Genomic DNA, 213,532 nt, shown 5'->3' on the forward strand with positions numbered 1-213,532 from the left:
TGGGCACGCTTTAATGCTCCAGGCGGGGCTGGGTCAATAAGCGCCAACGCATCCAAACCACCACTGGTCCAGCAACGCGCTTGAAGCTCAGCGTCTGCAAGATCCGTCGACAGGATTTCCGGGGTGATCTGGTCGGGTCTGCGCGCGAAACTCACCTGATCAAAGCAGCGATACACCGTGCCCGGCCCGAGTCTGGCAGAGCGCCCAGCACGCTGATCACAACTCGCGCGAGGCGCTGGAACTGTTATCAATGAACCTGCATCGCGTTGAACGTCATACGACGGAACGCGTGCAAGACCAGAATCCACAACACATCCAATGCTCGGCACGGTCAAAGACGACTCTGCGATCGACGTTGTAATAATGATCCGTCGGACTTTCTGACTATCGTCGACGCTCAGAATCGCGTCTTGCTGTCCGGGAGCGAGGTGCCCGTGCAGGCCCCGCACATCCATCATGACCCCGCCAACTTCGTGGAGGCCGAACCCTCCTAAAGCCTGGGCGGCCTCGTCGATTTCTTTGGTGCCGGGCACGAAAACGAGGATGTCGGAATTGGTCTGGCTGACCGCTTGGCGCGTGACTGACGCGATGTGCGAGATGAACTCACGCGCGACCACCACATTCCCGCTACTTGTCGTTGCAAGAGGTTGGGTAGACGGCGCCATCCAATGCGTCGTGATCGGATGCAGTGCTCCGGGAACATCAACAACGTTGACCTCATTGAGGACGCCGCCAAGGAACGAAGCCAAACGATCAGCATTCAAAGTTGCTGATGTGAGAGTCAGGTGAAGATCTGGGCGTAGGACGCTCATCGTGTCCACGATGAACGCAAGCGACAGATCCGTTTCAAGATGGCGCTCGTGGAACTCATCGATGACCACGGCGCCAACGCCTTCAAGCTCCGGATCGCCCTGTAGGCGACGAAGCATAATACCGGGCGTGACAAATTCGACCCGAGTACGGTCGGAGACCTTGACGTCGCCTCGTACTCGATATCCGGACGTGTCACCCACCTTTTCGCCGAGGAGCCAAGCAAGACGGCGAGCAGCACTACGCACCGCGATCTGGCGTGGCGCACACACGATCACACGAGTATCGAGGATCGCTTCAAGAAGAGGAGGAAGCAAAGTCGTCTTACCGGAGCCAGGCGGAGAAGGAAGAACTAGGGCATGACCTGGCTTGATTGAAGGTGCAATGCGATCCAAAGCGTTGGCGATAGGCAGGCGTGGCAGGTTAGCCAGGAGGGGATCGCACGCACTCATGGGATAAGTATGACGTGAAGTCGCTAGACTGTGGAATACGAAGAAAGAAAGGGAGCATCAGTGACAGACCCTGACGTTGCGCGAATTGTCGCATCAACCCGTCACATTTCAATCCCTGCTGACCTTGATCCTCTGATGCTACTTGGTACATCAGATCAGGTGTTGCGCGCTCTGGAACACGGTTTCCCGCGCGTGAACTTCCACGTCATCGGCCGCGATATTTCGCTCACCGGCTTTTCTGCGGATCTTGGTGTTGCCGGCGACTTGATCGAAGAACTGATTTCTTTGGCGAAGAAGGGGCAGCCACTGGATGCGCAGGCAGTCGAGCACGCCATCTCACTGCTGACCCGAACATTCGCAACGCCCGCTGTTTCCGACGAAATTCTTTCCGTCCGTGGTCGGTCTATCCGCCCGAAGTCTGCTGGTCAGAAGGCCTATGTTGATGCGATTGATCGGTCGACGATAGTCTTCGGACTCGGCCCGGCGGGTACGGGTAAAACCTATCTTGCGATGGCAGCCGGCGTGCAACGTCTGCTTTCCGGGCAGGTCAAGCGCATTGTGCTGACCCGTCCTGCGGTGGAAGCGGGGGAGAACCTCGGTTTCCTGCCCGGTTCCCTGACCGACAAGATCGACCCGTATCTGCGTCCGCTCTACGATGCGCTGAAAGACATGCTCGATCCCGAGGTCCTGCCGAAACTCATGGCTGCGGGCACAATCGAAGTCGCCCCTCTGGCGTACATGCGCGGTCGCACGCTGAACGACTCCTTCATCATCTTGGATGAGGCGCAGAATACGACGCCGAACCAGATGAAAATGTTTTTGACGAGGCTCGGATTCAACTCTCAGATTGTTGTCACTGGCGACGCGTCTCAGGTGGATTTACCGGGTGCTGGTCAATCCGGTCTTGCGGTCATCTCGAAGATCCTGAGTGACATCGACGGAATTGAATTCTGCTACCTGACCAGCGCAGACGTAGTGCGTCATCAGCTGGTCGGAGTAATCATAGACGCCTACGAGCGTTGGGAAGACCGCCTGAGCGCTCAACGCTCCATATCTGGGCGAACACGTACGAATGTTTCGCGCTCACGCGCAGTTCGGACGGGCAGGCTGTCATCTGATCGATCACGCACTGGTCACTACCGAGGAGGAACCGATGACTGAAGTCATCAACGAAACTGATTTCGTCATTGACGGGAGCGAATTCGCAGCTCTTGCTGACCACGTGCTGACGCAGATGCACGTTGCCACCGACGTTGAACTGAACATTCTGTTCATCAATCCAGAGCCGATGGAAGACCTGCATTTGCGCTGGCTTGATCTTCCTGGACCGACCGACGTGATGAGCTTCCCGATGGACGAGCTCCGCCCGGGAAGTGCCGACAACCCGACTCCGTCGGGAACGCTTGGTGATATCTGCATTTGCCCGCAGGTCGCCCAGAAACAGGCACTTGAAGCCGGTCACGCGATGGTTGAAGAAATGCTGATGCTGGCCACCCACGGCATGTTGCATCTGCTCGGCTACGATCATGCAGAAGAAGATGAAAAGAAAGTCATGTTTGACCTGCAACGCAAGCTACTGCTGACTTTCCTGGCAACTCGATGACCTCTTCCACCACCTCACTTCCTCTTCCTGCTCTGATCATCATCGCGGTTGTCGGGCTTTTCTTAGCTGCGATGCTTCAGTCGATCGAGGTTGCGTTTTCTCGTATGTCGATTGCGCGTGCAACGGATCTGGTTGAAGAAGAACGCCAGAATGCTTCCGCACTGTTGGCTCTGCTGAACCATCGCAGGCGGGCGACGCTTGTTTTGCGTGGTTTTCGCACGTTTTTCCAAGTGATTGTTGCCGTCTCATTGACGCTTGCGTTTTCTGCGATGTCGTTGGCGTGGTGGGCGACAGCTCTCGTTGCTTTACTAGCGATCACCTTCGTCCATTTCGTCTTCATTTCGCTTGCTCCCTCCCGTTGGGGACAGCGCAGTCCAGAGAAGATTGCTCTGTCGGGAGCACCGTTGGTCTCCTCCCTTGTTACTTTGACAAGATTCCTCGACCCTCTTGTTGAAGCCATCCGTGGGCGTCTTCCCGCATCTGGCCTGACGGAAGCCGAAGCGCGCGCCGAAATGGCAAATGACCTGCGTGAAATGGTCGACCAGGTGGGTGAAACCGAAGGACTTGAAGACGAAGATCGCGCAATGTTGCGGTCCGTTCTGGACCTGGGGCATACGCTTGTCCGCGAAGTGATGGTTCCCAGAACTGAAATGGTGACCGCCCCGGCGGATCTTCCCGCTCATAAGGCCTTGCGCCTGTTTGTCCGCTCGGGCTTTTCACGTATTCCTGTTGAAGGTGACGATGTCGATGACATTCGTGGCATCCTCTACTTCAAGGATGTTGTTGCCCGCTTGCAGACCTACGGGGCGGACATGGACCAGGTGGCAGAGCAGATGATGCGCCCGGTCGAGTTCACCGTCGAAATGAAGCCCGCAGACGATCTGCTTCGTCTGATGCAAGCAGACCACTTCCATATGGCGATCGTCATCGATGAATACGGTGGAGTAGCGGGGCTGGTGACCCTTGAGGACCTCATTGAAGAAGTCGTCGGTGACCTCACCGACGAACATGACAAGGGAATTATTGAGCCCGAACAACGTGACGACGGATCGTGGCGTGTACCTGCACGCTATCCAATTACCGAGCTTGGCGAGCTTTTCGACCTTGAACTTGAAGATGACGACGTGGACTCTGTCGGTGGTTTGCTTGCAAAGGCATTGGGGCGCGTCCCTCTTCCCGGGGCGCAGGGTGACGCATTAGGCATCCACATGCTCGCCGAAGAAGCACGAGGACGCCGTCGCCAAGTTGGTACGATTGTGTGTTCGCTACTCGTGGCGAGCGATGAATCGACCGAAGAAACCAGTGAGGACGCATAATGCATTTCCCCAGCGACGACGAGCTGATGGCAGGCCCGAACGCGTTCGAAAGCGACGAAGTGTGTGTCGATGACAGTGATATTGATGCTGGCGAACTACGCGCATCGGGGGACGAGGTCGCGCACACCACTGAGTTCGATGACGTTGATGACGCGGATAGCCAGGCCTTCGATGACGTCGATCTCGACGACGCAAGTGACATTGACCCCGAAGACGTGTTTGCTGTCGTTGAGGGAATGAAAGCTCTGCGCGACGAAACGAACGTGGGCACCGGCCTGATGATCCCAGACTTTCCGGAGGACTTCCGCGCGGGATTTGTCTCTATCGTGGGTCGTCCGAACGTAGGTAAATCAACGCTGACAAACGCGCTTGTCGGCCAGAAGATTGCGATCACATCGGGTCGTCCTGAAACGACGCGTCACAATATTCGTGGCATCGTCCACGGTGAAAAGAGCCAGCTGGTTTTAGTTGATACCCCCGGATATCACCGTCCGCGAACGCTTTTGGGTAAGCGCCTGAATGACATGGTTCGCGAGGCGCTCGCGGAAGTTGATGTCGTCGTCTTCTGTTTGCCTGCTGACCAGCGTATTGGTCCTGGCGACAAGTTCATTGCCCGCGAATTGAAGGACGTTCGTCGTCCGATTATTGCTGTTGCGACGAAGTGCGATCTGGTGAGTCGAGAGCGCCTGATGAAACACCTGCTGTCGATTGACAAGATGGGTGATTTCGCGGCGATCGTTCCCGTCAGTGCTTTTGACGGAAATGGCGTTGACCAGTTGCTTGATGTGCTGACGAAGACGGTTCCGCTCTCCCCACCGCTCTACCCAGATGGGGATGTGACCGATGAATCGCGTGACACTCTGATTGCGGAGTTCATTCGCGAAGCTGCACTTGAAGGGGTCCGTGATGAGCTTCCGCACTCGCTTGCAGTTCAGGTTGAAGAGATCGTTGCCAGGCCTCGACGGCAGGGTGATACTCGTCCACCGCTCATGAACGTGCACGTCAACGTTTATGTTGAACGCGATTCTCAGAAGGCCATCATCATTGGTAAGAAGGGATCACGCCTGAAAGAGATTGGCTCAAAGTCGCGTCCTTTGATCGAGGACTTGCTGAAAGCGCGTGTGTATTTGGATCTGCATGTGCGAACGGCGAAAGACTGGCAGTCAGATCCGAAAATGTTGGGACGTCTCGGGTTCTAGATGAAGAGCGATTACTCTTCTAGCTCCGCGACGGTTGTTGCTCTAGGAGGTAATGCTCTAGGGCAGACACCCGACGATCAGTTGCACCTGTTGCGTCAGGCTGCGCCAGTCTTGGTGAGTTTGGCTGATGCGGGCCCTCTTGTGATCGCTCACGGGAATGGACCCCAGGTTGGTCAGATCACGCGTGCGTTTTCACTGGGCGTTGCAGCTGACCCCGGTGTGCCCGACGTTGATCTTCCAGAGATGGTTGCGATGAGCCAAGGCTACATCGGCGAGCACCTGGTGCGTTCAATCGACGAGGCTGGGGCGAGGCGCGGATATTCCGGCAAAGTAGTCGCTCTTCTGACTCGTGTGGAAGTCGATCCCAATGATCCAGCATTTGCTGACCCGACTAAACCGATCGGTCAGTTTCTGACTCGGGAAATGGCAGAACAGCGGATGAAGGAAGAGCCCGGATCCGTGTACCGCGAGGATGCTGGGCGTGGATTTAGGAAGTATGTTGCCTCTCCATTGCCACATCGGATCGTTGAAATTGAGGCGGTTCAAGCTCTGACAAACGCCGGCTTCATCGTCATCGCTTCAGGCGGTGGCGGTATCCCAATTATTCGCACCGACTATGGAATGAAAGCCGTGGACGCGGTTATCGACAAGGATCGAAGCGCAGCTCTCATGGCTGATGAGTTGGGAGCCTCTGCTCTGGTTATTCTGACTGCAGTTCCGGCGGTTGCTGCGGGGTGGGGAACACCAATGCAACACTGGCTTCACCACATTTCTTTGGATGAAGGGCGTGCTCTGATTGAGTCGGGGGAACTTGCTGAAGGTTCCATGCGCCCCAAAGTTGAAGCAATCGTTGACTTCGTATCGAAGGCCCCGGCTGGTACGGTTCGCCGTGGTGTCATTTGCGCGTTGGCGGATGCTGATAGAGCTCTGAGCGGTGAAGTGGGAACAACCATCACCTCGGTGTGACCAATGGTTAAACGCGCGTTGCTACGATGCTCGGGACAATAGAGCCATAACATCTTTGACGATTATTGGTCTTGCTGCGACGATCTTTACACTCTTCTGCACTGTTTCATCTTCTATGTGGAAGCCTTTGCCTGGGAAGGGTCGCCCCCGCGCGTTCATTCTTCGGCGATAGCGCTGAAGAAACGCGAAAGTACGCGTTCTACGCCTACAACCAGGGCACGTTCCCCTTGATTGCGTGGCCGGCCTCGTGATTGGGTTGGCGATCTGAAAGGCGAAAATGTCCACATAACGAAGCGGACGCGTACGCTTACCCCCGTCTGTCATACGCTACGAGGCATGAGCCGAGAATGGATGCTCCTGCTTCTTTGCCGTGACGAGGCCTGAAAGGGTCGAAACCTCGCCACGGCTCAACGTGTTTCGACCCGACGCCCACCGATAACCGGGCGAATCAGGATAGCGAAGAAAGAAACACAATGAAGACGACTGGAAACGTCCCCACTCCTGCTGGCTCGCACATGCCGATTGCGAAGTACAAGCCGTTCCTCGACACGAACCCCGTTGTTCTGGACGACCGCAGGTGGCCCTCGAATCGGATTACTCACGCACCTCGCTGGATGTCGACGGACCTGCGCGACGGTAACCAGGCACTGATTGAGCCGATGGACCCGGTTCGTAAGCGCAAGATGTTCGACCTGTTGGTCAGTCGCGGATACAAGGAGATCGAAATCGGTTTCCCCGCAGCATCGCAGACTGACTTTGATTTCGTGCGATCCCTGATTGACGAAGATGCCGTGCCGGACGATGTGACGATTTCGGTTCTGACCCAGTCTCGCCCTGAAATCATCGAGCGCACCCTTGATGCCCTCGTCGGTTTCCCGCGCGCGACCGTCCACCTGTACAACGCGACGTCGCCACTGTTCCGCGAGCTCGTCTTCGGCAATGACAAGGCACAAACGATCGACTTGGCTGTCTTTGGTGCACGCGAAGTGGTGGCGCAGGCAGAAAAGCGTCTGGGCGATGAAACGATCTTCGGCTTCGAATACTCGCCCGAAATCTTCGTGGATACCGAACTCGACTTTGCTCTCGAAATCTGCGAATCCGTTATGGATATTTGGCAGCCCGAAGACGACCGCGAAATCATCTTGAACCTGCCAGCAACCGTTGAACGTGCAACGCCGAACGTTTATGCCGACCAGATCGAATACATGGCACGCAACCTCAGCCGTCGCGACAACATTGCGATCAGCGTGCACCCGCACAATGACCGTGGAACCGGCGTTGCTGCGGCTGAATTGGCATTGCTCGCCGGTGCAGACCGCGTGGAAGGGTGCTTGCTCGGCCAGGGTGAACGCACCGGTAACGTTGACCTGTTGACCCTGGGGCTCAACCTGTTCAGCCAAGGCATTGACCCGGGTGTTGACCTGACGAATATCGATGAGATCCGTCAGACCGTCGAATACTGCACGTCGATGGAAACGTCACCGCGTGCACCTTACGTGGGTGACCTCGTCTACACTTCTTTCTCCGGATCGCACCAGGATGCGATTAAGAAGGGCTTCGTCGCCCGCAAGAAGAAAGTTGGAGAAGCTGGCGGTGACGAAAATGCAGTGGTGTGGGAGTTGCCCTACTTGCCGATCGACCCGCACGATGTGGGTCGTTCCTACGAGGCCGTTGTCCGCGTGAACTCGCAGTCCGGCAAGGGGGGCGTCGCCTACCTCATGTCGACCACTCACAATCTGGAACTGCCACGTCGTCTGCAGATCGAGTTCTCTCGCATCGTTCAGCGACATACGGACTCCTACGGTGGCGAGATCGACGGCGATACCCTCTGGCAGATCTTCGCCGATGAATACCTGCCGAACTCGGCAGCGAAGAACCTCACCGCCTGGGGTCGCTTCGAACTCGGAACTTCTCACGTGACGACTAACGCCGACGAGCAGGTTGATCTGAAGGTGATACTGACGGATCAGGGTGAGCCCGTCGAGGTCAAGGCACACGCCGGCGGTCCGATCGAAGCATTCGTCAAGGCACTCGGCCAGTTTGACGTGGATGTCCGCGTCCTCGACTACTCCGAACATGCGATGAGCCAGGGCGGTGACGCGAAGGCAGCGTCCTATGTTGAAGCCGCCGTCAACGGCCAAATCCTCTGGGGTGTCGGTATCGATTCGTCGATTACGCGCGCAACCTATAAAGCAGTTATTTCTGCGGTGAACAGGGCTTTGCGCTGACATACAGGGGAGAAACGGGGCGGGTACGACCACTTCGTTCCCGCCCCGGCCATTTTCCAGTCGCCGTTTTCTCTCTGCAATTTCAGCCAGGGACTCGACAGTCGCCTCGTCCCCGCATTGCATAACGCGCCATTAATGCACCGAAGTGGGACAATTTCACCGTGATGAGAACGTATCGAGACGAAGCGATCGTGCTTCGCACACACAAACTGGGGGAGGCCGACAGGATCATCACACTGCTCACCGCGAATAACGGTCTGGTTCGCGCAGTCGGTAAGGGCATACGCAGAACAACGTCGAAGATGGGCGCACGTCTTGAACCATTCGGCGTGATTGACGTGCAACTCCATCGCGGGAGGAACCTCGACATCATTACCCAAGCTGAAGTCATTACCCAGTACGGTGACGCGTTATCGAAAGATTTTGAGCTGTATGCCCGCGCATGTGTCATGATCGAGATCGCAGAGAAACTGACTGCTGATTCTGATGATGGAGTGCGCTCCCAACATCTTCTGCTGATCGGTGCTCTCTACGCTCTTGCACACGTGCGTCACGACCCCAATCTGGTGCTCGCATCGTATATTCTCCGCGCGCTTGCGATAGCCGGCTGGGCACCTTCGTTCTTCGATTGTGCCGTGTGTGGAGCCCAGGGGCCACACGCTGCTTTCTCCATTCAGGAAGGCGGTGCCGTCTGCGAAAACTGCCGACCCGTCGGAGCGTCAGCTCCCTCTTTCGAAGCAATGGAATTGATGGGGGACCTGCTGTCCGGAGAGTGGGGCCGAGCCGATAACTCGCCGGATTTCGCTCGCATTGAGGCATACGGGCTTGTCAACGCCTATGCTCAATGGCACGTTGAACATCGCATTCGTTCATTGCGGGTCCTTGAAAGGAACAGTTGATGGCACCTGAAGCGAATCTGACACCGATGGATCGAGCCGGCGGTGATCCCAGCGCGCCTCTGACCGGGCCGGGTCAGTGGCATCAGCCTGTTCCCGAATTTACTACTGGGGAAGTGCCCGCGCACGTTGCGCTGATCATGGATGGTAACGGCCGTTGGGCGAATTCACGAGGCCTCGCGCGCACCGAAGGACACCGCGCCGGTGAATATGCGCTGATGGATACGATCGCGGGTGCCATTGATGCGGGAGTCCGCTACCTGTCGGTGTACACGTTCTCCACGGAAAACTGGAAGCGGAGCCCAGCAGAGGTCCGTTTCATCATGAATTACGCGACCGACGTTCTTGCTCGCCGTACCGATCAACTGAATGACTGGGGAGTCCACGTGCGCTGGAGTGGGCGTGAACCCCGCCTATGGAAGTCCGTCGTGAAGGCCCTGTCGAAGGCAGACGAAGCCACGAAAGATAACTCCACACTGGACCTCATCATGTGCGTGAACTATGGCGGGCGTGCAGAGATCGCTGATGCTGCGCGAGATATCGCTAGGCAGGTCGCAGCGGGAAAGCTCCGCCCAGATGGCGTGACAGAAAAGTCATTTGCCCATCACCTGTATCTGCCCGATGTCCCTGACGTTGACCTGATGATTCGCACGTCGGGGGAGAAGCGCATCTCCAACTACCTGCTCTGGCAGATGGCGTACTCGGAAATGATGTTCATTGATACGCCGTGGCCTGCGTTCGATCGTGAAGTGCTGTGGGACTGTCTGCTCGAATACGCAGGGCGTGACCGCCGATTCGGGGGAGCGATTGATCAGGTGGGGTCGGCCTCGTAAAAACGAGTCAGTCGACGCGGACGGTAGCAGGCTCGCTGGAGGTGCGCTTGCGCCATGCAATGACTCCAATGGCAACAGCGGCGACGGCAAGGCCTCCCGTGCGACCCCACCAGGAGCCAGCAACTGTGCCAAGCAATGCCATCCAAATAGCCAGCAGCCCCATGCCGTACAGGATTGCCCATGCGATGCAACCAGGAATCATCGCTAGCGTGTATGTGCGCCACTTCATGGAGACTAAGCCGGCACCGGCGTTTACCGCAGTTTGGATACCAACGGTCAGGAAACACAGGGGAATGATGATCAACCCCCATGTGTCCAACAGCTTCGCACCGCGCTTCGGCGTAGGGCCGTTAAACCAGCGGGCAATCGAACCCCGCACACCATCTTTCCCGGCGCCAGCCAACGCGCCACGCGCGGCACCTCGACCCAACCAATAGGTTCCCTGGGCTCGGCAAAAAACGATCACGAAGAGGGCAATAAAAAGCGTCGAGCCGTGATCGGCCCACGAGGGAATCACTGAGCATCCTTAGACGACTGAGCGCCCGCAGGGCCCTCATCATCTGCCACGCCAGCCGAACACGTCTGGCATAGGCCAAACAACTCAACGGAATGCTCGACAGCCGTAAAACCGTGCGCGGACGCATTATCGCGAATCCACTTCTCGGTCATATCCAGTTCGATCTCTTCAGTATGCCCGCAGGTGCGACAGACCAAATGATGGTGGTGCGTTGATGAATGGCATACGCGGAACAAGGATTCTCCATCGGCGCTACGCAACACGTCCACATCGCGGCCGTCGGCAAGAGCCTGCAGGTTCCTGTAGACGGTCGCAAGACCGACCTTGAGTCCCTGCTTGTGCAGGTCTTCGAAAATCTGCTGGGCGCTACGGAAATCAGGTACCCGAGTCAGCTCGGCAAAAACCGCCTGACGTTGCTTGGTCATGCGTTGCATTTTCGGACCTCCAGTTTTGCGTCGAGTCAATCGGGTGGATGGGTGGCTCAGGGGCACAGCCTGAGCATATCGGTTCGGTTCGTTTCTGTCCGACCGTGATAGTGGCACTGTGTCTGATCACAGCCGGGTACGGGAGCGATTCTGTTGTGTTGAGTGGGTGTCTTGGTGTTCGGGGTGAGCGACGTGGGCGCGCACATTCGCCATTTTTGACGCACGCTGGCGCCTGTCGACCAGTCCCTTGATGATGAATCCGATCGCGTACAGGGCAATCGCGAATACGACGATGGATGCGCCCGGGGACAGATCGATGAAGTATGTGAAAGACAGTCCCGTGATGCAGATGATTGCGCCGAAAACCATGGCCCATGCCATCGTTGATCGAAATGACTGTGCCATCAGTTGTGAGATGGCAACGGGAATGATCATGAGTGCGGACACCAGTAGCGATCCCACAACGCGCATCGCAACAGCTACGGTCAAGGCAGACAGGATGGCAATAATCATCGACAGTGTCTTCGTGGGTAGTCCGGTTGAACGCGCGAAATCTTCATCGTTCGTCACTGAGAAAAGAGCTGGTGCAATACCGACTCCCACTGCCAAGATGAGGATTCCGAGGACTGAAATCAGCGTGATATCAGTCCATGTCACGGTTGCAATCGAGCCGAAGAGGTAAGAATTCAGCTGGGCTGAAGTGCCACCGGCAAGACCGATAAGAAGGACACCGCCGGCAATGCCACCATAGAACAGCATCGCGAGCGCCACGTCAGCAGACGTGCGCCCAGACTGGCGGACTAATTCGATCGTGATAGCTCCCACAAGCGAAATAATCATCGTCCCTGGGATCGCCCACGAATCTTGTGGGTTCGCGTTCGCCATTGTGCCGGCAAGCCAGCCGAGCGCTACGCCGGTCAGCGAAATATGCCCGATTCCGTCACCGAGCATTGCCAGTCGGCGATGCACTAAGTAGGTGCCGACAACGGGTGCTGACAAGCCGACGATGAGAGCGGCAAGAAGTGAGCGTTGCATGAGGGACGAGGTCAGCAGTGAGGTGAGTCCGTCGATAATTGTCGCGATCATCATGCCTGCCAAATATCGTCGACGAGGCCTGGCCCGGCCTGCGGATGTGGATGCCCGTGATGATGGCCGCCACCATCGGAATGCTGTTCATGGTCGTCACTGATGTGAGGTGGCCCGTCGTAGGTGACGTGTCCCCCACCGATGTGGAGTTCCCTATCGAGAAGCGGACCGAGTTCGCCGAGCTCGTGGAGTACGACAAGAATCGTTGTTCCCTCAGCTTTTGCTTCGCTAACGATTCGCGCGAGGCGCTCTCGAGATGTCCGGTCGATGCCGGCCATGGGTTCGTCCATGATCAGCAAATCGGGATTGCGGACGAGTGCTCGAGCGATGAGGACTCGCTGTTGCTGTCCACCCGAAAGAATCGACATCGATTCTTTGGCGCGGTGTGCCAACCCGACTCTCTTCAGCGCAGCCATTGCCTTCTTTGTATTTCCGGGAAGGCTCCACCACTTCTTTGAGCCAAGAAGACCTGACTTCACAACTTCCAGAGCACTGGACGTGACTGCACCACCAACGCTGATGCGCTGAGGGACATAGCCGATTCGATCCCAGTTGACCGCGCGACGCTGAGTGTTATCAACACCGAAGATGTGAATCGATCCGCGGGTAATCGGAGCGGTACCAAGAATGGCGTGGAGAGTCGTGGACTTTCCTGATCCATTCGCACCCGTCAGGGCAACAGTTTGCCCAGGGCGAACATCGAACTCGATCCCGTGGAGAACGAGGTGAGAATCCCACGCAACGTGGACATTATCCAGTGAAATGACGGGAGCGGATATCCCCACCTCAGGGACATCCGCTTCCGAGTTTTTGGTGTTGCTCACTTGCAGGACAGAGCCGTCTGAAGAGCTGTGATGTTGTCACGCATGACCGCTGCGTAGTCCTTGGATGAATCAACCTGGCTTTCGATCGGATCGAGAACCGCGGTCTGGATTCCAAGATCGTCAGCAAGAGTCTGCTCAACCTTTGGGTCGATGAGAGCTTCAGTGAAGATCGTCGTGATACCTTCCGACTTCACGAGCTTGGAGATTTCTTCCAGGCGCGCCGGCGAGGGCGAGGATTCGGGATCCAGACCCGAGATGCCCACCTGGGTCAGGCCAGTGCGGTCTGCAAGGTAGCCGAATGCGGTGTGAGCAGTGACGAAGGTCTGGTGCTTGCAGGTTGCTGTTGCGTCAACGAGTTCGGTCGACAGATCTTTCATGTTCTTGGTGAGTGTCGCAGCATTGGATGTGTAGGTCTGAGCATTCTGAGGATCAGCCTTGGCCAGAGCCTGACCGATAGCCGTTGCTGCCTGGCCCATGCGTTCCGGATCCAGCCAGAAGTGAGGGTCAGTCGTCATGTCGTGGTGGTGATGGTGCTCAGCTTCTTCACCGGACTCAGCGGTTTCGCTCGAGGCCATGTGATGGCCGTCGTCATGATCTGCTTCATGATCGTGCGAATCAGACTCGGTAGCGTCGCCTTCTTCTTCCGCTTCAGCCGGGTGATTGCCGTCTTCTGCAACATCAACAAGCTGAACAGCCTTAGCGACGTCGATAACCGTTTCCGGGCCGTTGTGCTCAACAGCTTCGTCCACTGCGGACTGGAAGCCCCCTAGATAAACGACAGCATCGGCCTTGCCAAGCTGGTCGACGGTGGCGGGAGAAAGCTCAAGATCGTGCGGTTCGGCACCGTCGGGGGTTAACGAGGTGACCTTAATAAGGTCGCCACCGATTTCTTCGGTCAGATACTTCAGTGGGTAGAAGGACGCCATCACATTCAGAGGTGATGATGAACCAGATGCGGAGGTATCTGACGCCGACTGGGTGGTCGTCGTGCCCGAGCATGCGGCCAAAGCGAAAGAGCCAGCGAGCGCGCTAGCGATAACAACAGAACGAGACAGCTTCATGTTTCAAGTTTCACCCTTAATGGTAATCATTGCCAATAGTGGGAAGGGGGGTGTGCGTCACACTGAGCCTGTCAACGAAGCCGTCGCTAAGTTCGATAGACTCCCACTATCGCAGGCTGCGCCAGCCAGGTGTGGCCGCCAAAACAAGGAGCACAAAGTGGCAGCGCCTTCTCGTCTTGATTCCGTTATCTCCCTAGCCAAGCGTCGCGGATTCGTCTTCCCATGTGGCGATATTTACGGTGGTACTCGCTCAGCGTGGGATTATGGTCCGCTCGGCGTTGAACTGAAGGAAAACATCAAGAAGCAGTGGTGGCAGTACATGGTTCGCTCCCGCGAAGACGTCGTGGGTCTGGACTCCTCCGTCATCCTTCCTCGTCAGACTTGGGTTGCTTCCGGTCACGTCAAGGCATTCACCGATCCGCTCGTTGAGTGCACCTCCTGCCACAAGCGCCTCCGTGCAGATAATCTGCAGGAAGCTCACGCTGCTAAGCACGGCATCGACAACCCGGATGACGTCCCTCTCGGAGACGTCGCATGCCCCAACTGTGGCACCCGCGGTCAGTTCACCGAGCCTCGCGCATTCTCTGGCCTGCTCAAGACCTATCTCGGCCCGGTCGACGACGAGTCCGGTCTGCACTACCTGCGCCCCGAAACCGCTCAGGGTATCTTCATCAACTACGGAAACGTTGCGGCAGCCTCGCGCAAGAAGCCGCCGTTCGGCATCGGCCAGATCGGCAAGTCCTTCCGTAACGAAATCACCCCCGGTAACTTCATCTTCCGTACCCGCGAATTTGAGCAGATGGAACTCGAGTTCTTCTGCGCACCGGGCACCGACGAAGAATGGCACCAGTACTGGATCGACTACCGTCGCGACTGGTATACCGACCTTGGCATCAACCCCGACAACCTGCGCTTCTACGAGCACCCAAAGGAAAAGCTCTCGCACTACTCCAAGCGCACCGTCGACATCGAATACCGCTTCGGATTCCAGGGCTCCGAATGGGGTGAACTCGAAGGCATCGCAAACCGTACCGACTACGACCTGGGTGTCCACTCCGAAGCCTCCGGCTCGAAGCTCGACTACTTCGACCAGACCACCGGCGAACGTTGGACTCCCTACGTCATCGAGCCGTCCGCTGGCCTGACCCGCTCGCTCATGGCATTCCTCATCGAGGCCTACCACGAGGACGAAGCCCCCAACACCAAGGGCGGCGTCGACAAGCGCACCGTTCTGCGCCTCGACTCGCGTCTTGCCCCCGTGAAGGCAGCTGTCCTGCCACTATCGCGTAAGCCCGAGCTCACCGGCCCGGCACGCGAACTTGCAGCAGACCTCCGCTCCATCTGGAATGTCGAATACGACGATGCGGGTGCCGTTGGCCGTCGCTACCGTCGCCAGGACGAAATCGGCACCCCGTACTGCATCACCTACGACTTCGACTCGGTTGAAGACAAGGCAGTGACCGTCCGCGACCGCGACTCGATGGTTCAGGAACGTATTCCGCTTGAGAACGTCAAGAAGCTCCTCATCGAAAAGCTCGGAGCTTGCTGATTTGATTCCATCCGAATCAACGCTTGGCCCGACCTTAGCTCTTGAGGTCGGGCCACTGCGCGTATGGTCGCCCATCGTTCTTGCCCCGATGGCGGGAGTAACCGATGTGCCATTTCGGCGTTTATGTCGACAGATGGGCGAAGAAGGACTGCCGGATTGGTTGAATCCTTCCAGCTCGAACGCTCAGGTCACTCCAGAAAAAGGCGTGGACGCACTCGCCGGCCTATACGTCTGCGAAATGGTAACGTCGCGCGCCCTCGTTGAAGGTAATGTGCGCACATTGGAAATGGTGCGCCCAGACCCCGCCGAACGCGTGCGCTCCATCCAGCTCTACGGCGTCGATCCAGCAACGATGGCTCAGGCTACATCGATCCTTATTGACCGTGACCTGGTGGATCACATTGACCTGAACTTTGGGTGCCCGGTTCCGAAAGTGACGAAGAAGGGTGGGGGAGCTGCCCTTCCGTGGAAGCGCGACCTGTTCGACGATCTTGTACACGCGGTTGTTGGTGCTGCGGACAGGGCCGGAGCAGCAGCTGGTCGCGACATTCCCGTCACAGTGAAAATGCGCGTTGGTATCGACGACGATCACATTACGTTCCTCGACGCTGCGAAAGTGGCTGAAAATCGCGGTGTCGCAGCGGTTGCCCTCCACGCGCGCACGCAAACCCAGCACTACGCGGGTCACGCTGACTGGACGCAGATCAAGCGTTTGAAAGACGCGATGCGTATTCCTGTCTTCGGCAACGGCGATATTTTCTCCGGCGCAGATGCGCAGCGAATGATGGATGAAACCGGTTGCGATGCAGTTGTCGTTGGTCGAGGATGCCAGGGGCGCCCCTGGCTGTTTACCGACCTGACTTCGACACTGATGGGTGGTCCTGCCTTTAGCGACCCGAGTCTTTCCGATATCGCGGACATCATCGAAAAGCACGCCGCATGGGTCATTGAAGACCAGGGCGATGAACTGCGGGCCCTCCGCGAAATGCGCAAGCACGTCGGCTGGTATCTGCGAGGCTTCGCGATCGGCGGGCCGACTCGTCACGCGCTCTCAATGGTGTCGACCCTCGAAGAACTCCACGATCTTCTCCACATGCTGGACCTCGATCAGGAGTATCCGCAGGCGGCGCTGGGAGCTCGCGGTCGCGCCGGCGGTGAAAAGACGCCACGCCTACCCGATGGGTGGTTGGACTCTCCCTATCTGAGCGATGCTGAACGCCAGACCCTTCATCTTGCTGAATCCGATGTCAGTGGAGGCTGATATGTCGAATCCCTGCGATGATTTCATCCCAACTGAAGTGACGATCGGTCATGCGTCGACTCTGCGAGGAATGCTCAACATCGGAGGGGGCGCTCCAACGGCCGTCATCTCTTCGCTGATGAGCGCCTCACTGGAATCGCTAACAAGCGAGATCACGGATGTCGCCGGCGCTCAGCCCGACCTGATTGAATGGCGCGTTGACCCACTCCTTGCCTCGGTGCAAGCGAGCGAGCGTGAAGGCCTATTACGCACTGGACTCAAGCTCGTGACGGATCAGAGCCCGCTTCCTCTGTTGGCAACAATTCGCACAGTCGCCGAAGGGGGCCTCGTTGATCTTTCTGACGGTCAATACACGGACTTTCTTGCCATTCTGGCCACCTTCGCCGACGCGATCGACCTTGAAATTTGTCACCCGGGTGCAATCGACATAGTTGAAGAGATTCACGAGGCCGGTAGCATCGCCGTGGCGTCGCACCATGATTTCACCCGAACGCCCCCCGCCGTTGACATTGATCGAGTATTCGCATCGATGGCAAAAGCTGGCGCCGACGTGCTCAAAATTGCCTATATGACTCATCGGCCCGAGGACGCACTGAGGATCATGGACGCGCAACTAAGAGCGTCACGAACCTATGCCCTTCCTGTTATCGGCATTGGAATGGGTGAATTCGGTGCGATCACCAGGATCTGCGGTCACACATTCGCCAGCGCGGCAACATTCGCTTCAGCGTCGTCCTCTAGCGCCCCAGGTCAGCTCAGCGTTGAAGAAACCCGGCGTGGCCTCGTCACCCTTCAACGCTGAAAGGCGCGCACGAAAGCGGAAATCGAAACGGTGGTCGTGGATCCGTCAGCCAGAGAACTCGGCGGTCGGTGCCGGCTGGATGCGGGCGACACTTACCCACGCGCACGACCTGGGAGCGACCACACCATGGCTACTCTGGGAACTCGCCACAAGGATCTGGGAACCGGGCGGAAGAGCGAGAGGCTGATCGGCGGTGTTCACAACGATCATCACGTCGGAGTTCAGATAGACAAGAGTGTCGGGGCGCGCCCACTCCAACCCGTGCAGTACGCCCAGCGCGTGCGTTCCCAGCTTGCGTTCGGATCGCAGGGCAAGCGCCGTTCGAATGTACGAGGTCGCACTGACCTGCTCGACCACGTTTTCTTCACGAAGGCGACCGTGGAACACACCCGGCAGACCAAGCGCAAGTAGCGTTAACGCACGATCCGCATCCGACTGGCGATCGGCGGGCAGACAATCAACGTTCCATGGAGCAACCGCACCAATACGATCGCGGATAGACAGCGAATCTGAAACAACCAACTCAAGGCTTGGAGCGTCAAAAGAAGCAGTTCGTAGCGCATCATCGTACAGATGATGGAACCACTCGTCTTCAAGGTGAGACATAATGGCGGGAGTGTCAAAGCCAGACAGGCGTGCCGTCACAATCGGCTGAGAATCAAATGTTGCACACTCTGCTTCAACCTGGCGGACAAGAGCAGTGAAACGCTCTCGCGCAAGCGCCCTGCGGATCGGGGAGTCTTCATACTCTTCGGCGCACACGCCCAAATCAACACCATCCGCGCCAGCGTTGAGGGCACCGCGCGTCCTCAGAAGGAGCGTCGTGACGCGGTTTTCCATATCCGCTCCGCGCGCCCCCAAAGACACGAATGTTTCATTCGGGATACGCACAATCACACGCTGGCGGCGCGCTTTCAACTGATGAATAAACTCTGGCAACGGCGACTTCGGATGAACCAGCAGAATCGGGTCATCAAGAGTGACAAGAACGGTATCAAAACCGGCATTGTGTAAGGTCAGTGCATCAGTGGAAATCTGAGCAGCGTTATCCGCAGACAGAGAAGTAGGGATCGTCGCGAGCGCACAGGAATGCCACCAGGGACTAGGACCGCGCCTGGATCGGTGAACGAGCAGGGTGCGGACGGCGTGTGGGCGAGGCTCGTGGTGTTTCACCCTTTCATCGTGTCACAGATGTGGATAACTCGTCTGCCCATTCCCAAGGGATAGGCTTATATGGTGAATGAAAGCCCTGAAATGACTCGGAGTGCCATGGTGCTCGTGCCCGTGTATTCGTCCCAGGATCAGTCACGTATGTGGCCTGAACCTTCGAAGTCAGCGATGCGGACAGCGTTCGAACGCGACAGGGCTCGAATTGTGCACTCGTCGGGTTTGCGTCGTCTGGGTGAGAAGACTCAGGTGTTAGGCCCGGCCACTGACGACTTTGTTCGTACGCGTCTGACGCACTCTCTTGAGGTTGCGCAGGTTGGTCGTGAACTGGGTAAAGAATTGGGCGCGAATCCTGACGTGGTGGATGCAGCGTGCCTGAGCCACGATCTTGGACACCCGCCGTTTGGGCACAATGGCGAGAGGGTTTTGGATGAGCTTGCCGGCGATTGCGGTGGTTTTGAAGGAAACGCGCAGACTCTGCGTCTAGTGAGCCGACTTGAGCCGAAAGTGCTGACCGATGATGGGCATCCGGCGGGGTTGAATCTGACGAAGGCGACACTGGATGCGATCTGTAAATACCCGTGGGCGAAAGGCCAGGGGCCGGATCCGATGAAGTCAGCAAAGAAGTTCTCCGTCTATTCAGATGATGCTCACGTTTTCGAGTGGATGCGTCAGGGAGCACCCGTTGGTCGACGTTGCTTGGAAGCACAGATCATGGATCTCTCAGACGACATTGCCTACTCCGTGCATGACGTTGAAGATGCCATCGCAACGGGTAAATGCGACGTTGCATCCCTCAGCGATGAATCGACACTGAATGAGATTATTGACTCGACGATCAACTGGTACGGGACAGGTGTTGCCCGCACCGATTTGGAACTGGCGATTGAACGTCTGCTTCGTATGCCCGAATGGCCACGATCCTTTGATGGTTCCTATCGTGCGCTCGCGGAATTGAAAGATTTCACATCCGAACTGATCGGACGTTTCTGTGCCTCTACGGTCAGCGCGACTCGTGTTGAGTTTGGTGCCGGTCCGTTGGGACGATACCGTGCGGATCTGGTTGTTCCTCCCGAGGCTCGTGCAGAGATCCAGATCCTGAAGGGGCTGGCTGTTCACTTCGTGATGAGCCCGCGTGAGAACGAGCCGGTGTATTACCAGCAGCGCACGCTTTTGGCGGACTTGGTGGATGCTCTTTTCGAAGCTGGACCGTCGGCTTTGGAGCCTCTTTTTGCTGAAAACTGGCGTCAAACGAACGATGATAATGAGCGTTTGCGCGTGGTGATTGACCAGGTTGCGTCGCTGACGGATGCGTCCGCATCACGCTGGCACGCCCAGTGGTGTGGCATGCTTTCAACCCAATTGTGAGCGTGCGCTAAACGGTGAACGGATCGGTAGACTAGCGTCTATGGCCGGACGCATTCTTGAAGAAGACAAGGAACGCTTACGACAGGCAATTGATGTTGCTCGTGTCGTAGGTGAACACGTCACTTTGCGTAGCGGCGGAATGAACTCTTTGAAGGGGTTGTGCCCTTTTCACGATGAGCGCACTCCGAGTTTCACCGTTAATCCGACGACGGGTCTCTGGCATTGCTTCGGGTGTGGAGAAGGCGGGGACATCTTCGCTTTTGTTCAGAAGATCAATAATTTTTCCTTCCCAGAGACTCTTGAATACCTGTCTCAAATGACGGGTGTCCCTCTTCGGTACGAAGAGGGAAGCTCTCAGACGGTGCGTGAACAGCCCGGCAGGCGCCAGCGTCTGATCGACATGCATCGAATTGCTGAAGAGTTCTATCAACAACAGCTTGAAACTCCAGAGGCCTTGCCTGCCCGTAAGTTCTTAGGCAACCGCGGGTTCGGACCTGCAGAGTGCCGGCATTTTGGCGTCGGTTACTCAGCCGATTCCTGGGACACTCTGACGCGCATGCTTCGCTCACGTGGTTTTACCGATGAAGAGATTGAAAAGTCCGGTTTGGCGTCGCGTGGGCAGCGAGGTCTGATTGATCGTTTCCGCGGTCGCGTCATGTGGCCGATCCGGGATATCACGGGAACAACCGTTGGTTTTGGCGCCAGGCGTTTGAACGACGAAGACAAGCAGAGCCCGAAGTACTTGAATACCCCCGAAACTCCGCTGTATAAGAAGTCCACGTTGCTGTATGGGCTGGATTTGGCGAAGAAAGAGATTTCCAAGAACCGTAAGGTCGTCATTGTCGAGGGATACACGGACGTGATGGCTGCTCATATGGCCGGTGTGACCTGCGCGGTTGCTACCTGCGGTACGGCTTTCGGATCCGAGCACGTTCGCGTTGTCCGCCGACTGCTGGGCGACTCAGCGGATTCTGCTGCCGGGGTTGTCCTATCCAGTGGGCAGGCACGAGGTTCCGAAGTGATCTTTACCTTTGACGGTGACGAGGCGGGCCAAAAGGCTGCTCTTCGCGCGTTTAAAGAAGACCAGAACTTTGCGTCTCAAACATTTGTTGCAGTTGATCCTCAGGGGATGGATCCGTGCGACATCATGATTAATCGTGGGAAGAACGCGGTTGTTGAATTGATTCGTTCGCGTATTCCACTGTTTGAATTCGTCTTGCGTTCGATCCTTCGCCAATCGAACCTCAATTTCCCCGAAGGACGCGTTCGGGCTTTGGAAGCTTCTGCTCCCATCGTTGCTGACATTAAAGATCGGGCATTACGGATGGAGTACGAACGCCTGCTAGCCGGCTGGCTTGGCATGGATCCTCGTTTCGTGCAAAACCAGATTCGTTCACTATCACGCGGGAGATACCAGCGTTTCGACAGTGCGCAGAATAACCACATGGCTGGAGCTGGTCGCCCGCAACCTCAAGCGCGCCCCGAACCCGAAGATCTCGTCTCGCGCGTGGAACGCCAGGCGTTGGAAGCAGTTTTGCAACAGCCGATTTATTTCATTGGCACGCAGTTCGATTCCATCGATGGTGCGACGTTTACTCATCCAACGCGCAGAGCCGTATTCGATGCGGTTAAAGCGGTTGGTGGCGTCGATGCGTTTGCTCGTCAGCTGAAGAAAGCACAGGACGAAACAGGCGATAGTGTCTATGCGCAAGAGGTGGCGACACGTCGTTTCGTGGATGATATTCGCCAAGAAGCAGGCGAATTGATTGAACCGATTATCACCAAACTTGCAGTCGTCGAACTTCCTCAGGATCGCGAAGACGAAATGCGTTCCTACTGCAAGGGAGTTGTGAACGCACTGGTTCGACTGGACCTGAATCGCAAAACAGCCGACATTCGCTCTCAGCTTCAGCGTATGAATGAAGACGACCCGAAGTATCAAGAAACATTCGAATACCTGGTCACTCTTGAACAGCGACGACGTTCTTTGCGTGAACGCGACTAGATTGTTGATCGTTTCTCGCACTGGCTTCCCCGGTGCCGTGCTACCGACATATTCGACCCCAAGGAGGAGGCCACCATGGCTGAAGTTGAGAGCTTCGCGCTGGATCACACTGCAGTGAAAGCACCCTATGTTCGCCTGATTGCCGTTGAACACGGCCCGAGGGGGGATGCGATTTCTAACTTTGATCTGCGTTTCGTCCAGCCGAATGAAAACGCGATCCCAACCGGTGGTCTGCACACGATCGAACACCTGATGGCATCCCTTCTGCGCGACCGCATGGATGGAGTGATTGACTGCTCGCCGTTCGGTTGCCGAACCGGTTTCCACCTGATTATGTGGGGCACCCCAAGCATTGAAGAAGTCACGCGAGCCGTTGTCTCCAGCCTTGAAGCAATCGCTGACCAGATCACTTGGGATGACGTTCCCGGCACCGACATCGTGTCCTGCGGTAACTACCGTGATCACTCACTGTTCTCCGCCAAAGAATGGGCGCGAGCCATCCTGGATAAGAAGTTCTCCATTGATCCTTTTGTGCGCACTCTGCTGGACGACTAGGGGCGCGTTGTAGCGACTGAAAAACGTGTCGGCGAGGTCACAGACTTCGCCGACACGTGTATTACTGGGGAATAGACTTAATCGAGGCCCACGCTCTCACGCAAATCGCGTTCGAAGGCATCTGCTTCCTTCTGGGAAGCCTCATCAAGCGGGCCAAGCGCAATCAGAACAGAAAACAGCTTTCCGTCTTCTGTGCGCCGAATCCATGCCGCTACTTGCGTTCCATTCGACACCTTCAAGGCCTTGTGAATCACGATCGAATGATTGACGCGGTCACTGATGGTCCGCATCAGAACGTGCGGATCTTCAGACACTGTCGTCAGCGTCCAATCCGGGCGTTGAGGATCAACCCAGGTGACCGACAACTGACGAGTTTCAGCCTCCCATTTGGCGGTCGCGGCCTCGTACCACATTGCGGAGTCGATGATCGCGGTGGCAGAAGTCAGGATCAGCGCATGAGTGCCGGCGACAACCCAGAGGTCATCGCCTACTTGCTCAGCGACGGGGTTGCGATCACTATCGGGGAGTAGGCCAAGAGTGGACGCGGGCAGAACGGTAGTCATGGGCTCATTGTAAGCAAACGCCATCTGCCCGGCTGGGCGAGGTGGCGTCCTGCGAAAAGCGGGCTTCCAAGACGGACAGTTAGTTGCTCTGTCCGGATTCGGTGCGTGCAACGGATTGAGATGACGGGGAGTCGTCAGTGCCCTCGGCGGGAACAGGGGTTGGCAATGGAAGAGAGCTCATCGTGGCAACACCCATCCATGAGCGAATATCATCGAGGGCTGCCTGAATGCCGATTGTCCGCAGGCTTTCGTCAGACGTATTCACCAAGTGAAGGTCGGCTTCAATCAGAGTCAAGAAAATAGCGTCAGCGCTGGACGTATCGATTGAACACCTCATGGCGCGCGTGTCCGTTGCACCATTCTTTAATGTTTCATCGACGCGGCTGAATAGTTCATCGGCTTTGATGCTGGCATCAGAAATGACTTGGTTCTTTAACTGAGCAGTCGGCAGTGACTGAGCAACACAATCCCAGCGTGCGACAGAATCGGAGAGCTCCGTGGAAGCTGCAAGCTTTTCACCTGTTTCGTCGCTTATTTCGAGCGTGGGCAACATCGTGCCATTCTCAAGGTGTTCCTGGTCAATCCCCCATGTTGACAGCGCCGCGAGCTCCCTATTGTCTGTTTTCATGCTGAAGCGAGAGTTGAGAGTCTGGAGGCTCTGACTCTGCATGCGTGTACCAATCCCGTACGTTAGAGCAAGCCCCTGAGTATCGGCGTAGCGGCTCAAAGCCACTTGAGTGAGGGCAACGGCTTGTCCGCCGTCAAGAGCATCGGGATTTGATGCGGTTGCAAGATCTCGAAGAGCAGTTGTTTCGTTCCACGCGATGAATTCGTCAATCGAAAGTGGCGCGTCGGCAATATCCGGAACGTTCTTGGCATTGTCTGGCACCTGAGTTCCCCACGGCTGCCAGACCCCACCCAAGGACTTTGCGCGTCCCTGAGCCTGCGTAGAAAAAGTTGAAAGCGCAGTGGCACATGACTCACACGATGAAGCAAGGGAAGCGAAACTCTGAGCGCGAATCGCTGCTGCCTGATCAGCGCGCGCAGCGCGATCACGAATGATGTCGGTGTCAGACATTGACGGGATCTGAAGTGTTCGCGTCAAAAATGGGATATTCGTTGACGTGCAGGCGCTGAGGATCAGGGCAGAAGCGATACTGATGCTCACCGAGGTGGCGATTCGGCGACGCCGAAGTGGTCGCGACGAAGTGGCTCGGTCAGTCTGAGTGTGATGATCAACAAGATGCACCTTCAAATCATGTCATGTTTCAAGGCGGGTACGATGGGGAGCTAATGCCGTGTTGGACACGTAGGAGGAATGGTGGCGAAGCCACAACATCACTTTGAGGCGCTTGAAGAACGCTTAGCGCCTATCGCTTCAGGGTTCGGACTCGAACTCGATTCCGTTATTGGAGTCAAAGAATCCGGAATGCAGATTGTTAGAGTGATCGTCGAAGCAATCGAGCCCGGCGCCAGCGTCGATTCGGAAGCTCTTGCCGATATGTCACGTGCAGTCAGCCCGATTATGGACGAAGTCGATCCCGTCGATGGCGAATACTTCCTTGAGGTGTCAACACCAGGAGCTGAGCGTGAACTGGCCACCCCTCGTCATTGGGGGCGCCAAATTGGGCGCCTTGTTGCCGTCAAACTCAAAGACGCTACGAAGCTGGTCGGACGTGTCGAATCCGCCACTGATTTCCATGCTGTGCTGAACGTCGATGGAACGCCTACTACCATTGAATACACCCAGGTTAAGAAGGCGCGTCCGCGCGTCGAATTCGGTTCGGAGGAATGAGACGCATGGAAATCGATATGACAGCACTGCGCATGGTCGAGCAGGAAAAGGGCGTGTCCCTAGACCGGCTCGTCGATGCCATTGAAGAAGCCCTTCTCAAGGCCTACCACAATCTTCCCGGCGCCATCTCTCAGGCTCGAATCGAAATCGATAAGAAGACCGGTAGCGTCGCAGTGATCGCCACCGAAGAAGACGAAGAGGGCAACCCGATCGGCGAATTCGACGACACCCCGAAGAACTTCGGTCGTATCGCCCAGACGACCGCTCGTTCGATCATCATTGCGCGCCTGCGTGATGCAGACGATCAGAAGGTTCTCGGCGACTTTGCTTCCCAGAAGGGACAGGTCGTCACCGGCGTCGTTGACCAGTCGCGCGACGGGCGCATCACCATCGTCAAGGTCGGCGATGACTTCGAAGCAGTTCTTCCCGACTCGGAAAAGGCTCCCGGCGAAACCTACCGTCACGGAGACCGCATTCGCGCGTTCGTCGTCAACGTTGAACGCACCGAAAAAGGCGCACGCATCACGCTTTCGCGCACTCACCCGGGCCTCGTTTCCGGTCTCTTCGAGCGCGAGGTCCCCGAAATTCAGCAGGGCTTGGTCAAGATCAAGTCGATCGCACGCGAAGCCGGACACCGTACGAAGATCGCCGTTGCACCGACTCGTGACGGCATTAACGCCAAGGGCGCATGCATCGGTCCGATGGGTGCACGTGTGCGCGCGGTCATGAACGAACTCGGTGGCGAAAAGATCGATATTGTCGACTGGTCGGCAGATCCGGCACGCTACGTCGCAAACGCTCTGTCGCCTGCACGCGTTGCCCGCGTTGTCGTTCACTCGATCGACAATCGCACCGCAACCGCGATCGTCCCGGACTTCCAGCTATCGCTGGCGATCGGTAAGGAAGGTCAGAATGCTCGCCTAGCCGCGCGTCTGACCGAATTCCATATCGACATTCATTCTGATACGGAAAACGGTGAAGAAGCAGACGTTTCGCGCACCTCAATGCCTGATGACGTGACCAGTCGCTCATGCGTGGACGACGAGGAATAAGCCCAGCTCGATTAAACTGATCATGTGTCGCATCCTGCGCTGAACCAGATTACCGTGCCACAAGGCGCGGTAATGGTGCGTACGTGTGTGGGATGTTCACGTCGAGCGTTACGCGCGGATCTAATTCGCGTTGTTGTTTCGAAAAATGGGGTGTGCACCGTAGACCCCACAAGCGCGCAACCCGGTCGAGGTGCGTGGATTCACCCGGATCCAACGTGTATCGAAACCGCCCGCAAGCGTCGGGCATTTCAACGCGCACTCTCATGCGAGGGCGACATTGACGCCCACATGTGGGACCAGCTTGGCCAGGTTGCCTCATCACGAGCACACAGTGCTCTCGTCGAGTAATGAAAGCGGGTTGGAAGCCGATGGGCACCCGATGAGTACCCAGCGATGAGCTGCCAGCAATACAAGTAACGCGTCTCCGTCCGGAGGCGCTTCCGGACAGGAGAAAAGTGGCAAAGTTGCGTGTCCACGAGCTCGCCAAAGAGCTCGGAATCACCAGCAAGGAACTTTTGACGTACCTCAACGACCACGGTGAGTTCGTCAAAGCCTCAAGCTCAGCATTGGAATCGCCAGTTGTGCGTTCCGTGCGCGAGCACTACGGATCGAAGGGCCCGGCTGAAGCCCCTTCAACGAAGAAGACCGCTACCAAGAGCGAAAAGAAGCCCGCCGAAAAGAAGACTGCCGAAAAGAAGACTGCGGCATCGAAGGCTTCTTCTTCGCAATCTTCCGCTCCGAAGCCTGCCTCACCGAAGGTAACAAAGAGCGCTGAGAAGACCTCGGCCCCCAAGCCGGGTGTTCCCAAGCCTGCAGCCCCCAAGCCGGCAGGCCCCAAGCCGGCAGGCAAGCAAAAAGCTGAAAGCAAGGACGACGCTAGCGCGCCACGTCCTTCTGCACCTCGTCCCGGCCCTCGTTCGGGTGGCCCGCGTCCGGGTAACAACCCGTATGCGTCCAGCCAGGGCATGCCTCGGCCGGGTGGTACCGGTGGCCCGCGCCCCGGTCCGCGTCCGGGCCCGCGCCCCGGTGGCAGCCGTCCACAGGGTGGTAATGAACGCCCGACACGTGGCAATTCCAACCGTTCCGGTAGCCCTCGTCCGAGTGGTAACCGTTCCGGTGGTGCCAATCGCCCGAACCCCGGCATGATGCCAGGACAAGCAAACTTTGCTCGCAACGCTTCCGGCGCCGCCCCCGCAAATGATCGCCCCGCACGTAACGGTGGTGGCCGTGGTCGTGGTGGCGCACGTCCCGCTGGTGGTCGCTCTGCGGGCGGTCCCGGCGCAAACGCCGGTGGCGGTTTCGGAGGTGCTCCCCGCGGTGGTGGACGTGGTGGACGCGGCTCAACTCCGGGCGCATTCGGTCGCGGAGGCGGTCGCAATCAGCGCGGACGCAAGTCGAAGCGCGCAAAACGTCAAGAGCTCGAACAGCAGAATGCACCCGTCATTGGTGGCGTTCAGATTCCTCGCGGAAACGGCAAGGTTATCCGTATCCGCCAGGGTGCATCCCTCGCAGACTTCGCCGAGAAGATCGAGGTCAATCCCGCAGCACTGGTCACCGTTCTGTTCCACCTTGGTGAAATGGCAACCGCAACCCAGTCGCTCGACCAGGACACCTTTGAAACACTCGGTGCAGAACTCGGTTACGACGTTAAGGTCGTTTCTCCCGAAGAAGAAGACCGCGAACTACTGGAGTCCTTCGATATCGACCTCGAGGCCGAAGAACTCGACGACGTCGAAAACCTCATGCCTCGTCCGCCGGTCGTCACCGTCATGGGTCACGTCGACCACGGCAAGACCAAGCTGCTTGACGCGATCCGTCACACCGATGTGGTCGATACCGAGCACGGTGGCATCACGCAGCACATCGGCGCCTACCAGGTCAACGTTGAACATGAAGGTCGCAAGCGTCCGATCACGTTCATTGATACCCCCGGTCACGAAGCATTCACCGCTATGCGTGCCCGCGGTGCTCAGGTCACTGACATCGCGATCCTGGTTGTCGCAGCCGACGACGGAGTCATGCCACAGACGGTTGAAGCAATCAACCACGCTCAGGCGGCAAACGTTCCGATCGTTGTCGCGGTCAACAAGGTCGATAAGGAAGGCGCAAGCCCGGACAAGATCCGTGGCCAGCTGACCGAATACGGTCTGGTTGCCGAGGAATACGGTGGCGACATCATGTTCGTCGACATCTCGGCAAAGCAGCGTACCGGTATCCGCGAACTGCTCGAAGCGGTTCTGTTGACCGCAGACGCTGCTCTGACCCTGGAAGCTAACCCCAATACCGCAGCACGTGGCGTTGCCATTGAAGCGAACCTCGATAAGGGTCGTGGCGCCGTTGCAACCATGCTGGTTCAGCGTGGCACCCTGCGCATCGGTGACGCACTGGTCGTCGGTTCCTCCTACGGTCGCGTCCGCGCCATGTTTGATGACACGGGGGATGACGTTTCTGAAGCCGGTCCGTCGCGTCCGGTTGCTGTCCTTGGTCTGACCTCCGTTCCGCGTGCAGGCGACTCCTTCTTGGTTGCCTCCGATGACCGTACTGCTCGCCAGATTGCTGGCAAGCGTGAGGCAGCAGAACGTCAGGCAATGCTTGCCAAGCGCCGTAAGCGTGTCTCCCTTGAAGACTTCGATAAGGTCCTCAAGGAAGGCGAGGTCGATACTCTCAACCTCATCATCAAGGGCGACGTTTCCGGTGCCGTCGAGGCCCTGGAAGATTCACTCCTCAGCATCGATGTGGGCGAAGAGGTCGCACTGCGCATCATCCACCGCGGTGTTGGTGCAATCACGCAGAACGACGTCAACCTGGCAACGGTCGACAACGCCGTCATCATCGGCTTCAACGTTCGCCCCGCAGAACGCGTGGCAGAACTGGCCGACTCCGAAGGCGTCGAGATCAAGTACTACAACGTCATCTACTCGGCGATCGACGACATTGAGGCCGCTCTTAAGGGCATGCTCAAGCCGATCTACGAAGAGGTCGCACTCGGTAGCGCAGAGATCCGTCAGGTCTTCCGCTCCGGCAAGTTCGGCAACATCGCAGGTTCGATCATCCGCTCTGGCACGATCAAGCGTGGAACCAAGGCTCGTTTGGTTCGCGACGGCGTGGTTGTCGCAGACAACCTCGAAATCGCGTCGCTACGTCGCGAGAAGGACGATGTCACCGAGGTCCGCGAAGGCTACGAATGTGGTATCACGCTGGGCTACAAGGACATCGCCGAAGGCGACATCATCGAAACCTGGGAAATGCGCGAAAAGCCGCGTGACTGAGGCCGTGATGGTCCGCTTGTAGGACATACGTAGTGTCGGGTGGAAGCGAGTTTCGTTTCCACCCGACCTGTGTGTTCCAAGCAGCTAACGCGTTTGGAGAGGTGCGTTGAACGTGAGGTATCCACCAGCATTCAGCCGATGAGGGGTAGAGCCTCTACGATGGGATACCAGCAAGTACGCCAGTTCGACTGAAATCATGAGCCACTGAACGGGTGACAGAAGAAAAAAGGGGAGTGCCATGGCAGACGAAGCACGCCAGCGCAAAGTTCAAGACCGTATTCACCAGACCGTCGCGCGTATGCTCGGCCGTCGAATCAAGGATCCACGTCTCAGCTTCGTCACGATCACCGACGTGCGAGTGACCGGCGACCTTCAGCATGCTTCGATCTTCTACACAGTCCTCGGCGATAATGCTGACCGCGCAGGCGCCGGTCGCGCATTCGAATCTGCAAAGGGCATTATTCGCTCCGAAGTGGGTAAGGCTCTAGGCATTCGCCTGACCCCGACCCTTGAATTCATCCTGGATGGCCTGCCCGAGTCTGCGGCAGCTCTCGAAGACGCGCTGGCAGCAGCGAAGAAGCGCGATGAAGAGATCGCGGCCTCGTCGATCGGGGCTACCTACGCTGGAGATGCAGATCCCTACCGTCGCGACGATGACGATGAAGGTAGCGAGGAAGCCGACGGCTTCGACGAAAATGAGCAGGACCTCGCCTGAGATGGCGAAAAAGCCTGACACTTCCATCCCAGGCATCGTTATTATCGATAAGCCAGCTGGGATGACCAGCCACGATGTCGTGTCGAAGATGCGACGCGTGGCGCATACTCGTAAGGTCGGCCACGGAGGAACCCTTGATCCGATGGCGACCGGCGTTTTGGTCATCGGCATCGGTCAAGCAACGCGACTGCTGACCTACATTACCGCCGGATCGAAGGCTTATGATGCGACGATTCGTTTCGGCGTTGCAATGACCACGGATGATGCGCAAGGCCAGCCGATTTCGATTGCCGGATGCGAACAGCTGGACCGAGAAGCGCTCGAATCTGCAATGGCAAGCCTGCGCGGTGAGATCATGCAGGTTCCTGCAACGGTCTCGGCGATCAAGGTCGATGGTAAGCGAGCCTACGCGTTAGCACGTGAAGGCCGCTCTGTTGAACTGAAAGCGCGTCCGATTACAATCCACGCCTTCGAACGACTGGGCGATCCGCGCATTCAAATGGCGGAGTATGCGATTGCTACAGATGATGATTCGGCTGAAATGACGGCTATTCCAGTCAGTGTCGTTGATGTTGACGTTCACGTCGATTGCTCGTCTGGCACGTATATTCGTTCCCTCGCCCGCGACCTCGGGCAGATGCTGGGGTGCGGCGCACACCTGACGGCGTTGCGTCGTACGCGTGTTGCCTCGTTCACCCTTTCGGGCGCCCACCAGCTGGCTGATCTGCAAGCGGAAACTGAAGCGCGAGGGGAGTTTTCGCCAGGCGCGCCCTCGTTGCCGTCTCCCGGCCTGATTCCGATTGCCGAGGCCGCGACCTCGTTGTTCCCCTCCATTGTTCTGAGCGCGGAAGAAGAACAGCGTTTCTCCCATGGTCAGGCACCGACGCGTGACGCGCAGGAAGTCATGGCATTAGGGAACCCCGGCGATGTCATTGCAGCATGCAATACATCTGGAGTGCTCTGTGGGGTGCTGGCCATTAAGAATCATTCTTTGAAGACTCTCAACGTATTTTCTGGAGAAACACAATGAAGGTCTGGACCGACCTGTCTGAGATTCCCGGCGATGAAAAGTCGGTGGTCACCATCGGTAACTTTGACGGTATGCACAATGGGCACCGCCGAGTCGTTGCCTCGTGCGTTGAGCGCGCACGCAAACGCGGTGTGGATGCCGTGGCGATTACTTTCGACCCGCATCCGACCCAGGTGCATCGCCCGGAAGTAAACCTCCAGCTGATTTCGCCGTTGCGGGATCGACTTGATGCCATGGCCTCGTGCGGACTGGATGCGACACTTGTGGAGCACTATGACCAAAGCGTGTACACGCTGGAACCCGAAGATTTCGTCACCGAGTTCCTCGTTGACCGCTTGGGTGCGGTTGAAGTTGTTGTCGGTGAAGACTTCCGTTTTGGTGCCCACAACTTAGGCACAATCGATACGCTTCGGGCGCTGGGACGCACCTACGGTTTTGATGTTGTGATGGTCACCGATATTCAGGCTCCCGAAGGGCGTCGCTGGTCCTCATCGTGGGTGCGTGAACTGCTCACTGAAGGCGATGTCGCTGGCGCTGCCCGGGTTTTGGGGCATTTGCACCGAATCCGTGGCACGGTCGAACACGGTTTTAAACGAGGCCGTTCTCTGGGATTTCCGACCGCCAATTTGCGGGGCGGAATTGAAGGCGTTGTGCCTGCTGATGGCGTGTATGCCGGCTGGGTTGTGCGTACCGTTCCGGGAACGCAGTCCGCAGAATTCTTGCCCGCAGCGATCTCGGTGGGAACGAACCCACAGTTCGATGGGGTAGAGCGCACTGTTGAAGCTCACGTGCTGGGGCGATCCGACCTGAACCTCTACGGCGAGAAAATCGCGGTCACCTTCGTGTCACGCATTCGCGAAATGATGACCTTCGATTCTCTCGATGAACTACTTTTCCAGATGGATAATGACCTGCTGAAGACCGCGTCCGTGCTCGGAATCGCCGTGGCGAATCGCGTGGATCCCGATTCGGTGACCGCCGTCTGAAAGCAACGGGTTTCCCTCGGGTGTGATTGTCCTTTCACAAGGTGAGTCTGCCCACGTAGATACGGGGAAAAGCCCGCATCATGCTAACCTTGAAAAGCCGTCAAACGGCCGCGGATCCGATGCTGTAAAGGAAAGCTTTACAGCTCCGCGCAACGAATGAAGCAAAGGAGACGCCTGTGCCGCTGAGCAAGGACGTTAAAGACCAGATCATCGCCGAGTACGCGACCCACGAGGGCGACACCGGTTCCCCCGAGGTTCAGATTGCACTGCTGACCCAGCGCATCAAGGATCTGACCGAGCACTTCAAGTACCACACGCACGATCACCACTCACGTCGTGGCCTTTTGCTGCTCGTTGGTCGTCGTCGTCGCCTCCTTGGCTACTTGGCTTCGGTCGACATCGAACGCTACCGTTCGCTCATCGAGCGTCTCGGCCTGCGTCGCTGAACTTGTGCCGGCCCGATCCCGTATGGGACCGGGCCGGTTCACTACGTGTGGCGTTTTCACCCACACACCCACACACCCAATAGGAAAGAACCACGAACGCGTCGCCGGTTTTCGACAGTGGTTCACGGACCCCCGCTTGTTTGTCGGGTGCGACGCCGTGGACTTCGATCGAAGGCCGAAGCGTGACGTGAGTTCTTCAGTTGAGAATCACAAAGGAGAATCCCCATCATGATGGAAGGTTCAGACATCACCGCCGCAGAGGCGATTATTGATAACGGCCGTTTCGGCAAGCGCACCGTGCGCTTCGAAACGGGTCGCCTTGCCAAGCAGGCCGCCGGCTCCGCTCTGGCATACCTGGACGACGAGACCACCGTCCTGTCGGCCACCACTGTCGGCAAGTCGCCTCGCGATCAGTTCGACTTCTTCCCGCTGACTGTCGACGTTGAAGAACGTTCGTACGCTGCGGGTCGTATCCCCGGATCGTTCTTCCGTCGCGAAGGTCGCGCGGGCACCGAGGCAATCCTCGCAGCCCGCCTGATTGACCGCCCGCTGCGCCCCGGCTTCGTCAAGGGCCTGCGCAACGAGGTCCAGGTTGTCGAGACTGTCCTGACCGTTCACCCGGATGACGCTTACGACGTTCTGGCAATCAACGCAGCATCCATGTCTACCCAGATCGCGGGTCTGCCCTTCACCGGCCCGATCGGTGGCACCCGTCTTGCTCTGATCGACGGCCAGTGGGTGGCATTCCCGCGTTGGTCTGAGCTCGAGCGCTCCGTCTTCAACATCGTTGTTGCCGGTCGTATCGTGACCGCTGAAGACGGCACCGAAGACGTCGCAATCATGATGGTTGAGGCCGGTGGCGGAAAGAACCAGTGGGAACTCATCCAGGCCGGTGCCATTGCTCCGACCGAAGATGTTGTTGCCGATGGTCTTGAAGCAGCAAAGCCCTTCATCAAGGTCCTCTGCGAGGCCCAGATTGAGGTCGCCAAGACCGCTTCGAAGGAAACTGCAGAGTTCCCGCTCTTCATCGACTACACCGATGAAGAATACGCAGTAGTCGAGGAATGGGTTGGCGACAAGCTTGCCAAGGCGCTCCTGACCGAAGGCAAGCTGGCACGCGACGAAGCCGTTGATGCTGTTAAGGCCGAGATGCTCGAGGCACTGCTTGCGCGCTTCGAACATGAAGACGCTGAGAAGGAACTGAAGGCAGCCTTCCGTTCGCTCGAAAAGTACACGATCCGTCAGCGCACGCTGCGTGAAGAAATCCGCATGGATGGTCGTACCCCGCGCCAGATCCGCTCCCTCTCCGCAGAGGTCGAGGTTCTGCCTCGCGTCCACGGTTCCGCCATCTTCCAGCGTGGCGAAACCCAGATCCTGGGCGTCACCACACTGGCAATGCTTCGCATGGAACAGCAGCTCGACAACCTGAGCCCCGTCACCGCGAAGCGCTACATGCACCAGTACAACTTCGCTCCCTTCTCGACCGGTGAAACCGGCCGAGTGGGTGCCCCGAAGCGCCGCGAAATCGGCCACGGTGACCTTGCAGAGCGCGCTCTGATCCCGGTTCTGCCGTCGCGCGAAGAGTTCCCCTACGCAATCCGCCAGGTCTCCGAGACCATGGGCTCCAACGGCTCGTCCTCGATGGGCTCCGTCTGCGCATCGACTCTGTCGCTACTCCAGGCTGGCGTCCCGTTGCGCGCACCCGTCGCCGGTATCGCCATGGGCCTCATGACCGGTGAAGTTGATGGCGTTCAGAAGGCTGTCACCCTGACCGACATTCTCGGTGCCGAAGACGGCTTCGGCGACATGGACTTCAAGGTAGCCGGCACCAAGGACTTCATCACCGCCCTCCAGCTCGACACCAAACTCGACGGTATTGATTCCCAGGTCCTGCGTGGCGCCCTTGCTCAGGCCCGCGACGCTCGCCTGACCATCCTTGATCTGATCAACCAGGCTATTGACGGCCCTGATGAAATGAGCCCGAACGCTCCTCGCATCATCACCGTCCAGGTTCCCGTGGATAAGATCGGTGAGGTCATTGGCCCGAAGGGCAAGATGATCAACCAGATCCAGGAAGATACCGGCGCAGATCTGACGATCGAAGATGACGGCACCGTCTACATTGCTGCCGCTGCCGGCGAAGCCGCTGAAGCTGCACGCCAGATGGTCAACCAGATTGCTAACCCGCAGATGCCTGAGGTCGGCGAACGCTTCATCGGCACGGTCGTCAAGACCACGTCGTTCGGTGCATTCATTTCCCTGACCCCGGGTAAGGATGGCCTGCTCCACATTTCCCAGGTTCGTCGCCTGGTCGGTGGCAAGCGCATCGAGTCTGTCGATGACGTTCTGCAGGTTGGCCAGCAGCTTGAGGTCGAGATCGCTGAAATCGGCGATCGTGGCAAGCTCTCCCTGCACGCTGTCCTTGATGACGAAGCTACAGCCGCTGAAGCTGCCAATGCTTCCAACTCCGAGTCCGAAGGTCGCCCCGAGCGTCGCGAACGCCGTGACCGCTCCGAGCGTCGTGAGCGTCGTCCGCGCACCCGCACGCGTCGCAAGCGTGAGGACGAGGGTGAAGCAACCCAGGCTCCGTCTGAAGACTGATAGTTCTTCATCACCTCGTTGGGCCGGTGGCAGAGCCACCGGCCCAACAGTATTTTTCAGTCAATACTGCTCTGCCTGAACGTCTCCAACCGGTTGAGCATTGAGCAAGTAGACTCACACACGTGGACGTTTTGAACCTCCGCCTGAACAATCGGGGGAACATCGCGTTAACGGCCAGAAGAAAAGGAAATGGAAGACTCGTGAGCGAACCGATCGAACTGACACTCGATGCGATCGACAATCAGTTACTGGATGACACTGATGGCGATCTGCGACGGACAGTGACTTCGTTTGGTACGCGTATCATCACCCAGCACATTCCTGCCACGCATTCTGCTGGAGTCAGCATGTGGGTTCCTGTGGGATCTCGCGATGAAACCCCCGAAGTCGCAGGTTCGACCCACTTCCTTGAACATCTGTTGTTTAAAGGGACGGATACTCGCTCCGCTTTTGACATCGCCGAAAGTTTCGACCGTGTGGGCGGAGAAACGAATGCGGAAACCGCGAAGGAACACACTGCATACTGGGCTCGCGTCGTTTCGACCGATCTCACAATGGCGGTGGGGACGATCGCTGACATGTTGACCAACTCGCTCTTGGATCCGGCAGAGTTTGAAATGGAACGAGGGGTCATCCTCGATGAGCTCGCGATGTCAAAAGACTCTCCGACCGAGAACGTCCACGAAGCATTCCAGCAGGCAATTCACGGTGATACTCCGCTTGGTCGCCCGGTGGGTGGCACCCCTGACATTATTAGCGCTGTCAGTCGTGACAAGGTGTTTGAGCACTATCACCGCCACTATGCGCCGAACAACTTGATCGTTGCGGTTGCCGGCGATATTGAGCATGAAGCAGTCGTGAACATGGTGACCGATGCTCTGTCGGCGTCCAATTGGGCGTCACAGCTGAAATCATCCAGCCGGCCTCGTCAGCGCCGCTCGAAGCTCGCAACCAACGAAGGCGTTCAGTCGGCGGAAATAGTGAGGCGTCGCGATGTTGAACAAGCTCACGTTGTGATCGGCACCAGGGGGTTTCGCGCACTCGCTGATGAACTCCCGACCTTTAACGTTTTGCTCAATGTGCTGGGCGGGTCGATGTCGTCGCGCTTGTTCCAGGAAGTTCGCGAGAAACGAGGCTTGGCCTACACGACCTACGCTTTCGGTTCGTCCTACGCGGAAACCGGTAGCTTCGGCATGTACGCGGGCACATCGCCGGCGAAGGTAGACGAGGTCGAAAAACTCATGCGGAGCCAATTGGAGTTGCTCGCAAGCGAAGGCCCGACCGCCTCAGAGATGGAGCGCGTACGAGGCCAAGTGCGAGGCTCCGTCGTGCTGAGCCAAGAAGATAACTGGTCGCGCATGATGCTTATTGGTCGCGCTGAAGTGTCTGGCCGATACAAGTCCATCGAACAAGCAATTGACGCGATCAACCAGGTGAGCGCTGAAGACGTGAAGGCCATGGCCACCGACCTTGCACGCCGTAATTTCTCTCGTGCTCTCGTCCTTCCGAACAACGCCTAAAGACAAGAAGAGGAACTCATCATGATTCACGTAGCAGTCATTGGCGCTCAAGGCCGTATGGGCGCGACCGTCGTTGAAGCAGTGAACGGTGCAGACGACATGGAGTTCGTCGCTGGTCTTGATGCTTCGGATCAGATCACAGCCAGTAACCTTGGTGGCGCCGAGGTTGCCGTCGATTTCTCAACGCCGTCTGTTACCGAAGCAAATGTCCACGCACTGCTGGACGCTGGGGTGAACGTCGTTGTGGGCACAACGGGGTGGAGTGATGAATCCTATGAGCGTGTGCGCGTCCACGCTGAAGAATCTGGCCGTTGCGTCCTGATCGCACCGAACTTCGCGATGTCTGCCGTGCTGGCGATGAAGTTCGCTGCGCTGGCCGCCCCGTATTTCGAGTCCGCTGAGGTTATTGAAATGCACCATCCGAACAAGGTGGATGCGCCTTCCGGTACTGCGGTTGCCACTGCGAAGGGGATCGCAGCGTCGCGCGGAAAGGCCGGATGTGGTCCCATGCCTGATGCCACCCAGTCGGATCCACTGGGTGCCCGCGGGGGAGCCGTAGACGGCGTGCCTGTCCATGCTGTCCGCCTGCGTGGCCTGACAGCCTCGGAAGAGATCCTGCTGGGCAACCCTGGTGAACAGCTGGTGATCCGCACGGATTCCTTCGACCGTTTCTCTTTCATGCCCGGCGTTTTGTTAGGCGTGCGTGAAGTGAGCAAGCATCCGGGTCTGTCGATCGGCTTGGATACTGTCCTTGACCTGCCGGGGCTTCTATGAGCATCGACCTTGGTATGCCGGGAGCAGGTGCACCTCAGTCTGTTTCGAAGGTGCCCGACCGATCGGTTCGCCCCGCATTGGCTCAGGATGCGCCACAGATTGCGCGTATTCAGGCAGCCTCGCTCAAGAGGCTCTTCGGCGCGAGCGCACAGGTGGGCGAACAGGTTCTTGTGCAACAGTGGGCAACAACATTGACTGCTCCTGCTCCCGCTGGGTGCTTCACTCTTGTTGCCCTCCACGCCAACGTGGTCGCCGGTTATGCTCTGGTTGTTCCCGCCGATGATTTCACCGCCGGTGATGGTAGCGCCATCACGGGCGCCTCGTTAATTGCCGAAATGGACGTGGACGAAAGTTTCCGTCGAAGCGGACATGCCTCTCGCTTGGTGCAGGCGTGCGTCGATGTTTCGCGTGCGACCGCCCTCAGTACGTGGATTGATTCAAGGGACGAGGCCCGGATCCGTTTCTTCACCTCATGCGGGTTTGGGCCGGCAGGGGTGAGGCGCACATTCCCCGACATGCCTGATGTTGTCCAACACCTGTGGTGGACTTCGACGCAGACACCTGACGAGTGATAGGCGTTCACCTAGTGAACTTTGGGCTGTTTCGATGCCTCCGCGTCATATGCTCAACCCATGAGCTACACCCCGCGCCGTCTTTTCGGCTCCCTCGCAACCGCAATGGTGACCCCGTTTCACGCTGACGGGTCAATCGATCTCGACTCCGCGGTCCGTTTGGCAAAGAAGCTCGTTGACGACGGGTCTGACACAGTTTTGCTGTCTGGAACGACTGGCGAATCTCCGACGACCCATCAGCCGGAGAAGGATGAACTGACGGTTGCTGTGAAGGAAGCTGTGGGTGACCGCGCGTTTATTCTCTGCGGTGCGTGCTCGAACGACACCGCGCACGCTGTGCGTATTGGTGAAGGGGCACAGGCGTCGGGGGCTGATGGTCTGCTGGTTGTCTCCCCGTATTACAACCGTCCCTCTCAGGTGGGTCTGCGTGCCCACGTTCGCGCTATTGTGGACGCAACTGATCTTCCCGTCATGCTCTACGACATTCCGGGACGTACCGGCTTGGCGTTCAGTGATGAGACACTGGATGACCTTGCCACCCACCCGCGTATCAAAGCTGTTAAAGATGCCACAGGCAACGTTGAACAGGGCGTCGAACGAATGCACCGAACTCAGCTCGAGTACTACTCGGGTGATGACGGCTTGAACTTCGCTTGGATGACCGGTGGAGCCTCCGGTTTCGTGTCGGTCGTGTCACATGTTGCCTCGTCGCACTACCGGAAGATGATCGACCTGCTGGATGCCGATAAGGTCTGGGAAGCCCGCGAACTTGCCTACTCGCTTCGCCCGCTGGTGGCTGCCATCATGGGCGGGGGACAGGGGGCTGTCATGGCAAAAGCAGCCCTGTACCTGCAGGGCGTCATTGAAACGCCGGTTCTGCGTCTGCCGTTGGTGGGAGCCTCGAATGACGAAATGGAATCCTTGAAGTCTGCGCTGAAAGTGGCCGAACTGCTCTGACTTGGGTCTGAGTGTTCACGGATTTCCCCTGAGGTCGTGGCACACTTAGACCTATGAAGTCCCTGTATGAGAACCTTTCCGAACCCGCACCCCTAGAAGAGGGCGCCATTCGCATCATCCCACTTGGTGGCTTGGGTGAAGTGGGCCGCAACATGAACGTGCTGGAGTTCGACTCCAAACTCCTCGTTGTCGACTGTGGCGTTCTTTTCCCTGAAGAAACCCAGCCGGGTGTTGACCTGATTCTCCCGGACTTCTCTTGGATTGAAGACCGCATGGACGACGTTGTCGGCATGGTCCTCACCCACGGTCACGAAGACCATATCGGCGGTGTTCCGTACCTGTTGAAACTCCGCGAAGACATCCCAATCTACGGTTCGGAACTGACGCTGGCATTTGTCGAACCGAAGCTTCGTGAGCACAAGCTGACCACCGACAACCTGCATGTCGTAGCAGAAGGTGACCGAATCACTATTGATGACTTCGATCTTGAATTCGTCTCCGTGACCCACTCGATCCCCGACGCTCTGGCTGTCTTTGTCCGCACCCCGGCAGGAAAACTGCTGATCACCGGTGATTTCAAGATGGATCAGCTTCCCCTTGACTCTCGCCTGACCGACCTTCGTGCCTTTGCTCGCTTCGGTGAAGAGGGCGTGGACCTGTTCATGGTTGACTCCACGAACGCTGAGGTTCCCGGCTTCATCACTCCCGAACGTGAAATCGGCCCTGTCCTCGATCGAGTATTCGGTGAAGCTCCGGGACAGATCGTCGTTGCATCCTTCGCCTCGCACGTCCACCGCGTCCAGCAGGTTATTCAGGCTGCGGCGCACCACGGGCGGCACGTTTGCCTGGTGGGGCGCTCAATGGAACGCAATATGCGCATCGCTCAGGAAAAGGGCTACCTGACTATTCCCGAGGGCGTTATTGTCGACGCGCGCACCATTGAAATGCTTGAACCCTCCAAGCGTGTCTACATGGCAACTGGCTCGCAGGGTGAACCAATGGCCGCGCTGTCCCGTATGAGCCTTGGAACTCACCGTAGCGTCTCCATTGAGCCCGGCGACATGGTGGTCCTAGCGTCCTCTCTGATTCCTGGAAACGAAAACTCCGTCTACCGCGTCATCAACGACCTCATGCGCCTGGGCGCACGCGTCGTGCACAAGGCGAACGCGAAGGTTCACGTATCCGGCCACGCCGCTGCAGGCGAGCTGATTTACTGCTACAACATCGTGCAACCCACCAACGTCATGCCGATTCACGGCGAGGTCCGCCACCTGGTCGCTAACGGGCAACTTGCCGTGAAGACCGGTATCTCACCCGACAACGTGGTGCTGGCAGAAGACGGCGTCTGCGTCGACTTAAAGGACGGCACGGCACGCGTCAGTGGAGCCGTTCCCTGCGAATACGTGTACGTCGACGGTCGCTCCATCGGCGAAATCTCTGAACACGAGCTTGAAACTAGGCGCACGCTCGGCTCCGAAGGCTTTATCTCCGTCTATGCCGTCGTTGAACACGATTCAGGTGTGGTGCTTTCTGCGCCGATCATCCGCGCAATCGGTATGGCAGAAGATGATTCGGTCTTTGAAGAGATTCAGCCGGACGTCGAAGTAGCGCTCGCGGAAGCGGCGGCTCCCGGTGGAGTCGACCCCTACGTTCTCCAGCAGGCAATGCGTCGTGTGATCGGTCGTTGGGTGGCGCGCAAGCTCCGCCGTCGTCCGATGATCGTCCCAGTCGTTGTAGAACAGTAGAAGAGGCACACGTGGAGATCTCTTCACCGCACGAGCGTTTGAGGGTGTCCCTATCGCGTACTCTGGTGTCAGCAACCTCAACGAAGAGCCTCAAACTCAAAGAAGCGTGGAAGAAATGACAGGTCGTTTTATCTCAACCCACTCGGTGGTGCTTGTTCTTCCGATGCACATTTCACATTCACCGGTTCGTGGCGCTTCCATCCATGCCGATGCTTCTAGCTCGCGTCCCGGGGGTGGTTTTACAACCCTATCTGCGGTGGCAGCTCTCGGTATCCCGGCTGCGCTGGCTTCCCCGTTAGGCACTGGACCGAACTCGTTCACTGTTCGTCGTCAGCTTGTTGAAGCTGGAGTTGAGGTTCTTATTCCAGAACTGGTGGGTGACATCGGCGTCGCAATGCAGTTGATCGAACCCGATGGGTCGATGACCTCGATTGTGACGTCCGGTGTTGAGTCAGAGCCGTCGCGTACAGCGTTGGACTCTCTTGTTCTTACCCCTGGCGACTTGATCCATATTGCTGCCTCTGACTTGACGAATCCTCATTCTGCGAAGGTCCTTGCGGGATGGGCTGCAGCCCTGCCGTCATCTGTCACTCTTGTTGTGGCCGTTTCCCCGGCAGTTGAGCAAGTTCCCGTAGAACTATGGCGCCAGCTGTTGCATCGTGCTGACGTCGTGACAATGAATGTCCGTGAATCGAACACCTTGGCGTCGATCCTCGACTCTTTTGAGCCCGGCACGGGAGTGCGTCACCTCATGCGACCCGAAGCTGCGCTGGTCCGTCGCACGGGCGCGTCGGGGTGCGAATTGCAACGCACACAGACTGATGAACCCGTTATGATCCCCGCCTACAAGACGCACGTCGTCGACACCGCTGGTGTCGGTGATACACACATCGCGACAATGTGCGCCACTCTGATCACCGGCAAAGACGTTGCGGAAGCATGTCGTATCGCGAACGCGGCTGCCGCAATTGCGCTCTCTCATGAATCTGCTCTTCCTGTTCCCTCACGCGAACAGATTGATATCGTCATGGAAACGGGAACAGTCGAGAGCCTCGCGGCACTGTAGAGACTGCACGTGCGCCTCTTTCTTCTATTCGCAGACGCGTCACGAGTGTGAGATCCGCGTGAGACTGCGCTTTAACGGCGCGCCGATCACGATTCGCCAGGTCTACGGGTAGCGTTTTGATCATCATGGCTAAAAGCAACCCATCTGCCCGAAATGGCTCGAACGCCAAGTCGCGCCAGCGCACGTCGAATCAGAAGCAGGCTCAACCCGAGATAACGGAGAAGCCGGGGCTCCTTGCCTCGTTCTTCTCAGCAATCGGGCGTGGTATTGCCTCGATGGTTCGCGCGTTCAATGCAGCTGATGTGCAAGTAAAGCGCGACGGCCTTGCGTTTGTGCTTCTTGCGCTAGCGATCGTTGTCGCCCTGCGCGAGTGGTTCCACATTTCCGGCCAGGCTGGGGATGTATTGCACCACGGGGCAGCCGGCCTCGTTGGTCTATTCTCTGTCGTTGTTCCACTGGCACTTGTCGCACAAGCCGTAGAACTCTTCCGCGCGCGCTCCGGAAACCACGCCTTGCCACACCACACTGCGGGTGGCATTGGGTTGACGGTTGCCCTGACCGGTTTGGTGCATATCAGTCAAGGAAATCCGGCATTCGATGACCTAGCAGCTATTGAATCGGCCGGTGGCATTATCGGCTGGTTTATCGCGCGCCCACTGACGCTTCTGCTGTCAGGGTGGGGGGCTGGCGGAATCCTCATTCTTTTGGGCATTTACTCGATCTTGCTGGCAACTCGTACGCGTGTTGCCGATGCTCCGGCTGCTCTCGCCTCCTTCTTCCGTTCGCTGACCCACCGCGGTGGAGATGAAGAAATGAGCGATGAAGAACGTGCACGCGAACGCAGGCGTCGTGCGCGCGAGGATCTTGCTGCGGGCGATGATCCTTTCCTTGAACAATATGATGGTGATGAGTCGTTCCGTTCCCCACAGATCAGCGATGACCCGACGGTTGTCCTTGAGCAAGATGCGAATGCGGAAAAGTTTGTTGATAAGCCGGCGCGCAAGTCTCGGTTTGCGAAGAAGGCTGAGCCTTCCCCCGATCCGCAGGACATGCCAACTCAGGTGATTTCCCTGCCTGATGCGACTGCTGGCATCGATGGGCTGACCGCTAATATAGCGACCTCCGAAGTCGATGTGCGTGGGGGAGCGACAAGTATTCCTGCTCCGCCGATCACCGATCCTCCTGCTCAGCCCGGTTTTCAGCCGAACCTGGACGATGCAATCACGTACACGCTTCCCCAGGCCAGTCTTCTTGTTGCCGGCCCGCCGCACAAGACTCGCTCCGAGGTCAATGATCAGGTTGTCAATGCGCTGATGCAGGTGTTCGCTGACTTCAACGTTGATGCGAGGGTCACCGGTTTTTCACGAGGTCCGACAGTGACGCGCTACGAAGTTGTTCTTGGTGCCGGCGTCAAGGTCGACAAACTGATGAACCTGACGAAGAACATCGCGTATGCGGTGGCTTCAGCTGACGTGCGTATCCTTGCTCCGATTCCTGGAAAGTCAGCGATCGGCATTGAAATTCCGAACGCTGACCGCGAAAACGTGGCGCTGGGTGACGTATTGCGTTCCGGCGCTGCTATGCGTAACCAGCATCCGCTGGTCGTCGGCGTGGGTAAGGACGTCGAAGGCGGGTACGTTGTCACGAACCTCGCAAAGACTCCTCACATGCTGGTCGCTGGCCAGACGGGTTCCGGTAAGTCGAGCTTCGTGAATTCGATGATTACGTCGATCATGATGCGTGCGACGCCCCAGCAGGTGCGCATGATCCTGGTTGATCCCAAGCGCGTGGAACTGACGATTTACGAAGGAATTCCGCACCTGATTTCGCCGATTATCACTGATCCGAAGAAGGCTGCTGAGGCTCTCGAATGGGTCGTGCGCGAAATGGATGCGCGTTACGATGATCTGGCTGAGTATGGCTTCAAGCACATTGACGATTTCAATAAGGCTGTGGCGTCCGGTCAGGTTCAGGCAAAGCCCGGTCTGCAACGCACGCTTCACCCGTACCCGTATTTGCTGGTGGTGGTTGATGAGCTCGCCGACATGATGATGGTCGCTCCGCGCGATGTTGAAGCCTCGATTCAGCGCATCACTCAGCTGGCGCGTGCCGCTGGCATCCACTTGGTGCTGGCGACGCAGCGTCCGTCTGTTGACGTTGTGACCGGCTTGATTAAGGCGAATATCCCCTCGCGTTTGGCGTTTGCTACCTCGTCCCTGACTGACTCTCGCACGATTCTCGACCAGCCGGGTGCTGAGAAGCTGATCGGTCAGGGCGATGCTCTCTACCTTCCTGCCGGCGCTTCGAAGCCGTTGCGCGTCCAGGGCGCGTGGGTCAGCGAGTCGGAGATTCACAAGGTTGTCGCGCACGTGAAGTCGCAGATGCAACCCACGTACCGCGAGGATGTGGTTGCGCCGGCGAAGAAGGTCAAGGTCGCCGAGGATATTGGCGATGACCTCGATGATCTGTTGCAGGCAGCTGAGCTGGTTGTTTCCTCGCAGCTGGGTTCGACGTCGATGCTTCAGCGCAAGTTGCGTGTCGGTTTTGCCAGAGCAGGTCGCCTGATGGACCTGCTCGAGTCGCGTGAAATCGTCGGCCCATCCGAAGGGTCGAAGGCGCGCCAGGTGTTGGTTGCGCCCGAGCAGTTGCCTCAGGTGCTTGCCATGCTACGAGGCGAAGTAGAGACGCTAGACGAAGCAACAGAGGTCGTGCCTTCCATGGGTGACGAGACCGCGTCAACTGGTGATGGCGTTCCCGGCACCGATGTGCGCACTGGTGCGGTCGATGGTGCTATGTCGGCACCGGACCCATATTCAGGACATGATTATGGTGGGAATGCACCACAATGGGTAGATGAAGAGCCCGACGATGATGAGGACGCTTGGCAGCTGACCGGTCGCTAAGCCAAAAAAAGGGGTGCTATGGGAAGTAATGTTTCTCGTGTTGATCATGAACACCATGTTTCTTTATGGAACGTGCCCAATGTTTTGACCGTTTTCCGTCTGGTTCTGGTCCCGGTATTCATTTGGCTGATGTTCCTTGAGGCTTCTGCTGCGCGCTGGTGGGCTGTTGTAGTCTTCATGGTTGCTGCCGCAACAGATCAGCTTGATGGGCATATTGCGCGTTCGCGAAATCTCATCACAGACTTCGGTCGTTTGATGGATCCGATTGCGGATAAGGCGCTTACGCTGGGTGCATTCATCGTGCTCTCGATTGCTGGATTGTTGCCGTGGTGGGTGACGATTCTGATTGCTGTTCGCGAGCTTGGTATTACGGCTTTGCGTGCAGTTTTGTTGCGACGTGACATTGTTGTGTCGGCAAATAAGGGTGGCAAGCTGAAGACGGTTCTGCAGATTTTCGCGATCTGGTTGCTTCTGATTCCGTGGCAGTCTCTGGGTGCTTCGTGGCCCGCATATGCTTCGCTGACCCACGGAATGCTGATCTTCGGTTGGGTTGTCGCAGGCCTGGCATTGGTGATGACTGTCTGGTCTGGTCTGGTTTATGTTGTCGAGGGCGCGAAGCTCTGGAAGGCAAGCTCACCTCAAGTTGAGTCAAAGTGACTCAACTTATTTAATGGTGAGACACACTTCCCCTTTCGCGTCTTATCGTTGAAATTTCGCGGATAATGTCCGCATTTCTTGTGCTATCCAGTCGGTGGGTTGGTCTTATCACGTGGTCTGCACGCGCATTTCTATATGATGGGGGATACTCTTTTCTTATGAATGCTTCACTGACTACCGCACCTTTATTGAGGACTGAGCTTGGCGACGTCCTGCGTGGTATCCGTCAGCGTCAAAAGCGCACGCTCAGAGAGGTCTCTGCCGGCGCTCAAGTTTCGCTGGGATATCTGTCAGAGGTAGAGCGCGGTCAGAAGGAAGCGTCGTCAGAGTTGCTTGAAGCTATTTGCGAGGCCCTCGATGTCCCGCTGTGGTTTGTTCTGCGTGAAGTCTCTGACCGCCTTGCCGTTGTAGATGGCGTTGTCGTTCCGGATACTGTTCCGGATGATCTTGTCCCTGTTACCTTGATTAGATGACGCGTGAAGGTATCTGAATTCTGGGAGGGCGTTGACGCTGTCTTTGGGGCGACGCTCGGTCGTTCATACACGTCTGACCTCTATCTCACTTCGCTACGTGGAACGTGCGAAGAGGCTCTTGATCGCGGGGTTGCTCCTCAGGAAGTGTGGGATGCGTTGGTCGATGAAGCGGGTGTTGATCCGTCTATGAAGTGGATTCATCGACTGGATCAAAAAGAGCGACGTAGGTCTCGTTCGTAGCTTTCGGCGCGTCGCCCGAAGGTGTAGAACACCTGTTCCATATATCATTTCTTATAGATGGCGCATTTTGCCCCCACTTATCCACAGGTAAGCAGGTGTGCAATGTGGTTTGCCCATGGTCAGGCATATCGTCATTGTGTGTCCTCGGAGAGGGGATCACACTTCAAAGGCCAGAATAATCGTCAGCCGGTGAGGCTCGGATCTTAAGAAGGACATCATGGCAGGTCGCAAGAATGCACCCGTGTCTGCTCCCAAGGGAAATGACCGCAACAAGGCGCTCGAAGTAGCGCTTTCTCAGATTGATAAGCAATTCGGTAAGGGCTCTGTCATGCGCTTGGGCGACGACTCGCGTCCGCCGGTACAGGTGATTCCCACCGGTTCGCTTGCTCTGGATGTTGCTCTCGGCATCGGTGGCTTGCCACGTGGTCGTGTCATCGAAATCTACGGACCCGAATCCTCCGGTAAGACCACCGTTGCTCTCCATGCTGTCGCCAGCGCTCAAAAGGCTGGCGGTAACGCAGCGTTCATTGACGCTGAACATGCTCTTGACCCGGTATATGCAAAGGCACTGGGTGTGGATACGGACGCTCTGCTGGTTTCTCAGCCCGATACCGGTGAACAGGCCCTTGAAATTGCAGATATGTTGATCCGCTCCGGTGGTATCGACATTATTGTTATTGACTCGGTTGCAGCCCTCGTTCCTAAGGCTGAAATCGAAGGCGAAATGGGCGATTCCCATGTTGGTCTTCAGGCTCGCCTGATGAGCCAAGCACTTCGTAAGATCACGGGTGCGCTTTCTGCCACTGGGACCACGGCCATTTTCATTAACCAGCTACGTGAAAAGATCGGCGTATTCTTTGGTTCTCCCGAAACGACAACGGGTGGCAAGGCTCTGAAGTTCTACGCATCGGTTCGCATTGATGTTCGTCGCATTGAAACCTTGAAGGAAGCGGGAGCCCCGGTCGGTAACCGCACGCGTGCCAAGGTCGTGAAGAACAAGATGGCGCCACCCTTCAAGCAGGCCGAATTCGACATCGTCTACGGCAAGGGCATCTCGCGTGAAGGTTCGATTATCGACATGGGTGTTGAGGCTGGCGTCGTGCGTAAGTCGGGATCCTGGTTTACTTACGGGGACGATCAGCTTGGACAGGGCAAAGAAAACGTCCGTCAATTCCTGATCGATAACCCTGAACTTGCCACAGAGATCGAAAACAAGATTCTGGCAGCCCTCGGAATCGGTGAACCACTTGAGCCCGAAGATGAAAACCAAGATCTTCCTGACATCGATCCGATGGAAGACGCAGGTTTCTAACACCAATGGTTCGTTATCTGGATCCTGAAGATCATCCGGAGCTCGAACGAACGTGCAAGGCGCGCTCCTCAGTCGGAGAGCGTCTTGCGCGCTTAAAAGAGAAGAATGCTGCTCTGACGGGCACTGAAGCGATCGAAGCGGCGCGTGAAGTTGCTCTTCGACAGCTTGATTCTCGGAGTCGTTCGACTGGCGAATTGCGTAGCGCTATTGTCGCAAAAGGTTTCTCAACCGAGACTGCCGACGAAGTGATCGATCGCCTCCAACAGGTTGGGTTGGTTGATGATGCTGCTTTTGCTCGCATGCTTGTTCATGATCGTTTTGAACTTGGTGGGAAGACCGGGCGAGCACTCGTTGAAGAACTACGACGTAAAGGACTGTCGCGCGCTGACATTGAGCAAGCACTTGCTTTGATAAAACCTGATGATGAAGCGAACAAGGCATTCGATCTTGCCTTGCGAAAGCGCAGGTCAATGGGCAGTGTCAGTCGCCAAGTTGCCTATCGTCGGCTGGTTGGTATGTTGAGCAGAAAAGGGTATTCGCCTTCGGTTGTCTCAAGTGCCGTCTTGCAGGTGCTTGCTGATGACGTCGAAGCTGAAGACAACGAATAGCACACCATGCTTTGTGGCTGTGCGTTGAGTGGAAGAACCTCATGCCTGTAGAAGAAGCAGTTGAACTGATTCAACAATGCTCACTGAATCATGTCACCGTCAGCGTTGCTGAATCACTGACCGGTGGAAAACTGTGCTCCACATTGGTTGATGTGCCGGGAGTATCAGCTGTCCTTCTTGGCGGAGTGTGCACCTATGACACCAAATTAAAAGCTCAGATCCTGGGTGTTGATCCCAGCCTGTTACAGTCATTCGGTCCCGTTGACCGGCGCGTTGCAATTCAAATGGCGCGCGGAGTCTGCGAGCTCACTGGTTCAGACCTTGGCATTGCAACGACGGGGGTTGCTGGTCCCGGACCGCAGGGACTTCATCCTGCCGGAACCGTGCATGTCGCCTGCGTGATGGGCGCTGTTGAGCGCCATCGCCTCTTCCACTTCATGGGGGACAGGGAAGCGGTACGCAACCAGAGTGTTAGTGCAGCTCTCAGCCTTGCCCACGATGTTCTTCACTTCACCCGAACCGATGGGAATGATTAAACTGTCCGCGATGGAAACGAATATAGACGAAGCATCTCAGGTAGCTCTTCCGCGCACCTATGCGATTAAAACGCTGGGATGCCAGATGAACGTTCACGACTCTGAGCGTATGGCTGGCTTGCTGGAAGAAGCTGGACTCATCCCGGTTGACCGTGTTCCTGCAGCTCAGGCACGAGCAACTGATGCCGGTGACATGGGTGCCGACGTTGTTGTTATCAACACCTGCTCGGTTCGCGAGAACGCTGCGACGAAGCTGTATGGCAACCTCGGTCAGCTCGCGTCGGTAAAACGTGAACGTCCGGGCATGCAGATCGCCGTCGGTGGATGTCTTGCGCAACAGATGCGTGACGGCATTATCGATAAGGCTCCATGGGTTGATGCAGTGTTTGGAACACACAATATTGATGTGCTCCCCGCCCTGTTGAAGCGTGCTGAACACAACCGCAAAGCTGCTGTCGAAATTGAAGAATCGTTGAAGGTCTTCCCATCGACTCTGCCCACTCACCGCGAATCCGCGTACGCTGCGTGGGTTTCAATCTCCGTGGGTTGCAACAACACGTGCACCTTCTGCATCGTTCCTCATCTGCGCGGTAAAGAACGAGATCGTCGTCCCGGAGAGATTCTGTCCGAAGTTCAGGCGGTCGTCTTAGAAGGTGCGATCGAAGTGACGTTGCTGGGACAGAACGTCAATTCATACGGTGTCGGTTTCGGTGAACGAGGCGCATTCGCCTCTCTCCTTCGCTCAGTGGGGCAGATCGAGGGTCTCGAACGCGTACGTTTCACATCACCTCACCCGGCTGCCTTCACGGACGATGTGATTGCGGCGATGGCTGAAACTCCTACCGTGATGCCCAGCCTTCATATGCCACTTCAATCTGGCTCCGATGCGGTGCTTCGTCAGATGCGACGCTCCTATAGGCGCGAAAAGTTCATGGGTATTCTCGAAAGAGTCCGCGCCGCGATTCCCGATGCTGCGATTACGACAGACATCATTGTTGGCTTCCCCGGTGAAACCGAAGAAGACTTCCAACAGACGCTGGACGTTGTCGAACAGGCTCGATTCTCGTCAGCGTTCACGTTCCTCTATTCCCCGCGTCCGGGTACGCCAGCTGCCGATCGTGAAGACCAGGTTCCCGATGATGTCGCACTGGAACGCTACAAGCGCCTCGTTGCTCTTCAAGAGCGAATTTGCGCGGAAGATAATGCTGCATTGGAAGGCACCACGGTCGAGGTCCTGATCTCTGAGGGCGACGGTCGTAAAGATGGTGAAACACTGCGCGTGACCGGGCGAGCCCGCGATAATCGCTTGGTGCACGTTGCTTTGCCGGAGGGCATCAGCGAAGCAGATAAGCCACGTCCTGGCGACATGGTGACCGCTACCGTCACTCACGGCGCCCCGCACCACTTGATCGCAGATTCGGCTCTGACAGGTGGTGGTCTATGGACTATGCGCCGTACGCGCGCAGGCGACGCATGGGAGCGTCGCCAAGCTCATGAGGAAGACGAACGCGTGTCGTTGGGTATTCCGACGATCCGCGTGGGACGACCTCACTGAAACTGCTGTTCCCTAATAGACGCATAGCAGGTGTGCTCCGCTCGACGAGCGATGCACACCTGCTATTTCGTTTCGCGAATCGCGCACCAATCGTGTGCGCACTGATCAAGACTTACGCGTGGGCCAGCAAAGCCGGCATTTCGTTCAATGCTTGCAGTGTCACTCCCAGTCCGCGACGCACCATCGCATGGATCTGACGGTCTGACATTCCCTTGCCAGCGAAGAAACGGGTCGCCAAGATAACGACCTTGCTATCTTCAGTTTCAAGAGCGAACGTGGTCGGCTGAAGATGGTCGACGTTCCACTTATTGGTGAGTTCGTTCAGGCGAGGCATGTCGAGCTTAGCTGCTCTCTCAGCGTCGAGTTCCATGCGTGCTTCGATCTGAATCCACGGAGAATCTGCTGGTTCGCGGTGAATCTGGATGCGAGCACCTTCAACATCAGTGATAACAACGAATTCGTTTGAGCCGTGGGAGAGTCCATCTCCAGCAACAACGTTTTCAATTCGTTCAATGCTGACCTCAGAAACCTCGGTACCCCACTTTTCAGCGGCTTCATCAGCTTCCATGCCCGGTGCCGGCGTAGCGGTCTGGGATAGGTGCTGGATCGGTGACTCGGTCAGTGGTGAGGCGCCGTCACCCATCGAAAATGACTTCCATTCAGGCATTGGAGGCCTCCTTTGTCCACGGGTCAACGTACATCTGGTCAAGACGGTTTTGGACCGCGATGGATGCGAGCACGAACTGCTGGACCTCTTCTGCCAGCTGCTCATGAGTTGCCCCAGCTACCCAGTTGAAGCAGTGGAAGAGGCGGATACCGATCATCCCTTGCTCGCTGGTGTAGGTTGTCGCCTTCGGCACGTATGTTGAAGCGTTCAACGTGCGCATTGTTTCAAGCAGAGCTTGCTGGTGCGACGGGTGGAAGAAGCGGGGGTAGTCGACAACGCCCTGTGCTGGAGACGTGGGCGGGACGATGAATCGGATTGTGCGGTTTGGAAGCAGAGCAGCAACTTGATCCTTGGACGAAATGAAGGGGAAAACGCCCATGTCTTCAAGTGCGCGTGCAATGCGGTCGATGGTGACCGGATCTGTTGTTGTCACACTCATACTGCTACCTTACGGGGTTTGGTAGACGGCGGGAAATAGGAAGTGCCATTTAGACTGAACCCATGGCTGACACTCATTCTTTAATCCCAAGCGCTGATGCGCGCTGCACCACGTCTGATGCTCAGGTGGGGGATTGTGAGAGCCAGGCGATGACTCTAGCGAATCCGTCGCAACTGATTGTTGCTGTTGTTGGACCGACAGCGTCGGGCAAGTCTGATTTGGCTCTGGATCTTGCCGAAGAATTGGGCAGATGCTGGGGAGCAAATGGCGGTCAGATCGTGAGTGCTGATGCACTTCAGCTGTATCGGGGCATGGATGTTGGCACGGCGAAGACGCCGCTGGAGGAACGTCGCGGGATTCCTCACTATCAACTCGATGTTCTCGACATCAGTCAGGAAGCGTCGGTTGCCCACTATCAGACGCATGCGCGAGCGGACCTAGAGGCGATCCACGGCGAGGGAAGCGTTGCGATCGTTGCCGGCGGCTCGGGTCTTTATCAACGTGCGTTGCTCGATCATATTGAGTTCCCTGGAACAGATCCGAAAGTACGCTCTGCACTGGAAGAAGAAGCGGAAGGCCCGCTGGGCAGTCGGGGGCTTCATGGCAAACTCGAGGCCCTCGATCCGGTGTCTGCTTCTCGCATTGATCCGCACAATGCTCGTCGTATTATTCGTGCCCTCGAAGTCATTGAACTGACTGGCAAACCCTATTCGTCGCATATGCCGGTCAAAGAGTTCGTGAAGCCGTCTGTGATGATCGCGATCCGCCGTGATCTCGATGAATTGGATCGACGCATTGTTCTTCGCACCCAGATGATGTTTGATGACGGTCTGATTGAAGAGACTCGCGCCCTGATCGATCAGGGCTTGCGCGATGCGAAGACGGCGTCGAAGGCGACGGGGTATGCCCAGGCAATTGCGGTGATCGATGGGCAGATGAGCATCGATGAAGCGAAGGAATCGATCGCTATCGCGACCAGGCAGTTGGCCAGGCGTCAGATCAAGTGGTTGCGCCCTGACCATCGCGTGATCTGGATCGATGCCGAAGACGGAAGCTCGAAGAACGACCTGCTGGACCGGGCACTGAAGATTGTCCAAAAAACGGCGGATGACTACGCCGGCGCGCAGACCCACTAGCGTTAACGATATGACTGCTCTACGTCCCTCAACTCGTATTGCGAAAGCCCACGGCACTGGGAATTCTTTCGTTGTCTACACAGATGCCGATGACACAAACGATATCGATGCTGTAGAGGTGCGTCGTCTCTGCTCGCCTGCGTTCGGTATCGGCGCTGATGGGCTGATGCGTGCCGTCATGAAGGATGGTCGCTGGTTCATGGACTACCGCAATTCCGACGGGTCGATCGCGGAAATGTGCGGCAACGGTATCCGCGTCTTTGTTGATCATCTGCGCCGCGAAGGCCTGATAACCGATGAGGAAATTGAGGTGGGCACCAGAGGGGGAGTTCGCACTGTCCGCGTTATCGATCAGGGGGGCGAGGCCGAGGTCCTGTACCGCGTTGACATGGGTCCGGCTCGATCCAGTGGAACGGCCGACATTGACGTGACGATCCCGGGCATTGAGCAGACCCTGCGCGGAGTATATGTGGATATGCCGAACCCGCATACGGTTGTCGCGCTTGCGAGCGAAGAGGAACTCCACAACATTATCTTCCCGGCCACTGATGCGTCCGAAGCCCCCGAGGTTATGCGCCCCACCTATGCGCCCTCGAATGAGCGCGGTACAAACCTTGAAGCCGTCGTTGACCTGACCGGCCCGGAGGATCAGAGTGGCCACATTCGTCTGCGCGTCCTTGAACGCGGAGTGGGTGAGACCCTTGCGTGTGGCACGGGATGTTGTGCGGCGGCCCTTGCAACGGCTATTCGTCGAGGTGAGGGAGCGCCGGCCTCGTGGATCGTTGACGTGCCGGGAGGTCGCGTGTGGGTTGATCTGGACGATGTCCTGAGCTGGGAGAACGGTCAGCTACATGTCACCGACGCTTCAGTGATTCTGACCGGTCCTGCGACTCGCGTTGCTACATTCGAACTCGTCTGAGCCTGTTTCTCTCGCTCAAAGGTCTGCGTCACCCGTAAAAAGTGGGGGCAGAAGTTCAGGCGCCCGAACGAACCTTGATAATGCGGTAGCCCTTCTTTGACGCGTACTTTTCAGCGTCGTATCCGCGGCCGTTCAGCCATGAAATGAGGGAATCGGCGCCAAGGTTTCGCTGCACAACAAGATAAGCGACACCCGTGGGGCTCAGGCGGTCGAGCCACCGCACCAGCAGAGCATGCAGAGCCTCTTTGCCGATACGGATCGGCGGGTTTGACCATATGACGTCAAAACGAACGTCATCGGTGGCCACGGCTGCAAGGGCCTCGTCTTCGCTCATCGCGCGCACATTGGTGCAACCGTGAGACGTGGCGTTCCGGCGCGTGAGATCAATCGCCCGATTGTTCACATCAACAGCCCAGACGGTAGCTTCAGGCGCTTCCTTTGCCATTGCCAGAGCAATCGGACCCCAACCGCATCCCACATCAAGGAAAGTGCCGGTGGCGGGAAGGCAAGGAGCTTCGGCAAGAAGCTGGCGAGTTCCTAAATCCAGACGGCTGGTCGAAAACACCTTCGATGAGACGGACATGTCGAAGTTATGGCCTCGTACGCTGTAGGTCAGCTTCGATATCTCGTCGGCGCGAGCAGGGCTGGAATGAGAAAAATACTGTTGATTCACGCTCTTTAGCCTAGCGGGTTGACTGCCTGGCAACGAACGCACTAAGAGGGGCGTAGGTCGCACGCCGACCGAATAGGTGCCACACTTAGAGGGCAGACATACGCGGAAGGAACTGAATGGACAATCCCGGATTCTCGGCTGACGACGAATTGGCACAACAGCGCGCGAATGACGTTGTTGCACGCATTCTGGCGCGTCGAGGCACGGCGCTGGAATCCACCGCCGGTCAAGATCACTCCGCAGATGCTGGCGACCTTGAACGAGAGGCGCGTGCCGGTACCCGTCGTATCCAGGGTTATGCCAACGATCGTGAGGAAATCTCCGAAGTCGAATACCGCCAGGTTCGCCTCGAAAAGGTTGTCCTTGTCGGTCTGCGGACGACGCAGACCGAAGAAGAAGTCGAGACTTCGCTACGTGAGCTTGCTGCGCTCGCGCAAACCGCCGGATCTCAGGTCCTCGATGCGGTCGTGCAAAAACGGGTGAAGCCGGATCCTGCCACCTATCTGGGGTCAGGTAAAGCGAAAGAGCTCGCGGGGATCGTGCGCGCCGTTGAAGCCGATACCGTCATTGTTGATGAGGAATTGGCCCCTTCCCAGCGACGCGGACTGGAAGATGTTGTCGACGCAAAGGTCGTTGATCGCACCGCTCTCATCCTCGACATTTTCGCTCAGCACGCGAAGTCGCGTGAAGGTAAGGCGCAGGTCGAGTTGGCTCAGCTCGAATACTTGCTTCCCCGTCTTCGTGGCTGGGGCGATTCGATGTCCCGTCAGGCGGGTGGTCGAGTCGCGGGCGGTGCGGGTATCGGTTCACGAGGTCCGGGCGAAACGAAGATCGAATTGGATCGTCGTCGCATTCGCACGCGCATGGCGAAGCTCCGCGAAGAAATACGAAAGATGGAGCCTGCCCGGCGCACTCAGCGTTTATCGCGTCGTCGCGGAGCTGTCCCTTCCGTCGCTATTGTTGGCTACACGAATGCTGGTAAGTCCACTTTGCTCAACCAACTGACGGGCGCAGGGGTCCTCGTTGAAGACGCTCTGTTCGCCACCCTTGATCCGACGGTGCGTCGGACCCAGACAGCGGATGGTCGCGAATACACGCTGTCAGACACGGTTGGTTTTGTTCGGAATCTTCCCACCCAGCTGGTTGAAGCATTCCGCTCTACCTTGGAAGAAGCGGGCGAAGCCGACCTGCTCGTTCACGTTGTGGATGCCGCGCACCCCGATCCGGTGGGACAAGTTGAGGCTGTCCACCAGGTGTTGGGTGAAATTGAGGGGGCTCTCGGTATCCCCGAAATTATCGTGCTGAACAAAGCCGATCTTGCATCTGCAGAGCAGTTAGCACTGCTTCGCACCTACTTCCCGTCGTCGGTAGCAGTATCCGGATACACGGGCTTTGGAGTCGATGAACTTCGCCATCGCATTGAAGAAGCTCTACCCAGGCCTCGTATTCAGATTGACTGCGTGATCCCATATTCGCGTGGCGACCTGGTCCATCAGATCCACGAGGATGGCGAAGTCGATCACGAAGAATATGTTGCCGAAGGAACGCGCATTCGAGCTCGAGTTGATGAGCACCTTGCAGCGCTCATCCGTGACGTGGCGCTACCGGTCGCTACCGAAGGTGCCCCCTATACTCGCCAGGACAGTGGCGAATGAGTGAGGAAGTAGGACCGGGAAACTCCGAAGCCAGCAAGACCATCGAGGTTCTTGATGCGGTGATCGAATCAATGGGTGGCACGCAACGTGATGGCCAGCGACGAATGGTCACCGATATCAGCGAGGCCCTGAATTCTGACGGTCATATTTTGATCCAGGCGGGCACCGGTACGGGTAAGTCGATTGGCTACCTCGCGCCACTTCTCAGTCACTGCGTTGCAACTGGCGAGCGCGGCCTCGTCACCACCGCGACTTTGGCACTCCAGAGGCAGATTCTGACGAAAGACGCGCCTGCGGTCCAAGACGCAGTTGCGAAAGTGACGGGTATTCGTCCCACTGTCGCTGTGCAAAAGGGCTGGTCAAACTATCTGTGTTTGAACCGTGTCAACGGTGGGTATCCGGACGAGGGCACACTGTTCGACCCGGCACATGCCCCGTCGGCACACTCGTCGACTTCCGCGCTTGGCAAAGAGGTTCTGCGTCTTCGTCAATGGGCGAAGGAAACCGATACTGGTGATCGTGATGATCTGGTCCCCGGTGTTGATGACCGAGCGTGGAGGCATGTCAGCGTCGCCAAACGTGAGTGTTTAGGCAAGACCTGCCCCTACGTTGATGACTGTTTCGCCCAGCAGGCGCGGGAGGCAGCCGGAGAGGCTGACCTGGTGGTCACGAACCATTCTCTATTTGGCATCCATTGCACGTCGCCGAACGATCTGTTTGAAGACATTGGTCCAGTCGTTGTCGACGAAGCCCACGAACTTGCTGAGAGAGTACGAAGCCAGGCGACGATGACGCTATCGCAGGCCATGATTCATCGCGTATCACGCAGGCTTCGAACCAACGCGAAGCTTGAAACTGATGCTCTTGATATGGCTACAGTCGATTTTGTTGCCGCTCTGACCCCGTGCGGGGAAGGGCTGATGGGCTCTCGTCCACAGGCGCTTGTCGGCGCATTAGCGCTGCTCGATAATGTCTCACGCGAACTCGGAACTCAGCTACAGGCGTCATCTGCTGATCAAGCAGACAAGATACTTGCGCGCGGGTCCCTGGACGAATTGCGGGACTTTATCGCCGGATGGAGTGAGGACCCGGCATCGATGGCGACTTTTGTGACGAAAGATGACGCGGGGAATATGTCGCTGAATCTAGCGCCCCTTGACGTTGCGCTTCCCGTTGGGTCCAAAGGGTTCTCAGGTAGGCCGGCAATCTTGACCTCAGCGACTCTGACGTTGGGTGGTTCTTTCGACCAGATGGCACGCGATTGTGGATTCATGGTGTCGAAGCAGCCGTGGACGTCGCGCGATGTGGGCACCCCTTTCGATCCGGCGCGCCAGGGGATTCTCTATATTGCTTCCGGCTTGCCAGATCCTGGGCCGGGTGGGTTGTCTGACGCTGCTACGGATGAATTGGTGGCCCTTGCCCAGGCCTCCGATGGGGGAATGTTGGCGCTGTTCAGTTCGTGGAAGGCAGCGAATCAGGGGTACGAGGCTCTGAAGGATCGGACAGAACTCACCGTGTATCGCCAGGGAGATGAAACCTTGAGCGTGCTGGTTGACCGATTCCGTAGGGAGCGCGATGCGTGTTTGGTTGGCACCTTGTCGTTGTGGCAGGGTGTTGATGTTGTGGGCGACTCGTGTCGACTGGTCGTCATCGACCGCATTCCATTCCCGCACCCCGATAATCCGGTGACGAAGGCTCTGTCCCAGGATGCCGATGCGCGTGGTATTGGAGGGTTTTGGGGTGTTTCTCTTCCTCATGCCGCGCTTCTGATGGCGCAGGGGGCTGGGCGTCTGATTCGATCGGCGTCGGACAGGGGAGTGGTGGCGATCCTTGATCGTCGTGTGGACACGAAGTCCTATGGTGGATACCTGCTGAATTCGTTGCCGAGAATGTGGGTCACACGCGATCAGGAGGTCGTGAAAGGGGCCCTAAGTCGCTTGTCCAAGGTTAATTGTTAACAATATCCTGAAATTGGGTGACGTAGTTACCTTGAAGCAATGCGAAATCGAGATAATGTGATTCAAATTTGAGACTATGAGACCACTCAACGAGGAAGGAAGGCATCGTGCCTGGACGTGTGAATAGCTTGTATCCCCCGAAGTCATCGGGTCGTCCGTCAAAGATCGCTGTCGTGGGGGCTGGGGCCGTTGGCACGGCAGTCGCCTACGCGTGCGCAATGCGCGGTGATGCTCGAACAATCGTTCTTCAGGACATTAACAAGGCCAAGGTTGAAGCCGAAGCTCTCGACATGGCACACGGTATTCAATTCACTCCGTGTGGCAGTGTTGAAGGCTCAGATGATGTTGAAATCGTCCGTGGGTCTGACCTTGTGATTGTGACCGCTGGTGCCAAGCAGAAGCCGGGGCAGTCGCGCCTTGAACTTGCTGGTTCAACTGTTGAACTGATGAAGAAGATTGTTCCGAACCTTCAAAACGTTGCGCCAGACGCAATCTTCATGTTCATCACGAATCCCGTGGATGTTGTTACCTATGTGGCGCTGAAGCTGACCGGTCTACCACGCAATCAGGTATTTGGATCTGGCACTGTGCTTGATACGTCGCGTTTGCGCTACCTGGTGTCGCGTGAAACCGGCGTGGCTACCCAGAATATTCACGCCTACATTGCTGGTGAACATGGTGACTCAGAAGTTGCACTGTGGTCCTCCGCTGAGATTGGTAATGTTCCCCTTGAGCACTGGGGGCCAACCTTGGAGGGTAAACCGTTCGATATTGGATTGCGTAAACGCATTGCTCAGGATGTTGTTGAGTCTGCCTACAAGATCATTGAAGGCAAGGGTGCGACAAACTACGCAATTGGTCTTGCCGCATCGAATATTGCGAGTGCCGTCCTTAGAGACGAAAATCGTGTTCTTACCGTCTCTAGCCTGCTGGAGGACTGGGAAGGCATCTCGGATGTCTGCATGGCTGCGCCGACAATCGTTGGTCGTTCGGGTGCGGGCAGGGTCCTGAATCCGCCGTTGACGCTGAATGAGCGCGATGGTCTGACTGCCTCTGCGACGCGCCTGCGTCAGGTGGCAAGGGACTTGGGCTTCTAAGTTCTGTATCTGTCCAGTGTGGGGAGTGCCCGTTGGGTGCTCCCCACACGTGTGTGCTGTGCGAGCAGGGGTACGAGGCCGGGGCTACGCCCCGGAAGCGACTATGCCAAGGAACGCAGGACGGTGACCACCTTGCCCAAAATGGTGGCTTCATCGCCTGGGATGGGGGCGTAGGATTCGTTGCATGGCAGGAGCCAAATATGGCCGTCTGTCTTTGAGAACACCTTGACCGTAGCTTCGCCGTCGATCATGGCGGCAACGATTTCTCCCTGGGATGCGTTCGATTGGGAACGAACAACGACGAAGTCGCCGTCCAGAATGCCAGCGTCCACCATGGACTCTCCGCTGACCTCCAGCATGAACATTTGCCCGTGGCCGGTAAGTCGAGTGGGTAGCTCGAAAACATCTTCCACGTACTGCTCTGCTGTGATCGGAGCGCCCGCGGCAATACGGCCAACCAGGGGGATTGACGAACTGTCTTCGTCAACGTGTCCGGCTGGCAGGTCAATGGTGACCACGTTCGTGACTGTTTGAGGTGCCGGAGGAGTTGGCGCGTCCACGCCGAGCTCCTGTTTCGCTGTTACGGAGAGTTCAAGGGCGCGCGGTAAGCCGGGGACTCGTTGGAGGTAGCCGGCGCGTTCCAGTGCGTCCAAGTGGTACTTCACGGTTGATGGGGAAGCAAGGTGTGCGCGTTGGGCAATCTCTCTGACAGAGGGAGGAAAACCGTGCGCGCTGACCTCTTCGTGAATGACAAGAAGGATCTCTCGCTGGCGACTAGTCAGCGTTGCTTTGTCTGTCATGAGGTTCTCCGTGAGGTTGCGTGCAATTCGGTTTCTACATGGTTGCTGATGCACTTGTTAGGTCAGATTATCTGATTCTGACGCGAAAATGAAACATTTGTTCGAATAAGTCTCGACTTTTGTTTGAAGACCTGTTATCGTACAAGTGTTCGACGAACATATGTTCGATATGTTGTGAAGGAGATCCTCATGAATGCATGTGCCGGTGCTACTCTTGCCCACGACGCTCATCCACACCTGCACCTTGTTCAGGGGATGGCTGATGGCGCCGATGTGGTCTCGATTGAGTCTGCTCCTTCCGCTCGTCGGCGCAAGGGCGTTCTTCGTCAAGATGATCCTGCAACGCGTCGTCGTCCGGCTTGTCGCCACCAATCGGTCGTGGTTCAATCGACCATGTCGATCGGACATGTCGTTCGTGGCGTGTGTGCGACGCTCGCTCTCAGCGTTGTTGCGGGCCTGGCTGGATTCGCCCTGGCTCCCGATGTCTATTCAGGTCCGACCATTGAACATGCTGTGACCGGTGGGGAATCGGTCTGGTCGCTGGCTCAAGGCGTTGATACCGATCGCAACCTGGAAGATGTTGTGACAGATATTCAGCGTTTGAATGGCATCGAAGGTGGCTTGCAGGTGGGGCAGAAGGTTATCCTTCCGCTGAACTAACACTCAGGTCCCCCCACCTCATGCGCGTTTCTTTTTCGTCTTTCTTATTTGCCGTGTAGCGTTAAAGGCGTGCATTGCCCTTTCTGTCATAACCCAGATTCACGAGTCGTCGATACCCGCATCGCAGATGATGGTGCCTCGATTCGTCGTCGTCGCGCGTGCACATCATGTAAGAGGCGTTTCACCACGCTTGAAACATCCTCGTTCCAAGTCGTGAAGCGCGCCGGTGTCGTCGAGCCTTTCTCGCGCAACAAGGTTGTTTCCGGTGTGAAGAAAGCATGCCAAGGGCGCCCCGTTTCTGACGACGATCTCGCAATCCTGGCGCAACAGGTTGAAGAACAACTCCGCTTAACCGGAGTTTCAAACGTCTCTTCCGATGAAGTTGGAAAAGCGATTCTTCCCTTCCTCCGTGACCTCGACGAAATCGCCTACCTTCGTTTTGCTTCCGTCTATCGAGCCTTTAATACCCTCGAAGACTTCGAAGAAGCCATCCGCATCCTGCGTGAGCGTAATAAAGACAATGCCTCCGCATCCACTTCGGGCTCACACTCTTCATCCAAGACGAAGAAGGCGCTATCGAACCGAGAGATTCTGGATTCTCTACTCGACTCGTGATTAAACGTTTCGGCGTCACCGTGACAGCTAGTCGTTCTTTCGATTCGTAAACTGGCGAATTTTAGTTGTCGCAGAGTCGGCGACCTCCATTACCTGTTCGCGAACACGCTTACGCATGACCTTTCCAAGCTGGGAGCGAGGAAGCTCCGTCATCACCACGAGCTGGCGTGGTAGGGCATAGTGAGCAATAGACTTTTCGGCCCACTGGCGAACATCAGCAAGAGTGATCGAAGCGCCGGCTTCAAGGACAATTGCTGCGACGACATCTTCGCCGGTCGAGCCGGCAGGAATACCGATAACCGCTACGTCGCGAACTCCTGGCATAGAGCGAACAGCGTTCTCAACCTGGCTGGGGTACACGTTAAAACCAGAGGCGTTAATCATTTCCTTACGACGATCGGCCATGTAGATGAAGCCGTCGCGCACCTGGACAAGGTCGCCCGTACGAAGCCAGCCCTCTTCGGTGAAGATCTCAGCTGTTTCCTCCGGCTGCTCCCAGTATCCGGAGAACACCTGGGGGCCTCGTGCAATGAGTTCGCCAATTTCACCGTCTTCGACATCCTTCGTCGGATTATCTTGGTCGACAATGCGGATTTGCGTGGACGGATAGGGAACGCCAAGAGCGCCCGGGCGACGGTTCTTTGCTAGAGGGGAACCTAGGAGGATCGGTGAGGCTTCGGTCATGCCATAGCCTTCAATCATCAACCCGCCAGTCTTTTCTTCCCAGCGTGATGCCAAATCAGCAGACAGTGGCATAGCGCCCGAAAGTGAGAACGTCATCGACGTCAGATCGACATCCATGGTGGCTGCCGTAGCCAGCAAACGTTCGTACATTGGTGGAACACCAAGGAAGAACGTACAGGGAAGACGCTTCTGGCTGGTCAGAATCATGGTTGTGTCGAATTTCGGAAATAGCGCAATTGTGGCACCCAAACGCAAGCCCGACAACAAGCCAATGGTGAAGCCAAACGCATGGAACAGGGGAAGAACGCAGTAGAACACTTCAGCGTTCTCGTGCAGGATCGGCACCCATGCGATCGACTGGGCAATGTTCGCCATCAAATTACGGTGTGTAATGCAGGCAGCCTTCGGAACACCTGTCGTACCGCCCGTATGAATCAGTAGCGCCGGATCGTCAGGACTCGCAGGGCAAGAAGTGGTCCAGCGTGGAGCTTGATCTACAGCCTGGTCCCACGAACGAGCCCATGATGGGGGACGCGTCGACAAAGCGTCACGCTTCGTGCGAGCAGACTTGATCGGAAGCTTCAAAAGCAACTGGCTCGGACCGGGAAGAGCCTTCGTCAGGTTGACAGCAAAAACCGTGGTCGCACGATCAAGGAACGTCAGCTTCGACAGGGTCTTTTCCCATGCAATGACAACGCGTGCGCCGTGGCGGTTAAACTCCTCGTGAATTTCGTGGTCAGGAGCCAAAGGATTGTGCTCAACCACGATTGCGCCAAGGTGCATCGTCGCAAGAATTGCAACAACGTGCTGAGGACAGTTTGGCATCGCTAGGGCAACTCGATCCCCCTGGCGAACTCCTGCATTGGCCAGCACAGTTGCTGCCCTGCGTACGCGCGTCATCAGTTGCGCGTACGTGGTTGGGCGCGAGAAGAAGTCCAGAGCAATCTGATGCGGATAACGTTTCGCTACCTCTTCAACCATCGCAGGAATGGTCTGATCCGGCACCTCAATAGTTTCAGGGACGCCGGGGGCGTATTGGGCTCGAAGCTGGTCAGTAAGAGTCACGTTGTCCTCCGATTCTTTACTACCTACGATACCGTAGGTTAGTTGGGACCAGGCCGAGAAAAGACCACATAAGCGTTTTTCCTACAGGGTCGTCGTAATCAGACGAATAGTGTCCTTCATCGAGCGAATCTTCTCGATCGCATCGATCGGAAGTTCGGAAGAAATGTCGGTCAGCACATAGCCGGTTGATCCTGCAGTTCCCAGAATCTGACCACCAACATTCGCGCCCATCTCGGCAAAGGTGTGGTTGATATTCGCCAGAACACCGGGAGTGTTCTTGTGGATCAGACGAATCCTGTAGCGAGACTCTTGCGAAGCATTCAAGCTGAGGTTCGGCAGGTTGATCGACATGTCGGTTGAGCCGGTGTCCTGGTAGTCACTGATTTTCCCCGCGACGAAACGACCAATATCGTACTGAGCCTCTTCCGTTGAACCACCGATGTGTGGAGTAAGAATAACGTTATCCAGCTTGATCAAAGGTGAATCAAAAGGATCGCCATTCTTCTTCGGTTCTTGGGGAAACACGTCAACGGCAGCGCCGGCCAAGTGACCCGACACCAGCGCATCATGCAGGGCATCAATGTCGACGATAAAACCTCGCGACAAATTGATGAACAGCGCACCGGGCTTCATCATCGCGAACTCACGAGCGCCAAACAGATTGGAATTTGTTTCCTGACCATCAACGTGGATCGACACGATATCCGCTTCGCGCAATACGGATTCCATCGTCGGCATCTGGGTGGCGTTGCCCAGAGACAGGCGCTCGGCCATATCGTAGAAGATAACGTTCAAGCCCATTGCTTCAGCAAGCACGGACAGCTGAGTGCCGATATTGCCGTAGCCAATAATGCCAAGCGTGTGACCGCGAACCTCGTGTGCACCATCAGCGCTCTTGTCCCAAATGCCACGGTGGAGGCGAGAATTCTTCACGGTGACGCGACGCGACAGGTCAATGATTTCGCCGATTGCCAGTTCCACAACGGAACGCGTATTCGAATACGGAGCATTAAAGACCGAGATGCCCAGCTCGGTGGCTGCTTCCAGGTCGATCTGGTTCGTCCCAATGCAGAAAGCGCCAATCGCTTTGATCTGCGGGTTGGCTTCGAGAACGCGTCGCGTCACTTGGGTCTTCGAGCGAAGACCCAAGTACTCCACGCCCTCGAGGGCTTTAATCAGCTCATCTTCGTCCAAGGCACCCGCGTGGCGAGACACATCAATCTCGTTCTTTGCGAAAACCTCGTCAGCAACCTTATGGGGATTCTCAAGCAACAGTGCGCGTGTCATGCCACCATAGTGCCAGAAAAACACCAAGCGATTGCAAAAGTGTTCGTGCTACGGATAGAACCGTCTTACCACTGATCCATTCCCCTGGGAAGATCGCTCGAAGTGATAGCAACCAAATCATGCGTCGCACGAGTCAAGGCGACGAACAGGTCACCAACACCTTCAGCAAAGATCTCGCCGGGCTCAACCACGATAACGGTGTCGAACTCAAGCCCCTTGGAACTCGAGGCACTGAGCAAAGCAATCCGCGAATCAAGTGCGCTCTCACCTGTGGAATCGGCATTCCATGCGTGGCCTCGTGAATCTGAAACCAGAATCGCGACCCTGCCGCTTCCTTCACCCGAAGTGGCATCAAGTCGCTCACACGCCTGCGATGCCGCCTGAATTGCTGCCGCCCACGCCGGCGAATCCTCGCGTGCGACCATATCCGTATCTGCTTCAACAGTCACGACGCGGTAGCAGTCCTCAACGTCGCGGACCGCGCTCATCGGGTGAATAACAGGCTTACCTGCGCGTGCCATCACGGCCTCAGCGATGGCGGTCAATGTCGCCGGAGTACGGTAGGACACCGTCAGAACAAACTCATCGCTGTAGGCTCTGCTTGCCGGCCCCAAGGCTTCAACCCACGTCTTCGGACGCTTCGATCCGCGTCGCTGATCCAAATCACCAACAATCGTGAACGACCGCGACGGACAACGACGCAACAAACTACGCCACGCCATCGGGGAGAGATCCTGAGCTTCGTCAACGACAATATGGCCGTATGCCCACTTGCGATCGTTGGCTGCCTGCTCAGCAAGGGGAGTCCACATTCGCTGAGACAATGTGGACTCGGCAAGCTGCTCAGCATTCACGATGCCTCCGCCAAGCCCCTGGCCTTCGATCGCAGCTCGTGCGCGTTCAATTGCAGCACTTTCTGATTCTGAGGATTCGATGCGCGATGTGGGCATCGGTCCAAGCAATTCTTCGAGCTCGTCTAACAGGGGAATATCGGCATCGGTCCACTCAGCACTATGACGCTCAACGAGTGGCAACAGGCGGGGTAAAACGGGGCGGCCTGCTCGATCGTTAATATGCGCCAACAGTTGGGGACGCGCATAGAGGCGACGAAGAAGAGTCTTGGCGGACGTTGGCATCCACGCAAGATTGATCGCGCGACGCGCATCAATGGAGTCGCGGATTTCGCTGATCCACTCTGTTTTATCCTCGTTGGAATCAAGCACTCCACCGGCCGACGAGGCGTCGGAGGCTAGGCGCTCTGCCAGAACCTCCATCAGCTCCAGAGCAAAACCTTCGCGCGCCTGATTGTGAGTGCGACGCGTATGCCGTGCATGGCGGATCGCTTTCGACACGTCATCCGGCGTCAGTGTCACCGTGCGACTCCACACCTGCAACGTGGTCGGTGCCGATAATTCGCGTGGCAACATTTTGACCGCTTGCTTCAGTAGCTGCGTCCAGCCAATATGACCTTTCGCTTGGGCAACGCCCAGTGGCTCCGTTCCACGTGCGTCTACGCCGGGCAACAGGTCGCCCATGGTCGTCGAAACGACGCCAGTTTCACCCAGTGAGGGAAGTACCTGTTCGATGTATCGCAAGAAAATGCGCGACGGCCCGACCAAAAGAACACCAGAACGCTCTAAGCGCTCACGTTCGGCATACAGCAGGTAGGCAATGCGGTGCAGGGCGACAGCTGTTTTACCGGTTCCCGGACCGCCTTGGACGACGATCGCGCCGTCGCGAGGAGCGCGAATGATTGCATCCTGTTCGGACTGAATTGTCGCGACAATATCACCCATGCGACCATCGCGAGCCTTATCAAGGGCGCTCATCAACGCGCCTTCGCCTTGAAGATCCATACCTTCAGCTCGCGACGAATCCAGCAGTTCATCCTCAAGCGCGACGACGGTGCGCCCGTGAGTTGTAATGTGGCGCCTTCGCACGACACCCTTTGGGTCGACGGCAGTCGCTTGATAGAAGGGCATCGCCACGGGAGCTCGCCAGTCGATCAGGAGGTGCTCGCCGTCGGCGGTCGATAGGGCAACGCGACCAATGTGGTGGTGGTCGCCGTCAGCCATGTCGAGGCGACCGAATACAAGGCGGTCTTCAACGGCCTCGAGGCGTGCTGCCATATCACCAAGGTGAGCCGAGAGTGCCTCGCGTTCTGTCCAGGCCTGAGGATTTCCTGCGCCGTGGATTGCGTGCGTTCGCGCCTGCTGGTCACGGTACTTTTTTCGAAGCTCATCCACCCTTGCATACGCGGCGTCGACATGGCGTTGCTCCGGTATGGACGCCGGCGAAGCAGAAGTCGATGAGTCAGTCATGCGCGTACTTTCGAGGAATGGACAAGATAGCGACCATCTATTGTGCCTGAAAAACTGCGACCAGGTGCAACTGTCCGCGATCTGCGACGCAGGGGAGATAGATTCACGAGGCCGACTATTCGCCCAAGGCGAATATCAGTGGGCCCGTCGGGCGCTCCGGCCTGTTTCCGAGTAGCGTTGATAGTACGAATTGTTCGTCGAGTTGAATTGACGAGCATGGCATTGGACAGAACAGAAATGAAAGGGCATGTGAACGTAATGAAACCGAATGATGCCCTTCTTTTCGAGCGAGGGCCGGCCAGTGAAACTCATTCGCGCATCCTAGTGATGCACTTCTACGGAAGCATGGATGCTGGCGGAGCCGGTCGTATGGCAGTTGCTGAAATGCTTCGCGCCCTGCCGAACGAACGTGTTGCGACTTTTGATTCCGATCAGTTCTTGGACTACCGCTCTCATCGTCCGATCATGACGGTCCGTGATTGGGTCAGCGAAGAAATGGTGACTCATGAAATCGCAATCGACAGAGTTCGCGATGACTTGGGGAACCCGATTTTGCTTCTGCACGGTCCTGAACCGGATGCAAAGTGGGAGGCATTTGCGCGCATTGTTGCTGACTTTGTGAAGGAAGCTGGTGTTGAGATCAGCGTGTCCTTCCATGGCATTCCTTCGAGTGTTCCACATACTCGTGCAACCCCGGTTCACGTGCAGGCCACGGATGCTTCTTTGATTCCGCCTCAGCCGAAGATGGCGGGGTCACTGCAGTTCCCTGCACCGGCAAGTTCCTTCGTTCAGCGTCGTCTTGCTGAACGCGGTGTGAATGGTATTGCTCTTCTTGCTGCGGTTCCGTTCTACATGGCAGAGTCTGGGTACCCGGCGGGCTCCTCTGCGCTGTTATCCAGCCTGTCTGATTTTGCTGATCTGTCGTTGCCGGTTGGTAACTTGGAGTTAGGAGCAGCTCAGGATCAGGGCACGATTGAGCAATTGATCGAAGCAAATCCAGAGATCATGGCGACTATTACGTCCCTTGAAGAGCATTATGACGCGTGGAGTCCTGGCGAATCTTCCTTTTCCTTGAACTCTTTTGGTACTCAGACTCCGCTGGGTCATACTCCTCAACAGGACAAGGACATTGGTGATGTCATTGAGCGCTACTTGGCGAACTTGTCGCAGAGTGAAACAGTATCTGACGATCAGTCGAGCGTCGACGACCAGAGCGTAGAAATGGCGGAAGAAGATCCCCTGACCGCGGCGCTCAAGCGTGTTCACCTGCGTGCAACAGATCCAGAGGCCGTTCGTGCCATGACTCCTCGTCACCGTGCCGATAGCGGGGATGACGCATCGCTGCATGTCGAAGAGCACACCACGGATGAAACCGATCCAAACGAAGAGGCGGATAGCGGAGAAACAGGCGCCATCTGAATTAGGCCTTTGCTCCACGTTTGAGTGTCTTTTCGGCTTCAGCTCGCGCCAGTTTCCTTATATCCGATGTCGGCGTCGCGCAGTGCGGGTGTGCCTGCACGCCACTTCGTCAGATTCGCACCGTGCGTCACCCGAGCGGGTAGAGGAAGGCGCCTCAGTGCGCGGTCAAGGTCTTCAACCGGATAGTCAGCTCCGACATACCCGATGACGATAATGTTGCCACGCCTACCGCTTCGCCCCACCTTCGGATCCTGGATGCTCATCACCTGGCCGAAAACCTCGGAAATAGCGGCAATCTCAGCGCGAGCATCACTGTCGCCACCGTGAGCGCTGTTGAGGATATAGAGTCCGCCGTCCTTCAACTTTTCCCGCGCAATCTTCGCGCACTCGAGAGTCGCAAGATGCGCTGGAACCTGGCCGTTAGCGAAGGTGTCGCGCACGATGACGTTGAATGTGGAATCGCGGAACGAGCTCATCACTTCCCGCCCGTCTCCAATACGTATCGATAGTGCCGGAGATTTCGGCAGATCAAACACACGTCGCGCCAAATCGGGAAGATCCGGATCGATCTCGACAGCGGTCTGCTTCGACTTCGGACGAAGGTAAGACCAGGCGAGTGGCAGAGTACATCCCGCGCCACCAAGGTGGAGCGCGCGGACTGGGGCGGCCTCGTCAATCACGCAATCGAGAGCGCACGTCGCATGCTGCATGTACTCAAACTCGAGGCTGGTCGGATCGTCCACATTCGTGCACGATGACTCGATACCGTTCAAATACAGCGTCGCAAGCGCACCATCCCAACGGATCTCAACCCTCCCAGAGGGGATCTCAAAGAATTCGCTTCCGCGCGCAGTTTTTCGGCTCACGCGTCACACTGTAGTCAGTGAACGAAAGCAGAGTCGACCGCGCTCGCACTGAAGGAGGAGCAATGTCGAACGCTCCCCGCGACGGGCGTGCCCGAAAGTTCTGGGGTGACGACGATTCCCAGACTCCCATCCTGCACGTCGACATGGACTCGTTTTTCGCCCAAGTAGAGATCGCGGAAAATCCAGATTTACGAGGCCGGCCAATCATCGTCGGGCATCTCGGCGGACGAGGGGTCGTCACCAGCGCCACGTACGAGGTCCGCGCTCGCGGTGTGCGAGCCGGAATGCCGAGTGCTCGCGCACATGCGCTGTGCCCGGAAGCGACTTTTGTGTTCTCTGGTAGGGGCGTGTATTCCGAATACTCACACAAAGTGATGGCGATCCTGTCGGAAATCACTCCCGTCTTACAGCAAGTGAGTATTGATGAGGCATTCCTTGATGTGTCAGGGTCGCGTCGGCGCCTCGGGTCACCAACCGAGATTGGAAATCTGATTCGATCCCGCATCCATGCCGAAGTCGGTTTACCCGCATCGGTTGGAATCGCAGCCACAAAGTCGGTGGCAAAAATTGCCTCGTCAAACGCAAAACCTGACGGGCTACTGCTGATTCCTCGCGATCAAACGGTCCCATTCCTGCACGGGCTCCCCGTTGGAGCACTCTGGGGAGTGGGCGGAAAAACGGGGGAGAGGCTTGCTCTCGCTGGCGTTGACACAATCGGTGATCTCGCGAACCTGGACATGACGTTCCTGACGCGACTTGTGGGCCTTGCAAGCGCGCGCCACCTGCACAATCTTGCCTGGGGCATCGACCCGCGTCCCGTTCGCGGTGGTCGCGAAGTAAAGTCCATGAGTACCGAACGAACGTTTGAGTCTGATATTCACGATAGGAGTGAGCTGGAGGCCTTCCTGCTACAGGCGTCTCACGAATGTGCGGCGCGTTTGCGCAGAGCCGACATGGTCGCATGGGGGATCGGGCTGAAACTGAGGGACGCCTCGTTCCACACGATCGCTCGATCTGTGAAGCTACACGCTCCGACAGATGTGGGACGACAAATCTACGCGGCTGCAAGCGAGCTCTTCGCAAAAGAGGTGATGCCGGCATCTGGGATTCGTTTGGCGGGCGTGAAGGTTGAAGTCCTTCAACCGCGATCGGCTGGCGTTGCGATAGCTCTTGACGATGATGGAAAACCGTTGGCTTCGGAGCGAGCAATGGACCAGATTCAGGGGAAATTTGGCAGGGATGCTCTACGGCCAGCAACTTTGTTACCGCAGGTCAGCGGGCACGAATCGCAATCTGCGCCCCCAACCCGTTAGACTCGTCACTAACGGATAGCGGAAAAGGATGCGTCGTGGCTCTATCTGACTATGAAAAACAAGTACTAGAAGAGATGGAACAGGAGTTCCGTCGTGACGAGCCACGTCTTGCCCGTCAAATGGAGCAGGAAGAAGAAGCTCCAGCTTTGCGGCTTTCAATCCGACGCATCGCTCTTGGAATTTTCGTTTTTATCGCAGGTCTGAGTGTCCTGGTTGGCGCAGTTTCCCTTGGATACTCAGGTATTTCCATCGTGATGGGCGTGATCGGTTTTGCCATCATGGTTGGTGGCGTCTGGTATGCGATCTCTTCGCCCGAAAAGAAAGCCGCTCCGCTTACACCTGAAGAACAGCGACGAAACCTCGGTTCGTGGTCGCGTTTTATCGAGGACCAAGAACAGCGGTGGGAAGAACGAAAGCGTCGTCGCGATTTTTAAAGAGATCGTCTTCCACCTCGCCTCGAAAAACGTAAAGAAAAGCCCATGTCCTACGGTCATGGGCTTTTCTGTTGTGTCATCTCTTCGTGTCTTCTAGATGTCGGTGCCTGGCTGAGTCTTTTCTGTTCCCGGGTGCACTTGGTGCGACGAATGTGGGTCTAAAAGCTCGGTTTTGTCGCGTTGGGTGCGGTGGGTGATGTGGTGGTGCGATTGGGGATGAGGATCCTGCCTTTTCTAGCCGAGGAGCTTGTGATGTGGCAGGTCTCGTCCTCTCACTCTCAGATGCAGGAGTAGCGGGCGGAGAGGGGCTCGTGCAGGAATAATCGGCTAGAACTAAAAATGTGCCCCACTTTTCACCACTAGATATTTTCTCGCAGAAAATCAGACTTTTTAAGAAGAGAAAGTGTTCGAAGCTGCCTCTAAATGGTACTAAAAGTAATAGGTGTGGGGTAAAGTGGTGGAAGTGGGAACCAAGGAAAGGTGGTGAGACATGTTCACTGGTACGTTCGAGCCGAAACTCGACGACAAGGGACGTGTTTTTCTGCCTGCAAAAATCCGTGAAGACATGGGTGAGCAACTTGTTCTCACAAAGGGACAGGACCGTTGCATTTACGTCTACCCGGTTGAAACCTTCAATGAGCGCGCGCAGTCGATCATTTCTGCGCCGACCTCGTCGAAGCAGGTTCGAAACTGGCGACGCGTTTTTATGGCGAGTGCGTTCCAAGAAGCTCCAGATCGACAGGGTCGTATATCCCTCCCTGCAGAACTGCGTAGCTACGCCGGACTCGGCCGTCAGCTCACCGTCATCGGTGTAGGTGATCACGCTGAAATCTGGAATTCCGAAGCGTGGGAGGAAGTCCTCACCGTCGAAGACGACGCGTTCTCGGATACGAACGAAGAGATCTTCCCAGGAATGTTCTAGTTCGTCCCTTTTGGTCTCCACCCGAGGCCCCGACTTCACTTCCCCGATGTCGGAGATCGGTGGGGGACCAAGAGGGATGAAAAGCACTCACATCATCTGCAGGAAAGGGGGCGACATGGAGCTCACCAAGCAAACGTCCGAGCGTCATATTCCCGTCCTCCTGGACGAATGCATGGGCATGATGTCTCCTGCCCTCACTGACGATGGTGCTGTTCTCGTTGATTGCACCCTGGGAATGGGAGGTCACTCCGAAGCTGCCCTCAAGCGATTCCCGAACATTCACCTGATCGGTATCGATCGTGATCCTCAAGCAATTTCGCTTGCTTCCGAGCGTCTTGCGCCGTTCGCAGATCGTTTCACCGCGGTTCACACGACCTACGACCACGTCGACGAGGTCGTTGCGACATATGCTCCGGCAGGAAAAGCTGATGCGATCCTGATGGACCTAGGGGTTTCCAGCTTTCAGCTCGACGAAGCGGAACGTGGTTTCTCCTACTCTGCTGACGCTCCGCTCGATATGCGAATGGATCCGACTAGGGGGCAGAGCGCTGCCGAACTTCTGGTCAGTGCAACTGCTCAAGAGATCGCACAGATCTTGCGCGTATACGGTGAAGAACGCTTTGCCTCTCGAATTGCGCGTCGCATCGTGGAAACGCGTGAAACGCAACCTCTGACCCGCACGGGGCAGCTTGCTGACATCGTTCGCGCATCCATTCCTGCTGCTGCGCGTCGTAGAGGCGGAAACCCTTCGAAGCGCACTTTCCAGGCCCTTCGCATCGCAGTGAACGACGAACTCAATATTCTCGAACGTGCTTTGCCTGCGTGCTTTGCCAGCCTGCGCATCGGTGGCCGTTTGGTTGTTGAGTCCTACCAGTCGCTTGAAGACCGCATCGTCAAGGACCTGTTCCGACGTGCGTCTACGGTGGATGTTCCCCAAGGTCTTCCAGTTATTCCAGATTCGATGGCACCGAGCGTCGAACTCCTCACTCGCAAAGTGCACCAAGCTGATGAAGCCGAACGCGCACATAACCCTCGATCCGCATCTGTGCGTCTGCGTGGCGCCCAGCTTGTTCGTGAATGGAAGGAACTCTCATGAGCAGTGCTGCAGCTTCCCGGCGCCCGGTTTCCCGTCCGGAACGTCACGAGTTTGAACTAAGAAGGGAGTTCCGAGTTGTCGAGGGGAGCAAGCCCACCCGCTCGCTTCTGATGTTGGGAATCGTCTCTATCGTCGTGATCATTGCGACGGTTCTTGCTTCGATGGTTCTTCACACTCGCATGGCTCAAACGGCGTTCGAAATCCGTACTCAGCAGATTGAGCTGAATGAGCTTGAAGCTCAGGCGTGGTCGATGCAAGCCCAAATTGAAAAGGCAGCATCGGCTTCCGAACTTGAGAAAGCTGCCACCGCTCAGGGAATGGTGAAAGGTGGTCGGACTGGCTTCATTAATCTTGGAGCTGGCACCATTGAAGGCGGAACGGCCGGACACTGACAGGAGATCGTATGACTCAGCGTTTTGGGCGATCTCTTGCCATCCTCATCATTTTCTTCTTCGGCCTGATGGCCTGTGCGATCCGCTTAGTCGATTTACAGATCATCAAGGCGCCCATGCTTGCAACCGAAGGCGAGGCCGTTCGTACGTCGCAGACGGGCATTGCCGCTAAACGAGGCTCAATTACCGACGCGACGGGCACGATCCTCGCGGACTCGATTCTGACCTACGACATTGCCGTTAATCAGATCAACTTGCGTTCTTATGTTCACTCAGAAACGACGAAGGAAAACGGGGTTGAAAAGACGAAGGTTGTGGGACGAGGCCCGGTCGAGGCCGCCCGCCAGCTGGCTCCGCTTCTGCACATGAGTGAAGCTGAGCTTGGCGGCTTGTTTTTGGGTGACTCGACCTACACGTATGTGAAGCGCAATGTTGATGCGGTGACGTATCGAGAGATTCGTGCTCTGGATATTTACGGCATTGAGTGGGAAGCCACCTACGAACGGACGTTCCCCAATGGGAATGTTGCTGCTCCGGTGATTGGTACGGTCAATGCTGAAGGCGTTGGCTCGTCGGGCATGGAATCGCAGTTCAATACGTTGCTGACGGGCACGCCTGGCTCGCAGCAGTATGAGATTGCTCCGAATGGTGCGATTATTCCTGGCGCGAAGAAGACAACGGTTGAGCCTGTTGACGGTGGTTCCCTGCAACTGACGTTGCATGCTGACTTGCAGCATCTTGTTCAGGACATGCTGGATGCTCGCGTGGAGCATCACAAGGCCGAATGGGGCACCGTTGTCGTTGAAGATGTGACGACCGGTGAAATTTTGGTGATGGCGGACTCTGAGTCGACTATCCCAGATAACGCGAATCCTCAGCCTGTGGCTTCGGTGCAGTATACGGTCGAACCTGGTTCGGTGGGCAAGGTGGTGACGTTCGCGGCCGCGTTGGATGCGGGGACGATCACTCCCACGTCGGTCTTTAATGTGCCCTATTCTTTGGATCTTCCCGATGCGGGTGGTCCGATTACAGACTTCCACGAGCACGATGGTGAAACTCTCACTGCGACGGGTATTTTGGCTGAATCGTCGAATACTGGCACCGTTCTGGTTGGTCAGACTCTGTCGAATGAACAGCGCTACGACATGATGAAAGCCGTTGGCTTTGGTGACCTGACGGGCGTGGAGCTTGCTGGCGAAACGACAGGTATTCTTCGTCCTCCAAGCGAGTGGGCGGGCCGTGATCAGTATGTGTCGATGTTCGGCCAGTCCTATTCGGTTTCACCGCTCCAAGAGACCTCGTTCATGGCCACAATCGCGAACGGTGGAGTCCACATTCCTCCCCGATTGGTCAAGTCGTGGACGAACGCTGACGGGACCGTTGAAACCCCCGAAGAGCCCAAGCCAACGCAGGCCATGAAAGCTGATACGGCGCAGAATCTGATGCTGATGATGGAGTCCGTCGTTGAAGATCATCTGGGTACTGCAGGGGCTGCGAAGGTTGATGGGTATCGCGTCGGTGTGAAAACCGGTACGGCAGATATCGTCGTCAACGGTCAGCATGGCATTGTGTCGACGACCGCCGGCCTGCTTCCCGTTGAAGCGCCTCGGCTTGCTATCTCTGTTGTTCTTTACAATCCTAAAGTTGCCTACATTTCCTCTGATTCCTCGGCGCCACTGTTCGGTGAGGTCGCGCAAGCGTCAGTGCGTAATCTAGGTATTCCAGCTTCGACGACGCCGGCAACGCTGTTCCCGACGACGCCGACTAACTGAGACGATGAAGTGAAGTCGTATGAATCGTAGAGGAAATAGCATGTACAGGTTAGCTGGGTGGATTGCTGAAGCAGTTGCAGGAACCCTGAACGGTGCTGACCGTCAGGTTGTGATGAACCGTGTTGTTACAGATTCGCGCTTGGCGTCAGCTGGTTCAGCGTATGTCGCACGAATCGGCGAGGCCACCGACGGGCATGACTACGTCAAACAGGCCGTTGACAATGGTGCGGTTGCACTGATCGTTGAACACCTCGTTGATGTTCCCTCGTCCATTGCGCAGATTATTGTCGAGGATTCGACCTACGCTTTGGGTCGCCTTGCCCATGCTCACCTTGAAGACTTGCGTGAGCGTTTTGGGCTGGATGTTATCGCGATGACCGGCTCGGCTGGGAAGACGACAACGAAGGATCTGCTTTTCCAGATTATGAGTACTGATGCTCCCAGCGTTGCCCCTCAGCTCTCGTTCAACAACGAGGTTGGACTTCCTCTGACGGTTCTTCAAGCTGATGAAACAACCCGCCATCTGGTTCTTGAAATGGGTGCGTCTGGCATCGGACACATCAAGTATTTGACAGATATTGCGTCGCCGGATGTTGCCATTGAACTGATGGTTGGTCACGCTCACCTGGGTGGCTTCGGGGGAGTCGACGGGATTGAAAAGGCGAAGGGGGAGCTGATTACAGGTTCGCGCCCCGGTGCTCCGGTGGTCTTGAACTACGACGATCCGCGCGTCATGAATATGACGAAACTGTCGACAGGTCCGATTACGACGTTCTCGCCATCAGGCAAAGAGGGAGCCGATTTCCGTGCTCTCGACGTGGACGTTGACCACCTTGGCCACGCACACTTCACGCTTGAAGCCCCCGGTGGTCGTGGCCTCGTGAATCTGAATATCGTTGGCGTGCACCACGTGGCGAACGCACTGGCCGCCATCGCTGGCGCGGTACAGCTTGGTCTTGAACTCGATCAAGCGATTCGTGCGATCAACGAGGCTCGGGCGCTGTCTCCGCACCGAATGGATGTCGTTGAATTAAGCATTGACAGTATGAAAGTCACGATGATTGACGATGCCTACAATGCGAACCTCGATTCCATGAGAGCCGCTTTCGCTACGCTCACTTCGATCGGTGAGGGGCATACGAAGATCGCTGTTCTTTCCGAAATGCTTGAACTCGGCGACGAGTCTGCTGACATTCACCGCCAGGTTGGTCTGATGGCGAAAGATGCCGGAGTCGAGTCGCTGATTCTGTTGGGTCAAGACGGTCCCTATTACGCCGAGGGTGCTGGTGACACCATCGATGCGGAACACGTCGGTAGTGTTGATGAGGCTGTCACGGCTGTTTGTGCGAAACTGAAAGACGATTGTGTGATTCTTGTGAAGGGATCCTTGTTCTCATATTCGTGGAAGGTAGCGGACCAACTCCGCGAGAAGGGAGTCCAGCGATGATTGGCCTTATTGTCGCCTTCGTCATTGCACTGGTGATTTCCCTGTTGGGAACCCCTTTGCTGATCCGATTCCTGATCGCTCACCAGTACGGGCAGTTCATCCGTCAGGACGGACCGACCCAGCACTTGACGAAGCGCGGTACACCCACAATGGGTGGTCTGGTTTTCATTCTGGCAACCATTATCGCGTGGGTGATTGGGGCGTCGATCGCAGGATCCGGACCCTCGTGGTCCGGATGGACTCTGGTTGTTCTCTTCGCAGGTCTTGGCTTTATTGGCCTTTTGGATGACGGCATCAAGATCATGCGTCAGCGCTCCCTTGGTCTGCATCCGACCGGGAAAATTATCGGTCAGATCACGGTTGCCGCAGTTTTCGCGTGGATGTCACTGACCCGCCCCAATGCCTATGGGACAACGCCGGGTACGCTTCACCTGTCCTTCATTCACCTGTCACCCATCACGCTCGGGTTTGCTGGCCTCGGATTGGGGGTTGTCCTGTATTTGATCTGGACGAACCTGATTGTGACCGCCTGGTCAAACGCGGTGAATCTAACCGACGGCCTCGATGGCCTTGCCACGGGCTGTTCCATTTTCGTTTTCGGCGCATACACGTTTATCGCCTACTTCCAGAAGATTCAATCCTGCTTCCCGCAGGGGCAGGCGACAACTCTCTGCTATCCGACGCGTGATCCTCTGGACCTTGCAGTTTTCTGCGCCGCGATCATCGGTTCGCTTGCTGGCTTCCTCTGGTGGAACGCTTCGCCCGCTCAGATCTTCATGGGGGATACGGGCGCGCTGGCACTCGGTGGTGCGGTCGCTGGCCTGTCGATTCTGACGAACACCGAGTTCATCGCAATCGTGATTGGTGGACTCTTCGTTGTCATCGTGATGTCCGACGTCATCCAGATTTCGGTCTTTAAGGCAACGCATAAGCGTGTCTTCCGCATGGCACCGTTGCACCACCACTTCGAGTTAAAAGGCTGGCAGGAAATCACGATCGTGATTCGCTTCTGGCTGATTGCCGCGTTGTTTGCAGTGGCCGGTGCGGGCATTTTCTACGCTGACTGGGTGACAACGCTGTGAGTGATCGTTACGCCGTCATCGGCCTGGGCAAATCGGGCAAAGCAGCAGCAAAAGCTCTGTTGAAGCGCGGGTACGAGGTTCTTGCTTTCGACCAGCGTTCCGGTACTCCCACAGACGAATTAGGTATTGACGTTCATGTTGTTCCCGATGCTGGGGATCTCGCCTGCGCCGTTATTGACGCTGGTGTTGACACGATCATCGTGTCTCCAGGAATTCCTGCGCACGCCCCTATCTTTGAACGCGCTCAAGCTGCCGGGATCCCGATCTGGGGTGAAGTTGAATTGGCGTGGCGTCTTCAAGAGCAAGGCCCTCATGCTGGTCGCCCCTGGCTGACTGTGACGGGCACGAACGGCAAGACAACGACTGTGGGCATGCTTGCGTCAATTCTTCGGGCCAACGGTGACGACGTTCTTGAGGTTGGCAATATTGGCACCCCCATCACCGAAGCAATCGACTCAGATGCCAGCGTCTTCGCTGTTGAACTCTCCAGCTTCCAACTCCATACCTCCTACACGATTTCGCCTTTGGCGTCCTTGTGCTTGAATGTGGATGCTGACCACCTGGATTGGCATGGAAGCGAAGAAGCATATGTTGCCGATAAGGCGCGCGTATACGAGAACACTCAGGTTGCCTGCATCTACCCGGCCAATGACCGAGTGGTTGAAGCGATGGTTGAAAACGCAGACGTTGTGGAAGGGGCGCGTGCCATTGGGATCACGCTGGGCTCGCCTTCGGTGTCGCAACTGGGCATCGTTGAAGGTGCGCTTGTTGACCGCGCCTACGTTGAAAACCGGCACCGTGAAGCTGCCCACCTGGGTGATTTGAGCGATTTGAGCACGGTCTATGGGGAGAGTCTTTCCCCGGCTGTTGTGATGGATGCTCTTGGCGCGGCAGCACTTGGACGCGCATACGGTGTGCGTCCGCATGCGGTTCGTGATGGCCTGCGCGTTTTTTCTCCAGCAGGACATCGCAGAGCTGTTGTCGGGCAAGTCGCTGATGTCACGTGGATCGATGATTCGAAAGCGACGAACGCCCACGCTGCCAAAGCATCCCTCTATGGGCTTCCTCCTCACTCGGTTGTCTGGATCGTTGGCGGGGACGCAAAGGGACAGGACTTTACCGACCTTATTCGCGACGTTGAGCCGGTTCTGCGCGGTGCGGTGATCATCGGCGAAGACCGTTCGGACCTACTCAAGGCTTTCCGTGCGAGCGCACCCAATGTTCCGGTCGTTGACGTCGGTGGCCATGAGGATTGGATGTTCTCCGTCGTCAATGAGGCTGTCGCTCTTTCACGCCCCGGTGATTTTGTTGTTCTTGCTCCGGCCTGTGCGTCATGGGATCAGTTTGATAACTACGGTCAGCGTGGCGACGTGTTTGTGAACGCTGTTGAACGTTTGCGTGACCAGTGGAGTGCCAAGTAGATGGCGAAGATCAAGAGCGCCATTGATAGTGTGATCCGTCGTCTTCCGCGTTTTGTTTTTGGTGCGGATGATGAACACTATGAGATTCAACCACTGACGACGTACTACATGATTATCGTCCCCACGGTGGTTCTGACTATTTTTGGTTTGATGATGGGCTTTTCAGCTCAATCGGTGACATCAATCGCCAAGGGCGCCAACCCGTACATGGCGTATTTGCGTCCCAGTGTCATCATTGTCATCGCCCTGATCATTGCCTTCGTTGTTCATAAGATCCCTCGCCATATTTTTGTCCGTTTTGCTCCCCATGCTTTCGGGCTGGGATTGATTGTTCAGGCGATGGTCATTACCCCTCTTGGCCGTTCTGAAGGCGGCAACGCGAACTGGGTGTATTTTCCCGGTATTCCCGTCCTTGTTCAGCCGTCAGAGTTCTTGAAACTCGCTTTGATCGTCTTTCTTGCTTTCATTTTGACCGGACCGAATAGGGATTTTTCAAACTGGCGTCAGATGAGTGTTCTTGCGGGGCTCCCCGTGGTTGTCACGCTGATCGACGTCATGCTGGGTCATGACTTGGGTACGTCAATGATTGTGACGGCCGCCGCCATGGGAGCATTGTGGATTGCTGGTTTGCCGAAGCGCTGGTTCGGATACGCGTTCGTCCTAGCTGTTCCGCTTTTGGTGTTCTTGGTCATTCAGAACCCGACGCGTCTTCGTCGAATCTTGGTTGTTCTTCCGGGTTTTGCTCCCAAGCGTGATTTGTCTGCCCCCGAACAGATTGATCATTCGCTGTGGGCTTTTGGCTCCGGTGGTGTTTCTGGACTGGGTCCGGGGGCCTCGCGTGAGAAATGGAATTATCTGCAGGCGGCACACACGGACTTTATTTTCGCCATCGTTGGTGAGGAGTTCGGGTTGATGGGTACGTTGGCAGTGCTTACGGCTCTTGCTTTGTTGGTGTGGGGAATGTTCCGACTGGTTCGTTCAACGTCCGACCCGTTTGTCGCTATCGTTGCTGCCGGTGTGGCAACGTGGATCGGCTTCCAGGCTCTCGTGAATATTGCCTCGGTTACTCAGCTCGGCCCGGTTATTGGTGTCCCACTGCCTCTTGTGTCCTATGGTGGATCATCGTTCCTGTTCACCGCGCTGGCCATCGGCGTTGTCGCGTCCTTTGCGCGTAGTGATGCTGGTATGACTATGTGGAGATATTCTGATCCTGCTACTCGTCGTCGTGATCCTCGGGTTACTCCGAAGCTTCGACGAGCAGGTGGATCCAAAGCTCGAAAGTAGGCAACATGTTGGGCAAAGTCGTTTTGGCTGGTGGCGGTACCGCTGGGCACGTGAATCCGCTGTTGGCCACGGCGACGGTTCTTGCCAAACGTGGATATGACGTCGAGGTCCTTGGAACAGCTCAGGGCTTGGAATCAGATTTGGTTCCCGTTGCAGGGTTTCCTTTTCATGTGATTGAAAAGGTTCCTTTCCCACGCCGACCTTCCCCTTCGATTCTCACTTTCCCATTCCGCTGGCGTAAAGCGGTGAATCAGTGTCGTCTGGCGATTCGTGATGCTGATGTGGTTGTCGGCTTTGGCGGATATGTTTCAACTCCCGCGTACTGGGGCGCACGAGGCGCCGGCGTCCCGATTGTCATTCATGAACAGAATGCCAGGCCCGGATTGGCAAATAAGGTGGGGGCGCGCTACGCCAATGTTCTTGCGTTGACGTTTGCGAATACTCCGTTGAAGGCGCGCAGGGGCATCACGCAAGTAACGGGTCTTCCTTTGCGTCCTGCTATCGAAGAGCTTGCGTTGGCGCGCCAAGATGCCGACGGTGTCCGTGTTGCGCGCGAGCGTGGGGCGAAGAACTTGGGCGTAGACCCCAAGAAGACGACCCTTCTTGTTACCGGCGGATCTCTTGGAGCTCTCCACCTGAACGATGCCATGATTGATGCGCTTGACGACTTGCCTGACAATGTGCAGGTGATTCACTTGACCGGCAAAGGAAAAGACGCCCCTGTGCGGAGCAAGGTTGACGAGTGTTCGGTGGGCGATCGCTACCTGGTTCTGGATTATCTGACGACCATGGAAGATGCTCTTGCCTGTGCAGACTTGGTTGTCTGTCGTTCGGGTGCAGGAACGGTTGCCGAGATGACGGCTCTGTCGTTGCCGTGCGTGTATGTTCCGCTGGCTATCGGTAATGGCGAACAGAAGCTGAATGCGCATGACCATGTTGCCTCTGGCGGAGCGCTCTTGGTTGATGATGCGTCATTCAACGCAGATACGGTGCGACAGAAGGTTTTCCCGCTACTGACTTCACCGGAACTGTCCGCTATGGCGACAGCATCGGCAGGATTAGCAAAGATCGATGCTGCCTCGCGTTTAGCTGACCTGGTTGTTTCACAGATCGCGCGCTAGGGGGAGAACGTGGAACCTATCGAAGGACACTTCCATTTCATCGGTATCGGTGGAGCGGGAATGAGTGTTGTTGCTGAACTGCTTGCTGCGCGTGGCGCGCGGGTGACTGGTTCAGATTGTGCCGATTCGGATGTTCTTGCGCGTTTGAATGAAAAAGGAATTCGCGCATTCGTCGGCCACGATGCCACTCATGTTGATGATGATGCGACGGTTGTTGTGTCAACTGCGATTCGTGAGTCGAACCCAGAGCTGACCAGGGCGCGTGAATTGGGGTTGGATGTCATTCATCGTTCGCAGGCGTTGGCGCTTGCTGCCAGTGGAATGCGTTTTGTTGGCGTTGCCGGCGCCCACGGGAAGACGACTACGTCTGGGATGATTGCGGTTGGTCTGCGTGGGGCTGGTCTGGATCCGTCGGTCGCGGTGGGTGGAATTGTTCCGCAGTTTGGTTCCGGTGCGCATTTGGGCACGTCGGACGTGTTTGTTGCCGAAGCTGACGAGTCTGATGGCTCGTTCTTGAACTACACTCCGTCGATCGAAGTTGTCACGAACGTTGAGCCCGATCACTTGGATCGCTATGGGACGCGCGAAGCGTTCGAAGCTGTTTTCGTTGACTACGCAAAGTGTCTGGTTCCGGGTGGTCTTTTGGTGTGTTGCGCTGAAGACGCGGGGACTGCCCGCCTGAGCGAGTCGGCGCGTGAGCTGGGTATTCGCGTGGTGACCTACGGGCGCTCCGATAAGTCCGTGGTGGATGCTGACGTGACGATTTGTGATGTAGAGACGACGCCTTCTTCATGTCGTGCACGAGTCAGCTACGGCGATATCAGCGCGGAGCTTTCCTTGGGTGTTCCGGGCGTGCATAACATTCTTAATGCTGTTGGCGCGTGGATTGCCGGCGTGGAGCTTGGCGTTGAACCTGGCCTGATGGCTTCGTCGCTTGCTGGTTTTACGGGGACAGCTCGCCGTTTTGAGCTCCGTGGAACTGTGGGGGACAGGCGCGTTTTTGATGATTATGCGCATCATCCGACAGAGGTTTCTGCCGCGATCGAACAGGCGCGATTGGTTGCCGATGGCGCTGATGTGACCGTGGTTTTCCAACCTCACCTGTATTCGCGTACGCGCTTATTCGCGGATCGTTTCGCCAAGGCGTTGTCGGGCGCGGATCATGTGGTTCTTGCGGATATTTATGCTGCTCGCGAGGATGATGATCCCGCCGTGACTTCCGCTCTGATTGCGGATCAGATTAAGGGCGCTGAGTGTGTCCACGATATGCACGAGGCCGCCCGAATCGGAGCGCGTCAGGCTGGTTCGCGGGGCGTTCTGATCACGATGGGTGCTGGTTCAATCACCCAGTGTGCAGATGATGTTATCGATGAGTGGCAACGCATGGATGCCTCGTGAAGCCACCTCAGCCGCGTCGAACGCCACCCGGATCGACTTCTACGCAACACCAGACGACGTCCACTTCTCGCTTGTCGTCAAAGGGATCTGCTACCCAAAAGTCTTCTTCTGAAAAACCTCCATCACGTCCGGTTGTTGCCCGACCAAAGCGACCGCATAGGGATACTCCAGAGTCTGGGCAACCCCCAGAGCGTCAACAGGCAGCACACAAGCGAGGGGCAAGGAAATCTTCGTTGCGTTCTGCTCGTGTCACACTTGCCCGGCCGGTGGGGCAGCAGGATGCCGCTGCTCTCTTAGGTGGTGAAAAGCGCAACGAGCGTTCTGAGTTTGATCTGCGTCGCCAAGAGCGAGCTCGGGCGCGTCGGATTCTCTGCATCAAGACGATGGCAATGATTGCTGCGGGACTAGCGTTTATCGGTGGTTTGGTGTGGGTATTGCTGTTTTCGCCTCTGCTTGCTTTGAGCGCGTCATCGGTGCACGTTGAAGGCGCAGATGAAACCTTGATCACCGCGGAATCAGTTCTTTCGTCAACTGCGCCGTACGTGGGCACCCCGTTACCTAGGGTTCCGACTGCGGCGATCGCTGAATCCATCGAATCGAATGTCGTTGTCGCTTCAGCTGAAGTGGAGCGACAGTGGCCAACGGGTTTGGCAATTACAATTACTTTGCGAACTCCTGCGATGATCGAGGGAAGTGCGGGCGCGTTCCGCCAGGTTGACGATGAGGGAGTGAGTTTCGCTGATGCTCCTACGTTGATCGAGGGGCTTCCATTGGTGAGCCTCCCGGAGACTGATGAAGAACGAGCCGAAGCGGCCTCGGATGTTCTTTCCTTGTGGTCAAACCTGTCTGAGGCAACAAAAGCGCAGGTTTCGGGTGTGAGTGCCGATGGTAAAACTCTGTCGTTTACGCTGACCAACGGTGCCCAAGTGAAGTGGGGAACTCCTGATGATGGGGCGCTGAAAGCACAGGTTTTGGACGTGCTGTTGGCTCAAAGGAGCGTCCGTGTGTATGACGTTTCATCGCCGACTCATCCTGTCACGTCATAGTCGATTGTTCGTTCAGCGTGTCGCCTTGAAGAAGGTCTACTCAATCCCTAGCTTTCTTCCGAACGAGAGCAGGGTGAAGTTGAACCTTCAACCTGAAGTTGAGGGTTTGATATAGAAAGAGTGACCAATGGACGAACCTCAGAAGAACAAGGCCATAATCAAGGTCGTTGGCGTCGGCGGTGGTGGCGGAAATGCTGTCGATCGCATGATCGAAGCTGGCATGGGTGGTGTCGAGTTCATCGTTGTGAACACGGACGCTCAGGATCTTCTTCTGTCGAACGCTGATATCAAGATCGACATCGGTCGCGAAATTACCCACGGCTTAGGTGCAGGTGCTGACCCTGAGGTCGGACGTAAAGCAGCCGATGACAATGTTGACCTGATCGCTCAGGCTCTCGAAGGCGCTGACATGGTGTTCGTTACCGCAGGTGAAGGCGGTGGTACAGGCACCGGCGCAGCCCCAGTTGTTGCGCGTATTGCTCGCGAACAGGATGCGCTGACCGTGGCTGTCGTCACCCGCCCGTTCTCTTTCGAGGGCAACCGTCGTGCATCCATGGCAAATAAGGGCGTCGAAGCGCTTCGTGAAGCCGTCGACGCTCTGATCGTCATCCCGAACGATCGTCTACTTGAGATTCAGGATGAAGATTTCCCGATCACCAAAGCGTTCGAAGCGGCAGATCAGGTTCTGCACTCCGGTGTTCAGGGCATTACCGATCTGATTACCATCAACGGCATGGTCAACGTCGACTTCAACGATGTGAAGTCGGTGATGAAGGATGCCGGCTCGGCCCTCATGGGTATTGGCCAGGCAACCGGCACAGATCGCGCAGTCGACGCAGTCGAGCGCGCAATCTCCTCGTCGCTCCTCGAATCGACAATCGATGGTGCGCGTGGCGTCCTCCTGTTCTTCCAGGGCGGCTCGAACCTGTCCCTGCAGGAAACCGCACGCGCATCGAAGCTTGTTCAGGAATACGTCCACCCCGAAGCCAACATCATCTTCGGTGCGGTCATCGACGAGACACTGGGCGACCAGATCATCGTCACCGTCATCGCCGCTGGCTTTGACGAGCAGGATCCGCAGACCGACATCGCGTCGCGTCCCAGCGTTATCGGAACCCAAACTCCCGCGCAGTCCACGACACCTGTTGCTACCCCGGCTCCCGTAGCTGCTCCGCAGGAAACTCGCGCGCTCGGTGAGGTTCCGTCCGCTCGCCCAGCCCATCGTGCACCTGTCCAGGTGCCGACCCGTACGGCAACGATTCCAGTTGCTACCCAGCAGCCGGTGCAAGAAGCTCCCTCCGTCGCAGAGGAACCCTCTTTGGAAGTTCCTCGTATCTTTGATGAGGAATCTGAAAGCGCAGCGGATCTGGATATTCCGGACTTCCTGCGCTGAGCGATGCTCACCCAGCTCAACGGTGCCTCGATCCATCTCGTCCAGGCGGGTCGAGGCACCGCCTCGTTAAGGAACAATGTTGCGCACCACGTGGGTGACGACTTTCAGCTGGTGAAGGAGCGAAGGCAGCTTCTTGCCAGCGAGTTTGAGCGCCCGATCCTCTGGATGAATCAAACCCACTCTCATGTGATCGGCCTCGTCGTCATGACAGCAGACGGGCACCCAACGTTGAATCTCGATACCCACACGTCGACGCTGAACCTCAGCGACCCGATGGACACTATTGAAGCCGATGGCGTCATCATCGATGCGCGAGGCTGGCAGGACGCTCCCGGGATTGCAGTCATGACAGCGGACTGCCTACCGATTGTCCTGTCAACGGCGGGCGGAACGATCGTGGCAGCCGTGCACGCCGGAAGAAAAGGCTTGTTCGACGGCATCATTACTCGAGCAGTGACTCTCATGCGTCGTCTTGCTCCAAGCCATGACATTGAGGTGTATATTGCTCCCGCAATCTGCGGTGACTGCTATGAAGTGCCCGCCCAAATGCGTGACGAGTGCGCCGTAGAGCGCCCTGAAAGTGCCTCGCGTACATCGTGGGGAACGCCCGCTCTTGATCTTCCGCGCGCAGCTCAAGCAGAACTGCGAGCGCTTGGGTGTACCCGCATTGAAATTGACCCGCGATGCACTCTCGAAGACCCCACGTTGCACTCCTATCGGCGTGACCGTGAGTGCGGTAGGAATGCCACAATCATTTTCCCGGCGTAGGGCATGTGTTGACCGATGCAGGCAGTGGCATGTCGCGCGGTGATAAAGGCTCTTGAGTCCCTTGCGGCAGGGGCGTAATCGGAATTATCCACTCTGTTTTTTCGACATACCGGCAAGGTTGCGCCGTAACGGACAGCGCGGGCATTAACGTTGCAGAGCCGACACAATCAGGAGGACACAATGGCGGATGGTTTCGGAGCTCGAGCTCGTAAGTTCATGGGCTGGTACCCGGCTGACGAAGTCGAGGATGAAGCCCAGGATTTTGATCTCTACGAAGATGAAACTACGTACGAGACTGAAATTCCGCAGAAAGAGATTTCCTCCGTCGTCACCCCTCTGCACCGTGAGGACCTTGAAGTGAAGACAACGTCTGACCTTTCGCGCATCGTCACCGTCCACCCGACCGCATACTCGGATGCTAAGACGATCGGCGAAGCCTTCCGCAACGGAACGCCCGTCATTATGAACGTCACTGATATGCGCGAAGAAGAAGCACGCCGTCTGATTGACTTCGCAGCCGGCCTGACCTTCGCTCTTCGCGGTGGTTTTGAGCGCGTGACCAACCGCGTCTTCCTGCTGTCGCCCGCAACCGTAGAGGTCACCGGCGATGTGATTGGAAGCCGTCGCGGAACCCTCTTCAACCAGGGCTGATTAGCTTTCGATGACAGCACTTGTATACGCCGGCTGGGCGATTTACTGGCTTGCGAGCATCTACCTGCTGTTCGCGTTCATTCGACTGGTCTTTGATTGGCTTGAGTTTCTTCTGCCGAACTTTAGACCGCGCGGAATCCTGCTTGTTATCGCGAATTTCGTGTACGTGCTGACAGATCCGCCGATTCGATTCCTGCGTCGAAGAATTCCGCCACTGCGCATCGGTGCCGGTTTGTCGCTGGATCTTGGATTCTTGATTGTTTTTGTCGCGCTGATCGTGTTGCAACGAGTAGGAATTTCTCTGGCAACAATTGGCTGACTTCGTGGGTTAAAGGTCGCTGATGTTGCTGGTCAAACGCTGTTATTTGACCGCAATGGTTGTTTTGAACCGTTGGAGAGGTGCCTGACTGGCCAAATCTCGCACGCATAGATTGTGAGTAATGTGTCATGTCATGTGTTCATTGTTGCGTGTGTGACTATTGAGTCAGATATGATAATCCATGATGTGTCGATGGACAGTTGTCCGGCGACTGTCCTGATGCGCAACCGACGTCAATCGCTTGGGATCGCATCGACCCGACGATATTGAGAGGCGAACACATGGCTCTGCTGACTACAGAGGACGTTCTTAACAAGAAGTTCCAGTACGTAAAGTTCCGCGAAGGTTACGACCAGGTTGAGGTTGACGAATTCCTTGACGAAGTCGTTTCGACGATCTACACCCTGAACGTCGAGAATCAGGATCTGAAGGAAAAGCTTGAAGCGGCCGAGCGTCGTATCGCCGAGCTCTCCTCCGGTGCTGAAATTGTCGAGGCTCCGGTTGCCCCGGCAGTCGAGGTCGTAGAAGAGGCTCCTGCTCCGGTTGAACAGACCGTTGAGGAGGCTCCGGTTGCAACCGTCGTCGAGACCCCTGCCGAAACCGTAGCGCCCGTCGACACCGAGTCGGCTGCTTTTGCTACCAACATGCTTACACTTGCTCAGCGCGTCCACGACGAATACGTGCGCGACGGCAAGGAAGAATCCGAGCGTATCATCGCCGAAGCTCACGCCAAGGCCGACGAGATCGTTGCAGACGCTCAGAACCAGCACGAAACCATCCTTGCGAAGCTTGACGAAGAACGCACTCGCCTTGAGGGCACCATTAACGAGTTGCGTTCCTTCGAGTCGGATTACCGCTCGTCGATCCGTGGTCACCTCGAGACCCTGCTCTCCCAGGTCAACCCGGACACCCAGCAGGACTGATCTTTTCATCAGATCTGATCTTCACATCGGTTAAATGGCGGTGGTACCTCTCAGGACCACCGCCATTACCATGTGAAAAGCTAAGAACCATCATCCTTGGCTAGCAGATAGGGCCTCGGGGCGCCTTCACTACGATAAGGCAAACACAAAGAACCCAGAAAGGAGAACCTGACATGAATACCTCCCAGTCAAAGTCTCGCTATGTTATCGCGGGAGCGATTGCGATTGTCGCAGTGGTCCTCGATCAGGTGACGAAGTTCTGGGCGTTGTCAGCATTAGCTGATGACACTCACCCGATTCCGATTATCGGCTCGCTGCTTTCTTTCCAATTGCTTCATAATTCGGGTGCCGCGTTTTCTTTGGGAGAAACGTCCACGTGGGTTTTCACCGTCCTCTCGGTTGTCATCATCGGCATCCTGATTGTTGGACTGAGTCGCTCTGTGCGTGTGAGCGCGGCGGCCTGCCTTGGTCTTCTGGGTGGCGGAGCGATCGGTAACTTGATCGATCGTCTGATCCAGCCCCCGGGCATCGGCGTTGGACACGTCGTTGACTTCATCAACTACAACGGCTTTTTCGTTGGCAATGTGGCTGATATTTGGATTGTGATTGGCGCGATTTGGTTGGCGTGGGAGTTTTCCCGTGATGGAGCGTTCTCCGGTGAAGACAACGCAGATGATGCACCTGTCGTGAATTCATTGAGTGACGAGGCCGCGCATGAGTGATACGCGTTTGCTTCCTGTTCCTGACGCGCTGGTAGAAGAACGCGTTGACGTGGCTCTTGCTCGCATGCTCGGGATGTCGCGTGCGCAGTGTGCGGGGCTTGTTGAAGATGGAAACGTCCTGATTAACGGCGTGGTTCCTTCAAAGTCGACCAAGCTCGGTGCGATGGATCTGATTGAAGTCACTATCCCAGCGCCCGATACAACCCCACCACCGGTCACCGGCATGGACATTCTTTACGACGATGATGACGTGGTTGTCGTTGATAAGCCCGTGGGCGTTGCTGCGCATACGGGGCCAGGCTGGAGTGGCCCGACGGTTCTTGGAAACTTGGAAGCGGCCGGTTATCGCATTACCTCGTACGGTCCCCCCGAGCGCCAGGGGATTGTGCACCGTCTCGATGTGGGAACATCGGGGGCGATGATGGTGGCGAAGTCAGAGCTCGCCTATTCGGTGATGAAGCGCGCGTTCAAAGAACGAACCGTGACGAAGATTTATCACGCGGTCGTTGCCGGTCATATGGATCCGCCGTCGGGCACGATTGATGCTCCTATTGGTCGCCACCCGTCGCGGGAGTGGCGCATGGCCGTCATCGATGGTGGGAAGCATGCGGTGACGCACTATGACACGTTGGAACTGATGGCGGGGGCGTCTCTGCTGGAAATCCATTTGGAGACCGGGCGAACCCACCAGATTCGTGTTCACACCGCGGCAGTGGGGCATCCGTGTGTCGGAGACGTTTTCTATGGGGCTGATCCAAAGAAGGCCAAAGAATTGGGCCTCGTGCGCCAGTGGTTGCATGCCGTTGAACTGACGTTTAACCACCCGCGTACCGGTCTGCCCACAACTGTTCGCTCACCCTATCCCGCTGATCTGCAAGCGGCTTTGGAATCGTTGAGGATCGCCGACTGATACCGCAATCATCGTAGCGGGCACCGGCAAACCACGCCGGCATGTTGTGTACTGAAAGCATATCCATGCACCCCTCACGAGTGTGCAATCTTTGGTCGCCTGATGAAGAAGGCAGGTGCGTCAATACGCCGAAAACTGCTGGTCGAGCTTGTGAATCTGCGTGATTTCAAGGAAAGCTCTCACGCTCCTTCCGGGGTGCTTAATCACCCGATGACGGCTACCATCAAGACCATGGCTGATTCCTTCGTTCACTTGCACAACCACTCCGAGTACTCGATGCTTGACGGCGCAGCAAAGACGAAGGCGATGGCTGAAGAAGCGGCTCGTTTGGGTCAGCCCGCTATTGGCTTGACCGATCACGGCTACCTGTTTGGCGCATACGACTTCTACTCGAACTGTAAGAAGGCCGGGGTCAAGCCGATTATTGGTTTGGAAGCCTATGTGACTCCCGGTACGTCGCGTTTTGACCGTCAAAAAGTGCGATGGGGAGAACCCTGGCAAAAGAGCGATGACGTGTCGGGTTCGGGTTCATACAACCACCTGACGCTGCTCGCCTATTCAACCGAGGGCATGCATAACCTGTTTCGCCTCGGTTCCTACGCCTCAACTGAAGGACAGTTTGGTAAGTATCCTCGCGCGGATAAGGAACTACTCTCTCAGTTCCACGAGGGCTTGATTGTGTTTACCGGGTGTCCTTCGGGTGCTGTTCAGACGCGTATGCGCCTTGGCCAATGGGACGAGGCAGTTCGTGAAGCAGCCGAGCTCCGCGATATTTTTGGCGCAGAAAACTTCTACGTTGAGCTCATGGACCACGGCATCGAAATGGAACGTCGCACCCAGCTCCAGCTACTGGAATTGGCGAAGTTGATGGATGCTCCGCTTGTCGTGACGAATGACGCCCACTATGTGAAGAAGGAAGACCGTCAGATCCAAGACGCTCTTCTTTGCATCAACTCCGGTTCGCGTATTTCTGACCCCGATCGATTCAAGTTTGATGGCGACGGCTACTACATTCGTCCCAGTGAAGAAATGCGCGAGCTGTGGAAGGAACTCCCACAGGCGTGCAACTCGACTCTGGAAATCGCTGAACGTTGCGAGGTGTACTTCACAACCACCGATGACGGCGCAAACTACATGCCCGACTTCCCGGTGCCCGAAGGCGAAGACAAGACCTCGTGGTTCATCAAAGAGGTTGAAAAGGGCCTCAACTATCGTTTCCCGAACGGTATTCCCGACGATGTCCGTAAGCAGGCGAAATACGAAGAAGATGTCATTATTTCGATGGGCTTCCCCGGTTACTTCCTGACGGTGGCAGACTACATTAACTGGGCGAAGAGCCAAGGTATTCGCGTTGGACCTGGTCGTGGTTCGGGCGCAGGATCAATGGTTGCCTACGCCATGAAGATTACAGAGCTGAATCCTCTTGAACACGGTCTGATCTTCGAACGCTTCTTGAACCCAGAACGTATCTCGATGCCCGACTTCGACGTCGACTTCGACGAACGTAGGCGAGATGAGGTCATTCAGTACGTCAAGGCCAAGTATGGCGAGGATCGCATTTCGCAGGTTGTCACCTACGGCACGATTAAGACAAAGCAGGCCCTGAAAGACTCTGCCCGTATCTTGGGTAAGGACTTCAAGGTGGGCGAGCAACTGACGAAGGCTCTACCGCCGTCCATCATGGGCAAGGACATTAGCGTTCACGGCATCTTTGACAAGGATGACAAGCGTTACGCCGAAGCTGTCGAGTTCCGTAAGTACTACGAAGAAAACCCGGAGACTCACGAGGTCGTTCAGTACGCGCTCGGTCTTGAAGGTTTGACCCGCCAGTGGGGCGTTCACGCATGTGCGGTCATCATGAGTTCGCATACGCTGACCGACATTATTCCGATTATGAAGCGTCCCCAGGATGGCGCGATCATCACTCAGTTCGACTATCCGACGTGTGAAACACTCGGCCTGCTGAAGATGGACTTCCTGGGTCTTCGTAACCTGACGGTCGTCTCGGACGCGCTGGAAAACATTGTGCTGAACGGCAAGGAAGAACCGGATCTGGAACACCTGGAGTTCAACGATCCAAAGACATACGAACTCCTGTCTGCCGGTGAAACACTGGGCGTTTTCCAGCTTGATGGTGGCGGTATGCGCGACCTTCTGAAGCTGATGAAGCCCGACAACTTCGAAGATATTTCCGCTGTCGGCGCCCTGTATCGTCCAGGTCCGATGGGCGCGAATTCGCACACGAACTACGCGCTACGTAAGAACGGGAAGCAGGAAATTACGCCGATTCACCCCGAATTGGCTGAGGCACTGGAATCGATTCTGGGTACGACCTACGGCTTGATCGTGTATCAGGAACAGGTCATGCAGATCGCGCAGAAGCTGGCGGGCTACTCACTTGGCCAAGCAGATATTCTGCGTAAGGCAATGGGTAAGAAGAAGCCCGAGGTTCTGGCAAAGCAGTTCGAGGCATTCCAGCAGGGAATGCTGGACAACGGCTATTCGAAGGAATCAATCCAGGCTCTCTGGGATGTCGTTGTTCCCTTCTCCGCCTACGCATTCAACAAGGCACACTCGGCCGCATACGGTTTGGTGTCCTACTGGACCGCGTTTTTGAAGGCGAACTACAAGACCGAGTACATGGCGGCTCTGCTGACGTCCACGAAGGACAACAAGGACAAACGTGCGCTCTACTTGGCTGAAGCCCGACACATGGATATCACGGTTCTTCCCCCCGATGTCAATGCGTCGCAGGGTAACTTTGCGCCAGACGGTGAAGCGATTCGTTTCGGTCTGAACGCGATCCAGAACGTGGGAGCGAACGTGGTTGAAGCCATCGTTGAGACCCGAAAAGAAAAGGGCCCGTTTACTTCCTTCCAGGACTTCTTGGACAAGGTGCCTCAGGTTGTGTGCAACAAGCGCACGATTCAGTCGCTGATCCGTGCAGGTGCGTTTGACTCGATGGGCTACACGCGTCGTGCAATGCTGTCGTGTTGTGACGAGGCCGTTGAAGCAATCACCGATGTGAAGCGTAACGAAGCGATTGGTCAGTTCGACCTGTTTGGTGCGTTGGGTATGGATGCCGGCGCTGATAGCGGTTCACATGCCCTGGGAGTCACTATTCCGGATATCCCTGAATTCGACCGCAAGTTCAAGCTGTCTCAAGAACGCGAGATGCTTGGCTTGTACGTGTCGGATCATCCGCTTCGTGGCATTGAAGGAGCGCTGGCTCGCTATCAGGATCACGAGATTGCGCAGGTCGTCGGATCTGAGGATTCAATGTCGAATCAGACGGTGCGTATCGCGGGTCTGATTTCAAATGTTCAGACGAAGGTGACGAAACAGGGTAGTGTGTGGGCCGTTGCGACCCTCGAGGACTTGTCGGGGTCGGTTGAAGTTCTTTTCTTCCCGCGTTCTTACGAGACGATTTCAACGCATCTTGCCCAGGACATTGTGGTTCAGATTGAGGGTCGCGTGAATGTCCGCGATGAGGGCATGTCGATTTATGGCCAGTCGATGACGATTTTGGACTTGCGTGAGGACGGCGATACTCCGCTGGAGCTTCAGCTTCCTGCAACGCGGTGTACGGCGGAATTGCTGGGCGAGTTGAAAGATGTCCTTCAAGCGTTCCCAGGTGATTCTCCTGTTCGTTTACATATCCGCGAGCGCACGGGCACGACGATCGTTGAGTTGGATCAGCGTTTGCGCGTGTCGCCGACGGGACCGTTCTTCTCACATGTGAAGGCTATCGTGGGCATCGACGGAGTCCTGAGCACGCACTGAGCTACTTTCGGGGGGCTCGTGCTAAAAGGACGAGGCCGCCCAGCGTTGTTGGTCGTTTCTCGTGTGTCGGGGTCGAATGATGGGATGGCGTGGCCTTGGTTGTTGCGCCTCAGGCTTAGTCGATCTGTGCGACGATGGCGCCATCTGATCCCATGGGGGAGTTAACCTCTACGACGTCACCGTCTGTGAGCTGACGACCTCGCCTGGTTTCAACTGTGTGGTTGACGTATACGTCGCCACCCTGGATGAGCTCGCGTGCGAGTCCCCCGTCTTCGGCAAGGTTGGCGAGTTTGAGGAACTGTCCGAGTCTGATGACTCCGCTGACTTCGATGGTGGGGAAGTCTGACATGGACGTTTCCTTTCTGGCGTTTACGGGCTGCGGGTGAGTTGTCCGCATTGTGTGCTTCTATGTTCGCGCGTTGGGCGCCGAAGAACCAAATGTGTGTGCCCGCCTATGCTTGGGGTATGGATACTCTGATGCAACGACTGGATCTTCGTGGAACTGTTCTTGAAACGACAGATCTTGCTCATGCGTTGCCTCGTGCTGCGCTGGATACGTCGAAGGCCGCAGATCAGGTTGCTCCGATCTTGAAGCGTGTTCGTGAAGAGGGCGCGCCCGCGCTGTACGACTTGGCTGAAAAGTTTGACCGTGTTCGCCCGGCTTCGCTTCGTGTTCCGGCTCAGGCAATTGCTGATGCTTTAGCGAATCTTGACCCGAAGATTCGCGAGGCGCTTGAGATGTCGATTGCGCACAACCGTATGGGGCATACTCAACAGTTGCCCGCGCCTGCTCAGGTGCAGATTATTCCGGGCGGAACCGTGTCCCAGCGTTGGATTCCAGTTGAACGTGTGGGCCTGTATGTTCCCGGTGGCTTGGCTGTCTACCCGTCGTCCGTCGTGATGAACGTGGCGTGTGCGCAGGTTGCGGGCGTGGAGTCTATTGCGTTGGCGTCTCCTCCTCAGTCAGAGTTCGGCGGTCTTCCTCACCCGACAATTTTGGCGGCGTGCGCGTTACTGGGCGTTGATGAGGTCTGGGCGATTGGTGGAGCTCAGGCGATTGGATCCTTTGCCTACGGTGTGACCGATGGTGATGACGTCTTGAAGCCCGTCGACGTGGTGACCGGACCGGGCAACATTTTCGTTGCCGCAGCCAAGCGCCTTGTTCAGGGAACCGTCGGCATTGACGCCGAAGCGGGAACAACCGAGATCGCAATCCTCGCCGATTCCAGTGCTCACCCGGCATTCGTTGCCGCCGACCTGATCAGTCAGGCGGAACATGACCCGGCTGCAGCATCGGTCCTCGTGACCTCCAGCGAGGAACTGGCTGACGAAGTGGAAGCTGAAATCAAGGTGCAGGCGCAGGCGACAACGCACACCGAGCGTATTCTTACCGCCCTGTCAGGCCCACAGTCCGGTATTGTCCTCGTCGATGATGTGGAAGACGGACTGACTGTCGTGAACGCGTACAGCGCAGAGCACCTGGAAGTCCAGACCCTGAACTCCCGCGATGATGCACTGAAGGTGAAGAACGCGGGTGCCATCTTTGTTGGGTCGTACACGCCGGTTCCACTCGGCGACTACATTGCCGGCTCGAATCATGTGCTGCCCACCGGTGGCACAGCGCGCTTCGCATCGGGATTGAATGTCATGCAGTACCTGCGTTCCCAGCAGGTCGTGGAATACACGGCCGAAGCACTGGATCAGTTGAGCGACAAGCTGAACACGCTTGCGATCGCGGAAAATCTGCCGGCACACGGTCAAGCCGCCCTGATCCGCCGCACAGCTGCCAAAGACGGAGAGTGACACCATGACGATTCTTCCGATTCGATCCGATCTTAAAGGACTCTCGCCCTACGGTGCTCCGCAGCTCAACGTTCCGGTGTGCCTGAACGTCAACGAGAACCCGTATTCGCCCTCCGAAAACGTGATTGCCGATATCGCTGAGTCCGTTGCCAAGGCGGCTGCGGGTCTCAACCGCTACCCGGATCGTGACTTCATGGAACTACGTGGCGCGCTCGCGGACTACCTAGAAAAAGAATCCGGTGTTCGTCGGCGTCCGGAACTGATGTGGGCAGCGAACGGCTCAAATGAAGTGATGGTGCAGATTCTGGAAGCATTCGGTGGCCCTGGCCGGACGGCCGTCAGCTTTGCTCCGACGTACTCGATGTACCACGAGTACGCGCGCGACACGAATACCGCGTGGGTGCAGGGGCGTCGCGATGATGACTTTACATTGAACCGCGCGTTCGTTGAAGAAACATTGAAAGCGCAGCGTCCTTCTGCTGTTCTGCTGGCCAGCCCGAATAATCCGACGGGCACAGCGTTGCCGTTCGAGGACATTGAGTGGATCCTGGACATCGCGCGCGAAAGCGGCCCAGAGATTGATGGCCAGACGTCTGCGTCGATCGTCGTTATTGACGAGGCCTACGGTGAATTCCGCAGAACCGGCACACCGTCATCTCTTGAACTCTTGGACGCGAATGAGCACCTCATCGTCAGTCGCACAATGTCGAAGGCCTTCGGCATGGCGGGCCTGCGCCTCGGCTATATGAGCGCCTGCCAAGAAATCATCGACGCGATCATGTTGGTTCGCCTGCCGTACCACCTCTCAACTCTTACGCAGGCAACGGCGCTTGCTGCTCTGCGCCACACGGATGAACTGATGGCACAGGTGGCCTCGTTGCGCGCCGAACGCGACCAGCTGGTCACGTGGCTGAAAGACAAAGGCTTCGACGCTGTCGATTCGGATGCCAACTTTGTCCTCTTCGGACGCTTCGATGACCGCGAAGCCATCTTTCAGGCTCTGCTTGATCGCGGAATTCTGATCCGAGTTGTCGGGCCTGAGGGCTGGCTTCGTGTCAGTATTGGAACACCTGAAGAAACCGCCAGCTTCAAAGCAGCACTTGAGGAGATCACGAAATGACGAACACCTTTGCTACTCCGCGTACCGCCGTCATTGACCGCGTGACGTCTGAGTCCTCGATCCACCTCGAGCTGAACTTGGATGGAACAGGCAAGAATGACATTTCCACGTCCGTGCCTTTCTACGACCACATGTTGACTGCACTGTCGAAGCACTCGCTGATTGACCTGACGGTGAAGGCGACGGGTGATATTGATATCGACGTGCACCACACGGTTGAAGATACGGCGATCTGCCTGGGTCTTGCGCTGAAGGAAGCGCTAGGGGACAAGCGCGGTATTCGCCGTTTCGGTGAGGCGACTGTTCCGCTCGACGAGGCGCTGGCTCACGCGGTTGTTGACGTCGCGGGACGTCCCTACATTGTGCATGCGGGTGAACCTGCCGGTCAGGAATACCACCTGATTGGTGGTCACTACACTGGTTCAATGACGCGTCACGTCTTCGAATCCCTGACCTTCAATTCCGGAATTTGCCTGCACATGAACGTGCTTGCTGGTCGCGACCCGCACCACATCGTCGAGGCCCAGTTTAAGGCGTTGGCACGAGCGCTTCGTGCTGGCGTTGAGCCGGATCCTCGCGTCGACGGAATTCCATCGACCAAGGGTGCGCTCTAAGCCGAGTCGAGCGTAGGTAGCAGAGGAGAGTTATGTCGCGTCGTGATGACGACTTCGATGCCGAGTTCGCGGATCTTGTCGCGTCCCTTGACGGCGAAGATTTAGGCAAGGAAACGCTTGATGGTGAAGCGTATGCCGACGATGTACTGGCGGCACACAATCTGGGAGAAAAGCCCGCTGGCGCAGATACGACGAGCGAGACAGACAACAGGGACGCATCGACCAAGGTGTTGAAAGATCCTGACGATGTCCCGGTTGATGAATCCCTCCATCTTGACGGTGGCAAGCTGTCGGTTGGTTTGGTTCTGGCCCCGATTCCATCGCCGGGCGCGCTTCACTCTCTTTTGGCTCTGTCTGGTTTGAAGCTCAGCGTCGTCCGTTTGAAGCCGTGGACGGCGATCTGGCAGCGCGTGGAAACTCAGCCGACTGACGAAGAAGAGTTGGATGCGTTGCTTTCCGGCCAGCGTCCCATGCCCGCTCCCATCGACGAGGCCGCCCGCGTTGTTTCACGCCTGTCCAAATATGGGGCGGTTGCTGTCATGTCGTGGCTGGTTGAAGGCGATGGGGTTGAACCCGGTGTTTCTGGTCGGATTACAGCCCAGCGTTATGTGAACGGACAGCCGGAGGAAACGATTCCTGCGGGTGTTTTACTTGGTGCAATGCCACAGGCAACCGAGGATCTACTGCTTGGACGTTCGACCCCCGAAGACTACGAGGACTCCGTGTCTGCGGATGGGACGAGCCGTAAGCGTCCGGGCGGTTTCTTTGGCGGATTGTGGAAGAAGTAGACGATGACGCACGTAGTTGTTTTTGACTATGGTTCGGGCAATGTACGCTCTGCGTGCCGAGCTTTGGAACATGTGGGCGCCGATGTTGAACTGACTGCAGACCGTGAAGCCGCATTGAACGCTGATGGCTTGCTGGTGCCTGGCGTGGGCGCGTTCCATGCGGTGATGCGCCAGTTGCGCGTAGCTGACGGCGAAAACATTATTGACATGCGTCTTGCTGGTGGGCGCCCGGTGATGGGTATCTGCGTTGGCCTGCAGATCATGTTCTCTTCGTCCGAAGAGAAGGGTGAAGGCGAGGGTCTTGGCCAGTGGCCGGGCGTGGTGAAGCGTTTGGACGCTGAAGTGGTTCCGCACATGGGCTGGTCACCGATTGAAGCGGCTACCGGTTCGGAGCTTTTCGCGGGAGTCGAAGACCAGCGCTTCTATTTCGTTCACTCCTACGGTGTCCATGACGATCCGACCGCGGCGTTAGCTGGGGGAGTGACCACCCCACCGTTGACGTCCTGGGCACGGCACGGAAATTCCCGCTTCGTTGCAGCCGTAGAAAACGGCCCATTGTGTGCAACCCAGTTCCACCCGGAAAAGTCAGGAGATGCCGGTATGACGCTACTGGCAAACTGGCTCGACACACTGAAGTAACTTCACGCAATAAACGATTAAAGGATTTCCATGAACGATCTGATTCTTCTTCCCGCCGTTGACGTTGTCGACGGACAAGCCGTTCGCCTGACCCAGGGTGAAGCTGGTACGGAAACACGCTACGGCCACCCGATGGACGCTGCGCGCTCTTTCGCGGATGCTGGGGCAACGTGGCTGCACCTCGTCGATCTGGATGCCGCATTTGGACGTGGGTCGAACGCTGCGCTACTTGCTGAGATCACTGCGAACGTGGATATGAATGTCGAACTGTCCGGTGGCATTCGCGATGATGAGTCGCTCAAGCGCGCTTTGGGAGCCGGTGCCCGTCGCGTGAACCTTGGTACCGCAGCTTTGGAAAATCCAGAGTGGACTGAACGAGTCATTAAAGAATATGGCGATCAGATTGGCATCGGCTTGGACGTGCGTGGAGATACCTTGTCTGCCCGCGGATGGACCCGCGATGGAGGCAATCTTTGGGAGACAATCGAACGCCTGAACAAGGCTGGTTGCGTGCGCTACGTGGTCACTGACGTGACGCGCGACGGCATGCTGTCGGGACCGAACGTTGATCTGCTTGCTCGCGTCTGCGGCGCAACCGACGCCGCCGTTGTGGCATCCGGTGGCGTGTCAACGCTGGACGATATTGCCACCCTGCGAGGTCTCGTTGGCGTTGGCGTCGAAGGTGCAATTGTCGGCAAAGCCCTCTACGCTGGCGCGTTCACGATTGAAGAAGCCCTGAAAGTTGCGCGGGGGCTTTAAACGATGAGTGAAACCACGGATTCTCGCCCAATCCCAGCTCTCGATGATGCGCAGAAGAGCCGGCTTGCTGCTCGGTTGAAGATGTCGAATCGCGATCGTGGTGACTCGGGTCAGATTCTCGAAGCGACGAGGCGTGCGCTGGCTCTTGAAGCGGATAGTGATAATGGCGCAGCCAGATTGGAAGCCCTCGCCGATGCTTTGGCTCACGATCGCGTGATTGTCCCGATTGCTGTTGAAGAGGATCCTCGTGTCACCGGAGGCCACGCAGGGTTTGACGGCGACGGACAGGCACCGACCGACTTTGTTCGCGTTGACTGCCTGGCAGGCAAGGCGATTGCCGTATTCTCTTCGGCCGATCAACTTCGGGCTTTCGATGCTTTCGCCAGACCTACCGCTCTCGCATTCCGGAGCGTTGCCCTTGCTGCGCTGGTGGAAACCGGAGGCCGAGTTGTCATGGATCCTGCTGGGTCCAACGTTGTGATGCCACGTCCCCTTGTCGCGGCACTTGCGCAGGGAGACACGTGGTTGCCAGCGTGGAAAGACCAAGAACTCGCCGAAGAGTTGAAGATGCTCGCGCAGGTAAGCCATAACGGAACCTCGCCGATCGTTGACGTGCAACTGACCTGCGGGGCAGTCGGAAACGTGACTGTCACCCTGTTCGTCAACGCCAATGCTGATCAGCGTGGGCTTAAAAAGTCGCTGATGGAAGCGGTGTCTGCTATCGGAGATTCAAAACGTCTTCAGGTATCAGCCGACAGGATTGAGATCGTTCCACGTTGGGTGAGCGTCGCATAGTCCGCATGTCGCATAGTCCGCACGTCGCATAGTCCACGTGTGTGAGCGATCCCATCTGCGCCGAAGTCACTGAAATTGGTGCGCTATCAGCGCAGATGTTAAAATCAAAGCAACCGTCTGGGCGAATGCCTGGAATGCAAGCGGAGTTTCCTCCCACCTGGATGCCCGCCTTGGCTTGCCAAGGTCCACGCAATTGGCGTGACGTGAAAGGGGATCGGGTTCTTCGGTAGACGTTTCGGCGTCTGCCAAATGGGCTGGCCTCCGTGCGCATGAAGTGCAACGGAGGCCATTTTCGTTGCTCTTCACGAAGTACCGTGGAAGGAGCCACTCATCAGCGAGACTCGCATTAACGAGCGCATCCGAGTTCCTGAGGTTCGCCTCGTGGGACCCGGAGGGGAACAGGTCGGCGTCGTTTGTGTTGAAGACGCCCTGCGCCTGGCCGAAGAGGCCGGCCTTGACCTGGTAGAGGTTGCCCCCGACGCTAAGCCGCCGGTTGCCAAGCTCATGGATTACGGCAAGTTTAAGTACGAAGCCGCCCAGAAGGCTCGCGATGCTCGCCGTAATCAGGCGAACACCCAGCTGAAAGAGATCCGCTTCCGCTTGAAGATTGACGACCATGATTTTGGCGTTAAGAAGGGACACGTTGAGCGTTTCCTTTCCCAAGGCGACAAGGTCAAGGTCATGATCATGTTCCGCGGACGTGAGCAGTCCCGTCCTGAAGCTGGCGTTCGCCTGCTTCAGCGTTTGGCTGAAGAGGTTGGTGAGCTCGCAACAGTCGAGTCCATGCCTCGCCAGGATGGTCGCAATATGACCATGGTTCTCGCGCCTACAAAACGTAAGTCTGATGCTTTGAACGAACAGCGCAAGCGTCGTGAAGCAGAGCGTAAGGAACGACGCGGTAAGCGTCAGGAACGCGCAATCAAGGACCAGGCACGTTCCGCAAAAGCGGACACCACGGACAAGAACTGACATTGACGCGTAAGCGTTGATGGAACAAAGAAGGAATAGCAAATGCCGAAGAACAAGACGCACTCCGGTGCGAAGAAGCGCTTCCGCGTGACCGGCTCGGGCAAGATCATGCGCGAGCAGGCCGGTGCACGCCACCTGCTGGAGCACAAGTCCAGCCGTAAGACCCGCCGCCTCGCCACTGACCAGGTCCTTGAGAACGCAGACGTTAAGCGCGTCCGTCGTCTCCTTGGCAAGTGAGCTTCGCAAAAGGAGATTTGAAACATGGCACGTGTCAAGCGTTCTGTTAACGCCAAGAAGAAGCGTCGTACAGTCCTCGAGCAGGCGTCCGGCTATCGTGGTCAGCGTTCCCGCATGTACCGCAAGGCCAAGGAGCAGGTCACTCACTCCTTCGTCTACTCCTACCGCGACCGCAAGGCCCGCAAGGGTGACTTCCGTCGCCTCTGGATCCAGCGCATCAACGCTGCCTCGCGCGCGCAGGGCATGACCTACAACCGTTTCATCCAGGGCCTCGGCCTTGCTGGTGTTGAGGTCGACCGTCGCATGCTCGCCGAGCTCGCCGTCAACGACATCAACGCGTTCAACGCGCTGGTGCAGGTTGCCAAGGATGCTCTGCCGGCAGACGTCAACGCCCCCAAGGCCTGACATACGGTGACTTTTCAGTCCGAGCGCCCGTCCATGCTCGCCAATCCTCACGCTGAACGCGTGAAGAAAGTGGCAGCGTTGGCCGGGCGCTCGGCACGTCGTAAGACGAATCTTCTGCTTGTTGAAGGGCCACAAGCAGTCCGCGAACTTCTGGCTTTTAGTGGCCAGCATGTTCGCGATGTGTACTTCACTGACGGTGCAGCGAGTCTGCATCCTGACGTGCACGCCCTGGCTTCTTCCGTGACCCGCTGGTGCCATATGATGACCGATGAGGTCGCTTCTGCGATGAGCTCTGATGCTCAGGGCATTATTGCCGTTGCAACACGTGACGCAGTGGTGTCCACGTTGCGCGATACTGCGCCTCGGCAGACATATGTTGTGCTCGCCCAGGGGCGCGATCCGGGCAACGTTGGTACCATCATCCGCACCGCTGATGCGATGGGATGCGCCGGTGTCATCGTCGTTGCGGGCACCGTCAATGTTGCCAGCCCGAAGGTCATCCGTTCCTCCGCAGGCAGTGTCTTCCACCTTCCGCTCATTGGTGTTCCGTCGTTCGACGAGGCCGCCCGGTTGCTCAAAACGCGCGGTGCGCGCCTGCTGGGAACCAGCGGCGGAGTGGGCACCGAAGACCTTGGGCAGCTGATGACTCAGGCAATCGCTGGGGGAGCGGGTCCTCTTGCCTCATCTCATGCGTGGGTCTTCGGCAATGAAGCGAAGGGCATGAGCCAGGCTGAACTCGATGCGTGTGACACTCTTGTCCGCATCGACATGACCGGTCAGGCCGAGTCCCTGAACGTGGCCTCTGCAGCCTCAATGTGTCTTTTTGCTTCTCAATGCGCGCGCTTGTCCAATGAAGCGCTGAAATAGTGTGCGCGGCCTCGTGAGTCAATGAGTGAATCAGGCGCCAGCTGTCCTTTTGTCGCCACGAACCAACTAGGCTTGAACCATGACGTTGGTAAGTGAATGCTCGGAATCTGAACTCATTCGTCGCTATCAGGAAGTTCTTCCCGTTGGTGAACGCACCATGATCGGAATCGGCGACGACTGTGCACAGATTGCAACCCCTGAAGGATCGTTCGTCGTATCGACGGATGTCATCGTCGAAGACCAGCACTTCCACAGGTATTGGTCCGACGCTTACCAGATTGGTGCTCGCATTACCGCGCAGAATCTTGCAGATATTGCCGGTATGGGTGGGTACACGTCATCGATCGTTATCTCTGTTGTGCTCACTCCTGACACCGAAGTCGAATGGCTGATCGACGTGGTTCGAGGTATCGGCGATCGTGCTCGCGAAGTCGGTGCCGGCGTCGTCGGCGGTGATATGTCGGCGGGAGAAAAGATGGTGCTGTCGATGACCGTCATGGGCTGGTGCGAAGGCGATCCCGTGGTGCGTTCGGGAGCGAAACCTGGTGATGTGATCGCGGTGAGTGGTCGAGTTGGCTTCTCGCACGCCGGCTTGGATCTGTTGCTGGGCGAGCACATTGACCCTGCAATTCGTGACGACGAGTCAATGGGGATTATGGCTGAAGCCCTCAACATGTATCGCGCTCCCGAGCCACCGTTGGAGACCGGGCCAGCTGCTGCGCGCGCCGGTGCCCACGCAATGATGGACCTATCTGATGGCATTGCTATGGATGGCACACGTATGGCGAAAGCGTCTGGTGTGATCATTGACCTCGACCCGACTGCGTTGGAACGCGAAGCAGATCCGTTGCGTCAGCTCGCCGAGATCTGCGGTGTGAACCCGGTGGAATGGGTCGTCTTCGGCGGTGAAGACCACGGCATGATCGCTGCCTTTGGGCCAGATGCGACCATTCCCGAAGGATTCCGCATTGTGGGACACGTCCGCGAGGTCGGTGAAGGGGAAAACGCGAATATGTTCCTGAACGGCCGCCCCTTGCGTGGGAAGTGGGATCACTTCAAGAATGAGTAAGAGGCGCTCGAGGTGAAAAAGTCTGGCTCGCAAGGGCATCCTTGCGAGCCAGACTCATAAAGTGTGGTGACCTTTTAAAGGTCATCCAACAGGTGTGCGGCTATCAGATAGCGCGCTGAACCTTGTCGGATTTCAGGCACTTGGTGCACACGTTCAGGCGCTTCGGGGTGCCCTCAACAAGGGCGCGAACGCGCTGAATGTTCGGATTCCAGCGGCGGTTGGTGCGAACGTGAGAGTGTGACACGCTCTTGCCGAAGCCGGGTCCCTTACCGCACACGTCACAAACGGCAGCCACGATGATCTCCTCGGTTGTCAAAATAGGTTATTCCCGTTTTCACAGGACAGTATTGAGCGGTGTAGTCCACCGCAGGCAACTATGAAAGATTAACGGATTAACGCCTTCAACTCCAAGTTTTGCGCCCTTTGTGGGCTGTCAGGTAGCCCACATTCGTTGATAGAGCGCGGATTGTGTGCGGCTCGCGGCAGGGCCGCGTAGCGGCTTGAAGGCTAGAGCGGGGCGTGCAGCATCCTAGTATTGCAGTGTGGTTTCTACGACGGTGATGCAAGCGACGGCTCAGTAGGTGGCGAGCTGTGCGGTCTGGGTATCCGTCCGTGCATTCCTCGTCCATGGCAAGGCCCTGCCTGCAGTTCCGGTCGTGTGAGGCGACATTGTGGGCTCTGTGGGAAGGGGACTGTCGCCTCGTATAACTTGGGGGAGCTAGGCATTCAAAAACTAGTGTGAGCCGTGGAGTACGAAGCGATAAAAATGCAACGATTGTCGGGCTTAGATGTGTCTGGCACGCCGAACGCTGATCCCTGAACGATAATGAACGCAAAGCTAAACGGATGGAGCAAGAGTGGAACTGAATGCTGGGACTGTCGCCTCCCTGTTGCGGGTGGCAGCACATGAATCTGCCACGCTTGCTCAGTTCCTGAACGACCTCGACGGGTGGGACGGCTCAGACTGCGATACCGGCACGAACGCTGCACATACGCTGGCCTCCATGGCAAGCGCCGTCGAACGTCTAGATCCGGTCTCGTCGTTTGCTTCCGGGCTTGAAGCCGCTGTTGACGCTGGCATCATCCTTGCCCAAGGGCATATTGGCGTCATCATTACTGCTGTTCTTTCCGCATGGTCACAAGCCCTCAATGGTCCAGGTCAGATCACGCCGATTCAGCTTCGTCGCATGCTGTGTACACCACATGCGATCCAATCCGATTCCCATGTCACTGACGTTTTGCGTCGAACCCACCTGTCGAATGCGATCGTGATGGTCTTGGATACAGCCAGAACCGCCGCCACTGATTTGGGCGACACGATTGAAACAAACGAATACCTGGTCTCGTGGTACTCACTCGCAGCTCAAGAAGGCCTGATTGGCGCCACGAATGAGAGAACAGGGCGTATCGACGCAGGCGCATCCGTCCTGACCATCCTCTTCGCCTGCTTTGACTCGGTTGTTTCAGGACAAACATCAGTACTCGAGTCGCTCGCTCATATGCTCAGCGAATTAGCGGAAAACAACGGTGATATCCCCAGTCAGAACATTCCCGCCCCGAACCGCGCATTCAGTGTCGATATCGTCTGGCAAGCGACTGCAACAGACGCAGACCACTTTTTCACTTCCATTGAACTCATGGGAGCACGCCTTTCCTGCGTTGGAACGCTTGATCCATTCGGCGTAGGAATGTGGCGCCTACACATCGATACGTCCGCCCCTCTTTCAGTACGCCCCAAGACTGGATGCCTTATCAGATTCCAAGTCGCTGACGCGCGTCCAGATGAGATGCTCGGCGTCGACGAGCTCGCCGAAGAAGGCATTACCCACCGCGGTGTTCGCCTTCTCGAACGGCGCCCCATGCGACGAGTCGAACGCGCCCGAGTCCTTGTATGCACCCGAGCTCCCGGATTGATTGAAGATGCCGCCAGAACAGGTGCAATCGTTCTATACAATCCCAGCGCCCAAGACGGGGCGGGAATCATGGAAATTGCCACGTCCTCATCGACGGGCGTCAGTCTGTTCGTGCCGTGTGACGATGAGTCTTCAACACTCGGCACTATGCTTGCCTCTCGTCTGAACGCGACCCAATCCCCGTTTGACCCCAAGCCTGCAGGCGCCACCTCGTCAAACGACGCCATCATTGTGGTGGCGCAGTCGAACGACGAACTGTCAGCGTTCAACGTCGCGCAAACATGCGCCGGCTACTTCGTCCCGCAACCCGGCGGGCACAAAGTGGGGCCAACAATGGAACGCCTACTCACCCAAGGGGCGACGCAAGCGCTTGAAAACCAGGTGACCTATTCGCTCGACTCAGACGATGACCTTGCTATTTCGCAGGTGGTCGCCGACATCGCACGCAGGAACCCCACGCAGTTCCGCCTGCTCCTGTCCGCACACGACGGTCCGGATTTGGTTGGACTTCTCCGGCAATTGGTGATGCACGCTGACTGTCTCCTCGATGACATTGATGTGATCGATGGGGGACAAGCGGGTCGAAGCCTCATAGCGGGCATGTGGGCATGAGCGAACTCGATACCCCCCTTTCTCTTCGCCTCCCTGCGTCAACCGCGCGCAAACTCGCAAAAGCAGGGTTTGAAACCGTTGAAGACCTGCTTCTTTGTGCGCCTCGTCGCTACTACCACTGGGGCGCACTGACCCCGATGTCGATGCTGCACGAAGGCGAAGATGTCACGATCCTCGCTCAAGTTGCACGAGCACACCTCGTTGCAAACCGAAGCCGTCAGGGCGTTCGCCTCGAAGTACAACTGACCGACGGCATCACCACGATGAACGCGACCTTCTTCGCGCACAATGAATACAAACTCGCCGTCCACCAGCGCCTCTTGAAACCCGGAGCCTCGTTTCTTTTCGCCGGAAAAGTCGGATCCTACCGCGGTACCCTTTCACTGGTACATCCCAGCTTCGAAGGAATGGATGACGCCAGCGACTCAGCAGAAGAACGCTCCCAACGGCCCATCCCGATCTACCCGACAAGCGGGGGGATCACCAGCTGGATCATGGCACGTAGTATCACCATGATTCTCGATTCTCTGGACGATGAATCGATCGACGACGTGATCCCGGCCGACATCCGAGAACAACGAAAACTGCCCAATCGTGCCACGGCTTTGAGGATGCTCCACCAGCCATCTACCGACGACGACTACAAACAGGCGAAAACCACATTCGCGTTCGAGGAAGCTTTCACCCTTCAGTGCATCCTGGCCGGACGACGCTACGGGGAACGCTCTTTAACTGCGCCTGCGTGTCCGCTCACCTCATCGCACGCAGTCAGTGAATTCATTGCATCGCTTCCCTTCACTCTGACCGACGCCCAATCACGCGCGCTCAAAGAAATCGACGCCGACATGGGCCAGGCCGCCCCCATGCAACGACTCCTTCAAGGGGATGTGGGTTCAGGGAAGACCGTTGTTGCGCTCGCAGCATTGATTGCGGCGGTTGACGCTGGACACCAGGGTGCCCTGGTGGCGCCGACTGAAGTGTTGGCCAGCCAGCATCTTGAGTCGATGCGCGCGTTAGTACAGGGTGTCATGGTCGATGGGAAACCAGTTGATATTCGTCTGCTGACCGGTTCGACACCGCCTGCCGCGCGTCGCGAAATAAGCGCGCTCATTGAATCGGGGGAGCCACTGATCGTGGTGGGGACTCACGCTTTGTTCTCTGACAGTGTTGCTTTCAAAGATCTCGGCGTTGTGATTGTGGATGAACAGCATCGTTTCGGCGTTGAACAGCGCGACACATTGCGCACCAGCGGTGATGGGCATAGCGCACACCAGCTGGTGATGACGGCGACTCCGATTCCTCGTACGGTCGCGATGACGGTGTTCGGTGATCTGGAAGAGACGCGCATGGCGGGGATGCCTGCTGGTCGTATGCCGGTGCAGACGTTCCTTGTTGATAGCGCGAATTCGGTGTGGATGGAGCGCTTGTGGACTCGAGCGCACGAAGAGATTGAGCGCGGTGGGCGTGTCTACGTTGTCTGTCCGCGTATCGACGAAACGGATGAGGTCACCGACGTTGAAGGAGAGGGAGCGAATCGCCCCCCGCTTGCGTCGGTCGAAAAGGTCAGTCAAACCCTGCGCCGTCTTCCTGCTCTTAGAGCGCACCGGATTGAAACGTTGACGGGCCGCACTCCGACAGCGGAAAAAACACAGATCATGGAGCGTTTCGCATCCGGAGAATCGCCGATTTTGGTTTCTACGACCGTCATCGAAGTGGGCGTGGACGTCAAGAGTGCGACGATGATGGTGATCGTTGACGCCCAGCAGTTCGGCTTGGCGCAGTTGCATCAGTTACGAGGCCGCGTCGGCCGTTCGTCGATGCCATCTGTGACGATGGCGGTTCATCGTAGCGATTTGAATCCGGACTCGATGGCGCGTCTTGAAGCATTTGCATCAACGACGGACGGTTTTGAGCTCGCAGAAAAAGATGTTCAGCTCCGTCGTGAGGGAGATGTGTTGGGAGCTGGGCAGTCCGGTCGCAGTTCGCACCTGCGTTTCCTTTCTGTTCGACGTGACGAACGGATTATTTCTCACGCTCGCAGCGATGCGTTGCGGATTATCGAAGAGGATCCGAAGCTGATGAATCATCCGGAGTTAGCATGTGCTTTGAGGCGCTTGTCGGCTGATTCTCTTGCTTGGATTTCGATGAGCTAAAGGGTACTACCGTGGTGATCCCTGCAATCTGGGCATTGTGCTTCGCCCGTTAGACTATGGGGCATGACTCGAATCGTTGCAGGCTCAGCCAAAGGTCGCGTGCTGAAAGTTCCCGCGAAGGGGACGCGTCCAACATCGGAACGCGTCCGCGAGGCGCTGTTTTCTCGCCTGGAACATATGAACGTGGTTGAAAACTGTCTGGTTCTTGACCTTTATGCCGGTTCGGGAGCATTGGGGTTAGAAGCCGCGTCACGAGGTGCCTCGCGCGTGGACTTGGTTGAAAAATCGGCACCGACAGCGCGAATCATTGCTCACAACATCCGCGCAACCGGTCTGAAAGCGCGGGTTCATACTGCCTCGGCGACCACTTTCTTGAGGGCGCGTGATTTTGAGACGCTCAGTGGAGAGTTTGATCTTGTGTTGCTTGATCCTCCCTATGACGTGAGCGAAGAAGATGTGGCGGAGGTGCTCTCACTTCTTGGACCGTGGATCACCCCGGATGCGCTTGTCGTTGTTGAGCGTTCCAGCAGGTCACCGGAGCCTTTGTGGCCGGATTTCCTTGTGAAGGAAGATCAGCGGACGTGGGGTGAGACCGTCGCATGGTTTGCCGGTCCGCCCGTGAAAGCCGAAGAAGAGAGCGACTGAGATCTCGGATCAATTCATTGAGCATCATCGGTAATCCCACCGAGCAACGCTTGGGGGATACTATCGACTTCAATATCCTCGAGCTACTAGAACAGGACGACAATGCGAGTTCTTTTTGCGGGATCATTTGATCCCATCACCATCGGCCACGCCGATATCATCACCCGCGCTGCCTCCTTCGCCGACGAACTGGTTGTTGCTGTGGGCATAAACCCTAAGAAGAAATACATGTTCGATCAGGACAAGCGTGTCGACATGGTGAACGCTGTCGTGGCTCAACTGGGGAACGTGCGCACCGTGAAAATGGAAGGGACGCTGATCGACTGCGCGAAGTCGAACGATGTTTCTTTCATTGTTAAGGGCGTTCGTAGCCAAAGCGATGTTGATACCGAGCTTGCCCAGGCCGCGGTGAATCGTGACCTTGGAGGGGTGGAAACTCTGTTTATTCCCTCCCTCCCAGAGCTTTCGCTGGTGTCCTCATCGATGGTTCGTGAGCTTGTCCACCTGGGATTAAGCGTTTCTCGGTATGTTCCGAACGAAATTGAGCCGTTCGTAGCGCAAAATAGAGCAAAGAAAGGTCACTGAGACCGCTTCAACGATCTGGAGGACACAATGTCGGATCCCGTAACGCCTGAACCCAGCGAAAACGAGACGTGGGATGAGAACACGGTTTACGGACCGTCGACCGTCATTGCTGCTCTCGATCAGATTGAGGCCCTCGTCGAAGATGCCCGCGCTGTTCCGCTTTCGGCAATGATCATGCTGAACCGCGCGGAGATCCTGGATCTTCTGGACCAAGCACGTGAAGCGTTGCCGGAAGATCTGGTTGCTGCCGACGCTGTTGTTGCTGATGCCGATGCCGTTTTAGGGCGCGCAGACACCGCTGCCGAAACGACTATTGCTGAAGCTAATTCTCGTGCTCAGTCAACTCTGGACGAAGCCGAAGAAAAGGCGAAGCACATCGTCGATTCTGCGAACGAACAGGCTGAACGCACGGTTGCTCGTGCGAACGAAGAAGCTGAGGCTTCCGTGAATCAGGCTCGCTCTGAAGCTGAAGCGATCCTGGTCGATGCTAACGAGCAAGCGAAGCGTCTGGTTTCCAGCGAGAACATTACTCGTATGGCCGAAGATCGTGGTCGTGAGATTGTTGGTCAGGCTCGTCAGCAGGAAGAAGAACTGCGTCTGGGCGCTGACGACTATGTTGCGAAGTCGCTGGCTGAGCTGTCGGGTATGTTGGCGGATCTGCAGCGTCGCACCGAGGCCGGTCGTCGTGCCATCGCAGAGCGCCAGGGCATCGACGTGACTGACATTGACCTCGACAATGAGTGACTCTCCTCTTGTCATCTCGTTGGTGACACTGTCGCGTCAGATTGGTTCTTTCCGCCACGAGGATCTGCATTGGGTTGCGCCCGATGATTTGGGGACTCCGTCAATGGGGGTTGAGCCGGGCACTCCTTTAGATTTTGGGGTTGATCTGACCAGCGTTGATGATGGCGTATTGGTTCGCTTGACCACCAGTGTTGACCTAGTGGGCGACTGCGTGCGCTGTCTGGATCCGGTCAGTGTTCACCATGATATTGATACGTCGGATGTCTTCTTTGAAACGGCTCCCGTGGCTACAGATGAGGACGACGAAGCCGATGACGTTCGCTTGATTGGTCAGCGTGACACGATCGATCTGGAGCCGATGATTCGCGATTCGATCGTGACGCTGGTGGATGATCGTCCACTGTGTCGGCCTGATTGTGGAGGCTTGTGTGACGTGTGCGGGCAGAAGTGGGATGAGCTCCCTGAAGATCATGAGCACTTCCAGGTGGATCCGCGTTTGGCTTCTCTTGCTTCTCTTTTGGATCAGGCCAAAGACAACTAGGACTACTATCGGTGCCCAAGCACGCTAGGGCGGCTCCTCACCGCACAATTGTATGAACAGAAGTTGAAGACGGACGTATGTCGCATAAGAAGAAACTCCCAGTTCCCGCCAATACGGACTACGACCAGCTCATGGAACGTTGGGGATCGAGTGTCGATCCTGAACTTCTGCTACTTGCCCTGACTCACCGTTCATATGCGAACGAAGCCGGGGGGTTGCCGAATAATGAACGCCTCGAGTTCTTAGGGGACGCGGTTCTGTCAGTAACGACCGCGGATCGTTTGTTCCACGACTACCCGGATGTCACGGAGTCGTCTTTGTCGCAGATGCGCGCTTCAACGGTTTCGCAAACTCCGCTGGCGCAGGCTGCTCGTCGTATTGGGCTTGGGGATTTTATTTTCCTCGGTAGGGGAGAGGCCGCTTCTGGTGGCAGTGACAAGGATTCGATCCTTTCCGACACATTCGAGGCGCTGATCGGGGCGACGTATCTGACGCACGGTATGGAGCACACGCGAGCCGTTGTGCTGGCCAATCTTGAGTTCCTTTTGAGCCAGGCCGAGGTACGAGGCTCTCATCATGACTGGAAAACCTTGCTTGTCGAATATGCGAAGGCGCATAACCTTGGTGAAATTCGCTATGAGGTTGAAGGTTCGGGCCCGGATCATAACCGTTCTTTCACTGCGACCGTCTTCGCGTCGAATGTTGAAGAACCTTTGGCTGTTGCCAGCGCATCGTCGAAGAAGCACTCCGAGAGCGCGGTTGCGCAACAGGCTATGGAGCTTCTTTACTCTCGCCTTGGTGACTAAGAAGCGACCAAAGGACGAAGAATCATCGCAATTTAACCGGTTCTTTGCGGCGTCTTGCCCGACCGTTTGATATAGGACCTAGGGCTTGTCTAGGATATGACTGTGACTGAAAACCCCAAGAATGCCAAGACTACTCGCGTCATGATCATCGATGATCATGAGATCGTTCGACGCGGTATTGCTGAGATTATTGATCGCGATGATGCCCTTGAGGTCGTTGCTGAAGCAGGTAGCGTCGCTGACGCCGTGCGTCGCGCAGATCTGGTTCGCCCAGACGTTGTTCTGGTTGACCTTCAGCTTCCCGATGGTACGGGTATCGATATTCTGAAGCAGCTTGCGGTTTCGCATCCGGAGATCCTGCCGATCGTGCTTACCTCGTTCGACGATGATGAGGCTTTGGCTGAATCTCTTGAAGCTGGTGCGCACGCTTACGTGTTGAAGACCGTGCGCGGTGCAGAAATCACGGACGTGATTAAGGCTGTTGCTGCTGGTCGTATTCTGCTGGACGAGCGCACGATCACGCGTCGTCGCGCTGATCATGATGATCCGACTGCTGACCTGACTCCGTCAGAGCGCAAGGTTTTGGAACTGATTGGTGATGGTCTGTCGAACCGCGAGATCGGTGAGAAGCTGGGCGTTGCAGAAAAGACCGTGAAGAACCACATCACGTCGCTTCTGTCGAAGATGGGCTTGCAACGTCGCACTCAGGTGGCAGCGTGGGTCGCTGGCCAGCGTGCGGCCGCGTGGAGGAACTAAAGCTTCGTTCTTTCTTACTGGTTACGAGGCCGGGGCGCAGTTCGTACGAACTGCGCCCCGGACCTGCATGAAGGTGGAACTTAGGCTAGCGGAGCGCGGAAGGTGATCCTGGCGCCGAGGCCTCCGATTCCGATTCCCTGTTCGAAGTTTCCACCACGGATTCGGGCGCGCTCGGACATGTTGGACAGGCCAGAGTTTCTGGTGTGGTTCGGGTCGATGCCTCGTCCGTCGTCGGCGATTGAAACGGTGACGTGCCCGTTTTCTCCCGTTCCCATGATGTCAACGGTCACCGAGCCCGCGGTGGCATGTGCATGGCGTGCGATATTGGATAGGCCTTCGCGCACGATGGCGACAATGTCATCTCCCAAGTCGGGGTCGATGCGATTGTCGATGGTTTCGATCATCAGCTGTTCGTCGTCTGCGACTTCGTTAATCGCGTGACCATCCAATGTGATCAACAGGGACGGGGCAAAACCAAGGAAGGAACGTGTCAGTGATGCTTCGCGTCGAATACGTTCCACCAGTGCCACTGATTTGTCGGGTTCACGTAGGTTGTGGACGATTGCTCGGATTTGGCGCACAGCCTCGTCGATGGAGGCCAGAGCACGGTCCAGTGTGGCAGTGATGGCCTCAGGATTCGGGTGTCCGCTTTCTACTTCCACCTTGGCGGCATCCAGTTGCATGCCGGTGGCGAACAGCTGTTGGATCGCGAAATCGTGCAGGTCGCGTCCGATACGATCTCGCTCGTCGAGCAGTGTGGCCACGTCTTCAGCGTGCTTGGCGGAGGCGAGCTCCAGTGCCAAGGCAGCTTGAGATGCGAGTGATTCAGCCAAAGACAATTCGGATAGATCAAATTCTGGCTGTCCGATGCGACGAAGCAGGATCAGAATGCCAGCGGAGTTACCTCGCGAACGGAGGGGCGCGTAGAGCGCCGGTCCGAAGGCCGCAAGCTGAGGAAGACGCATGGTTTGTGCCCGCGCCATGGAGTCGACGATCATGCCCGTTCCTTCGTGGAGCACGCTCATCGCGCGACCCTCGGGCGGGAAGACAACGCCGAGAAGAGTATCAGCCAGGTAGCCGTCAATGATTTCGGCAGCCCAGGTGTCACCAACGGAAGGCAGAACGATGATTGCCGTATCTGCACGTGAAACCTCTCGCACGGTCTGTGCGATCAGTTCAAGGGCTTCTTCTTCGTCGGTGCCTTCAAGCATCGTGGTTGTCAGCTGCTGGGAAGCGGAAATCCAGCGTTCCGTTCGACGCGAGTCCGCGTACAGGTGAGCGTTTTCCACTGCGACGCCCGCAGCGGGAGCAAGCATTGACAAAACATCGGCGTCAGAGGCTGTGAATCCGCCGTTCTTATCGGTCAGGAAGAGACGTCCATACACCTGCTCGTTGATCAGCACGGATACGCCCAGGAAACTGGTGATTGATGCCGGAGGAATGTCCTCGCATTCGCTCATGTCGTTGATCAGTAGGTGACCGGTAGCGGGGATCTGGCTGATCAGTTCTTCTGGCATTGAAGGCGAATGTGGCAGTGCTTCGCTGGTGTGTTCGATCAGCTGGGATGCTTCGCCCCATGTGTCAAGGACGATCAGGGCGCCGTATGGTGCGTGGGTGAGCTTGCATGCTTGGTCGACGAAGCTGGTCAGGGCCTTGCGCAGGTCGAGTGTGCTGGTGAGGTCAAGGGCGGCCTTCACCAGGGCATGTTCTGAACCCCATGGCATTAGTTTTCCTCTTCCTGGCCGACGGCCCAACGGTAGGCCTGAGATGTTTCAAGAAGGTCGGCGTGTGTGCCTCGTGCAATCAATTCTGCTTGGGTTCCTTCGCCGCCTGATCGTCCGAAGAACAGGATCTCGTCGGCGTTTTCGAGGGCGCTCAGGCGATGCGAGATGAGCAGGATGCCGCGCGTCGGATCCGAGAGTAGGTCGGAAATGAGCGCGTCAGCTGTCGACGCATCCAAGTGCTCGCCGGCCTCGTCAAGGAGTAGCAGGGGAGCGGGTGAAGCGAGGCCTCGTGCGATGAGCAGACGTCGACGTTCACCGCCGGACACTGTCGTGCCATCTGAACCGATCATGGTGTGGATCCCATCGGGCAGTGCTGCAAGCCAGCTGGCCAATCCAACGCGTTCAAGTAGAGCGATTGCACTGTCTTCGCTGAGCTCACCGTTGGCGACTCGCAGGTTTTCTAAGACGGATGCGGCGAAGATATGCGCGTCTTCGGTCGTGACATTGACGATCTTGGTGAGTTGTACGCGGTCGGCTTCCCACGCGTCCACGCCGTTCACCTGCGCAGATCCAGCCTTCGGCGGAATCATGCCAGACAAAGTCAGCGCGAGCGTCGTCTTACCGATACCCGACTCGCCCACGATCGCGATGGACTTGCCCGGGTGCAATTCCAGATCGATCGAATCGACGAGGCTGGGGCCGCTTGGCCATCCGATCGTCAGGTTCGTGGCGGTAAGTGACGGAACGTCAGTGTGCGGAACGGGGTGGGTAGCGACTTTGATGGATTCGCCGAGCATCTCGTCAATACGGACTGCCGCGGTCGCTGACTTGACCAGTTGAACGCCTGCAGGGGCTAGTTCAGCGGTTCCTTCAAACGAGGACAGGGGAGTGAGAACAAGGACTGCGAGAAGCAGGCCGGTAATCATGCCACCTGTTGTTTGAGGAATGCCGATCAGCAGTGCGGCAACAACGGCTGCTCCCATTGCTGCTCGGTCAATCCCGGAAGCGAGAGCAGCCATCCGCGCACTACGGTGTGAGGCTTCAACGAGCTTTTCTTCGGTCTCATCAATCGATGCTCTAAACGCCTCAAGTTCGCCGGACACCTGGAGTTCAGAGGTTCCCTCCATGACGGTCAGGATCTGCGTCGACAGGGCGGTGCGTGCGCGAAGCGTATCAATTTGAGCGATTCGTGCAGCGTGCATCGACAGTAGGGGGGCTCCGACCCCCGATACTAAAAGACAGAGCGCAACCAATAGCGCAGCGGGAACGGAAATGAGTCCAAGACCAATGACCGTACAGATTCCAACGATTACTGCCACGCAGGTGGGGAGCAGGGTCTTGACAACCAGATCGCCCAAATCATCCACGTCTGCGCCCGTACGAGCAAGCAGATCACCGCGCTTCATCGCGGTCAAGCGGTCGATGGGATTGTGTGCGAGGTGCTGATAGAGGTTCTGGCGCAGGGTGTCCATGCCACGCAAAGCAACGCGGTGGCTGGCCAAACGGCCCGCATATCTCAGGAGTGCGCGCGATACGCCGAATGTGCGTACGCCAACGGCAGCGACGGTCAGGAACAAAACCGGTGGGTGCTCTGATGCCCTAGCGATCAGCCAGGCAGCAGTCGCACCAAGGGCAATGGCAGCACCAAGAGCACCGGAGGCAAGCAGAACAGAGAAGACGAATGCTTTGATATCGACCTCGATGAGGGGGAAGACTCGTTTCAGAGCACGCTTTTCTTCGCGAGTAATGAACAGCATCAGTTCACCGCCTTTCCGGGTCGGTATCGGTCGCACTGACCGTCAAGATTCCTGGCAGATCAACATCGACGCTGGTCTGTGCCCAGTCATTGACCCCAAGTTGCGGATACTCTTCGATGTCTTGGATGGTAGCGGGTGCACTTTCAATCAAGATGACCAGATCGGCAATCGTCTTTAGCGCCTGGCGGTGTGCGATAACCAGAACCGTTTTCCCCTGTGCTTTAAGAGCTCGAATAGCCCGCGTGATCTCTTCTTCGCTGACAGCATCAAGATGCGCTGTCGGCTCGTCGAGGATCACCAGCGGTGAGTCATTCACCAGTGCGCGCGTCAGTGCAAGACGCTGACGCTGTCCAACTGACAAGCCAATGCCACCCACGCCAACCTTTGAATCCCACCCATCGGGCATCGCTTCAACAACGGTGTGGAAACCTGTTGCCTGCGCGGCTTCGACGAGGCTGCTTGTCACGGTTTTCAGCGCCATATTTTCAAGGAGCGTGCCGGGAAGGATCGTCGGAGCCTGAGGAACCCACGTGATTTGCGTCCACCATGAGTGTGCATCGCAGTCGCTGACGTCGCAGGGTGGCGTAGCCCCGTCAAGAGGAGCAAGGACAACGCGCCCCTTTGTCGGAGTCAGCAGGTTCAGAATCGTCAGAACAGTTGTTGACTTACCGGCCCCTGACGCACCTTCAAGAACGGTCAACTGTCCCGGCTGAATCGAAGCTGAAAGATTGTGAGGAGCCCACGTACCGCGAGCCGCCACGCTCAGATTTTCCAGCTCAATCGTGCATGATGAAATTGGGGGAGCTTGGCGCAAAGAAACAGGTGAAGTGCTGTCCCCATCCGCCCCTGAACTGGGGAAAGAAGTTGAAGTGGTGAGCGTGGCCTCGTTACTGGGGGAAGAAACGAGGGGTGAAACGATACGCGAAGCCTGCGGGCGCTCGGTCTCGATGATCTCGAAGGCGCTTTGTGCGGCGGTCACACCGTTCGCGGAAGCGTGGAATTGCGCGCCAACCTGACGAAGCGGTTCGAAGACTTCGGGGGCCAACATGATGACGGCGAGGCCGGTAAAGAGGGTGACGTTGCCGGCGACAAGGCGCATACCGACCTCGACGGCAACAAGAGCAACCGACAGGGTGGAAAGGAATTCAAGGGCTGCACCCGACAGGAACGCGACGCGCAGGGTTGCCATTGTGGTGCGCGTGTTTTCTTTGCCCAGGGCTTCAAGGTGTCCGCGAGGCCCATTCTCGCGACCCAGACTGCGCAGGGTAGGCAAGCCCGCCATGAGGTCAAGAAGCTGCGAGCCCAGACGCTCCATCGCGACTAGCTTCGCCTTCGACGAATCCTGAGTAAAACGACCGATCAACGCCATGAAAATTGGAATCAACGGAATGACGAAGAGCGCGATGACGCCCGACCATGCGTCCAAATAGAGCATGACAGCCAAAGCCAAAGGAGTTGCTGTCATCGTCAGGACAAGCTGAGGAAGGAACTTTACGAAGTACGGGCCCAGATCATCTAAGCCACGCGTCAAAAGCGTTGTCGTGTCGGCGCCGTGAACTGCGCGCCAGCGGGGACCGAGTTCTTCGGTCGCACGCAAAACCTCGCAGCGAAGATCTCGGATGGCACTGTCTGCAGCGCGCTGACCGAGTGAATCGCGCACCCCAACAAGCAACCCGCGAATAATGATCACGATCACCAGCGCAACAATGAAACCTGCAACGTCACCAAGACGAGCGTTGCCGGTGATCACAGGGGAGAGCGCTGCCGAGATCAGTAGGGACTGAGTGATGACGACGATAGCAATCAGCGTGCCGATGAGCCCCGTAATAATGATGGGCATTCGTGCAGAACGCGCGTATTTCAAAAGCCGTGGATCGAAAGGTCGCATTGAACTATTTTGCCGTAATTTCTAGGGGAAGCGGTAACTGAAAAACAGTGCGGACACGGCTGGAACGCGGGGTGAATCGAGGTGCGAAAGACCGGTATCCAGATGGTGGTGAATGTGGCACTGCAATCGTGGTGAAACACAACGGTGGCCCGGCACTGATGCACCGGGCCACCGAAGTGTTTTAAAGATCAGCCAGCAAGGAAGTTCTCACCAAGACGGATCTTGGAGGGAATCAAGCCAGGGTTCTGATCGACGTCGCCAACCGACACGCGCTTGCGGAAAGCCCAGTAGGACCATGCCGTGTAGATCAGGACGATCGGCGTGAAGATCAGAGCAACGATAGACATGACAACCAGGGTTGCCGGTGAGGACGATGCTTGGTCGATCAAAAGCGAGTACGCCGGATCGATCGAGGACTTCATGACGGCCGGAGCCATCGCCGAGAAGACCCAGGTGACGGTCGAAGCGATTGCGACAGCCATCAGGATGAAGGACAGGCCTTCGCGACGCAGTGCCTTCTGGCTGAATGCGGTCGAAGCAATGATCGCGAGTGCTGCGACGAGCAAGGGGATCCATGCCAGGACGTTAGCCGAGTAAGCGAACTGACCCCAGATCAGGAAGATTGCGGCAACGACGGTTGCTGCGATCGACAGGGGAGCTGCTAGGCCGTTTGCGCGCTCACGCACATCGCCTTCGGTCTTGAGCGCCAGGAACTGTGCACCGACTGCCATGCAGACGGCCAGGATTGCGACGCCACCGAGGATGGTGAACGGGGTGAGCAGTGAGAAGAAGCCACCGGTCAGCTGGTGCGTTGCGGTTGCAAGCGACTGAGTGACCATATCGGGTGTGACAACAGCGCCGGTCATCTCATCGACGACCTCGATCTTCATGCCCTGAACGAGGTTTGCGAATGCAACACCGAACAGAACGGGAACCAGGACAGCGGTCACGGTGTGGATGGTGTCCCACGTGCTACGCCACTTTGCCGTTGCGATCTTTGCGCGCCACTCAAGAGCGGAGATGCGCAGGATCAGGCAGAAGAGGATGAGGAACAGAGCAAGGTACATGCCCGAGAACATCGTGGCGTACCACTCTGGGAATGCTGCAAAGGTAGCGCCACCGGCGGTGAGCAGCCAGACCTCGTTGCCGTCCCAGTGGGGGCCAATGGTGCGCAGCATCTGCGTGCGTTCTTCGTCGTTCTTGCCGATAACTTTCAGCAGGATGCCAACGCCGAAGTCAAAGCCTTCGAGGAACAGGTAGCCGGTCCAAAGAACGGCGATGAGGATGAACCAGAGGATTGAAAGTGTCATTGCAGTTTCGCCGCCTCTCAGTATCCGAAGGACAGGTCGCCGGCGGGAGTGTCGGTTTCTGTCTTCTTAGCGGTGTGGATGCCCTCGCGCACGTAGCGACGCATGAGCAGGAACCAGATAACGCCCAGCAGAGCGTAGAGCAGCGTGAAGCCGATCATGGTTGCAAGAACCTGTCCGGCGGGAACTGCCGTTGAAATACCGGTGTCGGTCATCAGCATGACGGAACCGACCGGATCGCCGTTCGAAAGACCTGCGATGTTCGGGACGACAACCCACGGCTGACGACCGATTTCGGTGAAGATCCAACCGAAGGATGCTGCCAGGAACGGCAGAGTCAGGTTGATCAGTGCCATCGTCGACAGTGACTTCGAACCGGGGACGTTGCCCTTGCGGGTAGCCCAGAGGCCCCAGAGTGCGAAGAGCAGGGAGAGTATGCCAAGGCCGATCATGAGGCGGAACGACCAGAAGGTTGCCATCTGCGGGGGAACGAAGTTGTACTGAGCTGCATCGCCGTACTTGGCGGTGAAGTCAGCGTTCGAGTTCAGCAGTTCGACCATGCGCGCCTGCTCGTCAGCGACACCTGCGGAGGTTGCGCTGAAGTCATTGTGCGACATGAAGGAAGCAACGCCGGGGACCTCAATGAACTTGGTGGGTGCTTCGCCGGAGGAATCTAGTGGGCAAGAACCGAACTGGGCGACGGTGAAGGCAGCGCCATCGGTGTCGACGCAGATGCCTTCGGCGACTGCCATCTTCATCGGCTGAAGCTTGACCAGTTCCTGGCCCTGGAAGTGGCCGGTGCCCATGACGCCGAGAGCGCCGACAAGCATGGCGATCAGGCCGAAGCGTGCAACGGGATGCCAGACGTTCTTTGCCTGGCTGGTTGCTTCTTCGCTTCCTTCGCGCTGTGCGCGAACCATCCACCAGATGGAGATGCCGGCAACTAAAGAGCCTGCGGCAAGCCATGCGGTGGTGATGACGTGGGTGTATTCCCAGATGAGCGCCGGGTTTGTGAGGAGCTTGAAGAAGCTCATGGAACCGTCGAGGACTGCGCGTCCAGCTTCGGGGTCGTACTTTGCGCCGACCGGGTGCTGCATCCAGGAGTTTGCGCCGAGGATCCATGCGGCTGAAACGGCGGTGCCGATGGCGACCAGCCAGATTGTAGCCAGGTGCATGCCCTTCTTCAGACGACCGAAACCGAAGATCCAGAGGCCCAGGAAGGTGGATTCCATGAAGAATGCAAGGAGTGCTTCGACTGCGAGCGGTGCACCGAAGATGTCACCGACGTAGCGGGAGTATTCTGACCAGTTCATACCGAACTGGAATTCCTGGACGATACCGGTGGAAACGCCCAGTGCGAAAGAGATGATTAGGAGCTTGCCGAAGAAGCGGGTGGCGTGGAGCCATTCCTGCTTTCCGGTCTTGTGCCAGAACGTCTGCATAAGTGCGACAAGGAGTGCCAGTCCAATGTTCAGTGGAACCAGCACGAAGTGGTAGACGGTAGTGATACCGAACTGCCACCTGCCGAGCATGACAGAGTCGAGCGCTGCCTGCGCGAGGGTCATTGTGCTCGCCTTCCCTCAAATAGTTCGTTGATGGATGGTGCGCGTAGTGACTTTGGGCCCAACAAGCGGGACTATCGTCACGTGCTTACCTGTCAATTTAGCCCATGATTATTCTCTTTTGAGTTGATTTTTGTGAAAAAGGCCGTTATCTGACAGACCCGATACTTTCGTCATTATTTGGGCTGTTTTTTGGCTCGAAAGTCCCGTCTTGCCAGTTTTCAGATGGTGCTTCGGCAATGTTCAAGTGGGTATTTAGCTCACAGTTGGTTTTATAAATTTACGAGGACGAGACGCGTCGTATATATGCGCCGTATATAACTGTGCCCCTTTAAACGGCTCGGGTAAAAATGTGGCAAACTTGAGTGTGTATCGGACATTGCGGACACACCTTCGCAATGAGATAAACGTCGAAGACGCCTCATGCGCCGACGTTTCGACCGCGATTAGCGGTAACCGTCAGGATTTCCGTCCCTAGAGGGCGAGGCCGAGGGCTGGCCCGGTGTGGGACCGTGCCCTCACAAATGGAGAATTGTGACCACTGAGAATGCCTCTTCGGCACCTTCAGCGCCTGCAGCGTCATTGCTGTTCCAGCAGCCTGCGTTCCAGGCTCCCGTTTTTCACGCACCTGTCGAGCAACCCGCCCCGGCTCGTTCGTCGCGCTCGCAGTCTCGTTCAAACGACGAGGCCCCTGCGGAAACCCCCACGCGTGAAAAGCGTTCTCGTAAGACTCGTAAGACCGCAAAGGCTGATGCCGATACCGGTGAAGCCCAGGTTGAAGAGGCAACTGATTCTGCAGAAGCCTCTCAAGCTCCTGATACGAAACGCGCGCGTCGTCGTACCAAGTCGAATGACACGGTTCAGACAGATGCGGACAAAGGTGAAGAGGCCCAGGCAGAAGACGCTGCATCGTCGGATGCTACGCAGTTAGAAGACGATGGGGAAGAGACCTCAACGCGCCGTCGTCGCCGTCGTCGCACACGTTCCACCGCATCCGACGATGGTGACGTTAACGACCAGGTGAAGGCTCTCAAGGGGTCGACTCGTCTGGAAGCGAAGAAGCAGCGTCGCAAGGAAGGCCGTCGTGAAGGTCGCCGTCGCCACGGTATTACTGAGTCGGAGTTCCTGGCTCGTCGCGAGTCCGTGAATCGTCAGATGGTGATCCGAGATCATGATGGTCTGGATCAGATCGCGATCCTCGAAGATGATCTGCTGGTGGAGCACTACGTTGCTCGTCGCACCCAGAAGTCGATGGTCGGCAACATCTACCTCGGTCGCGTGCAGAATGTGTTGCCCTCGATGGAAGCCGCATTCGTTGATATTGGCCGTGGTCGTAACGCCGTCCTCTATGCCGGTGAAGTGAACTGGGATGCCGTTGGCCTTGAGGGCAAGCCGCGTCGCATCGAGTCTGCTCTGAAGTCGGGTGACCCGGTTTTGGTCCAAGTGACCAAGGATCCGATCGGCCATAAGGGCGCGCGTCTGACCAGTCAGATCACGCTGGCGGGACGTTACCTGGTGCTGATCCCGAACGGCTCCATGATGGGTATCTCGCGCAAGTTGCCCGATCGTGAGCGCACCCGTCTGAAGAAGATCTTGAAGCAGGTTGTTCCCACCGGTTCGGGCGTCATCGTACGTACCGCAGCTGAAGGTGCAACCGAAGAACAGATTCGTGACGATGTCGCACGCTTGAGCGCGCAGTGGGCGTCAATCGAAGAACAGCAGAAGAATACGAAGACCGCTCCGACGCTGTTGCGTGGCGAACCCGAGCTTGCTGTCCGCGTTGTCCGCGATATCTTCAACGAAGACTTCTCTAAGCTTGTGATTGAAGGAAATGAAACCTTCGAAACCGTCAAGTCTTACGTGGATGAACTTTCACCGGAACTGTCTGACCGCGTCGAAAAGTGGGTGGGCACCGATAACGTGTTTGCTGCTCACCGCATTGACGAGCAACTGTCGAAGGGTATGGACCGCAAGGTCTGGTTGCCGTCGGGAGGCACGCTCATCATTGATCGTACGGAAGCGATGACGGTCATTGACGTCAACACCGGTAAGTTCATTGGCGCCGGTGGCACGCTGGAAGAAACCGTGACGCACAACAACCTTGAGGCTGCCGAAGAGATCGTTCGTCAGCTGCGTCTACGTGATATCGGTGGCATCATCATCGTCGACTTCGTTGACATGGTGCTCGAATCCAACCGCGATCTGGTTCTCCGCCGTCTGGTCGAGTGCTTGGGTCGTGATCGCACGCGTCACCAGGTCACAGAGATTACTTCTCTCGGTTTGGTGCAGATGACGCGTAAGCGCGTGGGTGAGGGTCTCGTCGAAGCTTTCTCAACCCCGTGTGAAGCGTGTGAAGGCCGTGGCTTCATCGTTCACGAACATCCGGTTGAGCTCTCGGGCTCGCAGTACCACACAGGGTCCGCTCCGAAGTCGAATAAGCGCAAGAAGGCTGAGCGCATCGAAGACTCCGCCGAGCATGAAAAGGCCAAGCAGGCCCTGTCCGCCATCGCCGCTGCATCGCGCAAGTCTGACGAATCCGAAGCGCCTGCCTCCGCTGATTCTCCGGTCAACGAGGCCGCCTCCGCGGGTGAGAAATCTGCTCCCGAATCAAAGGGCGCTAAGGGACGCAAGCGTGTGCACGAAAAGGCCGGTTCGACCGTCGCTGACTCTGTTTCACCTGCTGTTGAAACGGGAAAAAGTGAACAGGAACAGCCTGTGAAGAAGCGTCGTCCGCGTCGCGCAGTCCGCGTGTCGTCAGAAGAAACACTCTCCTCTTCGACTGAGGCTGAAAAGAGCGAATCGAAAGCTGATGCCACCGCTCAGGTCACACCGGTTGAGTCCGGTTCCGCGGGCCAGACAGACAATAAGTCTGAAAAGACTGCGCGGCCTCGTCACCGTCGTAGGGCAGTCTTGATGGATTCTGCCCAGCCGGATGTGAGCGAGCCCGTAGCACATGCTGCGCCGGCGAACGAGCCTGAAGCTCAGAAGGCAAGCGGGTCCAAGACTCGCGCGCGATCGGCGTCGGCTCACTTAGCACCGTCCGCATCTACGCCTCGAAAGACGCGCAGGCGTGTTGTCACCACACCAAGCGTTGAACCGGAAAAGACGGCTCCCGCTCTGGTGTTGGACTTGCCCGCTAGGGTAGAGGCTCGCGCAACAGTGGTTGCACCCACGATGACAACGGATGCGTTGGCTTTACCTGAAGCCTCCACGTCTAGCGCTTCCAAGCCGAAGCGTCGTCGTCGCGTCGCCACCCAAAGCGGCGACGAGACTGCCTGATTTATCTAAACTAGGGTGACTCGGCGTGTCGCCAAAAGTTGCAGGGTGTGGAATCGCACAGCGTAAAACCCCTGTTTTTGGCTCATCCAAGTTGCCCTCAGATAGGCAAATCAGCTAAATTTGATCGTCGGCGCGACCAGCGCCAGCGGGATAAATATTGAAACGCTGTTCAAGCGAATCCCGTTCCGTATATCTAGAAGAGATGAGCTACACGTGGTCTACGCGATCGTCAAGGCCGGCGGCCGTCAGGAGAAGGTCTCCGTCGGTGACGTCGTCGTCGTCGACAAGGTTTCCGAAGAAATCGGTTCCAGCATCGAGCTTCAGCCGCTGATGCTGGTTGATGGCGATGCCATCACCGTCGATGCTGCCAAGCTTGGCAAGGTCACCGTCAAAGCAGAAATTGTGGACGCAACTAAGGGTCCGAAGATTTCCATCATCAAGTACAAGAATAAGTCGGGCTACCGTAAGCGCCAGGGACACCGTCAGAAGCTGTCGGTTGTCAAGATCACTGAGATCGCCTGACCTGAGACCGATTCGAGCAGAAAGTAGTTTCTGATGGCACATAAGAAGGGCCTTGGTTCCTCCCGTAACGGCCGCGACTCGAACGCTCAGCGACTGGGCGTTAAGCGCTACGGCGGTCAGCTTGTGAACGCAGGCGAGATTATCGTTCGCCAGCGTGGCACTCACTTCCATCCGGGCGACGGCGTTGGTCGTGGCAAGGATGACACCCTCTTCGCCCTGCGTGCAGGCGCCGTTGAATTCGGTGTGAAGCGCGACCGTAAGGTTGTCAACGTCGTTGAGCCGGTCTCTGCCTGAGACCGATCGCTTGAAGGGGGCGTCCGGCACATGCCGGGCGCCCTTTTCACATAGCTTTGATGTGCAGAGGTTTGTGCACAGATCCTCGGATCGCTTTAAGGAGACGAAATGGCAGACTTCATTGATCGCGTGACAATCCATGCTGCTGGTGGCAATGGCGGTAACGGTGTTGCCTCGATTAAGCGTGAGAAGTTCAAGCCTCTCGCTGGCCCAGATGGCGGCGACGGCGGCAATGGCGGTTCCGTCATCCTCGAAGTTGATCCGCAGGTGACGACGCTCCTGACATATCACCGTGGTCCACACCAGAAGGCGAGCAACGGTACGCCCGGCATGGGTGACTTCCGTCAGGGTAAGAACGGCGAAGACATTATTCTTCCCGTTCCCGACGGCACGGTTGTGAAGTCCCCGTCCGGTGAGTTGCTTGCTGACCTCACTGGTGCAGGCGAGCGTTTCATTGTTGCTGAAGGTGGCCGAGGTGGCCTAGGTAATGCTGCGCTTGCTTCGAAGGCGCGTAAGGCTCCTGGCTTTGCTCTGCTGGGGGAGCCCGGCGAAGAACGCGATGTTGTGCTTGAACTGAAGTCGGTCGCAGACGTTGCTTTGGTCGGTTTCCCGTCGGCTGGTAAGTCGTCGATTATCGCTGCGATGTCGTCTGCCCGCCCGAAGATTGCGGACTACCCGTTCACTACGCTGATCCCGAACCTTGGTGTTGTGCAGGCTGGCGATGAACGCTACACGATTGCTGACGTTCCCGGTCTGATTCCTGGCGCTTCTTCCGGTAAGGGCCTCGGCCTTGACTTCCTGCGCCACATTGAACGCTGTGGTGTGATTGTGCACGTGCTGGACACCGCCGCCTACGAATCCGAGCGCGAACCCCTGTCTGACCTGAAGACAATTGAAGCTGAACTGGCCGCCTATCAGGGCGATCTTGGCCAGATTGAAGGCTACGTTCCACTGATGGAACGCCCGCGTGTCATCGTCCTCAATAAGGTCGATGTGCCGGACGGTCGCGACTTGGCAGAGATTACGCGCCCCGAACTCGAGCAGTTCGGCTGGCCGATCCACGAGGTTTCTGCCGTCACGCACGAGGGCTTGAAGGAACTGTCCTTCACGCTGGCCGCCCTGGTGAAGAAGCACCGCGAATCCCTGCCTGAACGCGAAGCGCGACCGGTTATTCGTCCGAAGGCTGTCGGGTCGCGTGACACCGTCACTGTTGGACGCGTCCAGATGGATGGTGAAGAGGTCTTCCAAGTTCGTGGTGATAAGCCTGAACGCTGGGTTCGCCAGACTGACTTTGCGAATGACGAGGCGATCGGCTACTTGGCTGACCGTCTTGCTGCCGCAGGCGTTGAAGACCAGTTGATGAAGGCCGGTGCCTTCGCCGGAGATACCGTCGTCATTGGTCCGCTGGATACCGGCATTGTCTTCGATTGGGAACCGACGCTTACCACCGGTCCGGAACTGCTGGGACAGCGTGGCACTGACGTGCGTATTAACCAGTCGGCTCGCCCGACGCGTAAGCAGAAGCGCGAGATCCACCATCAGGTGATGGACGCGAAGACTGCGGCGCGTGAAGAACTATGGACCGAACGCCAGAAGGGCGTGTGGACCGACCCACATAGCGAAAACTGAACCACTTATCCCTAAGGCAAGGACTCGAAGTGACTCCTTCGTGTGACGGCCGTATCAACGATGCGAACCGTATTGTCGTCAAAATTGGATCCTCGTCGCTGAGCCGCGATGATGGTGGCCTGGATCTGAACCGTATTGATTCCGTAGCGCGCTTGGTCTCGAAGTGGAAGACGCCGGGTAAAGAGATCATTATTGTCTCTTCCGGTGCGGTTGCAGCGGGTCTGGATCCGCTGGGCTTCAATTCGCGTCCGCGCGATCTGGCAAGCGTTCAGGCTGCTGCCGCGATGGGGCAGGGGCTCCTGGTTGCTCGCTGGACGGCAGCATTTCAGGCGCACCACCTTGATGTCGCTCAGTTGCTGCTCACCACTGAAGACGTCATGCGTCGCGAACACTACACGAACGTGCGTTCTGCGCTTGATCGCCTGCTCAGCTGTGGCGTTGTTCCGATTATTAACGAGAATGATGCGGTCACTACTCGCGAGCTTCGCTTTGGCGACAATGACCGTCTGGCCTCGTATGTGGCGCAGATGGTTGCAGCCGACGCGCTGATCCTGCTGACCGATGTTGATGGGCTGTATACCGCGCCTCCCAGCCATCCGGGTTCGCAGCTCATTCGCGAGGTTCATTCGACCGACGACCTACATGCTGTCTTGGTGACGGGCTCGGGATCAAAGGTGGGCACCGGAGGCATGGTGACGAAGGTTCAGGCTGCGACGATGGCTGCGACCTCCGGCATTGGGGTGGTCTTGACTAGCGCGGATGAACTGGGGACTGCACTGTCGGGGAGCGCGACGGGTACATGGTTCGCTCCTTCATCGGTTCGTCCGGCATCGCGTCGCCTCTGGATTGCTCATGTTGCTCATTCTCGTGGCGAAATCATCGTCGACGAGGGGGCGGGTCGTGCAATCACCGCAGGCAAGAAGTCTTTGCTGGCTGCCGGCGTTGTTCGCATCATCGGACACTTTGATTTAGGCGATGTTGTAGATATTGCTGGCCCAGCTGGCCTGTTGGCGCGAGGCATCGTCTCCTACGACTCCGATGAGGTCGCACATATGGCGGGCTTGTCTGCTGAAGATCTGCGTCTTTCGGGTTGGGAGCATCCGCGCCCGATCGTGCATCGCGACGACTTGGCACCGCTGGTCTAGTACTGCTCAGCGCTCCAACCTGTGGGAAAATGGGGACATGACTGACCAGATTCCTGATATTTTAGATCTGACTACGGTTGCGCGCACGGCCTCCTTGTCGCTCGCCGTGGCGACAGCTGGTGTGAAGAATCGCGCGCTGGAAGCAATTGCGATTGCCCTTGAAGAACGGTCCCGCGAAATCTTGTCTGCGAACCAGCTGGATTTACTGCGAGGTCGCGAAAACGACATGTCCGCTGGGCTCTTGGATCGTTTGGCGTTGGACCAGTCGCGTATCGCGTCAATTGCTGATTCTGTTCGCGAGGTCGCCAGCTTGCCGGATCCGGTCGGCCAGATCCTCCGTGGAACCGTGAATGAGCTGGGTCTTCGTATCCGTCAGGTGCGCGTGCCTATGGGCGTTGTCGCAGTGATTTACGAAGCTCGTCCGAATGTGACGATTGATGCGACAGTGCTTGGCCTGAAGTCCGGTAACGCGGTTATTCTGCGCGGTGGTAGCGCGGCGTTTAACTCGAATCAGGCGATCATCACCGTGATGCGTGATGCTCTTGAAAGCGTTGATCTGCCCGCTGATTTAGTTCAGACGGTTGACCATCTGGGACGTCCTGGTGTGACGGCTTTGATGCGTGCTCGTGGTGGCATCGATGTGCTGATTCCTCGCGGTGGTGCGGGCTTGATCCAAGCTGTCGTCGAAAACTCGATTGTCCCTGTTATCGAAACAGGCACGGGTAACTGTCACGTTTACGTTGATGAGGGCGCAGACCTGGAAGCTGCTGAACGCATCATTATGAATGCGAAGACTCAGCGTGTGGGTGTCTGCAATGCAGCTGAGACTCTCCTTGTGCACGAAGCCGAAGCCGAGCGTTTCCTGCTGTCAGCGCTGACTCGTTTGGCAACAGCTGGCGTTACTCTGCACTTGGATCCTGCTTCTGCCCAGATTGCTCGTCAGACCCCGTCGATTGACTCCGATATGTGGGTTGAGGCAACCGAAGAAGACTGGGCAACCGAATACCTGTCGATGGATTTGGCTGTGCGGGTTGTCCCCTCGATTGATGAGGCCATCGCCCATATTCGTCGCTACTCAACCGGTCACACTGAAGCGATCTGCACCCGTTCCCTTCAATCCGCGAACCGTTTTCAGACTGAGATTGATTCGGCTGCCATTGCGGTTAACGCGTCGACCCGTTTCACCGACGGTGGCCAGGTTGGATTGGGCGCAGAGATCGGTATCTCGACTCAGAAGCTTCATGCTCGGGGTCCGATGGGCTTGGCTGAACTGACGACAACGCGGTGGATTATTGAAGGCGATGGGACGGTTCGTCCATGAGCGACCAGACTTGCGCGCAGGCCAGTAGCGTCGATGGTGTCGAGGCGCCCGATGATGCTCTGACCACCAGTGCAGCTAAAGAGTTTTCAGCCGGTCGGCCTCGTCGATCCATCGGGATCATGGGTGGAACTTTCGACCCCATTCACCACGGCCACCTTGTCGCGGCGTCGGAAGTGATGGAAGTCTTCCAACTTGACCAGGTTGTGTTCGTCCCCGCGGCGATGCAACCGTTCAAGGCCGGGCGCAAGGTGACCAGCGCCGAACACCGCTATCTGATGACGGTTGTTGCCACGGCATCGAACCCGCGTTTTACCGTGTCTCGTGTCGATATTGACCGTGGTGGGACAACGTACACGATCGATACGCTGACCGATCTTGCGGCGCAATACCCGGAGGATACGGACTTCTACTTCATTACGGGCGCAGATGCTCTGGAACAGATCGCCCAGTGGAAGGACGCGGATAAACTGTTCGAAATGGCGCATTTCGTCGGCGTTACTCGTCCAGGACATCAATTGGATGCGTCGGGTTTGCCTAGTAATTCGGTGTCGTTGGTGGAGGTCCCAGCAATGGCGATCTCGTCAACGGACTGCCGTAAGCGCGTTGAAGGTGGGCATCCGGTCTGGTATTTAGTGCCCGACGGTGTTGTCCAGTACATCAAGAAATACGACCTGTACACGGATCAGTGACGGGCATAGAATCCGCCGATTGTCGGCGTGAAGCATCCGCCGATTGTTGGCGTGAAGAGAGGGAAAACCACGTGAGTGAAGCGCAAAAGGATCTGCGGGACGTCATCGTAGAGGCAGCGATCGACAAGTTGGCGACGGATCCGGTGGCGGTGGACGTGGGGAATCGTCTGGCGTTGGCTGAGTCATTTCTGATTTTTTCTGCTCCTACGGATCGTCAGGTGCGCGCGATCGCTGAAGAAATCATGGATCAGACGGCGAAGCAGCTGGGTGTGAAGCCCGATCGCATCGAGGGGCGTACAGGTGGCACGTGGGTACTGATCGACTACGGTGAGCTGATCTGCCACGTTCTGACCGATGAACAGCGCGAGTTCTACGCTCTGGAAAAGCTCTGGGCAGACGGTAAGGTGACGCACCTTGCTCCCGAGGGAGAGGCCGCACGCGTTGCCGGTTTTGTTGTGGCGCCGGGCACGGTGGGTGCTGGGGTCGGTACTCCGATGTCGGCGGCTGAGGTTGTTGCGTCGATGGGTGATGCACGAGGCATGGACTTAGCGTCAGCGATTGCATCAGGCGCGATGGATTTAGCCGCCGATTCTGACGCTGAGGAAGACTGATCATGACCGAGCCTGCTACTTCTTCACCCGCTACTGTCACCGCACCTGCCAGCGACACTAACTTTGCTGTTGAGACACACGATGACGGCGCGAATCGTATTGTGTTCGTGCGTCACGGACAGACGGACTATAACGTTGAGCGGCGTTTCCAGGGCGTGATTGATCGTCCGTTGAATACTTGTGGTCGTAAGCAGGCTGAGCGCGCTGGCGAGGTTCTAGCGAAGCGTGTCCTGTCACGGAGTGCTCAGGTTGGTGTGAGTGTTGCTTCCCAGACCTCGAATAAGGTTGTGATTGTTTGTTCGCCTCTGTCGCGGGCCTCGGAAACTGCTGAGCTGCTGGCTGGAGTGTTTCGTGCCCAGGGCGGCGATGTTGAAGGACCGATCGTGGATGAGCGCCTGATTGAGCGCAACTACGGCCTGTTTGAGGGACTAACCCTGCCGGAGGCTCGCGAAAAATATCCGGATTTGGTGGATGCGTGGCGTCAGACGGGCGAGAGTGGCGAGGCGTCAATTGAGCCATCGGATGTTGTGGGGGCGCGCGTGCGGGATGCTACTTTTGAGGCGGCTCGCCAGGCTCCTTCGGATGCGACTGTCATTGTGGTTGCTCACGGTGCAGCAATTTTGCGCGGTCTGATTACCTGCATGGGCTTGAACCCGCTTGAATTTGATGCGATGCGTGGCTTGGATAATTGTCACTGGTCAGAGCTTGTTCGCGTGGGTGGGGGAGGTTCCGGTGCGTCGGGTGCTCCGTCTTTCCGTTTGGCTGCGCACAATATTGGATACCGCGAGGATCTGTTGGGCGCGTAAGCATCGCGCATCTGCTTGTCGCGTGGATCCTGTGATCGCGGCTGATGTGATGGCCTGCACGGGGTTTCGATTTTACGAACCGGCTGGCGTTCCGTTATGCTTAACGGGTCGCAAGCGCGATGAACTGAATACGGGGCTATGGCGCAGTTGGTAGCGCGCTTCCATGGCATGGAAGAGGTCAGGGGTTCGAATCCCCTTAGCTCCACCTGAGGGGGAAGTGTCGAACTCTCGCTTTCGAGCGTAGGTTCGCACTTCCCCCGCTCTGTGTCCGCTGGACAGCGCTTCTTCTAGGTCCTCGAACTCGATGGGTGCCGTGCTGTCGTGGAAGTACGAGGCGATGACGATCTGCTCGCGACCGATGAACACCTTGTCCACGAAGTACTCGAAAAGCTGGTCGCGGGTCTCGGGCGTGTCGATCGTGGCCTGGGCGAAGCGCTCGTAGAACGAGCTAATGGAAGCTTCATCCTCAAAGAGAGGGCGGTTTTGACGTTTTCTGTTTGGATGGCTTGATTGAGATCGCGTTTTTGTTCTTCCAGTGCACGCATGGCTTCGGCAGTGGTGTCATTGAAGATGCCTTGGGATATTGCTTTGACGAAGTTGGCGAGTTGGATTTCTACATCTTAGTGGCGGGTTTCTAGGGCTTTGAGGACTTCATTTCCTTGGCCGTGTCCTTTCCTGTAATGGTCTGCCATGTCTACTGCTAGTGAGGCGAGCATTTCAGGGTCGCTGAGGAAAGACTCAATAATCTCTTCGATGCGCGTTTCGATTTCTCCTTTACTTCTTCAACCAGGCCATTACCGCAGCCAAAATCGCTTCGGTGCCGGTGGGTAGCGTGGGCTGCATAACCGGCCCAAACTTGGGGTTGTGGTTGGGATACTGGGGGTCGCCCTCATTGAAGCCACCTAAACCCCAGTAAGTATAGGGAATCCCGAAGGCATCAGGGATGGTACTGAAATCTTCCGAGGCCGATACTTCGCCGCAATCACAGACGCGATCCGACCCGAAATGTGCCATAAACGCGTCAGTCACCTTCTGGGTGGTTTCGGCATCATTATTGGTCAGGGGATAGGAGTCGTAAAGCTCAAACTCGGCAGGCGCGGGGGCTCCGGCTGCTTTGCATTCAGCGTTCACCATCCGTTTTATTGCTTCCAATAGGTGTTCGCGCACCTCTATGTCGTAGGCGCGGATATTCAATAGTAAAGTGGCGCGGTCAGGAATGATATTCGACTTGGAACCGGCCTGCAGCGACCCCACGGTCACTACTGCCATCTTGAAGGGGTTGATTTCGCGGGAAACAATGGTTTGCAGCCGCATCACTATCGCAGAGGCGAGCACCACGGGATCTACTCCCATGTGGGGCATGGAGCCGTGCGAACCTTTGCCATGCACAATAATTTTCAAGGAGGCGCCGGTCGAGAGAATAGCGCCGGAATGGGTGCCGACTGAGCCGGAAGCCATGGGCCCGGCGAGCACGTGCTGTGCTAAGGCCACATCGGGGTGCGGAATTTTGTCAACCAAACCGTCTGCAACCATGGACTTTGCGCCCTCGGCGGTTTCCTCGCCAGGCTGGAAGAGGGCGATATAGGTGCCGCTCCACGCCTGCCGGTTTTCGGAAAGTATCCGGGCAGCACCCAGCCCGGCGGTGACGTGAAAGTCATGTCCGCAGGCGTGCATAACCGGGACTTCATTTCCCTGAGCATCCCGACGCGTCACCGTAGAGGCGTAGGAAAACCCGGTGTCCTCTTTCACCGGCAAAGCATCAATGTCGGCGCGGAACAGCGTGGTTTTGCCCTCGCCGTTCTTAAGTACACCCACAACACCGCCACCGATTCTCTGGGTTACGTACCCAAAGTCTTTTAGCTGTTTGTCAATAAAATCGCAGGTTTCGGTCTCTGCCATAGAAAGCTCGGGGTTTTGATGCAACCACAAATAGGTTTCTTCTTGCCACGAACTGAGCGCTGCTACCGCGCCCTCAATATCTAAATCGGTCATATCTTTATTACCCTTTCTTTATTTCCTAAAATCATTGCGCGACCAGGAGCACCAGCTATCCGCTGTAGATGAGTAAGGTGTACCTTACTTTATGCGATAATCCTCAGTTTTATTTTTATCAATTGGTTATTTGAACGTTGAGGTCAGCATGAGAAAAACATAAAAAACATGAAATAACTTAGTGGGTGGCGCGCTTTGCTTGTCGGTAAAAGTACCGGGTTGCTTGCGGTGGGCGTTTTGGCCCTTGGAGGGCGATTTGGATCGAAGGGGCGCTGTGGTTGCTGGGGGTGATTTGGGTTGGGCGTTTATGAAGTGAGGAGGTGAGGGGTGGCATTTTCACCCTCCCGGTACAAAATTACCCTCCCGCGACGTACCTTATGTATTTTGAGTGCGAAGGCGGTGTGGTGCCTCATTTAGTTTGGAACATATGATGTGTCGTTGTCAGGTTTGGAGGGCCTCAAAGCAAACGACCTGACAGCCTCTAGAAAGAGCAGTCTTCGCGATGATGCAACGCTAGAGGTTACAGATAATACGCCGAACATCTTTGTCGACCTGGTAAAGGCTCAGTTCCTGACGATTCGTGTGAAGGTTGACGGTAGCAACATTCCTTCGGTTAACGATCCTTCTGCGGAGAAGACTCTTCCGGAGTCAATTCGTGACCTTGTTGTCACGCTGACTTCACAAGACGGTGAGCAATACAAGTCCAGCGCAGATGCAGCACATTGGGTAAGCGGAGGTGCATACTCAGTTGCGCAGAACTTTGATCTAGAGATGCTTCCACTGGGCACTTACACAGTGTCGATTTCTGGCCTTGACGACCTCGCTAATGATGATCTGAAAGTCAAGGATGATAGCGTGATTCGTGAGGGCGCAACGGTAGAAATCACGGGTAACACTCCAGACCTCTTCATCGAGTTTGAGACTACTGATAACAAGAACTTCGAGCCTGAGTATCAGGATGGTTCTGGTAAGCCTGGTGTGGATTCGACGGTTCCTGGTCCTACGTTTAAGGACAAGGACGGTAAGGAAACCAAGGCTCCTGAGGGTACTAAGTTCACTCCTGGTGAGGGTGCTCCTGAGGGCTCTAAGGTTGATGAGAACACCGGTGAGGTAACCGTTTCGGTTCCTGAAGGTGAGAAGCCGGGCGACAAGATCACGGTTCCAGTAGTTGTAACATACCCGGATGGTTCGACCGACACGGTTGAAGTAACCGTTACCGTCGGAGAACCTGACCCTGCTGATAATGGCAAGGATTCGGATAAGTGCCAGCCTGAATACCCGAATACTACTGGCAAGGTAAATGACAAGACTGAGATTCCTTTGAAGCCCGGCGACCTGCCAGCAGACACTAAGTGTGAGGTTGATCCAAGTAGCGTGCCGTCAGGCTGGAAGGCTTCTGTGGATAAAAACTGCACTTTGACCGTAGAGCCCGGCAAGGATGCAAAGCCAGGACAGAAGGCTGACATTAAGGTGAACTTCACCTACCCTGATGGCAGCATTGACACGGTGACTGCCCACTTCGAGATTGCAAAATCTGATGCGATCCAAAAGTCTAAGCTTGCACGCACCGGTGCGCAGGTAGCAGGGCTCGCTGGTATCGTAGCCGCAATGGGCGTAGCAGGCCTTGGCCTGGTGCTCGTGCGTCGTCGTCGCGAAGGCGAGGAGAACTAATCGCCTAGCCGACGAAACATCGGCATAACAGTACGGGGGTGAGATCTTAAACGGTCTCACCCCCGTCACTAATTTTCAAACAAAAACTAGAATTTCTGGGCTTATAGGTCATTTCGTGTTGGTTTTTCGTGGACTTTTTGTTGTGTTGGTGGGGGAAAGTCGGGTTTGAAGTCGGTTGAATTCGAGGATGGGAAATCCTCGTTGTTTAGTTTGTGGTGGATCAACACATAAGTGGGGCAAGACTGCTGCTGGTCGAGTCAGGTTTAGGTGTAGTAAGTGTGGAGCGAGTCAGTCGCGTCGCAATGATATTCAAGCGCGGTATTTCGGTGTGTTTTTAGAGTTTGTCACTGGCCGGTTACGCTACCAGGATCTACCTGGTGGGGTCGTAGTGCTCGGCGCCATTTTGAAATGGTTTTGGCGTTTATGGCATAAATGCCCACTGGTGGATGAGGTTCATCATGTGGTGTTTGTAGATGGGATTTATCTAGCCCGTAACGTGGTGGTTTTGATTGCCTGCACTAAAAATCACGTGTTGGGCTGGTATGTGGCCAAAGGCGAGTATTCCGGAGCGTGGCAAGCCTTGTTTGATCGCATTGCCCCACCAGATGTCGTGATCTGCGATGGGGGCAGCGGGATCGCTAGCGCCTTACAAGCTCAGTGGCCTACCACCAGGGTGCAAAGGTGTACTTTTCATGCTTTCAGCGCGGTGAAACGTAAAACTATCACGCGTCCTCGCACCCAGGCCGGAGTGGAACTCTACGGGCTAGCAAAGCGTTTACTACACATAAAAACCCCAGCTCAAGCCACCCAATGGTGAGTAGACCTAGCTGCGTGGAACACTACTTACAAGGCCTTCCTAGCCCAAAAAACAAGACTCGAAAACGGGGCCATAGTTCCCACCCACCGGCGGTTAATAGAAGCGCGTAACTCCCTTAACAACCTCGTACGCAAAGGCGCTCTATTTACCTACCTAGACCCCCACCTACACATCCCCACACAACCCATCCCAGCCACCACCAACCACATTGAAGGCGCCATTAACACCCAACTAAGAGCACTACTGCGCACCCACCGGGGAATGCCTCTCAACCACCGCGTAAAAGCCGTCCTGTGGTGGTGCTACCTACACACTGAAAACCCCGCCACCCCCGCACAAATACTCACCAACACCCACACAGATCAAGAAAATCACCCAACTATTCGCAACCGCCCAACACCGCGCCCAAAAACAAAAACAACTACAAGGCTGGGGCGCAGCCATCAACTGGACCGACCTCCACCACTCCCACCCATGGAAAGAAACCTACTAAACAAAAACCAACACGTTTTGTCCTATAAGCCACCGTTTAGCACCCTGTAAGTAATACAATTACTCGCAGGGTGCTTCTTCGTGTAATGGTTAGTTCACCATGCAACGAAGCGCTAAAAGCGCTGGTCAGAGAGATCTTTATGGGGGCTGATGAGCCTGTTGTCACTTGTGTGTCATCTATATAGATTCAAAGGCTCGGATACCAGTTCATTGGCTGTACCATGCGCTCGAATCAGTTATGCTGAGGGATAACCTAGTAGTTATCATGGCAAGTTTTCCAAGTTACTTAGCCACGCTTTACCTTGACTAATGTGTAATTGGTATTGTGCCGTGTGCTTAGCGGGAGGGGCTGGATGCCAGAGTTATTAGGTCAACACGAATCGATAGCTCAAGACTTACACAGTCGGATTATTGAACTGTCCAATGGTACCTACTCTGGACCACACGTGGTGCTGCTTCGAGGGGCATCCGGTGTTGGCAAGACGGCAATTATTCAGCGTCTATATGAGTTGCTACGATTGGACAACTTTAATAACCCTAGGCATGGGTATGGTCAGTATTGGCCTGAGCTCAATAACGTAGACAATAGTTCCAACCCACTGAGAGATCGAGCACTACTCTCCCCTGAGTTGGATTCCTTTGTTTGGGCGCAGGACACGCTTCCCACGTTTGGATGGTGGTCGTTTAACTGCGAGGAGTTGCGTAATAGTCAAAAAATAGATGTTGTGGCAATGGGGAAAGAGCAGATGGCGACTCATCTGGCACCGTTGTCGCTTGCGTGGTGGGAAGCATCGGGAACTCTCGCTCAAATCGGAAGTGTACTCTCAGAAGTAACGACTCGAGTGCGCAAAGATCTACAATCAGATGTTGCAGATTCATTACTTGAATCCTCCCTCGACGCTCTGAGCATTGGGATACCGCTTCCTGCTACTCTCACATCATGGGTTACTGACATACTACGTTGGGTTGGGAAGAAACGTAAAGACTCCATAAATCTTCACCAAGATGTTTACATGGGAAAACAACATGTTAAGGCTAAGAAGGATGCCGGTAAAGAACTGGCCGAAGCGATCAAATCCTTAACAGCAAAACGCCTGCCTGGAATTGTTGTTGTTGAAGATATGCACCTTATGGGTCCAGAACTTCGATCTCTATTGAATGCGCTAAGTGAACGCGATAATCAACGGCCCGTCATGGTAATTGGTACTGCCTGGCCTGAGGGGATGACTCAGGATGACTTTATGCTATGGCAATCAGAGATGAAAGCAAAGTCGGACGACCAGATGCGACTCATTGATGTTGACGTGCCGTCATTGCAAGAAGAATCTCTTGTTGAGCTTTTGCTTCGCTACGCCCCAGAAACCTCAGAAGATGTCGCAACAAAAGTGGTGGAGAAACTGAATACCCCTTTGTTCCTTCTACTCTGGATTACAGAACCCAATGTTGCACTAGAAATTCGACTGGCAGGAAACAAAATCCTTCTATCAGATAACTTCAAACTACCAGATAGTGTAGAGCAGGTAGTGGAAAACCGCTGGAATGCCTTGCCAGACGATGTAAGAAATGCCCTGACTATAGCAGTGGCTGGAAATCCATCAAATCCAGATATGGACAAACTGAATCGATTCGTGCCAGCTGTAATTTCAGAAGTCTTTAAGGAAATCTATCAAGTCTCGGAAGAAACCACTAAAGAGGCAATCCAAAAAGCCCGAGACCCCATCGGGTGGTGTAGAGGATCAATCCAAGTGACAAATTTCTCTGATCCCCTGCTGGCTAGGCATGTACGAAAATCCGTACAGGGTTTGTCGACTTTGAAGACGCATATGCGAAGGATTACGCAACAAGCTTGTACAAATTGGCTAGACGAACATCGTGAGCACCTTGACTTACCGAACACTACACAGGTCGAGGCAGTGGTGGACTGGTATCTCAAGTTTGCAGATGACGAATCATCACTTACTTTTGCTGCTGCGCAAATACATGTCGCAAGACGCAACATGGAAGCATACGAGTTTTCCAAGGCAATCGAACACTACAATGCGGCTCTCAACGTGATTGCAGAGGTTGCTGGGGACCGAGATCGTACCATGCTACTCCGACAGATTGCGAGTTGCTATTACGCCATGTCTGAGTATAGTGATGCCGAAGCAATCATAATGGAACTGCTTCCTATGCAGATTAGGCTGGATGGGCACTCACATCCAGATACCCTGGCCGTCAAACTTCTTCATGCAAGACTATTGATGAGGAGCGGGGAACCGCTAAGAGCGATGCCAGTCTTGCTTCACATCACAGAGATGTTACAGCAACATTTCTTTGGCAAGTCGATTCCAGAGAATGTAATACAAGAGATTTATATTCCGTTGGTAACACTCAAGGGAGATTTGTCCTTTGAAAGTCATGCTAATGACGATGCCATAGAATTTTACGATCATGGTTCAGAAGTATCAGCGAAGATTTATGGTGAGCGATCCCTGAAAACACTCATTCTTCAGTTGAAACGACTACGCGCAGTACACGCACAGACTCCCGAAAGCGAAGTCGCTTTCGACCAAGGAACCGAGTTATTAACAAAAATTCGAGAAGTCAGCGGTGGACAGTCGGCTGTGGCCCTTGAAGCAGAATCGAACTTGATTTTTTGGGGATACAAGGCACAACAGATTGAAAATGTAGAGGAAGCGTTTCGAGATTTAGATTTAAGGATTCCCAAGTTAAGAGATTATGCCTCACTTCGAGCAGATACTTATTTGTGGGCCGGGGACATCGCACTTGAAGAGCGGAGATTTGCTGATGCTCAGCATTGGTTTTCAGCTTGCTTGTCCGTGGTAAATGAGCACCACGGAGCTTATGATCCATTAAGCCTGCGTGCAGCACACCAGCTAGGCGTCACATTACTGAAACTCGAGCAATATGACTCTGCGCGGGAGGTTGTCGAGACTTTGACTGAAAATGCGCGCATTGTGGTTGGTCCTACTGGAAGTAGCGCGGTGCGTGCGGAAGTCCTCCTCTCGTTGATTTATCAAATCCTGAGGAGAGATGATGAAGCGATCAAGCGGCTTACTAAACTTCGTGCAGAATTTGTTAGTGATTCGAATGCTGACATCGAACTTGTTGAGTTGGTCGATGCCCGCTTGCGTAAGCTTAACTTGGGGGTGAAATTCACTGACTTTTACCCGCTGGTTCAAATGAAGAACGGGCGGTTTGGACGCCTGAGAGGAACTGATGTTGACGATGATCCGCTTTGGTTCATTGAAGGTGATAGGGAGTTCCCCGAAATCACCAATCAGTTGATTGTTATTGGGAATACTGAAAATTTTCTTGAGAGAGCCCCGGAACATTGGGCCTATTACCTAAGCGTTCTTAGTCGTGCTTATCTGAATCTGGGATCATGTTACTGGAGGTCAGGCAAGATAGATGAGGCAGACCAGGCATTTGGAGCTGCCGACAAGTGCGTGAATCTGTATTTCTCTAGAGCAAGCAAGACTGGTGATATCCCTCCTGACCCGGAAATGGCTGAGATGGCTTCAAGGGGGGTGGCGCTTTCCATCAACATGGTGGGTATGCTGGTTGCCCTCAATCTAACTTCTGATATGAGAGAGGTGTTTGATAAGAACAGAGAGCGAGCTTTTGGTCTTTTGAGTCAGCTTAATAATGAAACTCAGGAGAACCTTAGGAACGTGAACCTAGAGTTACTCGAGCAGGTTCTAGTTGAACTAATACCTGAATAGAAAAGTAGACATGAGTCAGGAGCAAAAAGTTCATAAAAGCATGTGTCGAGGCTGTTGACGGAAATGCGTTCTAGAGATATGAAAATACGCCATTCTAACTATTACTTGAATTAGAAATAAATTGAAAGTCAATAGTTAGAAATGGCAGTTCTACCTGTTTCGGCAAATTGTTCATAAAACATGGGCGAGATGTAAATGGATTATTGCAGTGTTTACTCCAAGACCCTAATTAACTTATTCGGGATGTTCCAGTGACTGTTGCTGGTTCGATCTTAGTTGACCGGGCATGTTCAATGCTTAACTTTGAAAATTCGGTTGAATACCCCAAATCACTAGAGTTAATATATAGGTTGGCTTAGCCCCCATTCCAAAATCTCAAACATGGCATCTAAACTCAACATCAATCTGCCCGTCAGTGGCAACCAGAATCTTCTCGGTGATGAGGTAGAGCAGGGCTTTGTCCCAGTCGAGCACGGGACTGCGGACGAAAAGTTGGACCTTTGGGTCTGGTTTGGAGTTCATATGTCTTGTTTGGTTGATGGGTCATGTGCATACGCTGGTGTGGTTCCTCAAGCTGCCGTTATAGAAGTAATTGACGACGAAGATTCGCGCTACGGGGTTGATTGGCGACAAAGAGATCGTTATCAAAAGATCGCCAGTAAGGTTGAGAAAGAATACGGGTGGCGAGAACCGTGATGATGCCATGTAATTGCATACCCTGCGGCTATTACGGTGCCATGATGTTGGGAAACGAACCCTTGTTAAAATATTCTCTTCAGGCAAGGTGACACTGAGATGAGAGAAGTAGTTGAGTATCTCGAAGATAGGGGAGTCGAGCACCTCGTTCATTTTACTCCTATTACAAACTTAGGGGGTATCAAAAAACGCGGTATTCTCCCTCGGAATGAGATTGACGGCTTCCCAGATATTGTATTTGAGGCACTGGATGAAGTACGGCTCGATGAGCGTACAGACATGTCATGTTTCTCGATCTCGTTCCCGAATTTCTTGATGATGTACCGCTACAGAACTAAGCTTTGGAGTCGGGAAGAGGATGTTGCACTTCTATTTATCCCGATTTCCGTGTTATCTGACCTCGAGTATGACCAAGTAGTGTTTTGTCCGTCTAATGCTGCCTCAAGAGAGTGCAGACGTACTGATCCACAAGACTTGCTCGGTCTCGCAGCAGTCGAAAAGTTGTTTGTTGAAGAGATGACCACAAGATCTGGGGTTGTATTCTCTCGACAGAGCGAAGACTTACCAGATTTTCTAACTACGAACCCACAAGCAGAAATCCAGATTGCTGCTACGATTCCATGGGAAAAAGTGTCCTTCGTAGTTGTTAATGATTATGAAACAAAGCAATCTTTGTTGCAATCCGGAATACACAGGAATGTCTACGCCAAGTGGGAAGTCAACAATGATTCATCTTTAAATGTATTTAAGTACCCCAGTTATTGGCGAGCATGGGTGGACGCTGCGGGGGATTTGCATGGCTAAGAGACCAGTCTTTCTTGTTTTGGACCGCCTGCCGTACGTTGATGAGCGGGAGACTGAATTTACGTTCCACCCCGGTTTTTCGATACAACAAAAGCAGCGTTCGATTGCTAGCCTGCATGATTCTTTTCATCTGTTGGAACCAGATCATGCGGTTTTGGAAGTCTCATCTAAAAGTCCTGACAGCCTGGGTGTTGAATTGAGCGCATTTAATCTAAGGATCCATCATCCAGGCTACGGCGAGTATTCAGTTGAATCGGCATTTCAAGCTTCGAAGGTATTTTTACGAGGTGGGCCTTTTGCTGACTTATTTGAGGTCTCAAGCCGTGAGTCAAAAAGCGATCCCCGCTTGAAGGATAGTGGTCAATTGATCGGCTTTCGTTTTTTCTCGCGGGATTTCCCGTTAGAGCCAAAAACTTACTTTTACGACTGGTTATACGCATCTGCTCTGATTCGTAAACCTGATTTGCTTTCAGCAGTCGTCAAGTATGATGCCTTTACTGACATCGAGTTTAATCCGAACAAATCAATTAACTGCCAGGCGCGATCGGTTGCTAAGGCTGTTGGCCTGTGGAGGCAGAATCTGCTGGCTCAAGCCCTATCTTCCCCGGAGATTTTTCTGGAAATAGGCTACGGGCAGAAAGGTTCGGACAGCGGTGTTCCAAGGAAGCCCGAAGGAGTGCAGGTTCAAGATTTTCTTTTCTGACCTGAGCTGAACCCAATAAATGTCGTTCAACTAATCTCATAGAACACGATAGCTCTATAGTCGGTTGGGATGTTTTGCACCCACCTGTTTGGTTTTGCACCCACCTCTGGCGGTCGTGCACCCACCTAGTGCCTAAATGCACCCACCTACACTTCCGTATCCCTTTCAACGTGAAGGCAACAACCAGCCGGACTACTTCGCAGTCCGGGTTTTGTTTTGGCTGGGAGTCAGCGATACTTGCCCTTCGAAATCGCGGGGAGAGTAAGGAGTTTTTGCGCAACTTCCGTGGTAGTAACAAGAGCAGTTGGGATCCCTGAATGACACACGGCGTGGATTGCTTCTGTCTTTTGTGTTCCGCCAGCAACCATCAGGACGTTAGGGACCTTCAAGATTTGCTCGACGGTTATGGAAATACGGCGATCGTTCAGGGAGAGATTGAGGTAGTTGCCGTCGGCATCAAAGAAAACGCCAGTGGAATCGGCCACCGCACCACGCTGATCCAAGACTTCAATGTCGCTCTGAGGAAGCACTTGCTCAAGCTGGGTGACGCGAGAATCCCAAGCGCCGACAGATAAGACTGCGATGTCAATGTCATCGAAGAGCTCAAGGATGCGAGCAACAGCTGGTTCTTTCCTCTGAACCTTCGCCGTTTCAGCTGAAGAACTGAACAGGGGAGCGATAAGCATTCGCCCTTCAACGCCAGATTGCTGACTGATCTGTCCGATCAAAGTGATTGGAGACTTTGAAGGATCGTCACCAATTACTCCTGTAATTTGAACAAACTCTGATGGGGGAAGAGGCCCAAGATAACGGGCGATAGGCATCAAAGTACGACCCCAAGAGAAACCGATGCGGTCGTTCGGTCGAATATTTGTGGAGAGATACTTGGCTGCTTGACGCGCCAGAGTATCTCTTTCGGTTACAACATTTCGGTTAGCTTCAACAAGACAGACATGGTCAAGATGGAGATGGCGAGCAAGAAGCTGAGCTAGCTCATCAATGTTGACGCCAACGTTTGAGATTTCGATTCTGACCATGCCAATGGCGCGGGCTTTTTCGAGCAGGCGGGCAACGCGAAAACGCGAAATGCCAAACTCATTTCCGATCTGCATTTTACTGACATCGTCAAAGTAGAAGCGGCGCGCGATTGCTTCCATGAGTTCAGATTGAGTGAGCTCGGTAGATCCTTGGCGAGGCTGACTGGGGGTGTACATGTTGCAACTCCATAATGCTCAAGCGAGGGAGGACTCCGAATCGCCTTGATATTACTACCAGTATTATCATGTAGCGCTCATTTGAGCGCCGTTTAGGTAGTTGCGTACTCATATGATTGGTGTTAATTTAACCGTATTCGAGCACAACGCGGTGCTCAAGTGAGCAAAGGGAAGTTATGTCGCCTCGAAGAAGACGAATGCCTCAGGAACTTGGCGTTTTCGTTGTTGTTATTTTGGTAGCAGCAGTGATGGGGATTCTTTCACCGGAGTTTCGTACCGCTAGCAACCTTTCAGTGTTGCTTCTTAACGGCTCTGTGGTTACATTCCTTGCTATCGGTCAGGCATGCGTGCTTCTTACCGGTGGCATCGACTTGTCGGTTGGTTCGAACATTGCTTTGACCGGTGTTATTGCAGCAATTGCAATGCACGCCGGTGCGCCATGGTGGGCCGGAGCCCTCGTCGCCATCGTTGTGGGCATCGCAGTCGGTGTCTTCAACGGTGTCATGGTCCACTACGGAAAGCTCCCGCCGTTCATCGTCACCTTCGCAACCTTCGGTATTTCTGCGTCAATCCCGAACATTCTGACTCAGGCCAAGTCGGTGACCATTACCGAGCCGCTCTTCGCGGTCTTCGGTCGTGGCAAGATCTTCTCCGTCCCGGTCCCGATCATCATGGTCATTATCGCGGCACTGGTTATCAGCTACTTCTTGCGTCACACCGCAACAGGTCTTCACATCTACGCAGTTGGTGGCAACCGTGAAACTGCACGTCTTGCCGGCATCAATATCGCGAAGACCACGATTCTGGTCTACGTCATCTCCGGTGTGTGCGCAGCATTTGGTGGCATCATTACGGCTTCTCGTTTGATGGTTGGGTATCCGACAGCAGGCTCGGGCACCGAGCAGTTCTACTCGATTGCATCGGCAGTTGTTGGTGGCGTCAGCCTCTTCGGCGGCGTCGGCACGATTCTCGGTGCATTCATCGGTGCGCTTTTGATCGCTACCGTTTCGAACGGCATGAACGTTATCGGCGTCGACTCTTACTGGCAGCCACTCGTCATCGGCGTGATCATTCTTGGTGGTGTCCTGCTTGATACCAACAAGGCTGGCCTGAACACCCTGACTTCTCGCTTAAAACTAAGAAAAGAAAGCTCAAAGGCTGATACTTCTCAGCCGACCCCATCCCACTGACTTGTTTCAGCAATCGGCTGAAATAACAGAACGTCTCTTCACGCAGAGAACACAACAAGGAGGACAATGATGTCTATTCGCAAGAAGCTTGGTACTACCGCAGTTGTCACTGCAGCAGTACTCACTCTTGGCGCATGTGGTGGTATCGATACGGGCACGGGGAGCAACACCCCAGCCAGTGGCAATGCAGCAGGCTCGGGTGCATCGGCAACTCTGCCGGAATCGTGCTCGTCAGACAATCCGACGATTGCAGTTCTGCTTCCGAACCAGACCAACCCTTACTACGTTGCAATGAAGGAAGGGTTTGAAACCGCTGGAACTGACAACGGCTTCACTGCTGAAGTTCAGATTGCAGACGACGACGATGCGCAGCAGCTCGCTCAGGCAGAAGCTGCACTGCAGAAGAAGCCGTGTGCGCTGGCACTGAACCCCGTGAAGTCCGAGCCGGCAGCAGCAATTGTTCGCGCCGCGAATGACGCTGGTGTCCCCGTATTCACCGTCAACATTATTGTTAACGAAGATGCTCTGAAGGCACAGAACGCAACGGTCATCCAGTACCTGGGTGCAGATAACAAGCAGGGGGGCATTGACACCGCAAAGGTTGTCCTTGAAGACATGGGCACCGACACTGCTCTGAACATTGGTCTGGTCACCGAACCCGATGAGGTTCCGGTTGTTATTCGTGACGAAGGCTTCCAGGAAGCGATCGCCGAGAACCCGAACGCAAAGGTCGTTGCCACTGTTGACGGCAACGTGAAGGTCACCGACTCCCTGGACGTCACCGCAGCAATGCTACAGGGCAACCCGGATATGAATGTCATCTTCGCTTCGACTGGCCCGGCAGCACAGGGCGCGATTGAAGCCGTCAAGGCTTCGGGTCGCGACGTGAAGGTCTACGGCTTCTGCGCACCTGAAATCACGACCACCGATGCATACCCGGCATGTGTGGCACAGGAACCTGCTGACTACGGTAAGCGCGTTGTTGAGCAGATCGCTGCATACGTGAAGGGCGAGACGGTTGAGTCCGAGATTCTCCGTCCGCTGAAGATGTTCCGCAATGGTGAAACCCCTGCAGCTGGAGAGGTTGGCTGAACAACATGGCAATGAAGGACATGCCCAGGGGCGCTGGAAGCTTCGAGGCTAGTGAAATCACAAAGGACTATTCTGGGGTACCTGTGCTCCTGGGTGTGTCCCTCACATTGCACCCCGGTGAGATTGTCGGCCTTGTTGGCCATAACGGTGCAGGCAAGTCGACGCTCTTGAAAGTTTTGTCTGGAGCGCACAAGCAGTCTGGTGGCACGCTTCGTATCAACGGGCAACGCGTTGATTTTGCTTCCCCCTCGGAAGCCATTGATTCAGGCGTCTCGACCGTCTACCAGGAACTGTCACTGCTTCCTAACCTGACGGTTGCCCAGAACGTATGGCTTGGGCGTGAGCCTCGTCGCGCCCCATTTTCTCTCGACCAGGCAAAGATGAAGAAGGGTGCTCAAGAACTCGTAGATGAGTTCGGCATCGACGTTGACGTGGATCGTTTGGTTGGTTCCTACCCGGTCGCAGTTCGTCAGCTATTAGAAATTGCGATTGCCTCAAGTCGTGAAACAAAGTACCTGCTGCTTGACGAGCCGACGACGGCACTTGAAGGTGACCAGGTTACGGAGCTCTTGGCTTATATCCGCAAGATCGCAAGTGAACGTGGCATTGGTGTATTGATAATCAACCACAAGCTTGACGAACTCTACGGAGTTGCAGATCGTATCGTTGCCTTAATGAACGGCAAAGTTCTGCTTGACTCCTCAGTTGAGAGCATTGATCGTCACGCTGTTGTTGCCGCAATTGCTGGCGCAGATCACGCAGAGCGTGTCGAAGTTCAGCGTGAAAAGACCAGCGATCATCCCGTTAAGATGACGGTTGAAAACCTCAAAGGACACCTGTTGAACGGTGTTTCCTTCGAAGCACGTTCTTCGGAGATCCTCGGCATCTACGGCCTTGGCGGTTCTGGACGCTCAGAGTGCCTGCGTGCAATCGCAGGTATTGATCCGGCTACATCCGGTGCGATTGTGATGCCCGATGGTGAGCGTTTTCTGCCGAAGACTCCACGTGAATCGATGAAGCATCGAATCGCATTCTTGACCGAAGAACGCAAGCAAGATGGCATTGTTCCCCAAATGAACAGCTATTTGAACGCTTCGCTTCCGGTTCTTAAGAAGTTCTCCTCTTTCTCATACCTGAACAACAAGAAGCTGGTTGAATCCACGGACGAGCTACTTGAATCAACAGGTATTAAAGGTGACCCGCAGTCGCCGATTACTTCCTTGTCTGGTGGCAACCAGCAGAAGGTGATTATTGCCCGCGCATTGATGCAGGATCCGGAGATCCTGTTGCTCGATGAGCCCAGTAAAGGCGTTGATATCGGCGCAAAGTCCGATATCCATACTCTTTTGCGGAAACTTGCCCACGAAGACGATCGCACGGTCGTCATGGTTTCTTCCGAAGAAGAAGAGATCTTGGACGTTGCAGATCGCGTGCTCGTCTTTGTTGGGGGACAGGTTGTGGCCGGTCCTCTGGATGCTGCGGAACTGGATATCGCAACACTTCGTACGTTGGCATGGCACGAAAGCGATGACGACGCTACGAACCAAACCTCACACGTATATTTAGCTGAAGGTGAATAAACAATGACCCTGACCGTTTCAATGACTGACGAAGAGCTTATCGTCTTTGGACGCAACGAAGCGAGTAGCGAGCTGAGCGCTATCGGCAAGGTTGCCGACCAATTCACAGATTCTTTCGTCGAAACAGTCCACCTGCTCGCAGAGTGCACTGGAAAGGTTATCGTAACCGGTAGCGGAACCTCGTCCACGATTGCACGACGCCTGGCCCACCTCTTGTCCGTCACCTGCAAGCCCGGCTTGTTCGTTCACGCCATGGATGCTTTGCACGGCACAATGGGCGCCATTGAACCCACGGACGTGCTGATCGCGATTTCGAAGGGCGGCGAGTCCGATGAAATCAATAATCTGTGCAAGCTGGTCCACGACAAGGGAACGAAGCTCATTGGACTAGGGGAGCACCCCGAATCGACCTTTGCCTCTTTGTGTGATGTGTTTGTTCACCTTCACACTGATGAAGGCGGAGACCCCGAAAATGTGATTGCAATGGGGTCAACGTTGCTTGCCGCAGTGTGGGGCGACGCGCTTGTTCGTACCATGATGAAGCTGAATGAATGGGATGTTTCCGAGTCCTTGTCGCTCCATCCCGCGGGATTTGTGGGCAAGAGTGCTGAAGAGATTCTACGCCAGCAGGAATCGAAATGACTAACGATCGCCTGGTCATCGGCATTGATCTTTCTACGCAGTCGTGCACGGTTGAAGCCCGACGCGTTGAGGATTTTGAAGTTGTAGCGCGACAACGCCTGCCGTTGGCGTCTACGACTCCGCCTGTTTCAGAACAGAATGCCGATGACTGGTGGGAGGCGCTTGTTCAGGCTTTCCATCTGATGAAAGCTGATATTGATCTGCAGGCTGTTCGTGCGATTGGTGTCAGCGGTCAGTGTCATGGTCTTGTTCCGCTGGATGGGGACAACCATGTGATTCGTCCTGTGAAGTTGTGGAATGACACAACATCAGCGCCTCAGATTGATGCGCTTATTACTCGATTTGGCGCCGACTATTGGGCGCAGAGGGTTGGTTCTGTCCCGACTGCTGCCTTCACGATCGGTAAGCTCGCATGGCTTATTGAGAATGAGCCGGCCACGATTGCACGCCTACACCGTATTCTGTTGCCTCACGATTACTTGGTTTTCAAGCTGACGGGTGAAGCAGTCACAGATCGTTCGGAAGCTTCTGGCACCGGCTACTTTAATTCGCAGTCGAATTCCTATGATTTCGAATTGCTACGCGGATGCTTCGGCGACGTGTTGACGTGGGAATCATTGTTCCCGCGGGTCGGTCAGCCCAATGATGTGGCTGGAACCGTCCTTCCTGACGTTGCCAACTTGCTGGGGCTACCCACTGATGCGGTTGTAACCGTCGGTGGTGGTGACCAACATATGGCTGCTCTGGGACTTGGAATCAATGACGGTGACGTAGTTTTCAGCTTGGGCACCAGTGGCGTTGTGTACACGTCCAGTAGCGTTCCCGTTACATCTGGAATCGTGGATGGTGTTGCGAACGTTGTGGGTGGCTACTTGCCTCTGGCATGCACGTTGAACTGCACGAAGGTAACGGATTGGGCTGCGCGTCTGCTGGGAGTTTCTGTGCAGGAACTTGATCAGCTGGCATTGGATGCGTATCGCTCCCATGATCCGTTCCCTGTTTTTGCTGCGTACCTTGATGGGGAGCGTTCGCCAGCGTATCCGGGTACGACTGGTGTGATTGCTGGTTTAACCAGTGATATGACTCGTGAGCGGTTTGCGGAGGCGATCTTCGTTGGGGTTATTGCTGGACTACTGCGAGGCTTGGATGCGATTCATCAGTCTGGTGTGTCTACCGATGGGCGTGCGATTGCTGTAGGCGGTGGTGCACGATCGGCTGCCTATACGCAGATCATCGCTGATCTGCTGGGGCGGTCTATCGATGTGATTCGTGAGCCTGAAGCGACAGCACGAGGGGCCTGTATTCAAGCGTTGTCTGCGATTACGACGGGTGACGTGGTCATCGTGGCGCGTGATCAACAGCCGTCAGTTTTGGCAACGGTGAATCCCCAGGGGCACTTGTCTTGGGATGAAGTCCGCGATCGCTACATTTCAGTGTGTGACTACGCGGCTTCAACCGCGCATCTGCGTTCTTGATCAGATGTTTTGAAGCCTTACGCTTCGCCAAAGTAGATCTTTATGCGACTGCGCGTCCTTGGAGGAATAAGTGTATAGGCATTACGCGTTCAATGACGGTGTAGTCAGTCGCCTGGGTTATTGCGTGCGTATTTCTGTAGGTTGTTGCCACGCCTCTTCACGTCTTGCCAATCGGTTGCTACATGGTTGTCGTTAGCCTAAGAAGGTAGGTGCTAAGCATCATGAGATTGTGACTCGTGTGAGGAGTGGCGAAGGGAATCAGATATGTGATGTCCGATATTCACGGGCATCTCGATGCATGAGAAGATGCCCTTGCGCGTATTGGCTTGGGTGCTGACGACCAGTTGGTCTTCTTGGGTGACTACATTGATGGTGGTCTGCAGTCGCTTGAGGTTCTCGAACGGGCGATAGGTTTGGTTGACTCAGCTCCATATCAAGCGATCGCTCTTCCGGGTAATCATGAAGTCGACTTTATTGATTGGGCTCTGGTCTGTGACGACCCGTACACGTGGCCAAATGCGGACAAAGATCCGTTCGAACAAGTGGAAACGCTGGGAGTAATGCTTCGTGATGCGGTTGTCTCGACAACACAGACCATTGCTGAGGTTGCTGGATCAGCTGCCGTTGTTCTACAACTGCTACATTGATTGCGACGTCGAAAAAAACGGGGAGGCTCGGAATATTCACCACCTGAGGTGAGCTCTACGAGCTTTTCTCTAGGTGAGCAGTGTACGAATGGAGAGCACCTCAGGAGGACTGATGGGGCTCGAAACCCATCGTGGCTGACGTCGTCACCAGGGATGGTGAACGTACAGACCTTGATACGTCGAATGTCGTCATGACAAGGCATCTCCTTACCGCCGTCATTGTACTGAGCCATCGAGGCCACGGTGTGCCAGAGAGACAATGCGACAGGAGCTTTAGCGCGGCGAATCATATTGAGAAGCAGCGCAAAAGCAAAATTCAGATATTCATTCGCGTAAGCCCTCACATACTAAAGTACGAACAGGCATCTCCTGAGCCCGCTCGTTCACGAAAGCCTTTTCAGCTTCCGACAGCCCAAAGAAATCAGCCAAGTGCGAATCAATCACTGGAACTAAAGACCCCCAATCGATGCTCAAATCAGCCGGAGCCTTGCTCACCAAGTTCGGCACATTCGCCCACACCGCGCGCTTGTTATCCTGCGTCACCTTCAAAGACCCAAGAAGAAGCCTCGCGAACTTCGTATGCAAAAACGTCGCTAGTTCTTCAGCTTCCTTACGCGTCCCAAACGCGCCGATAGAAACGAATGACTGCGTATGAGCGAAACCAGGGGGCAACAGAACAGGAGGAGCAAGAACTTCACCCAACTTGCCTGTGCCATTCGACTTCGCCAGCGCAACTTTCCACGCATCCAAATTTGGATGATCGCGCACGTAACGACGATCAATAAACTTTACAAGCCGGCGATTATTCTGCCGGCCAAGTACTCCGATCATTCCTCTGTGGGCAACATCGTGAAAAATCTCAGGCAACACATCGAAACAATTCGTCGTCATATCAAACGAATGCCCCGCAGAAACACGTTCAATCGCCTGTGGATGCTCGACATGCAACACCGAAGTGAACCGGTAGCTCTCGGGAGCAAACACAATCTGATCAAGAAAACTGTCAGCGACCGCATGAACTCGAGCAACAATCGAACGCAACTCATGGTCAGGAATGAACGAGCCGATCGGGGTCAAAGAAACGTTCGTATCCCGTAGCGTGACAGCGATCCCGCCCTTCACTTCAGCAGCAGGAAAAACGCGTCGACTATCCGCCTCAAACAAAGACACGCTCACATGCGGGTCTGAAAGAACCTGACGATTCCACTTCTTCGAAGTCTTTCCAGCATTAAATAAGAAGCGAGCCGGCGTTACGAAACACGCCAGAGGAGACACCCTAAACGCAAAATCCATGAAGTCCGGGTAAATCTGACGATCGCTAGTGTCAGCCATCGCCTTCTGATACGGCGGATTGGCGACCGTAACGTCAAAGGAGTCAACAGGAGGAACAACATCCGCCCCAGACGGAGACTTCAACGTCAGCCCATCCATCTGCCAGACGTTTCGGGCAATTTCATGAGCTACTTCGGTCAGTTCGTCTGTGACAAGAGAACGCCCAAGCAGAGCCGATGTTGCTTCATCAAACGAAGCCAGAAGATTCAGGCGCGCAAGCAACAAAGAATCACCCTGAAGCTCGAATCCGAAGGTCGCCCTCAATGCGCGCAACGCCCAATTAAGCGTTGCGGCCTCGTCACCCAATGAAACGGGAATAGCTGCCAACTTGCGGTCTAAAAACCCAACGCGCCCACCAAGGCCAATCGGTTCGCCCGTCGTAGCGTCATATCGGCTGGTCAAATACGGAGCCTCCCCACACGCGATTTCAAGTACCCGACGATCCACGTAGTTTTCCCACGCTCTGTCAGACATATCGTTGAACGTGGGAAGCGTTGGTCGGAGCGGACGCAATATGCTGGCAGACGCATCCAGGATCGCATCATCACAAGGCTCGTGGACTCCAGACCACGCATGATCCACGACATCATTTTGAAAGTTCACCAGCCACGCCGGAGTGAAAATCTCAGCGCGTTCTTTCGTCCGAACAGCCTGAGCGTCACGCGCCTTCGTTGTGCGCGGAGTAATCAAGCCAGGATTCGCGTTCAAAACATCAAGGGTGATCTGCTGATCAGCATGGATTCCCAGATCCTCATAGTCTTGGGTCGCCCACACAATATTGCGCGAGAAGACACCAGTATTGCTACCGTCGGCGCCAGCAGGTGTGTCCGCGTCAGTGGAAGTCGCATAATCTCGAAGCAAAAGTGGCAGTAGATCAGCGAAACGCGCGGACAGGTCAAGGGCCTGCGAGCGTTGCATCGGATCACCTCACGAATTGGACGGGACTTCCCTCATAAGGCTACCTTCCGAGATACTGATGCGAACCACCTCTCCGCTTCAGAACGTTGTTGAGAGGAGACATCATGATCCAACGAATGGCCTCGGTCTTCCCCGGAATCTTTCTGCTGATTATCGTTCTTTCTGCTAATTATCGTTGCGACAATATCCAGCGTTGAAAGCGATGTCATTTTTCGGCCACATCCAGCATTGTGAGTGCTCTTGATTGTCTCGCCAGCAGATCTCATCTGGTCTTTAACTTCAATTCGGCAGCTACGACCGAGTACTTCCATGTTGTCACGCGTCGGAACACGCTGGGGCGACCGATTAGTGTTCTTGACGCCAGATTGTGTCTATGTGCGTGACGCGTGTGGCAGTTCTTGCAACTTCGAACGCCAAGGATTTTCAGGGGGCTGGTGTAGAGCTCGTCAATCCTTGGGACTAAGAACAGCTATTTCTGCCAGAGTGTGTGCCCGGCCTCGTCCAGGATGAGGGCGTGAGCGGTTCCGGCCTCGTCGATTGACAAATGGACATCCACGAAGGTGGAATCATCGCCTGGGGCGCATGAGCGGTAGGAGTAGCTCGTGTTAGCGACAGTGACGGTTGTTGTGAGTGCACGGGTCAGCCACGGACGCTTTCTACGTAGCCAGACCAGCGACCTCAATGCCTGGTAGGTTGTGTGCCCAAACCCTAGCAATTCGCCGGGAGATGCGGGCAGGGGAGGACGCACCGCGTCATCGCCGAACTGGCGGTCTTCTTTCACCCCCGTGAAGCCCTGCTCATCGCCGTAGTAGATCGACGGTGTACCACCCAGCGTCATGATGATCGCCTGCGCCACCAGTCCGCCATCGGCGCCAAGCAGAGACGAGATGCGCGTCGTGTCATGATTGCCCACGAACGTCTGCGGAACGAACGTCTCTAAGAATTCGCCGTGGCGTTTCAGCGTCCAATCGAGCTCAAAGAAATTCTTATCCGTGATCGACGACCACATTGCCTTCCACAATTCGTACTGCGTGACCGTATCAACGTGGGCATCCCCAACGAACGCGGGGTAGTCACCGTGAATGACTTCGCCGAGGAAGAAAGTATCGGGGTGCGAGGCCCGGACTCGGTCGCACACGTCTGCCCAGAACTCAGTTGGAACGGAATATGCTGCATCAAGTCGCCACCCATCGATGCCACGGGCACACCAATACTCCATTACCTGCTGAACAAAATCCTTGACGCACGCGTTCGTGTGGTCGAAGCGCACGAGGTCCTGGTTCCCTTCAAAGAACCAGGGGTAGGGGCCACCGTCGGACTCCCAATCAATGTGGAATAGGGGAGCATCAGGGGAATTGGGCGTTCCGAAAACGGGATCCTTGCCGGCTTCAAGAACCGCGCGCAGAGGCTGATACTGGTCGCTGACGTGCGAAAATACGCCATCGAGCATGATGTTCATTCCGTGAGCATGGCATGCCTCAACCAGCGCGTCGAAGTCTTCGACACTGCCCAGACGCGGATCGATACGGAAATAGTCGAGCGTGTCGTATCCGTGCGTCGCCGAATCAAAGATCGGGCCGAGTAGCAGTCCCGTCGCACCAAGCTCGGCGGCATAATCCAACCAGTTGATCAACATTCGCAGGCGCGGGGTTTCTGTCCGATCACCGTCGCGAATCGGCGCGCCACACGCTCCCAGCGGGTACACGTGCCACCATATGGAATCTGCTCCGGGCGTGCGATCAGAGGGTGAAACGCTGTGGGTCATAGGCAAACTGTAGCCCGTGACGCAGGGGAATCGAGGTGGAACACAAGGTGGAGCACAAACGGACAGTGCGGGTGCAGGCGTGACCTGATTGTGCGCACGCTGAACTTTAAGGGTGCGACTGTGACCAAGCAATCGCGGGCAAGTTTGCGCGCCCACAACGCACAATGCGACCCTGGATGTATGAGTTCTTCTGAGCGCGACATGACCGCCAGACCCGAAGGCGTATCTTCGTCGACTGGTGTGAAGCCACGGCGCGTTTCCACACTGTCGACCGTGATGGCGCTGGTTGCTGTCCTCACGATCTCACCCTCGATGCGCGTCGGAGCAACATCGCTCGGGCCTGTCCTGACTGGTGTCCAATCCACTTTTGGAGTGGGAGCGATGGCGGTTGGTCTGCTCTCCGCGTTGCCGTGTATTGTCTTTGCTCTCATTGGCGTACTGGCAGTTCCACTGTCAAAGCGCTTCGGACTGACGTGCGTCGTAACCGTCGCAATGGCCGTGACAACCATCGGCTTGGGTGTGCGTCCCCTCGTGTCGAACTACTGGGCGTTCCTCCTGCTCAGTGTTGCTGGACTTGCTGGTCCCGCCGTCGCTAATGTCATCGTGCCAGCGTGGATCAAACTGCACAAAGCTGGTCGCACGGTTCTGCTTCTGACGGTCTACGGTAGCGTTCTCCCGCTGGGTGGCGCGGCGGGTTCCTTCCTCAGCGCGCCGATTGGGGGGCCTGATTCATCCGGCTGGCGAACCGCGCTGTTCATCTGGGCACCGTGTGCACTGTTGGCAGTGTTCGTCTGGCTTCTCGTCTGGAAGAGTGTCGGTCGAGACACTCCGCCACTCGCTCACTCTTCTGGGCCCGTACCTGAGTCTTCTACGCTGCTGACAGGGGACGAGGCCCCCCAGTCGTCATCGCCCTCAGCTACCAACAGGCGGAGCCTGATGACGTCACCAACCGCCGTGGCGTTGATGGTCGCGTTTGGCCTTCAATCTTTGAATGCCTATGTTCAATTTGGTCAGCTTCCAACGATTCTCACAATGGTGGGAGTCGACCGAACAAGCGCAGCTGCGATGGTCGCAGCCATCAACCTGTGGACACTTGTTGGTGGCTTGATTATGCCGAAGATCGTTGACTCGGTGAAGAACTTGCCTCTTGTCTCTCTGCTCTTCGGGGTGCTGACTGCTTCCGGTTATCTCGGCCTCTTGCTTGCTCCAACCTTCTCTCCCTGGCTGTGGGTGACGCTGCTGTCGATCGGCGGCTTCATGTTCCCGCTCTGCGTCACTCTGATCCCTGCGCGCGCTCGCACTGCATCGATGACCGCGCGCCTGTCGGGTATGACTCAGCCTGGCGCATATATTGTCGCAGCATTCGGTCCGATCATTGTTGGCATGGTGCTTCAAGCAACCGATTCGACTACTCCTGTTCTGATCTTCCTGACGATCATGGCTCTCTTGATGGGCATCATTGGCATGCGAGCATCCGCTCCCGTATTCGTTGACGACGAAGTGTAAGAGCAGGCGGCCTCGTACCTGAACGGTGGCCGAATGACGCAAAAGTGGCTGGCATTTGCATCCGCCCAATCTCATAACGCACCAACATGCCACTCCTGATGGTGGTACAACGGAGAAAAGTGTTCGCGGGGAGGAATGACGATGCAAGGAAGCGTCGAAGAAGCAATCGACATTGCGCGCGGTGGTCGAATTCTGGCGGTGACTGGCGCGGGAATGTCCACCGACTCGTCCCTGCCGGATTATCGAGGCACCGGCTCAACCCCTACAACCCCAGTTGATGTCGACATGTTTACGTCCGACCCCGTGTGGTATCGCTGGCTCTGGTATCGCAATGAAGCGACGTGGAAAATCCTCGAAAACTGCCAGCCCAACGATGGGCATCGGGCGCTTGCCACGATGGAAGCATCCGGACATCTGCTGGGCGTCTCCACGCAGAACGTCGACCGGCTGGACGCGCGCGCTGGAACGCGTAACGTCTGGGAGCTCCACGGACGTTACGACACGGTTGAATGCCTGAGCTGTGGATCCGTCACGCCCCGCGCAGCATTGTCCGTGCGGTTGCGTGCGTTGAATCCGGACCTCGTCGAAGAAACCGATCCCGCGCACGTCGATATCACCCCCGATGCCCGTCGCGACTTAGCCGAAGTCTGCACGTTCACTCCCGTGTACTGTGAACGCTGTGGCGGAATGCTGAAGCCGTCCATCGTCATGTTCGGCGAAGGGCTGCCCGAGTCCGCGTTCGGTCCATCCCTCGATATGGCCGCGTCGTGCAATGTTGTGTTGGTCGCGGGCACGTCACTCGCCGTCTCCACCGGCTTGTGGGTTGTTCACGAGGCCATGCGTGCAGGTGCTGCCCTGATCGTAGTGAATAGGGGAGTGACAGCCGTGGATCGCTTCGCCGACGTTCGGATTGAGGCAGGCACGTCTGAGGTACTACCTCAGATTGCTAGTGCGCTCGCCGGCTGAACATATCGAGGCGTGGCAGGTTGCCCACGTTGTGCGCGGTTGAAGAACATCTCAGGTGTGACAGGGTGAAGGTAGCTGCTCGTTCTCTCGAGCACCACATGCGTGCAGTCGTTCAATCAATCGTTGACTCATATCCGAAAGAAAACACGTGTGCGAAGACAATCGCAGCACTGGTCGAGCTGAGACTCGGTTCTTCTTTGTCGACCGATGAGATCGCGTACCTGACACTTCATTGTGCACGCTTGTCGATGCCGACTCCGGCTCAGTGACGATGCTACGAAGCTGAGGCGACGTATTCTGCGCTAGTCATCACGAGGTGCAGAGTGGAAGGGGCCCCGAACCGTAACGGTTCGGGGCCCCTTCCTTCAGCTTAGAGACCTGAATCAGACGTCAGCCTTCTGAGCTTCAATCTGGCGGCGAGCAACGTCAACGCGCTCGCGGATGATGCGAACCAGAGCAGCGGACACCTCGGTGTGCGACGCGATCCACTCTTGACCGGCAGCGACGATGTCCACGCCTTCGGCGTAGCCAGCAATGTCGGTCGGGAACATGAGGATCGCGATGTCCTCAGCAGTGTGGAATGTATTCTCTGCCCACACGCGTTCGATCAGGTTGAAGTAGTCGGCAACGAACTGAGTGTACAGAGCCGGGTTTGTGCGAGCCTGCGTCCAGAAGCCGGAAACCATAGCCCAGCGAGTGTCATTCGGGATCGACAGATCCGTCATGACCGCGTCGAAGACGTTGCGCTTGACGGTTGCGTCTTCCACGGCTGCGCGAGCACATGCTGCGTTCTGGTGGCCGGTCATCGTGCCATCTTCAGCTTCGAGAGCCACGATCTCTGCTTCGCCGGCAAGACCCAGGCGAACCAGTGCGATCAGCAGTACCCAACGGCAATCAAGGTCAAGATCGAGGCCTTCAAGAACCTTTTCACCTGCGAAGATTGCTCGGAGTTGCTCGCCTTGCTCGGCGGTGGTAGCACCGTGAGCGGCTGCGCGGATCAGTATGTTTTGTTCGTCTGATGCCGGAGCAGCTGCAACAGCAAGGTCCAGAAGTGCGCCACCAACTTTTTCGAGGGCAGCCTGACGCTCGGCCGGAGCAACAAAGGTACGAACTGCTTCTTCGATGTGACGGATCGTCAGCTGGAGCATCGACATATTCGTCTCACCCGGGATCGCCGCAAGAGCAAGATCCAAGTAGGAGCGTGCCGACATCTCACCATCGCGGGTCATATCCCATGCGGACGCCATGATGACGCCACGGGTCAGCGAATCGGTGATCGACGCAATGTTCTTTGTTGCGAACTCGAGGGACTCGGCGTCCATGCGGATCTTCGCGTATGCCAGGTCACCGTCGTTCAGCAGAATCAGCTGGGGACGAGCAAGGCCAGAGGCAGCAGGAACAACGGTGCGTGCGCCGTCAACATCGAGCTCTTGCCGGAAGACCTGCTTCAAAGAACCATCTTCAGTGGCCGAGTAACCGGCGACGGCCATGCGGTGCGGGCGCAACGAGGAACCTTCAGAGAAGGATTCCTGCACAACAGCGAGTTCGGAGATTGTGCCGTTGTCGTCGACGTTGATTTCGGGGCGGAGCAGGGTCACGCCTGCTTCTTCCAGCCAGACCTTCGACCATGCCTTGAGGTCACGGCCTGAAGCCTTCTCGAGTTCACCCAGAAGGTCGGTGAGCGTCGCGTTCGCGTAGGAATGAGCGGTCAGGTATTCGTGCAGACCGGTGAAGAATCCTTCGCGGCCAACGTAGGACACCAGCTGACGCAGAACGGATGCACCTTTTGCGTAGGTAATACCATCGAAGTTCACCTCAACGTCCGCGAGGTCACGGATTTCAGCTTTAATCGGATGAGTCGTGGGCAGCTGATCCTGCTTCAAGCCCCAGTCCTTGCGGAGCATGAAGCCTGTCCATGCATCGGTGAACTCGGTGCCCTCAGTGAGAGCCAGGTGGCTCATGAACTCAGCGAAGGATTCGTTCAGCCAGAGGTCGTTCCACCATTTCATCGTCACCAGGTCGCCGAACCACATGTGGGCGAGCTCGTGAAGAATCGTGTTGGCTCGGGTCTCAAGCTGAGCAGCAGTCGGGCGAGTACGGAACACGTAGGAATCGCGGAAGGTCACGCAGCCCGCGTTCTCCATTGCGCCAGCGTTGTATTCAGGAACGAAGATCTGATCGTACTTCGTGAAGGGGTAGGCGATGCCGTACTGCTTCTCGAAGAAAGCGAAGCCCTTGCGGGTCGTGTCAATGATGCGATCAGTGTCGAGGTGCTCGACCAGCGACGCGCGAGAGTACACGCCCAGATCAATTGTGCGACCGTCAGAGGACACCAGTGAATCGGTAACGCCTTTGTACGGGCCAGCAATAATCGCGGTGATGTACGTCGACATCTTTTCAGTTTCAGCGAAACGGTAGATCCACGTCGTGCCATCAACCTCGGGCTTAGGAGTCGGAGCATTCGAGAACACCAGCCAGCCAGCGGGAGCGCTGACGGTCAGAGCGAAGGTTGCCTTCAGATCAGGCTGCTCGAAGGTCGTGTAGACGCGGCGAGCATCCGGAACCTCAAACTGGGAGTAGCAGTAGTCTTCGCCGTCAGCCGGATCGGTGAAACGGTGCAGGCCTTCGCCGGTGTGCATGTACTGGCAGTCAGCTTCAACTTCAAGAACGTTGTGCTTAGCCAAATCGTCCAGCGCGATGCGGTGGTCAGTGTGAGCCTCGGTGGGGATTTCCTGACCATTCAGACGAATCGAACGGACGTTGTTTGAAACTAAGTCAGCGAAGGTCGAGGCGCCGGCGGTCGCATCGAACTCGATGCGCGTCGTGGAACCAAAATCAGTGGCGCCACGCGTCAGATCCAGCGTGATGTCGTAGTGGTGAACGGACAGGATCTCCGCGCGTGTCGCTGCTTCTTCGCGGGTAAGGTTCAATCCCGGCATGATGCCCTTTCAATTCAGAGGAACGTAAACAAAGAAATACTTGATCCTATCTTTTCACTGAACGACCTTTGACGCACATTTGACAATGAAAAAGCAAGCATGACCCGCCAGAGTGATCAGTCGTGAACGGGGAATAGTCCCAGACCGATGGCTGTTCGCCACGGTAGAAATGAAGCGGAGTTTTACCAGATGTGAACACGCTGTGAGGGATCAAGCCACATGTGATCGCCCTGACAGACATCGAAGGCCTCGTGGAACTGATCCATATTGCGTGCAATCTGATTGCATCTAAACTCTGCGGGCGAGTGAGGATCGATCGCCAGCATCTGCAGAGCAAACTCTGGGCGTGACGCGGTTCGCCACGCTCGTGCCCACGCGTAGAAGAAGCGTTGGGCTCCGCTCAGACCATCAATCACCGGGGCAGAATCAATAGTTAAGCCTTGTTCACTCAACGTGGCAACCCACGCATTCCATGCAATCGTCAGACCAGCAAGGTCGCCAATATTCTCGCCCAGGGTCAGTGCACCATTCACCGTTGGAACAGGTGAAGACTCTTCTTCCACCTGCGTATCTTCGCCGGCATCCAGATCATAGACCGCAAGTTGAGCCAAATCTAGGGGAGTGAGTGTGTCGTACTGTTCGACCAGTTTGCTCGTGATCTGCTCGAAGAGCTCGCGGTCGGTGTCACTCCACCAGTTTTCAAGGTTGCCCTGAGCGTCATACCGTGAGCCCTGGTCATCGAAGCCGTGCCCGATCTCGTGTCCGATAACTGCGCCGATTGCACCAAAGTTCACTGCATCGTCAGCTTCGGGATCGAAGAACGGTGGTTGCAAGATCGCGGCAGGGAAGACGATTTCATTCATCGCAGGGTGGTAATAAGCGTTCACCGTCTGAGGAGTCATCAGCCACTCGTCGCGGTCGACTGGCTCATCGAGCTTACGTAGTTCTCGCGTGGTCTCGAACTGGTAGGCCTTTGTCACGGCGTCAACCAGAGAATCACCCTGTTCAATGACGAGCCCCGACATGTCGCGCCACTTCGGTGGATACCCAATCTTCGGGCGGAAGGTTGCGAGCTTTTCAAGCGCCCGCTTCTTTGTCTCTTCGCCCATCCAGTCACATGTAGTGATTGCTTCGCCGTAGGCATTCAATAGCCCTTCGACCAACTGATCCATGCGTTCCTTGGACTCTGGCGGGAAGTGTCGTGACACCCAGATGCGCCCCAGCGATTCGCCGGCAACAGATTCAACGAGGCCGAGTGCACGCTTCCAACGAGGTCGCAGTTCCTGTGTGCCTGACAAGGTACGGCCATAGAAATCAAAGTTTTCTTCGACAAACTCCGAAGAAAGCAGACCGATCCGCGCATCCAGTACGGAGAGCTTTGACCAGATCTTCAGATCCTCGATCGGAGTCTGGCCCCAAATCTGCGCCGATCCGGCAAAGAAATCGGGTTGAGACACGCTGATCTGGGCCTCGTCCCCGATCTGCCAACCCAGGCCGCGCGCCCACGCATCCCAATTGAACCCAGGCGCACTGGCAACAAATTCGCGCCACGTCATCTGGTTATCAGACAGGAGGGGATTGCGGTTATCCACGGCACTGCGGTGATGCGAAGCAAAACGCGTTTCGAGATCCATAATCAGGCGCGCAACCCGGGCAGAGTTTTCACCAATACCGGCCAACGATGCGAGTTTCTCGAGGTGAGAAACGTAGGCATCGCGGATGGGTGCATATGAATCTTCGCGATAGTAGGCCTCGTCCGGAAGACCTATTCCGCCTTGGACAAAGGTCATAATGCGCGCATCGGAATTATGCGGATGCGTACCGCTGTAGGCCCCAAAGAAAGAATCGGCGCCACCGGCCATCAACGTGCCAGTCAATTCATCAAGTTCTTCGCGCGTAGTTACGTGATCGATGGCCTCGAAGAAGGGAAACAGGGGAGTAATGCCTGCTTCCTCAATCGCGTTTTCATCCATAAATGCACCCCAGAGGGTAGCAATAAGAGTGGCGTCCGTGTCATCAAGAGTGCCGGCAAGAGCATCGTTGCAAATATCCCGACCACGTTCTTCGGAAAGATCACGCAACGCGTGGAAAGCGCCGTCGATCGGCCGGTCAGCGGGGATTTCATGCGTTGCAATCCAGTGTCCATTGACGTGACGATAAAAATCGTCCTGCGCACGGACGTTGGAATCGATGTTTGCGGTTTCTAGGACTCGCGCCAGAATCTTTTCGCTCATGCGCTAACTGTATGGCAGAGCATGTAGATATCGCTTTGCGAAAACAGGGGAGTGGTCGGAGGGGCCATGTGCCCCCCAGCTCTTTCCTGGCAGATCCGAGTGCGAATTCCGAATCATTCGTTATGTGAAAATCTGTCATTTCACACCTGAAAAGCGCAGGTTTCCGGCGTTTCTCTACGAATGGAAAATGAGGTACGCCTAAGTTGTGAACATTTGTGCATAGGGGTTGAACAATGCAATCAAATGAGGGGAGGCAAGGCACTATTGAAGAGGCGAAGGGGCTAGCTGTGTGCAAGCCCGAAGCGAAAATGTGAAGGGAACGAATGGTGAAGACGATCAACACTGACGTTGTCGTCATTGGCGGTGGTTCCACCGGAGCCGGTGTCGTCCGTGACGTTGCAATGCGAGGGTTTAGAACCGTCCTCGTTGAACGATTCGACATCGCACAAGGTACCTCTGGCCGCTTCCATGGACTGCTCCACTCTGGTGGACGCTACATCGCGTCCGACCCCGAGTCAGCAACCGAGTGTGCAGAAGAAAACGAAATCGTTAAGCGCATCAACTCAAACGCAGTTGAAGCAACCGGTGGCCTGTTCGTGGTTACCTCGCAAGACGACGAAGAATACGCAGATAAATTCCTCGAGCGCGCTGCCGCGGCAAAAGTGCCGGCACAGGAAATCAGCGTCGCCGAGGCACTGAAGCGTGAGCCTCGTCTTGACCCCAAGCTCAAGCGTGCATTCGAGGTCCTCGACGGCTCCGTCGACGGCTGGCAGATGGTCTGGGGCGCAATCCGTTCCGCAGAGGCTTACGGCGCACAGGTGATGACCTACAACAAGGTCACAAAGATCGAACGCGAAGGTGACCGCATCAGCGCAGTCATCGTCCACAACGTTCGCACCGGCGAAGACACTCGCATCGAATGTCAGTTCGTTTTGAACTGTGGTGGCCCCTGGGCCGGTCAGATTGCCGCGATGGCTGACTGTCACGGCGTTGACGTCGTCCCCGGCGCCGGCATCATGATTGCAATGAACTTCCGCCTGACCCAGACGGTGCTCAACCGCTGCATCTGGCCAGCCGACGGCGACATCATCGTTCCTGACCACCCGGTGTGCATCATCGGCACGACGGACCTCAAGGCAGACGACCCGGACAAGCTGACGATCCCCGCCGATCAGGTTCAGCAGATGTTCGATGCTGGCGAAGCAATGGTTCCCGGCTTCCGCAAGGCTCGCGCGGTTCACGCGTGGGCAGGTGCCCGACCGCTGGTCAAGGATTCGCGTGTTGCAGCAACCGACACGCGCCACATGGCTCGTGGCATGTCGGTCATCGACCATAATTCGCGTGACGGCGTCTACGGCATGCTTACCATCGCCGGTGGCAAGCTCACGACCTACCGTCTGATGGCAGAGCGCATCGTCGACATCATGTGTGAAGAAATGGGCGAGAAACGCGAGTGCAAGACCGCCGGTGAAGCAGTCCCGACCGCATCGCCGAAGCTCTACACCATCGGCCACCGCCTACACGACATCGAGCACAAGAACGCGGCCCCCAGCCACGATCAGATCATCTGCGAATGCGAACTGGTCACCCGCAAGATGCTCGAAGACACAATGGATGCTTTGCCGGGCGGTCAGCTTGATGACGTTCGTCGTCAGGTTCGCCTCGGCATGGGCCCCTGCCAGGGTGGCTTCTGCTCCCAGCGTGCAACCGGTATCGCTCACGAACGTGGAGATATCGATTCCGAGAAGGCAAACGAACTGTTCAAGACCTTCTTGAAGAACCGTTGGATTGGTCTATGGCCGATCACCTACGGCAAGCAGCTACGTCAGGCAGCGCTTGATAACTGGATTCATGAAGGCATGCTCGATGTCGAGCATCTGCCGATGGCGCAAGGCGAGCCTGGCGAGGAATTTGTCTTTCCTGCATCAGCTTCCGAGAATAAGGAGGACGCCCGATGAGAGACGCCGTTGTTATTGGCGCTGGCCTTGCCGGTCTTACCGCAGCTCTTTATCTTGCTCGCGGTGGCGCTTCGGTCACGGTTGTAACGAAGGGGCTTGGCGGTTTGCAGCTTGGCCAGGGCACCGTCGATATTCTCGGATACTCCGAGTCTCGCGTGGATGCTCCGATCGCTCAGATCTCCGAGCACATTTCCTCGCGTCCGACGCACCCGTACACGCACTTCACTCCCGAGTTCATTGCTCACAGCGCGAACTGGTTGAAGGATGTCCTGGGTCCTGACCTTTTGGTTGGCGATCCCGAAAAGAACGTTGTGCTTCCGACCGCGATCGGTGCGCTCCGTCCGACGAGCCTGTACCAGCCCTCGATGGAAGCGGGTATTCCTGCAGACGGAGCCTCGTACCTGATCGTCGGTCTGCGTCGACTGAAGGATTTCTACCCGACCCTCGCTGCCGAAAACCTCTCGCGCCAGACCACACCGAATGGCGAACCGATCAAGGCGCGTTCGTTGATCGTCGACGTCGAGATGCGTGCAGACGAGGCCGATACGACCGGTACGAACCATGCGCGCACATTGGATCGAGTCGAGAAGCGCACCAAGCTGGTTGAGGCCATCAAGCCTCACGTTCGCGAAGGTGAAATCATCGGCCTTCCCGCCGTGCTTGGTCTCGATGACCTGAACGCCTGGAAAGACATTGCTGACCAGCTCGGACACAAGGTCTTCGAGATCCCGATGCAACCGCCATCAATCCCCGGTATGCGTATGAACCAGGTCCTGACCGCTTTAGTGAAGGCTGAAGCGCGCTTCATTCTCGGGTCTGCCGTGAAGGGCATCGAAACTGACGGCCAGAATGTCACCGCCGTGACGATCGGGACCGCCGGTCACTCGACGCGCATCGAAACGAAGAATGTCATCCTCGCTGGTGGCGGTTTCGAATCCGGCGCACTCGATATGGATTCCTACGGGAAGGTCACCGAAACGATCCTCGGCCTGCCGGTTCTCGGCGCTGAGGGCCAGCTTCTCCACGGTGACTTCTGGGGTAGCGACCAGCCGATCTTCCTCGCCGGCCTTGACGTTGACGATGAGATGCACCCGCTGGACGCAGCCAAGAAGCCCGTCTACACCAACGTTTACGCAGCCGGCGGAAACCTGGCTGGCGCAACCCGTTGGCGCGAAAAGTCAGGTGAAGGCATTGCCCTTGCCTCCGCACTCCGCGCCGCCGATTCGATCCTTGGGAGCCTGAAGTGACCATCGAAGAAATGAACGTACTGTCCCTGACCGACGAAGACTTCGGTCTGCGCTCCACCCTCGACTCCTGCGTCAAGTGCACGATCTGTGAAACCCAGTGTCCGGTCATGCGCGTGACCGATCTGTTCCCGGGCCCGAAGTACTCCGGCCCGCAGGCAGAGCGCTACCGCAAGGCAGGGCAGATCGTCGATTCGTCGATCGATTACTGCTCGTCGTGCGGCACTTGCACGCTGGTCTGTCCGCAGGGCGTGAAGGTCACCGAGATGATCCACCACGCTCGCACCGACATGAAGAAGGAAAAGGGCATTCCGCTTCGCGATCACCTGATTGGTCGTACCGGTTTCATCGGTACCGTCATGACCCCGGTTGCTCCGATCGCGAACTGGGCGCTCGATGTGAAGCCGATCCGTATTGCCATGGAAAAAGTCATCGGCGTTCACCGCAGCGCACCGATGCCGAAGGCCGCCGGTCGCACCTTCGAAGGCTGGTTCAAGAAGCACACGCCGCTGGAAGGTTCTGGCCGCAAGGGCCAGGTCATCTTCTTCCACGGTTGCGCAGGCCAGTACTTCGAGGTCGAAACGTCGATCCACTCGGTCCAGGTTCTCGAGTACCTCGGGTACGAGGTTCTGGTTCCGCCACACGGCTGCTGTGGTTTGGCATTGCAGTCGAACGGCCTGTACGACGAGTCCCGCAAGTACGTCTCGAAGCTGACAAACGATCTGCGCAAGGCCAATCGCAACGCGCCGATTATCTCCGCTTCCGGTTCGTGTGCGGGCATGCTCCGCCATGAGGCAAACGAGATCCTCGAGATGGATACTCCGGAGCTGAAGGACGTGGGCTCGCGTATGTGGGACATTTGCGAATTCCTCATGCACCTGCACGAAAAGGGCGAGTTGGATCTGAACTTCCAGCCGATGGACATCACCATCCCTTACCATGCACCGTGCCAGCTGAAGTCTCAGGGTCTCGGCCTTCCGGCCGTCGAACTGATGGAACTGATCCCCGGTGTGAAGGTCAAGGAATCGAACCAGCCTTGTTGCGGTATTGCTGGTACCTACGGCATGAAAAAGGAAAAGTACGACATTGCCCAGGCAGTCGGAAAGCCTGTCTTCGACTTCATCAAGCAGGTCAACGTTGAACTGGCCGCGTGCGACACGGAAACGTGCCGTTGGCAGTTGCGCACCGCAACGGGTGCGAACGTTGTTCACCCGATCTGGCTGATCCACAAGGCGTACGGCTTGCATAGCTGAACGTTGAATACAGGCGAGTGAGGCGGTGCGAACCCACGTGGTTCGCACCGCCTCACTGCAATCAGGGCTTAATTTCCTTCAGATACGGCACCGTTTCTTCGTAGCGACGATACGATGAAAGACCACACGACGCTAAGGAGGAGTCATGCCCCCCCGTTTTGTCCGATCCTCGCAGACAACGCGAAAGCCATTAGTCGCCACCGCCCTTGTAGCGATAACAAGTCTGCTTTTAGCCGGTTGCGCAAGCTCAACGATGAGTTCTGACTCCAGTGGGGCGCCCGTGGGTCAGAATTACGAGTATGGCACCTCTTCGAGCGAGGCGAGTAACTCAGACTCTGACTCTTCGTATGACTCGAACAGAGAATCGCAAGGAACAACGGTTGAAGCTCAAGTGATCGTCACCGGTAATATGAGCCTCGATGTTGCTGATCCCGCTGAAGCGTTAGCTCATGCCTCCACTATCGTCACTGAAGCGGGTGGCTCAGTTGCTCATTCTTCCCTGAAGGGAGAATCGGATTCACCGTGGGGCAACGCAACATTCAAGATCCCAGCAAATAGCTTCGAAGAAACTCGTCAGAAGCTTGCAGAATTGGGGAAGGTCACTGATCAATCGACTGATACTGCCGATGCGGGGGCTGAAGTCGCTGACCTTGACGCTCGCATCACAGCGTTGAAAGCATCCATCGCCCGCCTTACCACTTTGATCGATCAGGCAGAGACTACATCGGATCTCTTGGAAGCAGAACGCGAACTCACAAGTCGTCAGGAAGAACTCGACAGTCTGAAAGCGCAGCGCGCCTGGTATTCCGACCAAGTGTCGTATTCAACTCTTGAGGTTTCTTTCCATTCGACAGCGATCACTCCGGTTCCCTCAAGCTCGGCATGGGAAGAATCCTGGCAGGCGTTCTCTCAGGGAATCGCAGGACTTGTGTATGGACTGATCATGTTCGTCCCGTGGCTTATCGTGATTATTCCGATCACGCTATTTTTCGTGTGGCTATATCGCCGTAGAAGGGCTCGCCGGCGCGCGCGAGGGGAGGCAACGCCTACCATGTCTACGGAAACTGAGCCCGAGGCTCAGGGGGATCCCGTTGCTCAGGCAACGAATACGCTGGTCGCACGCAACATGTGACCGGGCAGACTAACCGCTGATGTTGAACTCTCGCCGGAGGGATGTGAGGGACAAGCCACGTGGGCTGGCTCGGCTCTCAGTCGTAATTTCAGCTACGATAAACACCAACGTTGATCCGGCCTGCGCTACACGGCGCGGGGTATCACCGGGGAGTTTTCGGAAGAACCGGGCGCGCTCGCAGTGCGCCCACAGTAGAACCGAACGGGTGAGCCCGTTACAGCGAATAAAAGAAGCGGCTTTGCTCCTGCGGCGCGCACGCATCGGGGTGGTAGAGCAAGCGGGGTGGTACCGCGGGTCCCAGTGAAGCTGGTCCTCGTCCCTGTGAATCGAACAGACGAGGACAACAATGACGAAGCACGGCTTTTACCCGCGTCACCGCGACAACGAGGTGGACGCAAGCCCGTCCTTCCCGCAGATGGAAGGCGAAACCCTGGCCTTTTGGGCCGATAACGATACCTTCCGTAAGTCCATTGAGGCGCGCCCTGCTGGCGAAGGCGGTCAGAACGAGTTCGTGTTCTACGACGGCCCACCCTTTGCCAACGGACTTCCGCACTACGGTCACCTTCTGACCGGCTACGTCAAGGACGTTGTTGGTCGCTACCAGACAATGCTCGGCCACCGCGTTGAACGCCGTTTCGGCTGGGACACGCACGGTCTGCCCGCTGAACTCGAGGCGCAGCGTATCCTCGGCATCGAAGATGTCACTGAGATCACCCGCGAAGGTGGCCTCGGCATCGAGAAGTTCAACGAGGCCTGCCGTTCGTCTGTTCTTCGTTACACGAACGAGTGGGAAGACTATGTCACCCGCCAGGCTCGCTGGGTTGACTTCTCCGACGACTACAAGACGCTCGACCCGAACTACATGGAGTCGGTCATCTGGGCATTCAAGACTCTCTATGACAAGGATCTTGCCTACCAGGGCCACCGCGTTCTGCCGTACTGCTGGCACGACCGTACCCCGCTGTCCAACCATGAGCTCAAGATGGATGACGATGTCTACCAGGATCGTCAAGACAACACGGTCACCGTTGGTATGCGCCTCGAAGAGCCTCTTGTTGAGGGCTCTGACAAGGGTGAACTGGTCCTGATCTGGACTACGACCCCGTGGACCTTGCCGTCGAACGAAGCTGTCGCCGTTGGCCCGACCATCGACTACGTGGTCGTGCGCGTTCCGGCTGACCTCGAGTCCCCGGTTGCCGGCCAGGATGTCGTTGTCGCTCAGGGGCGTCTTGGCGCATACGCGAAGGAACTGGGCGAAGAACCGCAGATCGTGAAGACCTTCAAGGGGAGCGAGCTTGCGGGCAAGCATTACTTCCCGATCTTCGACTATTTCGACAACGCCGATCACCGCGCCAAGGGTGCGGCTCCCGGCCCGGACGGCTGGACGATCATCCCCGGCGATTACGTGTCGACGGAAGACGGCACCGGCCTGGTCCACATCGCACCCGCATTCGGTGAAGACGACATGTTCGTCTGCCAGGAACGCGGAATCCTACCGGTCATCCCGGTGGATGAAGGCGGTTGCTTCACGTCTGAAGTTCCCGACTACCAGGGCATGCAGGTGTTCGATGCGAATAAGCCGATCACCGTTGACCTGCGCGATGGTACTGGTCCGCTGGCCCGCGTTCCCGAAGAAAAGCGTGCCGTTCTGGTTCAGCAGAAGTCGTATGTTCACTCCTACCCGCACTGCTGGCGTTGCCGTAAGCCGCTGATCTACAAGGCTGTGTCCTCGTGGTTCGTGCGCGTCAGCGCTATCCGTGATCGCATGGTCGAACTCAACCAAGAGATCACCTGGGTTCCTGAGCACACCAAAGACGGCATCTTCGGAAACTGGCTTGCCGGCGCTCGCGACTGGTCGATCTCGCGTAACCGCTTCTGGGGTGCGCCGATCCCGGTCTGGCGTTCAGATGACCCGAACTACCCGCGTGAAGACGTCTACGGTTCTTTTAAGGAACTTGAGCGCGACTTCGGCGTGAAGGTGGATAACCTGCACCGCCCGTTCATCGATCAGCTGGTTCGCCCGAACCCGGATGATCCGACGGGCAAGTCGATGATGCGCCGTATCCCGGACGTTCTCGACTGCTGGTTCGAGTCTGGTTCTATGCCGTACGCGCAGGTTCACTACCCGTTCGAGAACCAGGAATGGTTCGAGTCGCACTACCCGGGCGACTTCATCGTCGAGTACATCGGCCAGACGCGTGGCTGGTTTTACACCCTGCACGTCCTGGCGACCGCTCTGTTCGACCGCCCGGCGTTCACGAACGTTGTCTCGCATGGCATCGTTCTGGGTGATGACGGCCGCAAGATGAGCAAGTCCCTGCGCAACTATCCGGACGTCAACGGCGTGTTCGACACCTACGGTTCGGATGCGATGCGTTGGTTCCTCATGAGCTCGCCTGTCGTCCGCGGTGGCAACCTCATAGTGACCGACACGGGTATCCGTGACACGGTTCGCCAGGTGCTACTGCCGATCTGGAATACCTACTACTTCTTCACTCTGTACGCGGGGGCAGCGAATGGGGGCAAGGGGTACGAGGCCACGGCCTGGGACCTCAACGACAAAGCGGTGGTTTCCAGCTTGTCGAAGATGGACCGCTACCTGCTGGCACGCACGCGCTCGCTCGCAGCCGATGTCAAGGCTGACTTGGATTGGTATGACATCGCGAAGGCATGCGAGCACGTCCGCGATTACCTGGATGTTCTGACGAACTGGTACGTGCGTACTCAGCGCCAGCGTTTCTGGGAGGAGGATTCGGCTGCGTTCAACACGCTGTACACCGCTCTTGTCCGTCTGTCTGAGATTGCAGCTCCGTTACTCCCGTTGCTCAGCGAGGAAATCTGGCGCGGTCTGACCGGTGGTGAGTCTGTCCACCTGGTTGACTTCCCGGTGATCTCGGATCTGGTTGCTGACGACGCACTGGTGTCCGCAATGGACGAGGTCCGCGACGTTGTGTCGACGGCACACGCCCTGCGTAAGAACCATCACCTGCGCGTTCGTCAGCCACTTGCCGGCATGACGATCGTCTCTGAGCAGGCGGGTGCGCTCGGCCAGTTCGCTGACCTTGTTGCATCCGAGGTCAACGTCAAGGACGTTCGCTTCCGAACGCCGGAAGAATCCGGTTTGCGTGCGAACATCGAACTGTCGCTGAACCCGCGCGCCTTTGCTCCCGAGCTCCGTAAGCTGACGTCTTTGCTGTTCAAGGCGCAGAAGTCGGGCGAGTGGACCGTGAACGAAGACGGTAGCTGTGTTTTTGCGACCGTCCAGCTTAATGGCCAGCCGGTTGTTCTGACCGGCGAGCAGTTCTTAGTGGCCACCACCGTGGACGCTGAAGAAGGCCAGGCGGCGGACGTCATGAGCAATGGCACGGTGGTCCTGCTTGATACAGAGCTGACCGCGGAGCTGGAAGCTGAAGGCTACGCACGTGACGTGATCCGCGCCGTGCAGGATGAGCGTAAGAACGCCGGCCTGCATATTGCTGACCGCATCACGCTGAACCTCGTTGTTCCTACTGATCGCGTGGACGCCGTGAACGCGCACACTGAAATGATCGCCCACGAAACGCTCGCCCTTCAGGTGAACGTGGAAGCCGGCGAGAAGCTCACGGTGAGCGTCGCAAAGCACTGATCATTTGATCGCGTGACTCGGGGCTGGGATCACATCACTACGAAGTGCTCCCAGCCCCGAACCGTATAAAATAGGCGGGTCGCTTTTTAACTGCGCGCACTTTCGATGCGCCGGGCAACATGTGCTCTGGAGGCCCTCATGTCGAACGATCACTCCGCATTCTTTGGCGATAGCGAGGAAGAAGCGGTTGCAGGCTCAATCCCTGCGGATCTGATTCCCTACCTTGAAGCGGCTGACGAGCCCGATGAGGTGGCATTGACTGACGTAACGGATCACGGGCAAGATGCCGAAGAGGCTGAACTGCAAACTGCTCTGCGGAACCTCGTCGAATCCTCCTTGCTACTTGGCCCCGATCCTTCGATTCTCGCAGAACTGGAAGGCGATATCGACGAAGACTTTGCCGACGACGCCGAGGCAGCGCGCGCAGAACACGAAGAAGCTCTCGCGAAGGCTGCAGATTCGGTTGAGCTGGATGCTACGGTGGCTCAGATCTACGAATCAATCGTCGAGCGCGCACCCGAACACGACATTGAGCCGAGCTTGGATCGCATCCGGATGCTGCTCGATATCCTGGGCGATCCGCAGAATACATTCCCGACCGTGCACATTACGGGTACGAACGGCAAGACATCGACCGCACGCATGATCGATGCGGTGCTGACTGCGTTCGGCGTGCGCGTCGGACGATTTACGTCTCCGCATTTGATTGATGTGCGTGAGCGAATAAGTATCGAAGGCATACCAATTTCCCGCGAAGCCTTTATCGCAGCCTGGAACGATATCGCGCCCTACGTCGAGATGGTCGACACGAAGTCGGTTGCTGCCGGAGGAGTACGCCTGTCGTTTTTTGAGGTCTTTACTGCTCTAGCGTTGGCAGCGTTTGCGGACCACCCGGTCGATGCTGGCGTCATCGAGGTCGGCATGGGTGGAACGTGGGATGCCACGAACCTCATTGAGGCCGGCGTTTCTGTGATCATGCCGATCGATCTGGATCATACGAAGTGGCTGGGCTCCACGATCCGTGAAATCGCAGAAGAAAAGGCCGGGATTATCAAGCCCGGTCAGATTGTCGTGATCGCCGAGCAACCCGAAGAAGCACTAGAGGTCCTATTGGACCGCGCCCGCGAAGTTGATGCGATCGTCCGCCTTGAAGGCCGAGACTTCGAGCTCCTTGATCGCCAGATGGGCGTTGGTGGTCAGCTGGTTACTGTCCGCACTCCTTCCGCCACCTATACTGACGTTTTCGTTCCGCTCTTTGGCGAGCATCAGGCCCACAACGCGGCGGCAGCTCTGGTTGGAGTCGAAGCGTTCATGGGCGGTCGCGCCTTGGATGCGAAGATCGTCGAAAATGGCATGATGACGGCGACTTCACCGGGACGCCTGCAGGTTGTGCGCACATCCCCGACAATTCTTGTCGACGCTGCACATAATCCCGCAGGTGCTCGCGTCCTTGCCGATGCTCTTGACGATTCCTTCGCATTCGCTCACGTTGTCGGCGTCTATTCGGCGATGGGAGACAAGGACATCGAGTCCGTTCTGGCCGAAATGGAACCGCATCTGGATTCGATTGTCATCACCGAAATGCCCGGCGAACGTGCTGCGAATATCCAACAATTGCGCGAAATTGCAATCGATGTCTTTGGTGAAGACAGGGTGGAAGTACGCGACAATCTTGGCGAAGCGGTCGACCGTGCGGCGACCCTTGCTGAAGTCACCACTGACCCCGCAGACAAATGCGGCGTGGTCGTCTTTGGCTCGGTCGTTCTTGCAGGCCACATGCTTGATCTTGCTGGCATTCGTCCATAGAGGTCAGTGAGCCGTCTTTTTGCTAGTCGAGTAGCAAAAGTCGTGGCACCATAGTCCCAGAGCATGACCGCTCTGTTTTGATGCAAGGAGGCACGATGAAGAAGCTGGTCAATGACGTCCACAACGTCGTCAAGGAAACCCTCGAAGGGTTTGCTCTGGCGCATGCGGATATGGTGGAGGTTCACCTCGATCCCGATTTCGTTACCCGCGCAACCCCGAAGGATAACGGCAAGGTCGGTCTGGTTTCCGGTGGTGGCTCTGGTCACGAACCGTTGCACGCAGGCTTTGTCGGCCTGGGCATGCTGGATGCTGCCGTTCCTGGCGCCGTTTTCACGTCCCCGACCCCGGATCCGATCCTCGAAGCCACAAAGGCTGCCGATCGCGGTGCAGGCGTCCTGCACATCGTGAAGAACTATACCGGCGACGTCCTCAACTTCGAGACCGCCGCCGAAATGGCTGAAATGGAAGACATCGAGGTCCGTTCCGTTGTCGTCAATGATGACGTCGCGGTCGAAGACTCGCTGTACACCGCAGGCCGTCGTGGTGTTGCCGGCACCGTCTTTGTTGAGAAGCTTGCCGGTGCAGCCGCAGAACGTGGCGACGACCTTGACAAGGTCACCGAAATCGCTCAGCGTGTGAACGACGAGATGCGTTCCATGGGCCTCGCACTTGGCCCGTGCACGGTTCCTCACGCAGGCACCCCCTCCTTCGATCTTGGCGAAGACGAGATCGAGCTCGGCATCGGTATCCACGGTGAACCCGGTTACCGTCGTGGCAAGATGGAAACCGCTGACGCACTGGTGGAAGAGCTCTATATCAAGGTTCGTGATGACCTGAAGCTTGAAAAGGGCCAGCGTGTGATCACCCTGGTCAACGGAATGGGTGGCACACCTTCGTCCGAGCTCTACATTTGCCATCGTCGACTGGCTCAGCTGCTGGAAGCAGACGGCATTAAGATTGCTCGCACAATGGTGGGCAACTACGTGACCAGCCTTGAAATGCCTGGCGTTTCTGTCTCCCTGCTCCGCGTGGATGACGAAATGCTTGAACTGTTCGATGCGCCGGTGGCAACACCGGCATGGAAGTGAGGGACTAGATGGCGCTAGATACTGCATGGGCAATGCGCTGGATTGCGCTTACTCGCGTAGAGATTGGTGCTCAGCGTGAATACTTGATCGATCTGGACCGCCAGATCGGCGATGGTGATCATGGTGAGAACCTCGATCGTGGGTTCGGCAAGGTCATGGAAGCCTTCGAAGCAACGCCTCCGACTAGCGTTCAGGACTGCCTGAAGATCGTTGCGAAGACTCTGATGTCGACGGTCGGTGGGGCTGCTGGTCCTCTGTACGGAACAGCTTTTCTGCGCGCAGCAAAGGTTGCTGTCGACGAACCTCTGACCGCTGAAGCTGTTGCTGCCCTGATCGGCGGTGCTCTCGCTGGCATTCAGGCTCGTGGCAAGGCAGAGCGTGGCGAGAAGACCATGGTCGATGCCTGGGGTCCGGCGTATGACGCAGCTAAGGCTGCTGCAGAATCTGGCGCCACACCTGAACAGGTTCTGGCGGTTGCTTCCGAGGCCGCTCATAAGGGTGCTCTTGCCACTGAACCTCTTCAGGCAACCAAGGGTCGTGCTTCCTACCTGGGAGAGCGTTCCAAGGGACATCTTGATCCGGGTGCTATGTCGTCCGCGATCATCCTTGCGAAGGCGCTTGAAGCAGCTGAGGAGGAATGATGGCGCGCGTTGCATTTGTCATCGCAAGCCATTCGGATCTTCTGGCTCGTGGCGTAGTCGAACTTGCCCGGCAGATGGCTCCCGAGGTTTTCTTCCAAGCCGCGGGTGGTACTGATGAGGGCGGGATCGGTACATCCTTCGACAAGATTGATGCTGCTGTCAGCGCCTGCCTCGATGAGGTTGGCGATGGCGATGGTGCAGGTGTCTTGATCCTGACAGATCTTGGTTCAGCCACGATGACGGTTGAATCGGTTCTGGATTTTGCTGACGATCCCGATCATCTGAAGTTCATTGAAGCTCCGCTTGTTGAGGGTGCTGTCGCGGCTGCGGTGCGCGCTCAATTGGGTGATTGCCTGAATGACGTTGCCGATGCTGCGCGTAATGCGATCGGACCAATGATCGAGCTTCACTCTATGCATCAGGATCGCCAGACTTCTTCAGCTCCAACCGATGGTGTCACGGACACGGCAGTTGTTGCTGATCCGGTTGGTCTGCATGCTCGTCCGGCAGCTCTTCTGGCTCGTCTTGCAGCCACATTTGATGCCGAGATTCTTGTGAATGGAACAGATGCCGCTTCCGTTCTTGAAATCATGGCTCTCGGTGTGAAGCAGGGCGAAACGGTTGAACTGCGGGCTACTGGTCCGCAGGCAGCTGAGAGCATTGTTGCTCTCAAAGAGATGATCGAAAACGTTTCGTGATGCGGTGTGGCTGTGGTGGATATTCATCCGAGTACCGCCACAGCCACGTCGTGTGAACGATGATGCGATCATCGGTTACGATATTGATTCCTTGAACAACGTGTAATGAAAGGAGGGCGAATGCCAACTCCTGATCTGCTCGACCCGAATAAGGAACACACTCTGATCCTGGTCAAGCCCGATGGGTTTGCTCGCGGTCTGACTGGAGAGGTTCTGCGTCGCATCGAAGCGAAGGGCTATGTCCTGAAGGGCCTGAAGATTAAGAAGGCCTCTAGGGAACTCCTTGAAGAGCACTACGCGGAGCACCGTGAGCAACACTTTTTTAACGGAATGGTTGATTTCATGAGCTCGGGCCCGCTCGTTGCCATCGTGGTTGAAGGTGACCGCGTGATTGAGGGTATGCGTATTCTCATGGGCACAACAAACCCGACCTTGGCTGCTCCTGGAACTATTCGTGGCGATCTTGGACGCGACTGGGGTTCGAACCACGTGGAGAACGTTGTTCACGGTTCAGATTCCCCGACTTCTGCTGAGCGTGAGATCGCACTGTGGTTCCCTGAACTGTGTTGCTGAGACTATCTTGTATGAGCGTGAACCTGTCCGAGGAGCACGCATGACATTATGAAAAAGTGGTGTTTGCATCTGCAGGCGCCACTTTTTCTTATTCTTCCCACAGTTTCCACGTATCCTTGACCCGTGCACTTAAAGAACCTGACGCTACGCGGGTTTAAGTCTTTCGCATCTACGACGACGTTGAAGCTTGAACCCGGGATCACCTGTGTCGTGGGTCCGAACGGTTCGGGTAAGTCGAACGTTGTGGATGCACTTGCCTGGGTGATGGGCGAGCAGGGCGCGAAGAGCCTGCGTGGCTCTAACATGTCGGACGTTATTTTCGCCGGCACATCGGGACGTCCGGCTTTAGGGCGTGCGCAGATTGATCTGACGATCGATAACTCAGATGGCGCTCTTCCCATCGAATACACGGAAGTAACGATCACCAGGACACTGTTCCGCGGTGGGGGCTCCGAATACGCAATTAACGGTTCACCTGCTCGACTGCTTGATATTCAAGAATTGCTGTCCGATACGGGCATGGGACGTCAGATGCACGTCATCGTGGGGCAGGGGCGCCTCGACTCGATCCTTCAAGCAACCCCGGAAGATCGTCGCGGGTTCATTGAAGAGGCTGCCGGTGTGCTGAAGCATCGCCGGCGTAAAGAGCGTGCGCTGAAGAAGCTCGCTGACATGGATCAGAATCTCGTGCGTGTTCTGGACCTGACTGAAGAGATCCGACGCCAGCTGGGTCCTCTTGCGCGCCAAGCGAAGCAGGCGCGCAAGGCCTCGTTGATCCAAGCACGAGTGCGAGACGCGAAAGCTCGCTTGCTCGCCGACGATCTTGTGAACGTGCGCGAGAAGCTTGAACGTCAGTCGCATATTGATACCCGTCTCGAAGAGCTGAAGCGTGCGCATGAAACCAAGATTGCGGATCTGCGGGCATCAATTGAGGAAAGCGAACGCAATCAAGAAGCTCGCGCTCGCAATGCGAATGACGTGACGCGAGTCTGGCAGGAAGCGACCAGCGTCCATGAGCGTGCGAAGACGACGCTCGCAATCTCTGCCGAGCGCGTCAAACAGTATTCGCGCCCCGAAGCTACACCGACGGGTGAAGACCCGGATGTCTTGGACCAGAGGGCATTAGCTGCTTCGAATGAGGACGGGGACCTTCTCCAGCGTGTTCAGCAAGCCCAACGTGAATTAAGTAGCCTCGTACGCGCCAAGGAACAAGCGGAAGACGAAGATCAACGCGCAGCCAAAGAACTCGCCAGGGTCAACGCACTCGTCGCTGACCATCGTGAGAAAGTGGCGCGCCTGACGGGTGATGTTGGGAGTGCTCACGCCCGATTGGAAGCCGGTGAAGCGGAAGCCGGTCGTGCTCGTAGCGCGCTCGAAGCTGCACTCGCGCGAGCTGAAGAAGCGAAGAAAGCCGTTGAGGACGCGCCCGAAGAATCGGGTGGCGATTTCGATGTGAGTCGCGCGCATGCGCAGGCGGGCATCCATCGTGATCAGGCACGAGCAAAAGTTGATGCCCTCCTTGCCGCTGAACGCGAAGCTCGCGCCGATCGTGCTCACTGGGAAGCGCGTCGTGATGCCCTGACCCAGCTTCTTGCGCGTGACGATGACACGGCTCACCTGCTCGATCGTGACCACGTGCTGGGTGCCGTCCAGGATTTCGTGAACGCCCGCCAAGGAACCGAGAACGCGATCGCGACGCTACTTGGCCCATTTGCGGACGCCGTCGTCATGGATTCCCTGGATTCTGCGCTCACTCAAGCGCGCGACGCCCAGGAGTCCAATAGTGGCCAGTTACGGATGATGATCGCGAATGGGGACGAGGTCGCGCCTGCCAAGCAGAAACTACCCGAGGGCCTGACGTGGGCGCGAGAGTGCGTGACACCAGACCCGAAAGTCGCAGCGAGCGTTTCAGCCTTGCTTTGTGGCGCAGTAGTTGCCAACGATCTTGATGCTGCCCAACGTGGCATTGCGATCGACACAGTGGACGTTGCCGTTACATTGAGCGGAACAATGGTGACTCGTTCAGGTGTTATAGCAGCCGGACAGACAGCCGACTCATTACTTGCCATCAAAGCCCAACACGAAGCAGCCGCTACGAAGGCCGAGGCAGCACAACACACGTGCGATGCCCTCTCTGATGAACTCACGGCAGCGAATACTGCGCTGGACCTGGCAATACGCGGAGCGAACGAAGCCCTGAAAGCTCTGCGTGCCCACGACGCCCTGCAGGCTGAACGCGCTCAAAAGACTGCACGACTCCAGTCCGCGCTCGCAGCCAGTGAAGCTGAGGTAGGCCGTGGACGAGAAGCGCTCAAACGTGCCGAGGATCATGTCGAATGGGCTAAAGAACGCGTTGAAGAAGCGCGATCGAAAGTCGAAACACTGTCGGAGAGTCCCTCTGAAGACGTCGACGCAGCGCGCGATAAAGCTGAGGGTGCTGCCAGAACGGCGAAAGAAGCCCGTGAAGCGGAAACCTCAGCGCGCCTGGCATTGCGAGCATTAGAAGAACAATCCAGGCAGGCTGGCGCGCGTGCCCGAAACCTTCGCCAGGCAGCAGCAAAAGAGCGCGAAGAGCGTGGCCGTTATGCGAAGCGCGAAGCTCAACGCCAGGTTGCGTTGCGTGCTGCAACGGAGATTGAGGCCGACGCGCGTCAGGCAGTGAACGAGGCTGCCCAGCTACTTGCTATCGCCTCGGCCCGCCAGACGGCGGTTGCTGAAGAAACTCGGCAGGAAAATGAGCGCGTTGGTGCCCTGCGCTTGGCCGTGGATGAAGAAATGAAGCGCCTAGCCGACGTTACTGGCGAGGTTCAACGTGACGAAATTGCGCGCACTCAACTGGAATTGCAAGCGAGTGATGTTGAGCGTCGAGCAATGGAAGAGCTTGCGCTCGATGCTGACACTTTGATTGAAGAATACGGACCCCATACCCTGGTACCCGTTTTCCCATCGGACCCGGATGAAGAAGTCAGCGAAGAAGGCCAGCCTTTTGTTCGAAGCGAACAAGAAAAGGCTTTTGAGAAAGCTTCAAACGAGCTGGTGCGCCTGGGGCGCGTGAACCCCCTGGCTTTGGAAGAACACGATGCTCTGGCTGCTCGTCATGCATTCTTGATGGAACAGGTAAAAGACCTCAAAGAATCAAAAGCCGATCTGATGAGCATCATTACCGATGTGGATCGACTGGTTGAAGAAGCATTCGTTTCCGCATTTGAAGACACGAAGAAACAGTTCGCGCACACCTTTGACGTTTTGTTCCCCGGCGGTACAGGTGATCTGATTTTGACCGACCCAGATTCGCCTTTGACCACGGGCATTGAAATTGAAGCTCGCCCCGCCGGCAAGAAGGTCAAGCGAATGAGTTTGCTGTCGGGTGGTGAACGCTCACTCGCAGCTATTGCTTTCCTCGTCGCGATCTTTAAAGCTCGTCCATCTCCGTTCTACGTGATGGACGAAGTTGAAGCCGCACTCGACGACGTGAACTTGTCGCGTCTTCTGGCAATCTTTAAAGAGCTACGTGAAGAATCTCAGCTGATCGTGATCACGCACCAGAAACGCACTATGGAGATCGCCGATGCTCTCTATGGCGTCTCGATGCGTGATGGTGTGACAGGAGTTGTTTCCCAGCGTCTTGCGCGCTCATAATGCCGTGTTAGTGTGAGAAACCCGTGTCCGCATCTTTATGTTTTCTGCCCGCGCGATAACAAAGACAATGGGTACGCCAGATGGCGTACCCATTGTCTATTCAGTAGTCGTGGCGTGGTCAAAGAGAACCGAGACAGCAGATGATCAGTTGTCCTTGTTCAGGAAGTGACGTTCGTCGAGGATCGAGGCGCCCGACAGCATAAGGGCGTCAAGGTTTTGCGTCGCGTGGTGGGCGCAGAAGAACAGTTGGAAGCCGGATGGCATCGTGGCACGCAGCCACGCCTTCGCGCCACACTTGTCGCAACGGTCGGCGGCGTTGAGAACCGGGGCCGTTGAGGTTTCTGGCTGAAGTGAAAGCGTTGTCATGTTTCAATCACACACTAAAGAGTCGGTAATGTCGCGTTCAAAAGCGATTGTTCACCCTCGGCGCAATCCGTACGCGAGTGTGCTCATCATGCGAGCAAGTGGAACACGCGTCATCTGGAAGAATACGGCGAGGTGAAATGGCGCTCATTCAATGATTCTTTAAGATAAGCGGGTGACTTCTTCATCTGACTATTCGGCACGGCACCTCAGCGTCCTTGAAGGACTGGAAGCTGTTCGTAAGCGCCCCGGCATGTACATCGGTTCCACGGACCACCGCGGTTTGATGCACTGTCTCTGGGAAATTATCGACAATGCCGTTGACGAGGCTCTTGAAGGTCACTGCGACACGATCAATGTGCGCCTGCACCCTGACTATTCTGCGTCGGTGGCTGACAACGGTCGAGGTATTCCGGTTGACGAGGTCCCCGGTGTCGGTTTGTCAGGCGTCGAGGTCGTGTACACGAAGCTTCACGCTGGTGGTAAGTTCGGTGGCGGTTCCTATGCGTCATCGGGTGGTCTGCACGGCGTGGGTGCGTCCGTTGTGAACGCGCTGTCCGCGCGTCTTGACGTGCAGGTTGACCGCGGCTCAAAGACATGGGAAATGTGTTTCCGTCGCGGTGAGCCCGGCGAATTCGACGATTCGAAGCAACGCACCCCGAATTCACCGTTCACTCCGTTTGAAGAATCCTCGCAGCTGAAAACCGTTGGCAAGGTAAAGAAGAATGTCACCGGTACACGCGTGCGTTTCTGGGCTGACTTTCAGATCTTCCCGTCAACCGAAGGATTCTCATGGGAAGCTTTGTGTGCGCGTGCACGCCAGACCGCATTCCTTGTTCCCGGCCTGACCATCAACTGCTGGGATGAGCGCGCAGAAGAAGAGCTTCACGAGTCATTCCGCTACGACGGTGGCGTCGTTGACTTTACGAACTGGCTGGCCAGCGATGGTCCTGTGACTGACACGTGGCATATTCAAGGTGAAGGAACCTTCACCGAAACCGTTCAGGCACTCGATCCGTCAACGGGACACCTCGCTGCGACCGAAGTGGAACGCACGTGCCAGGTGGATTGCGCCTTGCGATGGGGGATTGGCTACGATACTTCACTGCAGTCATTCGTCAACATTATTGCGACCCCGAAGGGTGGCACACACGTTGCCGGTTTCGAGCAGGCTGTCTTGAAGGTGTTGCGCGCGCAGATTGATAAGAACGCGCGCAAGTTGAAGGTGGGTACCAAAGATGGGCGTCCCGAAAAGGATGATGTCCAAGCCGGTCTGACTGCCGTTGTCACCGTCCGTTTCCCCGAACCGCAGTTTGAGGGGCAGACCAAGGAAATCCTGGGTACACCACAAGTCCGTACGGTCGTGTCTCGCGTTGTCACCGACTGGCTGAATGCGAAGTTTAATTCCTCAAAGCGCGACGACAAACAGCAGACGTCTTCGCTGATGGAAAAGGTTGTCGGCGAAATGAAAGCGCGTGTTTCAGCGCGTATTCACAAGGAAATTTCGCGTAAGAAGAATGCGCTTGAAACATCCTCTCTGCCCGCGAAGCTCGCAGACTGCCGAATGGAAGATGTCTTAGAAACCGAACTGTTCATCGTCGAGGGTGACTCGGCACTGGGCACGGCAAAGGCGGCACGCAACAGCCAGTATCAGGCGCTCTTCCCGATTCGAGGCAAGATCCTGAACGTCCAAAAGGCATCGACAGCGGATATGCTGGCGAACGCGGAATGCGCGAACATTATCCAGGTCATTGGTGCAGGATCAGGTCGAACTTTCGATCTTGATTCCGCCCGCTACGGCAAGGTTATTTTGATGACCGATGCTGACGTCGATGGCGCGCATATTCGCACGTTGTTGCTCACCCTGTTCTTCCGCTATATGCGCCCCATGGTCGAAGCTGGCCGAATTTACGCTGCTGTTCCACCGTTGCACCGCATTGAAGTGAGCGCTAAGGGACGCAAGCCTCGCGAACTGATTTACACGTATTCCGAAGATGAACTCCACAAGAAGCTTGCTCAACTGCGTAAGGCGGGGCGGACATGGAAAGAACCGATCCAGCGCTACAAGGGCCTGGGTGAGATGGACGCGGACCAGTTGGCTGAAACCACCATGGATCGCGCGCATCGTTCCTTGCGACGCATCACCCTTGATGATGAAGACGCTTTGCGCGAAGCAGAAGATGTGTTCGAACTGCTGATGGGTTCCACGGTGGGACCGCGTAAGGATTTCATTGTCGAAGGATCCTCTGGCATCGACCGCATGCGCATCGACGCCTGAAAACTCCCTGTCGCCCCATCGTGTTGGGCCTCGTCTTTTCGCACCGTGTGTATTGAGCACCTGGCCGCTGAGACCTAGCGCAGAACCTTCCCGCGTATGTGACCAAAGACCCGATGCGCACGTACACTAGGATCTATGACTGGACTTGCGCAACGTTTGAAGCCACCAGCCTCAGTTTCGTATCCGGGCACCCACATCGGATTGAGGTGGCGTTCGATGATCGCCTCCGACGCTCCGGGTGTTTATGACGTGATTCGTCAGGTTGAGGCTGCTGATGAGATGCATCATCGTATGAGTGCATCCGACATCGCCGACATGGTGGAAGGTCGCACGCAAGATTTCTGGATCGATGCGCTTGTCGGTATCGATTCAGACAATCGTATTTGCGCAGTCGCAGCCGTTCGAGTCCTCACTTCGCTCTCAGATCATGCTGCCGCCGAGGTCAACGCCTACATTCATCCGCATTGGCGTGGACGTGGATTGGGCCGAGCTCTCCTCTACTGGCAAGATGGCCGTGCCCGTCAAATGCTGGTCGAAACATTCGGAGCGGACTCGAAGGTCCCCGCATCAATTTTCAACGTCGTTGATGCCCACATGACGGATCGTCGTCGTTTGTATATTGCGGCGGGCTTCTACGCGAAGGCTACGTTCCAAGTGATGTACCGCGAGCTTCTAGGGGCTGAAAAGGCTCGGAAGCCTCGCCACGGCTATTCGATCATTCCGTGGTCCGATGTTGATATGGGGAGCGCGAAAGCACTGTACTTGCGTTCTTTCGCTGAGCACACCCTGCCCTACTTGCACGAGGCCTGGTGGGAAGAATCTACCTCGAATTTGGATCCTCGCTGGTCGTTCGGAGCAGTATCTGAGCAGGGTGAGCTGGCTGGCTGTTTCGTCGTGGGACGCCCCGTTGAACGGTGGGCCGCGACCGGTAAGACAGAGGCATACGCGGAACTTCTGGCCGTTGATCAATCGCATCGTGGGCACGGGCTTTCAACCGCGTTGATTGGTGCAGCGGTGGCGGCGGCCGCTGAATCGGGAATGTCCAGGATCGGATTGGATGTGGATACGAAGAATACGTCGAATGCCCATGCCATCTACGAGCACCTCGGTTTCCTTGACGGGCCCGCGCAGGTTTTCTATTCGATTGACCAATAAGGTGTCCTGCGGGTTAGCGTGCCCGTGGGCGAATACGGGGACGTGAATATCTCACAATCTGGTGTTGACAAGAAAGGACGCGCATGGCTGACAATGCGTTGACGGGTGAAATCCCGCTGGCTCGTCGTACAGGCGCATCCGACGACGTGCCATTCCCGCCGTCCCATCATGGGATTGTCTGGGAAGAGCTCAGCATGAATCGCCTGCATGAATTGGCGACGCTGATTGCGCGCATGGAAGCGCAGGATAATCCTCCATATCGCACCAGTGTCGACGAAGTCGAAGAGATGCTGTCGGCTGAAGGCTGGCGTGGGCTGGCCGGTATGACGACTCGTGGTATCGCGAAGGGACGCATGGTCGCTTACGGTCGCGTTGCAATGCGCCAGAGTGGTCGTGTGGAGTGCCTGTGCGACGGAGGCGTTGACCCGTCGTTCCGTCGCATTGGCTTGGGCAGTTCGCTGGTTGAATGGCAGGAAGCAGTTTCGCGTCAGATGCTTGCTACAGCGGATACGGATGCGCCGGCTCAGATCACCATGCTTGTCGAGGCGGGTGAAAATGAGCTGGAAGAGCAGCTTCAGTTGCGTGGCTTCCACTGGACCCGTTCGTACTATGAACTTCGTGCGGATCTGTCCCAGATTCCTCCGACTCCGGATCTTGGCCGTTATTTGACGATTGAACCTTGGTCGGATGAGTGGGATGAACCGGCGCGTCACGCCGCGAATCGGCTCTCCGAGATTGAGTGGGGTAGTCCTGCCCTCACTCGTGAACAGTGGCTGATGGGACGTACTTCTTTCGTCCCGCAGTGGTCGTTCGTTGCCGTGGACCGCAGGGGTGACCGTCCGTGCGTGGTTGGTTTCCTCCTTGCCTCGAAGTACGTCCAGGACTGGGTTGCTCTTGGTTGGCGCGAAGGCTATATCGACCAGATGGGTGTCTTGGAAGAGGCGCGTTCGGATCGCGTCGTCGATGCCCTGATTACGTCGTCGATGCGCGCGATGGCAGCCGATGGGATGGATCGTATCGGCGCTGGGCTCGGAAGCGCGAATCATTCCAGAGCGCTTGCCGTCTACGATTATTTGGGTTTTGCGACGGTGGGTCAGACGCGCTTGTACGCGATCGATGTGTGACGAGGCCGCGCCGGCACTTTCGCGCCGGCGCGAACCGTTGTAGCGCCTTAGCCGATGAGGGTGATTGGAAGAACCACGGGAGTACCTGACCCATCGCGACGTTCGTCAACGTCGGGCAAGTCAACGGGGGAGCCATCAGCTGAGGCGCCTCGAGGTCGACGGTCACCCACCCACGCCAAGTCAATGCGATCCTCACCGCGCAGGAAACGCTGGGCGCGGACGCCTTGACCACCGCGACCCTTGACCGGGTAGAGCTCCAGCGGAGTTACCTTAGCGGTCGTCTGACCCGTTCCCGGCAGTGCTCCTTCAGCTGCTGCGACGGTGACGACGAAGGAGTCTGATGATACTGACAGAGCCCAGAATCCGAGTGCTTGGGCACCATCGTTAAGCTTCATACCAGCCATACCAGCGGCGGTGCGACCCTGCGGTCGTACCTTCGATGCCGGCGTACGAAGAAGCTGCGCGTCGGTTGAAACAAAGACAAGATCGTAGTCGTCGGCACACGGTCCGAAACCAACTAGACGATCACCGTCATCCAGTGTGATGACTTCCCATTCGTCACGGGCAAGTACATCCGGCTTCAAGCGCTTCACGGTGCCGTGGGCAGTACCCATCGCATACACCTGGTCTGATGCGGGATCAAGCAAACCGATCGCGGGAGAATTCGTGTGCAAGAGCAGAGATGCGGGCGTGGCTGCGGCCAGCGACAATCCTGTATCGAAGCGGGGGAGCGCGGGTAGGTCCACGACCTCTATGCGGTGAGCAACACCGTCTGCTGTAACAACCGCGATCTGAGAACGTGCGGTCGACGACAATTGTGCTATCCACCCGTCGTGGCTGGCACGAGGCCCCGGTTCTAGCGGGTCTCCGCCTTCAATTCGAGCCAGACCACCGTTCGATGACAGCACAACGACGCACGGGTCATCAGGGATCTGCAGGTCCATTCCCTTGCCGGACTTCGATGTGGCCGGCAACGTAGCAGCCAAGGCGGCGCCACTCGTCGCCTCGTTCCCCGATTCGGCTCCGGCAGACGACAGCAGCAGAGTCCGCCGGGGAGTAGCCAGACGCTGAGCAACATCGCGCAACTCAGAGATGACCAGTCCTCGCAACATCACCGGATCGGAAAGAATCTCTTCAAGGTGTGCGATCGTTGCGTGGAGTTCATCGCGTTCGTTCTCTAGCTCGATGCGCGAGAACTTGGTCAAGCGACGCAGGCGGAGCTCCAGAATGTAGTTCGCCTGAATATCGGTCAGGTCGAAGGCAATCTTCAGTCGTTCGCGAGCGGTTTCCACGTCGAAAGACGAACGAATAATCGCAATGACGTCATCAATATCGAGGACTGCGATCAACAAACCTTCAACCAGGTGAAGGCGATCCTGAGCCTTACCCAGACGGAACTTCGTGCGTCGCGTTGTCACGTCAAGACGGTGGTTGACGAATACGCTCAGCATGTCTTTCAAACCGAGGGTACGAGGCTGACCATTGACGAGGGCAACGGCGTTGATCGAGAAGGAATCTTCAAGAGGTGTGCGCTTGTACAGCTGTTGCAGGACCGCTTCGGGGTTGAAACCGTTCTTGATTTCGATGACCAAACGCAGGCCGTGGATACGGTCAGTCAGGTTCTGAACCGACGAAATACCCTTCAGCCGCCCGGCGTTAACGTTTTCCTTGATCTTTTCGATGACCTTTTCGGGGCCGACCATGTAGGGCAGTTCGGTGACGATCAACCCCATCTTGCGTGCGCTGACGCGTTCGACTCCGACCTTTGCGCGAGTCTTGAAAGCACCGCGACCAGTTTCGTAGGCGTCTTTGATTCCATCGAGTCCGACGATGACGCCACCTTCAGGCAGGTCAGGCCCGGGCACGAAACGCATCAGGTCGGCGACGGTGGCATCCGGATGCTCAATCAGATGAATGGACGCTGCGATTGTTTCAGCAAGATTGTGCGGGGCAATATTCGTTGCCATACCAACAGCAATACCGGAAGCGCCGTTGACCAGAAGCTGGGGGAATGCCGCTGGGAGTACCTCGGGTTGCATGAACTGGTTGTCGTAGTTCGGCACGAATTCAACCGTGTCTTCATCCAAACCGGTGACAAGATCCAACGCGGAGGGAGCCATACGGGCTTCGGTGTAACGCGCGGCTGCGGGGCCGTCATCAAGAGAGCCAAAGTTGCCGTGTCCGTCGACTAGGGGAAGACGCAGGTTGAACGGCTGAGCGAGGCGCACAAGAGCCTCGTAAATTGCCGAGTCACCGTGCGGGTGAAGCTTACCCATAACCTCGCCGACAACACGCTGGGATTTCACGTGGCCCTTGTCGGGGCGAAGTCCCATCTGATCCATCTGGAACAGGATGCGTCGTTGCACGGGCTTGAGGCCATCGCGTGCGTCTGGGAGTGCGCGAGCGTAGATGACAGAGACGGCGTATTCCAAGAAGGAGGTTCGCATCTCTTCGGAGACATTGATTTCACTGATGTCTTCGTCCGCAACGGGCAGTGGTTCTACGAGGTCCTTCTTAGCCATATTCGCGATTATCACGGGCGAAAGAACCTCTGTTCGACTCCCACGCCGAACGCGGGCACAATTAGAGGGTGAACACATGGGATCGAATCAATCGAACGGGCTTTTTCCCCCAGCTTGTTACCGCATCTTTGAAGCGCGCGTTGGGTGGTCAGACGCCACGCGCCACTCTTTGCCAGGTGGATGCTGCTTTTGATCAGGGGTCGGTTTTCCGCCACCTGTCATTGGCGACTCTGACTGACAGCGTGCTGATTCATATGCATGTTGATGAACTCGAAGATGGCGGAGCCTCCGTTGGCACGGGGATCTTCCCTCTTTCCCGTTTGGGGACGGTGTCGTCGATTGAGGTCTATCGTGAGGCGATGACATCGATGTTTCCTGCGGAGCTGACCATCTCGGTTGATCTGGGGGCAATGCGTCGTAGCGAAGTTGAGCCCGCTCAATGTGGCGATCCCTCGTGCACAGCGGAACACGGTTACACGGTCGCATCTTTCCCCGATGATTTGAATTTCCGTATCAGCGTCGACGCTGATGGCGTGGATGCAATGACTGAAGCCAGGCAGTTCGTGGACCTGCTTTCATCTGCTACTCGAGCTCACCACTGATCGCCATGGTCACTTCACCCGTTTCGGTTCCCGCATGGGCAGATGTGCCTTCGCAGGCTGACCCGTGTTTGGCTGATGTTTTTGGTGCCGCTTTGGCATGTGCCGGTCTGCCTCTGGGGAACGAGGCCACTCGGGCTCGTTTGTCGCTTGACCGTGAAGAAGGGCAGCTCCTGATCATCTTGGTCGATGGCTTGGGCTATGTTCCCTTGATGTCTCACCTTGGGCACGCGTCGACCTTGCGGTCGGTGCGCGATGACATTGTGAACCTTCACACGATCGCGCCGTCGACGACAGCCGTTGCGATTACCTCTTTTGGAACGGGGGAAAAGCCTGGGAAGACGCGGATGGTGGGCTATGCGGTTGCCCGGGGGGATTCGGTGATGAATCTTCTGGCGTTTGAGAATGGTCCAGATCCTCTGGCATGGCAAGAATGTCCGACTTACTTTGAGCGCCTCAGCCAGCAGGGGGTGAAGTCCGCAGTTATTTCTCCGCCGACGTTCGCTGGTTCGGGCTTGACGAAGGCTGCCTTAAGGGGCGCACGCCACGTGGCTGGCAAAACCTGGGATGAGCGTGCCAGTGCGGCTCTGCGAGAGCTCAAGAAAGGCACGCAGGTCGTCTACCTCTACTGGTCAGAAATCGACCATACGGGCCATGGGCATGCAGTGAGCTCTTGGGAATGGTCCGATGCTCTTGAAGCCTTCGACGCCGGATTGGGGCGCCTGCTTCTTAGCCTGCCCCGCAACGTGCGTACGGTACTGACTGCTGACCACGGCATGATCGATATTGACCATGGTGCGTTGATTGATCTTGCGGATCGTCCAGATCTTGCCGACGGTGTACGGATCCTTGCCGGAGAAACACGCGCTGTTCACATTCATACCGAAGCTGGCCGTGAATCCGAAGTGATTGACCGTTGGAAGCATGAACTGAACGACGTCGCGTGGGTACTCGGTTGCGATGAATCTGCGAGCCTCTTGGGTGAAGGCCCAGGTAATCGCGAAATTGGCGCGGGTATCGCGTTCTTTAATGGACGCGCAGGCCTCGTTGATTCCAGATCACAAAAGCCGGAAATGATCGCGATGCCTGGAGTCCACGGTTCCCTGACCGAAGCTGAAATGCGAATTCCGCTGATCCGGCTTTCCTGAACCCGAGCCGTCAGCAAAAAACGAAAAACTCACGAGCATCATGTGTCGTGGGTTTCTCGTTTGAAAACGACTACTTCGACTTTGAACCGAAGACGATCTCGTCCCAACTGGGAACAGAACGACGACGAGACTTCGACTTCTTCGCGCTAGCTGGCGCTGAAGAATGAGGCTCTTCAACAAGGTTTTCAAGACCTGGCAACGACTGGTCATCGTAATCAGCATCCGAATCGGTGGACGCTTTTTTCGCGGGCGCAGTCTTCTTTGCAGAAGGAACCTTCGTGTCCTGGGTCTTCGAGTTGGGAGCTTCCTTGTCCTTTGGTGAAGAAGTAGACGCGCTCGGGATCGGCGTCGATGCGGACAGTGCATCGAGAACAGGGAACTCGGAGTTCTGCGAAGGGACCTCTTCCTCTTCCTTCGTGCGAGCATGTGCCAAGGAATAGATGCGAGCCGAAATTGAAGAATCGGTCAGCGTGGCCTGTTCGAACTCTTCGGGGTCAAAATCCTCGTCATCAAGGTCATACTCGATGTCCTGAGGCTTTCCGCGGCTCGCATTCAACTGATCAATGATCGCTTCACGTGCGCGAACTTCTTCGAGGTCTGCAGGATCCAATGCATCGGGTGCGTTCGGCTGCAGGGGAGTGAAGATTGAAGCCGCAGGAGTCGACGACTGGGTTTCAGTCAGCCACTGGGCTTCCTGATCAATAGCTTCAAGAGGACCGGTCTTCGGTAACAGCCAATTGGCGGCGTGTTCTGACGCCGACTGGATGAACGTCAAGCAAATCTGCCAGGGGCCAGCACCTTCGCGACTTGCATTCCATTCCAAAGTTGACGGATCAACACCGCGTGCGGCCAATCGATCAATGACAAGCTCACCCATCTTCGGGCCGTCCGCTACCGAGCCAATGCGCATATTCTGCGCGCGCTGGAGTGCGTATTCTTTTTCGGCCTGGATGGGGCTTTCGAAGGAACGCACCATCTCGATATCGCATGCGTGGGATGTGGCGATTTCTTCGGGAGTAGCGCCGGCACGGAGCAGGCTCTGAATCTCGCGGGGAGAGATCTGCTGACGCGCTGGGCTGGGTGCTGGCTCGAGGTGCATACGATGACGACGGATTGATCCGCGAAGCTCGTCAGTAATAGAGACTTGGTAGCGTTCCCCGTTTGGATCGGTAAAGACCAGCGTTTCGCCGTCTGCGCCGATACCGAGCAAATCGAGCTCGATCATGAGCACCTCCTACAGTTCATCAGCGAAATGTTCTCAAACTGTAGGCACTAATCGTGATTGAACGCGCCGCAAAGTCCTAAGTGGTGGCATTCGTCTCTTAACAGTGTTATATTCCCTCCGCCGATACAGTTCATGATCAGATCATGAAATAACCCGCCCGAAGGACGAAACTCATGGCTACCGATTACGACGCACCTCGTAAGAATGACGATGATGTTGCCGAAGATTCAATCGAGGAACTGAAGTCGCGTCGAGGTGACGCTGGTTCCGCTGAAATCGAAGAAGACGAGACCGAAGCAGCTGAGAACTTTGAGCTCCCCGGTGCTGACCTGTCGAAGGAAGAACTGACCGTTCACGTTATTCCCCGTCAGGATGACGAATTCACCTGCTCGTCCTGCTTCCTCGTCCACCACGCTTCTCAGCTCGCCTACGTTGACGACGCTGGGCTGCCGGTGTGCACCGAGTGCGCGGGCTGAGGCGCTATCTTGTTTTTCTCTCGAAAGAAAAAGGCTGAAGCAACCGATATTCCCGAGCTTGGAGCGCAGGTAGCACCTGAAGAAACCGTTGACCCGATTGATTTGCCGGGCCCTCGCTCGGTTGGCGAGTGCGATACGTCCAACGGCTACATCGATATGGGCTCCTTGCTTCTTCCATCCGTCCCCGGTGCCCAGTTGCGTACCCAGGTCGGCGATGACGGTCACTCCGTTCTCAAGGTTTTAATCGTTATCGGAGACTCCGGTCTGCAGATTTCTGTTGCTGCAGCACCTCGAAGCGGTGGCGTGTGGGATGAAATCCGCGAAGAGATCCGTGCCGGATTGCTGAAGGATTCTGCAACAGTCATTGATCGCGATACGCGTTACGGGACTGAGCTCCAAGCTGATATTCCAGTCTCCCTTCCGGATGGCCGGCAGGGGACCTCGCGGATGAGGATCATCGGACGTGAAGGCGACCGTTGGTTTGCGCGCATTGACATTCTTGGCCCTGCGGCTCTGAGCAATGAGGCAGGCAAAAACTTCGAGTCGATCATTGACCGGATCGTTGTCGTTCGCGACGATCAGCCACGCGCTCGCCTTGGGTTGCTCCCTCTTCACCTTCCGAACGAAGAAGTCGAGATTCCTCGTGTCTAAACACAGTTCGCGTGCGTCAGGCTTCTGGAGCGCACTCGCGCAACATTTCTCGACGGACAGTCGTCAAAAAGACGAGGCTCTGGATGAGGAACAGAGGCGAGCGCGCCGTGGAACCACTCCAATTCGTGACGTTCACAATCGTCAACACGTCACGCTTTTTGGCACGCTCATGTCAATGACCTACCCGCCTGAAGGATCACATTTCATGCTGGTTGGAACCCTGTATGACGGGACGGCCTCCATTGAACTGAGATGGCCGGGACGCGTGTCAATTCCGGGGCTGAAAGTCGGCGAACACATTGAGGTTGAAGGTACAGCAGGAATGCAAGGAGACGTGCTGACAATCATCAATCCGCTCTACCGCATCATCGCTTCGGAGAACATGTGAGCGCCTTAGATGAACACGATGAATCCACTGGCGTGACCGAGTCTGGTCCGACCTGGACGCGTCAACTCAACGAAGAATCGTTTTCTTTTACCCAGGCGGTCGGAGGCTGGCGCGGACTCACTGAATCCGTAGTGCCAGCCCTTCTCTTCGTTGTCGTTTTCATCATTTTCCACTCGGTCGTCGGCGCATCGGTCGTCGCGGGTGTCGTTGCGCTACTCGCCGTTGGCATCCGTCTTGTTCAGCGTCAGCCACTGACGCAATCGCTTTCAGGCGTCATCGGTGTAGGAATCGGCGTGGTCTGGGCTCTTGCTTCGGGCAGGGGAGAAAACTTCTACACGTGGGGCCTGATCACCTCGGCAGCTTTCCTTGTTGGCTTCCTTGCGTCGATCGTCGTAAGAAAGCCACTTGTCTCCCGGGGCGCTGGGATGTTCTGGGAACTGGAAGCTGACTGGTATCGCAAAGAAGAGTGGGCCGGCCTTAAGCGTCGAGGCCTTCTTCTTACGTGGCTTTGGACAGGGCTCTTCGCACTACGTCTTGGCATTGAGCTTCCCCTATGGCTTGCTCACATGGTTGGCCCATTAGGTATCGCGAAGCTTGTCCTAGGACTGCCACTCTTTGCCCTCGTCACATGGCTCACCTGGATGGGATTAAAACCGTTCTCTCCAACAAAGGCGGATGAGCATCCAGCCCAGGCCTCGTAGCGACGAATCGCGAATCGGGTGAAGGCGGAATTATTCTTCCGACTCGACTTCCTCTTCGTCGGCCGCTGGCGGAACTTCCACCAACGCTTGGAGAGTCGACAGAGCATTCTTCTCCGTATCGGAAATCAACAGCAACAACTCGTCACCGGACTCAAAAAGATCATCATCCGATGGCGTGAGTGGGCGACCATCACGGAGCAACGACGTCAATACGGTGCGCGGAGGCAGATCCGTGTCAGAAATGCGTTTGCCAACGATCGGGGAGCCCTCGGGCAAAACGATCGCGTACATCGATACTTCAGCAGAGTTGAACGAGAACAAACGAACCGGAATACCCTCGGACACGGCTTCTTCCACGAGAGCCGTCATAATGCGTGGGGTCGACACCGAAACATCAACGCCCCACGAGCCATTGAACAGCCACTCATTGTGAGGATTGTTCAGACGAGCAACCACTCGCGGCACCGCGAACTCGGTCTTCGCTAGCAAAGAAATAACCAGATTAGCCTTGTCATCGCCCGTCGCGGCAACCATCACGTCAGCTTCCGCAAGACCTGCTTCACGCAAAGCGTCGGGAGAACAGGCGTCAGCGAGAACCCAGTCCGCGTCAGCAACCGATGCAACGCGTAACTTATCGGGCTGCTTATCGATCAGAGTGCACTCGTGACCGTGTTCGAGAAGTTCAAGGGCGACGGAGCGACCAACCGAGCCTGCGCCTGCGATAACGATCTTCATGCGTATCAGTCCTCAAAGTTCGGGGTGGCCGTCAGAATAGAACGCAAGCGCGTCGACTCTGCTCCACCGATCGCAAAGTACAGCTGGTCGTGTTCTTGCACCACGAAGTCTTGGCGCGCTGGAACGATAGTCCCCAAACGGGATACGAAGGCAATACGCTCGCCGGTAAGTTCTTCAACTGTCGGGAAAGAAACGCCGTACCACGATGTCTCGGGCGTCGCCGTAACCAAGGAAACCTCGCCCGTGGGGTGCGTCCATGTGACCGCCGCATCCGGGGGAAGCATACGGCGCAGAACTGATTCTGCCGTGCGCTTCACGGTCGCAACCGTTGGGATGCCGAGACGCTCGTACACGTAGGCGCGTTCAGGATCATAAATTCGTGCGACAACGTGTGGCACGTGGAAGGTCTCTTGGGCGATACGCGTCGAAATAATGTTCGAGTTATCACCGCTGGAGACAGCTGCGAACGCATAGGCGTCTTTAATGTCAGCTTTCTTCAGGGCCTCGCGATCCATACCCAAGCCGGTGACGCGCTTGCCGGAAAAATCTGACGGCAGACGCGAGAAAGCTTTCGGATCAACGTCGATGACTGCAACTGAATGCCCATCAGCATCCAAAGCGGTGGCGAGGAAAGAACCAACGCGACCGCATCCCATAATGACGAAATGCACGCTCCTAAACTACCCGCATCAGCGTGCTTTCGTCACGTCTGAAGGGCTGGCCTAGAGCACATGTTCTCGGTATCACTTAAAGAGTTGCCCCAAGGAGTGCTGTTTTGACGCTAATAGGGCTACGCTTTAGCCCGTGCTGTATAACGTTTTCGCCAGAGCAAAACGTGTTCTGATCGGTCGTCCGATGCGTTCGGACGCGATGGGACACCAGCTTCTGCCTAAGCGCATTGCGCTACCGATCTTCGCCTCAGACGCGCTGTCGTCGGTCGCCTATGCCCCCGATGAAATCCTGCTGACCTTAGCGTTAGCGGGCGGTTTGGCTGCCATGCAGTCGATTTGGGTTGGTGTCGTCGTCGCTGCGGTTCTTGCAGTTGTCGTGTTGTCATACCGCCAGACCGTGCATGCTTACCCGTCGGGTGGCGGTGACTACGAGGTTGTCACAACGAACCTTGGTCGCACGTGGGGTCTGGTTGTCGCATCAGCTCTGCTGGTCGACTACATCCTGACGGTCGCCGTATCGATTTCGTCGGGTGCTGCCTACATCACGACTGCTTTGCCGTCGCTTGCGGGGCACGAGGTCCTGATCGCAGTTCTGCTTGTCATCATCTTGTCCCTGTTGAACCTGCGTGGCACGAAAGAAGCAGGTGGCGCATTTGCGATCCCGACATACATTTACATGGGTGCGATCGCGCTGATGGTGATCGTCGGCTTTGTGCAGATGGCGACAGGACACCTGGGGAGCGCACCGACAGCGCAATACGAACTGGTTGCTTCCGATCAATTCTCCTCTGGTCTGGCGGGCCTTGCGGGAGCGTTCCTGCTGATGCGCGCGTTCTCTTCCGGTTGCGCCGCTTTGACGGGCGTTGAAGCAATCTCGAACGGCGTGCCCATGTTTAAGCGTCCCAAGTCGAAGAATGCTGCTTCGACGCTTGCACTGCTCGGCTTGATTGCCGCAACAATGATGCTGTCGATCCTGATCTTGGCGCGTGCAACCGGTGTGAAGATTGTCGATGACGCCGTCGAACAGCTGACACTTAACGGCCAGCCCGTGGGTGAAGAGACGGTTGTGTCTCCCGCAATTGGTCAGATTGCTTCGGCTGTTTTCGGCCATGGATCAATCCTGTTCCTCTTGGTGACGACCGTGACCGGTTTGATTCTGGTTTTGGCAGCAAACACTGCGTTTAACGGTTTCCCGACTCTTGCGTCGGTTCTCTCCCGTGATTCCTTCCTTCCGCGACAGCTCTACAAGCGTGGCGATCGCCTTTCATACTCGAACGGCATCGTTGTTCTGGCTCTTGCAGCGATCATCTTGATCGTTGGATTCAAAGCCCAGACGACGCGCCTGATCCAGCTGTACGTGCTCGGTGTGTTTATCTCCTTCACACTTTCGCAGCTGGGCATGATTCGTCACTGGAACCGCGCTCTGCGTATGCGCCAGACCGGCTCAGAACGAGGCGCCGTATTGCGCTCGCGTGCGGTGAACATCATCGGTTTTATGATGACCGGCTTGGTTCTGCTGATCGTTTTGGCCACGAAGTTCACGCACGGTGCGTGGATTACGCTGATCATGATTGCGGTCGTCTTCTGCGTCCAACTCGGCATTCAGCATCACTACACGCAGATTCGCTCTCAGCTGCGTGTCGACGATTGGTCGGCGAAGCGTGCGCTTCCGACCCGCGTTCGTGCCCTGGTACTGGTCTCTAACCTTTCTCGCCCGTCTATGCGAGCTATTGCTGCGGCCCGCGCCTCGCAACCCTCCGCTCTGGAACTGGTGAGCGTCGTTGCCGACGATGACGAGGAAGCCCACATCCGCAAGGAATGGAAAGAATCTGGTCTACCGATCCCGTTGACCCTCCTGTCGAGCCCGTACCGCGACCTCAACCAGGTTGTGTTGCAGTACGTGCGCGGGCGTCGCCGTCGCGCTCCGGAGGAAATGCTGGTCGTGTATATGCCCCAGTTCCTTGTTCGTCATTGGTGGGAAAATGCAATGCATAATCAGACTGCATTGCGTCTTCGTCGTGCCCTCCTGTCCGTTCCCGGTGTAGTGATTACGACCGTGCCGTGGAAGCTAGGCGAAGATGACGAAGTGGAAGGTCGTCAGTTGATTAACGACCCCTTCAAGTCCGATGAGCACCATTCGAGTGCCCACGAAAATAGGCGACCGCCTTCGTTGACGACGAAATAGAATCGTTTCTTCACATCCAACTCGCTCCCGTGAGGCTTTATCGCCATCGGGGATTATCAAAGGCTTCATATGAACAAGCGCCGTTATCATCACCGCACTGCCACTCCACGCAACGAAGAGATTATTGAGTTGCGTGTTGGCGAGCCGGCTCACGGTGGCGCGTGTGTTGCCCGCGACGTTTCCGGGCGCGTGGTGTTTGTCCGTCACACATTGCCCGGCGAAAAGGTGAAGGCACGCGTGACGGCGGTGCAGAAGAACCTTGCGTGGGCTGACGCTGTAGAGATTCTTGAGGCATCTGCCGATCGTGTGCCGTCCGTGTGGCCACAGGCTGGCCCTGGTGGCGTCGGCGGTGGCGAGCTCGCTCATGTGGCGCCCGCGGCTCAGCGCGCGTGGAAAGAGACGGTTCTGCGTGGTCAGCTTCGTCGCGTTGGTGGCGAGGCTCTGTCTGCCCGCGTTGAAAATCTTGGCGGTGTTACAGTGCGTCCAGCTCCTGGGGACGAGGCCGACCAGACTTTATTGCACCGTCGAACGCGCATTGAGGTCGTCATTGATCGCGCTGGCTTGGCCGGTATGCACACCTATCGTGGCAAAGATGTCATTGCTCTAGATTCGATGCCATTGGCTTCAGAATCGATTGAACGATTGGGCCTGTGGGGTGCGAATTCGCAATGGGCTCCTTTCTTCAAGCCTGCTGATCGTGTGCGCGTTGTCGCGCCTGACGGTGGCTCTCCGGTCGTCGTGACTCCTCGCGGAACATTCAACTCACTGGGTGAAAAGCTCACGGAAACGCGATTGCCTTGGCATGTCACGGTGAACGGTGAGCAACTGGAGTACCGCGTTCGTGTTGGGGGCTTCTGGCAGACGCATGTCATGGGCGCTGAAGTTCTTGCAAACGCAGTCATGGGTGTTGCTTGTCTGTCTGAAGGCGACCGGGTGATGGAGCTGTATTCGGGTGCTGGCCTGTTCAGTGTTCCGATGGCAAAGGCTGTTGGTGCACGCGGTCGCATTGTCACCTTGGAAGGTTCTCAGGGCGCGGTCGAGGACGCAGGCGAGAACTGTGCGCCCTTTGACTGGGTTGAACCCTATGTTGGGAATGTCGACACTGAAGGTGTCCGTGAACTTGCAGCGGAGCTAGAAGGACGCCCGGACGTCATTGTTCTTGATCCTCCGCGCGCGGGTGCAGGTCGTGAGGTGACTGAGGCTATTGCTCAGTGTGGTGCATCGAAGATTGTCCTGGTTTCATGTGATCCTGCTGCCGGTGCCCGTGACATGTGCTTGCTTACCGAAGCGGGGTATGAATTGGCCAGCCTCCATGCGTGGGATTTATTTCCGCATACGCATCACCTGGAGACAGTTGCTTTGCTTCAACGCGTGAATTGACTTTGTCGGTTCTTCCCCCAGATTGATCTTCGTATCGTACGCGCTGGCATCGTTTCGTTGATCCTCGTCGCGGTTTGGCCTTGTCTCTTCTGGTAGCTGAATCGGCCACTTCGCGTTTTGGCGCTACTGTAGCGGTGCGGGAATGGGGAAGAAGTAGCCGTGAAAGTGTGGAGCAGATGGAACTCATTATTAGAGCTCGTTGAATGAAGAGTCATCTTCTGCGTGTCGCTGACGAACCCCATCTTTTTTGAACTGCGACCAGTCACTCGCCGAGGCGTCGGAAGCATACACTAGAGCTTCACGCGCCTGTCAAACGATATATGGAGCTTCATGCAACTCTTGCTTGCAGTCATTTACGTCGCCTTCATCAGCTTGGGTCTGCCAGACTCGCTGTTAGGTGCGGCGTGGCCGTCGATCTATCCGCAGATTGATGTCCCTGTTTCGTACGCAGGCATCATTTCGATGCTGATTGCAGCGGGCACCATCGTCTCCTCCCTGAACTCCGATCGCCTGACCCTGCGTTTTGGCACCGGCAAGGTGACAGCAACGAGCGTCGCGATGACCGCTGTTGCCCTTCTCGGCTTCTCCTTCTCAACGTCATTCCTTGAGCTTTGTCTTTGGGCGATTCCTTACGGTTTGGGCGCGGGTAGCGTTGACGCATCGCTGAACAACTTCGTCGCTCTTCATTACAAGTCGCGACATATGAGCTGGTTGCACTGCATGTGGGGCGTAGGCGCCAGCCTTGGCCCGTACATCATGGGGTACGCGCTCACCGGGCATGTTGGTTGGGCTGGTGGCTATCGAATCATTGGCCTGATGCAAATCGGGTTGGCGACGTTGCTCTTTATCAGTCTTCCCCTATGGAAGAAAACACCTGTCAATACCGGTGTGAGTGACGCCAACTCCGCGCCCACACATCAGGCGGATGCTGATGATCGTCAAGCGCGGCCTCGTACCCCTTTGACCCTGGCGCAGATTCTTCGCATCCGTGGTGCAAAAGCAGTTATGCTCACATTCTTCTGCTACTGCGCGATCGAAGCTACAGCTGGACTCTGGGCTGCCAGCTACCTGAACCTTCACCGTGGAGTATCTGCTGAAGACGCCGCTTCGTACGCAGCGGCATTCTTCGTTGGTCTTACGGTGGGGCGGGCACTCAGTGGTTTCCTGACCATTCGATTCAGCGACGATCAGATGATTATTGGTGGTGAAGCCTTGATTGTCATCGGTATCGCCACCACGGTGATCCCAGGCCATAACATCATCGCGTTGATGGGGCTTGTGGTGATTGGCTTGGGGTGTGCTCCGGTGTATCCGAGCATCATCCACGCAACACCTGCGCGCTTCGGAGCGGACAAATCGCAGGCGATTATCGGCGTCCAGATGGCAACCGCCTATGCGGGCACCCTCGCCATGCCACCGTTTTTTGGGTTGATTGCGAACCATTTTTCTGTCGCGTTATTCCCTTACTACCTCATGCTTTTGCTGTTCGCGATGGCCGCTAGCCACCGCCTGCTATTGTGGATCAGCGCTACGCATGCGGACGAGGATACTGCCTAGCGCGATCCTCATCTGGGCGAGTCATCGTTTCGTTTCTACGAGCGCATGGGCTATGCGCTCATCTCAACCTTTCATCAATGCGGTTTCACGTCTGACCGGTGGTAGACATGGTGCGGATGGAAAAATGATTGGCTCGCATGAATTGCTGGCATCTTTTGTGTCTTTTTGTTCACTGAGAACCAACATCCGCGGGTTTTTAGTACACCGATGTTGTTGATTTCTGAGGCGAGTGTTGTGTGAGGGCCTCCTGCACCACCTGAGGGAAGCCGAGAATTCACCGAAAAGTCTGAATTCAACGAATCTGTCCTATTTCTACTTGCGGACACCACGTCAGCAAGTAATCTTGATATCAAGATACTTAAGTGTGTGCGCAACAGTGGAGGAGAGGTCATGGCATCCGTGAACTCATTCGGAGCACAAACCACCCTGAGCGTTGATTCTCAGGACTACACGATTTACTCGCTTGACGCGGTCGATGGCCTCGACAAACTTCCGTACTCACTGAAGGTTCTTGCGGAAAACCTGTTGCGCACCGAAGACGGAGCAAACATCACCGCTGAGCACATCAAAGCGCTCGCATCGTGGGATCCGGACGGTGAGCCTGACACCGAAATCCAGTTCACCCCTGCGCGCGTCATCATGCAGGATTTCACCGGCGTTCCCTGCATCGTGGACCTCGCAACGATGCGTGAAGCAGTTGCTGACCTCGGTGGCGACCCGACTCTGATTAACCCACTGGCCCCCGCTGAAATGGTCATCGACCACTCCGTTCAGATTGACGTTGCCGGCACCTCGATCGCATTCGAACGCAATGTTGAACGTGAATACGAACGCAACCAGGAACGCTACCAGTTCCTCCGCTGGGGGCAGGGCGCATTCGATAACTTCCGCGTTGTCCCGCCGTCAACCGGCATCGTTCACCAGGTCAACATTGAGCACCTCGCCCGCACGGTTTTCGTCAAGGATGAAGCCGACGGTTCGAAGATGGCCTACCCCGACACTTGCGTCGGCACTGACTCGCACACCACGATGGTCAACGGTCTCGGTGTGCTCGGCTGGGGCGTCGGTGGTATTGAAGCCGAAGCCGCCATGCTTGGCCAGCCCGTTTCGATGCTGATCCCGCGCGTTGTTGGCTTCAAGCTGAAGGGTAAAATCCCCGCTGGCGCAACCGCCACCGACGTCGTGCTCACGATTACGCAGATGCTGCGCGCACACGGAGTCGTCGGCAAGTTCGTTGAGTTCTACGGCAGTGGCGTGGGCGCAGTTCCGCTCGCGAACCGCGCAACGATCGGCAACATGTCGCCGGAGTTCGGCTCCACCGCCGCCATCTTCCCAATCGACGAGGTCACGCTTGACTACCTGCGCCTGACGGGTCGGAGCGAAGAATCGATTGCCCTCGTTGAGGCATACGCGAAGAAGCAGGGTCTCTGGCACGATCCTTCACGCGAAGCCCGCTATTCCGAATACCTTGAACTCGATCTGTCGACGGTTGTTCCGTCGATTGCAGGCCCGAAGCGCCCGCAGGACCGTATCGAGCTGTCGAACTCGAAAGATATGTTCGAGAAGACGATCGGCACCTATGCGCCGGACGGTCCGCGTGAGGATGTTGAGTTGATGCTGGCCGATGGGACGAAGACTCGCCTGAACCACGGTGATGTGGTGATCGCGTCGATCACTTCGTGCACGAATACGTCGAACCCATCGGTCATGTTGGCGGCCGGTCTGCTGGCACGTAACGCTGTGAAGCGTGGTCTGACGTCGAAGCCGTGGGTGAAGACTTCCCTGGCACCCGGTTCCAAGGTTGTCACCGACTACTATGAGAAGGCAGGCCTCTGGGACGACCTCAATGCTCTGGGCTTCAACCTGGTTGGCTATGGGTGCGCCACCTGTATCGGTAACTCTGGCCCGCTGACTCCCGAGGTTTCTGCAGCGGTGAACGACAACGACCTCGCTGTCGTGTCGGTTCTGTCGGGCAACCGTAACTTCGAAGGTCGCATCAACCCCGACGTGAAGATGAATTACCTGGCGTCCCCCCCACTTGTCATCGCCTACGCGTTGGCTGGCACGATGGACTTCGACTTCGAGAATGATCCGTTGGGAATCGACCCCGCAGATGGTTCTGAAGTGTATTTGCGTGATATCTGGCCGGACGCCGACGAAGTACAGAAGACAACCGACGCGTCGATCGACCGCTCCATGTTCGAAAACGGCTACGCGGATGTCTTCGCTGGCGATGAACGTTGGCGCTCTCTGAACACCCCCGAAGGCCATGTATTCGCATGGAACGGAGAATCCACCTACGTGCGTAAGCCCCCCTATTTCGAGGGCATGGGCTTGGAGCCTGCTCCAGTCTCGGATATCGAAGGTGCTCGCGTTCTGCTGAAGCTCGGCGACTCGGTGACAACCGACCACATTTCGCCGGCTGGCGCTTTCAAGCCGGAAACCCCCGCGGGGCAGTACCTGATGAGCCACGGAGTCGAGCGCAAGGACTTCAACTCCTACGGTTCTCGCCGAGGCAACCATGAGGTCATGATCCGCGGTACGTTCGCGAATATCCGTATTCGTAACGAGATGCTTCCCGGTGTTGAAGGCGGTTTCACGAAGAACTTTGCTCACCCGGGTGCACCGGTTTCAACCGTGTATGACGCCAGCGTCGACTATCTCGCCCAGGGCACCCCCCTCGTTGTCCTCGGTGGCAAGGAATACGGTTCCGGTTCGTCTCGTGACTGGGCAGCAAAGGGAACCTCCTTGCTCGGCGTGAAGGCCGTGATCGCTGAATCCTTTGAACGCATTCATCGCTCGAACCTGATCGGCATGGGTGTCTTGCCCTTGCAGTTCCCCGAAGGACAGACGCGTGACTCGCTGGGATTGACCGGTGATGAGGTCTTCTCAATCCACGGTGTCACCGCTTTGAATGAGGGTATAACCCCGCAGGCTCTGACGGTCGAGGCCCTACGCGAAGACGGTACCTCCGTTACCTTCGATGCGCGCCTGCGTATCGATACGCCCGGTGAGGCTGACTACTATCGACACGGTGGCATCTTGCAGTACGTGTTGCGGGGCCTCGCTCAGCGTGACTAAAAACATGCGCGGTAAGACGAGTGGGGGGCACGGTGCGCTACCAAGTTGGTAGTCGCCTTCAAGATTTTGCGAGTGAATTATTCACGAGGCCCGGATGCCGCGTACCACGCTGCACCGACGATGCCGGCGGTATTACGAAGCTCAGCCGGGAGCATCTTCGTCTTTAGATCAAGCAACGGCATGAACTTCGCGTGGTTCTTCGACACGCCACCGCCGACCACGAACAGGTCGGGGCTGAACAACATTTCAACGTGGCTGTAGTACTTCTGAAGGCGCTTCGCCCACTTCTTCCACGACAGATCCTGAAGTGTCTTCTGACCGGACGAGGCGCGGGTCTCGGCGTCGTGGCCGTCGATCTCAAGGTGGCCGAGCTCAGAGTTGGGGACGAGCTTGCCGTCCATGATCAGAGCCGAACCGATTCCTGTACCGAGCGTCGTGACAATGACCAGACCCGGGACATCCTTCGCAGCACCGTAAACGACCTCTGCCAGACCAGCAGCATCAGCGTCGTTGAGTGGAACAACCTTGCGACCAAGGTGCTTTTCCATCAGGTCAATGACATTCACACCAACCCACGAATCATCCAGATTCGCCATAAAAGGAATAACGCCGTGAATCACTGGAGCTGGGAAGGTAATTCCGACAGGAATATCGGAGGCAACCTCAAGACCTTCAAGAAGCTGACGACAAACATCAGCAACTGCATCAGGGGTTGCAGGCTTGGGCGTTTCAATGCGAATACGTTCGCCGATGAACTCACCAGTCTCCAGGTCGACCAGGGCTGCTTTCACGCCAGATCCACCAATATCGATTCCACATCCAACGGTCGTCATTGTGCGAATGATCCCTTCCGAAACCTCATTGTTCGACTCAGTTGATATCGTACCGTAGCGCCGAGCAACAAGGTCGCGCGAACAGTTACGTCCGCGCGACCTCGTCGATCAGCAAAAATGTGCCAGCCTCAGACTCACGGAAGAGTCAAAATCTCCGCACCGTCTTCGGTGACAACGATGGTGTGCTCAAACTGAGCAGTACGTGAACGGTCAGCGGTCACAACGGTCCAGTCATCGTCCCACTGCTCCCAATCAATGCCACCAAGGGTCAACATCGGCTCGATCGTGAAGACCATACCGGGCTCCATCATCGTCGAATACGCGGGTGCAGCATCGTAGTGAGGAACAATCAGACCGGAGTGGAAGGCCTCGCCCACACCGTGCCCCGTGTAATCGCGGATCACGCCGTAGTCGAAACGCTTCGCATAACGTTCAATGACACGACCGATCACGTTGATTTCACGACCCGGACCAACAGCCTTAATGCCACGCATCATCGCTTCATGCGTGCGTTCAATCAGAAGGTGCGATTCCTCGTCGACCTTGCCAACCTCGAACATCGCGCAGGTATCACCGTGAACACCATCAACATAGGCGGTGATATCAACGTTCACGATGTCGCCTTCTTCCAACGGGCGATCGTCGGGAATGCCGTGGCAGATGACCTCGTTGATCGACGTGCACAGAGACTTCGGGAAACCCATGTACCCCAAGCATGACGGGTAGGCATTGTTGTCAATGAGGAACTCGTGGCCAATACGGTCGAGTTCGTCGGTCGTCACGCCCGGTGCGACGCTCTTGCCCACGGCCTCCAGAGCCTGAGCAGCAATACGGCCCGCGTGACGAATACGCTCGATCGTCGACACGTCCTTAATATCCGACGCAGTCACGCGCTCCGGACCCTCATGGAACATGTATTCAGGACGATCAATATGAGACGGGACTAAACGAACAGGGGAGATAGTTCCCGGTTTCAAGGTTCCAAGTGGCGCACGCTTGGCTAAATCAGATATATGAGTCATACCTTTAAGACTAGTCCTTTCGCTCACCTCGGGCAGATGGCCAGGCGACGAGGCTCCTTTATGACTGCTGACTGTGCAGACAACGAAGATATGAACCCAGCGTGAGTGACCCCATGTGGACGACAACGTAGTATCTTGCGGGCTCGGACTATCATGGCAGGGCATATAGTGCGTTCAAAACGAGACCTAATTGGAGGAAACAGGACATGGCCCAGGAAGCCCCTGACCTCAATCCACTGGATAGTGCAGCCGTCGACGCCCTCGTCACAGCTGCACTTTCAGATATTGAAGCCGCATCTTCACTCGAAGAACTCAAAGCCACAAAGCAAGCGATCCTTGGCGACAACGCCCCGCTGGTCGTAGCCAACCGCATCATCGGTTCCCTCAAACCCGCAGACCGTGGCACTGCAGGTAAGAATCTCGGTGGTGCTCGCGGCCAGATTTCGAAGGCTCTCGCCGTCCGTCAAGAGGTGCTTGAAGCTGAGAACGAGGCACGTGTTCTTCGCGAAGAATCCGTCGATGTGACTGCCGGTGGGCATCGCACGGTGACGGGTGCGCGTCACCCGATCGAGACTCTGATTGAAGAGATCGAAGATGTGTTTACATCCATGGGCTGGGCTATCGCTGAAGGCCCCGAAGTTGAACACGAATGGTTTAACTTCGACTCCCTGAACTTCGACATCGACCACCCGGCTCGTCAGATGCAGGACACGTTCTACGTTGACGGCACTTCTGCTGGTGGCCAGAACGCCGATGATGGGCACCTCGTGATGCGTACTCACACGTCGCCGGTGCAGTCGCGTGCCATGCTTGACCGCGGTGTCCCTCTGTACGTCGCATGCCCGGGCAAGGTGTTCCGTTCTGACGCTCTTGACGCGACGCACACCCCGGTTTTTCACCAGGTCGAAGGTTTGGCCGTTGATAAGGGCCTGACCATGGCGCACCTGAAGGGCGTGCTCAATCACTTTGCTCAGGCAATGTTTGGTCCTGAAGCGAAGGCGCGCCTGCGCCCGTCGTTCTTTCCTTTCACTGAGCCCAGCGCCGAACTTGATATTTGGTTCCCACAGAAGAAGGGTGGCGCCGGCTGGATTGAAGTCGGTGGTTGCGGCATGGTGAACCCCAACGTTCTCAGAGCAAACGGAATCGATCCGGAGGTCTACACCGGTTTCGCATTCGGTATGGGTATTGAACGCACCCTCATGCTCCGGCACGGAATTGCTGACATGCACGACATCGTTGAAGGCGACGTTCGTTTCAGCCAGCAGTTCGGTTTGATTGGAAAGGGACACTGACATGCCAATGGTTCCGATTTCTTGGCTCGCCGATCACGTCGAGGTCCCTGCTGATCTTGATGCCGCGCAGCTCGCAGCAGCGCTGGTGAAGGTTGGTCTGGAAGAAGAAGCAATCCACCCCGCAAAGGTCACCGGTCCGCTGGTTGTTGGCAAGGTTCTGACCCTGGTGAAGGAAACTGCCTCCAACGGCAAGACTGTCAATTACTGTCGCGTCGACGTTGGTCAGTACAACGACCAGCCGGGTGCCGGTAAGGAACCTTCGGATCTGCCAAGCCGTGGCATCATTTGCGGTGCTCACAACTTCGTTGAGGGTGACCTCGTTGTTGTTTCCCTGCCCGGTGCAGTTCTTCCCGGCGATTTCGCGATTGCAGCGCGTAAGACCTACGGTCACATTTCCGATGGCATGATTTGCTCTGCCCGTGAACTGGGACTGGGTAACGATCACGATGGCATCATCGTGTTGCCGAAGTATTTCCCAGACCGTGAGATCCCTGCTCCGGGTTCTGATCTGCTCGGTTTCCTTGGCTTGGGCGAAGAGACTCTTGAGATCAACGTGACCCCCGACCGCGGTTACTGCTTCTCAATGCGCGGTGTCGCACGCGAATTCGCGCACTCGACGGGTGCGAAGTTCACGGATCCCGGTCTGGTTGGAAACTGTGTTGCTTCGGTGCCCGAGGCAACCGCTGACGGATTCGAGGTGCGTATCGCAGACGACGCGCCGATCCACGGTAAGCCCGGTGCGGACCGTTTTGTCACCCGCATTGTTCGTGGCGTGAACCCTTCGGCTCCCAGCCCGCGTTGGATGGTCGAGCGTCTCGAAGCAGCAGGAATGCGTAGCCTCTCCTTGGCCGTTGACATCACCAACTACGTGATGCTCGACCTTGGGCAGCCAATGCACGCCTACGACCTGAATGCTCTTGAAGCTCCGATCGTTGTCCGTCGCGCACGCGCCGGTGAGCGTCTGACAACGCTGGATGAGGTCGATCGGCAACTGGATCCGCAAGACCTGCTGATCACAGATTCTCCGAACGGTGAAGGATCACGCATCATCGGCATGGCCGGTGTTATGGGTGGTCAGTATTCAGAGGTCGAGCATTCCACGACGGATATCCTCCTCGAAGCCGCTCACTTTGATGCGGTGTCGGTCGCCCGTACCGCACGTCGTCACCACCTGCCGTCTGAAGCGTCGAAGCGCTTCGAACGTGGCACTGATCCCCAGCTTGCTCCTGTCGCAGCTCAACGAGCTGTTGACCTGCTGGTTGAGTACGGCGGGGGAACGGCAGATGCAGCAGTGTCCGACTTCAACGAAGTCGCGCCGGCCTCGTCAATTCGTTTCCCGTACACCGATGCCGCCCGCTTGATCGGCGTCGACTACTCGAAGGAACGCGTTGAGGAGCTTCTCACTGAAATTGGTTGCACGCTCGACGAAATCGAAGACGGAATCTTCAACGTGACCGTTCCGACGTGGCGTCCCGACCTGACCGGTTCTGCCCACCTGGTTGAGGAAATTGCACGTCTTGACGGTTTCGACACTATTCCGTCGATTCTGCCGTCGGCTCCTGCCGGTGCTGGTTTGACTGATGCGCAGCAGGCGCGTCGTCACGTTTCTGCGTCGCTTGCAGCTTCTGGTTTGGTTGAGGTTCTCAGCTATCCGTTCGTTTCGGATTCCTTCGATCGTCAGCGTCTCGCTCAGGGCGATGAACGTCGTCAGGCTCTGAAGCTTCGTAACCCGCTTGCGGATGATGCACCCCTGTTGCGCACCTCGATCATTGATACCTTGCTCGACGCTGCCGGACGCAACGTTGCACGCGGTAGCGACCGCGTGGCGCTGTTTGAAACCGGACTTGTTGTTCGCCCTGCAGGCACAGTTCCTGCCGATCTTCTGAGCGCTGAACAGCGCCCGACTGATGAGGAACTTGCTGGACTGCGTGCTGGCACTCCTGCTCAGCCGTGGCATGTGGGTGTTGTCCTTGCCGGTCGTGCCTCGGCTTCGCCGGTTGTCGAGCCTGCTCGCATGTTCGCATGGTCGGATGCTCTTGAGACGGTCGAGAATATTGCGTCTCTTCTGGGCGTTCGCATTGAGGTCACTCGCGCGTGGGATGCCGACTACAAGAAGGTGCCCGGTCCGCTGATGCCTGAACCTGCATCGGATCCGGCTGATGTTGCTCCGTGGCATCCGGGTCGTGTTGCTCGCGTATTCGTCCGCCGTGGTCGCGATTTGATTGATATCGCGATGGCTGGCGAACTTCACCCCGGCGTGTGCAAGTCGTTTGGCTTGCCGGCCCGTTCGTGCGCCGCAGAGGTTGATCTGTCTGCTCTGATTGAGGCGATGAGCGGTGAGCCGACGCAGGTGAAGCCCGTCTCGACTTACCCGATTGCGAAGGAAGACATCGCTCTTGTTGTGTCGAAGTCGATCCCTGTTGCTCGCGTCGAGCAGGTTGTTCGCCAGGGCGGGGGAGCGTTGCTTGAAGAAGTGACGCTGTTCGACATTTTCGAATCCGAGACACTTGGCGCTGACGTTCGCTCGCTGGCGTTCGCTCTGAAGTTGCGTGCGCCGGATCGCACGCTGAGTGCCGACGAAGTTCGTGAGGTTCGCGAAAGTGTCGTCGCGAAGGCGGGCAAGGTGCTGGGAGCACAGTTGCGCTCTTAGTTAACGAGGCTCCTGACGGGGCACGATGACCGATAGAACAGCCGGGCTGGAGTCCGCGCCTTGTGTATCTTGACTCAGTACGAGATGTCAGCGCGACTCCAGCCCGGCTTTCTGCCACACTTATAGCTATGCATATCCTTGTCACTGCTTCTTCAAAGCATGGTTCAACGAACGAAGTTGCCGACGCGATTGCGAGGCGACTCGAAGATGCCGGTCACACGGCTGATCGCATCGCGCCGGAGGATGTTACTTCTGTTGACGCTTATGACGCTGTGATTTGCGGTTCGGCTGTTTATATCCTGCAGTGGATGGATGGAGCGCACGATTTCATGGATCGTTTTAGCGCCCAGCTTGAAAACAAGCCCGTGTGGGCATTCTCAGTTGGTATGAATGGTGTTCCGAAGCATGCCCCTCAGGATCCGACTCGTATCGGTCCGCTTCTGACTCGCGTCAGTGCTATTGATCTTCATTCTTTTGCTGGTCGCTACACCCCATCGTTGCTTTCGTTGCGTGAACGCTCAGTTGCACGTCTTGCCGGTGTTGTGGAAGGCGATTTCCGCGACTGGGATGAGATCAACGAGTGGACTGATTCGATTCTGAAGGATCTCGAACAGCGCTGATTTTGGGTGCCTCGCGCCATTGTGCAATTTATACATAGTTACGTATAATCATGCATATGGGAGATCGAAGCACACAAACGCCCGCTGCGCGACGTGAAGCAATTCGTTCAATTCTTGCTAGCGGATCAATCGGTTCGCAAAAGGATCTTCGCGATCTGTTGCGTGAGCAAGGTATTGACGTTACTCAGGCAACTCTGTCGCGTGACCTTGTCGATATGCGTGCGACAAAGATTCGTGTGGCTGACGGCACTCGCATCTACTCCGTTCCCGATATTGACGGGGGAGCAACCCACGAAGGCGAAGCTGGACACGAACGCTTGCAGAAATGGTGCCAGTCGATCCTCGTTACCTCAATCCTTGTTGACCATCAGCTGGTGCTCAGGACAACGGTTGGAGCAGCCAATCTCTTGGCCTCAGCTATCGATGCTGTTCGTCTTGATGCGGTTGCGGGAACAATCGCGGGCGATGACACAATCCTTGTGATTTGTCGATCTTCTGAAGATGCGCAGCAGACCCAATCGTATCTGATGGATCTTGCTGAGCCCGGATCTTCCGCTCACTGAGCCCACACTTTTCTTATTCACTCCACTCTCACACTTTCATCGGAGAAGGAATACAACATGGCAGAGCACAAGGACCGCGTTGTCCTCGCATACTCGGGTGGTTTGGACACCTCCGTTGCTATTGGTTGGATCGGCGAACAGACCGGTCGCGAGGTCGTTGCGGTTGCAGTTGACGTGGGGCAGGGTGGCGAAGACCTCGAGGTCATCCGCCAGCGCGCGCTCGACTGCGGTGCGGTGGAAGCCTACGTTGCAGATGCTCGCGACGAGTTCGCCAACGAATACTGCATGCCGGCACTGAAGGCGAATGCCCTCTATGAAGGTAAGTACCCGCTGGTTTCAGCTCTGTCCCGTCCCGTGATCGCCAAGCACCTGGTGAAAGCTGCGCGCGAATTTGGCGCACACACTGTTGCTCACGGTTGCACCGGCAAGGGGAACGACCAGGTACGTTTCGAGGTTTCGATTACGTCGATGGCCCCCGACATGGACTGCATCTCGCCGGTTCGTGACCTTGCGCTGACGCGTGACGTTGCTATCGAATACGCCGAGAAGCACCACCTGCCGATCGAAACGACGAAGCATAACCCGTTCTCGATCGACCAGAACGTGTGGGGTCGAGCAATCGAAACTGGCTTCCTTGAAGACCTGTGGAACGCGCCGACCAAGGACGTCTACGTTTACACCGATGATCCGACTTACCCGCCGCTTCCGGATGAGGTCGTCATTTCCTTCGAAAAGGGCATCCCGGTAGCCATTGACGGTCGCGCAGTCACCCCGCTTGAAGCAATCCAAGAGCTGAACCGCCGTGCAGGCGCTCAAGGCATCGGTCGTATTGACATGGTCGAAGATCGTCTGGTTGGCATCAAGTCACGTGAGATTTACGAGGCTCCCGGTGCTCTCGCTTTGATCGAAGCACACCAGGGGCTGGAATCCATCACCCTCGAACGCGTGCAGCGCCGCTACAAGCGTGGTCTTGAGCAGATGTGGGGTGAATTGGTCTATGAAGCCCAGTGGTACTCACCGTTGAAGAAGTCCATGGATGCGTTCATTGAAGATACTCAGCAGTATGTGACCGGTGATATTCGTATGGTCCTGCACGGTGGCCGTGCAACTGTGAATGGACGGAGTTCCGAGGCTTCACTGTATGACTTCAACCTGGCAACCTACGAGACTGGCGATAGCTTCGATCAGTCTTCGTCGCGTGGATTCATTGATATCTACGGTCTGCAGTCGAAGCTTGCGGCTGCTCGTGACGTCCGTCTGGGTAACTCGCAGGGATACTGAGCAGACGTTCGTTTGGTCAAACAAACACTGATATGCACGTGTGCCCAAGGCTGATTTCCTTGGGCACACGTGTTTTCTTTATCTAAGTGTGCCCAATGGACACCGGGGCGTGGCACGTTCTTTCGCTAGAGTGGTCACGATGAAAGAATCGGTTGAGTTTCTACGCAGGTATGGGGCGAAGACGACGCCTGAGCGTCGAGCCTTAGATATCGTCACCATTGCAATCTTCTTTCTAGGCTTCGCAGGCCAAGGCGTACGTAATATCGTTGGCTTCTACGGGTCTTCGGTTGTCATGGTGGCATTATTTGTTGCTTTGGCGTATCTGATGCATCTCAATCAGATTCGTTTCACACGGGTTGCGTATCCACTTGCCACACTGCTGTTCGTCATGTGGTGCGCTTTATCGGTCGCATGGTCGCAATATCCGCATTATTCTGCGATGTTTGCCGTCGTGACAATCGGCGTGTCTCTTACAGGTTTGGCGATTTCTGCCTGTTACACGTTTACGGAAACAGCGAATCTTCTCATCGTTTCGTTCAAGGTCATTCTGATTGTTTCCTACGCTCTTGAGCTGTTCACCGCTCTTATCTGGAAACAGCGCTTGGCTCCGATTCCAATGATCCGCGCTGGGGAATCCGTGCCCGATATGTCCTATTGGGTTTATGGAGATCTTTTTAATGGTGGCCCTATTCAAGGCTTCCCCGGTAATCGGAATCCGCTTGCGTTTATTGCGTTGCTGTTGATTCTCTGTTTGCTTGTCAAATGGATGTCAACGTATAAAAACACGACGTCAACGATTATCTGGCTGATCATTTCGATTGTGACAATTGCTCTGACGCGTTCAGGAACGGTCACCGTCGCGGTCATCATCTGTATGGCGATCGCAATGTCCTTCGGTTTGGTGAAGTCGGTGACGCGTCCTCATCGTCCCGCCCTGATTTCTTTGATCGTCTCGCTGACTCTGACAGGAGCGGTGATCGCACTGTTTAACCGTTTGGCGATCACTGATTTCCTTGGTCGTTCCCCGGATTTTTCAGGTCGTGGTGACATCTGGAAGGCGCTTCTCCCCATGTGGAGCCAACATCCGATTCTCGGATGGGGCTTCACCATTGGCTATCAAGGTGATGTGCCTGTTTTTTCGAATTTCATTCGTCGCGGTGATGGAACTCCGACAACTCAGGCTCACAACTCGTTTATCGAGGCCCTTTTCCAGACAGGCATTATCGGAGTCTCAATTCTGAGCGTCGCCGTTGCGACAGTATTCTTTGGCACGTTCATTTACGCTGTGCGCCATATCGATGAATCCCGCAGGGTTGTAATGCCAGCAATGATTGCTTCAGCATTGATTATTCAGTCGACGGTTGAATCCCGTCTTTTGTTTGAAGGCAACTGGATTCTTTTTGTCATCTTGGCAGCGTGGGTGGCGAAAAAACAACCTTTTGCTTCACTGTTTGCAAAATATGGTCCCTTTAAACGTCTCGCGAATTGGAGTTTGTCGCGAGGGCAAGGAATGATGAACCCGTGACTTCGCAAGAGACAACAACACCGACTGCTTTGTGGGGTGGCCGTTTTTCCGGTGGTCCTGCGCAGGCGCTCGCAGCCCTTTCAGTTTCTACCCATTTCGATTGGCGTCTCGCGCATGTGGACATTGCTGGTTCTCATGCCCACGCTGACGCGCTGTACGAGGCTGGCCTCTTAAGCGCTGATGAAATCGACGCGATGCATGCCGCGTTGGCGCAATTGGATGCCGATGTTGCGTCGGGTGCGTTTGTTCCATCGCCGGACGATGAGGATGTCCATACGGCACTCGAGCGTGGTTTGCTTGAGCGCGCGGGTAGTGAGCTTGGCGGAAAGTTGCGTGCGGGGCGTTCGCGTAATGATCAGATTGCAACACTGATTCGCATGTACCTGCGTGACGAGACGCGCCATATTGCGAGCCGCGTCCTGGATGTTGTGGACGCGATTTTGTCGCAGGCTGCACGTGCTGGTGACGCTGTTATGCCGGGGCGTACTCATATGCAACACGCACAACCCGTTTTGGTGGCGCATCATCTGATGGCACACGCATGGCCTCTGATTCGCGACGTTGAACGTTTTGCCGATTGGGATAAGCGTGCCGCGATTTCTCCCTATGGCTCGGGCGCTCTGGCAGGTAATACTCTCGGCATGGATCCGCAGGCTGTTGCTCGTCAGCTCGGCTTTGATGATTCGGTGGATAATTCGATCGATGGAACCGCGTCGCGTGACATCGTTGCGGAGTGCTCTTTTATCCTTGCGATGATCGGCGTTGATATCTCTCGCCTCAGCGAAGAAATCATCATGTGGAACACCAAGGAATTCGACTACGTGACTCTTGATGATTCCTTCTCAACAGGATCATCGATCATGCCTCAGAAGAAGAATCCCGATGTGGCTGAACTCGCTCGCGGTAAAGCCGGTCGCCTGATCGGTGATCTGATGAGCCTATTGACGGTGCTCAAGGGCATCCCGCTGGCATACGATCGCGATCTTCAAGAAGACAAAGAACCTGTCTTCGATCAGCTGGATACGCTCGATGTTTTGCTGCCCGCTGTTTCGGGAATGGTTGAAACGATGACCCTTAACTTGGAGCGCATGGCGGAGCTCGCACCTCAGGGATTCTCGCTTGCCACGGACATTGCAGAGTGGCTTGTGCGTAGGGGAGTACCTTTCCGTAGCGCGCACGAAATCTCTGGAGCTTGCGTCAAGATGGCAGAGCGACGTGGCGTCGAGCTTGCTGATCTCAGCGATGAAGAATTGACCTCGGCCTCGTCGCTTCTGACCCCGGATGTCCGCGAAGTCCTGAACGTCGCAGGATCTGTATCCGCGCGACTGGGGAAGGGGGGAACTGCTCCTGTTCGCGTTGAGGAACAACGACAAGCACTTGCTGTCCGTATTGCTGGATGCCGTGAGTGGGCGTCCACCCCAACCCGCTAAGATAGCCTCGGCTACTTCGAGCCGAAATGGAAGGAATTTAAAGTGACCGACATTCTGGATGACCTCCAGTGGAGGGGTCTCATCGCCCAGCACACCGACATTGATGCTCTTCGCGAGCACCTGAACGCCGGGCCGGTCACCTTTTATTGTGGCTTCGACCCGACCGCAGCTTCTCTGCACCACGGACACCTTGTTCAAATTCTTCTGATGCGTCACCTGCAGCTGGCTGGTCATAAGCCACTCGCACTTGTCGGTGGGGCAACCGGTCAGATTGGCGATCCGCGTCAATCGGGGGAGCGCCAGCTGCAGCCGACCGAGGTCGTTCGCGGTTGGGCAGACAATCTGCGCAACCAGATCTCGCGTTTTCTCGATTTTGAAGGACCGGCCGCGGCGACGATGGTGAACAACCTCGACTGGACTGAGGAACTGAGCGCCATTGATCTGCTCCGCGGTATCGGTAAGTACTTCCGCGTTGGCACGATGCTCGGTAAGGACATTGTTGCGCGTCGTCTGGCATCGGATGAGGGCATTTCCTACACGGAGTTCTCCTATCAGATCCTGCAGGCGAACGATTTCCTTGAACTGCATCGTCGTTACGGTGCCACTCTTGAGACCGGCGGTAACGATCAGTGGGGCAATATGATCGGTGGCGTTGATCTGATTCGTAAGGTTGACGGCGAGGTGTCGCACGTGCTGACGACTCCGATTATTACGAAGGCTGATGGTACGAAATTCGGTAAGTCCGAGGGCGGTGCGATTTGGCTCGATCCGACGATGATGAGCCCGTACGCCTTCTACCAGTTCTGGCTGCAGGTTGAGGACGCCGATGTTGTTCGCTTCCTGAAGATCTTCACCTTCCTTGACCGTGCTCGCATAGAAGAGCTTGAGGTTGAGGTTGCAGAGCGTCCTCATGCGCGCGCAGCCCAGAAGGCCCTGGCGGCTGAGGTGACGAAGCTTGTTCACGGTGAAGAAGAGTTTGAGCGTGTTCTTGGTGCAACCAACGCCCTTTGGGGCGGTGGAGATCTGCGCGCAATCGATGCGGATACCTTGGCTTCTGCTACGTCGGATCTTCCTCGCGCAACTGTGAAGCTCGGTGAGGCAACGATGGTTGACGCGTTGGTTGAAACCGGTTTGGAAAAGGGACGAGGCGCCGCACGTCGCACGATTGCTTCCGGTGGTGCGTACCTGAACAACGTCAAGCTTGAGGACGCGGAAGCTGTGTTCACGGCTGACGATGTTCTGGCTGGTCATCGACTGCTGATCCGTAAGGGGCGTCGCAACCTTGCTGTCATCGAATTCGACGACTGAAGCGTCCGTATGGGAATCGCAGTGATTTCCTGATTGGACTCACCTGCGGGGCGGAAACACTACGTTTCCGCCCCGCAGTGCGTTTCTAACAGGTCATTGCATCTCGATATTGGTGCTGTGCTGCGTGGTGTTCTTAGATGTATTGGTCGCCGTGTACGTACGCAATCGCATGTATGTGGCGACGTGTAGGCGCCGTGTGACAGTCGGCGTTTGCTACGGAGATCTGAGTCGCAATCACGGTCTAGTTTTGTGGTCTGTAAAACGCTGACAGATCACAATTTTAGTGTTTCCTTGCTGCTCAGAGCCACTTTTCGGCGAAATACTGCGAATCTGCTGGTGTGCAAGAGGTAGGAATTGAAGCTTGCGCTGATTTGACGGTGTGGTGGGGGGTGGGTATTGTTTCTGTTGTTGCGCCGAGTGGTTGCAAGCTTTTGGGCCTGTTTGTGGTTTTGGGTTTGTGATTGTGGCGTGGTTGCTTCCTCCCTGTTTTTGATGGTTGCGGTTTTTTGTGGCTGTTTTGGGGTGTGTGGGTGTTGTTTGTGAACTCGATAGTGTGTTTGTTTTTATGCCTGTTTTTTGTTTTTGAGTTTGTTTTTATT

The 213,532-nt window shown here is 56.3% G+C and carries 180 protein-coding genes, 1 tRNA gene and 1 pseudogene (1 of these 182 running past the window's edge); 144 read left to right on the top strand and 38 right to left on the bottom strand.

From position 1 onward, the window contains the following. On the bottom strand, positions 1–1,262 hold the start of the coding sequence (gene hrpB / locus QP503_RS06415; protein WP_285069687.1) for an ATP-dependent helicase HrpB. Its footprint begins 1,285 nt before the window's first position; 1,262 of the gene's 2,547 nt are visible here — the first part of the coding sequence; the start codon lies at positions 1,260–1,262; the stop codon falls past the left edge of the window. Positions 1,263–1,397: 135 nt separating this feature from the next. Between hrpB and QP503_RS06420 the strand changes: the two genes are divergently transcribed. From QP503_RS06420 to QP503_RS06455, 8 genes are all read left to right on the top strand, one after another. Beyond that, positions 1,398–2,423, top strand: coding sequence for a PhoH family protein (locus QP503_RS06420; RefSeq protein ID WP_083856973.1), 1,026 nt, complete (start codon positions 1,398–1,400; stop codon positions 2,421–2,423). Continuing rightward, the gene (ybeY, locus tag QP503_RS06425) at positions 2,416–2,865 is read left to right on the top strand and encodes an rRNA maturation RNase YbeY (RefSeq protein ID WP_006681751.1); all 450 of its coding nucleotides are present in this window, start codon (positions 2,416–2,418) and stop codon (positions 2,863–2,865) included. The genes QP503_RS06420 and ybeY overlap by 8 nt, the downstream gene beginning before the upstream one ends. Further along, the gene (locus tag QP503_RS06430) at positions 2,862–4,181 is read left to right on the top strand and encodes a hemolysin family protein (protein ID WP_103633531.1); all 1,320 of its coding nucleotides are present in this window, start codon (positions 2,862–2,864) and stop codon (positions 4,179–4,181) included. The genes ybeY and QP503_RS06430 overlap by 4 nt, the downstream gene beginning before the upstream one ends. Then, entirely contained in the window at positions 4,181–5,380 is a 1,200-nt protein-coding gene (gene era / locus QP503_RS06435; protein WP_006681749.1) for a GTPase Era, read from the top strand. The genes QP503_RS06430 and era overlap by 1 nt, the downstream gene beginning before the upstream one ends. Next, the gene (locus tag QP503_RS06440; RefSeq protein ID WP_006681748.1) at positions 5,381–6,346 is read left to right on the top strand and encodes an amino acid kinase family protein; all 966 of its coding nucleotides are present in this window, start codon (positions 5,381–5,383) and stop codon (positions 6,344–6,346) included. Positions 6,347–6,819: 473 nt separating this feature from the next. Then, complete coding sequence (leuA, locus tag QP503_RS06445; protein ID WP_103633532.1) at positions 6,820–8,574, top strand: 2-isopropylmalate synthase; 1,755 nt, start codon at positions 6,820–6,822, stop codon at positions 8,572–8,574. A gap of 164 nt (positions 8,575–8,738) precedes the next feature. Then, a complete protein-coding gene (gene recO, locus QP503_RS06450; protein ID WP_040318689.1) occupies positions 8,739–9,473 on the top strand; it encodes a DNA repair protein RecO in 735 nt (244 codons plus the stop codon). Further along, positions 9,473–10,303 carry an isoprenyl transferase gene (locus QP503_RS06455; protein ID WP_103633533.1) on the top strand — a complete coding sequence of 277 codons (831 nt, stop codon included), beginning with the start codon at positions 9,473–9,475 and terminating at the stop codon, positions 10,301–10,303. Before recO ends, QP503_RS06455 begins: the two co-directional genes overlap by 1 nt. Positions 10,304–10,310: 7 nt before the next feature. Here the strand turns inward: QP503_RS06455 and QP503_RS06460 are convergent, their stop codons facing one another. From QP503_RS06460 to QP503_RS06480, 5 genes are all read right to left on the bottom strand, one after another. Beyond that, positions 10,311–10,820 carry an SNARE-associated domain-containing protein gene (locus tag QP503_RS06460; protein WP_006681744.1) on the bottom strand — a complete coding sequence of 170 codons (510 nt, stop codon included), beginning with the start codon at positions 10,818–10,820 and terminating at the stop codon, positions 10,311–10,313. Then, positions 10,817–11,254, bottom strand: a complete 438-nt coding sequence (locus tag QP503_RS06465; RefSeq protein WP_006681743.1) for a Fur family transcriptional regulator — start codon at positions 11,252–11,254, stop codon at positions 10,817–10,819. The genes QP503_RS06460 and QP503_RS06465 overlap by 4 nt, the downstream gene beginning before the upstream one ends. Positions 11,255–11,371: 117 nt before the next feature. Beyond that, positions 11,372–12,334, bottom strand: a complete 963-nt coding sequence (locus QP503_RS06470; RefSeq protein ID WP_285101429.1) for a metal ABC transporter permease — start codon at positions 12,332–12,334, stop codon at positions 11,372–11,374. Then, a complete protein-coding gene (locus QP503_RS06475) occupies positions 12,331–13,155 on the bottom strand; it encodes a metal ABC transporter ATP-binding protein (protein WP_285069686.1) in 825 nt (274 codons plus the stop codon). Before QP503_RS06475 ends, QP503_RS06470 begins: the two co-directional genes overlap by 4 nt. Then, complete coding sequence (locus QP503_RS06480) at positions 13,152–14,216, bottom strand: metal ABC transporter substrate-binding protein (protein WP_006681740.1); 1,065 nt, start codon at positions 14,214–14,216, stop codon at positions 13,152–13,154. The genes QP503_RS06475 and QP503_RS06480 overlap by 4 nt, the downstream gene beginning before the upstream one ends. Positions 14,217–14,373: 157 nt before the next feature. Between QP503_RS06480 and QP503_RS06485 the strand changes: the two genes are divergently transcribed. From QP503_RS06485 to aroD, 3 genes are all read left to right on the top strand, one after another. Further along, on the top strand, positions 14,374–15,765 hold the full coding sequence (locus QP503_RS06485; RefSeq protein WP_103633630.1) for a glycine--tRNA ligase: 1,392 nt from the start codon (positions 14,374–14,376) through the stop codon (positions 15,763–15,765). Positions 15,766–15,853: 88 nt separating this feature from the next. Beyond that, the gene (gene dusB / locus QP503_RS06490; RefSeq protein ID WP_040318728.1) at positions 15,854–17,026 is read left to right on the top strand and encodes a tRNA dihydrouridine synthase DusB; all 1,173 of its coding nucleotides are present in this window, start codon (positions 15,854–15,856) and stop codon (positions 17,024–17,026) included. 1 nt (position 17,027) lies between these two features. Continuing rightward, positions 17,028–17,828 (top strand): type I 3-dehydroquinate dehydratase, encoded by an 801-nt coding sequence (gene aroD, locus QP503_RS06495; RefSeq protein ID WP_181002182.1) that lies wholly within the window; start codon positions 17,028–17,030, stop codon positions 17,826–17,828. Positions 17,829–17,873: 45 nt separating this feature from the next. On the opposite strand, the gene QP503_RS06500 is transcribed toward aroD, so the two are convergent. Further along, a complete protein-coding gene (locus tag QP503_RS06500) occupies positions 17,874–19,001 on the bottom strand; it encodes a hypothetical protein (protein WP_141089661.1) in 1,128 nt (375 codons plus the stop codon). A 96-nt stretch (positions 19,002–19,097) separates the two neighbouring features. Between QP503_RS06500 and QP503_RS06505 the strand changes: the two genes are divergently transcribed. From QP503_RS06505 to QP503_RS06515, 3 genes are all read left to right on the top strand, one after another. After that, entirely contained in the window at positions 19,098–20,363 is a 1,266-nt protein-coding gene (locus tag QP503_RS06505) for a deoxyguanosinetriphosphate triphosphohydrolase (RefSeq protein ID WP_006681735.1), read from the top strand. Positions 20,364–20,403: 40 nt separating this feature from the next. Next, on the top strand, positions 20,404–22,368 hold the full coding sequence (gene dnaG / locus QP503_RS06510; protein ID WP_006681734.1) for a DNA primase: 1,965 nt from the start codon (positions 20,404–20,406) through the stop codon (positions 22,366–22,368). A gap of 75 nt (positions 22,369–22,443) precedes the next feature. Beyond that, positions 22,444–22,923, top strand: a complete 480-nt coding sequence (locus QP503_RS06515; RefSeq protein ID WP_103633536.1) for an S-ribosylhomocysteine lyase — start codon at positions 22,444–22,446, stop codon at positions 22,921–22,923. Positions 22,924–23,000: 77 nt separating this feature from the next. Here the strand turns inward: QP503_RS06515 and QP503_RS06520 are convergent, their stop codons facing one another. Both QP503_RS06520 and QP503_RS06525 read right to left on the bottom strand, forming a co-directional pair. Beyond that, entirely contained in the window at positions 23,001–23,486 is a 486-nt protein-coding gene (locus tag QP503_RS06520) for a hypothetical protein (protein ID WP_285069685.1), read from the bottom strand. Positions 23,487–23,565: 79 nt separating this feature from the next. Beyond that, a complete protein-coding gene (locus tag QP503_RS06525; RefSeq protein ID WP_285101431.1) occupies positions 23,566–24,654 on the bottom strand; it encodes a hypothetical protein in 1,089 nt (362 codons plus the stop codon). 150 nt (positions 24,655–24,804) lie between these two features. Here QP503_RS06525 and rimP point away from each other — a divergent pair, with 150 nt between their 5' ends. The 23 genes from rimP to miaB all read left to right on the top strand — a co-directional run bounded on the left by rimP (position 24,805) and on the right by miaB (position 50,298). Further along, a complete protein-coding gene (gene rimP / locus QP503_RS06530) occupies positions 24,805–25,281 on the top strand; it encodes a ribosome maturation factor RimP (protein WP_103633539.1) in 477 nt (158 codons plus the stop codon). 5 nt (positions 25,282–25,286) lie between these two features. Then, on the top strand, positions 25,287–26,333 hold the full coding sequence (gene nusA / locus QP503_RS06535; protein ID WP_006681729.1) for a transcription termination factor NusA: 1,047 nt from the start codon (positions 25,287–25,289) through the stop codon (positions 26,331–26,333). A 72-nt stretch (positions 26,334–26,405) separates the two neighbouring features. Continuing rightward, positions 26,406–26,681 carry a YlxR family protein gene (locus QP503_RS06540; RefSeq protein WP_083856965.1) on the top strand — a complete coding sequence of 92 codons (276 nt, stop codon included), beginning with the start codon at positions 26,406–26,408 and terminating at the stop codon, positions 26,679–26,681. A gap of 107 nt (positions 26,682–26,788) precedes the next feature. Beyond that, positions 26,789–29,602, top strand: coding sequence for a translation initiation factor IF-2 (gene infB, locus QP503_RS06545; protein WP_103633540.1), 2,814 nt, complete (start codon positions 26,789–26,791; stop codon positions 29,600–29,602). 238 nt (positions 29,603–29,840) lie between these two features. Further along, entirely contained in the window at positions 29,841–30,317 is a 477-nt protein-coding gene (gene rbfA / locus QP503_RS06550; protein WP_006681727.1) for a 30S ribosome-binding factor RbfA, read from the top strand. A 1-nt stretch (position 30,318) separates the two neighbouring features. Further along, on the top strand, positions 30,319–31,347 hold the full coding sequence (gene truB / locus QP503_RS06555; RefSeq protein ID WP_006681726.1) for a tRNA pseudouridine(55) synthase TruB: 1,029 nt from the start codon (positions 30,319–30,321) through the stop codon (positions 31,345–31,347). Then, positions 31,344–32,333 (top strand): bifunctional riboflavin kinase/FAD synthetase, encoded by a 990-nt coding sequence (locus QP503_RS06560; RefSeq protein WP_006681725.1) that lies wholly within the window; start codon positions 31,344–31,346, stop codon positions 32,331–32,333. The genes truB and QP503_RS06560 overlap by 4 nt, the downstream gene beginning before the upstream one ends. 176 nt (positions 32,334–32,509) lie before the next feature. Continuing rightward, complete coding sequence (gene rpsO / locus QP503_RS06565; protein WP_006681724.1) at positions 32,510–32,779, top strand: 30S ribosomal protein S15; 270 nt, start codon at positions 32,510–32,512, stop codon at positions 32,777–32,779. Positions 32,780–33,007: 228 nt separating this feature from the next. Further along, the gene (locus QP503_RS06570) at positions 33,008–35,380 is read left to right on the top strand and encodes a polyribonucleotide nucleotidyltransferase (protein WP_006681723.1); all 2,373 of its coding nucleotides are present in this window, start codon (positions 33,008–33,010) and stop codon (positions 35,378–35,380) included. A gap of 200 nt (positions 35,381–35,580) precedes the next feature. After that, entirely contained in the window at positions 35,581–36,900 is a 1,320-nt protein-coding gene (locus QP503_RS06575) for a M16 family metallopeptidase (RefSeq protein WP_006681722.1), read from the top strand. Between the two features lie 21 nt (positions 36,901–36,921). Beyond that, positions 36,922–37,674: a 4-hydroxy-tetrahydrodipicolinate reductase gene (gene dapB, locus QP503_RS06580; protein WP_103633544.1), complete on the top strand. Its 753-nt coding sequence runs from the start codon at positions 36,922–36,924 to the stop codon at positions 37,672–37,674. Next, the gene (locus tag QP503_RS06585) at positions 37,671–38,246 is read left to right on the top strand and encodes a GNAT family N-acetyltransferase (RefSeq protein ID WP_103633545.1); all 576 of its coding nucleotides are present in this window, start codon (positions 37,671–37,673) and stop codon (positions 38,244–38,246) included. The genes dapB and QP503_RS06585 overlap by 4 nt, the downstream gene beginning before the upstream one ends. 60 nt (positions 38,247–38,306) lie before the next feature. Beyond that, complete coding sequence (gene dapA / locus QP503_RS06590; RefSeq protein WP_103633546.1) at positions 38,307–39,203, top strand: 4-hydroxy-tetrahydrodipicolinate synthase; 897 nt, start codon at positions 38,307–38,309, stop codon at positions 39,201–39,203. Positions 39,204–39,256: 53 nt separating this feature from the next. Further along, the gene (locus QP503_RS06595) at positions 39,257–40,948 is read left to right on the top strand and encodes a ribonuclease J (protein WP_285084327.1); all 1,692 of its coding nucleotides are present in this window, start codon (positions 39,257–39,259) and stop codon (positions 40,946–40,948) included. A gap of 115 nt (positions 40,949–41,063) precedes the next feature. Further along, positions 41,064–42,014, top strand: a complete 951-nt coding sequence (locus QP503_RS06600) for a PfkB family carbohydrate kinase (RefSeq protein WP_006681717.1) — start codon at positions 41,064–41,066, stop codon at positions 42,012–42,014. A gap of 125 nt (positions 42,015–42,139) precedes the next feature. Next, positions 42,140–44,917: an FtsK/SpoIIIE family DNA translocase gene (locus QP503_RS06605; RefSeq protein WP_006681716.1), complete on the top strand. Its 2,778-nt coding sequence runs from the start codon at positions 42,140–42,142 to the stop codon at positions 44,915–44,917. Between the two features lie 18 nt (positions 44,918–44,935). After that, positions 44,936–45,574 carry a CDP-diacylglycerol--glycerol-3-phosphate 3-phosphatidyltransferase gene (pgsA, locus tag QP503_RS06610; protein ID WP_006681715.1) on the top strand — a complete coding sequence of 213 codons (639 nt, stop codon included), beginning with the start codon at positions 44,936–44,938 and terminating at the stop codon, positions 45,572–45,574. A gap of 158 nt (positions 45,575–45,732) precedes the next feature. Further along, complete coding sequence (locus QP503_RS06615; protein ID WP_285101436.1) at positions 45,733–46,047, top strand: helix-turn-helix domain-containing protein; 315 nt, start codon at positions 45,733–45,735, stop codon at positions 46,045–46,047. A gap of 3 nt (positions 46,048–46,050) precedes the next feature. Then, positions 46,051–46,287 (top strand): DUF3046 domain-containing protein, encoded by a 237-nt coding sequence (locus QP503_RS06620; RefSeq protein WP_006681713.1) that lies wholly within the window; start codon positions 46,051–46,053, stop codon positions 46,285–46,287. Between the two features lie 217 nt (positions 46,288–46,504). Continuing rightward, positions 46,505–47,599, top strand: coding sequence for a recombinase RecA (recA, locus tag QP503_RS06625; RefSeq protein ID WP_006681712.1), 1,095 nt, complete (start codon positions 46,505–46,507; stop codon positions 47,597–47,599). Between the two features lie 5 nt (positions 47,600–47,604). Next, a complete protein-coding gene (locus QP503_RS06630) occupies positions 47,605–48,207 on the top strand; it encodes a regulatory protein RecX (protein ID WP_285084326.1) in 603 nt (200 codons plus the stop codon). A 41-nt stretch (positions 48,208–48,248) separates the two neighbouring features. Then, the gene (locus tag QP503_RS06635; protein WP_006681710.1) at positions 48,249–48,743 is read left to right on the top strand and encodes a CinA family protein; all 495 of its coding nucleotides are present in this window, start codon (positions 48,249–48,251) and stop codon (positions 48,741–48,743) included. A gap of 10 nt (positions 48,744–48,753) precedes the next feature. Then, the gene (gene miaB, locus QP503_RS06640) at positions 48,754–50,298 is read left to right on the top strand and encodes a tRNA (N6-isopentenyl adenosine(37)-C2)-methylthiotransferase MiaB (RefSeq protein WP_040318684.1); all 1,545 of its coding nucleotides are present in this window, start codon (positions 48,754–48,756) and stop codon (positions 50,296–50,298) included. 112 nt (positions 50,299–50,410) lie between these two features. Here miaB and QP503_RS06645 read toward each other — a convergent pair whose 3' ends face one another. Both QP503_RS06645 and QP503_RS06650 read right to left on the bottom strand, forming a co-directional pair. Continuing rightward, positions 50,411–50,965 carry a type III secretion system chaperone family protein gene (locus tag QP503_RS06645; RefSeq protein ID WP_179370499.1) on the bottom strand — a complete coding sequence of 185 codons (555 nt, stop codon included), beginning with the start codon at positions 50,963–50,965 and terminating at the stop codon, positions 50,411–50,413. Then, the gene (locus QP503_RS06650) at positions 50,958–51,404 is read right to left on the bottom strand and encodes a YbjN domain-containing protein (protein ID WP_006681707.1); all 447 of its coding nucleotides are present in this window, start codon (positions 51,402–51,404) and stop codon (positions 50,958–50,960) included. The genes QP503_RS06645 and QP503_RS06650 overlap by 8 nt, the downstream gene beginning before the upstream one ends. A 149-nt stretch (positions 51,405–51,553) precedes the next feature. On the opposite strand from QP503_RS06650, the gene miaA reads away from it, so the two are divergent. Together miaA and dapF are read left to right on the top strand one after the other, a co-directional pair. Continuing rightward, entirely contained in the window at positions 51,554–52,540 is a 987-nt protein-coding gene (gene miaA, locus QP503_RS06655; RefSeq protein ID WP_285084330.1) for a tRNA (adenosine(37)-N6)-dimethylallyltransferase MiaA, read from the top strand. 10 nt (positions 52,541–52,550) lie between these two features. Continuing rightward, the gene (gene dapF / locus QP503_RS06660) at positions 52,551–53,459 is read left to right on the top strand and encodes a diaminopimelate epimerase (protein WP_103633551.1); all 909 of its coding nucleotides are present in this window, start codon (positions 52,551–52,553) and stop codon (positions 53,457–53,459) included. 55 nt (positions 53,460–53,514) lie between these two features. Here dapF and QP503_RS06665 read toward each other — a convergent pair whose 3' ends face one another. Next, complete coding sequence (locus QP503_RS06665; protein ID WP_103633552.1) at positions 53,515–54,132, bottom strand: class I SAM-dependent methyltransferase; 618 nt, start codon at positions 54,130–54,132, stop codon at positions 53,515–53,517. A 116-nt stretch (positions 54,133–54,248) separates the two neighbouring features. On the opposite strand from QP503_RS06665, the gene hflX reads away from it, so the two are divergent. The 3 genes from hflX to QP503_RS06680 all read left to right on the top strand — a co-directional run bounded on the left by hflX (position 54,249) and on the right by QP503_RS06680 (position 58,842). After that, positions 54,249–55,787, top strand: coding sequence for a GTPase HflX (hflX, locus tag QP503_RS06670; RefSeq protein ID WP_006681703.1), 1,539 nt, complete (start codon positions 54,249–54,251; stop codon positions 55,785–55,787). Then, positions 55,784–57,745, top strand: a complete 1,962-nt coding sequence (locus QP503_RS06675) for an ATP-dependent DNA helicase (protein ID WP_103633553.1) — start codon at positions 55,784–55,786, stop codon at positions 57,743–57,745. Before hflX ends, QP503_RS06675 begins: the two co-directional genes overlap by 4 nt. A gap of 107 nt (positions 57,746–57,852) precedes the next feature. Next, a complete protein-coding gene (locus QP503_RS06680; protein WP_006681701.1) occupies positions 57,853–58,842 on the top strand; it encodes an L-lactate dehydrogenase in 990 nt (329 codons plus the stop codon). 101 nt (positions 58,843–58,943) lie between these two features. Here QP503_RS06680 and lexA read toward each other — a convergent pair whose 3' ends face one another. Then, positions 58,944–59,642 (bottom strand): transcriptional repressor LexA, encoded by a 699-nt coding sequence (gene lexA, locus QP503_RS06685; RefSeq protein ID WP_103633554.1) that lies wholly within the window; start codon positions 59,640–59,642, stop codon positions 58,944–58,946. A gap of 189 nt (positions 59,643–59,831) precedes the next feature. On the opposite strand from lexA, the gene QP503_RS06690 reads away from it, so the two are divergent. Together QP503_RS06690 and nrdR are read left to right on the top strand one after the other, a co-directional pair. Next, positions 59,832–60,302, top strand: coding sequence for a LysM peptidoglycan-binding domain-containing protein (locus tag QP503_RS06690; RefSeq protein WP_006681699.1), 471 nt, complete (start codon positions 59,832–59,834; stop codon positions 60,300–60,302). A 69-nt stretch (positions 60,303–60,371) separates the two neighbouring features. Beyond that, complete coding sequence (gene nrdR, locus QP503_RS06695) at positions 60,372–60,917, top strand: transcriptional regulator NrdR (protein WP_006681698.1); 546 nt, start codon at positions 60,372–60,374, stop codon at positions 60,915–60,917. A gap of 27 nt (positions 60,918–60,944) precedes the next feature. Here nrdR and QP503_RS06700 read toward each other — a convergent pair whose 3' ends face one another. The 3 genes from QP503_RS06700 to QP503_RS06710 all read right to left on the bottom strand — a co-directional run bounded on the left by QP503_RS06700 (position 60,945) and on the right by QP503_RS06710 (position 66,274). Then, positions 60,945–62,666, bottom strand: coding sequence for an AMP-binding protein (locus QP503_RS06700; RefSeq protein ID WP_285067837.1), 1,722 nt, complete (start codon positions 62,664–62,666; stop codon positions 60,945–60,947). A gap of 81 nt (positions 62,667–62,747) precedes the next feature. Further along, on the bottom strand, positions 62,748–63,953 hold the full coding sequence (gene serA / locus QP503_RS06705; protein WP_040318683.1) for a phosphoglycerate dehydrogenase: 1,206 nt from the start codon (positions 63,951–63,953) through the stop codon (positions 62,748–62,750). A 65-nt stretch (positions 63,954–64,018) separates the two neighbouring features. Next, complete coding sequence (locus QP503_RS06710) at positions 64,019–66,274, bottom strand: HelD family protein (RefSeq protein WP_103633556.1); 2,256 nt, start codon at positions 66,272–66,274, stop codon at positions 64,019–64,021. A gap of 258 nt (positions 66,275–66,532) precedes the next feature. Here QP503_RS06710 and QP503_RS06715 point away from each other — a divergent pair, with 258 nt between their 5' ends. Then, positions 66,533–67,693: a PAC2 family protein gene (locus QP503_RS06715; RefSeq protein WP_285067866.1), complete on the top strand. Its 1,161-nt coding sequence runs from the start codon at positions 66,533–66,535 to the stop codon at positions 67,691–67,693. A 38-nt stretch (positions 67,694–67,731) separates the two neighbouring features. Here the strand turns inward: QP503_RS06715 and QP503_RS06720 are convergent, their stop codons facing one another. Next, positions 67,732–68,559, bottom strand: a complete 828-nt coding sequence (locus tag QP503_RS06720; protein ID WP_103633558.1) for a spermidine synthase — start codon at positions 68,557–68,559, stop codon at positions 67,732–67,734. Positions 68,560–68,621: 62 nt separating this feature from the next. Here QP503_RS06720 and dinB point away from each other — a divergent pair, with 62 nt between their 5' ends. The 21 genes from dinB (at position 68,622) to dnaE (ending at position 92,756) form a co-directional block, all read left to right on the top strand. Continuing rightward, positions 68,622–69,872, top strand: coding sequence for a DNA polymerase IV (dinB, locus tag QP503_RS06725; protein ID WP_103633559.1), 1,251 nt, complete (start codon positions 68,622–68,624; stop codon positions 69,870–69,872). Positions 69,873–69,907: 35 nt separating this feature from the next. Then, on the top strand, positions 69,908–70,306 hold the full coding sequence (locus QP503_RS06730; RefSeq protein ID WP_006681691.1) for a DUF3040 domain-containing protein: 399 nt from the start codon (positions 69,908–69,910) through the stop codon (positions 70,304–70,306). A 490-nt stretch (positions 70,307–70,796) separates the two neighbouring features. After that, positions 70,797–71,228 carry a division/cell wall cluster transcriptional repressor MraZ gene (gene mraZ, locus QP503_RS06735; RefSeq protein ID WP_006681690.1) on the top strand — a complete coding sequence of 144 codons (432 nt, stop codon included), beginning with the start codon at positions 70,797–70,799 and terminating at the stop codon, positions 71,226–71,228. Between the two features lie 115 nt (positions 71,229–71,343). Further along, a complete protein-coding gene (gene rsmH, locus QP503_RS06740) occupies positions 71,344–72,324 on the top strand; it encodes a 16S rRNA (cytosine(1402)-N(4))-methyltransferase RsmH (protein ID WP_103633560.1) in 981 nt (326 codons plus the stop codon). Next, positions 72,321–72,716: a cell division protein FtsL gene (gene ftsL / locus QP503_RS06745; RefSeq protein WP_006681688.1), complete on the top strand. Its 396-nt coding sequence runs from the start codon at positions 72,321–72,323 to the stop codon at positions 72,714–72,716. Before rsmH ends, ftsL begins: the two co-directional genes overlap by 4 nt. Positions 72,717–72,727: 11 nt before the next feature. Beyond that, a complete protein-coding gene (locus QP503_RS06750; protein WP_006681687.1) occupies positions 72,728–74,488 on the top strand; it encodes a peptidoglycan D,D-transpeptidase FtsI family protein in 1,761 nt (586 codons plus the stop codon). 40 nt (positions 74,489–74,528) lie between these two features. Then, positions 74,529–75,935, top strand: coding sequence for a UDP-N-acetylmuramoyl-tripeptide--D-alanyl-D-alanine ligase (locus QP503_RS06755; RefSeq protein WP_006681686.1), 1,407 nt, complete (start codon positions 74,529–74,531; stop codon positions 75,933–75,935). Then, positions 75,932–77,017: a phospho-N-acetylmuramoyl-pentapeptide-transferase gene (mraY, locus tag QP503_RS06760; RefSeq protein ID WP_103633561.1), complete on the top strand. Its 1,086-nt coding sequence runs from the start codon at positions 75,932–75,934 to the stop codon at positions 77,015–77,017. Before QP503_RS06755 ends, mraY begins: the two co-directional genes overlap by 4 nt. Beyond that, a complete protein-coding gene (gene murD / locus QP503_RS06765; RefSeq protein WP_103633562.1) occupies positions 77,014–78,438 on the top strand; it encodes a UDP-N-acetylmuramoyl-L-alanine--D-glutamate ligase in 1,425 nt (474 codons plus the stop codon). The genes mraY and murD overlap by 4 nt, the downstream gene beginning before the upstream one ends. Continuing rightward, positions 78,439–79,722: an FtsW/RodA/SpoVE family cell cycle protein gene (locus QP503_RS06770; RefSeq protein WP_006681683.1), complete on the top strand. Its 1,284-nt coding sequence runs from the start codon at positions 78,439–78,441 to the stop codon at positions 79,720–79,722. It begins immediately after the preceding gene. Positions 79,723–79,727: 5 nt separating this feature from the next. Beyond that, positions 79,728–80,843: a UDP-N-acetylglucosamine--N-acetylmuramyl-(pentapeptide) pyrophosphoryl-undecaprenol N-acetylglucosamine transferase gene (locus tag QP503_RS06775; RefSeq protein WP_006681682.1), complete on the top strand. Its 1,116-nt coding sequence runs from the start codon at positions 79,728–79,730 to the stop codon at positions 80,841–80,843. Between the two features lie 60 nt (positions 80,844–80,903). Beyond that, entirely contained in the window at positions 80,904–82,241 is a 1,338-nt protein-coding gene (gene murC / locus QP503_RS06780; protein WP_050998829.1) for a UDP-N-acetylmuramate--L-alanine ligase, read from the top strand. 233 nt (positions 82,242–82,474) lie between these two features. After that, a complete protein-coding gene (locus QP503_RS06785; RefSeq protein ID WP_006681680.1) occupies positions 82,475–83,287 on the top strand; it encodes a cell division protein FtsQ/DivIB in 813 nt (270 codons plus the stop codon). Positions 83,288–83,414: 127 nt separating this feature from the next. Further along, a complete protein-coding gene (ftsZ, locus tag QP503_RS06790) occupies positions 83,415–84,680 on the top strand; it encodes a cell division protein FtsZ (protein ID WP_006681679.1) in 1,266 nt (421 codons plus the stop codon). Positions 84,681–84,683: 3 nt separating this feature from the next. Further along, positions 84,684–85,448, top strand: a complete 765-nt coding sequence (locus QP503_RS06795; RefSeq protein WP_006681678.1) for a purine nucleoside phosphorylase YfiH/LACC1 family protein — start codon at positions 84,684–84,686, stop codon at positions 85,446–85,448. A 180-nt stretch (positions 85,449–85,628) separates the two neighbouring features. Beyond that, complete coding sequence (locus tag QP503_RS06800) at positions 85,629–86,099, top strand: cell division protein SepF (RefSeq protein ID WP_006681677.1); 471 nt, start codon at positions 85,629–85,631, stop codon at positions 86,097–86,099. Between the two features lie 10 nt (positions 86,100–86,109). After that, entirely contained in the window at positions 86,110–86,418 is a 309-nt protein-coding gene (locus tag QP503_RS06805; protein WP_006681676.1) for a YggT family protein, read from the top strand. 281 nt (positions 86,419–86,699) lie between these two features. Continuing rightward, positions 86,700–87,341, top strand: a complete 642-nt coding sequence (locus QP503_RS06810; protein WP_006681675.1) for a DivIVA domain-containing protein — start codon at positions 86,700–86,702, stop codon at positions 87,339–87,341. Between the two features lie 173 nt (positions 87,342–87,514). Continuing rightward, positions 87,515–88,063: a signal peptidase II gene (gene lspA, locus QP503_RS06815; protein WP_006681674.1), complete on the top strand. Its 549-nt coding sequence runs from the start codon at positions 87,515–87,517 to the stop codon at positions 88,061–88,063. Beyond that, positions 88,056–88,973 (top strand): RluA family pseudouridine synthase, encoded by a 918-nt coding sequence (locus QP503_RS06820; protein ID WP_006681673.1) that lies wholly within the window; start codon positions 88,056–88,058, stop codon positions 88,971–88,973. Before lspA ends, QP503_RS06820 begins: the two co-directional genes overlap by 8 nt. Positions 88,974–89,204: 231 nt before the next feature. Further along, the gene (dnaE, locus tag QP503_RS06825) at positions 89,205–92,756 is read left to right on the top strand and encodes a DNA polymerase III subunit alpha (RefSeq protein ID WP_040318716.1); all 3,552 of its coding nucleotides are present in this window, start codon (positions 89,205–89,207) and stop codon (positions 92,754–92,756) included. A 115-nt stretch (positions 92,757–92,871) separates the two neighbouring features. On the opposite strand, the gene QP503_RS06830 is transcribed toward dnaE, so the two are convergent. Next, positions 92,872–93,105, bottom strand: coding sequence for an RNA-binding S4 domain-containing protein (locus QP503_RS06830; RefSeq protein ID WP_006681671.1), 234 nt, complete (start codon positions 93,103–93,105; stop codon positions 92,872–92,874). A gap of 116 nt (positions 93,106–93,221) precedes the next feature. Between QP503_RS06830 and hisD the strand changes: the two genes are divergently transcribed. The 12 genes from hisD to thiL all read left to right on the top strand — a co-directional run bounded on the left by hisD (position 93,222) and on the right by thiL (position 102,821). Next, positions 93,222–94,559: a histidinol dehydrogenase gene (gene hisD / locus QP503_RS06835; protein WP_285067821.1), complete on the top strand. Its 1,338-nt coding sequence runs from the start codon at positions 93,222–93,224 to the stop codon at positions 94,557–94,559. Positions 94,560–94,563: 4 nt separating this feature from the next. Further along, positions 94,564–95,679, top strand: a complete 1,116-nt coding sequence (locus QP503_RS06840) for a histidinol-phosphate transaminase (protein WP_285067820.1) — start codon at positions 94,564–94,566, stop codon at positions 95,677–95,679. Next, positions 95,676–96,293 (top strand): imidazoleglycerol-phosphate dehydratase HisB, encoded by a 618-nt coding sequence (gene hisB, locus QP503_RS06845; protein WP_006681668.1) that lies wholly within the window; start codon positions 95,676–95,678, stop codon positions 96,291–96,293. The genes QP503_RS06840 and hisB overlap by 4 nt, the downstream gene beginning before the upstream one ends. A gap of 32 nt (positions 96,294–96,325) precedes the next feature. Then, a complete protein-coding gene (locus tag QP503_RS06850; protein WP_285067819.1) occupies positions 96,326–97,081 on the top strand; it encodes a hypothetical protein in 756 nt (251 codons plus the stop codon). 3 nt (positions 97,082–97,084) lie between these two features. Next, positions 97,085–97,720 (top strand): imidazole glycerol phosphate synthase subunit HisH, encoded by a 636-nt coding sequence (hisH, locus tag QP503_RS06855; protein ID WP_285067818.1) that lies wholly within the window; start codon positions 97,085–97,087, stop codon positions 97,718–97,720. Between the two features lie 30 nt (positions 97,721–97,750). Continuing rightward, positions 97,751–98,479 (top strand): bifunctional 1-(5-phosphoribosyl)-5-((5-phosphoribosylamino)methylideneamino)imidazole-4-carboxamide isomerase/phosphoribosylanthranilate isomerase PriA, encoded by a 729-nt coding sequence (gene priA / locus QP503_RS06860; RefSeq protein WP_285067816.1) that lies wholly within the window; start codon positions 97,751–97,753, stop codon positions 98,477–98,479. 3 nt (positions 98,480–98,482) lie between these two features. Then, positions 98,483–99,274, top strand: coding sequence for an SseB family protein (locus tag QP503_RS06865; RefSeq protein WP_285067814.1), 792 nt, complete (start codon positions 98,483–98,485; stop codon positions 99,272–99,274). A 381-nt stretch (positions 99,275–99,655) separates the two neighbouring features. Continuing rightward, a complete protein-coding gene (gene infC, locus QP503_RS06870) occupies positions 99,656–100,243 on the top strand; it encodes a translation initiation factor IF-3 (RefSeq protein ID WP_006681663.1) in 588 nt (195 codons plus the stop codon). Between the two features lie 42 nt (positions 100,244–100,285). Then, positions 100,286–100,480, top strand: a complete 195-nt coding sequence (gene rpmI / locus QP503_RS06875) for a 50S ribosomal protein L35 (RefSeq protein WP_006681662.1) — start codon at positions 100,286–100,288, stop codon at positions 100,478–100,480. 24 nt (positions 100,481–100,504) lie between these two features. Further along, positions 100,505–100,885 (top strand): 50S ribosomal protein L20, encoded by a 381-nt coding sequence (gene rplT, locus QP503_RS06880; RefSeq protein ID WP_006681661.1) that lies wholly within the window; start codon positions 100,505–100,507, stop codon positions 100,883–100,885. 33 nt (positions 100,886–100,918) lie between these two features. Next, positions 100,919–101,752 (top strand): TrmH family RNA methyltransferase, encoded by an 834-nt coding sequence (locus QP503_RS06885; RefSeq protein ID WP_103633635.1) that lies wholly within the window; start codon positions 100,919–100,921, stop codon positions 101,750–101,752. Between the two features lie 79 nt (positions 101,753–101,831). Next, the gene (gene thiL, locus QP503_RS06890; RefSeq protein WP_103633574.1) at positions 101,832–102,821 is read left to right on the top strand and encodes a thiamine-phosphate kinase; all 990 of its coding nucleotides are present in this window, start codon (positions 101,832–101,834) and stop codon (positions 102,819–102,821) included. A gap of 103 nt (positions 102,822–102,924) precedes the next feature. Here thiL and rpmB read toward each other — a convergent pair whose 3' ends face one another. Continuing rightward, complete coding sequence (gene rpmB, locus QP503_RS06895) at positions 102,925–103,116, bottom strand: 50S ribosomal protein L28 (protein WP_006681658.1); 192 nt, start codon at positions 103,114–103,116, stop codon at positions 102,925–102,927. A gap of 562 nt (positions 103,117–103,678) precedes the next feature. On the opposite strand from rpmB, the gene QP503_RS06900 reads away from it, so the two are divergent. The 8 genes from QP503_RS06900 to QP503_RS06935 all read left to right on the top strand — a co-directional run bounded on the left by QP503_RS06900 (position 103,679) and on the right by QP503_RS06935 (position 111,576). Then, on the top strand, positions 103,679–105,346 hold the full coding sequence (locus tag QP503_RS06900; RefSeq protein ID WP_179370482.1) for a DAK2 domain-containing protein: 1,668 nt from the start codon (positions 103,679–103,681) through the stop codon (positions 105,344–105,346). Next, positions 105,343–107,499, top strand: coding sequence for an ATP-dependent DNA helicase RecG (locus QP503_RS06905; protein ID WP_285101441.1), 2,157 nt, complete (start codon positions 105,343–105,345; stop codon positions 107,497–107,499). The genes QP503_RS06900 and QP503_RS06905 overlap by 4 nt, the downstream gene beginning before the upstream one ends. 63 nt (positions 107,500–107,562) lie before the next feature. Next, on the top strand, positions 107,563–108,144 hold the full coding sequence (gene rsmD, locus QP503_RS06910; protein WP_179370480.1) for a 16S rRNA (guanine(966)-N(2))-methyltransferase RsmD: 582 nt from the start codon (positions 107,563–107,565) through the stop codon (positions 108,142–108,144). A gap of 102 nt (positions 108,145–108,246) precedes the next feature. Beyond that, positions 108,247–108,729, top strand: coding sequence for a pantetheine-phosphate adenylyltransferase (gene coaD / locus QP503_RS06915; protein ID WP_179370479.1), 483 nt, complete (start codon positions 108,247–108,249; stop codon positions 108,727–108,729). Between the two features lie 27 nt (positions 108,730–108,756). Next, positions 108,757–109,473 (top strand): hypothetical protein, encoded by a 717-nt coding sequence (locus tag QP503_RS06920; protein WP_006681653.1) that lies wholly within the window; start codon positions 108,757–108,759, stop codon positions 109,471–109,473. Further along, positions 109,466–110,014 (top strand): YceD family protein, encoded by a 549-nt coding sequence (locus QP503_RS06925; RefSeq protein ID WP_103633578.1) that lies wholly within the window; start codon positions 109,466–109,468, stop codon positions 110,012–110,014. The genes QP503_RS06920 and QP503_RS06925 overlap by 8 nt, the downstream gene beginning before the upstream one ends. Positions 110,015–110,091: 77 nt before the next feature. After that, on the top strand, positions 110,092–110,820 hold the full coding sequence (gene rnc / locus QP503_RS06930) for a ribonuclease III (RefSeq protein ID WP_103633579.1): 729 nt from the start codon (positions 110,092–110,094) through the stop codon (positions 110,818–110,820). 141 nt (positions 110,821–110,961) lie between these two features. After that, the gene (locus QP503_RS06935) at positions 110,962–111,576 is read left to right on the top strand and encodes a response regulator (RefSeq protein WP_040318714.1); all 615 of its coding nucleotides are present in this window, start codon (positions 110,962–110,964) and stop codon (positions 111,574–111,576) included. Between the two features lie 80 nt (positions 111,577–111,656). On the opposite strand, the gene QP503_RS06940 is transcribed toward QP503_RS06935, so the two are convergent. From QP503_RS06940 to QP503_RS06960, 5 genes are all read right to left on the bottom strand, one after another. Beyond that, entirely contained in the window at positions 111,657–113,300 is a 1,644-nt protein-coding gene (locus QP503_RS06940; protein ID WP_006681649.1) for a sensor histidine kinase, read from the bottom strand. Beyond that, positions 113,300–115,057, bottom strand: coding sequence for a thiol reductant ABC exporter subunit CydC (gene cydC / locus QP503_RS06945; protein WP_103633580.1), 1,758 nt, complete (start codon positions 115,055–115,057; stop codon positions 113,300–113,302). Before cydC ends, QP503_RS06940 begins: the two co-directional genes overlap by 1 nt. Before the next feature lie 4 nt (positions 115,058–115,061). Continuing rightward, positions 115,062–116,945 carry a thiol reductant ABC exporter subunit CydD gene (cydD, locus tag QP503_RS06950; RefSeq protein WP_285069681.1) on the bottom strand — a complete coding sequence of 628 codons (1,884 nt, stop codon included), beginning with the start codon at positions 116,943–116,945 and terminating at the stop codon, positions 115,062–115,064. Between the two features lie 188 nt (positions 116,946–117,133). Next, on the bottom strand, positions 117,134–118,255 hold the full coding sequence (gene cydB, locus QP503_RS06955; protein WP_103633582.1) for a cytochrome d ubiquinol oxidase subunit II: 1,122 nt from the start codon (positions 118,253–118,255) through the stop codon (positions 117,134–117,136). Positions 118,256–118,272: 17 nt separating this feature from the next. Then, positions 118,273–119,817 (bottom strand): cytochrome ubiquinol oxidase subunit I, encoded by a 1,545-nt coding sequence (locus QP503_RS06960; RefSeq protein ID WP_103633583.1) that lies wholly within the window; start codon positions 119,815–119,817, stop codon positions 118,273–118,275. Between the two features lie 531 nt (positions 119,818–120,348). Between QP503_RS06960 and QP503_RS06965 the strand changes: the two genes are divergently transcribed. The 11 genes from QP503_RS06965 to QP503_RS07015 all read left to right on the top strand — a co-directional run bounded on the left by QP503_RS06965 (position 120,349) and on the right by QP503_RS07015 (position 130,620). Continuing rightward, positions 120,349–123,093 carry an Rne/Rng family ribonuclease gene (locus QP503_RS06965; RefSeq protein WP_103633584.1) on the top strand — a complete coding sequence of 915 codons (2,745 nt, stop codon included), beginning with the start codon at positions 120,349–120,351 and terminating at the stop codon, positions 123,091–123,093. Positions 123,094–123,306: 213 nt separating this feature from the next. Next, positions 123,307–123,615 carry a 50S ribosomal protein L21 gene (rplU, locus tag QP503_RS06970; RefSeq protein WP_006681643.1) on the top strand — a complete coding sequence of 103 codons (309 nt, stop codon included), beginning with the start codon at positions 123,307–123,309 and terminating at the stop codon, positions 123,613–123,615. 33 nt (positions 123,616–123,648) lie between these two features. Then, positions 123,649–123,909, top strand: a complete 261-nt coding sequence (rpmA, locus tag QP503_RS06975) for a 50S ribosomal protein L27 (protein WP_006681642.1) — start codon at positions 123,649–123,651, stop codon at positions 123,907–123,909. A 108-nt stretch (positions 123,910–124,017) separates the two neighbouring features. After that, positions 124,018–125,538: a GTPase ObgE gene (obgE, locus tag QP503_RS06980; RefSeq protein WP_006681641.1), complete on the top strand. Its 1,521-nt coding sequence runs from the start codon at positions 124,018–124,020 to the stop codon at positions 125,536–125,538. Positions 125,539–125,567: 29 nt separating this feature from the next. Beyond that, positions 125,568–126,683, top strand: a complete 1,116-nt coding sequence (proB, locus tag QP503_RS06985; RefSeq protein ID WP_219811054.1) for a glutamate 5-kinase — start codon at positions 125,568–125,570, stop codon at positions 126,681–126,683. A gap of 37 nt (positions 126,684–126,720) precedes the next feature. Further along, positions 126,721–128,004, top strand: coding sequence for a glutamate-5-semialdehyde dehydrogenase (locus QP503_RS06990; protein WP_103633585.1), 1,284 nt, complete (start codon positions 126,721–126,723; stop codon positions 128,002–128,004). Further along, positions 128,001–128,693, top strand: coding sequence for a nicotinate-nucleotide adenylyltransferase (gene nadD, locus QP503_RS06995; RefSeq protein ID WP_103633586.1), 693 nt, complete (start codon positions 128,001–128,003; stop codon positions 128,691–128,693). The genes QP503_RS06990 and nadD overlap by 4 nt, the downstream gene beginning before the upstream one ends. A gap of 71 nt (positions 128,694–128,764) precedes the next feature. Then, entirely contained in the window at positions 128,765–129,304 is a 540-nt protein-coding gene (gene rsfS / locus QP503_RS07000) for a ribosome silencing factor (RefSeq protein ID WP_103633587.1), read from the top strand. A gap of 2 nt (positions 129,305–129,306) precedes the next feature. Continuing rightward, positions 129,307–130,110, top strand: coding sequence for a histidine phosphatase family protein (locus tag QP503_RS07005; protein ID WP_103633588.1), 804 nt, complete (start codon positions 129,307–129,309; stop codon positions 130,108–130,110). 132 nt (positions 130,111–130,242) lie between these two features. Continuing rightward, positions 130,243–130,315: transfer RNA gene (locus QP503_RS07010), tRNA-Ala, on the top strand. A 116-nt stretch (positions 130,316–130,431) separates the two neighbouring features. Further along, complete coding sequence (locus tag QP503_RS07015; RefSeq protein WP_103633589.1) at positions 130,432–130,620, top strand: hypothetical protein; 189 nt, start codon at positions 130,432–130,434, stop codon at positions 130,618–130,620. 264 nt (positions 130,621–130,884) lie between these two features. Here the strand turns inward: QP503_RS07015 and QP503_RS07020 are convergent, their stop codons facing one another. Continuing rightward, positions 130,885–132,102 carry an amidohydrolase gene (locus QP503_RS07020; protein ID WP_103633590.1) on the bottom strand — a complete coding sequence of 406 codons (1,218 nt, stop codon included), beginning with the start codon at positions 132,100–132,102 and terminating at the stop codon, positions 130,885–130,887. 438 nt (positions 132,103–132,540) lie between these two features. Between QP503_RS07020 and QP503_RS07025 the strand changes: the two genes are divergently transcribed. The 6 genes and pseudogenes from QP503_RS07025 to QP503_RS07050 all read left to right on the top strand — a co-directional run bounded on the left by QP503_RS07025 (position 132,541) and on the right by QP503_RS07050 (position 141,013). After that, the gene (locus QP503_RS07025; protein ID WP_219811055.1) at positions 132,541–133,773 is read left to right on the top strand and encodes a YPDG domain-containing protein; all 1,233 of its coding nucleotides are present in this window, start codon (positions 132,541–132,543) and stop codon (positions 133,771–133,773) included. 187 nt (positions 133,774–133,960) lie between these two features. Continuing rightward, positions 133,961–135,083: pseudogene (locus QP503_RS07030) on the top strand (IS1249 family transposase). Between the two features lie 352 nt (positions 135,084–135,435). After that, entirely contained in the window at positions 135,436–138,810 is a 3,375-nt protein-coding gene (locus tag QP503_RS07035; RefSeq protein WP_103633591.1) for a tetratricopeptide repeat protein, read from the top strand. Between the two features lie 381 nt (positions 138,811–139,191). Further along, on the top strand, positions 139,192–139,506 hold the full coding sequence (locus tag QP503_RS07040; protein WP_006681613.1) for a hypothetical protein: 315 nt from the start codon (positions 139,192–139,194) through the stop codon (positions 139,504–139,506). Positions 139,507–139,605: 99 nt separating this feature from the next. Beyond that, positions 139,606–140,310: a DarT ssDNA thymidine ADP-ribosyltransferase family protein gene (locus tag QP503_RS07045; RefSeq protein ID WP_006681612.1), complete on the top strand. Its 705-nt coding sequence runs from the start codon at positions 139,606–139,608 to the stop codon at positions 140,308–140,310. After that, positions 140,303–141,013, top strand: a complete 711-nt coding sequence (locus tag QP503_RS07050; protein WP_103633592.1) for a DarT1-associated NADAR antitoxin family protein — start codon at positions 140,303–140,305, stop codon at positions 141,011–141,013. Before QP503_RS07045 ends, QP503_RS07050 begins: the two co-directional genes overlap by 8 nt. A 227-nt stretch (positions 141,014–141,240) precedes the next feature. Here QP503_RS07050 and QP503_RS07055 read toward each other — a convergent pair whose 3' ends face one another. Beyond that, complete coding sequence (locus tag QP503_RS07055) at positions 141,241–142,227, bottom strand: sugar-binding transcriptional regulator (protein WP_103633593.1); 987 nt, start codon at positions 142,225–142,227, stop codon at positions 141,241–141,243. A 197-nt stretch (positions 142,228–142,424) separates the two neighbouring features. On the opposite strand from QP503_RS07055, the gene QP503_RS07060 reads away from it, so the two are divergent. The 6 genes from QP503_RS07060 (at position 142,425) to QP503_RS07085 (ending at position 148,853) form a co-directional block, all read left to right on the top strand. Further along, positions 142,425–143,417 carry an ABC transporter permease gene (locus QP503_RS07060; RefSeq protein WP_103633594.1) on the top strand — a complete coding sequence of 331 codons (993 nt, stop codon included), beginning with the start codon at positions 142,425–142,427 and terminating at the stop codon, positions 143,415–143,417. A gap of 66 nt (positions 143,418–143,483) precedes the next feature. After that, positions 143,484–144,509, top strand: coding sequence for a substrate-binding domain-containing protein (locus QP503_RS07065; RefSeq protein WP_219811056.1), 1,026 nt, complete (start codon positions 143,484–143,486; stop codon positions 144,507–144,509). Positions 144,510–144,514: 5 nt separating this feature from the next. Further along, positions 144,515–146,089 (top strand): sugar ABC transporter ATP-binding protein, encoded by a 1,575-nt coding sequence (locus QP503_RS07070; RefSeq protein WP_103633595.1) that lies wholly within the window; start codon positions 144,515–144,517, stop codon positions 146,087–146,089. Between the two features lie 3 nt (positions 146,090–146,092). Then, positions 146,093–146,731, top strand: a complete 639-nt coding sequence (locus tag QP503_RS07075; protein ID WP_101627249.1) for an SIS domain-containing protein — start codon at positions 146,093–146,095, stop codon at positions 146,729–146,731. Beyond that, entirely contained in the window at positions 146,728–148,206 is a 1,479-nt protein-coding gene (gene xylB, locus QP503_RS07080; RefSeq protein WP_103633596.1) for a xylulokinase, read from the top strand. Before QP503_RS07075 ends, xylB begins: the two co-directional genes overlap by 4 nt. A 326-nt stretch (positions 148,207–148,532) precedes the next feature. After that, complete coding sequence (locus QP503_RS07085) at positions 148,533–148,853, top strand: metallophosphoesterase (RefSeq protein WP_103633597.1); 321 nt, start codon at positions 148,533–148,535, stop codon at positions 148,851–148,853. A gap of 324 nt (positions 148,854–149,177) precedes the next feature. Here QP503_RS07085 and QP503_RS07090 read toward each other — a convergent pair whose 3' ends face one another. After that, entirely contained in the window at positions 149,178–151,103 is a 1,926-nt protein-coding gene (locus QP503_RS07090) for an Eco57I restriction-modification methylase domain-containing protein (protein ID WP_103633598.1), read from the bottom strand. Positions 151,104–151,572: 469 nt separating this feature from the next. Next, a complete protein-coding gene (locus tag QP503_RS07095) occupies positions 151,573–152,868 on the bottom strand; it encodes an alpha-amylase family protein (RefSeq protein WP_103633599.1) in 1,296 nt (431 codons plus the stop codon). A gap of 180 nt (positions 152,869–153,048) precedes the next feature. Here QP503_RS07095 and QP503_RS07100 point away from each other — a divergent pair, with 180 nt between their 5' ends. The 3 genes from QP503_RS07100 (at position 153,049) to QP503_RS07110 (ending at position 155,609) form a co-directional block, all read left to right on the top strand. Beyond that, positions 153,049–154,374 (top strand): MFS transporter, encoded by a 1,326-nt coding sequence (locus tag QP503_RS07100; RefSeq protein ID WP_103633600.1) that lies wholly within the window; start codon positions 153,049–153,051, stop codon positions 154,372–154,374. Positions 154,375–154,509: 135 nt separating this feature from the next. Continuing rightward, a complete protein-coding gene (locus tag QP503_RS07105) occupies positions 154,510–155,340 on the top strand; it encodes a Sir2 family NAD-dependent protein deacetylase (RefSeq protein WP_257878494.1) in 831 nt (276 codons plus the stop codon). 65 nt (positions 155,341–155,405) lie between these two features. Further along, the gene (locus tag QP503_RS07110; protein WP_219811058.1) at positions 155,406–155,609 is read left to right on the top strand and encodes a PRD domain-containing protein; all 204 of its coding nucleotides are present in this window, start codon (positions 155,406–155,408) and stop codon (positions 155,607–155,609) included. A gap of 114 nt (positions 155,610–155,723) precedes the next feature. Here QP503_RS07110 and pepN read toward each other — a convergent pair whose 3' ends face one another. Beyond that, on the bottom strand, positions 155,724–158,279 hold the full coding sequence (gene pepN / locus QP503_RS07115; RefSeq protein WP_285069680.1) for an aminopeptidase N: 2,556 nt from the start codon (positions 158,277–158,279) through the stop codon (positions 155,724–155,726). A gap of 182 nt (positions 158,280–158,461) precedes the next feature. Further along, complete coding sequence (locus tag QP503_RS07120) at positions 158,462–160,513, bottom strand: M13 family metallopeptidase (protein WP_219585793.1); 2,052 nt, start codon at positions 160,511–160,513, stop codon at positions 158,462–158,464. 326 nt (positions 160,514–160,839) lie between these two features. On the opposite strand from QP503_RS07120, the gene glpA reads away from it, so the two are divergent. The 11 genes from glpA to smc all read left to right on the top strand — a co-directional run bounded on the left by glpA (position 160,840) and on the right by smc (position 178,170). After that, the gene (gene glpA, locus QP503_RS07125) at positions 160,840–162,471 is read left to right on the top strand and encodes an anaerobic glycerol-3-phosphate dehydrogenase subunit GlpA (RefSeq protein ID WP_179370436.1); all 1,632 of its coding nucleotides are present in this window, start codon (positions 160,840–160,842) and stop codon (positions 162,469–162,471) included. Next, positions 162,468–163,718 (top strand): glycerol-3-phosphate dehydrogenase subunit GlpB, encoded by a 1,251-nt coding sequence (glpB, locus tag QP503_RS07130; RefSeq protein ID WP_103633604.1) that lies wholly within the window; start codon positions 162,468–162,470, stop codon positions 163,716–163,718. The genes glpA and glpB overlap by 4 nt, the downstream gene beginning before the upstream one ends. Positions 163,719–163,729: 11 nt before the next feature. Beyond that, complete coding sequence (locus QP503_RS07135; RefSeq protein WP_103633642.1) at positions 163,730–164,968, top strand: anaerobic glycerol-3-phosphate dehydrogenase subunit C; 1,239 nt, start codon at positions 163,730–163,732, stop codon at positions 164,966–164,968. A gap of 145 nt (positions 164,969–165,113) precedes the next feature. Continuing rightward, a complete protein-coding gene (locus QP503_RS07140) occupies positions 165,114–166,100 on the top strand; it encodes a DUF4349 domain-containing protein (protein WP_103633605.1) in 987 nt (328 codons plus the stop codon). A 346-nt stretch (positions 166,101–166,446) separates the two neighbouring features. Next, positions 166,447–169,725, top strand: a complete 3,279-nt coding sequence (gene ileS, locus QP503_RS07145; RefSeq protein ID WP_103633606.1) for an isoleucine--tRNA ligase — start codon at positions 166,447–166,449, stop codon at positions 169,723–169,725. Positions 169,726–169,863: 138 nt separating this feature from the next. Continuing rightward, the gene (locus QP503_RS07150; RefSeq protein WP_103633607.1) at positions 169,864–171,531 is read left to right on the top strand and encodes a bifunctional folylpolyglutamate synthase/dihydrofolate synthase; all 1,668 of its coding nucleotides are present in this window, start codon (positions 169,864–169,866) and stop codon (positions 171,529–171,531) included. 95 nt (positions 171,532–171,626) lie between these two features. Continuing rightward, on the top strand, positions 171,627–172,619 hold the full coding sequence (gene dhaK / locus QP503_RS07155; RefSeq protein WP_103633608.1) for a dihydroxyacetone kinase subunit DhaK: 993 nt from the start codon (positions 171,627–171,629) through the stop codon (positions 172,617–172,619). Positions 172,620–172,627: 8 nt separating this feature from the next. Beyond that, positions 172,628–173,260: a dihydroxyacetone kinase subunit DhaL gene (gene dhaL, locus QP503_RS07160; protein WP_103633609.1), complete on the top strand. Its 633-nt coding sequence runs from the start codon at positions 172,628–172,630 to the stop codon at positions 173,258–173,260. Then, entirely contained in the window at positions 173,257–173,958 is a 702-nt protein-coding gene (gene dhaM / locus QP503_RS07165) for a dihydroxyacetone kinase phosphoryl donor subunit DhaM (RefSeq protein ID WP_103633610.1), read from the top strand. The genes dhaL and dhaM overlap by 4 nt, the downstream gene beginning before the upstream one ends. Positions 173,959–174,078: 120 nt before the next feature. Next, a complete protein-coding gene (gene ndk / locus QP503_RS07170; protein ID WP_101627233.1) occupies positions 174,079–174,531 on the top strand; it encodes a nucleoside-diphosphate kinase in 453 nt (150 codons plus the stop codon). Between the two features lie 123 nt (positions 174,532–174,654). Beyond that, positions 174,655–178,170, top strand: coding sequence for a chromosome segregation protein SMC (gene smc, locus QP503_RS07175; RefSeq protein WP_285067772.1), 3,516 nt, complete (start codon positions 174,655–174,657; stop codon positions 178,168–178,170). Between the two features lie 144 nt (positions 178,171–178,314). Here smc and QP503_RS07180 read toward each other — a convergent pair whose 3' ends face one another. Then, entirely contained in the window at positions 178,315–178,536 is a 222-nt protein-coding gene (locus QP503_RS07180) for a DUF7455 domain-containing protein (protein ID WP_006681584.1), read from the bottom strand. Positions 178,537–178,708: 172 nt separating this feature from the next. On the opposite strand from QP503_RS07180, the gene QP503_RS07185 reads away from it, so the two are divergent. The 3 genes from QP503_RS07185 (at position 178,709) to QP503_RS07195 (ending at position 183,090) form a co-directional block, all read left to right on the top strand. Continuing rightward, positions 178,709–180,811 (top strand): DNA gyrase/topoisomerase IV subunit B, encoded by a 2,103-nt coding sequence (locus tag QP503_RS07185; protein WP_006681583.1) that lies wholly within the window; start codon positions 178,709–178,711, stop codon positions 180,809–180,811. Positions 180,812–181,027: 216 nt separating this feature from the next. After that, positions 181,028–181,966: a GNAT family N-acetyltransferase gene (locus QP503_RS07190; RefSeq protein ID WP_006681582.1), complete on the top strand. Its 939-nt coding sequence runs from the start codon at positions 181,028–181,030 to the stop codon at positions 181,964–181,966. Positions 181,967–182,049: 83 nt separating this feature from the next. Next, positions 182,050–183,090, top strand: coding sequence for a GNAT family protein (locus QP503_RS07195; RefSeq protein WP_285101444.1), 1,041 nt, complete (start codon positions 182,050–182,052; stop codon positions 183,088–183,090). 47 nt (positions 183,091–183,137) lie between these two features. Here the strand turns inward: QP503_RS07195 and QP503_RS07200 are convergent, their stop codons facing one another. Further along, entirely contained in the window at positions 183,138–185,612 is a 2,475-nt protein-coding gene (locus QP503_RS07200; protein WP_285067769.1) for a DNA gyrase/topoisomerase IV subunit A, read from the bottom strand. A gap of 68 nt (positions 185,613–185,680) precedes the next feature. Here QP503_RS07200 and QP503_RS07205 point away from each other — a divergent pair, with 68 nt between their 5' ends. Both QP503_RS07205 and QP503_RS07210 read left to right on the top strand, forming a co-directional pair. Next, a complete protein-coding gene (locus tag QP503_RS07205; RefSeq protein WP_179370425.1) occupies positions 185,681–186,214 on the top strand; it encodes a DUF5998 family protein in 534 nt (177 codons plus the stop codon). Between the two features lie 5 nt (positions 186,215–186,219). Further along, positions 186,220–187,359 carry an alkaline phosphatase family protein gene (locus QP503_RS07210; RefSeq protein WP_285101446.1) on the top strand — a complete coding sequence of 380 codons (1,140 nt, stop codon included), beginning with the start codon at positions 186,220–186,222 and terminating at the stop codon, positions 187,357–187,359. Positions 187,360–187,429: 70 nt separating this feature from the next. Here the strand turns inward: QP503_RS07210 and sepH are convergent, their stop codons facing one another. Beyond that, positions 187,430–188,584, bottom strand: coding sequence for a septation protein SepH (gene sepH / locus QP503_RS07215; protein ID WP_006681577.1), 1,155 nt, complete (start codon positions 188,582–188,584; stop codon positions 187,430–187,432). 173 nt (positions 188,585–188,757) lie between these two features. On the opposite strand from sepH, the gene QP503_RS07220 reads away from it, so the two are divergent. The 4 genes from QP503_RS07220 (at position 188,758) to QP503_RS07235 (ending at position 190,800) form a co-directional block, all read left to right on the top strand. After that, entirely contained in the window at positions 188,758–189,060 is a 303-nt protein-coding gene (locus QP503_RS07220) for a DUF4193 domain-containing protein (protein WP_006681576.1), read from the top strand. 9 nt (positions 189,061–189,069) lie between these two features. Next, positions 189,070–189,711 (top strand): DUF3710 domain-containing protein, encoded by a 642-nt coding sequence (locus QP503_RS07225; RefSeq protein WP_285101448.1) that lies wholly within the window; start codon positions 189,070–189,072, stop codon positions 189,709–189,711. A 79-nt stretch (positions 189,712–189,790) separates the two neighbouring features. Next, positions 189,791–190,099, top strand: a complete 309-nt coding sequence (locus tag QP503_RS07230; protein ID WP_243440792.1) for a DNA-binding protein — start codon at positions 189,791–189,793, stop codon at positions 190,097–190,099. After that, complete coding sequence (locus QP503_RS07235) at positions 190,096–190,800, top strand: DUF3159 domain-containing protein (RefSeq protein WP_006681573.1); 705 nt, start codon at positions 190,096–190,098, stop codon at positions 190,798–190,800. Before QP503_RS07230 ends, QP503_RS07235 begins: the two co-directional genes overlap by 4 nt. A gap of 30 nt (positions 190,801–190,830) precedes the next feature. Here the strand turns inward: QP503_RS07235 and QP503_RS07240 are convergent, their stop codons facing one another. After that, the gene (locus QP503_RS07240; RefSeq protein ID WP_006681572.1) at positions 190,831–191,535 is read right to left on the bottom strand and encodes a potassium channel family protein; all 705 of its coding nucleotides are present in this window, start codon (positions 191,533–191,535) and stop codon (positions 190,831–190,833) included. Between the two features lie 5 nt (positions 191,536–191,540). After that, the gene (locus tag QP503_RS07245) at positions 191,541–192,191 is read right to left on the bottom strand and encodes a potassium channel family protein (protein WP_006681571.1); all 651 of its coding nucleotides are present in this window, start codon (positions 192,189–192,191) and stop codon (positions 191,541–191,543) included. A gap of 199 nt (positions 192,192–192,390) precedes the next feature. On the opposite strand from QP503_RS07245, the gene QP503_RS07250 reads away from it, so the two are divergent. The 4 genes from QP503_RS07250 to acnA all read left to right on the top strand — a co-directional run bounded on the left by QP503_RS07250 (position 192,391) and on the right by acnA (position 200,409). Further along, positions 192,391–194,391 (top strand): amino acid permease, encoded by a 2,001-nt coding sequence (locus QP503_RS07250; RefSeq protein WP_442953371.1) that lies wholly within the window; start codon positions 192,391–192,393, stop codon positions 194,389–194,391. Between the two features lie 69 nt (positions 194,392–194,460). After that, entirely contained in the window at positions 194,461–195,771 is a 1,311-nt protein-coding gene (locus QP503_RS07255) for a class I SAM-dependent RNA methyltransferase (RefSeq protein WP_103633617.1), read from the top strand. 330 nt (positions 195,772–196,101) lie between these two features. After that, positions 196,102–197,328, top strand: coding sequence for an MFS transporter (locus QP503_RS07260; RefSeq protein ID WP_006681566.1), 1,227 nt, complete (start codon positions 196,102–196,104; stop codon positions 197,326–197,328). 390 nt (positions 197,329–197,718) lie between these two features. Then, positions 197,719–200,409 (top strand): aconitate hydratase AcnA, encoded by a 2,691-nt coding sequence (gene acnA / locus QP503_RS07265; protein ID WP_103633618.1) that lies wholly within the window; start codon positions 197,719–197,721, stop codon positions 200,407–200,409. Positions 200,410–200,486: 77 nt separating this feature from the next. Here acnA and ppgK read toward each other — a convergent pair whose 3' ends face one another. Then, the gene (ppgK, locus tag QP503_RS07270; protein WP_181002189.1) at positions 200,487–201,242 is read right to left on the bottom strand and encodes a polyphosphate--glucose phosphotransferase; all 756 of its coding nucleotides are present in this window, start codon (positions 201,240–201,242) and stop codon (positions 200,487–200,489) included. A gap of 134 nt (positions 201,243–201,376) precedes the next feature. Next, complete coding sequence (map, locus tag QP503_RS07275) at positions 201,377–202,264, bottom strand: type I methionyl aminopeptidase (RefSeq protein WP_103633644.1); 888 nt, start codon at positions 202,262–202,264, stop codon at positions 201,377–201,379. A gap of 206 nt (positions 202,265–202,470) precedes the next feature. Between map and pheS the strand changes: the two genes are divergently transcribed. The 8 genes from pheS to tyrS all read left to right on the top strand — a co-directional run bounded on the left by pheS (position 202,471) and on the right by tyrS (position 212,933). Next, positions 202,471–203,556 carry a phenylalanine--tRNA ligase subunit alpha gene (gene pheS, locus QP503_RS07280; protein WP_103633620.1) on the top strand — a complete coding sequence of 362 codons (1,086 nt, stop codon included), beginning with the start codon at positions 202,471–202,473 and terminating at the stop codon, positions 203,554–203,556. Position 203,557: 1 nt separating this feature from the next. Then, positions 203,558–206,206, top strand: coding sequence for a phenylalanine--tRNA ligase subunit beta (gene pheT, locus QP503_RS07285; protein ID WP_103633621.1), 2,649 nt, complete (start codon positions 203,558–203,560; stop codon positions 206,204–206,206). Positions 206,207–206,334: 128 nt separating this feature from the next. Next, positions 206,335–206,826, top strand: coding sequence for a flavodoxin domain-containing protein (locus QP503_RS07290; protein WP_103633645.1), 492 nt, complete (start codon positions 206,335–206,337; stop codon positions 206,824–206,826). Between the two features lie 50 nt (positions 206,827–206,876). Then, on the top strand, positions 206,877–207,389 hold the full coding sequence (locus tag QP503_RS07295; protein WP_006681559.1) for an arginine repressor: 513 nt from the start codon (positions 206,877–206,879) through the stop codon (positions 207,387–207,389). 57 nt (positions 207,390–207,446) lie between these two features. Beyond that, positions 207,447–208,670, top strand: a complete 1,224-nt coding sequence (locus QP503_RS07300; protein ID WP_103633622.1) for an argininosuccinate synthase — start codon at positions 207,447–207,449, stop codon at positions 208,668–208,670. 139 nt (positions 208,671–208,809) lie between these two features. Beyond that, positions 208,810–210,195 carry an O-antigen ligase family protein gene (locus QP503_RS07305; RefSeq protein WP_285067758.1) on the top strand — a complete coding sequence of 462 codons (1,386 nt, stop codon included), beginning with the start codon at positions 208,810–208,812 and terminating at the stop codon, positions 210,193–210,195. Beyond that, the gene (argH, locus tag QP503_RS07310) at positions 210,192–211,625 is read left to right on the top strand and encodes an argininosuccinate lyase (protein WP_006681556.1); all 1,434 of its coding nucleotides are present in this window, start codon (positions 210,192–210,194) and stop codon (positions 211,623–211,625) included. Before QP503_RS07305 ends, argH begins: the two co-directional genes overlap by 4 nt. Before the next feature lie 42 nt (positions 211,626–211,667). After that, positions 211,668–212,933: a tyrosine--tRNA ligase gene (tyrS, locus tag QP503_RS07315; protein ID WP_285101450.1), complete on the top strand. Its 1,266-nt coding sequence runs from the start codon at positions 211,668–211,670 to the stop codon at positions 212,931–212,933. 298 nt (positions 212,934–213,231) lie between these two features. Here the strand turns inward: tyrS and QP503_RS07320 are convergent. After that, positions 213,232–213,532, bottom strand: a 301-nt coding sequence (locus QP503_RS07320; RefSeq protein ID WP_285101452.1) for a hypothetical protein, incomplete at its 5' end; no start/stop codon positions are given.

The organism is Pauljensenia sp. UMB0895 (assembly GCF_030218905.1).
GTDB lineage: Bacteria > Actinomycetota > Actinomycetes > Actinomycetales > Actinomycetaceae > Pauljensenia > Pauljensenia turicensis_A.

Bases quoted from the DNA above. Each gene is read 5' to 3' on its own strand.
- QP503_RS06420 (WP_083856973.1), top strand. From the start codon at position 1,398: ATGCTACTTGGTACATCAGATCAGGTGTTGCGCGCTCTGGAACACGGT.
- ybeY (WP_006681751.1), top strand. From the start codon at position 2,416: ATGACTGAAGTCATCAACGAAACTGATTTCGTCATTGACGGGAGCGAA.
- QP503_RS06430 (WP_103633531.1), top strand. From the start codon at position 2,862: ATGACCTCTTCCACCACCTCACTTCCTCTTCCTGCTCTGATCATCATC.
- era (WP_006681749.1), top strand. From the start codon at position 4,181: ATGCATTTCCCCAGCGACGACGAGCTGATGGCAGGCCCGAACGCGTTC.
- QP503_RS06440 (WP_006681748.1), top strand. From the start codon at position 5,381: ATGAAGAGCGATTACTCTTCTAGCTCCGCGACGGTTGTTGCTCTAGGA.
- leuA (WP_103633532.1), top strand. From the start codon at position 6,820: ATGAAGACGACTGGAAACGTCCCCACTCCTGCTGGCTCGCACATGCCG.
- recO (WP_040318689.1), top strand. From the start codon at position 8,739: ATGAGAACGTATCGAGACGAAGCGATCGTGCTTCGCACACACAAACTG.
- QP503_RS06455 (WP_103633533.1), top strand. From the start codon at position 9,473: ATGGCACCTGAAGCGAATCTGACACCGATGGATCGAGCCGGCGGTGAT.
- QP503_RS06465 (WP_006681743.1), bottom strand. From the start codon at position 11,254: ATGCAACGCATGACCAAGCAACGTCAGGCGGTTTTTGCCGAGCTGACT.
- QP503_RS06470 (WP_285101429.1), bottom strand. From the start codon at position 12,334: ATGATGATCGCGACAATTATCGACGGACTCACCTCACTGCTGACCTCG.
- QP503_RS06480 (WP_006681740.1), bottom strand. From the start codon at position 14,216: ATGAAGCTGTCTCGTTCTGTTGTTATCGCTAGCGCGCTCGCTGGCTCT.
- dusB (WP_040318728.1), top strand. From the start codon at position 15,854: ATGGCGGGAGTAACCGATGTGCCATTTCGGCGTTTATGTCGACAGATG.
- aroD (WP_181002182.1), top strand. From the start codon at position 17,028: ATGTCGAATCCCTGCGATGATTTCATCCCAACTGAAGTGACGATCGGT.
- QP503_RS06505 (WP_006681735.1), top strand. From the start codon at position 19,098: ATGGTGCTCGTGCCCGTGTATTCGTCCCAGGATCAGTCACGTATGTGG.
- dnaG (WP_006681734.1), top strand. From the start codon at position 20,404: ATGGCCGGACGCATTCTTGAAGAAGACAAGGAACGCTTACGACAGGCA.
- QP503_RS06515 (WP_103633536.1), top strand. From the start codon at position 22,444: ATGGCTGAAGTTGAGAGCTTCGCGCTGGATCACACTGCAGTGAAAGCA.
- QP503_RS06520 (WP_285069685.1), bottom strand. From the start codon at position 23,486: ATGACTACCGTTCTGCCCGCGTCCACTCTTGGCCTACTCCCCGATAGT.
- rimP (WP_103633539.1), top strand. From the start codon at position 24,805: ATGGTGGCGAAGCCACAACATCACTTTGAGGCGCTTGAAGAACGCTTA.
- nusA (WP_006681729.1), top strand. From the start codon at position 25,287: ATGGAAATCGATATGACAGCACTGCGCATGGTCGAGCAGGAAAAGGGC.
- QP503_RS06540 (WP_083856965.1), top strand. From the start codon at position 26,406: ATGGTGCGTACGTGTGTGGGATGTTCACGTCGAGCGTTACGCGCGGAT.
- rbfA (WP_006681727.1), top strand. From the start codon at position 29,841: ATGGCAGACGAAGCACGCCAGCGCAAAGTTCAAGACCGTATTCACCAG.
- truB (WP_006681726.1), top strand. From the start codon at position 30,319: ATGGCGAAAAAGCCTGACACTTCCATCCCAGGCATCGTTATTATCGAT.
- QP503_RS06560 (WP_006681725.1), top strand. From the start codon at position 31,344: ATGAAGGTCTGGACCGACCTGTCTGAGATTCCCGGCGATGAAAAGTCG.
- QP503_RS06570 (WP_006681723.1), top strand. From the start codon at position 33,008: ATGATGGAAGGTTCAGACATCACCGCCGCAGAGGCGATTATTGATAAC.
- dapB (WP_103633544.1), top strand. From the start codon at position 36,922: ATGATTCACGTAGCAGTCATTGGCGCTCAAGGCCGTATGGGCGCGACC.
- QP503_RS06585 (WP_103633545.1), top strand. From the start codon at position 37,671: ATGAGCATCGACCTTGGTATGCCGGGAGCAGGTGCACCTCAGTCTGTT.
- dapA (WP_103633546.1), top strand. From the start codon at position 38,307: ATGAGCTACACCCCGCGCCGTCTTTTCGGCTCCCTCGCAACCGCAATG.
- QP503_RS06595 (WP_285084327.1), top strand. From the start codon at position 39,257: ATGAAGTCCCTGTATGAGAACCTTTCCGAACCCGCACCCCTAGAAGAG.
- QP503_RS06600 (WP_006681717.1), top strand. From the start codon at position 41,064: ATGACAGGTCGTTTTATCTCAACCCACTCGGTGGTGCTTGTTCTTCCG.
- QP503_RS06605 (WP_006681716.1), top strand. From the start codon at position 42,140: ATGGCTAAAAGCAACCCATCTGCCCGAAATGGCTCGAACGCCAAGTCG.
- pgsA (WP_006681715.1), top strand. From the start codon at position 44,936: ATGGGAAGTAATGTTTCTCGTGTTGATCATGAACACCATGTTTCTTTA.
- QP503_RS06615 (WP_285101436.1), top strand. From the start codon at position 45,733: ATGAATGCTTCACTGACTACCGCACCTTTATTGAGGACTGAGCTTGGC.
- recA (WP_006681712.1), top strand. From the start codon at position 46,505: ATGGCAGGTCGCAAGAATGCACCCGTGTCTGCTCCCAAGGGAAATGAC.
- QP503_RS06630 (WP_285084326.1), top strand. From the start codon at position 47,605: ATGGTTCGTTATCTGGATCCTGAAGATCATCCGGAGCTCGAACGAACG.
- QP503_RS06635 (WP_006681710.1), top strand. From the start codon at position 48,249: ATGCCTGTAGAAGAAGCAGTTGAACTGATTCAACAATGCTCACTGAAT.
- miaB (WP_040318684.1), top strand. From the start codon at position 48,754: ATGGAAACGAATATAGACGAAGCATCTCAGGTAGCTCTTCCGCGCACC.
- QP503_RS06645 (WP_179370499.1), bottom strand. From the start codon at position 50,965: ATGCCTGAATGGAAGTCATTTTCGATGGGTGACGGCGCCTCACCACTG.
- QP503_RS06650 (WP_006681707.1), bottom strand. From the start codon at position 51,404: ATGAGTGTGACAACAACAGATCCGGTCACCATCGACCGCATTGCACGC.
- miaA (WP_285084330.1), top strand. From the start codon at position 51,554: ATGACTCTAGCGAATCCGTCGCAACTGATTGTTGCTGTTGTTGGACCG.
- dapF (WP_103633551.1), top strand. From the start codon at position 52,551: ATGACTGCTCTACGTCCCTCAACTCGTATTGCGAAAGCCCACGGCACT.
- hflX (WP_006681703.1), top strand. From the start codon at position 54,249: ATGGACAATCCCGGATTCTCGGCTGACGACGAATTGGCACAACAGCGC.
- QP503_RS06675 (WP_103633553.1), top strand. From the start codon at position 55,784: ATGAGTGAGGAAGTAGGACCGGGAAACTCCGAAGCCAGCAAGACCATC.
- lexA (WP_103633554.1), bottom strand. From the start codon at position 59,642: ATGACAGACAAAGCAACGCTGACTAGTCGCCAGCGAGAGATCCTTCTT.
- QP503_RS06690 (WP_006681699.1), top strand. From the start codon at position 59,832: ATGAATGCATGTGCCGGTGCTACTCTTGCCCACGACGCTCATCCACAC.
- serA (WP_040318683.1), bottom strand. From the start codon at position 63,953: ATGACACGCGCACTGTTGCTTGAGAATCCCCATAAGGTTGCTGACGAG.
- QP503_RS06710 (WP_103633556.1), bottom strand. From the start codon at position 66,274: ATGACTGACTCATCGACTTCTGCTTCGCCGGCGTCCATACCGGAGCAA.
- QP503_RS06715 (WP_285067866.1), top strand. From the start codon at position 66,533: ATGAAACCGAATGATGCCCTTCTTTTCGAGCGAGGGCCGGCCAGTGAA.
- dinB (WP_103633559.1), top strand. From the start codon at position 68,622: ATGTCGAACGCTCCCCGCGACGGGCGTGCCCGAAAGTTCTGGGGTGAC.
- mraZ (WP_006681690.1), top strand. From the start codon at position 70,797: ATGTTCACTGGTACGTTCGAGCCGAAACTCGACGACAAGGGACGTGTT.
- rsmH (WP_103633560.1), top strand. From the start codon at position 71,344: ATGGAGCTCACCAAGCAAACGTCCGAGCGTCATATTCCCGTCCTCCTG.
- ftsL (WP_006681688.1), top strand. From the start codon at position 72,321: ATGAGCAGTGCTGCAGCTTCCCGGCGCCCGGTTTCCCGTCCGGAACGT.
- QP503_RS06750 (WP_006681687.1), top strand. From the start codon at position 72,728: ATGACTCAGCGTTTTGGGCGATCTCTTGCCATCCTCATCATTTTCTTC.
- QP503_RS06755 (WP_006681686.1), top strand. From the start codon at position 74,529: ATGTACAGGTTAGCTGGGTGGATTGCTGAAGCAGTTGCAGGAACCCTG.
- mraY (WP_103633561.1), top strand. From the start codon at position 75,932: ATGATTGGCCTTATTGTCGCCTTCGTCATTGCACTGGTGATTTCCCTG.
- QP503_RS06770 (WP_006681683.1), top strand. From the start codon at position 78,439: ATGGCGAAGATCAAGAGCGCCATTGATAGTGTGATCCGTCGTCTTCCG.
- QP503_RS06775 (WP_006681682.1), top strand. From the start codon at position 79,728: ATGTTGGGCAAAGTCGTTTTGGCTGGTGGCGGTACCGCTGGGCACGTG.
- murC (WP_050998829.1), top strand. From the start codon at position 80,904: ATGAGTGTTGTTGCTGAACTGCTTGCTGCGCGTGGCGCGCGGGTGACT.
- ftsZ (WP_006681679.1), top strand. From the start codon at position 83,415: ATGGACGAACCTCAGAAGAACAAGGCCATAATCAAGGTCGTTGGCGTC.
- QP503_RS06795 (WP_006681678.1), top strand. From the start codon at position 84,684: ATGCTCACCCAGCTCAACGGTGCCTCGATCCATCTCGTCCAGGCGGGT.
- QP503_RS06800 (WP_006681677.1), top strand. From the start codon at position 85,629: ATGGCGGATGGTTTCGGAGCTCGAGCTCGTAAGTTCATGGGCTGGTAC.
- QP503_RS06805 (WP_006681676.1), top strand. From the start codon at position 86,110: ATGACAGCACTTGTATACGCCGGCTGGGCGATTTACTGGCTTGCGAGC.
- QP503_RS06810 (WP_006681675.1), top strand. From the start codon at position 86,700: ATGGCTCTGCTGACTACAGAGGACGTTCTTAACAAGAAGTTCCAGTAC.
- lspA (WP_006681674.1), top strand. From the start codon at position 87,515: ATGAATACCTCCCAGTCAAAGTCTCGCTATGTTATCGCGGGAGCGATT.
- QP503_RS06820 (WP_006681673.1), top strand. From the start codon at position 88,056: ATGAGTGATACGCGTTTGCTTCCTGTTCCTGACGCGCTGGTAGAAGAA.
- dnaE (WP_040318716.1), top strand. From the start codon at position 89,205: ATGGCTGATTCCTTCGTTCACTTGCACAACCACTCCGAGTACTCGATG.
- QP503_RS06830 (WP_006681671.1), bottom strand. From the start codon at position 93,105: ATGTCAGACTTCCCCACCATCGAAGTCAGCGGAGTCATCAGACTCGGA.
- hisD (WP_285067821.1), top strand. From the start codon at position 93,222: ATGGATACTCTGATGCAACGACTGGATCTTCGTGGAACTGTTCTTGAA.
- QP503_RS06840 (WP_285067820.1), top strand. From the start codon at position 94,564: ATGACGATTCTTCCGATTCGATCCGATCTTAAAGGACTCTCGCCCTAC.
- hisB (WP_006681668.1), top strand. From the start codon at position 95,676: ATGACGAACACCTTTGCTACTCCGCGTACCGCCGTCATTGACCGCGTG.
- QP503_RS06850 (WP_285067819.1), top strand. From the start codon at position 96,326: ATGTCGCGTCGTGATGACGACTTCGATGCCGAGTTCGCGGATCTTGTC.
- hisH (WP_285067818.1), top strand. From the start codon at position 97,085: ATGACGCACGTAGTTGTTTTTGACTATGGTTCGGGCAATGTACGCTCT.
- priA (WP_285067816.1), top strand. From the start codon at position 97,751: ATGAACGATCTGATTCTTCTTCCCGCCGTTGACGTTGTCGACGGACAA.
- QP503_RS06865 (WP_285067814.1), top strand. From the start codon at position 98,483: ATGAGTGAAACCACGGATTCTCGCCCAATCCCAGCTCTCGATGATGCG.
- rpmI (WP_006681662.1), top strand. From the start codon at position 100,286: ATGCCGAAGAACAAGACGCACTCCGGTGCGAAGAAGCGCTTCCGCGTG.
- rplT (WP_006681661.1), top strand. From the start codon at position 100,505: ATGGCACGTGTCAAGCGTTCTGTTAACGCCAAGAAGAAGCGTCGTACA.
- QP503_RS06885 (WP_103633635.1), top strand. From the start codon at position 100,919: ATGCTCGCCAATCCTCACGCTGAACGCGTGAAGAAAGTGGCAGCGTTG.
- thiL (WP_103633574.1), top strand. From the start codon at position 101,832: ATGACGTTGGTAAGTGAATGCTCGGAATCTGAACTCATTCGTCGCTAT.
- QP503_RS06905 (WP_285101441.1), top strand. From the start codon at position 105,343: ATGAGCGAACTCGATACCCCCCTTTCTCTTCGCCTCCCTGCGTCAACC.
- rsmD (WP_179370480.1), top strand. From the start codon at position 107,563: ATGACTCGAATCGTTGCAGGCTCAGCCAAAGGTCGCGTGCTGAAAGTT.
- coaD (WP_179370479.1), top strand. From the start codon at position 108,247: ATGCGAGTTCTTTTTGCGGGATCATTTGATCCCATCACCATCGGCCAC.
- QP503_RS06920 (WP_006681653.1), top strand. From the start codon at position 108,757: ATGTCGGATCCCGTAACGCCTGAACCCAGCGAAAACGAGACGTGGGAT.
- QP503_RS06925 (WP_103633578.1), top strand. From the start codon at position 109,466: ATGAGTGACTCTCCTCTTGTCATCTCGTTGGTGACACTGTCGCGTCAG.
- rnc (WP_103633579.1), top strand. From the start codon at position 110,092: ATGTCGCATAAGAAGAAACTCCCAGTTCCCGCCAATACGGACTACGAC.
- QP503_RS06935 (WP_040318714.1), top strand. From the start codon at position 110,962: ATGATCATCGATGATCATGAGATCGTTCGACGCGGTATTGCTGAGATT.
- QP503_RS06940 (WP_006681649.1), bottom strand. From the start codon at position 113,300: ATGCCATGGGGTTCAGAACATGCCCTGGTGAAGGCCGCCCTTGACCTC.
- cydC (WP_103633580.1), bottom strand. From the start codon at position 115,057: ATGCTGTTCATTACTCGCGAAGAAAAGCGTGCTCTGAAACGAGTCTTC.
- cydD (WP_285069681.1), bottom strand. From the start codon at position 116,945: ATGCGACCTTTCGATCCACGGCTTTTGAAATACGCGCGTTCTGCACGA.
- cydB (WP_103633582.1), bottom strand. From the start codon at position 118,255: ATGACACTTTCAATCCTCTGGTTCATCCTCATCGCCGTTCTTTGGACC.
- QP503_RS06960 (WP_103633583.1), bottom strand. From the start codon at position 119,817: ATGACCCTCGCGCAGGCAGCGCTCGACTCTGTCATGCTCGGCAGGTGG.
- rpmA (WP_006681642.1), top strand. From the start codon at position 123,649: ATGGCACATAAGAAGGGCCTTGGTTCCTCCCGTAACGGCCGCGACTCG.
- obgE (WP_006681641.1), top strand. From the start codon at position 124,018: ATGGCAGACTTCATTGATCGCGTGACAATCCATGCTGCTGGTGGCAAT.
- QP503_RS06990 (WP_103633585.1), top strand. From the start codon at position 126,721: ATGACTGACCAGATTCCTGATATTTTAGATCTGACTACGGTTGCGCGC.
- nadD (WP_103633586.1), top strand. From the start codon at position 128,001: ATGAGCGACCAGACTTGCGCGCAGGCCAGTAGCGTCGATGGTGTCGAG.
- QP503_RS07005 (WP_103633588.1), top strand. From the start codon at position 129,307: ATGACCGAGCCTGCTACTTCTTCACCCGCTACTGTCACCGCACCTGCC.
- QP503_RS07020 (WP_103633590.1), bottom strand. From the start codon at position 132,102: ATGACCGATTTAGATATTGAGGGCGCGGTAGCAGCGCTCAGTTCGTGG.
- QP503_RS07035 (WP_103633591.1), top strand. From the start codon at position 135,436: ATGCCAGAGTTATTAGGTCAACACGAATCGATAGCTCAAGACTTACAC.
- QP503_RS07040 (WP_006681613.1), top strand. From the start codon at position 139,192: ATGGCATCTAAACTCAACATCAATCTGCCCGTCAGTGGCAACCAGAAT.
- QP503_RS07045 (WP_006681612.1), top strand. From the start codon at position 139,606: ATGAGAGAAGTAGTTGAGTATCTCGAAGATAGGGGAGTCGAGCACCTC.
- QP503_RS07050 (WP_103633592.1), top strand. From the start codon at position 140,303: ATGGCTAAGAGACCAGTCTTTCTTGTTTTGGACCGCCTGCCGTACGTT.
- QP503_RS07055 (WP_103633593.1), bottom strand. From the start codon at position 142,227: ATGTACACCCCCAGTCAGCCTCGCCAAGGATCTACCGAGCTCACTCAA.
- QP503_RS07060 (WP_103633594.1), top strand. From the start codon at position 142,425: ATGCCTCAGGAACTTGGCGTTTTCGTTGTTGTTATTTTGGTAGCAGCA.
- QP503_RS07065 (WP_219811056.1), top strand. From the start codon at position 143,484: ATGATGTCTATTCGCAAGAAGCTTGGTACTACCGCAGTTGTCACTGCA.
- QP503_RS07070 (WP_103633595.1), top strand. From the start codon at position 144,515: ATGGCAATGAAGGACATGCCCAGGGGCGCTGGAAGCTTCGAGGCTAGT.
- QP503_RS07075 (WP_101627249.1), top strand. From the start codon at position 146,093: ATGACCCTGACCGTTTCAATGACTGACGAAGAGCTTATCGTCTTTGGA.
- xylB (WP_103633596.1), top strand. From the start codon at position 146,728: ATGACTAACGATCGCCTGGTCATCGGCATTGATCTTTCTACGCAGTCG.
- QP503_RS07090 (WP_103633598.1), bottom strand. From the start codon at position 151,103: ATGCAACGCTCGCAGGCCCTTGACCTGTCCGCGCGTTTCGCTGATCTA.
- QP503_RS07095 (WP_103633599.1), bottom strand. From the start codon at position 152,868: ATGACCCACAGCGTTTCACCCTCTGATCGCACGCCCGGAGCAGATTCC.
- QP503_RS07100 (WP_103633600.1), top strand. From the start codon at position 153,049: ATGAGTTCTTCTGAGCGCGACATGACCGCCAGACCCGAAGGCGTATCT.
- QP503_RS07105 (WP_257878494.1), top strand. From the start codon at position 154,510: ATGACGATGCAAGGAAGCGTCGAAGAAGCAATCGACATTGCGCGCGGT.
- pepN (WP_285069680.1), bottom strand. From the start codon at position 158,279: ATGCCGGGATTGAACCTTACCCGCGAAGAAGCAGCGACACGCGCGGAG.
- QP503_RS07120 (WP_219585793.1), bottom strand. From the start codon at position 160,513: ATGAGCGAAAAGATTCTGGCGCGAGTCCTAGAAACCGCAAACATCGAT.
- glpB (WP_103633604.1), top strand. From the start codon at position 162,468: ATGAGAGACGCCGTTGTTATTGGCGCTGGCCTTGCCGGTCTTACCGCA.
- QP503_RS07135 (WP_103633642.1), top strand. From the start codon at position 163,730: ATGAACGTACTGTCCCTGACCGACGAAGACTTCGGTCTGCGCTCCACC.
- QP503_RS07140 (WP_103633605.1), top strand. From the start codon at position 165,114: ATGCCCCCCCGTTTTGTCCGATCCTCGCAGACAACGCGAAAGCCATTA.
- ileS (WP_103633606.1), top strand. From the start codon at position 166,447: ATGACGAAGCACGGCTTTTACCCGCGTCACCGCGACAACGAGGTGGAC.
- QP503_RS07150 (WP_103633607.1), top strand. From the start codon at position 169,864: ATGTCGAACGATCACTCCGCATTCTTTGGCGATAGCGAGGAAGAAGCG.
- dhaK (WP_103633608.1), top strand. From the start codon at position 171,627: ATGAAGAAGCTGGTCAATGACGTCCACAACGTCGTCAAGGAAACCCTC.
- dhaL (WP_103633609.1), top strand. From the start codon at position 172,628: ATGGCGCTAGATACTGCATGGGCAATGCGCTGGATTGCGCTTACTCGC.
- dhaM (WP_103633610.1), top strand. From the start codon at position 173,257: ATGATGGCGCGCGTTGCATTTGTCATCGCAAGCCATTCGGATCTTCTG.
- ndk (WP_101627233.1), top strand. From the start codon at position 174,079: ATGCCAACTCCTGATCTGCTCGACCCGAATAAGGAACACACTCTGATC.
- QP503_RS07180 (WP_006681584.1), bottom strand. From the start codon at position 178,536: ATGACAACGCTTTCACTTCAGCCAGAAACCTCAACGGCCCCGGTTCTC.
- QP503_RS07190 (WP_006681582.1), top strand. From the start codon at position 181,028: ATGATCGCCTCCGACGCTCCGGGTGTTTATGACGTGATTCGTCAGGTT.
- QP503_RS07195 (WP_285101444.1), top strand. From the start codon at position 182,050: ATGGCTGACAATGCGTTGACGGGTGAAATCCCGCTGGCTCGTCGTACA.
- QP503_RS07200 (WP_285067769.1), bottom strand. From the start codon at position 185,612: ATGGCTAAGAAGGACCTCGTAGAACCACTGCCCGTTGCGGACGAAGAC.
- QP503_RS07210 (WP_285101446.1), top strand. From the start codon at position 186,220: ATGGTCACTTCACCCGTTTCGGTTCCCGCATGGGCAGATGTGCCTTCG.
- sepH (WP_006681577.1), bottom strand. From the start codon at position 188,584: ATGATCGAGCTCGATTTGCTCGGTATCGGCGCAGACGGCGAAACGCTG.
- QP503_RS07220 (WP_006681576.1), top strand. From the start codon at position 188,758: ATGGCTACCGATTACGACGCACCTCGTAAGAATGACGATGATGTTGCC.
- QP503_RS07240 (WP_006681572.1), bottom strand. From the start codon at position 191,535: ATGAAGATCGTTATCGCAGGCGCAGGCTCGGTTGGTCGCTCCGTCGCC.
- QP503_RS07245 (WP_006681571.1), bottom strand. From the start codon at position 192,191: ATGGGATGCGGTCGCGTTGGTTCTTTCCTCGCCACCGCTTTGGATGCT.
- QP503_RS07250 (WP_442953371.1), top strand. From the start codon at position 192,391: ATGCGTTCGGACGCGATGGGACACCAGCTTCTGCCTAAGCGCATTGCG.
- QP503_RS07255 (WP_103633617.1), top strand. From the start codon at position 194,461: ATGAACAAGCGCCGTTATCATCACCGCACTGCCACTCCACGCAACGAA.
- QP503_RS07260 (WP_006681566.1), top strand. From the start codon at position 196,102: ATGCAACTCTTGCTTGCAGTCATTTACGTCGCCTTCATCAGCTTGGGT.
- acnA (WP_103633618.1), top strand. From the start codon at position 197,719: ATGGCATCCGTGAACTCATTCGGAGCACAAACCACCCTGAGCGTTGAT.
- ppgK (WP_181002189.1), bottom strand. From the start codon at position 201,242: ATGACGACCGTTGGATGTGGAATCGATATTGGTGGATCTGGCGTGAAA.
- map (WP_103633644.1), bottom strand. From the start codon at position 202,264: ATGACTCATATATCTGATTTAGCCAAGCGTGCGCCACTTGGAACCTTG.
- pheS (WP_103633620.1), top strand. From the start codon at position 202,471: ATGGCCCAGGAAGCCCCTGACCTCAATCCACTGGATAGTGCAGCCGTC.
- pheT (WP_103633621.1), top strand. From the start codon at position 203,558: ATGCCAATGGTTCCGATTTCTTGGCTCGCCGATCACGTCGAGGTCCCT.
- QP503_RS07290 (WP_103633645.1), top strand. From the start codon at position 206,335: ATGCATATCCTTGTCACTGCTTCTTCAAAGCATGGTTCAACGAACGAA.
- QP503_RS07295 (WP_006681559.1), top strand. From the start codon at position 206,877: ATGCATATGGGAGATCGAAGCACACAAACGCCCGCTGCGCGACGTGAA.
- QP503_RS07300 (WP_103633622.1), top strand. From the start codon at position 207,447: ATGGCAGAGCACAAGGACCGCGTTGTCCTCGCATACTCGGGTGGTTTG.
- QP503_RS07305 (WP_285067758.1), top strand. From the start codon at position 208,810: ATGAAAGAATCGGTTGAGTTTCTACGCAGGTATGGGGCGAAGACGACG.